This is a genomic window from Citrobacter sp. LJND-P06 (genome assembly GCF_058188415.1).
The window spans coordinates 1,150,521-1,381,206 of sequence record NZ_CP187317.1 but is presented as its reverse complement, the minus strand read 5'-3'; the positions used below and the strand labels follow the sequence as shown (position 1 = coordinate 1,381,206).

The window sequence follows — 230,686 nt, the reverse complement described above, 5'->3', positions numbered from 1 at the left end:
AAAAATCGACTTCAAAGGTAACTACAGCAGCGATCTGAATCGCGGGCTCAACAGTTTTGGTCTTCCTATCCCGACCGCCACCGGCGGTTCAACGCAGTCAGGCTATTTAACGCTGAACCTGCCTGAAATGTGGGAAATCTCTGGTTATAACCGCGTTGCGCCGCAATGGGCTGTTCACTATAGCCTGGCGTACACCAGCTGGAGTCAGTTCCAGGAGCTGAAAGCAACATCGACCAGTGGAAAAACGTTGTTCCAGAAAGATGAAGGCTTTAAAGATGCTTACCGTATCGCGTTGGGTACCACCTATTATTACGATGATAACTGGACGTTCCGCACCGGTATCGCGTTTGATGATAGCCCCGTCCCGGCCGATCAGCGTTCCATCTCTATTCCGGATCAGGACCGTTTCTGGCTGAGCGCAGGTACGACTTACGCCTTCAATAAAGATGCGTCTATAGATGTCGGCGTCTCTTATATGCACGGTCAAAGCGTTACGATCAACGAAGGCCCATACCAGTTCGAATCTGAAGGTAAGGCCTGGCTGTTCGGCACCAACTTTAACTACGCGTTCTAAGTCTGTCCCGCACATAAAAAAAGGTGAGCTTTCAGGCTCACCTTTTTTATTGGCCTCAGGCCATCACTCGGAATCGATATCTTTGAGCTCGTCCTGAATCGCCTGCGCGTTCGGGTTTTCCTGAGGTTTAAGCTTCCCGCCATTGGCGATGAAATCATGACGCTGGAAGTACGCTTCACGCACCATAATATAGGGGTCGGAAGACTGGCGCAGCAGGCCATCAGAATCGAGAAGCTGTGCGCGGCTCTCTATCCCTTCGACCGTCCATTTACCGATAGACATCGGCCAGGTCAGCCATGACAGCACCGGATAGAGCGTATCCGCCATATCACCACCGTCGTCACGAAGCGTGAAGCTGCCATAGAACGGAAGCTGCATATACGGCCCGTAACCCACATCATAGTGCCCTAACGTACTGCCGAAACGGTGAGGTTCAGCACGCTGCAGTTTCGGATTCGCCATTCCCGCAACATCTATAAAGCCGCCCATCCCCAACAGGGTATTCAGGAAGAATCGGGTGAAATGCACCATCCCCTGATAAGGATCGCCTTGCAGGAAGTAGTTCACCATTACCGCGGGTTCTTCGAGGTTGCCGGTGAAGTTGCTCAGACCATTTCGTGCAGGTTGAGGAACATAGTCACGCCAGGCGACAGCGACCGGTCGAACGACATACGGATCCAACACATTAAAGTTGAAGTTGTACATGGTGCGGTTGAACCCTTCAAACGGGTCGGAACGCCCCTGCTGTTCTGTACCGGAACTCGCACACCCCACCAGCAGTGTGGTTCCCAGCGCAAGCGCCGACAGGCGAAGCTTCATAAATGTCTCCCTGTTGATTATGGCTATCGCTGATTGCCATCCATGACGGTACGAAAACGTATCCGCCTGTTTAGGTGTGAGCGATTGTAACAGCACGTCAAACGATGTCTATATACCCTATCTTGTTGATCTGATCATAGCCTGGTAACGCAACGCTCGTAATGCTTCTATTTTAACTGATGACAAAAAACCAAACGTTACCATTTTTGCGATTTCAGAGTTTACCCCTCTTCTGCGAACAAAAAATCGCTACGCTTTAGCTATACGTGCTCATAACAAGGCGACACAATGGATAAGCTCAGCAGCGATAAAATCGATCGGCACAGCGATGGACTTGAAGTAGAAAGCGAAGAGAAGCAGCGCGGCAAGAAAATTGAGCTCGACGAAGACCGTCTCCCCTCGCGGGCAATGGCCATACATGAGCACATCCGTCAGGACGGTGAGAAAGAACTGGAGCGAGACGCGATGGCGCTGCTGTGGTCGGCAATTGCTGCGGGGCTTTCCATGGGAGCCTCTTTGCTGGCAAAAGGGATTTTTCATGTTCAGCTAGACGATGTCCCCGGCCGTTTTTTACTCGAGAACCTTGGTTATACCTTTGGCTTTATCATTGTCATCATGGCGCGCCAACAACTGTTCACAGAGAATACCGTAACGGCTGTACTTCCCATCATGCACAAGCCAACGCCAGGCAATATCGGCTTGCTGATGCGACTCTGGGGAATTGTGCTGCTGGGCAATATTCTCGGCACCGGTATTGCAGCCTGGGCCTTTGAATATATGCCAATATTTGATGAAGAAACGCGGGACGCGTTTGTCAGTATCGGAATGGAGGTGATGAAAAACAGTCCGTCAGAAATGTTTGCCAACGCGATCATTTCAGGATGGCTGATTGCCACCATGGTGTGGATGTTTCCGGCCGCCGGAGCCGCAAAAATCGTGGTGATCATCCTGATGACCTGGCTCATCGCGCTGGGTGATACCACGCATATTGTCGTCGGGTCGGTTGAAATTCTCTATCTGGTCTTTAACGGCACGCTACACTGGAGCGACTTTTTTTGGCCCTTCGCTCTCCCCACACTCGCCGGAAACATCTGCGGCGGTACCTTTATCTTTGCGCTGATGAGTCACGCGCAAATTCGCAACGATATGAGCACCAAACGTAAAGAAGAGGCCAGACAACGCGCCGAAGATGATGAGCGACAGCAAAAAAACCAGAAAAAACAGTCCTGAATGGCGACGGTTTGAGCAGTCAGGCGCCCTTATACTTACCGCGCTGCGTAAAAAACGCTATACTCGTGCCGCTTCGTCCCCTTAGTTAAATGGATATAACGAGCCCCTCCTAAGGGCTAGTTGCAGGTTCGATTCCTGCAGGGGACACTTTGAAGACCTTTCACTACATTTCACTTCATCACATAACCCCCAGAAAAACCAGTAACTTACCACTAAATCAGCCTAATTTTCATTTCAGTTAATTTCATGACATTACATCCTCGTGATGGTATAAGTGATGGTACTCCCCGGTTCGATATGCAGATACCATCAATTTACTTAAACGAGTGCAGGTATGGCCATTAATGTGCTTTCCCCCAAACAGATCGAAAACGCCAAGCCTAAGACCAATGATTACAAACTTACCGATGGAGGGAGCTTGTATCTACTGGTACGAAAGACTGGTGGGAAATACTGGCGCATGAATTATCGTTTTGATGGAAAACAAGCGACATTGGCATTAGGGGTTTACCCGGATGTCCCACTTGCAACAGCGCGGAAACGGCGTGATGAAGCCAGACAACTACTAGCCGATGGTCGTGATCCTCGCGAAGCTAAGAAACCAAAAAAGGAAGATCCAACTTCCCCCACGTTCGAGAGTATTGCCAGAGAGTGGCATAGTGGAACAATGGGGCATCCTGAGTGGAAAGAGATCACCCGTAACAAAATTCTCCGAGAAATGGAAAACCACCTCTTTCCTGCCATCGGTTCAAAGCCTATCGATACGCTCAAAACCCGTGACTTGCTGCCAATGCTGGTTGAGATGACTGAGCAAGGCATTGGTGCCACAACGAGCCGGGTAAAAACCACGATGGCGAGCATCTTCCGTTATGCCGTGCAACGTGGAATTGTCGATTACAACCCTGCCCACGACCTGAAAGGCGCAATTACGAATCCCAAAGTACGCCATCGCCCTGCACTACCTCTCGAACGTTTACCTGAACTGTTAGCGAAGACGAGAAATTACACGGGAAGACCATTGACTCGTCTGGCAGTTCTCTTTTCCCTGCACACTTTTGTGCGATCCAGTGAACTACGACATGCCAGATGGGAGGAGATCGACATTGAAAATGGGCTATGGACGATACCAGGGCAACGCGAAGAGATCGCAGGGGTTAAATTCTCAGACCGGGGCGCAAAGATGGGAACTGCTCATTACGTCCCGCTATCTAGTCAAGCTATCGAGGTGCTGGAGGATATAAGGAAAATCAGTGGTGAATATCTGCTGGTTTTCCCCGGTGACAGTAACCCATATAAACCGATGAGCGAAAACACAGTTAATAAAGCACTGCGAACGATGGGTTACGACACTCAAACTGATGTTTGCCTGCATGGGTTCAGGGCAATGGCCTGTTCCGCACTGACCGAATCAGGACGTTGGTCACGCGATGCTGTTGAACGGCAAATGAGCCACCAAGAAAGAAACGAAGTGCGGGCAGCCTATATTCATCTAGCTCAACACATGCAAGAACGCCGCCGAATGATGCAGTGGTGGTCAAATTACATTTGCAGTAATTTTGAAACCTTTGTCGCCCCATACGAAATTGGTGATGAAGCAATGAATTTACCCAAGGTGATAAGATAATGAGTCGGCACACAGAAAAAAACATCTGGAAACGAAATGGGCTAGCACCTTTAGATTACTGTTCAATTCCACGGGCAGCAAAAATACTCGAATGCGAAGAAAGTGATATTTATCATTGGTGTTACACTGGAAAAATAAACCTTTGCTTAAACTTCACTAACATTTATTATTTTTACATTCCATTTTTAAAGTCCGATGGTGGGATATTAGAACAGATAGAGTCTTTGAACAATGAATTACTTCCTTCTGGAGATGACATCCCATATGCATTTTCAGATAAGTTTAATTCAGGGAATTTTTACATCCCTGAAAAATTTCATCTAGTAGAAACAGAAGAGCATTATTTAGTCCAGACAAATCTAAATGGAATCTGGCCGGTAGAAGGAAAGGTATTATCAGCAATAGGCACTGGTTTTTTGGATTATAATGAACTTTCATTACTTAGCGAAGAAAATCCAGAGTTCAAATCAAAAGGTGAGCGGTTCCAACTTATATCTCCTATAATGATGAACAATCAATTTCAAGGTAAATTAAAAAATCATATGGAAGGGGACATTAAATATCTTCAATATCTTTGTGAACATGCGCCTGACCTCAACCATAAAAACCATCAACTTCAAATAACCGGGTATTACATTGATTATATAAACAAACATGCATTATCTGGCTCTCATATGCCAATAATCCATAAAGATAAAGATGCCAGAACGTTGACTTCATATCAATCAACAGACATGCCAAAAATAAAGACAACCGCTAAGCAATCAACATACATTGCCTCCTTAATGAACGCATTGGGAGTAACGGAGGAAATGATGAGATTTTCATCAATTACTCAGATTAAAGATCTTCTAAGTAAGAAAGCTGGTTGTGAAATGGAACTACCTGAAATTACTGATGATACTTTGGATGACTGGCTTAAAAGGGCTGGTAAAAGATAGATAATTTCTAATAATTCGGAAGAGTTTTCGAAAACTCCGCGCAACCGCACACACCCAAAAGTAACCTGCAATCGCTCGTTTCATAACGTTAACTAGGATTGCAGGTGATTCACATGGCAGCTAAAAACTATCCCGCCTCAGGCAACGCAAGAGCTAAACATACCGCTGACTTTCTCAAAATTAGCCCAGTTACCCTCTGGCGCTGGACAAAGACTAAACCAGGTTTTCCACAATCAACTCGTTTAACCGAAAGAGTGACTATCTACGATGCCTATGAAATTAGGCAGTGGGTTAAAGCACAATCAGTGGAAGTCCGGTGAAAGCGATGAACATTGTAAAAAAGCAGGGAAAATCAGTGCATTCCCCAGCTAACAATCAACTCTTCGACTCTAAACCACGGCTTAGCAGCTCTTTGCGTATGATTCGTTTGATCCAAGCAGCAAGTGATTCATCACCATCCTGCTCTTGGGCCAGTTCCATTAGTGCTCGAAGCTCAGGGTCAAGTCTGAACTGGAATGGTGGGTTACCACGTCTTTCGCCCTTGTGTGTTGACACGTCAATTACACCTATTGTAATGTGTTTATGTGTGATGACACATTACACACAAGAAAACAAAATAGCAACGCCCCGGAGTGTTTGCGGCACTGCCGAGGCGTCTGACCAAAGCGTTATATGAGGTAACGAAAATGGCTAAACAGAAGTGTACCTGGTTATTTGCTGCGATCAACCGCAGTCAACGCAATGCCCGTCCTGTGATGTTAAGGATCACCGCAGATGACGAGCGCTCAGCGCGGCGCAGACTGGCCCCGGACTACGTGCTGAGCTTTGCCGGTCGCATTCCCTGCGGAGGTGAACATGCGTAATTATCCGCAACCCGGCGAACGCTGGCAGCATGAACGTGGCTGGACCGTCACAATCATCCGATTAATTGAAACCTCACCCTCCGTGGCGCTGGTTAATCCTGAATTCAGCAGTGAAGTGCTGATACGTCATGACAGCGACAACCAGCTTTCTTCCTGCCCTCTGGCATGGTTTGAACAGCGGTATACGCGCCTGTTTGATGCGCCGCTCTTTAAACCTTCGCCAGCTCCGACGGGCGGTAGTGGCTCTCTGACACTGCATCCGTCTGTGGTATTTACCCGCTGGCGGGAGCGCAGCATACGGCGTTCTGCTGAACCTGACGACAGTCACTATTCAAAGTTTCTCTGACAAAACACCGCTGAAAACGGAGTAATCCACGATGAATATTTCAAACGGGCACAACGGTGCTCAGGGCCGCGCTTTGCCTGAAAAACATGATTCCGGTGCTTATGTGTATGGGTTGTCAGAGGATGATTTCGGGAAGCTGACCCGTGCCAGAGAAGCCTGCGACATGCTTCACCTTCTCTTTACTGAGTATCCCTCACAAGGCGGCTCGCTTGACTCAGGTTGTGCGCCGGGTGTCGCCGCACTGATGGAGTACCTGCGGGCAGATTTGACCGACATTGCGTGCAGCTGCGCACTGATTGAAGGAGGCGTTGAATGAACCAGCCGCAGGTTTCTATTTTCCCGGCAGAAATGACCACCGCGCTATACCGGCGGGCTATTGCCTCTGCATGGCGGCAGAAAGCGCTGACCGAAACCGGCAGCGATCAGTATGGTCCGCACAGCCTGACGGTTGAACGTATAGAAATGGCCATTGCCCTGCATATCGAATGTGCGCTGATTAACGAGTACGGTGAAGCACAGGGAGCCGCTGTTGCACTGGCACTGCTAACTGACATGCTGGAGCCGTCTCTGCTGACCGCACCGCCGGTACTGACCGTGCGCGGCAGCGAAGTGATGGCGGAGCTGTACCGCGCACTTCCGGCGGCCTTTGATGACTTCTGCAGCACGGGTGTGGCGCCGTATCAGGGGGAAGTATGACAACACAGACGGTTACGCAGATTTCAGCCGCAGCGCGGGGGAAATGGCCCGTTATTCTGCAGATGCTGCGTATTGATATACCTGAAAACGGCAGGCACGGTCCCTGCCCGAAATGTGGGGGCAAGGATCGTTTTCGCCTCGATGACCTTGAAGGGCGCGGGACGTGGATTTGCAGCCAGTGCGGCAATGGTGACGGTCTGGATCTGGTTAAGCTCATGACCGGTTACGGCGTCAGAAAGGCAGCGCAGGAGGTGGCGCAGGTGCTTAATGTGCCGGATGTGCAGGAACTGCCCGTTAAGCCTGCCAGGCAAAAAGCCCCTAAACGCGACATGAGCCTTACCGTGGCGGCGCTGATGAAAGAGAGCCACACGGGAGAAAGCCCCTATCTCACCGGAAAAGGGTTTGCCGGATACCCGGCCTCCCTGACCGGGAGCGTGCAGCATATCAGCGGTAAGGATTTTCCTGTCGGTTCCCTGCTGTTACCGCTCACGACCAATGCCGGAGCCGTGACCGGTGCGCAGCTTATCGCCACGACGGGTGAAAAAAGCATATTGCCGGGCAGCACGATGAAAGGCGCGTTTGTGGCGCTCAGCCCGTTACCGTCTGAACCGCCGGTACAGGTGGTTATTACCGAAGGTTACGCCACGGCGCTGACGGTAAGCCAGCTCACCGCCGGATGCGTTGTGGCTGCCATATCTGCGGGCAACATGCCCAACGTGGCGCAGTCGCTGCGGGCACGCTGGCCTGAGGTAAAAATCATCATCGCCGGTGATAACGATTTTCAGGACGGGGGAGAAAACCCCGGCAGATCCTTTGCTGAACGGGCGGCAAAAGCCGTCGGCGGCTGGATGACGCTGCCACCGGGAGAGATTAAGGCTGACTGGAATGACTTCCATCGGGAGCACGGTATAACCCGTGCCCGTGAAGCCTTCCGTAACGGTCTGGTGCTGTGCGGGGAGGGCCGCACGCATCTGCCGCATGGATTCCGTCTTACCCAGGAATATCTCTGGTATGAAAAACAGGTACAGCGCAACGGTGAGACGGAGATCCAGAACGTCAAAATATGCAACCCGCTGCGCGTGACGGCAATCACCTGCGATGCCGATGGCGGCAACTTCGGGCGTCTGCTGGAGTGGGAAGATACGTGGGGAGAGCGCCGCCGCTGGGCGATGCCGATGGAAATGCTGAGCGGCAGCGGTGAGGAACTGCGCCGGGTACTGCTGGTTAACGGGCTGTCCTATATCAGCACCACCGGTGAGGCCCGCGCCCGCCTGATGGAATATATCTCACTGTGTAAACCGGAACGTCGCGTGACCTGCGTCAGCCGCACCGGCTGGCATGGTCAGGTTTACGTCCTGCAGGATGAGGTCAGCGGTGAAGGTGCAGAAGGTGTCATTCTCCAGACCACTTCCGTGCAGGGGCGCGATTTCCGTGTGTCGGGTACAACGGATGAATGGCGGGAGCATGTTTCCCGCTACTGTACTGGCAACTCCCGCGTGGCGTTTGCCGTCAGCCTGGCCTTTGCTGCACCACTGTTGCGGCTGGTCGGTATGGACGGTGGCGGCTACCACCTCAAGGGGGAATCGACAGACGGTAAGACCACTACCATGAAAGCGGCAACATCCGTCTGTGGTGGGCCAGATTACTGGCAGACGTGGCGTGCAACCGGTAATGCGCTGGAGGGATGCGCCAGCCGCCGCAACGATGCCGCCATGATGCTCGACGAGATCCGTGAGGTGGACGGACGCGAGGCGGGCAACATCGCCTACATGCTGGCAAACGGTCAGGGCAAGGGCCGTGCCGGTACGGACGGTGAGCTGCGCACCCGTAAGCAGTGGCGGCTGCTGTTCTTTTCAACCGGCGAGCTGTCACTGACCGAACATGCGGCAAAAGCCGGGGAGCGTACCTTTGCCGGGATGGAAGTCAGGATGATCCAGATCCCCAGCGATTCCGGGAAGTTTGGCGTATTCGAGGAGTTGCACGGTTTCGACAGCGGCAAGGCACTGGCGGAACATCTGGAATGGGCCACCTCCAGCTACTACGGTTCGCCGTTCCGTGAGTGGCTGAAAGCCCTGACCGCTGATCTTAACGGGCTGACAGCACAGGCAAAGTCAATGATGAAGGAGTATACCGCCGCCCTGACCCCGAAAGATGCGGGCAATCAGGTGGGCCGGGCCGTCAACCGCTTTGCACTGGTGGCGATGGCGGGCGAGCTGGCAACACGCCTCGGCATCACCGGCTGGCCTGAGGGTGAAGCACTGCGGGCAACCCGCGTCTGCCTGAGCGCCTGGCTGAAAGATCGCGGTCACACCGCCAATCAGGAAGATATTGCCGCGCTGGAGCAGGTACGTAGTTTCTTTACCGCGAATCAGTACAGCCGCTTTGCTGACTGGCACGACGAGCGCAACCGTCCCGGCAATATGGTGGGCTGGCGCAGGGTGGAGAAAGGCAATACCGCGCAGGGCACGGAAGCTGTCACCACGTTCTACGTCATGCCGTCCGGCTGGAAAGAAATCTGCAGGGGATTTGACCCGCGCAAGGTGGCGCGTCTGTGCGCGGATCGTGGATACCTGTTGCCTTCTGCCGACGGAAAGCTCCAGACGACCATTCGCCCGCCAGAGATGAATCCCCGCAGGCTCTATGTCTTCAACAGCGAGGTTCCGGGTTAAGGCTTTGCGTGAGTCTTATTTATTAAGGGTAACAAGTGAAACAGGTGGAACAACCGCATTTTACAAGGGCTAAACCTGTTACATCTTCTGAAAAGGCGAGGTGGAACAGGTGGAACGTCAGCCCGATCCACTGTTCCACCGTGTTACCTACAGTGTTGCATCCGTTGTCATGGGAGAGATCCCTTACAGAACAATGCAGTAACACCTGTTTCATCTGTTACATCCTGTGAGAGAGATAAAGCAGGCTGAAACAGAACACATTTTTATCTGGCTGGCTGTCATAGCCGCGTCTGAAAAGCTGCAGAGACCCGTTGTGCCAGCCACCACACACTGACCGCCGGTAGTGCGCTTGTGTCAGCAACGACACAATTGACTTAACGAACCAACCCGACAGGAGAAGTCATGAATAACACCGCAGAGAATAACAACCTTTCCGCTTTTCCGGCTGTAACGCAGCGGGCACTGGAAACCCTGAATGCAGCCAGAAACGAGTGGCTTGAAGCACGTCGCCAGCAGAAAGCCGCTGATGATAACCTTGCGACGATCCGCCAGCGCCGCGCTGAAATGGAAGCCACCACTAACGCGCAAAATGAAGAGTGGCGCACGCAGTTTCGTGAAAGTCAGGGCGTGATGACAAAGGAAATGAAAAAGCTGCGCACGGAAATTGCGCTGGGGCGTGAAACACTTGAAGATTTTGATGAACTGCTGGCATCCCAGGAAAGAGAGAATGCATTTTTACCGCAAGAGGTTGCAAAGTTAGCCGGACATTATATACGCGCACACGACACCCTTGTGGAAATTCGTGCAAAACAAATCTGGGAAAACTTTATGCAGTCGCATAGTACGGTGTTAATCCAGACACTGAGCCTGCTTAAATTAACGATGGGCCGTGAAGCCAGCGCAATAACTGGTGTTGTACATACAGTAAATGATCCTGAAACGGTTCTGAAAGATTTTATCCGGAATAATATTACCGAACCGGCGCTTTCCAATGACGTGATGCCGGAACAGGACCCTGTGTTTAAACTGGCGGGTATTGCACCAGATTATGCGGCCCGTGCGGATTTCAACAAACTCCCCTCTCCGGCAGCCCTTCATAAAATGAAGATCCGCCAGGAACGTGAAGAACTGCAAAAACGCAATAGTGATGCGGAGAGTATCTGATGGCGTTGAAATGTCCTTTCTGTTCAGCCATTGCACATTGTCGAGTCAGTGTGTACGAAGCCCCCTCTGTAAAGAAAACGTACTACCAGTGCCAGAATCTGGAATGTTCAAGCACTTTTACGGCGCTTGAATCAGTACATACCATTATCACACGCCCGCAGAAAGAAGAGAAAACGCAGACAGTGCAGGAGGCTACAGCCAAAAAAGGGCAGACGCTGAATCGCTATGGCTCTGCGTCCCAGCTATCCAGCCGCCAGCAAATCCCCGTCTGATTAGCCCCCCACATACTCCCGGTCCAATGCCGGGATTTTTACGCCTTTTTCCTGGCTGGTCTGAGAACGCATGAGTGCATGCCTATGGCGCATGAAAACGCATGAGTCCCATGCACCATTTTTAACGCGAAAGCCCTTGTGTGGCGGCTCCTGAGACGATTTACGGGGTGCATGAAAACCATTCTGCTAAGCGAAGCGGGCAGGCGGGCGGGGCTGCGCACGCTGGGGATTAAAGTGACAATCACCTAACAGTTCGGGTTGTGTTATTCCTTTGCCATACAGGGCATGAAAATCGCTACATAAAACGGCTCGGTGAGGTGAGCACCGAGCACGCTCTATCAGTAAATATGCCCTGAATGAAGGATTGGAAGCAGTATCTCAGGAACTGAAATTATTATTTGAAATGTGAAATGTTTGGAGCGATGATTATCAAAATTTTCTTAACTTAGCGAAGGCTACTATGACCAGTTTTTACTATATCCAGCCTGATTTGAAAAATGATACTAATGCTAGTTTTCTAAACGCATTAGAAGTTTTTTCCAATGAAAAACAAATGCAAGTCTATGCCATAAAGAATCCTTTAGGTGAAAACAAGTATAACTATGATAGGGATGACATCCTTGTTTTGCTAAGCCCTGGTTATAAAGTCACGTTTGTTAGTTTTGGCGATGACGAAGAAGGATTTGAAGATTTTCAGGCGGATTTTGTAGAAGATCTTGGGTCTCTTTCTGATAAGTATAATTATAAAGATACAATCGGAAGGCCACGTGAATGGAAGAAAAAACTTGTTTCCAGCTATTCCCACTCTGACATCAAGGATGATCTCGAAGGTTTTTTTTGTGAGATCAAAATTAATGATGGTGTCTTTGCAAAAAAAAGCGAACTGGTAATATCTCTTTTGACAGGTAGTATCAACAACATTGATAAAGTCAAAGGTAATGTTCCTGATAACATTCTAGATAAAGTGAAGCAAAAAATAATTCTTTTTGATGGTGATCAAACACGGTTTGTATATCAAAAATTTGATAAAAAGAAAGTAATTATTCAGGGACTGTCCGGTACAGGAAAAACAGAGCTTTTACTTCATAAGCTCAAAGAGATATATCTCGATAAGGATAATGCTGAAAGTAAAATTATGTTTACTTGCCATAACAAGATTTTAGCCGATAGTATGCGAAAACGGATACCAGAATTTTTTAACTTCATGAAAGTTGAGCAACAAATCAGCTGGAATGAAAGATTATGGTGTGTAAATGCTTGGGGATCACAATACGATAGTAACTCTGGTGCGTATAGATATATCTGCAATTTCTACGGCTTATCTTTTTATCGTTTCAGTTATGTCATGACTTTCGATAAAGTATGTCAATTAGCATTGGATGAAATTAAAAAATTAGCACAAAAAGATTTTAAACATTGTTTTGACTTCATGCTTGTAGACGAGAGTCAAGATTTCCCCGCTAGCTTTATAGAACTATGCGAATTAGTTACCCGCGACACTATTTATGTTGCTGGTGATATATTCCAAAGTATTTTTGACACCAATATTTCTAATGAAATTCAGCCGGATTTCCTTTTAAGTAAATGTTATCGTACTGACCCTCGTACTTTGATGTTTGCCCATGGTATCGGAATGGGACTGTTCGAGAAGGAACCATTGACTTGGTTAATGAATGACGAGTGGGAAGCTTGTGGTTATATTGTTGACTATCCGGAAAGAAACAAATTACGACTTAAACGGGAGCCATTGCGTCGATTTGAGGACGTGACAGATGCTAAAATCCACAGTGTTGAGTTAGTTAATTCTACATATGAAACTGAAGAGGAAAACATTCTTTCTCTTTTAAATAGAATTAAAGAGGAAAATCCAACAGTTTTAGCAGATGACATAGGAATTATCTTCATAGACCAAGCAAAAAGTATATTTAAAATTGCAGATAAGCTTGAAGTAAGTGTACCGAGGCTTTTTAAATGGAAAGTTAATAAAGCATACGAAACAAAAGAGAAAGTAAAAGATACTTTATTCATAAGCAATAAAAACCATGTTAAAGGTTTGGAGTTTCCTTTCGTGATCTGTGTTACACGAGATATAAGTAGAAGTCACTCATATCGAAACTCTTTATATATGATGTTAACTCGCTCATTCATTAGGTCTTATTTGCTTTTAGGTGATGATGATAAAACCCTACAGGCTGAAATTGAGAATGGATTGAAAATAATTAACGACTGTGGGTACATGGATATTTCAGTACCACCTAAAGAAGTAATTTCACGTATACGAACCACAATTAAATATGATGAGAAAAATATCTCTCACTATGATTTAGTCACTAAAGTTTTTGATGAATTAAACATTGAAACTATATTTAGACCTCAATTATATGAAATGGTTAAGGCTATTATTCCAGATAGCTTTGACACAGAGAGAATTGCAAAAGTCATTTTGTTTAACTATGAAGAAATGCTTCAGGAGACGAAATGAACAAAGAATTTTATTTTAATCTTGATCAGGCCCAGTGTGACTGGGCTTTTAAGCCAATTAGAACAAAAACTGATGTTATAGAAATATTAATGCGAGTATTAAAAACCATTTCAGTGTATGCAGAGCCTGCTGAGGATAAAATCCATGGGCAGTTGAAATTACATATATCCAAGATGAGTCGGATATTTTTCTTTAGCGATACGAAATATTACTCCCTTGCATTTCCTTTTACTTTGGATGTTATTGGTGACGAGATCGTATTTCGTAGTACAGAAATAGAAAATATTGATAGTTTTATTACATCAAAGGTTTTATCCGTCATCAATGACCCCTCTTACATTAACTCATCTTTGTGGGCTTTTTTTGAACCACTCTTGGATCTGGAAGAACAACAAACTATACCCGGTTTTTGGCCTTTTTTAAAAATGTTGTTAACATATGAAGATGGTTATATAAGATATGACATCGATGATATAAGAGAAAATGGTAAACTTCATCCTTTATATCATTTTGATGTTTTCTACTCTAATCATCCAACTTTTAAAATTGGGCTGAATCAACATCATACTAATGATGAAATGATAGATTTCTTAAACAGGGAAACCGATTGTCGGTATTTAAAGTAATATTAAAATTAACTAATTAGCTGGCATTTTGCCAGCTAATTAGTTAATTTTAAAACATATGATGAAAAGCGAATAACAGTTAAATCAAGTCAGTTGTTAAGTTCTTCTAAACTTGACGGCCTAATTACTGCGGGCGGGGATTGTGTCAAACTCAATACAATAAACGGTGTTAGGGGTATGAATACGTCATGTCACAAGGGTAATGGTATACACGGTTAACTCCAGTTACAGCGCTGGCTGACGAGTAATTTAAAGCCATTCTGGTATACATAAAGTGAAAAAAATACATTGAGGGATATACCCCTGACCCCCAAAGCAGGCGCTGGTTGGCGAGTAGCAATGTATAATGCGTGGGGTGTGATAACTTTTTTGGGCGTTTTTCATCCTAATAGCAGGTTAGCTCGCCCCCTACCCCATCGTTCTTTCATCCCTCTGTTCATCATTTTTGGAACGAATGAAATAGGCCGATCTCTATGGTCTTAATGAGCCGTTTTTATCGGCTGATGGTATCCTTGATGGTATTTAAAAATTAAAATAAAAAATAATCATTTAAAAACATAAAGATAACAGTAAATTCGATTCCTGCAGGGGACACCATCCCGCCGTACACCAACGTCGGTTACCTCCCTTGATTTAGCGCCGCACTGATTTTAGGCAAATGTCACGACTGCCTTTGCAATAGTGCCTCCACCGCCATCTTCGTCATCTGTTGTTCAAAATGTTCTGCATTCAGATATCGCGTTTCTTTATATTTTTTATCGGTATCCAGGTAGGGTTGATGCAGTGAACATTCCGGTGGGGTGCACGCAATAATGGTATTAATGAGATCAATTGGCATCGGGTACTCAAAAAACAGTTTCCCGTGGCGGTAATTATGTTTAATTTGCCATTCCGCCAGTTCGTTAAAGAAACAATCTGACTCTGGTTTTGGAATAGCGCTTGCCTTTTCACTGCCCCAAACAACAAAAGCAAGGTTGTATAAGCCATGCGCATATGGCCAGAACATTTTATTAAGCTTAGTGACCCCGTACTCCTTCACCCGCGGTACATTTTGGCAATATAAATCGAGTTGATTCCCTGCGTCTTCAACATCGCCATCAAGGAGTGCGATAAGATAACGGATGGTCACGAGATCGATAGTAGCTTGCTTAGACGCAAGTACCGCTTCCGCTTTTTTCCTTGCATCAACCTCAAAGTCAGTACGCTTGTACCATAACGCCATGACTAAATTAGTGATCGTTATTGTTACAGGATGACCATTGTCACTCATGCCAAACTTTTCAGGCAAAAGAAGTGGAACACGGGTAAACAGACCTGCGGCAAGAATATCCAGGGTTATCCCTATATTCGTGCAGTGATCGCATCCTGAATCCCCACCCAGCGTCACATGCTTAATCATGGCAGACTGAAGCAACGCTGAATGGAGTAACTCCATATCGTTTGACACTATCGCTGTTTTGTATCCCAGCAAATCCGGTACACGTTTCATTCTGAGCATATAAAGCCATGAACTCACCTGCTCCTGACGTGAATAATCGTTGTGGAGCTGCTCATGAATATCCAGGCATTCAGCTAAATAGTCCTTCGTACTCATCCATATCAAGTCATTTTTTTCAGCTTCTTTTTCGTATTCTCGTTGATATGCACGTTTAAATTTTTCTGAAATATGCCCCATTAAGCCACCTGCAAAGCGTTATCTCACGACGAATGAGAACGGTTGTAGACAGAAACCAGAATAAACGATTGTGTCGCTTGAAGGGTAAAAAAACTGAGCAAATGTGTATTCCGCTGCTTATGCTCCACTTCGGCTACGCAGAGCTGGCCCGCCATGGTTCAGAGCGGCGGTCAGTACACTCTTACAAGGCGTCGATGACGATAAATAGCTGTTCGTCTACCTGCTCGACAGGGTAGCAACCGATCCTGAGCTGGGTCGAGTTGAGCAGATAGCCGGTGCGCAGATTGAAACGCAGACCGTGAGCACAGCACTGGATCACCTCCCCTTCCAGCCGACCGCCGCATAAGGACGCCCCCTGATGGGGACAGCCGTCATCAATGGCGTGGAACTGCCCGCCAACGTTGAACAGCGCCAGGCTCTTACCCGCCACCTCAATCAAGGCACGCTGACCCGCGGCAGGTACGCGTTCGGCCGGAACGGCGATGCGTTTTTCGTTCATAAACAGACCTCCACTTTCACGATTTTGCTCATGTCCGGGCTTCCGTGTTATGGGTACCGACGGCAGCGTCGCAAGCAACAGACGGCTGCGGATCACTTTCCAGCCTGGCGATGTCTTTGTGATAGTGGCGCTTAGCATAGAAGAAGACGGCGGCCACCACGATGCTGATCAGGGGCACCAACCGGAAAGCATTATCCAGACCGATGAGGTCGGAGACCCTTCCGGTGACGAAGGGGCCAGGGGCCAGTCCGAGTAGGTTGTTAGCCAGAGTCAGGGTGGCAAAGGCCGTACCATGCACGCTGGCGCTGGTCAGGTTAGCGACCATGGCGCCCGCCGGCCCTGAGGTGCCGGTGGCGATGAACATACCGAGGCAGATCAAGACCAACTGGAGTATGCCGGTCGGCAGAGCGAATGCCAGTGATAGCAGAGCGCAACTGCCGAGGCTGTAGAAGATGGCCAGGCTTATCTTGCGATCCGGCCGATCCCGGCACAGTTTGTCGCTCAGAACGCCGCAGAGGATCATGCCAGCACCGCTGAACAGCACGATGATAGCGGCTATACTTCCCGCCTTTTCCGTGCCCATATCGTAATAGCGATTGAGGTAGCTCGGCATCCAGACGATAACGGTTCCGCCGACAAACAACTGCAGGCCGCTGCCAACATAGGCCGAAATCACAGAGCGACTGGAATAGAGTGTTCGCAACGACTTGCTGTAGACCTTGGGAGCAGGACGCGCTACGCCACTCGCCGGCGAGATGCGCGTTTCCTTGACGATGATGGGATAGAGTGCCGCCAGCAACAGGCCGAACAACGCCATGCCTGCAAAGGCCGGGCGCCAGCCCATCAGATGGGCCAGTAAGCCCCCGGAGGCCATCCCCAGCACCGATCCAAACATGCCTCCGGAGATGAAGGCGGCTGACAGGGTGGCCCGCATACTCCGCGGGAAGACGGAGACCACCACGGCGATACCGACGCTGCCATAGGCGGCCTCCCCGACGCCGACCAGTAAGCGGGCGATGAACATCTCTTCGTAATTCTGGGCCACGGCACAACCCAGGGTCGCCAGACTCCACAGCATAGCCATCAGCGTCAGGCTCTTTACCCGACCGAAGCGATCCGCCAGCAGGGAGAGCGGGAAAGTCAGCAACCCGACCATCAGCGCCACAATGCCGCTGAGCAGGCCAAGTTGCGTATCTGTGAGTGCCCATTCTCCCTTGAGCATTGGGAAAACGGCGTTAAGCACCTGCCGCGACATATAATCGGAGATCAGCAGTCCAAAGGTCAGCGCAAAGACGACCCAGGCATAACGACGCGGAACGGTAATCTTGCTCGCGTCGTCATCGTTGTTGATATGATACGTAGCCATACAGTCCCTCATTCATCTGCCCGCACCGCATAGCGCTCAGGACAGCAACCTTTTTGCAAACCGAACTTGTCAGGCCGCCCCATCCGTGGTGGAGGGGCGGCACATTGCGTTTAGCCGCGTTGCGGCACGCCTTTCTCACCCGCCTTGCGATTCGGCGACATACCGTTGGCCTGCAGGGTCTGTTCGATGCTGTCGTACTGGGTGCCGATACGATAGATGGCGCGGGCTTCCTTGCCGTTCGCCACCTCGCGACCCAGCTCATGCGCCACCCGCACGCACTGCTGGATCTGCTCGACCGAACTCATGCGCTGACCGTGTTGCCCAATAATGGTGTCCTCGATGCCGCAGCGCGGGTGCAGACCCATAGCCATCGCCATCATGTTGAACGGCAGCACGTTCTTGAGCAGGGATTCGGCGGTCAGGGTGCATCCATCAGGCGCGCGCTGGACGAAGTTCATGAAGTTGTACGGATTGGGGCCATCGAAACCGCCACCGATGCCAATCCAGGTCAGATTGAGCGGGCCCATGTAGATACCCTTGCGCACCAGCCGCTCCAGGGTTTCGAAGGCGTGCATACCGGTCAACTGGAAGTGCGGCTGGATGCCATTGGCCTGTAGGCGTCTGAGGTGCTCTGCCACCCAGGCAGGGCCAGCCGGGACGGTCATCTCGCTGTAAGCAGCCTGCAAGGCCGGGTTGGCAAGGGAAGTGCCTTCCAGATATTCCGGGTAGAGCAGCTCCATAATGTTCATTTGAGTGGTGTTAATGGCGACCGTGACCTGGTCCGGTTTCGGCGTCAGCTCAGCCAGCATGTGGCGGGTGTCGTCTGACAGCCACTTGGCCGCCTCGCCATCACTTTCCGGGGCGAAGGAAATGGAGCCACCAACCTGAATTATCATGTCCGGCACGGCCTTGCGCACCCCGGCTATTAGCTCGTTGAACTTGGACAAACGCTTAGAGCCTGTGCCGTCCAACTCACGCACATGCAGGTGCAACACGGTCGCACCGGCTTCGTAGCAATCGACCGCCTTTTGGATCTGATCTCCCATGGTGACCGGGATGTCTTTCGGGAAGTCTTGCGGTGCCCACTCAGGGCCGTAAGGGGCCACGGTGATCACGACCTTTTCCATGTTCTCCGGGTGCAGGGAATCGTCAAAAAATTGCATCTATTCTCTCCTGGCATAGTAGGGTTTTGATGAGTCGTTGATTCACCCGGGCAACTTCGCCCGGATGGAGGTGCAATCTAGAAAGGCTTGTCGCCCATGATCCCAGCCCGCTCCATCTTGCGGTGGCTCGGCGGGTAGTCCATGGCGGCGTAGTGCTGGGTGCTGCGGTTGTCCCAGATGGCGATGCTGCCGGACTGCCAGCGCCAGCGAACCTGGTATTCAGGAAGGTAGGCCTGGCTTATCAGATAACGCAGCAGATCGCTGCCGCCCATGGTGTAGTCCTGCCCGTAGCGAACATGCTGCGGGGTGTGGTAGTTGCTGAAGTGTGTGGTGAAGGCGTTGACGAACAGGATCTTCTCATCCGTTTCTGGATGGGTACGCACCACCGGGTGTTCCGCGTCCGGGAACTGCGCCTTGAGCGCCAGCCGTTTCTCGATGGGGGTAGCCGCCCCGAAGCTGGCCTCCAGACTATGGTAGGCGCGCAAGCCTGCAATCTTCTGTTTCACGTCTTCCGGCAGATGCTGCCAGGCCACCACCATGTTGGCCCAGAGCGTGTCGCCCCCCACTGGCGGACTCTCGACGCAGCGCAACACACACCCCATCGGGGGTTTCTCGCGCCAGGTCGCATCGGTGTGCCAGGCATTTTCATAGCGCTCGTTCGCCACTTCTGGCGTCTTGTAGATACGTACCAGACCGGGATGGTCTGGGTCACTGCCCACCACTGGATGATCCTCCAGCTCGCCAAACATTCGGGCGAAGGCTACGTGTTCGGCACGGCTGATTTCCTGCTGGCGCAGGAACAGAACCCGGTGTCTGAGCAGTTGCGCACGGATCTCCTTAAACAGGCCAGCATCATGAATGGCGTCGGCCAGACGAACACCGCTTAGCTCAGCGCCGATATGGTAGGTCAGTTGTTCTACACGCATGTTATGCCCCCTGGATGACAAAGACAGATGAGCCTGTGGTCTTGCGCGATTCGAGATCGCTGTGAGCCTTCACCGCATCCTGCAGCGCATATTTTTGATTGATATCAATCCGGATCCGCCCGCTGCCGACGTGGTCGAATAGCTCAGCGGCCAGCGCCGCTTTCTCGGCCGGATCGGCGATATAGTCGGCCAGCGCCGGGCGGGTCAGACAGAGCGACCCTTTCATCGCCAGCAATACAGGATCGAACGGCGGGATGGGGCCGGACGCGGTGCCGACGCAGACCATCAGACCGCGACGCTTGAGCGAGTCCAGCGAGCCCATGAAGGTATTCTTGCCGACGCTGTCGAATACCACGTTAACGCCGACGCCCTCGGTCAGGGTACGCACGCGCTGGGCCACATCTTCATGGCTATAGTTGATGATGTAATCGCAGCCATGATCACGGGCTACCTCGGCCTTGGCCTCGCTGGAGACGGTGCCGATCACGGTCAGGCCGAGCAGTTTGGCCCACTGGGCGACGATGAGGCCGACGCCTCCTGCGGCGGCGTGCAGTAAGATGGTGTCGCCGGGCTTGAAGTCATAAATTCGGCGCATCAGATAGGCCGAGGTCAGCCCGCGCATGGTCATCGCCGCGGCCGTCTCGAAGCTGATGTGGTCGGGCAACTTGATGAGCGGGGCAGCGGGGATCAGTCGCTCAGTCGCATAAGCGCCGAGGGTATTGAGGAAACCGGTATAGGTGACACGATCGCCCACCGCCACGTTAGTCACCCCGGCACCGATGGCCTCCACCACGCCGGCCGCCTCGACGCCCATCCCACTCGGCATCGGGATCGGGTAAGTACCATTGCGGAAATAGGTGTCGGCATAGTTCAGACCGACGGCGACCTGGCGCAGGCGAACCTCGCCCGGGCCTGGCTCTGCGACCATGACGTCTTCGTAGCGCAGTACCTGCGGCCCCCCAGTCTCATAAAAGCGTATGACTTTGGCCATCTCTGTTCTCCAACTCGTCTTTGATGTGAGCAAAATGCCTCGAACTGAATTGAATCTAGGAGATGACGTAAACCTGCGCTTTTCATCAGGCGACAGCCGCTTTTCATCTCATGACTACCGCCCTGAATTCATTGTGTTAGTGAGAGGTAAACCACCAAAACCGATCCCGGCTTACCGCCTTGCGACAGGTTTCACGGAACAGGAGATGGCCGCCAAAAGGACTTTTTTAAATGCCCATGGTTTGAATTTGATAAAAAAGACAAGGCGGGGCCATACTATGACCCGCACTGATAAGCTGGTGGTGGAAAGTATTGCTTCGTCACTGGAGTGCGCCGCCGACAGGCGCTTCGCCGAGGGCGGCATTGAATGGATCCATAGGTTGCGCTGGGGCAATATCCGCATCCGCACGGGGAGGGTGAGTCCCCGGCTGAACACTCAAATGCTTTCTTTCCCGTCGCTGATTTCGATTTCCCGGATCAACCGCTTGTTAATCTTACCAACACTGGTTTTGGGAATATCCGCGACTATCCGGATTTGCCGGGGGATAGCCCATTTATTGATGCGTCCGCTGTCGACAAACCCTTGCAGATGCGCCGCTATGGCCTGCGGTTCCAGGAACTCCCCTTCCTTGCAAACCACCAGCGCCAGGGGGCGTTCTCCCCACTGCTCATCCGGGATCCCGACGACGGCTACCGCTCTGACCGCCGCGTGTGAGCTGATGAGGCTCTCCAGCGTCAGCGAGCTTACCCACTCCCCGCCCGTTTTGATAACGTCCTTGATGCGATCCTTGATCTCCACTATCCCATGGGGATCGATGGAGGCCATATCGCCGGTGTGCAGCCAACTGCCGCGCCATAGCTCGGCCCCTTTCTCGGGTTCCTTCAGATACCCCTGAGTCAACCAGGGCGCCCGTACCACTATCTCGCCCAGCGATTCGCCATCCTGCACCACCTCCCGACCTTCGCCATCGACGATGCGCAGCTCCACCAGCGGGACGGGCAGACCCGTCCGGATTCGCAGGGGCAGTTGCTCATCCATAGGCAGGGCCAACTCTGCGTCGCTCAGGTGGGTCAGACAAAGTAATGGGCAGGTTTCCGACATGCCATAGCCTGCGTGGATGCGTATGCCCTTGCGGTGTGCCTGCGTCGCCAGCCCGAGGGAGAGCGCACTGCCGCCCAGCAACATCTTCCATCCCGACAGGTCGGTCTGCGCGGTTTCGTCGCACTCGAGGATCATTTGCAAGATGGTCGGCACACAGTGCGAGAAGGTCACACCCTCGTCGCGATAGAGCCGCACCAGCTTGTTGGGTTCGTAACGACCAGGATACACCTGCTTCACCCCCAGCATCGTCGCCACGTAGGGGGCGCCCCAGGCATGTACGTGAAACATGGGGGTGATCGGCATGTAAACATCGTTCGAACGCAGCAGCGACTGCCCTTCGTGAGCCGCCAGAATGCCCAGTTCGTTGAGGGTGTGCAGCACCAGTTGACGATGGCTGAAGTAGACTCCCTTGGGGTCGCCCGTGGTGCCCGTGGTGTAGAACAGGGTAGCCATCGAGTTTTCATCAAAGTCGGGGAAGTCGAAGTTATCCTCTGCCGCAGCCAGCAGAGTCTCATATTCCCCCAGCACCGGCAGGCTGGTCGCCTTCCCCCCGTCGTCACTGAGCTGGATGTAGCCACGAACCGTGGTCAGCGTCTCCGCCAGCGACTCAATCACCGGCAAGAAGTCGTCGTGCACCAACACCAGGTGATCCTCGGCATGATTCATGGTGTAGGCAAGTTGATCCGCCGAGAAGCGGACGTTGACCGTGTGCAGCACGGCCCCCATCATGGGCACGGCGAAGAAGCACTCAAGGGCGCGATGGCTGTCCCAGTCCAGCAGAGCGACGGTGTCGCCGGGCTTAACACCGGCCGCCGTCAGCATGTTTGCCAGACGGTGGATACGCTGCCCGAGGGTGCGATAATCGTAACGCAGCTTATCGGCGTAGACGATTTCTCGCTCGGGGTGATAACGCCCGCCCGACAGCAGCAGGCTCTTAATCAGCAACGGATAAGCATGGGCTCCCTGCGCTGACGGTATGATTCTTGTCTTCACCATGCAGGTGACTCCCTGGCGCATTATTTGCTCGGTAAGGTTGCACTGGCAGAGGAAACTTAACCTCTGCCCTCTGAACAGGAAGCGGGCGGCTCACTGGCAAGCCCGCTTCCCTGAATATCTTTAGTCGCAGGACATTAACCCCAGTCGTCGAGGCGACGCACCAGATCCCGCCCCTGAGGCCAGGGGCCAAAGCCGCTCACCGGATTGAGGTGGCCCACGGAGCCCAACTCGACAACATCGCTCCCCCAGTCAGTCGCCATGGCACGCACCGCGTCGACGCTGGCCAGGGGATCGTTATCGCTAAGGGCCACCAGGCTGGGAAACGGCAACCGCGTACGCGGCAACGGGCACCAGCCACCGGCCTGCAAAGTCTCCTTGCTCGGGTACTGGGCCGGCCAGTTGGCGTTGAGATCGGGGGGAGTGACCAGCAAGGCGCCTTTGATTTGGTGCTGATGCTGCTGCGCCCAGTGCACCGTCATCAGTACACCGGCACTGTGCGCCACCAGGATAACCGGGCCGTCGATCTGCGCCAGTGCCTGTGCAATGGCCTCGACACGAGCCCGACAATTGAGTTTATCCTGGGTCAGAGGAGGCACTGAACGCACCCTGGCCAGACTGGCCGCCAGATGCGTTTGCCAATGTTCCGCGACATGCTCGCGCAATCCGGGAACGATCAGCACTGTCGCCCTGGTATGTAATTTATCCATATGACTTTCCTTACGCTCCATACGGGCCCGGCTAAAGGCCAGCGCCTCGGAAGCAACACTAAAGCCCCAACATTCCCGTTGCTTTACTTTTGACGCCATCGATTTTTCATTTTGCGACACGGGCAAACAAGACTCAGACCCGCGCCTGCCTACCCCACGTCCCCAAATAAGTGAAGCATCCATGTTGCAAAATACAACCATAATACTTTCAATTTTGTTACATGACTGCTAATTAAATGTTAATCAACCATTCACGGCACAGATTAATAACTTAAGGAAGCAGCACAATGACTGTCTTAGCCAGAGCCGCCATCCTCACCAATTATCTGGACGTCACTCGTCAACTCGGTCTCAATACCCAGCACTTATTAGCGCAGGTGGGGCTCAGTACCTCCATCCTGGGGATGCCCAATCAACGCATCCCCGTCTCCACCGCTATCAAGTTGATCGAGCAGTCTGCCCTCGTCAGCGGATGCGATACCCTGGGCCTGCGGATGGCGGAACATCGTCATCTGTCCGACTTTGGCGAGATAAGTCTGCTGCTCAGCCACCTGCCCACCCTGCGCGATGCGCTACAGGGGATTGTGCAGTATCGCCAGTTGTGCAATGACTCGCTGGCCATCTTCATTGAGGAAGCAGGTTCGATGGTCATCATTCGCGAAGAGGTGATCACCGACATCCCCACCTCATCACGCCATGCCAGCGAGCTGGCGGTCGGTGTCATGTACCGTTTCTGCGCCGCTCAGGTCGGTGTTGGCGCAAACTGGCGTCCCATCAGCGTCAACTTCACTCATCCTGCGCCGACGGATCTCTCCGTCCACAAACGCATATTCGGTTGCAAAGTGGAGTTTGGCAGCGAATTCAATGGCATTGTCTGTCAGGCTGCCGACCTGGACATCGCCAACCCGCTGGCCAACAAGGCCATGGCTCTTCACGCACGCAACTACCTCGACTCGCTGCTGGTGGAAAACCACCAGTCGCTGATGTTCGACGTGCGCAAGTCTATCTACCTGCGACTGCCGATGGGGCGCGCCACCATAGAGCAGATCTCCCGTACCCTGGGGATGAATGTGCGTACCCTGCAACGCCATCTGGAAGAGAGCGGCGCCACCTTCAGCGAGCTTATCAATGATGTGCGGCGCGATCTGGTGATCCGTTACCTGCAGAATCCAGGCTATTCTCTTGGCCACATCGCCGACATGCTCGGCTACTCTATGCCCAGCTCCTTCACGCGCTGGTTCAATGCCCAGTTCGGTATGCCTCCCGCGACCTGGCGCTCTCGCCACCGTAACGTCCCCAGGGCCGTCCAGACAGCAACGGAATGTGTACATTCATCACCTGAATAACAGCGGCTAATAATGACGAAACGTGGAAATGACCGCAGCCGTAAACCTCCGCAAGAAGCGGATACGGCATGTGGGTCTGGATTGGGATTTTGGGGTTAGCGCTGAGAGTGGGTTTATAAGCGGGTTTGTACTCGCCGCGGTTGCCAGACGCTCCCGGCTACGCTGGATACAGCATGAGTTGCTGAATGTTACTCGCCATGCAGACCCGGTTACGCCCTTCCCGTTTCGCGTGGTAAAGCGCCTGATCGGCCAGGTCAAGCGTCGACTGGAAATCCTCACAGGCGTTCAGCTCACCAGGCGTCATCTGTGCAAGGCCAAAACTTGCCGTGAATTGAATCTTACGGCCACGGAAATCCACCTCCTGTCGCGCAAAATTGATTCGGATGCGTTCGGCTACCTGTTTGGCGTATTCAGGTTCGGTAAATGGCATCACCACGACAAACTCTTCACCGCCGAGTCGGGCGACAATATCATTTCCCCTGACTAATCCCGGTAATAGTTGCCCTACACACCGAAGCACCTCATCTCCCCCACTATGGCCGAAGTTGTCATTGATCCTTTTGAAATAGTCCAGGTCGATGCTCAGCACACACAATGATTGTCGCTGACGACTCACCACACGACAGATATTCCGGACTTGCTCGTCAAAATAGCGACGGTTTGCCAAACCGGTGAGTGGATCACGCAACGCATCTTTAACCAGTTGCGCCCGTTGCAGGGAGTTAGCGTGCATATAATTCAACAATGACCATTGCGTTATGATAAAGGCAATAAGCGCGATGACCGAACAAAAGACCTGCATATACCACCCAAACAGGATTTCATGTTTAGCAAGTCCCGCAGCCATCACCCATTTATAATGACTCAAATTGAGGAACACCCCCAGACGTGAGGTGCCATCAATAGGCGATATATATTGATTGGTCTGTGCCGAATCGGAGGAATATTTAATGACTTCCTTGAGGAAAGGATTGAAATGAAGCGGGCCCACAGTAATACCGGCCCCCACGCGGGTAAGCTGAATACAATTTTCGCGATCCAGCACCACCATTGCCCCACCGGAACCGAGATAAAAACCTTTATCGTTGAGTTTTCGAAACATCTCCACCATTGAGTGGGCATCGAAATATCCAACAACGCCGCCAAGGAATTTTCCTTTGACGTCACGTACGGCATGGTACATCACAAACCCGTGGAGATTGTGATCCGTTCCGTCACTCTGCCAATAAAACAGGCTGTCATTCTCCTCTTTAAGACGCAGTTGCTTAAACATGGGTTGATCGCGAAAGCTGGCCTGGGTGAGCGTTGATGCGTTGAGTGCGTTTTCCAGCGGGAAAAGGGCACGCTGAGCAATAAAGTCCCCCTTCTCATCAAACACAATCACGCCATCGAGCCAGTCTTGTTTGAGCTCTGCATCCAGAAACCGATCTGCATTTTCAGACGTGGCAGTGTGATTGAGCAAAAAAGCATTGCCGATAAGACGTACCTGATACCCCATCGCATCCAGGCTGGTTTCGAAACGCTCGGCTTCCAGTAACGTGGTATTGCGCAGAATACGCGCAGCCTCACGCATAATATATGTATATTGATAATAAAGATGCCCGGAAAGAATTGTCGTTTGCAACAAAATAAACAACAGAAGTAAACCCCGCTTTTCGGTCAAGCTAAGATGTTCACAGCATGAGGCAATCTTTCTGTACGGCACACGTTTTCCTGGTCGATGGGGATAATTATCACGACAATCCACTGCAATATATTCACCAAACTTATTTATTCAGCGAATATCCGCGTCTCATCACCGGATACATTTCGTCTGCTCTGATGATATTCCCAACGCGCGGTTAAGATCTCTTTTTGTTCATCGGTCATATTACCGGTCACAGCAGCAAGTGAAATATAAGTGCCGTTGGTTTCCAGCGTCACCATACTTCTGGCAATAAAATCTAACCCTGTGAAAGTAAAGGCACTGTCAAATTTTGGAGGCGATATACTGGCCATAAAGAGGGGTTCCTAATGAAAGTTACATATATTGTTTCAAATTATTACCATTACATTCGAAATACTCAACATGCTTAAGCGCAGAGTTAAAAACTACGCTGTGATAAAAAGCATCATTAACCTAAATCAGAAACCTGATAGTGAAGAGGAAAGTATTAACACCGGGAGTAAACTCAGTTTATTACGTCAATCATTGAGCATCATTTAACGATTTAGCATTTTGCATTCGTCGCTATTATTCTCTTGCCTCATTTTTGATGGCTATTTTTACCGCATGATTTTATTAAAATATTTAATTGAAACTGCGCATTGCGACGAGACGTTCTCCGGGAGCGTTGCTTTGTAAAGGTTCGAGGTATGCAACGCGCTCCCGCCCTGCGCGTGCCAGATAAACGAGTATCGTGCTGACGGGGCTCTTGCCCATCTCACGGGGAAAAGAAAAAACATCCGACAAAAAATGCCTCCCCGGATGCATCCATTTTAGATTTTGCATCGTCTCTCCAGTAAACCCACACCGCTACTGGAGTCCTCATGAAATATAAGTACCTGATCCTTTCTTTGCTGCTACCCGGTTTTACGGCTTTTTCTGCCTCACCGCTTACCGATCCTTCAATTCAGCACCAGCCTCAGGATGGCGTCATAAAGGTCTATGGGCCGGGTGGCCCGCACTCTGCGCTGCAAAAAGCCGCCAGCGCCTGGTCGAAGCAATCAGGCGTTAACGTTGCTGTCATCTATGGACCAGAAAGCAAATGGAGCAAAGAAGCGCAGCACGATGCCGATCTCATTTTCGGCTCTTCCCAGCAGTCGATGACCGCGTTTCTGGAAACGTATGCATTTATCCAAAGCAAGGACGTCTTGCCCCTCTATTTACAACGTTCAGTGATTGCGGTGAAACCGGGAAATCCTAAGGGCATCAAAGGGATTAACGATCTACTGAATAAAGACGTCGGCATCGTGGTCACCGAAGGTGCAGGCGTTTACAACACCTCGGGAACCGGGGCCTGGGAAGATATCGCCGGACGTACCGGCCAGCTAGCCGATATCAAAAACATCCGCAGCAAAATTATTGCCTTTGAAAAAGGCAGCGGCGCGGCATTTAAGGCATTTCAGCAACCCCAGGCCGATGCCTGGATAACCTGGAGCGACTGGCCTCTCGCGCACCCCGATCAGGCCACTCTGGTCGAGATTGAATCCGAGCGGCGGATCTATCGGGATATGAATATCGCCATCGCGAAAAATGCTGACCCGCAAACACAGGATTTCGTCCGTTACCTGAGCTCCCCTGAGGCGAGCAAAATTTTTGCTCACGAAGGCTGGGTGCAATAACCCGTTGGAAAATTCCGTCTACAATCAAGCAACAGGAAATCGTTATGAACAAATTCATCTGGAGTGTGATGTTGGCAGGAACCACCTGTGCCGTGCAGGCCGCAGATATCGCCGTACATGAGACGTCGCTTGGAAAGGTGTATACCGACAAAGAGAACATGACGCTCTATACCTTTGATAAAGACGGTAACGGCACTTCCGTTTGCGATGCAGAGTGCAGCAAAAACTGGCCGCCGCTGCAGGTCACAGACAAGATGCCGCCCACGATAAATGGGCTTGAAGCCATCACGCGAGGGGATGGCTCCCGGCAATGGGCACTCAACGGCAAACCGCTCTATCGCTGGGTAAAAGATATGAAACCCGGCGATACCACTGGCGCTGGGGTCAAAAATGTCTGGCAGGTGGCGCGCGCCGACGAATCGCCTGTCCGGGTGTATGCGACAACAACGGGCCGTATTCTGGTGAACGCCGAAAACATGACGCTTTACACCTTTGATAAAGATAAAAATGGCGTCCCGGCCTGCTATGACGATTGTGCAGAAAAGTGGCCACCCGTCATTGTCGGAGCAAATGCAAAATTAACGCCGCCGTTCAGTTCTACCGCCCGTCGGGACGGCCAGCGGCAATTGCGTTATAACAACATGCCGCTCTACCTCTGGAAACAGGATCGCGCCCCTGGCGACACCACCGGAGATAACGTCAAAAACGTTTGGCATATCATCTCCATTACTCAATAAGGCATAGCGTGGATATTGATAAGGAAGAGATCCGCACGCTTTTTTCGCGGATCATGCTGCAGGACAGAGAGGCTTTTACCACCCTTTATCAACGCACCAGCGGGTATTTATATACCCGCATTTTACTTATCGTGAGAGACAAGGCGATTGCTGCTGATTTGCTCCAGGAGGGCTATATCAAAATCTGGCACGGAAAGCTCCGTTCGCCGATTGACGCCCCCTGGGCATGGCTGTGCCAGGTCATGCGCAATCAGGCGATTGACCACATCCGACAACACGGCAGACGCGGTGAAACAGCGCTGTTGGGTGAGGAAGACGACCTCATTGCGCCACCGCTGCAGCAGGAAAAAGAACGTCGGCTCACCGACTGCCTTTCCCGGCTGGAAGCAGAAAAACGCAGCGCCATCGTCCTCGCCTGGTATCACGGTTTTTCACACCCCGAAATTGCCAGCCATCTCAGTGCACCGCAGGGCACCATCAAATCCTGGATCCGCCGGGGTCTCAGTGAGTTAAAACAATGCCTCAGCCAATAACCGCTTCCCGCTATCGTCATCCGCAGATCCGCGAGCATCTCGCCAGTCAATATCTGCTGGGTGTACTGTCTCCGCTTGCCAGACGGCGGTTTGAAAACCTTCTGGAACAGGATCCTTCTTTATGGGAGGCGGTCGAACAATGGCAGCAGCACCTGGATGCTCACAGTCCCCCTGTCGCACGTCCACCAGCCCGCGTCTGGCGCAATATACAGGCGTCAATGGACAGAGGCGCATCGACGCGCGGCGTAAAACACTGGCTGCGTAATGCAGGATGGCTGGCCGCGGGAGCGCTACTGATGTTTATGACGCTGACGCCGGTAACGCAGCAAATAAAGCCCGTAAGTTATCTGGCGATGATGTCGTCCCCGGAGTGTCGGGATTGTTTTGTCCTGCTGGCATTCCAGGGAAGTAAACCCGGACAATCCAGCATCCGTGTGCAATACAGCGCACACAGCGACCCGGCTGCGTTTAGGCAGGCAACGTTGTGGATGCGCGACAAAACCAGCGGACAGTTGGTTTACCTTGCCCCGATGACGCAGTTGCAGGATTTGCACTATCTGACGCCCGGTGAATGGAAGCAGTTGAAAAACAGTGACCAACTGGTTGTCAAAGATAACGAAGGCACGTTGTTTTCTGGCAAATGTCTCACACTTTAGCCCGGCGATTTTCGGACAACCCAACGTTTTCATCGGTCAGGGGGGACGTTAAGTGAATGAGGAATCATCGGCAAAACTGAACAATACGCTATTTTACATCTGATTTATCCAAATTAAGTGCCAGACCAGGCTGGCACTTAACATATGAAAATAAGTAAAATGTTTAGAATAAGCTTAGGTTATTATTCAATTTTATTTACCGGGGGGAAGTCGTCTGCTTTTATCGCTTGTCGTAACCCACCATTAATTGGATCATCAACCCACAGGCCGGAGAGAGAAAAAGAAAAAAGCCGGTCACCATTTCTGCACCCCCGGTCAACCACCAGGTGAAGTAATATATTAAGACTGCAAGCGTAATCATTCCGACAAAAGAAGAAACGGCTGAAACTGTCCCCAAAACCTGACCAATATAACCGCTTACGGCTACAATACTTATCGCAAGAAACATCAATAAATAAATCATAGCGTTACCTCCTGTGGGCGGTGCTGCTTCCCGTATAGCTTTACATTCCTTACCGTTGATACTTTAAGTTATACCTTATAAAAGAACCGCGTGTATAACATTCACCTCACAATTTGGCACCCTGCACTCATCGTGCTTTTCGGTATCAAAAAGCATTTAAAACATAGAATTAAAATTAAACACTTAGCCCCTATCACAACCCGAAAAAACTTTACGTTTCTTGTGTAAGATTTTATAGCAGGTTGTAATCCTAAAATGGTATATTATAGGGGCAAGCATTCATGCCCCTCGTGGTTTTGTCCTGACTCAGCTTTACACTCTTTACAGGAACCATTGTCGTACATGATGGCCTAAGTAAAGTGTACCGCTGCAGACCAGAAATCTTCTGCGATACAATCTCCCGTATCTATTGAAGGTGCTTATGTTCCCAACAAGCAAATTTTCCCGCGCATTCCTGCATCCGCGCTACTGGCTCACCTGGTTTGGTGTCGGTGTGCTCTGGTTGTTGGTGCAATTGCCTTACCCCGTTTTATGCTTTTTGGGGACCCGAACCGGCAAACTGGCGCGCCCATTTTTAAAACGTCGCGAATCTATCGCCCGTAAAAATCTTGAACTCTGCTTCCCCAAATTATCGCAGGAAGAGAGAGAAACCATGATTGCAGAGAACTTTCACTCTCTCGGCATGGCGCTGCTCGAAACCGGCATGGCCTGGTTCTGGCCGGACAATCGCGTACGCAAATGGTTTGATGTCGAAGGCATGGATAACCTGCTGCGCGCTCAGGCGCAAAACAAGGGTGTCATGGTCGTCGGCGTTCACTTTATGTCACTGGAGCTGGGCGGTCGCGTCATGGGACTTTGCCAGCCGATGATGGCAACCTACCGTCCGCATAATAACCTGTTAATGGAATGGGTTCAGACGCGCGGACGTATGCGCTCTAATAAAGCGATGATCGGCAGAAACAATCTGCGTGGCATCGTCAGTGCGCTGAAAAAAGGCGAAGCCGTATGGTTTGCTCCCGACCAGGACTACGGACGCAAAGGCAGCTCCTTTGCTCCCTTCTTTGCAGTCAAAAATGTTGCCACCACTAACGGGACGTATGTGCTTTCCCGTCTGTCAGGTGCCGCCATGCTGACCGTCACCATGGTGAGAAAAACCGATAATTCAGGATACCGTCTGTTTATCTCGCCTGAAATGGAAGGTTACCCAACCGAAGAACACCAGGCTGCCGCCTACATGAACAAGATCATCGAAAGAGAGATCATGCGTGCACCTGAACAGTATCTCTGGATCCACCGTCGGTTTAAAACTCGCCCGCAGGGTGAAGCTTCCCTCTATATTTAGAAAGAAAGGCCGTATGGCCTTTCTTTTTTTGTCTTGTTCATGCTCCGCCCCCGTCATCCTGACATCACGCCTTTTAGTGTGGCTTGTGCGTAAAAATACCCACAATAACAGCAAGGTAAAGCAGGTGTAATCCGATCAAAAATCACGTCGCTGATTAACCATTTATTACCGTCAGAAATTAAACTGTCGCCGAATCCCGACACTTGTAAGTTACTAAAAGTAAATAAAAAAATGCCTCTTGTCTCGCCTCATTTTTAGGCGTACATTAGCGCCGTCTGGAGCAATGAAGCACAGAATTCTGAGGTGATGCCGCAGACGAAACGGGGAACATTCTCAGTTTCATTCAGTCTGGCACCAGCTCTCTATAATCAGGTGAGTTTAAGTTCATTTAGGCGTACATGAAGGTACGCGGAGAGATGAAACGTGAAATATTTCTTTATGGGCATTTCATTTATGGTCATCGTTTGGGCCGGTACTTTTGCCCTGATGATCTAAAAACAAAAATGCAGCGAAAAAACAGGAGCCCATTGGCTCCTGTTTTGCTTTTCTACTCTGCGCTTTCCGGCGTGGATTTCGCACCTGTTGGCAATACGCCATCAGCACGGAACATGGCTTTGATGCCTCTGACTGCCTGACGAATACGATCGCGGTTTTCAATCAGCGCAAAACGCACATGAGTATCCCCGTAATCACCAAATCCAATGCCCGGCGAAACACAGACTTTGGCGTCCTTCAGCAACTTTCTGGCAAATTCCAGCGAGCCCATTGCAGCATACTGCTCGGGAATTTTGGCCCACACATACATAGACGCTTTCGGCATCTCAACCATCCAACCCGCTTCATGTAACCCTTTCACCAACACATCGCGGCGACGCTTATACTGCTCAGCAATATCGCGAACGCACTGCTGGTCGCCCTCCAGCGCCGCAATCGCAGCGACCTGTAACGGCGTAAACGTCCCGTAGTCGTGATAGCTCTTAATGCGCGCCAGCGCGCTGACCAGCGTAGCGTTTCCAACCATAAAGCCAATACGCCAGCCTGCCATATTGTAGCTTTTCGACAGGGTAAAAAATTCAACGGCCACATCACGCGCCCCAGGCACCTGCATAATCGACGGCGCTTTCCAACCGTCATAAACAATATCGGCATAGGCCAGGTCGTGAACCACCAGCACATCATAGCGTTTTGCCAGCGCGACCACTTTCTCGAAAAATTCGAGTTCAACGCACTGCGCGGTTGGGTTAGAGGGGAATCCGAGGATCATCATCTTCGGTTTCGGGTAGCTTTCACGAATGGCACGCTCCAGCTCAGTAAAGAAATCAATGCCTTCTACCAACGGTACAGAACGTACCTGTGCCCCGGCAATGACGGCGCCATAAATATGGATGGGATAGCTTGGATTCGGCACCAGTACCGTGTCGCCATGATCGAGCGTCGCCAGCATCAGGTGCGCCAGCCCCTCTTTCGACCCAATGGTCACAATGGCTTCCGTTTCCGGATCAATCTCCACATCGTAGCGTTCCCGATACCAGTGGGAAATCGCCCGACGTAGACGCGGGATGCCGCGAGACGTCGAATAACCGTGCGTATCCGGGCGCTGGGCGACGGTGCACAGTTTTTCGACAATATGAGGAGGCGTGGCGCCATCCGGGTTTCCCATGCTGAAGTCGATAATATCTTCGCCGCGCCGACGCGCAGCCATTTTCAGTTCAGCCGTAATGTTGAAAACATAGGGAGGGAGACGATCAATACGCGTGAAGCGACGTTCAGGACGAGAGTCAGCCATAATATCCTCAGATTAACGTGAGCGCCCGGACCGTCCGAGCGACGCTGCCACATCAGTGGCACGCTTAGAAAATAGCCTGAAAAAAAACCGTATGTCGAGGGAAAAATGAAAATAATGCTGGCCTTTAAAAAGAGGAACAGTGAACAACAAAACCTGAATTTCAAAAACACCTTTAACGGTGAATAACCGCCATTTAATTAACATATTGACATCAATATAATTACATCAAAATTTATCACCACCGGGTGATCTACTGTCAATTAACCGGATGAATATCAATCCCCTTTTAATATTATGGTTTTTCCTCATTAGAGAGGACTTCCCGGTACACTGGTCAAGTGAGCTCAGGTTACCTATCATAGGGGTTTACTCCTTTCGCAAGAGTCACCCGTGCACGAAATATTTAACATGCTGCTGGCGGTATTCGATCGGGCAGCGCTGATGCTGTTCTGTCTTTTTTTCCTCATTCGTATCCGTCTGTTCCGCGAACTGTTGCACAAGTCAGCACACTCCCCAAAAGAGTTGCTCGCCGTCACCGCCATCTTTTCCATGTTTGCGCTGTTCAGCACCTGGTCCGGCGTTCCCGTCGAAGGCTCGCTGGTCAATGTGCGCATTATCGCCGTCATGTCAGGCGGAATTCTGTTTGGCCCGTGGGTAGGTATCATTACGGGAGTGATCGCAGGTATCCATCGCTATCTCATTGATATCGGAGGCGTCACCGCCATACCGTGTTTTATCACCAGCATTCTGGCAGGCTGCATCGCAGGCTGGATTAATCGCAAGATCCCCAAAGCGCAGCACTGGCGGGCGGGTATTTTAGGCGGCGTGTTATGTGAAACGCTGACCATGATCCTGGTGATAGTGTGGGCGCCAACCACCGAACTGGGTCTGGATATTGTTTCGAAGATCGGTATTCCCATGATTCTCGGCAGCGTGTGCATCGGCTTTATTGTGCTGTTGGTACAAAGCGTTGAAGGGGAAAAGGAAGCCAGTGCTGCGCGACAAGCCAAGCTTGCGCTGGATATTGCTAATAAAACACTGCCGCTGTTTCGGCATGTTAACAGCGAGTCATTACGCCAGGTCTGTGAAATCATTCGCCATGATATTCACGCCGATGCGGTCGCCATCACCAATACGCAGCATGTGCTTGCCTATGTTGGTGTCGGGGAAATCAATTATCGTGAGAACGATGATTTTGTCAGCCCGACCACTCAGCAGGCGATAAACCACGGCGAAATCATTATCAAAAACAATGATGAGGCGCATCGGACGCCAGAGATACACTCCATGCTGGTGATCCCGTTGTGGGAGAAAGGCATCGTCACCGGTACGCTTAAAATTTATTACTGCCACGCGCACCAGATCACCTCCTCACTGCAGGAGATGGCGGTTGGCCTGTCGCAAATCATCTCGACACAACTGGAAGTCTCCCGCGCTGAACAATTACGTGAAATGGCAAATAAGGCAGAGCTGCGGGCATTACAGAGCAAAATAAATCCTCATTTCCTGTTTAATGCGCTGAACGCGATTTCATCCTCAGTCCGCTTAAACCCGGACACCGCACGTCAGCTCATTTTTAATTTATCGCGCTACCTGCGCTATAACATTGAATTGAAAGATGATGAGCAGATCGATATCAAGAAAGAGCTGTATCAAATTAAAGATTACATTGCCATTGAGCAGGCCCGCTTTGGCGACAAGTTGACGGTTATTTATGATATCGATGAAGAGGTGAGCTGCTATATTCCCAGTCTGCTCATTCAGCCGCTGGTCGAGAACGCTATTGTCCACGGCATTCAGTCTTGCAAAGGCAAAGGCGTGGTGACCATCAGCGTCGCCGAATGCGGTAATCGCGTACGCATTGCCGTCAGAGATACCGGTCACGGAATTGATCCTAAAGTTATCGAACGGGTGGAATCTAATGAAATGCCGGGAAATAAAATTGGTCTGCTCAATGTCCACCACCGCGTTAAGCTGTTATATGGTGAAGGGCTTCATATCCGTCGCCTGGAGCCCGGTACAGAGATTGCGTTCTATGTGCCTAATCAGCACTCCCCTGCCGCCGCGCCGGCAACGTTATTGCTTTAATTCGGAGATGCGTTGTGAAAGTCATCATTGTTGAAGATGAGTTCCTTGCCCAGCAAGAGTTAAGCTGGCTGATAAAAGAACACAGCCAGATGGAGATTGTCGGTACATTTGACGATGGTCTGGATGTTCTGAAGTTTCTTCAGCATAACCGCGTCGATGCCATCTTCCTGGATATTAATATTCCGTCGCTGGATGGCGTTCTGTTGGCGCAAAACATCAGCCAGTTCGCCCATAAACCGTTTATCGTGTTTATCACCGCGTGGAAGGAACATGCGGTGGAAGCGTTCGAGCTGGAAGCATTTGACTACATTCTGAAACCTTATCAGGAGTCACGTATTGTTGGGATGCTGCAAAAACTGGAATCAGCCTGGCAACAACAGCAACTGCCGCCCGGAACAGCGCCCGCGAATCCCGTAACGCGTGAGAATGACACCATCAATTTAGTGAAAGATGAGCGGATTATCGTCACGCCGATCAACGACATTTATTACGCTGAAGCCCATGAAAAGATGACCTTTGTTTATACGCGGCGGGAATCGTATGTCATGCCAATGAATATCACCGAATTTTGCAGCAAACTTCCGGCGTCGCATTTCTTCCGCTGCCACCGCTCATTTTGCGTGAATCTGAATAAAATTCGCGAAATCGAGCCGTGGTTTAATAACACCTACATTCTGCGGCTCAAAGATCTGGAATTTGAAGTTCCGGTCAGTCGAAGTAAAGTGAAAGAGTTCAGGCAGTTAATGCATTTTTAGTACAGGAAAAAGTGAGTATCCCGCTCGGTTTGCCGTGTTTACCGGATGGCGTCGAAAACACCATCCGGTACTCTGGTTACAGAATATGCCCCAGCGTCTGGCGCAGATGCGCGCCGGAGCCAAGTAAACCGGGGTTGTCATGGACGATCAGATAGACAGGAATGTCCTGGACATAGGCTTTAAAACGGCCTTTATCTTCAAATCCGCCACGAAAGCCCGACGCTTTGAAGAACTCCAGGAAGCGCGGCACGATGCCGCCCGCAATATAGACGCCGCCAAAGGTTCCCAGCGTTAACGCCAGGTTGCCGCCGAAGCGTCCCATGATGACGCAAAACAACGACAGCGCACGACGACAATCAATGCAGGTATCTGCCAGCGCACGCTCAGTGATATCCTTCGGTTGCAAATTCTCCGGCAGACGCCCGTCTGATTTCACAATGGCACGATACAAGTTCACCAGCCCCGGCACTGACAGCACGCGTTCAGCCGAAACGTGACCAATTTCGGCACGCAGTTCTTCCAGAATGATGCCCTCTTCTTCGCTGTTCGGTGCAAAGTCAACGTGACCTCCTTCGCCCGGCAGACTGACCCAACGCTTAGCAACATGCACCAGATGCGCCACGCCCAAGCCGGTTCCCGCGCCATACACCGCGATGGGCTTACCTTCAACAGGTTCCGCGCCACCAAACTGAATCAGATGCTCTTTTTTTAGCATCGGGATCGCCATCGACACGGCGGTGAAATCATTGATGATTTCCAGGTGGCTAAACCCCAGATTCTTTTTCATTTCCGCAATAGAAAATGCCCAGGTATGGTTGGTCATCGCCACCCAATCGCCGGTGACAGGACAGGCAATGGCGATACATCCGTCTTCCACACTGACGCTATGTTCGTCCAGATAGACACGTACCACGGCTTCCAGGCTTGGATAATCAAGCCCCGAATAGGTTTTCGCCTGCGAAATTTCTCCGCTGGCGATGTCGCACAGAGCAAGACGCGCGTTGGTGCCGCCGACATCACCTACTAATGCATACTTTGTCATTCTTCTACTGCTCCGCTAAAGTCAAAATGATTCTTTGCCACACTGTAGATTCACGAGGACATAACAACAACGCCTGGAAAGCGGGCTCCCTGAAAATATCGATCTGGGTCACAAAATTACTTTATCGTTTCAGCACCATTTGCAGCGATGACAGCCAGCAGGTTGTGCAAACTATGGCTTATACCCGTAACAAGGAATGAATCATGCTCCATCCGCGAGCCAGAACCATGCTGTTATTATCAGTTCCCGCGCTGGTCATCGGGGTCGTATCCAGCCTGATATTAATCGCTGTCATGAAAGTCGCGAACGTTTTACAGCAGATCCTGTGGGAACGTCTGCCAGCCAGCCTCGGCGTGGCTCACGACTCATCGCTATGGATTGTCGGTATTCTGACGCTGACCGGGATTATGGTCGGGCTCGTTATCCGCTTCAGTCCTGGCCATGCTGGCCCCGACCCCGCAACAGAGCCTTTGATTAGCGCACCGGTAAACCCTGGCGCACTTCCTGGTTTACTGATGGCGCTGATCCTTGGTCTGGCTGGCGGCGTCAGCCTTGGCCCGGAACATCCCATTATGGCCGTGAATATCGCGTTAGCCGTAGCTCTTGGCGCTCGCCTGTTCCCCCGAATTGGCGCCCTCGACTGGACCATTCTGGCATCTGCCGGCACTATCGGCGCGTTGTTTGGCACCCCGGTTGCCGCCGCGCTGATATTTTCGCAAACGCTGAACGGCACCAACGATATCCCCTTATGGGATCGCCTGTTTGCGCCCATGATGGCGGCCGCCGCGGGATCACTCACGACCAGCCTGTTTTTTCACCCGCATTTTTCTTTACCCATTGCCCACTACGCGCAGATGCAGCTAGTGGATATCTTCAGCGGTGCGATCGTGGCGGCAATTGCGATAGCGACAGGGATGGTGGCAGTCTGGTGTTTACCGCGTTTGCACCGCCTGATACATCGGCTGAAAAGCCCGGTACTGATGCTGGGCACAGGCGGTTTTATCCTGGGGATTCTGGGGGTGATCGGTGGCCCACTGACCTTGTTTAAAGGTCTGGACGAGATGCAGCAACTGGCCTTTAGCCAGACTCTGGGCACCTCTGACTTTTTTATGCTCGCGGTGATAAAACTGGCGGCGCTGGTTGTTGCAGCCGCCAGCGGTTTTCGCGGTGGGCGGATATTCCCTGCGGTGTTTGTGGGCGTGGCGTTAGGTCTGATGCTACACGCCCATGTGGAGGCGGTTCCGGCGGCAATCACCGTATCCTGCGCAATTCTTGGATTGGTACTGGTGGTCACGCGTGACGGGTGGCTGAGCCTGTTTATGGCAGCAGTCGTCGTCCCTAACGCCACCCTGCTGCCATTGTTGTGTATCGTGATGCTCCCGGCGTGGCTACTGCTGGCAGGGAAACCGATGATGATCGCCCATCGTCACGATGAATAACTAAGCCCCATTATGCGCCTCCAGCGTGCGGGTGAGCGTCCTTAGCAGATCCGGTAAATCGGCTTTCGGCAACACGACTTCGATCAGCGAAAGCCGCTGCGGATTTTTCAAACGTTCAAGCACCTCGTCCAGTTGAACGGCCTGCGTCACCCGCCAGCATTCGGCCTGGCCTTGTGCATTCAACGCATGCGGCAACTGAGTCCAGTTCCAGTTCGCAATGTCGTTGTAACGCTGATTCTCCCCGTGAATGGCGCGTTCCACGGTATACCCGTCATTGTTAAGCACTAAAACGATCGGCGTCTGTCCATTTCGCATCATTGAACCCAGCTCCTGGATGGTCAGTTGCGCCGCGCCATCTCCGGTTATCAGGATCACCCGCCGGTCTGGCGCGGCTGTTTGCGCGCCAAATGCCGCAGGTAACGAGTAACCAATCGATCCCCAAAGCGGCTGTACCAGCACGTCCACTCCGGCGGGGAGCGAGAGCGTGGCTGCACCAAACGCGGCGGTGCCTTGATCGGCAAGCACGATATCCCCGGAAACCAGATACTTCTGCAGCGTATGCCAGAAATTTTCCTGCGTCAGCGATCCCTTTTCAACCGGCGTACGCGCAACAGGAGGACGAGCCGGAGGAGGAGAAAAAGACAACTCCAGGCATAATTCTCGTAATGTGGTGACGGCTTGTTCCATAGAAATGCCGCTGAACCAGGTATTGCCCACACGCGAGGCATGAGGCTGGACGTCAATCGTGCGTTCCTGCGGGAGCTGCTGACTAAAACCGGCGGTCAGCGTGTCAGTGAATCGGGTGCCGACACAAAGGGTCAAATCGACATCCTCTATCGCCTGACGCACATACTCGCTGCTGGCGCTGGCGCTGTAGGTGCCGACAAAATGTGGATGCTGTTCGTCAAATAACCCTTTCCCCATCAAGAGGGTGGCATGCGCCATAGGCGTCTCCGCCATCCAGCGTTGAAGCACCGGCTGCAGGCCAAAGCGCAAAGCCAGAAAATCGGCTAATAGTGCGACCCGTGGGCTGTTCATTAAGCGCTGGCGGGCATGGTAGCGAAACGCCGCCACCACGCTGTTGTCTTGATCAGACGTCGTTACCGTGAGCGCGTTTGCAAATGGGATAGCCGGCGCTCTGGCCACATCCGCAGGAAGCATCAGGTAACCGGGTCGACGTTCGGTCAGCATTTCACGCAGCACACGGTCAATTTCATGGCAGGCGTTTTGTTCATCCAGTATGGCGCTGGCCACCGTTACCGACTGGCTCATACGGTAAAAGTGCTGAAAATCGCCATCGCCAAGGGTGTGGTGCATCAGCTCCCTCTTTCGCTGTGCGCTTTGGCAAGGCGCCCCCACAATATGCAAGACGGGAACAAACTCTGCATAGCTTCCCGCAATACCGTTGATGGCGCTTAATTCACCGACGCCAAATGTTGTCAGTAACGCCCCTGCCCCTGCGACCCTGGCGTAACCATCGGCAGCATAGGCGGCGTTCAGTTCGTTTGCACACCCAACCCAACATACCTCGGAGTGCTCAATAACATGGTCGAGAAACTGCAAATTATAATCGCCCGGCACACCAAAAAGATGGTTGATACCGCAACCTGCCAGTCTGTCCAGCAGATAATCCGCTATGGAATAGAGGGTTTTCATGACAGCAATCCTTCTGACGGTAACCTCACTGTTGAGTATTAAAGAACTGTGATAGCTGTCCAGAAACGTCACGGCGATTGGGGGTGGAAAGCAAAATTTACAGTTTTCGCAGCGCAATCTCATTGAATAAGATTCAGTGTAAACGTATACACTTAAACGATGACGTCACTGACAGGGGTAACAAAATGGCTTATTGGGCTGATGAAAATCGTTATCAGACAATGGAATACCGCCGTTGCGGTCAAAGCGGGTTAAAGCTTCCCGCGATTTCACTGGGGCTATGGCACAATTTTGGCGACACGTCCCAGCTAGAAAACAGTCGCTCGCTTCTACAACGCGCCTTTGACCTGGGTATCACCCATTTTGATCTCGCCAACAACTACGGCCCGCCTCCCGGCTCCGCAGAGCGCAACTTCGGGCGCATTCTCCAGGAGGATTTTTTGCCCTGGCGCGACGAACTCATTATTTCCACCAAAGCGGGTTACACCATGTGGGAGGGCCCTTACGGTGACTGGGGCTCACGCAAATATTTGATCTCCAGCCTTGATCAAAGCCTGAAACGCATGGGTCTTGAGTATGTCGATATTTTTTACCACCATCGTCCCGATCCCGAAACACCGCTCACAGAGACGATGAAGGCCCTGGATCATATCGTGCGTCAGGGTAAAGCGCTGTATGTGGGACTTTCAAATTATCCGGCAGATCTTGCCCGGCAAGCGATTGAGATCCTCGACGATCTGGGAACGCCTTGTCTTATCCACCAACCCAAATATTCGATGTTCGAACGTTGGGTGGAAGACGGTCTTTTAGCGTTGCTACAGGAGAAAGGGGTCGGGAGTATCGCGTTCTCCCCGCTGGCAGGCGGGCAGTTAACTGACCGCTATCTCAATGGCATTCCTGCTGATTCCCGTGCGGCCAGCGCAAGCCGTTTCCTGAATCCTGAGCAGATCACCGCAGAAAAACTGGATAAAGTCCGCCAGTTGAATGCGCTGGCCGCGCGACGAGGACAGAAACTTTCGCAAATGGCATTAGCCTGGGTGCTACGCAATGATAACGTGACTTCCGTACTGATTGGCGCCAGTAAATGTGCGCAAATTGAGGATGCCATTGGAATGCTGGCAAACCGCCACTTCTCCGCCGGGGAGTGTGCAGAGATTGACGCCATCCTGAATAGTACAAAACCAATACAAGCTTAACAAAAAGTGCTCTTCTACAAGATTTAAGAGTTAAGGCGATGAAACGGGGCTTTACTGCCCCGTAATATTGCGTTAACAGGCCGGTTACGGCTTCGATCGTGAAGGAGAGAAAGTATGTTCAGGTCACTGATTCTGGCGGCAGCCTTACTGGCTTTTGCACCGCTTGCCGTTAACGCTGGCGAAATCACCCTGTTGCCATCAATAAAATTACAAATTGGCGATCGCGACAATTACGGTAACTACTGGGACGGCGGAAACTGGCGTGACCGCGATTATTGGCACCATAATTATGAATGGCGCCAGAATCGCTGGTGGCGACATGATAATGGTTATCACCGTGGTTGGGATAAGCGCAAAGCTTACGAACGCGGATACCGTGAAGGCTGGAACGATCGCGATGATCATCGGGGTCATGGCCACGGTCACGGGCACGGTAAAAAACATCACCATTAAAAAAAGAGCCTTCGGGCTCTTTTTTATTACGCTCTGTTTATGCCTGAACGTTTTCTCGTTGCGACGCTCACGGCGGGTATTATTACATTCCCAGAGCCGTACCGACCAGCAGCCAGATGTTCAGCGCGACAACCAGTATGACAATCAACCATCCCAGATATTTTACCCACGAAGCGTTGACCAAATCGCCCATCAGGGAACGGTCGCTGGTGAACATCAGTAAAGGCACCAGCGCCAGCGCAATACCAAAACTGAGTAATACCTGGCTCATCACCAGAATACGCGTCGGGTCAAGCCCCATCAGAATCACAATAAACGACGGCAGCATCGTGACCGTTCGGCGTACCCAAAGCGGAATATGAAAACGAATAAACCCTTGCATCACGACCTGCCCTGCCAGAGTTCCCACCACGGTGGAGGAGAGCCCCGCAGCTACAAGGCTCAAGCCAAAAACGGTGGCAGCGGCGTGGCTGAGCAGCGGCTCCAGCGTTAAATAGGCTTGATCAAGATCGGCAACACCGGTGTGGCCGCTAAAGTGAAATGCCGCAGCGGCTGTCGCCATCATCGCCAGGTTCACAAACCCCGCGATGGTCATCGCGATCGCCACATCCCATTTGGTTGCCGAATAGCGCTGCTGGCGCGAACCGCCGTGTAGGTGCTGAGTTAACGAAGAGTGGAGATAAATAACGTGCGGCATGATCGTCGCCCCCAGAACCCCGGCCGCCAGAAAGACCGCTTCAGAGTTAGGCAAACTTGGGATAATCACCCCTTTGCTCAGTTGCGCCAGATTTGGCTGGGAGAAAATCAACTCCACAATGTAGGCCGCTGCCACAAAGAGCAGTAATCCGCCAATGACTTTCTCGAGCGGTTTCTGCCCACGGCGTTGCAGCATCAAAATCAAAAACGTGGCAATACCGGTCAGTACCGCCCCCTGTAATAACGAGATGCCCAGAATGAGTTTAAAGCCGATGGCCGCACCGATAAACTCCGCCAGATCGGTCGCCATGGCGATAATTTCAGCCTGAACCCAGTAGAACCAGACCACTGGACGCGGGTAGTGGTCACGAATCTGTTCAGCGAGATTTTTACTGGTCGCGATACCCAGTTTGGCCGACAGCACCTGGATCAACATCGCCATCAGGTTGGCCCAGATGACCACCCACAGTAATTGATAGCCAAAGCTGGCCCCGGCCTGAATATTGGTCGCAAAGTTACCGGGGTCGATATATCCGATAGCCGCAATGAATGCAGGTCCCATTAATGCGAGCCTCAACTTGCGCGCTGCCCGTCCACTGCTACTCTCAACGCGATCGTCTGTCATCTTTTGCCCCAGAAACATAGCCTTTGCTATGTTTCATATTATGTTTGTTGAGAATGCTTATCAAGTGCATTAAAGCGGGTAAAGTTGATTTCTCTGATAGCGTTGAACGATGGATCGTTGAGGTATTGGGATAGGGTTGTATATTGTTTAATAATTGTTATTAGATTAGCACAATGACATAACTTTTCACTTCCATACTCAGCATAACGGAAGTGTATTGCAGATCACTAATTTTGAATCTCGTCACAGGTCCTTATTATAGTGTGTGTTTGATCTCGTTTTCTTTGGTGTTGTTACATAGAATGTGCACGGAAATTAAACCTGCCTCATATTTGGAGCAAATATGGACCGCGTCCTTCATTTTGTCCTGGCCCTCGCCGTCGTTGCAGTGCTCGCGCTGCTGGTAAGCCATGACCGTAAAAAAATTCGTATTCGCTACGTTATTCAGTTACTCGTCATTGAAGTCTTACTGGCGTGGTTCTTCCTGAACTCGAACGTCGGTCTGGGCTTTGTAAAAGGCTTCTCCGAGATGTTTGAAAAACTGCTCGGGTTCGCCAATGAAGGGACAAACTTCGTCTTCGGCAACATGAACGATAAAGGTCTGGCGTTCTTCTTCCTGAAAGTCCTTTGCCCTATCGTCTTTATTTCTGCGCTGATCGGTATTCTCCAGCATATTCGCGTCCTGCCGATCATTATCCGTGCTATCGGTTTCCTGCTGTCCAAAGTCAACGGTATGGGCAAACTGGAATCCTTTAACGCCGTAAGCTCCCTGATTCTGGGTCAGTCCGAGAACTTTATTGCCTATAAAGACATTCTTGGCAAAATGTCGCGCAACCGCATGTACACCATGGCCGCCACGGCGATGTCCACGGTTTCCATGTCTATCGTCGGCGCTTACATGACCATGCTGGATCCGAAATATGTGGTTGCGGCACTGGTTCTGAACATGTTCAGCACCTTTATCGTGCTGTCCCTGATCAACCCGTACCGCGTCGAAGCCAGCGAAGAAGATATTCAGATGTCCAACCTGCACGAAGGCCAAAGCTTCTTCGAAATGCTGGGTGAATACATTCTGGCTGGTTTTAAAGTAGCGATTATCGTTGCCGCTATGCTGATTGGTTTTATCGCTCTGATTGCCGCACTGAACGCACTGTTTGCTGCCGTACTGGGCATCTCCTTCCAGGGCATTCTGGGTTACATCTTCTATCCGATTGCCTGGGTAATGGGTGTTCCGGCGAACGAAGCGCTGCAGGTGGGCAGTATTATGGCGACCAAACTGGTTTCTAACGAGTTTGTTGCGATGATGGATCTGCAGAAAATCGCCTCTACGCTCTCTCCGCGCGCTGAAGGTATTCTGTCTGTCTTCCTCGTTTCCTTCGCTAACTTCTCTTCTATCGGTATTATCGCAGGTGCAATCAAAGGCCTGAATGAAGAGCAAGGCAACGTGGTTTCCCGTTTTGGTCTGAAACTGGTATATGGCTCTACGCTGGTCAGCGTACTGTCTGCGTCTATCGCGGCACTGGTTCTGTAATCTAACGGATCATCTTGAAAGCCGGGGAGAAAAACTCCCCGGCTTTTTTATGCCTGCAATTCTGTCAACGGACGAGGTCGCCCAATCAGATAACCCTGCAGATGGTTCACGCCAAGGCTGAATAAAAGCGCCTGCTGTTCCGGAGTTTCGACAAATTCAGCCACCACGCTCAGAGACTTTGCTTTCGCCATATCGGTGATGGATTTGACGATCATGGCATCCAGAGAATCAGTCACAATGTCTTTCACGAAGACGCCGTCGATTTTGATAATGTCGGCTTTCAGCCGCTTCAGACGTTCATAATTGGCGTAGCCGGTGCCAAAATCATCGATGGCTATCCTGAAACCGAATTTACGCAGATGCTCAATGTTCTGCACGCTGTGCTCTGAGTTCGAAAAAGCCTGTTCTTCCGTAATCTCAATAATCACACTTTCCGGTGCTATCTGATAACGTTTGAACAGTTGAATAATGTGCCGCGAGATCTCTTTTTGCATCAACGTCAGCGGCATCAAATTAACGGAAAAACGCGCCCCCTTCTGCGGCGAAGGATGCACAGAAAGCCATTTCAGCACCGCCTCCACCACCTGTAAGTCGAAGCGCGCGCTGAGGTTAAACCGGGTAATTAAAGGGATAAACTGGTCAGGCATCATCAGGCCGTCATCACTTCTCAGCCGCGCCAGAATCTCATGGTAGCCCTTCCCTTGCGCGTCATAAATCGGTTGTGCGTACAAAACCAAATCGTCGCTTTCCAGGGCGTTTCGTATTTTTTGCAGCAGCAATACCCGCTCGGTTGTCTGCCCGGACGCGGCCTCAAGACTGTTCGTCAGCGCCAGAACCTGCTGGTGTGTGCAGGATTGTTCCGCCAGCCAGCTCAGTTGCCCGAGCATCGGTTGTAATGTTTCTTGTCGGCCATCGAACGTCCCCCAGGACGCGCCATACTCCATATCCAGCCCGGTATTATTCCAGTGAATTTTTCGGCTGTTGAGAAGGTTGACCATATGCTGCAGTCTGGCTTCTGTCTCCGGCCCTGTCAGCACCAGCAGCAGTTCGCTACCCGGTAGTTGAAATATGCTCTCTTTTTCCATCAACAGCGGCTGTAAGGCGCGAAATATCGATTTCTTGCAATGAACGCGCATCAACATGCCGTAATGACGGCTCAGAAACTCCAGGTTCTCCATGCGCAGGCAACACACACACTGCCCGGACTCATTACCCAGAAATTTCTCCAGCGCCCGAAGGTTGGGTAATTGGGTGAGCGGATCCGTCAGTGCTTGCAATTGCCAGCGCCGATTAAGCCATTCACCACGCAGGTACATCCGCGCCATGTAAAGCATGCAAATACTGAATGAAATCAGTACCGAGAGAATAAAAGCCAGCGAATAGGCGGATACGACGCCCTGTAGGAAATTCTTGTTGTACGTCAGTAATGCAAGCGCTGAGACCGCCCAACTGAGATTCAAAAATGGATAACTGAACCGACCGATGCCCAGCGTAAAAACAATGAAAAACACCGGGACAAGGTAACCTGCAACATAGTCAGCATGATACGGCGTACACATTACCAACAGCAGAGCCGACATCACCATGAGCCAACCCATGATATAGAATCGATTCATTTTGCGAATGCGAGAGACGACTTCCCGGCGCCAAAATACGCGTGCATAGCGCGGATTCACCACCATTCGCATGGGATAGTAGAAGAACAACGTGAAAATCAGCGCAGCAGAAATCAAACTTAAAACGTCGACAACCGTGTAAATCGCCGTCGCAGTACCAAAAAAGGTTGAAATCTCTACCGGGTAGTCCAGGTATCGCCCTGCCAGGTGCATCATCACTTTGATCCCAACAGGAGCAATAAACCCCAGCCAGAACACCCTCGCCCAGATATTTTTATCAGGGAGTCGATAACGCCACCGGGAGCCGATTTGCCAGCGTACCAGCGCGCACATCCCTAATACAAAAACGAGCTGGCAAAACAACAGAACCGCGGCCTGTGCAAACGGCAGGTGGAAGTTCCACTGATTGGTCACCATCATACCGAGAATGACGGGCGCAATACCGTGTCTGCCAAACAGAAACAGTACGGAATAAATAACGCACAGCGGCAGCCAGGCTAAGTAAATAGCGCTGGAATCAACAACGGCTAACGGGGAAATCAAGCGGGAAAATTGTATCGCAATAACGGTAAGCGCTAAAGCCAGAGAAAATTTTCTTATGTTTTTTAAGACGTTACTATTCACTGGCATTAAATCAATGCTCTCATAAAACGATAAAGAAGACGCATAAATGATAAGTTTATTCGCGGCACGAAGCAACCTGATACCCACCCAACATCAGTCTCTACGGACTATTGCATAGTACGGAAAGGCACAATAGAGGGTGAAACAGTATGAAAAAGAAAGGAAAAACGCAGATAGCAAAAACCCCCGCTTTTCAGCGAGGGTTTGAATTTTGGTGGAGCTAAGCGGGATCGAACCGCTGACCTCTTGCATGCCATGCAAGCGCTCTCCCAGCTGAGCTATAGCCCCACGATGCCATTACGTACCAAATTCCTTGGGATAGAATTTGGTGGAGCTAAGCGGGATCGAACCGCTGACCTCTTGCATGCCATGCAAGCGCTCTCCCAGCTGAGCTATAGCCCCATTACGTAAAGCTTGTCGAGTTGACGGGCGGCATCATATGAATTCCCTTCGCACGTGTCAACGGCAAAATTACCCTTCAGAACTCAATCGCTGAAAAAGCACGCAAATGAAGATCATTGCGTAACAACTCGCATTCAGTAGTTAATCCCGTCACGGTTTCTACTAAAATGGTGCTATAAAATGAACCACTAATTAACCCCACATCTATTCAGGGAATCTTATGTTCAAGGAACGGATGACGCCAGAAGAACTCGCGAATCTGACCGGTTACAGCCGACAGACCATCAATAAATGGGTACGCAAGGAAGGTTGGGCGACATCACCAAAACCCGGAGTTCAGGGAGGAAAGGCTCGTCTGGTTCATGTCAATGAACAAGTACGTGAATATATCCGTAGTGCCGAACGCTCAACTGAAAATATGGCGGAACCTTTTCCGTTGTCTGGCGACACCTCACTTGAGGCTCTACTCATCACTCTCGCCAAGGAGATGACGACTTCAGAACAGAAGAACTTTACGTCATTGCTCCTGCGGGAAGGAATTACCGGTTTGTTACAACGCTTAGGGATTCGCGATAGCAAATAATATGAAAAGATTACGCAGCAAAATGACCACGGAAGAGCTGGCTGAGTGTCTGAACGTGGCCAAACAAACTGTTAACCGTTGGATCAGAGAACAAAACTGGAAAACAGAAAAATTCCCCGGCGTTAAGGGTGGTCGGGCAAGACTCATTCATATTGATGCCGGTGTACGGGAGTTTATCCTCAATATTCCTGCCTTTCGTAAAACCCCAGCGTTTTATCAAATGGAAGAACCCCTCGCGGGCTACGAGCATGTTGCTCATAGTCATGCACATCGACAGATTGTTGATGCGTTGGGCAACATGTCCCCGACAGAACAAGAAAAACTTGCACAGTTACTGTCACGTGAAGGTATTCGCGGCTTTCTCGCTCGCCTGAATATTGATGAATCTAAGTAACATTCCAAAAAAAACGGCAGGATACGCTCCTGCCGTTTTTTATTTACCCGCCAGTCTTACTGCTGATTTTCACGGTCAGCAATAAACGCCAGCGCTTTGTTAATACGTTCGATGCTACGGGATTTCCCGATAGCATGAACGGTAACGTCCAGACCTGGGGACTGACCTGCGCCAGTGACGGCAACGCGCAGCGGCATCCCAACTTTACCCATACCGACTTCCAGCTCATCGGCAGTCGCCTGAATCGCATGGTGAACATTTTCTGCAGTCCAGGTATCAATCGCGGCCAGTTTGTCACGCACCACTTCCAGCGGCTGACGCGCAACCGGGCGCAAATGTTTTTTCGCTGCATCAGCATCAAACTCAGCGAAATCTTCGTAGAAGTAACGGCAGCTTTGCGCCATCTCTTTAAGGGTCTTACAACGTTCACCCAGCAATTTCACCAGTTCAGCCAGTTGTGGGCCAACGCGGGTGTCGATGTTTTCCTGCTCAATGTGCCATTGCAGGTGAGTCGCCACATATTCCGGTGCCAGAGTATTAATGTAGTGATGGTTCAGCCATTGCAGTTTTTCAGTATTGAACGCACTGGCGGACTTGCTCACCGCACCCAGAGAAAACAGTTTGATCATCTCTTCACGGGTGAAGATCTCCTGGTCACCGCTGGACCAACCCAGACGTACCAGATAGTTCAGTAACGCTTCCGGCAGATAACCGTCATCACGGTATTGCATCACGCTTACGGCGCCATGACGTTTGGAGAGCTTTTTACCGTCATCACCGTTGATCATGGAGACATGTGCATAAACCGGCACTGGCGCATTCAGCGCTTTCAGGATGTTGATCTGACGCGGGGTGTTGTTGATATGGTCTTCACCGCGGATAACGTGGGTGATCTCCATATCCCAGTCATCGACAACCACACAAAAGTTGTAGGTCGGAGAGCCATCAGTGCGGCGAATAATGAGATCGTCCAGCTCCTGGTTGCTGAATTCGATCGGGCCACGGATCTGATCGTCAAAAATAACGGAACCGTCCTGCGGGTTGGCAAAACGCACCACGCACGGTTCATCTTCCGCATGATGTTCATGACCATGACGGCAGCGGCCGTCGTAACGTGGCTTCTCGCCATTCGCCATTTGCTCTTCACGCAACGCTTCCAGACGCTCTTTTGAGCAGTAGCATTTATATGCGGTCCCTGCTTCGAGCATTTCATCAATTACCGCGTTATAGCGATCAAAGCGTTTCGTCTGGTAGTACGGACCCTCGTCCCATTCCAGGCTCAGCCAGTTCATGCCATCCATAATGGCTTCAATAGCTTCCGGCGTGGAACGTTCGAGATCGGTGTCTTCAATACGCAGCACAAACTCACCGCCGTGATTACGTGCAAAAAGCCAGGAATAAAGAGCAGTACGCGCACCGCCGACGTGCAGATATCCTGTCGGGCTTGGCGCGAAGCGAGTTTTAGTTTTCATGAAATGGCCTTACGTTTATAAAGATGCCGACAACCGGCAAATCCTGGAAAGATCAGTAGGCTGGTATTCTATCACTGTGGCCTGATTCCTCAATGTTGATCCGGTTGGAACATCACGCTTTGCCATTTTTGTTTATAAATCATGCGACGCGGGCCATTTTGCGATCGTTTTGTCTAATTTTACGACGAACGAACAATTTCTTTAGAAAATGCGTTGACTCATTTTCAACTCTCCCTATAATGCGACTCCACACAGCGGGGGTGATTAGCTCAGCTGGGAGAGCACCTCCCTTACAAGGAGGGGGTCGGCGGTTCGATCCCGTCATCACCCACCAACTACTTTATGTAGTCTCCGCCGTGTAGCAAGAAATTGAGAAGTGGGTGATTAGCTCAGCTGGGAGAGCACCTCCCTTACAAGGAGGGGGTCGGCGGTTCGATCCCGTCATCACCCACCACTTTCTCGCCAGCTGGATTTCTTGCAAAATGTGAAGTACCGAAGTGGGTGATTAGCTCAGCTGGGAGAGCACCTCCCTTACAAGGAGGGGGTCGGCGGTTCGATCCCGTCATCACCCACCACTTCGGGGCGTTAGCTCAGTTGGTAGAGCAGTTGACTTTTAATCAATTGGTCGCAGGTTCGAATCCTGCACGCCCCACCAATGTAAAAAGGCGCCCTAAAGGCGCCTTTTTGCTATCTGCGATATAGACGATTCGACGAAATTGTCGGGAACAATTTTGAACAACGCGCCAGCGTTGGCCCGAAGGGCGAGCGAAGCGAGTCATCCTGCACGACCCACCAACATAAGCACCCTGGATGTCTTATAGCGTCCGGAAACAGTATCACTGACATTATCACCTGACATTTAAAGAGTGATTGCATGGCCGTGCTTACCCGTCCGCTATCCGCTTCCAAAGTCCTGAAAGCAAAACCGATGATAAAGATTACGAACTGTTTGACGGACAGGGACTGGCCCTGTTTGTCAGAACAAAGGGTAAACACATGGCGTTTTAGCTACAACCGTCCCGATTCGGCTGCGCGAATCACCCTCCCCCACCATGTCGCTTGCCAGTGCGCGTGCATTACACACTGAACAGCGTTCCCCGCTGGATCTGGATATTCAGCCCCCATACTCGCTGAACCGTTTTGTATCATCCACCGTTTTGAAGCTACCGCGCTTCGCTTGTGTTCACCCGACTCCCCCGCCAGTAAAAGATGACACGAGGTTTTCCCTGAAACCAGCGCAGTACAAATAGTCATTAAATGTGGAAATAAGCACATCAAATACAAGCATATCGTGAATTTTCTAAGGTAATTCATTCCCCCTGATAATGCGTCGAATGAAATATTGACAGTCATTACCAAAGATCTGGCCCATTAATCTGAATCATTGATATCAGTCAAAAAAATAAATACAGAAAGGAGTATTTCGTTTCATATAGTAACGTAATTTATTATTTCGTCAGGTGCTGTGCCATCCGGTTGACTTTACCCTCTGTCACAATTCCGCTTCCCGCGAGATACCGTTTTATCTGCATCAGGGGGGTTGTGTCATTAAAAGGACTGCGTTTTACGCTGGAAGTGGACGTTGCCAGCGACTCCTTCGGGCAGCCAGCAGAAAAATTACCGTCGGTCTGAATCAGGCTGAAGCGGTAGGTATTGCCCGCGCCCTGACGATGGGGGTGGTGTACCCCCGCCAAAAGCGCCGGAAGACAGCGACAGCCCGCCGCCGGGTATACGGCAGCACCGATTAAACAGCATCACAAATTTGTAACACAGGGCCGTTAAGCAAAATAAAAGAGGGACAGGTGTATGAGCGGAAAACCGGCCGCGCGTCAGGGCGACGGCACCATGGAGGGTGGCCCGATAATCCAGGGCTCAGCGGGCGTGATGATTGGCGCGCCAACCGGCGTGGCCTGTTCGGTGTGTCCGGGCGGCATGACCTCCGGCAACCCGGTTAACCCGCTGCTGGGTGCGAAAGTGTTGCCGGGCGAAACCGATTTTGCGCTGCCCGCCCCGCTGCCGTTTGTGCTTTCACGTACCTACAGCAGTTACCGCACAAAGACCCCCGCCCCTGTGGGAATATTTGGCCCCGGCTGGAAAGCCCCCTTTGATATCCGCTTACAGATTCGCGACGGGGAACTGATACTCAACGACAATGGCGGCAGAAGCATTCATTTTGACCCGCTGTTTGCAGGGGAAACGGCTTTCAGCCGCAGTGAATCCTTCTGGCTGGCGCGGGGTGGAGCACTGAAGCTGCATGAAAGTAATCCCCTTCATCTTCTCTGGCAGACGCTGCCGGAGAATATCCGGCTCAGCCCACATGTTTACCTGGCAACCAGCAGTCTCCGGGGGCCGTGGTGGATACTCGGCTGGTGTGAGCGCGTGCCCGCGCCGGATGAGGTACTGCCTGCTCCACTGCCGTCGTACCGGGTACTGACCGCACTGGTGGATAATTTTGGTCGCATAATGATTTTCCATCGCGCGGCGTCCGGGGCGTTTGCCGGAGACATCACCGGCGTGACGGACGGCGCAGGACGCCGCTTTCATCTGGTGCTGACCACCCAGGCACAGCGGGCGGAGCAGTACCGGAAACAGGCCGTATCCGGGGCCACAAAACAGACATCCTTCCCGGATACGCTGCCCGCCACGGATTACGGCGCAGACAGCGGTATTCGCCTTGCCGAAGTGTGGCTGACCCATGACCCGGAATACCCGGATAACCTGCCTGCGGAACCTCTGGCGCGTTATACCTATTCACCGCGGGGCGAACTGGTGAGGGCGTATGACCGCAGCGGCACGGCAGTACACGGTTTTACTTATGACGCAAAACAGCCGGGGCGGATGACGGCGCACCGCTATGCCGGCAGGCCGGAGACACAGTACCGCTACGATGCGTCGGGTCGCGTGACGGAGCAGCGTAACGCTGAAGGGTTAAGCTACACCTACGTTTATGAACGAAATACCGTCACCATTACCGACAGCCTGAACCGCCGGGAGGTGCTGCACACCGAAGGCGACGGCGGGCTGAAACGGGTGGTGAAACAGGAGAAAGCGGACGGCAGCACGATTCACAGCGACTATGACAGCGCGGGCAGACTGCTGGCGCAGACCGACGCGGCCGGCCGCAAAACAGAGTATCGCCTCAGTCCCGGCTCCGGCCTGCCCAAAGAAATCATCACGCCGGACGGCAGACGCACGGAACTGTATTACAACAGTCAGCGCCAGCTGACCCGTACCCTGTTCCCGGACGGACTGCAAAGCCAACAGGAATACGACGCCCACGGCAGGCTGACGGCGGAAACCCTGCGCAACGGCAGCACAACCCGTTATTTTTATGACAGCCCGCGCAGCGAATATCCGTGTGCCACGGAAGATGCCACCGGCAGCCGTAAAGAGATGGCATGGAGTCGTTACGGCCAGTTGCTCATTTTCGCCGACTGTTCCGGGTATGAAACCCGTTATGAATATGACCGTTTCGGGCAGCTAACGGCGGTACACCAGGAGGAAGGTCTCAGCGTTTACCGGGCTTATGATAACCGGGGGCGTTTAACCGTGGTAAAAGATGCGCAGAGCCGTGAAACCCGCTATGAATACAGCGTCGCAGGCGACCTGACAGCGGTGATAACCCCGGACGGCAGACGCCGTGAAACCCGCCATGATGAACAGGGTAACATCCTCAGCGCCACGCAGGACGGGCTGACGCGGCGGATGGAATATGACGCCGCAGGCCGGGTGACACAACTGACCAACGAGAACGGCAGCCATACGACCTTCACTTACGATGTGCTGGACAGGCTGGTACAGGAAACCGGGTTTGACGGCAGGACACAGCGTTACCGTTACAGTGCCACCGGACAGCTTGTCCGCAGCGAGGACGTAAACCAGGTCACGCTCTGGCAGTACGATGAGGCTGACCGTCTGACGCACCGCACCATCAATGACGAACCCGCAGAGCAGTGGCGCTACAACGAGCGTGGCTGGCTGACGGAAATCAGCCATCTCAGCGAAGGCCACCGCGTTGCCGTTCATTACCGGCATGACAGACAGGGACGTACTGTCAGCGAGCGCCAGACGGTACATTCCCCGGAAACGGAGGAACTGCTCTGGCAGCATGAAACCCGGCATGGTTACAGCGACAAAGGGTTGCTGAACCGCATCACGCCGGATGCACTTCCTGCGGTGGAGTGGCTGACCTATGGCAGCGGTTATCTGGCAGGCATGAAGCTGGGCGACACGCCGCTGATGGATTTCACCCGCGACCGCCTGCACCGCGAAACGCAGCGCAGTTTTGGCAATTACGAACTGACCACGACCTGGACCCCCGGTGGTCAGCTACAGAGTCACCATCTTAACAAACCGCAGCTTAACCGTGACTACACGTGGAATACCGGCGGGCAGCTTGTCCGTATCAGCGGGCAGAATGAGCAGCGTGATTACCAGTATGCTGAGGCCGGGCGGTTACTCGGCTCGCAGATTAAATCGGCGCACCATGACCTGGAGCAGTGGACCTTCACCGACCCGGCGGGCAACCGGACCGCAGCGCGGGATAAATACCCGATGCTGCCGGAAGCCTGGCGGGATAACCGTATCACTCAGGACGCAGATTGTTTTTACCATTACGACGAACACGGCAGGCTCACGGAAAAAGACGAGCGACGTATCCACCCGCGGGGCAGTCTTTCGCATCTTTACCGCTATGACAACCAGCACCGGCTGGCACACTACCGCCAGATGCAGCAGGGCCACCTGCTGGCGGAAAGTCGCTATATTTACGACCCGCTGGGCCGCCGTGTCGGTAAGCGGGTGTGGAAGAGCCAGACTGAGCGCAGCCTGAAAGGTGAGGCATATCTCTGGCTGAATCCCACCCCCGAAGTCACGTGGTATGGCTGGGAGGGTGACAGGCTGACCACCACACAGACAGATGCCACCCGTATCCAGACGGTGTATCTGCCGGGGAGTTTCACGCCGTTAATCCGCACAGAAACCGCGACAGCAGACCTGGCTAAAACCCACCACCGTACGCTGGCGGAAAAGCTCAGCCAGGATGCGGGCATGGTGTTTATGCCGGAACTGGTGGCACTGCTGGATAACCTGGAGCGGGAGCTGAACTCGGGCCAGGTCAGCGAACAGAGCCGGCAGTGGCTGGCACAGTGCGGGCTGACGCCTGAGCAGATGAAAAACCAGATGGAGCCGGAATACGTGCCGGTGAGGAAAATCCACCTGTACCACTGCGACCACCGGGGACTACCGCTGGCGTTAACCGATGTTAACGGGGAAATTGCGTGGAGCGCAGCGTTTGATGAATGGGGCAATATGCTGCGGGAGGATAATCCCGACAATCTGCAACAGCTTATCCGTCTGCCGGGACAACAGTATGATAAAGAGACGGGGTTGTATTACAACCGGCATCGTTACTACGATCCGCAACAGGGACGGTATATCACGCAGGATCCGATAGGACTAGAGGGGGGCCTTAACCTTTATAGCTATGTTCTTGGTAATCCTCTTGCGCTGGTTGATCCATTAGGGCTTAGTACTATGATAATAGGTAACGGTCCAGTTCCTGATAATCCTTTTGGGCATGCCGCAGCGGCAAATCGGTATGGATTAATGAGTTCGGGAACTGGGGATGCAATGGGAGCTTCTATCTCTGATTATTTTAAAAAAATGCAACCCCGCAGAGATACTTGGTTGTGGATAATAGATACAACCGATGAAGAAGAAAAATGTATGATGGATAAGGCAAAAGACCTTGATAAAAATCTAAAAAATATTAACATCGGGCCTCTTCCTATTGCAAATAATTGTTTTAGCCGGACGAACATGATTTTTGAGGCATGTGGGTTTAGCAATCCCTCGATGAATACAAATGCACCTATAAGTATACAAGTGCTCGGTGAGCTTTATGGGTCTCAAAGATATGTTATACCTAAAGGCCCCTTCACTGAATTCCCATTTGAATTCCAAGAGGTAAAGTGAATGAAAATACTTGGGAGGGTGTTGATAACAATAATTGCTATGATAATTACATCGTGTGACTATTATAATTCTGGCATGGAGTATCAAGATAATCAAGCCCTCGAGCAAGTTGTAGCATGGGACTCTGACAACATCATCACACCTAATATATTTGAATATAATGGTAGATGTTTTATGAAGAAAAATGAAACATGGATGTTACTAAATGGAGATGCAACACCCAATATAAGGACAATGAGCGATAAAAAAGTTCAATGCTTGGAAAAAAGTGAAATAGAATGGGCTCGTAGAGTTTGCGATAGTATCACAAACAAGGACAGGGAAAATCTTAATGCATTAATTTGCAGCTAGTTGATTTCATCAGGCAATACAGGTAAAGGGCCAGCATTATGGCGATGAAGCCTAGCAACACTATGACTATCATCATTATTGTGCTCAACAGTTGGGGAGATATATCACGCAGGATCCGATTGGGCTTAATGGTGGATGGAATAAATATAATTACCCGCTGAACCCGATCGAAAATATAGATCCGTTAGGTCTGTATCAAATGTGCCATAGGAAATTTGATCCTGTACCTGTCCCATATGCAAGGCATTGTTATATAAAATTTGAAGATGGTACGACATCAAGTTTTGATAATAAGGGTGTTCATGCAGACCCTGCTCCTGATAAATCGGGTACGATCTGTACAGAGCATCAAAATCCATCCTTAGATGAGTGCATTCGGGAAGCCATGAAAAATTGCAAAGGTGAAAATTATAATTTTACCGAGTTTAACTGTTGTCACTGTGCAGAACAAGCAATGAAATCTTGTGGAACATCTATCCCTAAAACTTCATGGCCAAACTCTCCAATAAATCCCGGCCCACAACCAGGGGAGGCTGGTTATAAACGAGAGCCTGTTTTTGGACCAAGCTTGGGAGGGGATTAATATGCTAAGATATTTTTTTAGTGAGTTACTGTGGGTTTTTTTATTTTTATTTTTATTATTTATAGGGAAATATATTCCTGCATATGTGTATGAAAGAATAAACCTCCCTGAGGTAATTGTTTCATTGTTATCATGGGGGATGCTTTTTCTGTGCGGTTTGAGAATTGCGTGGCGAATGGGATTTAGTGCCTGGTGGTTATGCTGTTTATATTCATTTTTGGTATCTATTGTTATTTTTATATATAATGTATTGATCTATAAGTTACATCAACCAACCGATTTTCCAGAACTTACCGGAAGTATATGGTTATCGTCGATTTTTTATATTTTAAGTTTTTCTTTTATTTTTATTGGTTTCATTGTAGGTAATATTCTGAAAGGCTTATTTTGTAGATGAAAATATAACTATTCAGCGCTCTCACTTCGCTGAATAAATTAAAGTACTACTCTGTAATCAGCCGGGGTAATTTTCTGGGTAAAGTTGCCACCCACAAAGATGACCGTTGGACCGCCCAAGTAAACGTGTCAGCCAGGATGCGGGTATGGTGTTTATGCCGGAACTGGTGGCGCTGCTGGATAATCTGGAGCGGGACCTGAACACGGGCCAGGTCAGCGAACAGAGCCGGCAGTGGCTGGCACAGTGCGGGCTGACGCCGGAGCAGATGAAAAACCAGATGGAGCCGGAATACGTGCCGGTGAGGAAAATCCACCTGTACCACTGCGACCACCGGGGACTACCGCTGGCGTTAACCGATGTTAACGGGGAAATTGCGTGGAGCGCAGCGTTTGATGAATGGGGCAATATGCTGCGGGAGGACAATCCCGACAATCTGCAACAGCTTATCCGTCTGCCAGGACAACAGTATGATAAAGAGACGGGGTTGTATTACAACCGGCATCGTTACTACGATCCGCAACAGGGACGGTATATCACGCAGGATCCGATTGGGCTTAATGGGGGATGGAATTTATATACATATCCGTTAAACCCGATAGTAGATATTGATCCGTGGGGGTTGGATGCGATACAAATTAACTATGACTATTACCAGGTTAATACCGGAATGGGGTTCAATTTGCCTCTCGGTCATGGTGCGGTTGTTACTGTTGATCCTAAAACAGGGAAAACTAAGTATTATGAATTTGGCCGCTATACAGACAAAGAGTGCGGGAATGTACGACAGAGGCCTGTTCCAGACTTAAGTATGGGTAAAGATGGACTACCAACCAAAGAGTTGTTAGAGAACTTGTATAAGTTCACTTCAGAAAAATATGGACATAGTTCGGCTGTAACGCCAACGTATTATTCCGATACTGATTACAATAAAGCGAATAAATATTCCGAAGATTTTGGTAAAAACCATGACTGCTATCGTCTGATAGGAAACAATTGCAAGACATTTGCACATGATGCCGCAACAGCGGGCACAGAATAATTCCGTAAGGGAGGAATGTGATGGAAAGGATAATTAGACTTGCGCTGTTATGCTCGATCTTGATAAATGCGGCTCTGTTTTATCGGGTATTAGATTTGGGGGTGATGACAACTTATGGGGTGGATGAAATTAATTACCGGAATCAACAGGCCTACGACCTGAAAAAGTTACTTCCTTTATTGCTGAAGTCAACGTCACAGGAGCAGGTTTTGCTTGCGGCAAGGCAAGCAGGCCTAGAGGTGATTAAGAAACCTGGTGAAGGTACTTACGTTGGAACAGTGCTTTTCACTTACTCTAACGGTAAAGTAATGGCTGTTGATTTACAATGATGATTGTGAGTGGAAAATCTACTCTGGTTATGAAAAACAGCCCCCCGGCAGGAACGGTAACGAACGCCAGCTACCGCTATGACCCGTTGCAGGGCCGGTATATCACGCAGGATCCGATTGGGTTAGTGGGGGGATGGAATCTATACTCTTATGTTTATAATGATCCGATTGGTTTTGTTGATCCAATAGGGCTGGATATTTGGATTGAAGATCAAGGTCCAGATGAGCCAGCACTGCATCAAAGTATAAACGTGGGTACGCCTGATGGCAGTTATAATTCATACAGCTATGCCATGGGCTCTTTTCCTCATGGTGAAGTGTATAATGATATGAAACATGGTGGAAAAATTGAAGTATATAAAAAAACAACAAAGGAACAGGATGATGCTTTTGATAAAGCAATGAAAGCTCAAATAGGAGAGCATGGTTATTACGGATATGATGATATTTGCCGTAGTTGGAGTCAGCGCCAATTCAACTCTGCACCGGGAGTTCAAGAAACTCCACCTAAACGTAAAGATGTGAAGGTTACAATCGGAGGTTTTGATTTGTCGTCTAAAGGAAGTAGCTTAACAGGTAGTGGAACATCCAGATGAGAGTTTCAGTATTTATTTTGGGCCTTTTTTTTTCTATCATTGCATGGGTAGCTGACAACATTACCGTCGTGAATGAAAATACATATAATATACTTTTCATTATAGCTATGGTAGCAACTATTCTTTCTGTTCTATCGTGGCTGTATTTATCTAATAAAAAAGGAGGATTATGGATTTTTTCATTTCTATATCTATTAAATGGAATCGATATTTTTATTGACATATACTCCCGTCTGTTTTGACTCGTTAACAGATAGTGGTTTTATGATTTGGTAGTTATACTATTACACTATCTGATTGTAGTTTATTTATCAGTAATTGCCGAATTTTGTTGATTAATGCTATTGGGGATATGAATCCTGACAAGAAATAGCAGAGCTAATATTTCGGCTAAATAGCTTATATGGACACCTACCCGATGCAAGCACGGGCAGACTTTTTTCTGGTAAGATACTACCGGGGCGGTGGTACGACGAGGCATCGGGGCTTTATTACAACCGGTATCGTTACTATGGCCCGTTGCAGGGATGGTATATCACGCAGGATCCGATAGGGCTTAATGGGGGATGGAATCTCTATAATTACCCGCTGAATCCGATCGAAAATATAGATTCTCTAGGGTTATGTGCAGAAGAACTTTGTATTGGTGAGGTTGGTATTGCTGCTTATAGTTTATGGCAAATGTTTTTGTAGGCACTGTAACTACTGGTGCCATAATAGGCACTTATAATGAATATGCCAGCATAAATGCACTTCAGGAAGAATTACAAAAATCTAAAACCAGTACTGAGAATGTAACAAGTTGTGCAGCAACTCCCATGCCCCCCCGAAGATCCATGTGATAAAAATCTTGATAAAAATTTACTACAACAAGCAAGTATATTTGATCACTCACCAAGTGAAAAAGGATTGGATGGGCGATAAAGCTCAGATATCGAGGTTTGATCTCTGTGGTTGTAAAGATGGTGGAGTAGTAATTAAGGCTCAGGGATGTAAGGGAAAGATTGCAACCTCTACTGAATATAGTTGGAAATGATTTATGAAATTAACTATTGAGTTACATGGTTTAGATCCCATCAAAGGTGAGTGGTTTAGTATATCAAAACATGAGTCTAATCAGTACGATCATGATATTTTTCTTTATATGATTAATAAAGTTTTGGATGAGGGTGCTGAATATAGTGGCAATGGTCTTGAAGGATTAAGGGAGCTACACGTTGAATTATCAATTGCGATTATTGCAGATGAAGATGGTTTCAGACCTGCATTTGACATTGATGCGCGAACAATAAGCAGGCTTAGTGCAGCCGGTGCCTCTTTTGATTTTGATCCATATGTATAGTCACGCCGTTAATCCGGACAGAAACCGCGGCAGCAGAACGGGCTAAAACCCACCGCCGCACGCTGGCGGAAAAACTCAGCCAGGATGCGGGCATGGTGTTTATGCCGGAACTGGTGGCTCTGCTGGATAACCTGGAGCGGGAGCTGAACGATAGAAATGTCCAAAATTGATGGAATCGGATTGATGGTTTCCGAATGTGCCTCCACGATGCCTGCGCCGTTTAACATTTTGCATTAAAACTGTGAGCAAAAATTCCCACTCACAGCTCTCAAAATGAGACCTATAATTAGACCCACTGTGATAATCGTTAGTGCTAAATATTTCAATTTTTCAAAGGACTAGATCTGATACAGCGGGTCCTGCGCACGGCCCGCGGTGAGCTCACTGGCCTGCATGCGTACCACATCCCAGAGCGCCTGGGCTGCTGTCGACAGCGAGCGATTCTTGCGACGGGCCAGCATGAGTTGTCTCTCCACGACAGGCGTGAGTCGCTTCACCTGTAATTGATTCCCCTGAGGCAACGGTAGTGCCAGCGCAGGCAATACACTGATACCAATGCCCGCCTCCACCATCGGAAACAGCGTCGCCGGATGGCCGATTTCCTGCACGATATTGGCATCAACCGAAAAATGCGACAATGCTGCGTCAATTAACGGTCGGCTGCCTGAAGCATAATCCTGCAATACCAACCGCTCATGCTCAAGATCCTGCCAGCTCACCCACTCTCGTCTGGCGAAAGGGTGATTCTGATGGCAGAGCAACAAAAACGGTTCAGACAATACGGTTTCACACTGCAAATCCGTCACGGCACCGGGATCGATAACAATGCCAAAATCGACGTCCCCCTGACGAATACTCTCCAGCACCCACTGCTGTGGACGGTCATGCAGAACAAAATCAATTGCAGGGTAAAGGTGATTACTTTGTGCAATACACTGCGGAATAAGATGCGCTGAAATGGTCTGGCTGGCCGCCACGCGTACCGTGCCGGTCAACTGTGTGCCCACCCTACCCGCTTCACGCAGTGTGCTGTGCAGTTCATCCAACACGCGCTCCAGGCGTGTCGCCAGTTGCTGCCCGGCTTCCGTCAAAACGACTTCACGCGTAGTGCGATCCAACAGTTTGACGCCAGTCTGTCGCTCTAGCTCTTTAATACTGTGGCTGACTGCCGACTGGCTCAGACCGATAATATCCCCCGCGCGGCTAAAACTTTTCGCCTGAGCGACGGTGACAAAGATACGGAGTTGACGCAGAGAGTAATTCATTAATTCAGTTCATATATGGATGCAATAAATCAATTTTATTTCTCAAATGGAAAAACGCAAAATATCGGCATCAGATTCCTGGAGTATTTATGAAACTTTTTCGTATCCTTGATCCGTTTACCGTGACCCTTATCACTGTCGTATTGCTGGCCTCGTTTTTTCCGGCCGAAGGCAGCTTTGTTCCTTTCTTCGAAGGTTTAACCACCGCCGCCATTGCCCTGCTGTTTTTTATGCACGGTGCCAAACTCTCGCGCGAAGCGATCATCGCAGGCGGTAGCCACTGGCGACTTCACCTGTGGGTGATGTGCAGTACCTTCGTTCTGTTCCCGATAATCGGCGTGTTATTTGCCTGGTGGGCGCCGGTTAACGTCGACCCCATGCTCTATACCGGTTTTCTTTATCTTTGCATTCTTCCTGCCACCGTCCAGTCTGCCATCGCGTTCACCTCCCTGGCGGGCGGCAACGTCGCCGCTGCGGTCTGTTCCGCATCAGCGTCCAGCCTGCTGGGCATTTTCCTCTCGCCACTTCTGGTGGGTCTGGTAATGAATATCCACGGCGCAGAAGGAAGTCTGGAGCAGGTCGGCAAAATCATGCTGCAACTGCTGCTACCGTTTGTGCTCGGGCATTTGTCACGCCCGTGGATTGGCAACTGGGTGGCGCGCCATAAAAAGTGGATTGGCAAAACCGACCAAACCTCGATCCTGTTGGTGGTTTATTCTGCCTTCAGTGAAGCGGTGGTAAACGGTATTTGGCACAAAGTCGGTTGGGGATCGCTGCTGTTTATCGTGGTGGTCAGCATCGTGATGCTGGCGATGGTTATTGCAATCAACATGTTTGTGGCCCGCAAATGCGGTTTCAACAAGGCGGATGAGATTACGATTGTCTTTTGCGGGTCGAAAAAGAGTCTCGCCAACGGTATCCCAATGGCAAACATTCTGTTCCCGACCTCGGTGATTGGAATGATGGTGCTGCCGCTGATGATCTTCCACCAGATCCAACTGATGGTGTGTGCGGTGCTGGCGCGTCGCTACAAGCGCCAGACCGAGGCGTTACAGGCGCAGCAAGAAAACCGCGCCGCCAAAGCTTAGAGCGGGCGTTTCAGGGGCAGAACCAGTTGCGTCAGCCCCTCTGTTTTAATCAGCAGCGTGATTGCCATCAGCTCGCCTAATTTGCCCGCCGGGAACTGATCCTTGCGGGCAAACCACAGCAAATACTCTTCCGGCACATCAATCAATCGACGCCCCTGATATTTGCCGAACGGCATCACCGTGTTGGCTATCTCAACCAACTGCTCTTTTTCCATCTCAGACACCCAGCAAACGGAGCATTTCGGCTTCGTCAATGACGGCAATGCCCAGTTCCTGTGCTTTTGCCAGTTTCGAACCCGCCGCTTCGCCCGCAATGACTAAATCGGTTTTCTTCGACACGCTGCCTGCTACCTTCGCGCCCAGCGCAACCAGACGCGCTTTGGCGTCGTCGCGGGACATCTGGCTTAAGCTGCCAGTCAGTACCACCGTTTTACCGGCGAACGGACTGTCGATCTCTTCTGCATTGACAACGACCGGAGCAGGCCAGTGAATGCCCCGCGCCAACAGTTGTTCGATAACCTCACGGTTGCTCTCTTCCGCGAAGAAATTGAAGACGTGTGTGGCGACTACGATGCCCACATCCGGGACTTTTTGCAGTTCGTCGAGAGACGCGGCTTCCAGCGCCTCCAGCGTACCGAAATAGGCCGCCAGTCCGGCAGCGGTCGCCTCGCCGACTTCACGAATCCCCAGCGCATACAGGAAACGAGCAAACGTCGTCTCTTTGGCTTTCTCCAGCGCGTTAACCACATTCTGCGCCGACTTCGGCCCCATGCGATCAAGCCCGGTCAGCTTACCGGCCGTCAGAGTAAACAGATCGGCAGGCGTATGGACATACTCTTTCTCGACCAACTGGTCGATTATCTTATCGCCCATACCGTCAACATCCATGGCACGACGTGAGACGAAATGCTTAAGCGATTCTTTACGTTGCGCCCCGCAAATCAGGCCACCGGTACAGCGGGCAACCGCTTCACCTTCCACACGCTCGACGTCCGACTGGCAGACCGGGCAATGGGTGGGGAATACAATTTCCTGAGTCTCTTCCGGGCGCTCTGAAAGCACCACGTTAACCACCTGAGGGATCACATCCCCGGCGCGGCGGATAACAACTTTGTCGCCAATGCGTAAACCGAGACGTTCAATTTCATCGGCATTATGCAACGTGGCGTTGCTCACCAGCACACCCGCTACCTGCACCGGCTCGAGGCGAGCCACAGGGGTAATTGCGCCTGTCCGCCCAACCTGGAATTCTACGTCACGAACTACGGTCATTTGCTCCTGCGCGGGGAATTTAAAGGCCACCGCCCAGCGTGGTGCGCGCGCCACAAAGCCCAGTTGTTCCTGGAGCGCCAGTGAGTTGACCTTAATCACCACACCGTCAATATCAAAGCCGAGCGTTGGGCGATCCTCTTCCACTTTGTGGTAGAACGCCAGTACCGCCTCAGGGGAGTCGCAAAGCGTCACCCGATCGCTCACCGGAAGCCCCCACGCTTTAAACTGCAGCAAACGCCCGAGGTGCGTATCAGGCAGTTCACCCCCTTCCAGTACGCCAACGCCATAGCAGAAGAACGTTAGCGGTCGCTTCGCGGTAATACGCGGGTCAAGCTGGCGCAATGAACCTGCCGCCGCGTTACGCGGGTTCGCAAACAGTTTATTTCCCGTTCGACGAGCATCCTCATTAATCTTTTCGAAACCGGCTTGTGGCAGGAAAACTTCACCCCGCACTTCCAGGCGAGCCGGAATATTATCGCCGCGCAGTTTGAGCGGAATGGCGCGGATGGTTCGCACGTTAGAGGTAATATCTTCACCGGTTGTCCCATCGCCACGCGTCGCCGCACTCACCAGCACACCGTTTTCGTACAGAATGCTCACCGCCAGGCCATCGAGTTTCAGCTCGCAGCACCAGGTCAGTTTGTCGGTGCTTTTCAGCCGGTCTTGTACGCGTTTGTTAAAAGCCAGAAAGCTCTCTTCATCAAACACGTTATCCAGCGACAGCATCGGGACTTCATGGCGAATCTGACTGAACGCCGCCAGCGGAGCAGCCCCGACGCGCTGGGTTGGCGAGTCTGGCGTCACCATTTCCGGGTGCTTTGCTTCCAGTTCGCGCAGCGTCTGCATCAGACGGTCATATTCCGCATCGGGAATTTCCGGCGCGTCCATCACATGGTAAAGGTACTCATGATGGCGAAGCGCGGTTCGTAATTCTGTCAGTTGTTGTTCGATTGATTCCATATCGCACCATCAATGATAAAAAACCCCCGACAGGCGGGGGTTCAAAAAGGAAATGTCACGCCCGAGTAGAATCAGGCGTTAGCGTCTTTCACTTCGCGGATGCGGTCTTGATACTCACGCAATTTTTGCGGGGTCATCATTCTGCGTTGGTCGTCAAGCACCACGCCGCCTACTTCGTCGGCGATATGCTGTGCAGACTGAAGCATCAGCTTAAAGTTTTGCAGTTCATCGCCGTAGGACGGCACCTGCATGAAAATAGTCACACCTGGAGTGGTAAAATCACCTGTCATTTCAGGATCAAATGTCCCTGGATTGACCATATTTGCCAGGCTGAATAACGCAGGGCCGCTACCATCCGGGCTTAAATGACGATGGAAAATATTCATATCGCCAAACTTAAAGCCGGCTTGCTGAATGCTGTTCAGCAGGATATCACCGTTCAATTCGGTGCCATGATGCGCCGCAACGTTCATGATAATGACCGCTTCTTTGCGCTGTGGTTTTTCAGGCGCTGGCGGCGGCGTTTCCGCGACAGGTTCCGGCTGAGGTTTTGACTCTACAACGGGCTCCGCAGGCTGGAATGTTTGCGGCGCAGGTTGCGAGGCAGGCTGCACAGGCTGTTGAACCGGTTGCACCTGCGGCGAGGCCGGTTGTTGTACCGGCTGATGCTGCACAGGCTGTTGTACCGGTTGCGGCTGTTGCAGCGGCTGCGGCGGTACCGACGCGCCAGGCGGTTGCTGAGCCGGTTGACGCGGCTGCGCAGACGCATAAGGCGGCTGGTACTGGTGTTGCGGCGGCTGGCGAGGTGCGTCATGCTCCTGCGCATTGCCCGGGGCATGATTTACGCGGTGAACACGAACTTCACCCACGCCTTCGTCGTCTTGATCGACATCGTCGTCTAACGACTCGTCGTCACGTTTTGATTTCATGCGTTTTAGTGGACGATCGCGGAACATAGAAGATCGTTCTTTACGGCTGGTCCAGAAACCATGTACCAGTAAAGCGATTATGGCGATCGCGCCAACAATGATTAATATCAGACGCAAATCCTGCATCATTATATTCTCTGTTGTTCTAACACCTTGCCACCACGGCAAACATTTACTCACTAAGAGTATTTGCCGATTACCTCAAGTGCAAGTGGACTCTTGTCTTTCACAGCATAAAGATGAACGAAATTGTACTTTTTGCTGTTTTTTCGAACATTTCTTAACTGTCCACCAGGCCACAACACGGTAAGATAGACAAAGTTTAGCCGGGGCTTAAACAAAAGGAGCATGTCCTGATTATGGTTTCATCATCCGCAACTGCGCCACGCAGTGGTTTCTATTATTTTTCTCAGGGATGGAAGTTGGTCACCCAACCGGGTATCCGTCGTTTTGTGATTTTACCTTTGATGGTCAACATTCTGTTGATGGGCAGCGCGTTCTGGTGGCTGTTTACCGAACTGGACACTTGGGTTCCTTCGCTGATGAGCCATGTGCCGGACTGGCTACAGTGGTTAAGTTACCTGCTGTGGCCGATTATCGTCCTCTCCGTGCTGCTGGTTTTCGGCTATTTTTTCTCGACGCTCGCCAACTGGATAGCTGCGCCGTTTAATGGTTTGCTGGCCGAACAGCTTGAAGCGCGTTTAACCGGGGCGACGCCGCCCGACACCGGCGTACTCGGCATCATGAAGGATGTGCCGCGCATCATGAAACGTGAATGGCAAAAACTGGCGTGGTATCTCCCGCGCGCAATTGCTCTGCTGGTTCTCTATTTTATTCCTGGCATCGGGCAAACCGTCGCGCCGGTACTGTGGTTCTTGTTCAGTGCGTGGATGTTGGCTATTCAATACTGCGACTATCCCTTCGACAACCACAAAGTGCCCTTCAAAGAGATGAGGAACGCCCTGCGGACGAAAAAAGTCACCAATATGCAGTTCGGCGCGCTGACCAGTCTGTTCACCATGCTGCCGGTGCTCAACCTGTTCATTATGCCGGTTGCCGTCTGCGGCGCGACGGCAATGTGGGTGGATTGCTATCGCGATAAACACGCGCTCTGGAAGTAATTGATCTTTTTTCTCTTTGTAAAAAAATTGTGCAAAAAGGGAGTGGCTTATGCCGCTCCTTATTCCATCCGGATCCCCATTATTTCCCTTCTGAATATAGATATGCTAAATCCTTACTTCCGCATATTCTCTGAGCGGGTATGCTAGCCCATGTACCCCAATTTCATACAGTTAAGGACAGGCCATGAGTAAGATTTTTGAAGATAACTCGCTGACTATCGGTCATACGCCGCTGGTTCGACTGAACCGTATCGGTAACGGACGCATTCTGGCGAAGGTGGAATCACGTAACCCGAGCTTCAGCGTCAAATGCCGTATCGGTGCCAATATGATTTGGGATGCCGAAAAACGTGGCGTGCTGAAACCAGGCGTTGAACTGGTTGAGCCGACCAGCGGCAACACGGGTATTGCTCTGGCGTATGTGGCGGCGGCGCGTGGCTACAAACTGACGTTAACCATGCCGGAAACCATGAGCATTGAGCGTCGTAAACTCCTCAAAGCGCTGGGCGCCAATCTGGTACTGACCGAAGGCGCCAAAGGCATGAAAGGCGCAATCCAGAAGGCTGAAGAAATCGTCGCCAGCGATCCGGTTAAGTACCTGCTGCTCCAACAGTTCAGCAACCCGGCAAACCCTGAAATTCATGAGAAAACCACCGGCCCGGAAATTTGGGAAGATACCGACGGTCAGGTCGATGTGTTTATCTCCGGCGTCGGTACCGGCGGCACGCTCACCGGCGTATCCCGCTACATTAAGGGCACGAAAGGCAAAACGGATCTGATAACCATTGCCGTTGAACCGACGGACTCTCCGGTTATTGCTCAGGCGCTGGCAGGCGAAGAACTGAAACCCGGCCCGCATAAAATTCAGGGTATCGGCGCAGGTTTCATCCCCGGCAACCTGGATCTGAAACTGATTGATAAAGTTATCGGCATCACCAACGATGAGGCTATTTCAACCGCACGTCGTCTGATGGAAGAAGAAGGCATTCTTGCGGGCATTTCCTCAGGCGCCGCAGTTGCTGCAGCGCTTAAGCTCCAGCAAGATGAGACCTTTACCGGCAAGAATATTGTGGTTATATTACCTTCATCAGGTGAGCGTTATCTGAGCACTGCATTGTTTGCCGATCTCTTCACTGAGAAGGAACTGCAACAGTAATGCCAGCGTGTTAATAACGCGTAAAAAAGCGCCTTTTGAGGCGCTTTTTTGTGGTCTGCTTCAAAGTTTCACTCCTCCTGGCATTGATTCACCCTGCCGGGTCTGGTATTTAACCAGACTAATTATTTTGATGCGCGAAATTAATCGTTACACGAAAACCGCTAGCTGAATCGATTTTATGATTTGGTTCAAGTCTTCCTTTAGCGGCATAATGTTTAATGACGAGCGAAACGTCAGCGGCCAGAAGTTGCCAGCAACGGAATTGCGTAGAACACCGACTGTGTCGTGCCCGTTTACGCCGGCGCTAACAATACAGGCTAAAGTTGATCCGCCAGGCTAGACTTTAGTTCCACAACACTAAACCTATAAGTTGGGGAAATATAATGTTCCAGCAAGAAGTTACCATTACCGCTCCGAACGGTCTGCACACCCGCCCTGCTGCTCAGTTTGTTAAAGAAGCGAAAGGCTTCACTTCTGATATTACCGTGACCTCCAATGGCAAAAGCGCTAGCGCAAAAAGCCTGTTCAAACTGCAGACTCTGGGCCTGACTCAGGGCACTGTCGTTACCATCTCTGCGGAAGGTGAAGACGAGCAGAAAGCGGTTGAACATCTGGTTAAACTGATGGCGGAACTCGAGTAATTTTCCGGGTTCTTTTAAAAATCAGTCACAAGTAAGGTAGGGTTATGATTTCAGGCATATTAGCATCCCCGGGTATCGCTTTCGGCAAAGCACTGCTGCTGAAAGAAGACGAAATCGTCATTGACCGGAAAAAAATTTCTGCCGACAAGGTTGATCAGGAAGTTGAACGTTTTCTGAGCGGTCGTGCCAAGGCATCTTCGCAACTGGAAGCGATCAAAACGAAAGCTGGTGAAACGTTCGGTGAAGAGAAAGAAGCCATCTTTGAAGGGCATATTATGCTGCTCGAAGATGAGGAGCTGGAGCAGGAAATCATAGCCCTGATTAAAGATAAACACATGACGGCTGACGCAGCCGCGCATGAAATTATCGAAGGTCAGGCCACTGCCCTGGAAGAGCTGGATGATGAATACCTGAAAGAACGTGCGGCTGACGTACGTGACATCGGTAAACGTCTGCTGCGTAATATCCTTGGTCTGGCAATTATCGATCTGAGCGCAATTCAGGACGAAGTTATCCTGGTTGCGGCTGACCTGACGCCGTCAGAAACCGCACAGCTAAACCTGAACAAGGTGCTGGGTTTCATTACTGACGCCGGTGGCCGTACTTCGCACACCTCTATCATGGCGCGTTCTCTGGAACTGCCTGCCATTGTAGGTACGGGTAGCGTTACCGCTCAGGTAAAAAATGACGACTATCTGATTCTGGATGCCGTAAACAACCAGGTTTACGTTAATCCAACGAACGAAGAAATCGAACATCTGCGTGCCGTTCAGGAGCAAGTTGCGACTGAGAAAGCCGAACTGGCGAAACTGAAAGATCTGCCGGCCATCACGCTTGACGGCCATCAGGTTGAGGTTTGCGCTAACATCGGTACTGTACGTGATGTTGAAGGTGCCGAGCGTAACGGCGCTGAAGGTGTTGGCCTGTACCGCACCGAATTCCTGTTCATGGACCGTGACGCCCTGCCCACTGAAGAAGAGCAGTTTGCGGCGTATAAAGCCGTTGCTGAAGCGTGTGGCTCTCAGGCTGTTATCGTACGTACTATGGACATCGGCGGCGACAAAGAGCTGCCGTACATGAACTTCCCGAAAGAAGAGAACCCGTTCCTCGGCTGGCGTGCCGTGCGTATCGCGCTGGATCGCAAAGAGATCCTGCGTGACCAGGTTCGCGCCATCCTGCGGGCGTCTGCTTTCGGTAAATTGCGCATCATGTTCCCGATGATCATCTCTGTTGAAGAAGTACGCGCACTGCGCAAAGAGATCGAAATCTACAAACAGGAACTGCGCGACGAAGGTAAAGCGTTTGACGAGAGCATTGAGATTGGCGTGATGGTGGAAACACCGGCCGCCGCGACGATTGCGCGTCATTTAGCCAAAGAAGTGGACTTCTTTAGTATCGGTACCAATGATTTAACGCAGTATACTCTGGCAGTTGACCGTGGTAATGATATGATTTCACACCTTTACCAGCCAATGTCACCGTCTGTCCTTACGCTTATTAAGCAGGTTATCGATGCTTCTCACGCGGAAGGCAAATGGACTGGCATGTGTGGTGAGCTTGCAGGCGACGAACGTGCTACACTTCTGTTGCTGGGGATGGGTCTGGACGAATTCTCTATGAGCGCCATTTCTATCCCGCGCATTAAGAAGATTATCCGTAACACGAACTTCGAAGATGCGAAGGTGTTAGCAGAGCAGGCTCTTGCTCAACCGACAACGGACGAGTTAATGACGCTGGTTAACAAGTTCATTGAAGAAAAAACAATCTGCTAATCCACGAGATGCGGCCCAATTTACTGCTTAGGAGAAGATCATGGGTTTGTTTGATAAATTGAAATCTCTGGTTTCTGATGATAAGAAAGACACCGGAACTATTGAGATTATTGCTCCGCTCTCTGGCGAGATCGTCAATATCGAAGACGTGCCGGATGTTGTTTTTGCTGAAAAAATCGTTGGTGATGGCATCGCTATCAAACCAACTGGCAACAAAATGGTAGCGCCTGTTGACGGTACTATCGGCAAAATCTTTGAAACCAACCATGCGTTCTCTATCGAATCTGATAGCGGCATTGAGCTGTTCGTTCACTTCGGTATCGACACCGTTGAACTGAAAGGCGAAGGTTTCAAACGTATCGCTGAAGAAGGCCAGCGCGTTAAAGTTGGCGACCCGGTTATTGAATTCGATTTGCCACTGCTGGAAGAAAAAGCCAAGTCTACCCTGACGCCGGTTGTTATCTCCAACATGGACGAAATCAAAGAACTGATCAAACTGTCCGGTAGCGTGACTGTGGGTGAAACCCCGGTTATCCGCATCAAGAAGTAATTCTTGCCGCAGTGAAGAATGGCGCCAGATGGCGCCATTTTTTTTACACGTCATCCGGCCTGTCTGATGGCGCTACGCTTATCAGACCTACGCGATTTGTCACCACGAAATGGGATCACCTGGCATCGGTGCTGTGGTCACAATGGTGAGGTCACCGGGCGATAACACTTTTCACGCATCAGGATTTTCATCCCTTCCGGCCCGCTCTCCAGCATCCGCCTTTCCGAATCTGAAACCTGCAATTCGCACTGATATCCCCCCGCAATCCCGAACATCGCCCGCGCCACACAAATGTCTTCCAGCGCCTCAAGGCCGCTGGTTTCGAAATGGCCAACGACACGTCCCTGCTGGCGAACCACCAACCGATAACTCTTCATCGCGCCTCCCCTGCCGGGGGCAGTATCAGTTCATCGCAGCCGCATTGCTGGGTCCAGCTCATCACCTCAAGTACGCGCTCGGCGGCATTTCGCGCGGCATCCGCCAGCGGTTTTTGCTGCACAATTCCGCTAATCAGTTCGGCGCAGAACAGATCGCCAGTACCTTTGAGATCTGTTTCCAGACGCGGGTGTTCAATGACATCCACTGAATCGGCGGTCACCACCGCAACATTTATCGTCTCATCGGTTTCACCCGGCGCGCTGGTGATAACTACCCATTGCAAGGTATCGGAAAGTAGTGATTTGGCGGCGATCACGGCATCATCCAGCGTTCCGCACGGCTTCCCGCTCAACATTTCCAGCTCGAAGACGTTGGGTGTCAGTCCCTGCGCCAACGGCAGCAGATGGTGGCGATACGCGGCGGGGATTTCCGCTTTCACGTACATGCCGCTGTCCGTGTCGCCTATCACCGGATCCACCAGAATACAGACATCAGGATGCGACTCCCGAACCGTCTTCAGCCACTGCGCCAGCAACGCGATCTGCTCCGCGCTTCCCATATAACCGGTGGTCACGGCTTTAAGTTCGCGCAGTGCGTCACGTTCATTCAACGCCTGAAGATAACCGCGAAACCAGTCGGCAGGGATAATGCCACCATAAAACGTCTGATAATGCGGGGTATTGCTAAACAGTACCGTAGGAACCGGCGTCACCCGTAATCCCTGCGCTTTAATAGCAGGCACCGCAATGCTGTTGCCGACGCTACCATAAACGACCTGTGACTGAACGGCGACAATATCGGTCTGTATCGCCCGATGCGTATCGTCGAAGAGCACTGACTGTATTTCACTCTCCTGCCCCATTGCCTTCTCCTCTCACTGGACAGCGGGCTCACGCCTCACTATTATCGTCATATGCTAAAATTCATTTTGTCATAGGTCAATAATGATCAACGGAAAAACCGCCAACGAAATTTTTGACAATATTCGCCAGCATCTCGCAAGCGGCAGATTGACGCCCGGCGAAACGCTGCCGCCGGTTCGTGAACTGGCGACCGCGCTGGAGATCAACCGCAATACTGTCGCGGCGGCTTACAAGCGGCTGGTCACCTCCGGGCTTGCCGTCAGCCTTGGACGCAACGGGACGGTTCTCAAAGGCACTCCATCGCCCGTCGCGCTCGAAGGAAACAATCCCGGAACACCGCTGACCGATCTCTCTGGCGGTAACCCTGATCCTCAGCGCCTCCCCGATCTTAGCCGTTACTTCACCGCGATAAACCGATCGCCCCGCCTGTATGGCGATGCGGCGGTGTCTCCTGACCTCAAGAAATGGGCTGCGCACTGGATGCAGGATGCAACCCCTCAGGCTGGCGAAATCGATATTACCAGCGGCGCCATTGATGCGATTGAGCGCCTGCTCTGTGCGCATCTGCTGCCTGGCGACAGTGTGGTGGTGGAAGATCCCTGCTTTTTAAGCAGTATCAGTATGCTCCGTTACGCCGGATTTAGCGCAACTCCGGTACTTGTCGATGGCGAAGGCATGTTGCCGGAAGGGCTGGAGCTGGCTCTGCAAAAAGGGGCAAGGGCCGTTATTCTGACCCCGCGGGCACACAACCCAACAGGATGCAGCCTGAGTGCATCGCGCGCGGCGGCGTTACGCGCTATTCTGGCTCGCTACCCGCAAGTGCTGGTGATTGTCGATGATCACTTCGCCCTGCTGTCTTCATCCCCGTGGTATCCGGTCATTGCCCATGAAACGCAGCATTGGGCCGTGGTTCGCTCCATGTCGAAAACGCTCGGCCCTGACCTGCGCCTCGCCATCGTGAGTAGCGACGCAGCTACCTCGGCGAAGCTTCGTTTACGGTTGAATTCCGGCAGTCAGTGGGTCAGTCATCTGTTACAGGATCTCGTCTGCGCCTGTCTGACCGACGAGGACTACCAGCAATCGCTTCACAACACCCGTCAGTTTTATGCATCTCAGCAACAAAAACTGGCGGCAGCATTACGCCGTCAGGGTATTGATTCCGTCTCTCCCGGCGACGGCCTGAATCTGTGGCTACCGCTTCATGACGCAAGCCAGGCGGTTGCGTTTAAACTGGCAAAATCAGGATGGCTGGTGCGTGAAGGCGAAGTGTTTGCCGTGAATACGCCAGCCCACGGCCTGCGCATTACGCTGTCGACACTGGGCGACAGCGACATCAACACGCTGGCGGCTGATATTCATCAGGCGCTGAAACGCTAACAGGAGAATACAAGTGCGAGTTCATTTTGTTGTTCACGAGTCGTTCGAATCAACCGGAGCGTATCTGCAATGGGCTGAAGCACGTGGTTACGCCATCTCCTGGTCCCGCGTCTATAGCGCAGAGCCCCTCCCCGCGAACGCCGATGATTTCGATATGCTGGTGGTATTTGGCGGGCCGCAGTCACCGCGCACTACACTTGCCGAGTGCCCATATTTTGACTCACTGGCCGAGCAGCATCTGATAAATCAGGCCATAGTCGCACAACGGATTGTGGTGGGGATCTGTTTAGGCTCACAACTGATTGGCGAGGCACTCGGGGCGAAAGTGTGTCAAAGCCCGGAAAAAGAGATTGGTCATTATCCCATTACGCTGACCGAGGCAGGTCAACAGCATCCGTTGGTTGCTCACTTTGGCTCCCCGTTGATGGTGGGTCACTGGCACAACGACATGCCGGGATTAACCGACCAGGCAACGGTACTTGCCACAAGCGCAGGCTGCCCACGGCAAATCGTGCAGTACGGTAATTTTGTTTATGGTTTTCAGTGCCATATGGAGTTTACCGCTGAAGCGGTTGCCGGACTGATTCAGCATTCCGAACAGGAACTGGCAGAAGCCAAAGGGAAACGCTTTATTCGCTCGAACGCGGAAATGCGTGAATGGGATTACCGGGAAATGAATGAAAAATTGTGGCAGTTCCTTGATAAGCTTGTAGAAAAACGTAACGATTGATCATGACAGGCCGGATAAGACGCTTTACGTCGTCATCCGGCGATCGTGCCGTATGTTTGCCTGATGGCGCTATGCTTATCAGGCCTACAAGCTATATCCCTAATCCCTGGCTGAAATGCTCTTCGCCAAAGACGCCAGTCGACAGATAGCGATCGCCGCGATCGCAGATGATCGCCACGACGACAGTACCCGGATTCGCTTTCGCCACGCGCAGCGCCCCCGCCACCGCACCGCCGGAGCTGACGCCGCAGAAAATGCCTTCACGCACCGCCAGTTCACGCATCGTGTTTTCAGCGTCGTCCTGATGAATATCTAATACTTCATCCACCAGCGAAGCGTTAAAAATCCCCGGCATATATTCTGCCGGCCAGCGACGAATACCCGGAATACTGCTGCCTTCTTCAGGCTGCAACCCGACAATCGTCACCGGTTTCTCTTGTTCACGCAGAAAACGCGACACGCCGGTAATGGTGCCGGTCGTCCCCATACTGGAGACGAAATGGGTGATCCGCCCGGACGTTTGCTGCCAGATTTCGGGGCCGGTAGTGGTGTAGTGCGCGTACGGGTTATCCGGATTGTTAAACTGATCCAGCAGTTTGCCTTCACCGCGATTCGCCATTTCCAGCGCCAAATCCCGCGCCCCTTCCATCCCCTGTTCTTTGGTGACCAGAATCAGCTCAGCACCGTAGGCACGCATGGCGGCGCGTCGTTCCTGACTCATGTTGTCCGGCATTAACAGTTTCATGCGATAGCCTTTCAGCGCCGCAATCATCGCCAGTGCAATTCCGGTGTTGCCGCTGGTTGCTTCAATCAGCACGTCGCCGGGTTTAATGTCGCCCCGCTTCTCCGCCTCGACAATCATCGATAACGCGGCGCGATCTTTTACCGAGCCCGCCGGATTATTGCCTTCCAGTTTGAGCCAAATTTCGCTGCCGTTGTCCGGCCCCAGACGTTGTAATTTAACCAGCGGCGTGTTGCCGATGGTTTGTTCTAATGTATTCACGTTTTCTGCTCATAAAAAAGCCGGGTGGCGCTGCGCTTACCCGGCCGATAAACATACGAATTAACCTATCAGGCCGATTCAGCCAGAGCAAGCTCCGCTTTGCGCGTTTCGATGCGTTGTTCGTCGTTATACAACCGCGCATTTTGCAACCCAACGAACAGGCGCTCGCCGCGAACGGGCGCATCGTCACCCTGCATCACCACCGTCAGCGGCTCGTTGTACCACCCCAAAGGCTGCACAACTAATTGGGTGTAGTGGCCTTTCGGACTGGCTTCCAGCACCTGTACTGGCAACGGTGAGTCAAGGCTGGTGCGACGGCTGATGTCCACTTCCCACGGGCGCAGGAACAGATCGACTGGCCCCTGATACGCTGGCGTATAGCCCAACGGCCAGCGGTGCGCGCCAACGTGAAACTGCCCGCCGCGGATTGTCCCCCGCAGGCGGTTCACCTCACCCATAAACTCCAGGACGAAGCGGGTCGCCGGTTCACGCCATACCTGATCCGGCGCATCGGCCTGCTCAATATTGCCCTGACTCATCACCACCACGCGGTCTGCCACTTCGGTGGCTTCTTCCTGATCGTGCGTCACAAAGACGCTGGTGAATTTCAGCTCTTCATGCAGTTGACGCAACCAGCGACGCAACTCTTTGCGTACCTGCGCGTCAAGCGCGCCAAACGGTTCATCAAGCAACAGAATTTGGGGTTCCACGGCTAACGCGCGCGCCAGCGCCACGCGCTGTTTCTGCCCGCCGGAAAGCTGCGACGGATACCTGTCTGCCAGATGCGCCAGTTGCACCATCTCCAGCAATTTTGTCACTTTCGCTTTAATTGCCGCCGCATTCGGGCGCTCACGACGCGGCAGCACCGTCAGGCCAAAAGCGATATTGTCGAATACGGTCATATGGCGGAACAGCGCGTAATGCTGGAACACGAAACCGACTTTACGATCGCGCGCATGCAGGCGGCTGACGTCCGTCCCGTGGAAGCGAATATGGCCGCTGGACTGATGTTCCAGCCCGGCGATAATCCGTAACAGCGTGGTCTTTCCAGAACCGGACGGCCCCAGCAGAGCCACCATTTGACCTGAAGGAATATCTAGTGAGATATCGTTCAGCACCAGGGTGCGACCAAAAGACTTCTTAATATTGGCAATCTCAATGCTCATGATTTTCCTCCTGTTGCGCGCGTTTTTCCTGATTTTCCAGGCGCCACTGCAACATGCTCTTCAAAAACAGGGTAATAATCGCCATCAGCGTCAGTAACGCGGCAGCGGTAAAGGAGCCGACGGCGTTGTAGTCCTGCTCCAGTAATTCAATCTGTAGCGGCAGCGACAGGGTTTCACCACGAATCGAACCGGAAACCACCGACACTGCACCAAACTCGCCAATCGCACGGGCGTTGGTCAGCACCACGCCGTACAGCAGCGCCCAGCGAATGTTCGGCAGCGTCACGCGGCGAAACATTTGCCAGCCGGAGGCACCGAGTAAAATCGCCGCTTCGTCTTCCTGGCTCCCCTGGCTTAGCATCACCGGCACCAGTTCACGTACCACAAACGGGCAGGTGACGAAGATAGTGACCAGCACCATGCCCGGCCAGGAGAACATAATTTGCAGGTTGTGCTCATCCAGCCAGCCGCCCAGCGGCCCGTTAGAGCCGTAGAACAGCAGATACACCAGACCGGCGACCACTGGCGAGACGGCAAACGGGATATCCAGCAGCGTCAGCAGCAGTTGGCGACCCGGGAAGTTAAAGCGCGTCACCAGCCACGCCAGCAACACGCCGAACACCAGGTTGACCGGCACGGCAATCAATGCAATCAGCACGGTCAGCCAGATGGCGTGGAGCATGTCCGGGTCGGCCAGGTTCTGTAATACCGGCATCAGTCCTTTGCTGAAGGCCTGCACGAAGATATAAATCATCGGCACCAGCAAAATAAACGTGGACACCAACATGCCCGCGCCAATCAGCAACCATTTCCCCCAGTTAATGCGGGGCGCGTCATAGCGTTTTAATTGAGTAACGTCCGCCATCAGTGACCTACCACACGTCGACCAAAGCGACTTTGCAGAGTGTTAATCGAAAACAGCAGTAACAACGACGCGGCCAGGATAACCGACGCAATCGCGCTCGCCGCCGGATAATCAAACTCCTGCAAGCGAACAAAAATCATCAGCGATGTCACTTCGGTCTTCCACGCGATATTGCCCGCGATAAAAATCACTGCACCGAATTCACCCAGACTGCGGGTGAAGGAGAGCGCCACGCCTGCCACCAGCGCCGGAGAGAGCTCCGGCAGCACCACTTTGCGAAAGCTCTGCCAGCGGGTCGCACCGAGCGTCTCTGCCGCTTCTTCGTATTCCGGGCCTAACTCTTCCAGAACCGGTTGCACCGTACGTACCACAAACGGAATGCTGGTAAACGCCATCGCCACCGCAATACCGAGCCAGGTATAGGTGACTTTGATATCAAACTTCGCCAGCCACTCGCCGTAAAAACCGTTGACCGAAAACAGCGACGCCAGCGTCAGGCCCGCGACCGCCGTTGGCAGGGCAAACGGCAGATCCATCAACGCATCCAGCAATGTGCGCCCGGGGAAGCGATAGCGGGTTAAAATCCACGCCATCAGCAGGCCGAACACACCGTTAAAAATCGACGCCACAAAGGCCGACAACAGCGTGACTTTATAGGCCGCAACCACCTGCGGGTTGGTGATCACTTCCCAGTACTGCGCCCAGCTCATCTCAGAAAGTTGCATCACCAGCGCGCTGAGCGGCAGCAGCAAAATCAGGCAGACGAACAGCAAGCTGGTGCCCAGACTTAAGGTAAAGCCGGGCAGCACGCGTCTGGAGGAGACGGCTAACATTTACGAACGCCCCGCCGCCAGCAGTTTGTCCAGTTCACCGCCGCTGACAAAATGGGTTTTCATCACCGCAGGCCAGCCGCCAAACTTATCTTCCACGCGGAACAGTTCGGTTTGCGGGAATTTGTCTTTCAGCTTGTCCATCACCGCCGGGTTGTTCACGCGGTAGTAGAAATCAGTAATGATGGTCTGCGCTTCAGGGCTGTAGAGCCAGTTCAGATACGCTTTCGCCGCCTTCTCAGTACCGTTGGCCTGCACGTTTTTATCTACCCACGCCACGGGAAACTCAGCGAGGATATTCACCTTCGGCACCACCACTTCAAAACCCTGCGCTTCATACTGTTTGCGAATGTTGTTCACTTCCGACTCAAACGTGATCAGCACATCGCCCAGTCCGCGTTCAACAAACGTGGTGGTTGCGCCGCGACCGCCGGTGTCAAACACCTCAACATTCTTCAGGAACTGGGTCATGAATTGCTCGGTTTTGGCTTTATCGCCGCCATCGGCTTTATCCGCCGCACCCCAGGCCGCCAGGTAGGTATAACGCGCATTACCGGAAGTTTTCGGGTTCGGGAAGATCAGTTTCACATCCGTTCGCACCAGGTCGTTCCAGTCGTGAATATTCTTCGGGTTGCCCTTGCGCACCAGGAACGCCATGGTTGAATAGAATGGCGAACTGTTATTTGGCAGACGGCTTTGCCAGTCCGCCGGGAGAAGCTTGCCTTTATCGTGCAGGATCTGCACATCCGTGACCTGGTTGTAGGTGACGACATCGGCTTTCAGGCCCTGCAAAATCGCCAGCGCCTGTTTTGATGACCCGGCATGAGATTGTTTAATCGTCAGTTTGTCGCCGCCGTTGTCTTTCGCCCATTGCTGTTCAAACGGCGGGTTCAGGGCGGCAAACAGCTCGCGGGAGACATCGTATGAACTGTTCAGCAGTTCCGTTGCCTGCGCCTGCGTGGCCAGTAACAGACTTGCTACCAGCGTCAGGGTTCTTTTTTTCAGTAAGTTAACGGCCATTGCGCACCCTTATAAATTTAATGACGTAGAGCCTGCCCCATTAGGTGTAATTGTTGCAGGCAGTTTGGACACGGACAGCGCGCAAGAACCGGAGCGTACACAGAGTACGTGAGGATTATTCGCTACGCTCCCCTTCCGGGCCGCCCTGAAGGGCGTTCAAAACTCGATGAGTTTTGTCTGAGCACTGCCCGGGGTCCAAAATGCCAAATAAAATAGCCTAATGGGTCAGACTCTTTCTATTTGCCATCATATTTATAACTAAGGTGAAAGGAGTAACGGTTTTATATACCGTTTGATGATTTGAAAGTTGAAAAGAGAATAAGGGAACACCTCCCCACCGACGGTGAGGAGGTTCTGGGCGTTAATCAGACTCCGACGCTGACGCTTTCCGGCAGCGTGCTGCCACCGTCAATGACGTTTTGCGTGCCCGTCAGGTAACTGGATTCATCGGAGGCGAGGAAGGCCGCAAGTTCACCGACTTCAAGCGGGCTCGCCAGGCGGCGCATTGGGATCGCTTTCGCCATCTCGGTCAGCACGGATTCGGGATCGTCCGGATTGGACTGCCGGGCAATGCTTTCCGCCATTGGGGTGCGCACGTAGCCTGGGCAGATAGCATTTACACGAATTCCCGACTGCGCGAACTCCACGGCCAGTGATTTGGTGAGGCCGATCAGCGCCGCTTTGGATAAGGCATAGGCGGTTTCGCCTGGGTCAGCAACCATATCGCCCGTCACGGAAGACATCATCACGATGCGACCGTCGTTACGCTCGATCATTTCGGGCAGTACGGCTTTGGTGACGTTCCAGACACCTTTAATATTGATATCAATATGTAGATCCCGGTCTTCCTCGCTCATGTCGAGAAAGTTACCTAACCGGCAAACGCCTGCGTTGTTGACAAGAATATCAATTTTACCTTCCGTCGCTTTCGCGCGGGCAATGGCGGCGGCAACAGAAGCAGCATCCCTGACATCAGCATGAACCGCCGTACAACGATGGCCGCGTCCCCCCAGCTCATCCGCCAGTTTTTCAATCTCATCGGAGATGTCCAACAAAATTAAGTTCGCGCCATGGCGGGCAAACACTCTGGCGATCCCTTCGCCGATACCTTGAGACGCGCCCGTAATCAGTGCTGTTTTACCCGTGAGTTTACCCATTTCAATGTTCTCCATTTGAATACAGAGCCATACACTCCATTAACACTGAAAATACAGCAATAACAAATAAGTGCTGCGGAACAGCTCACTAATTCAGGTAAATCTTAAGTAAAAAATCAGCACGCTATTTCCCCTGCGGTTTATTCAACGGCCACTGCGTTCGATTATGCGCAGGGATGCAATGATTCACATTGTGTTTAATTCTATGAAATATATGATTCCAGTTATTCGCCTGGGTAACAACGAACCTGTAAGGAAACACACATCATGCAATTTGAGAAGATGATTACCGAAGGCGCTCACTGCGCTTGTGAGGAATAACGCGAATGGCAAAAGACATCAGTAATGAACTCCTGAATCGCATCCTCGACCAGGTCGGCGGCGCGGCTAACATTGCCAAATGCGGCAACTGCATGACCCGCTTGCGGCTGTCGGTGCATGACAGCAGTCTGGTGGATCCCGCCATTAAAACGCTGGAGGGCGTAAAAGGCGTCGTTATCTCTGATGACCAGGTGCAGGTCATTTTTGGCCCGGGTAAAGCACAACGCGCGGCAGATGCGATGAAGGTGTTGCTTGGCGAAACAGTAACACCGCAGGCTGCGGAAATCGCGGCGCAGAACAAACGCCAGATTAAAGCGAAGCAGACATCCGGGATTCAGCAATTTCTGTCAACGTTTGCCACTATTTTCACCCCGCTGATCCCCGGCTTTATTGCCGCGGGTCTGCTACTCGGGATTGCGACGCTCATCGGCACCGTGATGCACGTCCCGGCCGATGCCACCGGCACGCTTGCCGATGCGCTGAACTTTATGAAGGTTTTCAGCAAAGGCCTCTTTACCTTTCTGGTCATCCTGATTGGTTATAACGCCGCGCAAGCATTTGGCGGCACAGGGGTTAACGGCGCAATCATCGCCTCGCTGTTCTTGCTGGGATACAACCCAGGCGCCACCACGGGTTATTACTCCGGTCTTCAGGATTTCTTCGGACTGACGATAGACCCGCGTGGCAACATTATTGGCGTGCTGATCGCCGCCTGGGCCAGCGCACGCATTGAAGGTCTGATTCGCCGTTTTATGCCTGACGATCTGGATATGCTGTTGACCTCCATGCTCACCCTGGTGATCACGGCTATCCTGGCGTATCTGGTGATTATGCCGCTGGGCGGATGGCTGTTCGAAGGGATGTCGTGGCTCTTTATTCATCTCAACAGCAACCCGCTGGGTTGTGCCGTCCTTGCCGGGCTTTTTCTGATTTCGGTCGTCTTTGGCGTCCATCAGGGCTTTATTCCCGTCTATCTGGCGTTGATGAGCAGTCAGGGTTTTAACAGCCTGTTTCCGATTCTTTCCATGGCGGGCGCGGGTCAGGTCGGCGCCGCGCTGGCGCTCTACTGGCGGGCAGAAAAACACAGCACGTTACGCAGTCAGGTTCGCGGTGCGATCATTCCAGGCTTACTCGGCGTCGGCGAACCGCTGATTTATGGCGTCACATTACCGCGAATGAAACCTTTTATCACCGCCTGCTTCGGCGGCGCTGCCGGTGGTCTGTTTATCGGTCTGGTGGCCTGGTCCGGTCTGCCGATGGGGTTAAACAGCGCCTTTGGTCCCTCCGGTCTGGTAGCTCTGCCCTTAATGACCTCCGCGCAAGGCATCCTCCCTGCAATGGCGGTGTATGCAGGCGGTATGCTGGTTTCATACATTGCCGGATTTATTTTTACGGTTCTCTTTGGCTGTCGTAACGTGAATCTGGATTAAAAAGTGAGAGTCACCTGATGCGTTGCCCTCAGTTTTACTGCCCGCGCTACGCTGAAACGTGAATAACAAAAAGGCCAGTCAGTGACATCACTGACTGGCCTTTCACTACTGGCAAAATAACTAACGCCTTACAGCGCCAGCAAACGATCCAGAGACGGTGCAAAATAATATCCGCCGGTGACCGGTCTGGTGAAACGCAACATGGCATCGCGTTTGCCGTCGGTGTCGCCAAACATGCTCAGCAACTGCTGTTCGATGTTGTACAGACGTGCGCAGTAGGCACAGAAATAGAGACCGTGTGTACCGCTGGCCGTCCCGTACGGCAGACTCTGACGGACAATTTTCAGCCCTTTGCCATCCTCTTTCAGATCCACGCGGCTCAGGTGAGACGTCTCTGGGCGATCGTCGCCGTCGATCTCTTCGTTGGCTTCTTTGGTGCGGCCAATCATCATCTCCTGATCGTGGATGCTCATGCGGTTGAGCTGCTTCAGGTTGTGCTCCCAACGCTGCACGAACACATAGCTGCCGCCCGCATCAACGCCGTCTTTAATGACTGCAACTTCACGGCGCGTTTCAGCGCCAGCCGGGTTTTCAGTCCCATCGACAAAGCCGCTGAGGTCACGCTCTTCTACCCAACGGAAACCGTGGATCTCTTCTTTCACTTCAATGCAGTCACCAAAGGCTTCCATCGCTGCCTGCGCAACGGAGAAATTCACGTCATGGCGCAGGGACAAAATATGGATAAGCACGTCGTACTGCGTGGCCGGCGCCAGACCTTTACCGTAAGGGATAAAATCTTTCAGCTCTTCTGCACCCACGCCGCCGCTGAGGGCGCGCCAGGTGTTGTTGCCGAAAGCCACAACGGCGCCCAGATGCGCATCCGGGAATTTTGTTTCGAAGGTCGCCAGTTTGTCGGCAAACGCTTTGCTCGCCGCACGCAGGGCATCAACCTCCCCTTTAACATTGGCTTCAATCCAAATCGCCGCACGGCAATGTTCTGGCAAAATGCCACTCTGAACCTGAGACATTATTCCTCCTGAATATGAGAATGCCACGACTGGGTGGCATTATTGATGGGGGCTATTGTAACCGTTTTTTCTGCGGGGCGGTTTGTTCAGACGCAAATTAACGACGCCAGATAATTTTGCTCACCGTCCAGTTTTTCAGCGTGTCATCAGAGGGCATCAACCCTTCTGGGCCGCTCCACTCGCCAGAAAAAACATAGCTAACGTGCTGACTTCCTTGCGCTTTACACTCAACGGCATTGCTGTCGTCACCAGACGCCAGCTCGCAGTTGCCGAAGGCCTTACTGTAAAGGTCGCTAAACGGCGTACCGATCTCAACGCCAGTGTGAGCCGGGATCTCACGGTCTAATACAGCAATCCGGCTAATGGTTCCCTGGTCGCCGTTGATCACCATCGCCAGTTGGTCACCCTTCATCGCCTCGTAATAACGTACAACATTGCCGTTATCCGTTTTCATCCCACTACGCAGGCGATAGTCACCATCCAGCGCATCGGCAATGGCATTTTCATCAAGCGGGGTGGATGCCGTTAATGTCCCAACGCCTTGTTCGGTGACTTCTGTCGATGAGCCAAACCAGTTCCACGGATTTGCGGCAGACCAGTTCACAGACGAGAGCGTCGAACAGCCGGTCAGCGCCAGCGGCATCGCACATAAAAGCAAACGCAGCGATTTCATCTCACTTCCTTTCTTTATTAATCAACGTTGATTGGAGTCCGGCTTCGTTAAAAAGTGCCGTTATTCTTTTTCAATGGCAAAGCAGGCGCGTAAACGCCGGTGGGTCACCAGCCAGATAAGGGCGATGATATCCACGACGACCAGCGCCAGGCCGACGCCGCTGACCGGCTCCCCCATCAACCACAATATCGGTTGCCAACACAGCAGAACCGATTGGGCTAAAATCAACAGCGCGCGAAATCTGTGCCACAAAACCGGAAACGCAAAGCGCCGCCCGCTGAGTAAAAACGCCAGCACGGCGGGTACGCCAGGGATGAGCCCCAGCCAAAAAGAATCATGATCGGGATAAAACAGATTAAGCAGCGTATTGCCCTGGTCACGCGATGAACCCGCAATCACAAACAAGACCCAGGTGCGCGCCTGTAGCAGCAAAACGCACCAGAACAGAAAAGGCAGGCGTAAACGTCCGTGACTGTCATAGTCGCCGGGATGAAACTCAATACTCTTCATCTTCAATCAAACGCTTACCCAAATTCAGCACGTCGCTGTGCTCGTAGCCCAGGCGCTCATACATGCCCAGCACGACGTCGTTTTCGTCCCGCACCCTTATCTGAATTTTCGGGCAGCCGCGGGCAATCAGCTTTTTCTCCAGTCGGTTCAGCAACGCATTGGCGATACCGCGACCGCGAAACTCCGGGTGCACGCCAAGATAATACGCCGAGCCGCGATGCCCGTCGTATCCCCCCATCACCGTGCCGACAACTTCGCCGTTCACCTCAGCGACCAGGAACAAGCTGACGTCATGGTTCACCTTGCGCTCGATATCCATTTCCGGATCGTTCCATGGACGCAACAGATCGCAGCGCTCCCAGAGAGTGATTACCTCTTCGAAATCTTGCTGGCGGAAAACGCGTATCTCCATGGGATGAGTTACCTTTTAGGGTTAAAAACTGTGATTATGGCGCGATCGTCTGATTTAGCCAATATCTGACGCGAAGCGGTGAAAAAAATGGCATAATAGCGCATTGTCACGTATTGAAATGAAACGTAAAACAATTCTCATCCTGAACAGTCGTAACGGATTACGCGATACGATATACATACCCGGAATCATTCGTCGCCAACGTACATGCAACGTGAAGTATGACGGGTACATCTGGAACTTATATTTATTACAACTCAGGCCGTATGAGCACTTTTAAACCACTAAAAACTCTCACATCGCGCCGCCAGGTGCTGAAAGCTGGGCTGGCTGCCCTGACGCTGTCAGGCATGTCAAACGCCATCGCCAAAGAAGAACCACTGAAAACCAGTAACGGTCACAGTACGCCGAAAGCTAAAAAAGCAGGGGCCAGACGTGTTGTAATGCTCGACCCCGGACACGGTGGAATCGACACTGGCGCCATTGGTCGTAACGGTTCGAAAGAGAAACACGTCGTACTGGCTATTGCCAAAAACGTCCGTTCAATCTTGCGCGGTCAGGGAATTGATGCGCGTTTAACCCGCAGCGGCGACACGTTTATTCCGCTATACGATCGCGTTGAGATTGCCCACAAACACGGCGCTGACCTGTTCATGTCCATTCACGCCGATGGCTTTACCAACCCGTCTGCCGCTGGCGCGTCTGTTTTCGCACTTTCCAATCGCGGCGCCAGTAGCGCCATGGCGAAATACCTTTCCGATCGCGAGAACCGGGCCGATGAAGTCGCGGGCAAAAAAACCACCGACAAAGATCATCTGTTGCAGCAGGTGCTTTTCGACCTGGTACAGACGGACACCATTAAAAACAGCCTGACGCTGGGATCGCATATTCTCAGGAAGATCAAACCCGTGCATCGTCTGCATACGCGCAGTACAGAGCAGGCCGCGTTCGTGGTGCTAAAATCACCGTCAATTCCGTCGGTGCTGGTTGAAACCTCTTTTATCACCAATCCGGAAGAGGAACGCCTGTTGGGCACAGCCGCATTCCGGCAAAAAATTGCCACCGCCATCGCCAACGGCGTGATCAGCTATTTTCACTGGTTCGATAACCAGAAAGCCCACTCGAAGAAACGTTAACCATGAAACCCGATGCACAACGCGTGAAACAGTTCCTGCTGAGTTTGCAGGATGACATTTGCCAGCAATTGTCAGCGGTCGATGGCGCCAGCTTCGTTGAAGACAACTGGCAGCGTGAAGCGGGTGGCGGCGGACGCAGCCGGGTGTTGCGCAGCGGTGGAATATTTGAACAGGCGGGCGTCAATTTTTCCCATGTTCACGGCGATGCCATGCCCGCATCCGCCACAGCACATCGGCCTGAGCTGGCGGGGCGCAGTTTTGAAGCGATGGGTGTCTCGCTGGTGGTACATCCGCTGAACCCGTACATTCCAACCAGCCATGCCAACGTGCGTTTTTTCATTGCAGAGAAACCCGGTGCGGATCCGGTCTGGTGGTTTGGCGGAGGCTTTGATCTCACGCCCTACTACGGCTTTGAAGAGGATGCCCTTCACTGGCACCGCACGGCGCGTGACGTATGCCAGCCGTTCGGCGATGACGTTTATCCGCGCTATAAAAAATGGTGCGACGACTACTTCTTCCTCAAACACCGCAACGAACAGCGCGGTATTGGCGGGCTGTTCTTTGACGACCTGAACACGCCGAATTTCGACCGTTGTTTTGCCTTTATGCAAGCAGTCGGTAAAGGGTATAGCGATGCGTACCTGCCGATCGTCGAGCGCCGCAAAACGATGACCTGGGGCGAACGTGAGCGGAACTTCCAGCTCTATCGTCGCGGGCGCTACGTGGAATTCAATCTGGTGTGGGACAGAGGAACGTTGTTTGGTTTGCAAACCGGCGGGCGCACCGAATCCATTTTGATGTCGATGCCGCCGCTGGTTCGCTGGGAATATGACTGGCAACCAGAAGCCGACAGCCCGGAAGCCGCCTTAAGCGAGTTTATTCAGGTACGCGAGTGGGTGTGATTGCCGGATGGCGACTTCGCCTTATCCGGCCTACGGGGTCTGGCTTTGTAGGCCTGATAAGCGAAGCGCCACTACCTCCACTCCCGCATCCGCTGGTGCAGCGTCAGCGACGGTTTCTCAGCAAACAGGTGCTGATAATCGGTGGCAAATTGCCCCAAATGCCAGAACCCCCACTGCATCGCGGCGTCTTTCACCGTGACGTTTTGCGACCAGGGGCTTATCAACTCACGACGCACCGCATTCAGACGGATCCTCTTCAACCACGCGTTCGGCCCAATGCCTAAAATCGCGTGAAAGGCGTTTTGCAGCGTACGACGGCTCACATGCAGTTGATTGCACAAATCCAGGACGGTCAGCGGCTCTGACATATTTTCCATCACATAGTCCCGCGCGCGCGACAGTAACCGTCGATAGCTCTGATGGCTGATGCTCTCCGCCGTGATGATCGGCTGCGCTTCTTCCAGCATCGTCCCCATCGCCAACAACAAATTATCCCGCAGCACTTTACGCACAGCGGGCTGATGCAGATGGCCAGGATTCTCGCTAAAGGTCGCCAGCGCCTGCTGTACGAACCCCCACAGCGCCGCTTTATGCTGTTCTTTTACCTCCAGCGCTGACTGGTTGCGCAGCATATGCAGCACCCGTTCCGGGTTATGTAAAAAGTTCGCATGTTGTGTAATGGCCTCTTCGGAAATGACCACCCCAAGAATGGTGTAATCATCCGGCGTGCTCAATTCAAATTCGGTTCCCCCCGGGCGGGTTGCGATCTCCGCGCTGCCAATGCACTGCGACCCAATAAATCCCTGTTCGCCGCGTGTCGCCGGAATACCAAACCAAAATGAGTTTGGCCAGACCAGACAAGACTGGCGTAACGCCAGACCGGTGTATTCACGGAATACCTGAATATCATCCAGCAGGATTTCCGTGAACTCGCCATGAAATTTGCCAGGATTTAGCTGATCATAGATCTGCTGCCAGGCAGTAATCGTCAGGGCGTGTTCATAAACATCCGTTGTCCGTCGCTGGTGAACCGCGTCCACCTCGACCTTCGGCGTAAAGTTAACGTCTTCGGGCAACGCTTCATGATAAAGATGATGCAAGTTTGCTGTACGGGTCTTTTTCATGATCTTTTGAGCCGGGAACTTCACAGAAGCCCCCGGCGCCTCCGACAGGTTATTCGTTCTTCAGACGATAGCGACTACTGCGTTTACGCAACGTCCCATCAGAAAAGAGCTGCTCCAGCGCGTTTCTGGCTTTTTCAAGTGGCCAGCCAAAGTGCGCCGCCACCTCCCCTGCCGTCATTCCCTGACGTATTGTTGCCAACTGCGCCAGCAATTCCTCCAGTGATTCAGACGCCACCGGCTCATCTGGCGTCTGTTTCGGTTTCACAGAGGGTGTTGGCTGGCGCTTAAAACTGCCGATCAGCCACTGGGTGTCATCATCTGGCCGCCCGATTTCCTTGCGGCTAATAACACGGCCTGTACGCTGTGCGGCAGCGCATCCGGCATCCAGCGCCGCGCGACACGCCGCTAAATCCCCCTCAACCACCAGCGTAAGCCTGCCAGGATCGAGCACTTCGTGACTGAGCAGACGCACGTTGGCGGCTTTCAGCATGGCATCCGCAGCATCAACCGCGGCGACCATGCCCTCCACTTCCAGTAATCCCAGTGCATTGATCATGGAAACCTCCCTTACGCGCGCTGTACTGGATTACGGGCAATATCCAGAACCGCATCGGCAAACGCGTTGCAGGCAGCTTTACAGGCAGCCTGGCTACCGGTCAGAAACGCCGCTGAATAGTTGGTTTCTGACGGCGGCGGCACGTAGGTCACCAGTTGTACATCGGCAGATTTCAGCGCCGCATCAATCCCAAATGTCGCTTCCAGCGGTGGCGCCACCAGATAGGCCATCGGATCACCGAGTCGACACCCGGCTGTCGCCGAGAGATACGAGCCGGTACGCGACACTACATGCGCAAGAAACGCGGTGTTTTCGGCATCGTTCGCCCACTGGAATGCGGCTCCACTTTCGATGTTGGCGACCATCGCATCCAGACCGGCGCGCACTTCCGCCGGATTCGGGCCGCCCAGCATGATCATCACTTCACCGGCCGTCGGTGACGGGCCATGTGCGGCGCCCGCATACAACGAACGACCGAACACCACTTCGACCATGGCCTGTTTAGTGGCTTCATCTGCGGCAATATATGCCACATCGTCAGAGTCTGCAGTGATGAGTCCGAGACTACGGATATGTGGCGGTAATTTAAGTTCCCGTGCAAACTCAGCGTTAACGGAGGCAATCACACGCATGGCGGTGACCGAGGGTCGAATTAAATCTAATGCTGGCATGATGTCTCCTTAACGGGTCATGTTGATGCCGGACGCTTTCTGCTCCAGCATACGTTTTGCCAAATCTACAATCACAGCGGCCGCTTCAACCGGCGGTGTGCCACCCTGGTGAATGTTGGAAATACAGGTACGGTCAGCCTCAACGGTCGTTGCCACGCGCGGTGAATAAACGGCGTAGCAGGAGAGACTTTCCGACTGCCCCAGCCCCGGACGCTCGCCGACCAGCAGAATCACCACTTTCGCGCCGAGAATTTCGCCAATCTGATCTTCGATCTTCACACGGCCATAGCGCACAAAGAACGGCGTGCCGACCTTCAGACCCGCCTGGTTTAACCCGGCCAGCAGCGGCGGCAGGATCTCTTCATAGTTGGCGGTAATGGCGTCGGTAGACAGGCCATCGGAAACCACCACCTGCACGTCCGGATTCGCCAGACACTGCGCCTTCAGCGCGTCAATGGCCTCCGGGCTCAGGCGACGGCCCATGTCCGGGCGAGTCAGGTACAGGTTTTTGTCGCTAATTTCTGAACGCACTTCCAGCAGACCCTGCGCTTTCACCCACTCTTCCGGCACCTCTTTCAGGACGGTATCTTTCGAGCGTGAGTGGTCAGCCAGGAAACGCAGCAGCGCCTGGGTACGCGGGCGTGGGCCTGCACGACCGGTGCAGACGCGCGCAGCGGTACTGCGACGCAGCTCCGTCAGCACATCAGCGCGGTTGGGGTTCTCAACGCCAATCCAGGCTTTAGCTTCGGCTGAACCCAAGTCCATTGAGCAGCTTTCCACCGCAGAGGAGGCTGCACATTGCGTTGTGCTGCATTGCGCTTGTGGCAACGGCGCGGATGCCTGTGGCTGGGGTTGTCCCATTGACGCCATTACGCTGCGTACAATTTCTTCAATCTGTTTTTGATCCATCGTGTGTCATCCCCGCGTCATCAGAAGAACAGTGACGGATCGCCCGCCCGTTTGGTCAGGCGACCGTTTGCCATAATGCCCATGGTTTCCAGCCAGCGTTCAAACTCTGGCGACGGGCGCAGATTCAGCAACTGGCGCACGGTCGCGGTATCGTGGAACGCGGTGGTCTGATAGTTGAGCATGATGTCGTCACCGAGCGGCATGCCCATGATGTAGTTGCAGCCCGCGGTGGCGAGCAGAATCATCAGGTTTTCGTTGAGGTTCTGGTCAGCATCGGCATGGTTGGTGTAGCAGCAGTCGCAGCCCATCGAGATGCCGCTCAGCTTGCCCATAAAGTGATCTTCCAGACCGGCGCGGATAATCTGGCGGTCATTGTAGAGATACTCCGGCCCGATAAAGCCCACCACCGTGTTGACGAGGAACGGATCGTAATGGCGCGCCAGACCGTAGTTACGCGCTTCCATCGTCACCTGATCGGCGCCAAAGTTCGCCCCTGCTGACAGCGCGGAACCCTGCCCGGTTTCAAAGTACAGGCAGTTTTCCCCGGCAATACGGTTGAACTCAGCGCCAACAGCACGCGCTTCATCCAGCATCGCCAGCTCCACGCCAAACTCTTTCAGACCTTTTTCACTGCCGCAAATACTCTGGAAAATCAGCCCGCCCGGCGCACCGCGACGAATGGCTTCAATCTGGGTGGTGACGTGCGCCAGCACACAGCCCTGGGTTGGAATGTTGAACTTGTCGATAACCCCGTAAACGGTGTCCAGCACGCGGCTTAAGTTATCCACGTCGTCCGTTACCGGGTTAACGCCGATCACCGCATCGCCCGCACCGAAGGAAAGTCCTTCATAGATTTGCGCCGCGATACTCTGCACATCATCGCGGGTATCGTTCGGCTGTAAACGGCAACTAAAGGTGCCCGGCAGACCAATAGTGGTGTTGGCCTTTTTGATAACCGGCATCTTCTTGCCGCCGTAGATCAGGTCAGCGTTCGAGCAGATTTTGGCGACCGCCGCCACCACTTCCGAAGTCAGGCCTTTACGCGTGAAGGCAATATCATCAACGGAAGTTTCATCGCTCAGCACGTATTCGCGCAGCTCGCTGATGCTCCAGTTTTTAATGCGGTTATAGGCCGTTTCGTTGACGTCGTCCTGAATCAGACGCGTAACGCAATCCTCCTCATAGGAAATCACCGGGTTGTTGCGGACATCCGCTACCGTCATTTCCGACAACACCTGTTTCGCAGCAACACGCTCTTGCGAGCTTTCTGCGGCAACCCCTGCCAGCACATCCCCCGAACGCAGTTCGTTGGCTTTTGCCAGCACCTCTTTTACATCCTTAAACTGATAAACATTGCCGAACAATGTGGTCTTTAGTTTCATAAGTCGTTCCCTCAGGAAGGAAATGCGAGTGATTTCACCGTCACCGGCACAACCGATCCGCCAAAAAGAGGCGTACCAATGTCGATATAGTCCCCCGCCCGAACGATCACTTCATCAATGACCGCCAGCGGGTGTTGCTGTAACTGTGGGCGTAACAGCATGCCCAGGGCTTTACCAAAGTCCTGCTCGGCCACCACCAGCAGGGGATGCGGATTCGGAAAACGCGCGACGAACGCTAACAGCGCGTCGATGACCGTGAGTAATGCGGCGTAACGCACCGGCAGCGAGGCGGGAAGCGCCAGTACATACGCGTCAGTTTGCGGGCAGAGGTCGAGCTGAATCAGCGCCTGATGCCAGGCGTTGACCAGACTGGATTCATCTACAGGAATGGCCACCGGCAGATTGCGCAGCGGCAGCGCAACGCCCTCCAGCCATATCGTGCTGCCCGAGAGCGACAGCGTGTGGGCCCCCGCGCCGATAACCGTGGCGCGCACGGTTTGCGCCGGGAACTGCACGTTCATCTCACGCAAGCGCGGATGTTCATGCAGCGCCATTGCCAGTAGCGGCCCAATATCAGAAAAACAGAATGAATCGGCAGGTTGGTTGCGATAGCACTCCCCCACACCGCCGGAAAGCGTAATGACGTCAGGCTGCATGTCTGCGGGCAGCAGCCCGGTTTGCATCAGCGCCTGCGCCAGCGGTGAGAGCGTACCGTCGATAACCTCGACGATAAGATCGGCCATCCGCTGCGCCACCTGCCCCAGTTGTGCGAGCGTCAGCGCACGGGCATCTGTTCCTGCGCCAAAAACCGCATCAACAATCTGTTGCCCCGGCTGATGCGCCCAGGTAACACGTCCCTGGCTGTTGGTTTCCAGCAGTCTGCCGCCCACGTTCAGACAGGCGGTTCCACTCACTTTCCCGGCGTCGAACAGCGCGTAGTTCGACGTACCGCCACCAATATCGATGTTCAATACGCGACACAAACGCTGCTCAGACAGGGTTTGCGCACCGGCCCCGTGACCGGCAATCACCGATTCCAGATGCGGCCCGGCGCTGGCGACGACAAAGTCGCCGAGAGATTGGGAAAGGGTCATCACCGCCGGGCGAGCGTTACGGGTTTTCGCGCTCTCGCCGGTGATGATGATAGCCCCGGAATCCACTGACTCCGGGGCAATGCCTGCGGCCTGATACTGGGCCAGAATCAGCGCCTTCAGTTCGGCTTCCTGTAACCCGCCCTGCTTATCGACGGGGGTAAAGAAGACCGGGCTTTGCCAGCTAATTTCGCGTTTGATGAATTCGTAACGCGGCACCTGCGACACTGCCGCACGGTTAACCAGCTCAAGGCGCGAGAAGATCACCTGAGTGGTGGTGGTGCCGATATCGATACCGACGCTCAGTAGCTGGCGAGTTTTCACGATTGCGCCTCCACTTCGGTTTTAACCGCTGTCGGGTCATCTTTTGGCACCAGCAGCATCGCTACGCCAATCGCCGTCACACCGCCAATCAGCTTGCCGACAATCATCGGGAAGATCATGGCGTTCATGTTTGCGGCCGCGAAACCTAAGTGGTCACCAAGGGCGAACGCGGCGGAGACCGCAAACGCACAGTTAATCACTTTGCCGCGGGTATCCATCTGCTTCATCATGCCGAACATCGGAATGTTGTTCGCCAGCGTCGCCACCATACCTGCCGCAGCAATATTGTTGATTTTCAGCAGATTGCCGACACTCATCAGCGGTTTTTCAAACCAGCGGGTCAACAGCAGCACCATCGGATAAGCGCCGAGCAGTACACAGGAGATGGAACCGATAACTTCAATGGCGCGCATCACTTCGCCAGGTTTGTCGCCAGGGGCCATAAAGATAGGATCAAGCCCCGGGATCAGCTCCCAGCCCAGCAGGAATTTCACCACCGCCGCCGCCAGACCGATCGTTATCAGCGCTACGAGGAATTTGGCGAAGATCTGGAAACCGTTGATCATTTTTTCCGGGATAAATTTCAGCCCCAGCGCTACCAGCACCGCCACAATCAATACCGGGATCATGTTCATCAGGATCAGCGCGAAGGTGAACTCTACCGGCTGGCCGTTGATCTCCACGCCGGAGTACATGGCAATCAACCCTCCGGCGATACAGCCGACAGGGATGGTGACAATACCGGCCAGCACGCCGAGTGCCAGATAACGACGGTCAGACGGTTCGATAATGCCAAGCGCCACCGGAATAGAGAAAACCAGCGTCGGCCCCATCATCGAGCCGAGAATTAAACCTGAGTATAGCCACGCCGCCACATCGCCGCCCGCCAGCTCTTTGGCGAGGAAGAAGCCGCCCATATCGCAGGCCAACAGCGTACCGGCGAACATTGACGGGTTGGCACCCAGCATTTCGTACAACGGGATAATCACCGGCCCCAGCACATGCGCCATAACCGGCGCCAGCGCGGTCATACCGACCATCGCCAGGCCCAGCGCACCCATTGCCATAAACCCTTCTTCAAACTGACCGCCGGAACCCTCAATACTCTTACCGAACTTACCGAGGAAGCGTTCAGAGCCACCAAACTGCGACAGGATCCTGTCCACGGCGGCAATCAGCATAAAGAACATCATGATGTACATGATGATTTCGTTAATTCCCATAGCCTTGTCTCCATTTGCCAGGGTTTTCGTAGGCCTGATAAGCGCAGCGCCATCAGGCAATGATGCCGCGTTTTGCCGGATGGCGGCGCGAACGCCTTATCTGGCCTACGTCCTGGTATGCTTTTATTGTGCCGCCGCGTACAGTTCGATAATCTGTTCCTGCGTGGCGGTTCGTGGGTTGCTGCTGATACAAATATCCTCCAGCGCGGCCTGCGCCCATGCGCTGTAATGCGAAGGCTGCGCGCCGACGTCGGCGAGACGTTGGGTCTGACCAACTTCAGTAATCAGTTCACTCACTGCATTGATCGCGTCGCGATCGTCTGATTTCTTATGGGTTAATGCCCGTCCGATATGGCTAAATCGTTCACGACACACCATGCGGTTAAATCCCATCACCGTGGGCAACAGCATGGCGTTCGCTTGCCCGTGCGGAATATGCAGCGTCGCACCCGGCTGATGCGCCATCGCATGACACAGCCCCAGCCCCGCGCTGGAAAACGCCATTCCGGCCATACAGGAGGCGAGCAGCATGCTCTCCCGCGCGGCCAGATCGTGACCATTGCCGACCGCTTTCGGCAGTGATTTACCGATCATCGCAATCGCGCCAATCGCCAGACTGTCGGTAAACGGCGTGGCGTTCAGCGCACTGTAGGCCTCAACCGCGTGCGTCAACGCGTCGATCCCGGTCATCGCGGTCACGTGTGACGGAATGCCTTCCGTCAGCGCGGCATCCAGAATCGCCACATCCGGCATCATAAAAGCATGTGCCAGCACCTGTTTACGCCCGGTGACCGCATCAATGATGACCGTCACGTTCGTCGTTTCCGACCCGGTTCCTGCCGTCGTCGGCACCGCAATCAGCGGCAACCGCGGACGCAATGCGCTTTGCGCGGTCATGTCTGCCAGCGGTTGTGTCGGGTTTGTGACCAGCAGAGCGACCGCTTTCGCCGCATCCAGCACCGAACCGCCACCAAATGCCACCACGCCGTCGCACTTTGACTCACGCAGTTGCGCCACTGCCGCACAAACATCCGTAATGCACGGCTCGCCGACCGGACAGGGCCAGAGCGTGATTGCCACGCCTTTCATCGCCAGGCTACGCGTGAGCGCGGCCGTCATTCCGGCCTGATGCAGGAAACTGTCGACCATCACAAACAGATGCGTCAGCCCGCGCGTTTGCGCTTCCTGCCCACAGGCGCTGAGCGCACCCAGACCACACAACGTGACCGGGGGAACGCTGAACGTTTTCACCCGTTGTAGATTCAGGGTGTCAAAGGCCTGAAAGAGCGCCGTCTGCAATTCAGCCTGCATGGATCCCCTCCGCTTTCTCTTTTCCGCTGTTGGCAATCGCCAGCGGCGTCATAAACAAACTGTGTTGTGGCAGATGCACCGCTAAATCTGGAAACCGCTTGCGAAACAGGTCATGAACGCCCGGCTGCATGCACGAGCCACCCGCCAGCCATAAATCAGCGATCCCATGTCCTTCGATATGGTGGGCGACAATCTCCGCCATCTTTTCGTAGACCGGCTTCACCACCGGCCAAATTTCTGCCCCGTTGCCGCGTTTGTACTGCTCCGCTTCTTCCAGTTGAATACGGCGGTTTCCGGCAAGCGTCAGGGAAATATGATGCCCGCCAGTCGCTTCATCAGCGGAGTAAGTCACCACCCCCCGCTTGACGATGGCGATCCCGGTGGTTCCTCCGCCGATATCCACGACCCCGGCGTTATCCAGTTGCAGCAGATCCGCCACCGCAGTCGGTTCGTCCAGCACATGACTGACGTCCAGACCCGCCGACTCCAGCACGTTAATCGAGATGCGCGGGTCGGTGCCCGGCGGAAACGAGGTTGCCGCATGGGTAAACCGGCAGCCAAGCTGTTGTTCAAGAGTATCGAGATGGCGACGAACAATGGTCACCGCCCCGAAAAAGTCCCAGACGATGCCGTCACGCACCACGTCGGCCCAATCGAGGCAGACCGCCACCGGGTTTCCGTCGCTGTCGACAACCATCGACACCACATCGCAGGTGCCCAAATCAACGCCCAGCCACAGCGCGGAATCGCTCTTTGCCGGTGTCTGATTGCACAGCGCTGCGGCTTTTTGCAAACGTGGGGTAAGCCATTGTTGTTCGTCGTGCGCCATCTCTTTTTTCTCCGTTCAGCCTGATGGGCAGGTACTTAAACGATGCGAAACGCATCCACTAACACACAGCGACGCAGACGCACGAATGTGCGCGCACTGGTCACCCCTTCCCCGGTTGGCGTGGTAATGGTCATGGTGGTCCAGCCTTCGCCGCCCAGCCCCAGTCCAGCAATGCACGGCCCATTTTTGACGAAAATGCTGGTATCAATGGCATTCGCCATCCGGTTCATGTTGTCGATATTGCGCGAGTGCATCGCCGCCGTATGGTGACAACCCCCTTCAAGCGTGACCGCCAGCGCAATGGCTTCGTCAACGTTCGCCACCCGTACTACCGGCAATACCGGCATCATCAGTTCGGTGACGGCAAACGGGTGAGTAGCCGGCGTTTCGACGAATAACAGGCGCGTTTGCTCTGGCACATTCAGGCCAATCGCAGCAGCAATTTTCCCGGCGTCACGTCCCACCCAGTCACGGCTAACCGTGCCTTTGCCGTTCTCATCAACATTTTTCAGCAGCACTGGCTGAAGCTGTTCGGCCTGGGCCGTGGTCAGTTTCACCGCCAGCTCGCTTTCCATCAGACGCATCAGCTCATCGGCGACGCTATCGACAACAATCAACACCTTCTCATCGGCACAAATGATGTTGTTGTCGAAGGATGCGCCTTTGACGATGGACTGCGCGGCGCGCGCCAGATCGGCGGTCTCATCCACCACCACCGGCGGGTTCCCCGCGCCTGCGGCAATCAGACGTTTATTGGTGTGTTTACGAGCGGCATCCACCACCGCTTCGCCGCCGGTGACGACCAGCAGGCCAATGCCCGGGTACTTAAACAGGCGCTGAGCCGTTTCGATATCGGGGTTTGCGACAGTGACCAGCAGGTTTTCCGGGCCGCCTGCCGCGACAACCGCCTGGTTGAGTAAGGTGATGGCGCGTTGCGAAACGCCTTTCGCCGCCGGGTGGGGTGCAAACACCACGCTGTTACCTGCGGCAATCAGGCTGATGGCGTTATTGATCACCGTCGCCGCCGGGTTGGTTGACGGGGTGACGGATGCCACCACGCCCCACGGTGCGTTTTCAATTAAGGTCAGGCCGTTATCGCCGGTCAGCACCTGGGGTGACAGACATTCCACACCCGGCGTGCCGCGCGCCTGCGCCACGTTTTTGGCAAATTTATCTTCTACGCGTCCCATGCCGGTTTCAGAAACCGCAAGTTCCGCTAATTCTCTGGCGTGTTTTTCGCCTGCTTCACGAATAGCGTGAATGGCCAGTTGGCGCATCGCGACGCTCTTAAGCCCCTGCTGAGCCACTTTTGCGGCGGCAACCGCGTCATCCAGGGAGGCAAAGACGCCCATTTCATGAACAGCCTGTTCAGGCTGGCTGCTGTCTTTCATTTTCAGCAACACCGCTTTGACGACCTGTTCAATATCCTGTTGATTCATGATTTTCTGCCTTATTTATGGAAGATCACCTGACCACCGGCCACCACTTCATCGACGATGCCAATCACGCACAGGTCGACAGGCGACGCTTCGCTACGATGAGCCTGGCGAGCAGAGCTGCCGCTGACCAGCAACACCCACTCCCCGTTTCCCGCCCCGATGCTGTCGATAGCAACGGCACACTGTCCGTCGGGATTTCCCTGGGAATCAATCATTTCCACCATCAACAATTTGTCATGCGCCAGGCCCTGATGGCGTACGGTACAAACGATTTGTCCTGTGACGACTGCCAGTTTCATACCCGCCTCCGTGGCATTTTCAGGTAAAACCTCCCCCTGCTCTCCAAAGAGAGCAATGCGAAAAGGAGAGAGAGTGACGCCAGCCTGTGACGTCACATGGGGTGATTACATGTCGCTGCTGTCGCCTTTGAAGCTGATCGGGAACACTTCTTCCAGATCGCCATGCGGACGCGGAATAACATGCACAGAAACCAGCTCACCAATACGTTGCGCTGCGGCGGCACCGGCGTCGGTCGCCGCTTTGCAGGCTGCCACATCGCCACGCACCATCGCAGTACACAGGCCGCCACCAATTTGCTTCACGCCCACCAGCTTCACGCGTGCCGCTTTAACCATTGCGTCAGAAGCCTCAATCAGTGCAACCAGGCCCCGGGTTTCGATCATTCCTAATGCTTCCATTGTGTTTTCCTCGTTTAAAGGGTCCAGAACGGGACCTTATACAACCAGTGTGTGCGAGGCGTTTTCACGGCTCACGTCAGTCTGACGCGGTACTGCTGCCACCAACGCCAGTTCGATAATTTCTTGCACGCTACAACCTCGGGAAAGATCGTGTAGCGGCGCGGCAAGCCCTTGAATCAATGGCCCGACGGCGCGATACCCGCCCAAACGCTGTGCGATTTTGTAACCAATGTTGCCCGCCTCCAGCGACGGGAAGACCATCACGTTGGCTTTCCCCTGTAACGGGCTGGCTGGCGCTTTTTGTGCCGCGACATCCGGCACAAACGCGGCATCAAACTGCAATTCGCCATCCACCACCAACTGCGGCGCACGTTCACGCACGATATCCGTCGCCTGTTGTACGTTGGCGACGTTGGGGTGACGGGCGCTGCCGTTGCTGGAAAATGACAGCATCGCCACGCGCGGCTCAACGCCGGTAATCGCCTGCCAGGTATCGGCGCTGGCAATGGCGATGTCCGCCAGTTGCGCCGCCGTCGGTTGCGGCACCACGCTGCAATCGGCAAACCCTAACGGCTGGCCGGTGTACTGCGGCAGCATCAGAAAAATGGACGACAGCGTTTTACAGCCCGGCTGTAAACCAATGATGCGTAACCCGGCACGCAGTACGTTCGCCGTTGACGACAGGTTGCCTGCAATACAAACATCCGCTTTACCTGCGCTGACCATCGCGGCGGCGAACATCAGCGGATCGTTGAGTTTCTCCAGCGCATCCGGCGGCGTTTTCTCTCCAGACCGCGCCAGCCAACGCTGCGCAAATTCTTCACGCATCTGCAGATTGCTGTGGGGATCAATGACGCGAAGCCCGTCCATAGCGATACGGTGTGTCAGGGAAAACTGGCGCATCTCAAACGGGCTGGCCACCAGAATCGGCTGCGCCAGACCCTGCTGTTGCAGGTAATGCGCCGCTTTCAACACGCGGACATCCAGCGCGTCCGGGAAGACCACCCGGGCAGGCGAGTTTTTTGCCAACTCACGGCAACGTTCAATGATCATTGCCACCTCCCAGTCGCTGTTGAAGTTGGCTGACAGTCTGCGGATGCTTCGCGACGCTCAGGATCATCATCACGTAAACCGTACTCGAGAGCCGGTTCAGCGCCTGCAAGATATCCGGTCGCAGTACGTCGAAGCCGCGGGTAATAAAGACCTGAGCCGCCACCACTTCCGTTTCACGCACTTTGGTGCGCAGCAGATTCAGTAATGCGGCATCGCGACCGTGGCTGGCTTCCGGCACCAGGTGATCGTGGTCAAGGTAGCGCAGCGGCTGATGAGAAAGCCGGTGCAGTTGTTCCTCACTGAGTCCCACGATGGACTGCGCCGCCAGGGGTTCGTCCATCGCGTCGGCGCGCATGAGATTGCCCAAACGCGAGCGAATGTCTGCAAGCCAGGGTTGCCACAGCTCCGGCAACTCAATTTGTAACCACACCGTCAGGGCAATGGTGCTGTCCAGCGCGGCGCGAAACCCCAGCCGTGGGTCACTTTTGGCGACCATTTTGTCTGCCGTCAGGTGGGTCAACGTGTCGGGCTTTTTCGTCACTTCCTGACGGCACAGCTCACAGCACGCCTGCGGGTGCGAGTCGCTGCTGGTCAAACCGTGTACCGGCTGCGGTTGCTGCTCGTCGTCATCGACAAACAGACTTCCTTGTTCATCCAGAAACTTAATGCGCAGGTGGCGGCTTTCCAGCAACTCCCTGGCAGATGGCGTCAGGCGAGCATCAACGGGGAGGTGAATTTCAGCCCCTTCGCTGAGCGTGTGATTCGCTCTCAGCCATGCTTCAGTAATGAAATCCTTCATACATCCGCCTTAGCAGGACTGCCAATTCGCAGGCCAGGCCACATACAGAAATTTCACGGTCGATGGCGTACCAAATTCAATGCTGGAGCCTTTCGGGATGAACATCACATCCCCGGCTTTGGCAATCATGGTTTCGCCCTGGTGACGAACGTGGAGTTCCCCTTCCAGAATCATGTCGATTTCGTCGTAATTCAGCGTCCACGGGAAGAAGGCGTTTTCCCACTGCATAAAGCCCGCAGCCATGCTGCTACCGTCTTTGTCCGTCACTAAATCCGTTAAGCCGACGCAGTGAGGTTCAGCGCCGTCAAAACGGCCAAACTTCACGCTGCTGCCGTCAATCACCTTCACACCGCCTTTGCCGGTGACAGAAGTGAAACTCGGCTGCATACCGCCTTGTTCCAGCGACTGTTTTTCCTTCATCACTTTGTCCATCAACTGCGCGACAAGGCTTTCGGTGAACTGCCCTTCCGGCAACTGGGCAATGATGGTTTCACGAATACGCTGGCTGTCCGTTTTGCCGTCATCCGCCGGAGTTGATGTCGCGGGAGTGGATGCCGCAGCGGCGACCGGAGTAGATTCGTCACATTCGGTGATTGTGACGCCCAGTAGATCCGCAACTTCGCGGGCCTCCGGGGTGATGATGCTGGCGCGCAGAACAACCGATAACGCCTGTTCGCCACGTGCGTGAGCCGCACGAATGTCATTAGCTGTGATAAGTTTTTTCACCTGCCCCTTCCTCCTGTTCGGTAAGTGCTGCCAGATAATCCACCAGATGCTGCACGCTGTTCGGATCATGCGTATTGAGTTCGAAAACGGGTTCCTGAAATCCCAATCCGCGCAGTAATTGTCGCGTTGCGGCGACGTCAGCATCCGGTACGTCTGTTTTGCTGATCACGGCGATGTGTCGTTTACTGGCACCGATATCCAACAGCCCGGCAGGTAAGCGACTTTCTTTGTCATTTGCTGCATGAACATAAATCAGCGTATCGACATCCTGCAGCGTGGTAATTAAGGCGTGATACCAGCGAGGATGGCTAAAATATTCCCCAGGGGTGTCGATATCGCCGTTTTCATTAAATTCCACGGCCTGCGTTTTTCTGGCGAGGGAATAATTTCCCTGTAATGCGTTAAAAAGCGTTGTTTTCCCCGCGCCGACGGTGCCGACAAACGCAATTCGTTTCATGGCCGCCTCTCATTAGCTTTTTGTCAGATCGCACAACGTGAAATTTAATAGGCGTCCCAGGCCGCTGACCGTCTGTAATAACGCCTCTTCGACCGCGCCGACAGACCCATAAATCACCAGCGCGCCGCTGAATCTGTCGAGAAAACCGATATGGACATCAGCCGCTTTCATGGCTAAATCACCCGCAATCATCGCGGTTTCACCTGGTGTCAGCGTCATAATGCCGATGGCTCCGGCTTCGGGAACGCCGATTTTTTTCGCCAGTTCGTCACCGGGGTGCGCAATGAGATGCGCCAGCGTGACCTGTTTTCCCGGCACAAATTCCTGAATGATGCGTTCTTTATCCATGACTCGTCGCCTGTGCTGAAACTTTCCTCATCGTGGCAATTTTTCGTCAGAGTAAATAACAAAATTCGGCAAGGTGGTTTAAAAGGTGAGATGGATCACTAAGAATGGGGAAATAAAAAAGCGCGGGAGAAACCCGCGCCTGAATTAATTAAAGCGAAATTACAGCGGTTGTGTTTGCGCTTCCACCACGGCCAGCGCCACCATATTCACAATACGGCGAACAGAGGCGATCGGCGTTAATACGTGAACCGGTTTAGAGACCCCCATCAACACAGGCCCCACCGTGACGCCTTCAGAGCTGGAGACGCGTAGTAAGTTGTAACTAATGCGGGCAGCTTCCATGTTCGGCATCACCAGAATATTGGCCGAGCCTTTCAACGGACTGTCCGGCATCCGCTCATTACGGATACTCTCCACCAACGCGGCATCCCCGTGCATTTCGCCGTCGATCATCAGATCAGGCGCGCGCGCTTTGATAAGTTCCAGCGTGGTGCGCATTTTGCCCGCGGATGGACAGTTAGAGGAACCAAAGTTGGAATGCGACAGCAGCGCCACTTTCGGTTCGATGCCAAAACGACGCACGGTTTCTGCCGCCATCAACGCAATTTCAGCCAACTCTTCCGGGCCTGGATCATCGTTGACATACGTGTCCGCAATAAAGGTGTTACCGCTTGGCAGCAGCAAGGCGTTCATCGCGCCTGCCGTATGTACGCCTTCGCGATAACCGAAGATATCCTTCACCACGCTGAAGTGTTCGTGATAGTCACCGATAGTCCCGCAGATCATCGCATCCGCTTCGCCACGCTGTACCATGATGGCGCCAATCACTGTCGTGTTACTGATCACCGCACGCTGCGCCTGCTCCTGGGTGATCCCCCGACGCTTCATTAACTGGTAGTACTCGCTCCAGTACTCTTTAAAGCGCGGATCGGATTCATTGTTGACGATCTCAAAGTCGACGCCCGCTTTGATCTGCAAACCCAGTTTTTGAATGCGCATTTCGATAACGCTTGGGCGGCCAACCAGGATCGGTTTCGCCAGCCCCAGGGTGATCAACTCCTGCGTGGCATGCAGGACTCGCGCCTCTTCCCCTTCCGTCAGCACCACGCGTTTTGGCGCTTTGCGGGCCAGAGAGAAGATAGGTTTCATGAACAGGTTGGTTTTATAAACAAACTCGGTCAGTTTATCGATGTAGGCATCAAAATCAGCAATCGGACGCGTCGCCACGCCGGAATCCATCGCCGCTTTCGCCACCGCAGGGGCGATCTTAACGATCAGACGCGGATCGAACGGTTTCGGAATAATGTAGTCCGGGCCGAAACTCAGATCCTGATCGCCATAGGCGGAAGCCACCACTTCGCTTTGCTCTGCATGCGCCAGTTCAGCAATGGCATGCACCGCTGCCAGTTTCATCTCTTCGTTGATCGCCGTAGCGCCCACATCCAGCGCGCCACGGAAGATGAACGGGAAGCACAGAACGTTGTTCACCTGGTTTGGATAGTCAGAACGACCGGTACAGATAATGGCGTCCGAACGAACCTCTTTCGCCAGCGGCGGCAGGATTTCAGGTTCCGGGTTAGCCAGCGCCAGAATCATCGGCGCGCGCGCCATTTTCTTCACCATCTCAGGGGTGAGAACTTTTGGCCCTGAGCAGCCGAGGAAAATGTCTGCCCCGTCAATCACATCATCCAGCGTACGTTTGCCGTCATCTTCCACCGCGTAAGCCGCTTTGGTTTCTGCCATGTTCGGTTCGCGGTCTTTGTAGATAACGCCTTTCGAGTCGCAGACGACAATGTTGTGCTTCTGCATCCCGAGCGCCACCAGCAGATTCATACAGGCGATCGCCGCCGCGCCTGCACCGGAGACCACCATGCGCACGTCAGAGATGTTTTTCTCTACCACGCGCAGGCCATTCAGAATGGCGGCGGTACTGATGATCGCAGTACCGTGTTGATCGTCGTGGAATACCGGAATATTCATGCGCTCGCGCAGTTTTTGCTCAATATAGAAACATTCGGGCGCTTTGATGTCTTCCAGGTTAATGCCGCCAAACGTCGGTTCAAGCGCGGCGACGACATTGATAAATTTATCCGGGTCGAGTTCATCCACTTCAATGTCGAAGACATCAATACCGGCAAACTTTTTAAACAGAACGCCTTTGCCTTCCATGACCGGTTTACCTGCCAGGGCGCCGATGTTGCCGAGGCCAAGTACCGCCGTACCGTTGGAGATCACCGCGACCAGGTTGCCGCGCGCGGTGTATTTGTAGGCGGCCAGCGGATCCTTTGCAATTTCAAGACAGGGAGCCGCCACGCCTGGCGAGTAGGCCAGAGCGAGATCGCGCTGGGTGGCCAGGGGTTTGGTCGGGGACACCTGGATTTTACCCGGCACAGGGAATTCGTGGAAATCAAGAGCGCTTTGTTTTAACTGGTCATCCATTTGTTGTTCCTTTCACGTATCGATCAAAAAAGTGGTGCGGTTCAACTGAGCCGCACATTATCGCCTTACTGGGCGGCACAAACTTTGAACGTCCCCAAACTCTCACTACTCAAAGAAAGAATTTGTTATCAATTTATAACTGTCATGTTACCTGCTTAAACCAGCAATACCATGCCCGTCTGCTATGCTTTTTTGTGATATACCCCATGAATTTCTCAGAAGTGTGAATCACAGCACTCAGCTAACACTTTACTTTTCAAGGAGTATTTCTTATGAACCAGTTAGACGGCATCAAACAATTCACGACTGTCGTGGCCGACAGTGGTGATATTGAGTCTATTCGTCATTACCACCCCCAGGATGCCACCACCAACCCCTCGCTGCTGCTAAAGGCCGCCGGGCTTGCACAGTACGGTCATCTGGTTGACGACGCGGTTGTCTGGGGCAAACATCACGGGAAAACCCAGCGTGAGCAGGTGTCAGAAGCCTGCGACAAACTGGCGGTCAATTTCGGTACGGAAATTCTGAACAGCATTCCCGGTCGCGTGTCGACCGAAGTGGATGCGCGTCTCTCTTTCGATAAAGAGAGGAGCATCCAGAAAGCGCGCCATCTGGTCGATCTTTATCAACAACAAGGTGTTGAAAAGTCGCGGATCCTTATCAAGCTGGCTTCAACCTGGGAAGGCATTCGTGCCGCAGAACGGCTTGAAAAAGAGGGGATCAACTGCAACCTGACGCTGCTGTTTTCATTTGCTCAGGCACGCGCCTGCGCCGAAGCGGGCGTGTTTCTGATCTCGCCCTTTGTCGGTCGTATTTACGACTGGTATCAGGCGCGCAGTCCGATGGATCCGTACCTGGTCGATGAAGATCCGGGCGTGAAATCAGTACGTAACATCTACGACTACTTCAAGCAGCATCGCTATGACACCATCGTCATGGGCGCCAGCTTCCGTCGCACCGAACAAATTCTGGCGCTGACCGGCTGTGACCGCCTGACTATCGCCCCTAACCTGCTAAAAGCGCTACAGGATAACGAGGAGCCGGTTGTCCGCAAACTGGTGCCATCTTCCCAGGCGCTCCCCCACCCAGCGCCAATGACGGAAGCGGAATTCCGCTGGGAACACAATCAGGACGCGATGGCAGTCGAAAAATTATCGGACGGCATTCGTCTGTTCGCCGTTGACCAACGCAAACTGGAAGACCTGCTTGCTGCCAAACTGTAAACCTTGCCACGGAGTGAGTTATGACCCGTAAAGATCTTGCCAATGCTGTTCGTGCGCTGAGTATGGATGCCGTGCAAAAAGCCAATTCCGGGCATCCCGGTGCGCCAATGGGGATGGCCGATATTGCCGAAGTGCTGTGGAATGATTTTCTCCGCCACAATCCGGCCGACCCCGGCTGGCACGATCGTGACCGCTTTATTTTGTCCAACGGTCACGCGTCCATGCTGCTGTACAGCCTTCTGCATCTTTCCGGGTACGACCTGCCGTTAGAAGAGTTAAAAAATTTCCGCCAGTTACACTCAAAAACGCCGGGACACCCGGAGATTGGCTATACGCCGGGGGTAGAAACCACCACAGGGCCGCTGGGCCAGGGCTTAGCCAATGCCGTCGGGATGGCTGTCGCCGAGCGTACGCTGGCGGCGCAGTTTAATCAGCCCGGTCATGAGATTGTCGATCACTTCACCTATGTGTTTATGGGCGACGGTTGCCTGATGGAAGGGATCTCCCACGAGGCATGTTCGCTGGCGGGCACGTTGGGGCTGGGCAAACTGATCGGTTTTTACGATCACAACGGCATTTCCATTGATGGCGAAACCAAAGGCTGGTTTACCGATGACACGGCAAAACGCTTCGAAGCGTACCACTGGCATGTGGTGGAGGAGATAGACGGCCATGATCCTGATGCGGTGAAAAAAGCGATTTTGCAAGCGCAGAGCGTAAAAGATAAACCGTCGCTGATTCTTTGCCGGACGGTGATTGGCTTTGGCTCGCCGAACAAGGCTGGCAAGGAAGAGGCGCACGGCGCGCCGCTTGGTCAGGAAGAAGTGGCATTGTCTCGCCAGAAACTGGGCTGGCATCATCCAGCCTTTGAGATCCCTAAAGAGATTTATCAGGCCTGGGATGCCCATGAAAAAGGCGGGAAAACGCAGCAGGCGTGGCAAGAGAAGTTCGCCGCCTATGCCAAAGCCCATCCCGATTTGGCGGCAGAGTTTACTCGTCGAATGAATGGCGACTTGCCCAAATCCTGGGAAAAGACCACCCAGAAATATATCGCCGAACTCCAGTCGAATCCGGCTAAAATCGCTACCCGTAAGGCCTCGCAGAACACCCTGAATGTCTACGGCCCACTGCTGCCGGAGCTGCTCGGTGGGTCTGCCGATCTCGCCCCCAGCAACCTGACCATCTGGAAAGGTTCCACTTCATTGACTGAGGATCTGGCCGGAAACTATATCCACTACGGCGTACGCGAATTCGGCATGACCGCCATTGCCAACGGCATTGCCCATCACGGCGGATTCTTACCTTATACCGCCACCTTCCTGATGTTTGTTGAATATGCCCGCAACGCAGCCCGAATGGCGGCGCTAATGAAAGCCCGGCAAATCATGGTCTATACCCATGACTCTATCGGCCTGGGCGAAGACGGCCCGACGCACCAGGCGGTGGAGCAGTTAGCGAGCCTGCGACTGACGCCAAACTTCAGCACCTGGCGACCGTGCGATCAGGTCGAAGCGGCAGTCGGCTGGAAACTGGCGGTTGAGCGTCGTACCGGCCCGACGGCGCTGATCCTCTCCCGCCAGAACCTGGCTCAGATTGAGCGCACACCCGAGCAGGTCAAAGACATTGCCCGCGGCGGGTATGTGTTGAAAGACAGCGGAGGAAAACCGGATGTTATCCTGATAGCGACCGGCTCCGAAATGGAGATAACGCTACAGGCCGCAGAAAAACTGACCGGAGAAGGCCGCAATGTGCGCGTTGTTTCCCTCCCTTCGACGGATATTTTCGACGCGCAGGATGAGGCGTACCGGGAATCGGTTTTACCCTCGAACGTCAACGCACGCGTGGCTATCGAGGCGGGAATTGCCGACTACTGGTACAAATATGTCGGGCTGAAAGGGGCTATCGTCGGGATGACCGGTTACGGGGAATCGGCTCCAGCAGAGAAGCTGTTCCCTTATTTCGGCTTTACGGTTGAGAACATTGTGGAGAAAGCACACAAGGTTTTGAACGCCTGATGCATGCAACGCCGGATGACGCGCTAACGCGTCTTATCCGGCCTACAGATAGCTTTTCGTAGGTCGGATAAGACGCAGTCGCCATCCGACAGAAAATTAACGCGTGATCCACAGTGTGGGCCACGCGTCTGGCCCATGCCAGTTGTCGCAGCTTGGCTCCTGGGCATAGCGCACCAGACGAAAACGCTGGCCGTCAAAACGCCAGCGGGTCTGAATGCCGCAGTCGGTTAATCCCCGCCCTTTTGCCAGCGTCACCAGCTCACGCGATTTTTCATCAAACGTGGCGTTCATCAGTTCCATGTCATTACTTTCCGCACCGGAATTAAACGGCAGGCGTAGACGCAGCGATCGGGAGGTCAGCGGTTTTTTGCGCGAAACAATCCACGCCAGATCAATGGTGTTATAAGCGCCGGCCTCACAGCCTATCATCATCAGCGTTTTATCATCCGTCAGCGCGGTGACCCGAACCTCGCGACGCATCGGGTCCAGCGAACAGCGAAAACCGTTCATACGCCAGTTAGCGTACTCCAGCAGATCGTTACGTTCTTCATCAGACAGGGGGGTCGGCGTCGGGTTAATCACTGCCACCCCTTTTAGCGCAGGCGCAGGCGGCACGCTGAGCGGCGGATCGTCGCCTTTTTCAATCCATGCCGTTTCACTGCCCACCCGTTTTTGTTGAGAATCGATAAACAGTAAGGCGGCCTTTAATCCCTCCAGCGAAAGGATCTGCGGCCCTCCGCTCAGGGTAATCGCCCGGGATTCCTGAATGGTCTGCAAAAATGATGTGATAGTTGCCGCATCACCCGTCATCAGATGCCACGGTGAGATCTGCCAGTGCTGAGCGTCCAGCGTCAGCGGCTTTCCTTCCAGCAGTAAACGCGGCGCAATATCCGCTTCGTTCGCGTCGGGGGGCGTCAATCCCCCCAGATCGATACGTAAAACAGCATCCGTACGCGCGCCAGCGCTACGACTCAGGGTCATGACCAGGCCATGATGCTCACCGCTGTTTCGCGCCACGCAGAAATTTTGATTATTACAGGTCACCTGCCAGTCGGAAAACGACTGTTGTGCTGGCGCCGCCCACGTAAGCCGGGCCGCGAAAACGCTGAGCAGGAAAATGAAAATAACGCGATAGCGCATGGACGGTACGAACCCCAGAAGTCAAACAACCTACACAGTGAGTATCTTCGTTGGGGTTCCCATCCGGCTCAATCAGATTTATCGGATTACGTTAATAAATGTAAATAATTATAACATTTGTTAATCAGTCCATTAGATGCGATGACTGTAGATAATTGAGTAATAACACCGTCTTACCGTCCCGTATTTCGCCAGATTTGATCATCTCCAGCGCCTGGGTAAAAGGTAACTCCAGTACGTCGATATCTTCATCTTCTACGCCCCCACCGGCATTCGCGCGCTGGCTATCGCTGTATTCAGCAATAAAGAAGTGAATAAGCTCCGTCACCCCGCCCGGCGACATATACAGCTCAAACAGTTTCCTCACTTCCCCCACTTCATAGCCGGTTTCTTCGATTGCCTCTTTACGAATACAGGTTTCCGGCTCGTCGTTATCCAGCAAACCGGCACAGGTTTCAATCAATTGACCCGTTTCATTGCCATTAACCCAGGTGGCAACACGAAACTGGCGGATAAGAACGACCGTTTTTTTCTCCGCGTTGTACAGCAGAATTGTCGCGCCGTTTCCGCGATCGTACACCTCACGTTTGTGACGAATAACGTCACCATTTTGGCGGGTCAGATCGTAGGTGATATTGCGCAGGATGAAGTAGTTGTCAGAGAGGACTTTATCTTTGATGAGGGTAATTTTTTGCGACATACCGGCTCCACAGCGAGAAGTGAATCACCATACTACGCCGTGAAACCGGATTTGTCGTCAGCCCGACCTAGTGAGATTTGACTGATTTTATGCCTAACCAGTCAATCATCCCCTGCGCGGCATGTCGCCCTTCCGCCATTGCCGTGACCACCAGATCGGCGCCGCGTACCGCATCGCCTCCGGCGAAGATTTTCGGATTGGTGGTCTGATAACGAAAAGTGCTTTCGACGTTTGCCGCGATACGACCCCAGTCATCGACCTTCACCCCGTGCGCTTCCAGCCACGGCATACCGTGAGGATGAAAACCAAACGCCATAATGACCGCGTCCGCTGGCATGACAAATTCGCTGCCTGCGACAGGCACCGGACGGCGTCGTCCTTGCGCATCAGGTTCGCCCAATTGGGTACGCAGGAACCGTACTCCGCTCACGCGTCCTTCATCGTTGAGCACCAGATCGACCGGCTGGACGTTGAATTCGAAGTTTGCCCCTTCTTCCCTGGCGTTTTTCACCTCTTTCTTCGACCCCGGCATGTTGACTTCATCACGGCGGTAAGCACAGGTGACCTGACTTGCTCCGTGGCGCAGCGCCGTACGCACACAATCCATTGCCGTGTCGCCGCCGCCCAATACCACGACATTGAGCCCAGCGGTATCAATAAAGGGTTCATCCGGAAATTCATCAATACCCATCACGTTTTTCGTGTTAGCTATCAGGAACGGCAGCGCGTCGTAAACCCCCGGCGCATCTTCGTTCGGCAGATCGGCTTTCATGGAGCGGTAGGTTCCCACGCCCACGAAGACGGCATCGAAATCGTCCAGCAGCGCTTGAAGCGTGACCTCTTTGCCCACTTCACAATTCAGCTCAAAATGGATCCCCATTGCGCTGAAGATTTCCCGACGGCGCGCCAGCAGCGATTTATCCAGCTTGAACGCCGGGATGCCAAATGTCAGCAAACCGCCGATTTCCGGATGCCTATCGAACACCGTCGCACTCACACCATGACGCGCCAGTACATCTGCACAGGCTAAACCTGCTGGCCCCGCGCCGATGATGGCGACACGTTTGTCGACCTTCTGAACATCGCTCAGGTCGGGCCGCCAACCTTTGCTCAACGCCCGGTCGGAAATGTAACGCTCAATGTTGCCGATAGTGATTGCGCCGTGCTCGTCACGAACGGTACATGCGCCTTCACACAATCTGTCCTGAGGGCAAACGCGCCCGGTAATTTCCGGCAGGCAGTTCGTCTGGTGGGAGAGTTCCACCGCCGCGTCGATGTTTCCGGCTTTGACGAGCTCAATCCACTGCGGAATATGATTGTGCAATGGGCAAGTCCATTCGCAGATACTGTGTTCGCCGCACTTCAGGCAGCGCGACGCCTCACGCTGGGCCTGAGTCGTGCGAAATGGCAGATAAATTTCTTCAAAGGTGGTTTTTCGCGCCTCAATCGCCAGCTTGTCCGGCTCACCGCGTGGCGGTGTCGCCTGCATCTGCTCAACTTTACTGATGACGTAAGGCGTCATCCCGGTGGCCTCAGTATGCCAGGGTTGGCTTTCCTGACGTGCCGTACGCAAACGGCGCGCTTTTGACAAGCTGGCAAGCGACGACTCCGTCACCAGTTGCAACGCGTCGGCCGGGCAGTTTTCTACGCAGGCCGGGCCGCCTTCACGATCCTGACACAAATCGCATTTGTGCGCGGTGGCTTTGACCTGATCGCGGGCGACCGGCGTCAGCACAATTTGCATGGTGCCAAACGGACAGGCGACCACGCAGGATTTGCAGCCGATGCATTTCTGCTGATTCACCTGCACGCTGCTGTTGACGTGGCTTATCGCGCCGTTTGGACAGCTTCGGGCGCAGGGTGCATCTTCACAGTGGTGGCAGGTCACCGCGCTGCGCTGATGCTGATGTTTGATAACTGTAATCCTGGGTTTGTAGTGTTGTTGGTTCAGTACATGTTGCTCTGCATTGTGCGCCATCACGCAGGCGACCTCACAGGCATGGCAACCCAGGCACTGCTGGCTATTAGCCATAATAAAACGATTCATGGCGACCTTCTGTTTTGGTTGTAAAAACCTTATTCTTTATAGGAACAATGTTATTAACCGACCCAGCAAAGGTCGGCAATGTCCATTTGCCCAGGATGCACAACTATTTATCCAGAACCTGTGGCAGATCAATTTATTTCATGGCAGGTGAAATTGCGTTTTAGTTAATTCCGAACTTTCTCTATCATTTCGCCACCTGCGCTTTACCCATTGCCTTTGTACAGAGGATTACGCGTGTGACGGTCAAACGCCCTGTCTCGGCCAGCCTGGCCCGGGCATTTTTTTACATTGTTTTGCTGTCGATACTTTCTACCGGTGTCGCGTTGCTGACGCTTGCCAGCAGTTTGCAGGATGCCGAAGCCATCAATATTTCTGGCTCACTGCGTATGCAAAGCTATCGGCTGGGCTACGACCTGCAAAGCCACAGCCCCCAGTTGAATGCGCACCGCCAGTTGTTCCAGCAGACCCTGAACTCGCCGGTGTTGCAAAACCTGAATACCTGGTACGTTCCGGATGCGGTAAAGAGCGGCTATGCGCGGCTACATGCGAACTGGCTGGAAATGGACGCGCGGCTGGTTGACGGCGACTTGCCCTGGTATCAAAAAAACATCAACGCGTATGTCGATCAGATAGATTTGTATGTGCTGGCGCTCCAGCGCTACGCCGAGCGGAAAATGATGCTGGTCGTCGGCATTTCGCTGGCAGGCGGGATTGGGATTTTTACGCTGGTCTTCTTTACGCTGCGACGGATTCGCCAACAGGTCGTGCGACCGCTCAATCAACTGGTGATGGCGAGCCAGCGTATTGAGCACGGACAGTTTGATACCCCGCCGCTGGACACGGATTTACCCAACGAACTGGGATTGCTCGCAAAAACCTTTAATCAGATGTCGAGCGAACTGTATAAACTTTATCGTTCGCTCGAGGCCTCTGTCGAAGAGAAAACCCACGATCTGCATGAAGCGAACCGCCAGCTTGAGGTGCTCTATCAGTGCTCTCAGGCGCTGAATACCAGTCAGATCGATGTGCACTGTTTCCGCCATATTCTGAAGATCGTGCGGGAAAATGACGCCGCGTATTATCTGGAGTTGACCGTCGGCGACAACTGGCGCATCAGCGAAGGGATGCGAAGCGCCTCTCTCCCGCTGCAAATCCTGCCTGTCACCATGCAGGAGACGGTCTATGGCGAATTACACTGGCAAAGCCCTAACATCAATGCCTCCGCGCCACTGCTGAACAGCGTTTCAAGTATGCTGGGGCGCGGGTTGTACTTTAACCAGGCACAGAAACACTTCCAGCAGTTGCTGTTGATGGAAGAACGCGCGACCATCGCCCGCGAACTGCACGACTCGCTGGCGCAGATGCTTTCCTATTTGCGCATTCAGCTTACCTTGTTAAAACGCTCCGTGGCGCAAGAGAACGAAGTCGCACAATCGATCCTCACCGATTTTTCCGTGGCGTTGAACGATGCCTGGAGCCAATTGCGTGAGCTGCTCACCACCTTCCGTCTGACGTTGCAGCAGGCCGATTTGCCCTCGGCATTGCACGAAATGCTCGATACCCTGCAAAATCAAACCTCCGCTAAACTGTCTCTGGACTGTCGCTTGCCCACGCTGGCGCTGGATGCGCAAATGCAGGTGCATTTGTTGCAGATAATCCGGGAGGCAGTGCTGAATGCCATTAAACATGCCGACGCCACCGAAATTGCCGTCAGTTGCGTCACGGCGCCGGACGGAAATCATACCGTTTACATTCGGGATAATGGCGTGGGGATCGGCGAACCCAACGAACCCCCGGGGCACTATGGCCTGAACATTATGCGTGAGCGTGCTGAAAGACTCAGCGGTACCTTACTTTTTTCACAACCTTCCGGGGGAGGTACGCTGGTGAGCATCAGTTTCCGATCCTCAGAAACACAAGAGAGTCAACTGACGTAAAGAATGGCAAAGCGTCAGAAAACCTGAATACAGGCCAGACGCGACAGGCACAAAACGTACACTGTAAATGGGTATGATAATTTACATTATCTCCTTTTTTTCTCCACGTTTGCCCGACGCCTTGCCGCTACAGTGATGCAAGTCATACCCATAACGATACGTAGAAACACGAGGTCCTCTTTTAATGGCGAATTTTTTCATCGATCGCCCCATTTTTGCCTGGGTGCTGGCAATACTGTTGTGCCTGACAGGAACCCTGGCCATTTTTTCTTTACCCGTTGAACAATACCCCGATTTGGCGCCGCCGAACGTGCGAATCAACGCAAACTATCCGGGCGCTTCTGCACAAACGCTGGAAAATACCGTCACTCAGGTTATCGAACAAAATATGACCGGCCTCGATAATCTGATGTACATGTCATCGCAAAGTAGCGGAACAGGGCAAGCGTCGATCACGCTCAGTTTTATTGCCGGAACCGACCCGGATGAAGCTGTTCAGCAGGTACAAAACCAGTTGCAATCCGCAATGCGCAAGTTGCCGCAGGCGGTACAGGATCAAGGCGTTACCGTGCGAAAAACCGGGGATACCAATATCCTGACTATCGCATTTGTGTCTACTGATGGCTCGATGGATAAGCAGGATATCGCCGACTATGTCGCCAGTAATATTCAGGATCCGCTGAGCCGCGTGAATGGCGTGGGGGACATTGATGCCTACGGTTCACAGTATTCAATGCGAATCTGGCTGGATCCCGCCAAACTGAACAGCGTGCAGATGACCGCCAAAGACGTGACCGACGCCATTGAGTCGCAGAATGCGCAGATCGCCGTCGGGCAACTAGGCGGTACGCCCTCGGTGGACAAACAGGCGCTGAACGCCACCATTAATGCGCAATCGCTGCTGCAAACGCCCGATCAATTCCGCGCCATTACGCTGCGCGTCAATCAGGACGGTTCCGAGGTTAAGCTGGCGGATGTCGCCACCGTTGAAATGGGGGCAGAAAAGTACGATTACATTAGCCGCTTTAACGGCAATCCTGCTTCGGGTCTCGGGGTGAAACTGGCCTCTGGCGCCAATGAAATGGCCACTGCCAGTCAGGTTCTTCACCGTCTGGATGAGCTGGCGCAGTACTTCCCGCATGGGCTGGAATACAAGGTTGCCTATGAAACCACCTCCTTTGTAAAAGCCTCTATTGAAGATGTGGTAAAAACGCTGCTGGAAGCCATCCTGCTGGTGTTCCTCGTCATGTACCTGTTCCTGCAAAACTTCCGTGCGACGCTTATCCCGACCATTGCGGTGCCCGTGGTATTGATGGGTACCTTCTCCGTGCTCTACGCGTTTGGTTACAGCATCAATACGTTAACAATGTTCGCGATGGTGCTGGCAATTGGCCTGTTGGTCGATGACGCCATCGTGGTCGTGGAGAACGTCGAGCGAATAATGAGCGAGGAAGGGCTCTCTCCGCGTGAAGCAACACGCAAATCAATGGGGCAAATTCAGGGGGCACTGGTCGGTATCGCGATGGTGCTTTCTGCGGTATTTGTGCCGATGGCCTTCTTCGGCGGGACAACCGGGGCGATTTATCGACAGTTCTCTATCACCATTGTGGCCGCGATGGTGCTCTCCGTACTGGTGGCAATGATCCTGACCCCTGCCCTGTGCGCCACGTTACTGAAGCCGTTGCATAAAGGCGAACAGCACGGGCAAAAAGGCTTCTTCGGCTGGTTTAACCGCAACTTTAACCGCAGTGCTGAACGTTACGAAAAAGGGGTCGCGAGAATTCTGCATCGCAGCCTGCGCTGGATACTGATCTACGTGCTGCTGCTTGGCGGTATGGTGTTCCTGTTTTTGCGCCTGCCAACTTCCTTTTTACCGCTGGAAGATCGCGGCATGTTCACCACCTCCGTCCAGTTACCCAGCGGTTCAACGCAGCAACAGACACTGAAAGTGGTGGAGGAAGTTGAGAAATATTTCTTTACCCATGAGAAAGACAACATCATGTCCGTCTTCTCAACGGTCGGCTCAGGGCCGGGCGGAAACGGGCAGAACGTGGCGCGAATGTTTGTCCGTTTAAAAGACTGGGACGAGCGAGACACCACAACCGGAACGTCGTTTGCCATTATTGAGCGTTCAACGAAAGCCTTTAGCAAGATTAAAGAAGCCAGGGTGTTCGCCAGCAGTCCTCCCGCGATCAGCGGCCTTGGCAGTTCCGCCGGTTTTGATATGGAGCTTCAGGATCACGCCGGTGCCGGGCATGACGCATTAATGGCTGCCCGCGACCAACTGATTGAGCTCGCCGGGAAAGACAGCCTGTTGACCCGTGTCCGTCACAATGGCCTGGACGACAGCCCACAGTTGCAAATTGAAATTGACCAACGTAAAGCGCAGGCGCTTGGCGTTGCTATCGACGATATCAACGACACGTTGCAAACCGCCTGGGGGTCGAGCTACGTCAACGACTTTATGGACAGAGGTCGTGTGAAGAAAGTGTACGTACAGGCGGCGGCAAAATACCGCATGCTGCCAGGCGATATCAATCTCTGGTACGTGCGCAATAAAGAGGGCGGGATGGTGCCATTCTCCGCTTTTGCAACCTCATACTGGGAAACGGGTTCACCGCGTCTGGAGCGATACAACGGCTACTCTGCGGTAGAAATTGTGGGGGAAGCCGCCCCCGGCGTCAGCACCGGCACCGCGATGGATATTATGGAGTCGCTGGTACGCCAATTGCCGACAGGTTTTGGTCTGGAGTGGACCGCGATGTCATATCAGGAACGCCTCTCTGGCGCACAAGCGCCAGCGCTGTACGCCATCTCGCTACTGGTGGTATTCCTGTGTCTGGCGGCGTTGTATGAAAGCTGGTCAGTGCCGTTCTCGGTGATGCTGGTGGTGCCGCTGGGCGTTATCGGCGCCCTGCTCGCCACGTGGATGCGCGGTCTGGAAAACGACGTCTATTTCCAGGTCGGGTTACTCACGGTCATTGGTCTTTCGGCGAAAAACGCCATTCTGATTGTCGAATTTGCCAACGAGATGAATGAGAAAGGGCACGATCTGCTGGAAGCCACTTTGCACGCCTGTCGTCAGCGCTTGCGACCGATTCTGATGACCTCGCTGGCGTTTATCTTCGGGGTATTGCCGATGGCGATCAGTAATGGTGCAGGTTCCGGTGGTCAGCACGCCGTGGGAACCGGCGTGATGGGCGGAATGATCTCCGCAACGATTCTGGCGATCTACTTCGTACCGTTGTTCTTCGTGCTGGTGCGTCGACGTTTTCCGCTGAAACCGCGACCAGAATAATCGCGCCATAAAAAAGGCGACCTGCCAACGGGTCGCCTTTTCTGTGTGAAACCTTCACACTATGATTATTTCACTGCTTATTTCGTCCTGAAAACTATTTACGAAGCATCACTTCGATAAAGTCTTTCCAGTTCCCCAGTTCACGTTCAATCATAACAACCTCTCTTATTATTATGGGTATTCTACAAAAACATTATCTTCAGGAGAAGACCATTCAGCCGTTTGGTTGGGAATAATATTATCCTGAAAACAAAGTGACATCATCACTATGGTTCTATACCCATAAACTTTATGTGACCAACTGCAATATTTCGCAACAATCATACATCATCTACGACTTTTTCAATTTTGATGTAAAAACAGGCAATTGCAACAGGTGATAATCTGAATTATCACCTCTACGGAATATTCAAGAACATTCATGTATTATTATTCACAACACATTCAACAATGTTATATTTTACGGTCATCATTACCTGAGAAATAACAGCGATGATGACTATTCCGCGTGGTCATGCACTGCGTTAATATTGCTTAACTATTCGAAATTCGCGTAAAAGGATTCAAAAATGGTTACCGTCTTCGGCATCAAAAACTGTGACACCATCAAGAAAGCGCGGCGCTGGCTGGAGGCGAACGGCATTGACTACCGTTTCCACGATTACCGTGCGGACGGATTAGAGAGTGAATTATTGAATACCTTTATTGCTGAGTTAGGTTGGGAAGCGTTACTGAATACGCGCGGCACCACCTGGCGTAAACTTGATGAAGCAACGCGTAACAGCATTACCGATGCGAATGCCGCTGCCGCATTGATGACAGAAACGCCAGCAATAATAAAACGACCATTGCTCTGGACGCCCGGTAAGCCTATGCTGCTTGGCTTTAGCGAATCCAGTTATCAGCAGTTTTTTAATGAGGTGTAGTCTATGTCGTGCCCGGTTATTGAGCTGACACAGCAGCTTATTCGCCGCCCTTCCCTGAGCCCGGATGATGCGGGATGTCAGGCGTTAATGATTGAACGCCTGCGCGCTATCGGTTTTACCGTCGAGCGTATGGATTTTGGTGACACACAGAATTTCTGGGCATGGCGCGGACAAGGTGAAACCCTGGCCTTTGCCGGCCACACCGACGTGGTGCCCGTCGGAGATGTCGATCGGTGGATTAACCCGCCTTTCGAGCCAACGATCCGTGACGGTATGCTGTTCGGGCGCGGCGCGGCAGACATGAAAGGTTCACTGGCGGCGATGGTGGTGGCGGCAGAGCGCTTCGTGGCTCAGCATCCTAATCATCGCGGACGTCTGGCATTTCTGATCACCTCAGATGAAGAAGCCAGCGCGCAAAATGGCACCGTTAAAGTGGTTGAAGCGCTGATGGCGCGCCGTGAAAGGCTCGATTATTGTCTGGTGGGCGAACCGTCCAGCACTGAAATCGTCGGCGACGTGGTGAAGAATGGTCGTCGTGGTTCACTGACCTGTAATCTGACGATTCACGGCGTCCAGGGCCACGTGGCTTACCCGCATCTGGCCGATAACCCCGTTCACCGCGCAGCGCCCATGCTGAACGAACTGGTGGGGATTGAGTGGGATCAGGGCAATGAATTTTTCCCTGCCACCAGCATGCAGATTGCCAACATCCAGGCGGGCACCGGCAGTAATAACGTGATCCCGGGTGAATTGTTTGTCCAGTTCAATTTCCGTTTTAGCACGGAACTGAACGACGAGATGATCAAGTCCCGCGTGCAGGCGCTGCTCGACAAACATCAGTTACGCTACACCGTCGACTGGTGGCTTTCCGGCCAGCCTTTCCTGACGGCACGCGGCAAACTGGTGGATGCGGTGGTGAATGCCATTGAGCACTATAATGAGATCAAACCCCAACTGCTCACGACGGGTGGAACATCCGATGGGCGGTTTATTGCACGTATGGGAGCACAAGTGGTGGAACTTGGGCCGGTCAACGCCACCATTCATAAAATTAATGAATGTGTGAATGCGGCCGATCTGCAACTGCTTGCCCGTATGTATCAACGTATCATGGAGCAACTCGTCGCCTGATGAGTGTTCCCGAAAGAGGAAATAAGCATGGACTGGCTGGCACAATATTGGTGGGTTCTGATACTGGTTTTTCTGGTAGGCGTACTGCTGAACGTGATCAAAGATCTCAAGCGCGTCGACCATAAAAAATTCCTCGCCAATAAGCCGGATCTTCCCCCACATCGTGACTTTAACGACAAGTGGGACGATGACGACGATTGGCCGAAGAAAGATCAACCGAAGAAGTAACCCGTAGGCCGGATAGCACGCGTAGCGTTGCCATCCGGCCTTACCTGTCAGATCATCTCAATGACGTCATCATCATGCGGCGTACCGCCACTCAGCGCTTCATCGAAGTAATGCTTCGGCACGGTAAAGCGCAAATGATCGCGCGCAAACTGCATACTGCGGTCATCAATGGCGTGACCTAAACCTTCCACGATATCCAGTGTGACATCGCCACCCGCCCGTAATAAGGCTTCCTGGGCCGCCACCGCATGCGATAACTCAATCACCCGATCTTCACCGCCGTGAATCAGATGCACGGTGGTCGCGGTTGTCGCGGTTTGTGGCAGGCTGGCGTAGCGACCATTAAACGCAATCACTCTGGAGGCCAGTCCCGAATGCGCTTTCACGCTTTCCAGCGACATAATCGCGCCTTGTGAAAAGCCAATCAGCGCTGTGGCTTTCGCGCCCACCCCGCTTTGCTGTTGCCAGTAGCGGATAGTTTCAACGAAAACCGGCATGATCGCGTCTACCCGCGCCTGACGATTTTCTTCCGTCACGCCCTGCACGGAAAACCACTGGCGTCCCGGTGCCGGGCCACAGGGTTCTGCGCCCCCAATGCTGACGATCAGCGCGTCCGGGAACAGAGGAATAAACCAGCGCCCCAGTTCTCCCATCGCAACCGGGTTGTCACCCACGCCATGAAACAGCAGCAACAACTGTTGCGCGGGTTGGGCAGGACTTTGAACAACAAAATGGTCATGTTTCATGGCAATCTCCTTAACTGATGAGTCGATTCTACGCCGCTTAATCACAATGACCATGCCAGGAAATTGAAGGAGTTAGTGAAAAAATTGCCATTGCAAAATACGATCATGTAACCGCTGCGCGCGTCCGGCATCCAGCGTTGCCAGCGCCTGCGCCACTTCCGTTCTCTGCATGACCAGCAGCGCCTTACGCCCTGACAGCGCCAGTCTCGCACACAATTGCCCTTCACTCTCTTTGTCCTGCAGATGTCCGCGTAACGCAGGAAGCGGGAGAGCGCAGGTCTCCAGCAGACGACTAAGGCTGCCTAACGACGTCAGCAGCGGACGATGGGCAAAAGCAAAACCTGCCAGCGCCAGCCAGTCATCATCATTAAGCGTAGCCTCTTTCAGCGGGATAACCGGAACCGCTTCACCGTTCCAGTGAGACAGTGCAGCCGCATCCCGGCGCAGCCGGTAATGTTCACGCTCTGCCAGTTGTTTCCCCGCCTCGCTGATTGGCAAAATGGCCATTGCCGTAAAACACCCGCTACTCGCTTCCCGATGGTTCCCCATCCGGACCAGGATGAATCCACAGCGTTGCCAGAAGCGCCACAATGTTGCGGTGAAGCCAAAGCTGACGGAGAGATAATCCCGTTGAGACGCGTCGGCACAAGCCTGGGCGATCAACTGTTGACCCAGGCCTTCACGTTGCCGTGTGGGATGTACGGCAATGCGGCTCACGCGTCGCCCGGTCAACGTTGCCGCCAGCGGAGAGCCTCCGTGCGCCGCCAGCGATTGAGCCACCAGATTACCTCGGGGTCGGCGGTAGCCCGCCCAGACCGCCTGACTCAGAGGGGCGGACAATCCGCCTTCATCAACCAGCCAGACGGCCCCAGCCACACGGTCACTCCCCGAGGCCTGAAGAAAATGCTGACCGGGAGCATCCATCATGCGGCGTAAATCCAGCGGCGATGTGCGATAGTGCGCCCCGGAGAGCAGTCGATATACCGCCAGCGGCAGTTCCGGGTTTGTGCGCCAGGCATCCTGTGCAAACGCCGAGATGCGAATATCGCCCTGCGGGGTCAGCGCGAACGTCTCATCATCAAACACCAGGACGTCGCTGACGATTTTTTCCAGCGGGCATCCTTGCGCCCAGCGAATTGGCTGGCGCAGTTCAAAACGCCGAAGATGGGCAAAGTAAGCGCAAAACTTCAGTAAAAAGCCGCGACCAGTGCCTTCGTAACCCTGAACGGTGGTGGTCAACAGCGTGCGCGGAAACCGCGTCACCAGACGATGAAGTAGCGGAGCGGGAAGTGCCGCAGCTTCATCAACAATCAGCCAGTCAGCGGACTCAGCACCCGCCAGCAACGCGTCCGGCGCAATAAAACGAAATTTGTCACCCGCGAACTGCGCCAGCACGTCCGTTGCCGCTTTCGCCGGGGCCGTCACAATTGCCGTGCCGCCGATGCGTCTGATCAACTGCCCTGCCAACGCCGATTTTCCCCGACCACGCGCGGCGGTGACGGTGGCCACGCCGGAAGGCATTTGCAACAACTGCTGCAAAATTTCGGCTTGTTCAGGCTGCGGCTCACCCGATGCGGGCTGCCAGTCATCACGGGCTGGAAAGTGCGGCCACGAGAAAGGTTGATGTTGTCGCCAGTGCAACACCTGCTCATCGCGGGTGATGCATCGCAGAAAATGTTGCACAAAGTGGGGGGTGGGAATCGGTTGTGCGCAGTCGCTCCAGCGTAGCGAATCATCGTCAGGGTGATTTTCCCAGGTCGCATAGGCAGGCGTCAGTAATACCAGCCAGCTTCCCGCCTGAAGCGTACCACTCAACGCGGCAAACGCGGCGGCGTCAAACCCCTGGCGCGCATCAAATACCGCATGACGAAATTCTCGCCCCAGTAATGTTTGCAGCGCCTGCGGCCGACAGTGCGGCTCTACGGGCGCTTCAGACGCCACCCACAGCCAGTCGCCCGCTAACGCGTCGCGCAGCATGAGCGCCTGTTCAGCGCACCAACGTTCATCGCCACTGAGCACCAGCAGACGGCGTATCCCCTGCTGCGTCATTTGCGCAGTTAAGGTACTCAGCACATTGTTTTCCAACATCCCTGCCCCGGTCGTTTAAAAGCCTTTGCCAAAGGTATTACATTGTGCCGGATCGCCGCTATCAAATCCGCGTTTAAACCAGGTATAACGTTGCTCAGAAGTTCCGTGCGTAAAGCTGTCCGGGACAATACGCCCCTGCCCCTGCTGTTGCAGACGATCGTCGCCAATCGCCTGAGCGGCATTCAACGCTTCTTCCAGATCACCCGATTCCAGCACGCCCTGATGTTTCATGCTGTTGCCCCAGACGCCGGCAAAACAATCCGCCTGTAATTCCATACGTACGGAAAGCTGATTGGCTTCTGTCTGCGTTGCGTTCTGCTGCAACTGACGCACTTTTGGCTCAATGCCCAGCAGTTTTTGCACGTGGTGCCCCACTTCGTGGGCAATCACATAGCCCTGAGCAAAATCGCCATCGGCGCCCAGTTTGTTCTTCATGTCATCATAGAACGAGAGATCGATGTAGACGGTACCGTCCGCCGGGCAGTAAAACGGCCCCATCACCGACTGGCCCGCGCCGCACCCGGTACGCGTCGTGCCACGGTACATCACCAGCTTCGGTTGCTGGTAGGTACGCCCCATCTTTTCAAACTGTTGTCCCCAGGTGTCTTCTGTTGTTGCCAGGATCACCGAGGTAAATTTTGCCGCTTCATCATCATTCGGGCTGATGGAACGTGTCGATTGTTGTTGCGAGACCGGCTCTCCGGTCATTAGCCCGGTTAAGTCCACGCCGTAATAACCCGCGACCAGCACCACAATCAGCAGAACGATACCGCCCTTGCCACTCGGCAAACGAAAGCCAGGCCCACCCATGGAGGGGCCACCACCGGTGCTATTACGCCTGTCTTCCACATTGTCACTTTCACGACGCCCTTGCCAGCGCATAGTCATACCTCATCAATATATTCGTTATAGTGATGATCGTAGGCGCTCAGGGAGAGGATTACCATAGGAAACAGCTACCAGAATCGGCTGTTCGGGATGAACCGGAGAGTTTTTAACCCTCCGGTTTACGAGAAGATGTTAGTCTAACTTTACACCCAGGCGGTGTGCGACGGCTTCATAGGCTTCGATCAGGCCGCCAAGACTCTGACGGAAACGGTCTTTGTCCATTTTATCCAGCGTCTCTTTATCCCACAGACGGCTGCCGTCCGGAGAGAACTCATCACCCAGTACCACTTCACCTTTATACAGACCGAATTCCAGTTTGAAGTCGACCAGAATCAGGCCAGCATCATCAAACAGCTTTTTCAGCACATCGTTGGCTTTGTAGGTTAACTCTTTCATCCGTGCCAGATTCTCTTTGCTCACCCAACCAAAGGTTTCGCAGTAGGAATCGTTGACCATCGGGTCATGCATAGCGTCGTTTTTCAGGAACAGATCGAACAACGGCGGGTTCAGTTCAATGCCTTCCTCTACGCCTAAGCGTTTCACCAGAGAGCCTGCCGCGCGGTTACGTACCACGCACTCGACCGGCACCATATCCAGCTTTTTCACCAGACATTCGGTGTCGGAAAGCAGTCGCTCCATCTGGGTCGGGATACCCGCTTCTGCCAGTTTGGTCATAATGAAATGGTTGAATTTGTTGTTCACCATTCCTTTGCGATCAAATTGTTCAATGCGCGCGCCATCCCCTGCTGACGTATCATTGCGGAATTCGAGCACCAACAGGTCCGGGTTTTCCGTGCTGTATACGGTTTTCGCTTTACCACGATACAACTCAGCTTGCTTTTGCATCTTTAACACTCCTGGGTGTGAATTAACGATAAAAATTGCGTTTTTCTGCCGACGCACACGTTTGCGTATCATATCAGAAAAAAGGGCCGGATATCTCCAGCCCTGTTTTATTACTTACTGAATGCAGCCTGGAATACGGCAACCAGGGCATCGTTTTGCGATTGCGTCAGGGTATGCCCCTTCGGATCGATAAACTGCAAGCTGCTACGGTTGTCTAAATCACCGACCTGCAATTTATAATCGCCGGAAACCAGCCCCGGGTCGCTTGCGCCCAGTTCCTGCCAGCCACTGTCAGAAAGCGGTTTATAGGTCACTGCAAGGCTGCCCTGCGAGCGCGTGCTGTCGGTCACTTTCATGCCCACTTTTTCAAGCGCTGCCGGCAGACGCTGCCAGACGACGTTAAACGGACCACGTACGACCAGCATCGGCAGACCGGTGTCGTCGGCCGCGCTCTGTACGTCCATGGTCGCAGCAGAACGATTCTGCGCCGCATTCGCCGCGTCTGTGGCCGTCTTATCGAGACCCGCAGAGATAACGTTCATCATCTCAGCGCTGTAACGCTGCAACGACGCCGCATCGGCAACCGGTTTACCCGCCTGTTCCAGGTTAACCAGTTTCACTGAGACAGCCTGTTGATAACCTTGCGGTTTAACAGAGATTTGATAGCGTCCGCGATACTGCTCGTCTTCATCCAGACGGTTCCAGTCAACCCAACCGGTCGTCAGTGTCTGAGTGGCATCGTCACGTTTGTCTATCGGGTAGTTTTTAGACTGAATCAGACTAACAACCTGTGGCCACAGCGTGTTGCCACGACCATTCTCCACCAGCAGGGTTGCGGTATCGCCAGTAAACTGGGTACGCGCGCCGCTGACCAGCGCTAACGGCTGAGCTGGAGGACGAATGTCCAGTGCTTTACCCACAGCACCGCTGCCGTTGGTCACCGGAACGTTGTAGTCGCCTGTTTGCACCGGCAGAATCATCCCTGCAGGGGCATGAAGTTCAGCAAGCGGTGCGGCATCCAGATAGGATTCATCACCGCTCACCTGGCGCTTGTAGCGCGAGTCAGAACTACAGGCAGCGAGCAGCATAACAAGCGAAACACCCGCAACCTTGGCCAGGCGCGACTTTTGTACTGAGTAAGCCATCAAATCTCCCTAAACTTTACAGCAAACCGGCATGCTTAAGCGCCGCTTTGACAATCTCACGACCATTATCCGTGATCGGCGTCATTGGCAGGCGCAGCGTATCGGTCGCCACAAGACCCAACTCCTTACATGCCCATTTCACCGGGATAGGATTGGGTTCGACAAATAATTTGTTGTGTAACGGCATCAGACGCTGGTTGATCACACGCGCCTCGGCAAAACGCCCTTCTGCCGCCAGTTTGCACATTTCAGCCATTTCGCGCGCTGCAACGTTAGTCGTTACAGAAATCACGCCATGACCACCGAGCTGCATAAAGTCCATCGAGGTCGCATCATCGCCGCTAAGCAGCGCGAACTCGTCTGAAACCAGCTCTTTGATCTGGTGAACGCGACTTAAGTTCCCTGTCGCCTCTTTAATTGCGACAATATTTTTCACCTTCGACAGGCGACCAATGGTTTCCGGCAGCATATCGCAACCAGTACGGGATGGCACATTATACAGAATTTGCGGCAGGTCGGTGTGCTCAGCGATGGCTTTGAAATGCTGGAACAGCCCTTCCTGCGTCGGACGGTTGTAATACGGCGTCACCGTCAGGCAACCGACAATACCGCTGTCGTTGAAACGCTGAGTCAGGCTAATAGCCTCCGCCGTCGCATTGGCGCCCGTTCCGGCAATCACCGGAATACGTCCATCTGCCAGCTCCAGCGTCATCATCACCACATCACCATGCTCATCATGACTTAACGTGGCAGACTCGCCGGTGGTGCCAACAGAAACAATCGCCGAAGTGCCGCTAGCGACATGATAATCAATCAGTTTTTTAAGGCTTGACCGGCAGACATTACCTTTATCATCCATCGGTGTAACAAGCGCGACAATACTTCCCGTGAACATGGGCCATCCCCTGTGCAAATAAGTGTCTCAATGGTACGTTTGGTACGACAATAAAAGCAAGTGACCAGAGCCGTTCTGATTGTTGTATGCAGGTTTTTTTTATGCTTTCCTTATGATTACCTCACCTATGAAAGGAAGAACAGGATTGACATCGTCATCGCAACATTATCTGGTCATCACTGCGCTGGGTGCCGATCGCCCGGGAATTGTGAACACGATCACCCGCCATGTCAGCAGCTGCGGCTGTAATATCGAAGACAGTCGACTGGCGATGCTGGGGGATGAGTTTACGTTTATTATGTTGTTATCGGGTTCCTGGAACGCCATCACCCTGATTGAATCGACCTTGCCGTTGAAAGGCGCAGAGCTGGATTTATTGATTGTGATGAAGCGCACGACCGCCCGTCCTCGCCCGGCAATGCCCGCCACGGTGTGGGTGCAGGTCGACGTGCCAGACTCTCCGCATTTGATTGAGCGTTTTACCGCCCTGTTCGACAACCACCAAATGAACATCGCCGAACTGGTTTCGCGTACTCAACCTGCTGAAAACGAAAAGGCTGCGCAACTTTTTATTCAAATTACCGCGCATAGCCCGGCATCGCAGGTTTCGGTAAATATTGAACACGCGTTTAAATCATTATGTACAGAACTCAATGCGCAAGGCAGTATAAACGTTGTCAATTATTCACATCATGATGAACAGGATGGAGTTAAGTAATGAACCCACTGAAAGCCGGTGATACCGCACCGAAATTTAGCTTGCCGGATCAAGACGGAGAACAAGTAAATTTAACCGACTTCCAGGGACAGCGAGTTTTGGTTTATTTCTACCCTAAAGCCATGACGCCCGGCTGTACCGTTCAAGCCTGTGGCTTACGCGATAACATGGACGAGTTAAAAAAAGCAGGTGTTGAAGTGCTGGGGGTAAGTACCGATAAACCTGAGAAGCTCTCCCGATTTGCTGAGAAAGAAGTCCTTAACTTCACGCTGCTGTCAGATGAAGATCATAAGGTTTGCGAACAATTCGGCATCTGGGGTGAAAAATCCTTTATGGGTAAAACCTACGATGGCATCCATCGCATCAGTTTCCTCGTCGATCCCGACGGGAAAATTGAGCATGTGTTCGATGACTTTAAAACCAGCAATCACCATGATGTGGTGCTGAACTGGTTAAAAGAAAACGCGTAACTCCTCCTCCCGGCGCTGGTGACGCCTTTGTCGCCAGCGCCGTTTTTCTCTGCGTAACATCCCCCAATGTGACTAATATCACAGTGTTATTTTCCCTGCCGACACTAATGCCGACACACGAAATAGCAGACGGTATTGACCATCACTTTTGTTCTGCATTCACAGCAAAATTCATGTAACCAGTTGATTTTAAGATAATTTAAAAACTGGCATCCTTTGTGCATAACAGGCGTAACGTTTTGTTTTGTCTCAAGGAGCCACATGAACCGCTTTGTGATAGCCGATCCTCAGTGGTGTATTGGATGCAATACCTGTCTTGCTGCGTGTTCGGACGTACATAAAAAGCAAGGCTTGCAGCAACATCCACGACTTGCTCTGGTGCGAACCCCCACACAAACTGCGCCTGTGCTTTGTCGTCACTGCGAAGACGCCCCCTGCAAGCAGGTGTGTCCTGTCAATGCGATCACGCGCCATGATGACGCCATTCAGCTCAATGAAAGCCTTTGCATTGGCTGTAAACTTTGCGGCCTTGTCTGCCCGTTTGGCGCCATTGTCCCTTCCGGCAGTCGTCCTGTTGACGTTCCCACGCAGTTTGCTCATCAGGCGGAAGGACAACTCAATGACGTGCCGGAAAGCGCTCCGGCGCTCAGCCCCTTCTTGCGCTGGGATGCGGGGGTACAAGCCATCGCCGTTAAGTGCGACCTCTGCTATTTCCTCCCCGACGGTCCGGCGTGCGTCGCCACCTGCGTGACTCAGGCGTTGCACCTGGTCACCGATGATGTCCTGCGCCAGCAGACCAGACTGAAGCAACAACTGGCTGTCGACGCGATGCCGGATCTCGCGCTGGATCCTCTTTCATTGACTCAGGAGCAACGTTAATGGATGCCCTGCAATTATTGATGTGGTCGCTGGCGCTCTATGTCGTCGGCGGCGTGATGTCATTGTTATTCTCAGGACGCGATCGGGCTGCCATTAATATCGCCGGTTTATCGGGGGTTTTAGGGGGACTTACCGGTATCGGCAGTGCGATAACGCAACTGAAAACCGGCGCGACGCTCACCTGGGCTATTCAGACTCCCTTCTCATTTGCCGCGCTGACGGTTCGAATGGACAGTCTGTCAGCCTTTATGGTGCTGGTGATTTCACTGCTGGTCACCGTCTGTGCGCTCTACTCTTTGGCCTACATGCGCGAATACGTCGGCAAAGGTGCCGCTGCGATGGGGTTCTTTATGAACCTCTTTATCGCGTCGATGGTCGGCTTGCTGGTGATGGACAACGCCTTCTGGTTTATTGTGCTGTTCGAAATCATGTCGCTGGCCTCATGGTTCCTGGTGATTGCCGAACAGGATGACGAATCCGTCAGCGCAGGCATGCTTTACTTCTTCATCGCCCACGCCGGTTCAGTTCTGATAATGATCGCCTTCTTCCTGATGTGGCGACAAAGCGGCAGCCTCGACTTCGCCAGCTTCCGGGAATTGTCACTTTCGCCCGGTCTGGCTTCTGCCGTTTTCCTGCTGGCATTTTTTGGCTTTGGCGCAAAAGCGGGGATGCTACCGCTGCACAGTTGGTTACCCCGCGCTCACCCTGCCGCGCCGTCACATGCTTCCGCGCTGATGTCTGGCGTGATGGTGAAAATCGGCATTTTCGGCATTCTCAAGGTCGGTATCGATCTCCTTGGGCACAGCGGCATTCCACTGTGGTGGGGCATCGTCGTGCTGGCGTTTGGCGCGGTGTCTGCCGTGCTCGGCGTACTGTATGCCCTGGCGGAGCATGACATTAAACGCCTGCTGGCCTGGCACACCGTTGAGAACATCGGCATTATTTTGCTCGGGGTCGGGGTCGGCATGATTGGCCTGTCGATACACCAGCCAGTCCTGGCGGCGGTCGGCCTGCTGGGCGCCCTCTTTCACCTGCTCAATCACGCGTTGTTTAAAGGTCTGCTGTTTCTTGGCGCCGGGGCCATCATCTGGCGTTTACACACCCGCGATATGGAAAAAATGGGCGCGCTGGCGAAACGGATGCCCTGGACCGCGGGCGCGTTTCTGATTGGCTGTCTCGCCATTTCGGCGATGCCGCCGCTGAACGGTTTTATCAGCGAGTGGTACACCTACCAGTCGTTATTCGCCCTGACCCGCTTTGACGATGTGGCATTGCGCCTGGCGGGCCCTATCGCCATTGTGATGCTCGCCATTACGGGTGCGCTGGCCGCCATGTGCTTCGTTAAAGTTTACGGCATCAGCTTCTGCGGTGCGCCGCGCAGCGAAAAAGCGGAGCAGGCACAGGAAGCGCCCTGGCAGATGGTGGTGGCAATGGCCGTGCTCGCCGCGCTGTGCGTCTTTACCGGCATCGGCGCAAGCTGGGTCGCGCCGCAAATCATGCAGATTGTGCTCTCGTTTACGGCGGCCAGTACCGCGCATGTGGCAGAGGGAATTTCGCTGATCCCAGGAGAAATGCATGAAACCCTGATGACCCCGTCAACCGTTTTCCTGCTGCTGCTCGCCCTGCCTCTCCTGCCGGGTATTTACTGGTGGGTCTATCGCTCCAGACGCGGCGCGTTTCGCCGCGCCGGGGATGCCTGGGCCTGCGGCTACGGCTGGGAAAGCGCGATGGCGCCTTCTGCTGGCAGCTTCACTCAGCCGCTGCGGGTGATGTTCTCCACGCTTTATCGGTTACGCAAACAGCTCGATCCGTCACCGCCGCTCGCCAGTGGCTTACGCCACGCCACGACCGCTGCGCGGAACACGGAACCGTTCTGGGATGAGTACATCATCGCCCCCATCGTTCGTATGACACAGCGCCTGGCGCACAAAATACAGTATCTGCAAAGCGGCGACTTCCGCCTGTATTGCCTGTATGTCGTGGCTGCGCTGGTCATTCTGTTACTGATTATCGCCGTCTGAGGAAACGACCATGACACCCACACTCTTCGACGGATATCTGGCAGGTTTTGCGTTGTTGCAGGCCGTCATTTTATTGGCACTGACGCCGTTGTTCACCGGGATTTCCCGGCAGATCCGCGCCCGGATGCACTCACGCACGGGGCCGGGGATTTGGCAGGATTACCGCGACATCAACAAACTGTTAAAGCGTCAGGAAGTCGCGCCCTCTTCATCGGGTCTGATGTTTCGCGTCATGCCATGGGTATTGCTCAGCAGCATGTTGGTGGTGGCAATGGCGCTGCCACTCTTCATTCGTACGTCGCCCCTCGCGGGCGGCGGCGATTTGATAACCCTTATCTATCTCTTTGCCTTATTCCGCTTCTTTTTTGCCCTTTCCGGGCTGGATACCGGAAGTCCGTTTTCAGGTGTCGGGGCCAGCCGCGAAATGACGATGGGGATTCTGGTGGAACCCATTCTGATCCTCTCTCTGCTCGTTATCGCGTTAATGGCCGGTTCCACGCATATCGCCGTCATTAGCAACGTACTGGCCGCAGGTTGGGCATCGCCGGTCGCCACACTGCTGGCATTACTCGCCTGCGGTTTCGCCTGCTTCATTGAAATGGGAAAAATTCCTTTTGATGTTGCAGAAGCCGAGCAGGAACTTCAGGAAGGGCCGTTAACAGAGTATTCCGGTGCCGGACTGGCGCTGGTGAAGTGGGGACTTGGGCTGAAACAGGTGGTGATGGCCGCATTGTTCATCTCGCTGTTCCTGCCGTTTGGTAACGCAACAACCCTGACCTTCAGCAGCTTACTGATCTCGCTGGTCGTGACGTTGGGCAAAGTTCTGCTGCTCTTCGTGCTGGCCTCTTTCGTCGAAAATACTCTGGCGCGCGGCAGATTCCTGCTGACGCACCACGTTACCTGGCTCGGTTTTAGTCTCGCCGCGCTGTCGTATGTTTTCTGGTTAACCGGTCTGTAAGGAGCATCGACATACCATGGAATCTCTTGCTCTAACGACGCTGCTGCTACCGTTTATCGGCGCGCTGGTCGTTTCGCTTGCCCCACAGCGCCAGGCCGCCACATTGGGGACGCTCTTTGCCGGACTGGCGACGCTCAGTATGCTGGCGCTGGAGGTCATGTTTTACCAGACCGGGAAAGCGACGGTTGTGCTTTCTCTGGCGGGCGTCAATGACGTCGAGCTGTTTGGGCTGGTTATCGATCGCGTCAGTACGTTAATCCTGTTTGTGGTTGTTTTTCTCGGCCTGCTGGTTTCACTTTTTTCCAACGGCTATTTGACCGAAAAAAACCGCGAACACCCGCACAACGGCAGCAACCGCTATTACGCCTTTCTGCTGATTTTTATCGGCGCCATGTCCGGGCTGGTTCTCTCTTCCACTATTCTGGGGCAACTGCTGTTTTTCGAAATCACCGGCGGCTGTTCCTGGGCGCTGATCAGCTACTACCAGACAGCGAAATCGCAGCGTTCTGCATTAAAGGCGCTGTTGATTACTCACATCGCCTCGCTGGGATTGTACCTCGCCGCCGCCACGCTGTTTTTACAGACCGGCACCTTTGCGCTCAGTGCGCTGAGTGAAGTGCAAGGTGACGCCCGCTACCTGGTCTACGGCGGCATTCTGTTCGCCGCATGGGGGAAATCGGCGCAGTTGCCGCTCCAGGCCTGGTTGCCGGATGCGATGGAAGCGCCAACGCCGGTCAGTGCATATTTACATGCGGCCTCGATGGTCAAAGTGGGGGTTTACATTTTTGCCCGCGCAATCCTCGACGGCGGCCAGATCCCACCCGCCATTGGCTGGACAGGCGTGGTGATGGCGCTGGTCACGCTGATTTACGGCTTCATGATGTATCTGCCGCAACACGATATGAAGCGTCTGCTGGCCTGGTCGACCATTACCCAACTGGCCTATATCTTTCTCGCGCTGTCGCTTGCCACCTTCGGTTCTCATCTCGCTTTCGAAGGCGGTATTGCTTACATCGTCAACCATGCGTTTGCCAAAAGCCTGTTCTTCCTGGTCGCGGGTTCGCTGAGCTATAGCTGCGGAACACGTCTGCTGCCGCGCCTGCGCGGCATATTGCGCACGTTGCCGCTGGTGGGAATTGGTTTCTGCGTGGCGGCGCTGGCCATCACCGGCGTCCCGCCATTCAACGGTTTCTTCAGCAAGTACCCGCTTTTCGCCGCCGGTTTCATGCTCTCCAGTCAGTACTGGTTGCTGATACCCGTCATGGTTCTGGTGCTGATTGAATCGGTCGCCAGCTTCGGTTGGTTTATTTATTGGTTTGGTCGCGTCGTGCCGGGCAAACCGAGTGACGACGTTGCGCAGGCAGTGCCGCTGCCGCTCTCAATGCGTCTGGTATTGATGGTACTGATTGTGATGTCGCTTGTGTCCAGCGTCATCGCCGCAACCTGGCTTCAGTAAGGAGGTGAAGGATGACGGGAACAACGCTCGTAAATAATCTGGCGGGACTGATGATGCTGACGTCACTTCTGGTGATCTGCGTCAAAGGCTATCGCCTCTCATGTATTTTTTATGCCGTCCAGTCGCTGGTTCTGGTGTCCATTTTCGTGACGCTCTCGCAAGTGTTTGCGGCAGAGCAATTGATGATGTGGTCGGTCAGCGCTTTCGTCACCAAAGTGGTGATGGTGCCGATGATCATGAGTTTTGCCGTCCGCAAAATCGCCCCGGTCAGCACCGAAAAGAACTTGTTCGGCCCGGCAACCATGGCGTTACTGGCCGCGCTAATTGTGCTGCTCTGCGCTTTCGTCGTACAGCCGGTGAAATTACCGATGGCGGCAGACCTGAAGCCTGCACTGGCGGTTGCGCTGGGGCATTTCCTCCTCGGACTGCTGTGCATTATCAGCCAACGCAATATATTGCGGCAGATTTTCGGCTACTGCCTGATGGAGAACGGCTCCCATCTGGTGCTGGCGCTGATTGCCTGGCGCGCGCCAGAACTGGTCGAAATAGGCATTGCGACCGACGCCATTTTCGCCGTTATCGTGATGGTGCTGCTGGCCAGAAAAATTTGGCGAACCCATGGCACGCTGGACGTGAACAACCTGACTGCGTTGAAGGGATAATGAAATGAGTCATTCTGTCATGTTCACCTTACTGCTGCTGACGCCACTGGTTATCTCATTGCTCTGTTTTGCCTGTCGCATGACGGGCGGGTCAGCACGCAACGCGGTTACCCTGATTCATACCGTGGGGATCGCATTACTGCTGATTCTGACGCTATGGACGGTAAAAGAAGCGCTGAGCGTAGGCGAAATTTTCGCCGGGCATCGCTGGCTGCATATTGATAGCCTGAGCGGTCTGTTTTTAGCCATTCTGGGCATTATTGGTTTTCTCACGGGCCTCTATTCAATCGGTTATATGAATCATGAGGTGAAACACGGAGAAATCACCGAGCTTACGCTTTGTAACTATTACGGTTTCTTCCATTTGTTTTTGTTCACGATGCTGCTGGTGGTGACCAGTAATAACCTGATCGTGATGTGGGCGGCGATTGAAGCCACCACCCTCAGTTCCGCGTTTTTGGTGGGCATTTACGGCCAGCGCTCCTCACTGGAAGCGGCCTGGAAGTACATCATCATCTGTACCGTTGGCGTCGCTTTCGGTCTGTTTGGCACCGTTCTGGTTTACGCCAACGCCGCGAGCATGATGTCCGATCCTAATCTGGCGATTTTCTGGACTGACGTGTTGAAGCAGGCGACGCTGCTTGACCCAACGCTGATGCTGCTGGCGTTTGTGTTTGTCCTGATTGGTTTCGGCACCAAAACGGGTTTGTTCCCGATGCACGCCTGGCTGCCGGATGCGCACAGTGAGGCGCCAAGCCCGGTGAGCGCCCTGCTTTCTGCGGTACTGCTTAACTGCGCGCTGCTGGTGTTGATCCGGTATTACATCATTATCTGCAACGCCATCGGCAGCGATTTCCCCAATATGCTGCTGTTGATTTTCGGTCTGTTGTCCGTCGGGGTTGCCGCCTTCTTTATTCTCGTACAGCAGGACATGAAACGTCTGCTGGCCTATTCCAGCGTGGAAAACATGGGGCTGGTCGCCGTCGCGCTGGGTATCGGCGGGCCGCTGGGGATTCTGGCGGCGTTGCTGCATACCTTAAACCACAGTCTGGCGAAAACCCTGCTGTTCTGCGGTTCCGGCAACGTACTGCTGAAATACGGCACGCGCAATATTGATGTGGTCTGCGGGATGCTAAAAATCATGCCGTTTACCGCCGTCCTGTTTGCGGGCGGTGCGCTCGCGCTCGCGGGCATGCCTCCGTTCAATATCTTCCTCAGTGAATTTATGATCGTGACGGCGGGTCTTGCCCGCGATCATATCGTGATCACCATTGTGCTCTTACTGCTGCTGACGGTGGTGCTGGCGGGTCTGATCCGCATGGTAGCCCGGGTTCTGTTTGCTCGCCCGCCAGAGGCGGTGAGTCGCGGTGAACTGGGTTGGCTGACGACGCTCCCCATGGTGGTTCTGCTGGTCATGATGCTGGTCATGGGTACCCACATACCGCAACCGGTAAGCCGAATTCTGGAAAATGCCTCCGCGATCGTGCTTTCAGGCTCCTCTGAACGCCCTGGTCAGTTAAACGGCTGGCGTGATTTTGTTAACCCCACTACTGCATCGGTACCGGAGAGTAAAAGTGAATTATTCAGACAGCGTTAATAACCAGTCAATCCGCGGCGAAGCCTGTCTGGCCGCAGTAAGAACTCAGTTTCCTGGCGCGGTGCTGGACGAAGAGCGACAAACGCCGACGCAGGTGACGATTACGGTAAAAACGAATCTGCTGCCCGACATCGTCCATTATCTTTACTACCAGCATGAAGGCTGGCTACCGGTGCTGTTTGGTAACGACGAACGCAGCCTGAACGGACACTATGCGGTTTACTATGCGCTCTCGATTGAAGGCGCAGAAAAATGCTGGATTGTGGTGAAAGCGTTGGTCGATGCCAACAGTCGTGAGTTCCCTTCGGTCACGCCACGTGTCCCGGCGGCGGTCTGGGGTGAGCGGGAAATTCGCGATATGTATGGCCTTATTCCGGTCGGTTTGCCCGATCAGCGCCGACTGGTGCTGCCAGACGACTGGCCTGACGATATGCATCCGCTGCGTAAAGATGCCATGGATTATCGCCTGCGCCCAGGGCCGACGACCGATAGCGAAACCTATCCGTTTATTAACGACGGCGGTGATGACGCGCGCGTGATCCCCATCGGCCCGCTGCATATTACCTCCGACGAACCCGGGCATTTTCGCCTTTTTGTCGATGGTGAGCGGATAGTCGACGCCGATTATCGCCTGTTTTACGTGCATCGCGGCATGGAAAAACTGGCGGAAACGCGGATGGGCTACAACGAAGTGACATTTTTGTCGGACAGGGTCTGCGGCATTTGTGGATTTGCCCACAGCGTGGCCTACGCCACGTCCGTCGAAAATGCGCTTGGGATCCACGTCCCGCAGCGTGCGCATACCATCCGTTCGATATTGCTGGAAGTCGAACGCCTGCACAGCCATCTGCTTAATCTGGGTCTTTCCTGCCACTTTGTCGGCTTCGATACCGGCTTTATGCAGTTCTTCCGCGTACGTGAAAAATCGATGACGATGGCGGAACTGCTGACGGGTTCGCGTAAAACCTATGGCCTCAATCTGATTGGCGGCGTTCGCCGCGATATTCTCAAAGAGCAGCGTCTGCAAACGCTGAAGCTGGTTCGGGAAATGCGCGCTGAGGTCTCGGATCTCGTCGAAATGCTGCTCGCAACCCCCAATATGGAACAACGCACCCAGGGCGTCGGTATTCTCGACCGACAAATTGCCCGCGACTTTAGCCCGGTAGGGCCGTTGATTCGCGGCAGCGGTTTTGCCCGCGACCTGCGTTTTGACCATCCGTATTCTGACTACGCCAACATCCCGAAAACGCTGTTTAGCTTCCCTGGTGGCGATGTGTTCTCCCGCGTGATGGTGCGCGTGAAAGAGACTTTCGACTCGCTGGCGATGATCGAATACGCCCTCGACATGATGCCGAATACGCCGCTGCTCACCGAAGGCTTCACCTATCGCCCACACGCTTTTGCCCTCGGCTTTGTAGAAGCGCCACGCGGCGAAGATGTGCACTGGAGCATGCTCGGCGACAACCAGAAGCTGTTCCGCTGGCGCTGCCGTGCCGCGACCTATGCGAACTGGCCCGTTCTGCGCTACATGCTGCGCGGCAACACCATTTCTGATGCGCCGCTGATTATCGGCAGCCTCGATCCTTGCTATTCCTGCACTGACCGCGTGACGCTGATTGATGTGCGTAAGCGCAAGTCGAAAACCGTGCCGTATAAAGAGATCGAGCGCTACAGCATTGACCGTAGTCGTTCGCCGCTGAAGTAAGGACAGAAAAATGCTGAAATTACTCAAAACCATCATGCGGGCTGGAGAGCCCACGGTGAAATACCCTTTTGCGCCGCTGGAGGTCAGCCCCGGCTTTCGCGGTAAGCCGGAACTGGATCCACGTCAGTGCATCGCGTGTGCGGCCTGTACGTCGGCGTGCCCGGCCAACGCACTGACCATGGAAACCTCCGCGCAGGATAACACCCGCACATGGCAGCTCTATTTGGGGCGCTGTATTTATTGCGGTCGTTGCGAAGAGGTGTGCCCAACCCGGGCGATACGGCTGTCTGAAAACTTCGAGCTGGCAGTCACGTGTAAAGCGGATTTGTTCACCCGCGCAACGTTCCGCCTGCAACACTGCACTCAGTGTCAGCGGCCGTTTGCGCCAGAAAAGTCGATTGAGATGGCCGTCGCGTTACTGGTGCAACAGCAAAATGCGCCGCAAAACCTGGAATTGCTGCGTCAGCAGGCAGGCATATGCCCGGAGTGTAAACAACGCGCCGCGCTGTTTCATGGCGGCTGCGAAAATATATCTTTTGCCATTAAGGAGAAGCAATGACTTCGTTAACGGCAACGCATCGCCACCACGTCAGTCAGCCCATTACGCTGGACGACCAGGCACAACAAATGAAGCAGCGCCTCCTGAAGGATATTCGCCGCTCAGCGTATGTTTATCGCGTTGACTGTGGCGGGTGTAATGGCTGCGAAATCGAGATCTTCTCTGCGATCACCCCGGTGTTCGACGCTGAACGATTTGGTATTAAGGTGGTGGCGTCCCCCCGACATGCCGATATTTTGTTATTTACCGGCGCCGTGACCCGTGCAATGCGCATGCCTGCGCTACGCGCGTATCACTCCGCGCCAGACCATAAGATCTGCGTTTCCTATGGCGCCTGCGGCGTCGGTGGCGGGATTTTCCACGATCTGTACTGCGTGTGGGGAGGCAGTGACACGATTGTGCCTATCGACGTGTGGATACCGGGGTGCCCGCCCACGCCAGCCGCGACGATCCACGGTTTTGCCGTGGCACTGGGATTACTGCAGCAGAAAATTCATGGTGTGGATTATGTTGATGCCGCAGCCGAACCGTCTCAACCGCTGTGGCCGCAGATCCCACCCGCCCAGCGTATCGCCATGGAGAGAGAGGCGCGCCGCCTGGCGGGTTATCGCCAGGGACGGGAGATCTGCGACCAGCTCTTACGGGTGCTGACGCAGGATCCTTCCGGTCAACAGGTGGCGAGCTGGTTACAAGAAGCTGACGATCCGCGCCTGACCGACATCGTACACCAGTTATTACTGACTCTCAGGGGGCAACATGGCTAATCAGCGCGGCGAAATCGTCTTCTGGACGCTGCGAAAGAAGTTTCTCGACAGTACGGTCGCCATGCCGGAAAAAAGTCGCCAGGTCATGTACTACTCACTGGCGATAGGCCATCACGTTGGCGTCATCGACTGCCTGAACGTGGCATTAACCTGCCCGCTGGCAGACTACAACCAATGGATAGCGCAAGTAGAAGATGAAGAGGCGCGCCGCAAAATGGCGGGCGTCCTTCGCTTTGACGAAATTGTTATCGATGCCAGCCACGTTAACATGCTCAGCCGCGCCTTTTCCCCCCTCGCCGATGACGCCGCAGAACCGTGGCGTAATCTGAGTATCCAATTGATTCATCTGCTGGATGATATTGTTCGTGAGCCCGCCATTTATCTGATGGCGCGGAAGATCTCGTGAGACGGATAACATTACGAAGTGAAGGGATAAGGTAAAGTGTCGTGTTGCCATGATCGCTACCGAAAACGCAGCCGCTACACAAAATGTCTCTTCAGTAAAAAGGACCGTTGATGACAAAGTTTGACGAGGCAATTTTTGCCCCGCCTGTAGGTAAGTTGTTGGATGATGTAGTCAGTACGCTTATGCGCTCTCTGACCCGGCAGAATGATAAGGCCTCTCTATTGCACGCCTTCGTTCCGCTCCCCCCACCCTTCAGCCCAATACAACTCATTGAACTCCACTTCCCGGAAAGCAGCTTCTATTATCGCTGCTTCGACGACGGAACTGATGAGATAGTCGAAGAGCCTTTCCTGCACAACGTCAGCGACTCTTCGCGACACGCCACACTGCTCGGCGATACGCTGATGGCGGAGTTACGCTTCATTCGCACGGATAAAGGAACGTTTACCCGCCAGGACACCAGCTTATTCAACTGGTTAGTTCGTATTATGACGCCAGCGCTGGAGTCGATGCTTACCCAGTCGAGCCAGCAGGAATCCCTTCATACCATCTCGAAAGAACGCGATCATCATCGCGTGCTGGTCGATATAACCAACTCGGTGCTCTCCCATTTAAATCTGGAAGAGTTGATCGATGATGTTGCCAGAGAGATTAACCACTTCTTCGGTATCACTTTCGTCAGCATGGTACTGCGGGATACCCGGCGGACAGACAAATTCTGCGCATGGAGTACCGATTTTTCGCAGGAAGAACAGCCGGAACGCCTGCAGTTTATCCTGCAGGAACAGAGCATCATGCTGATGCAAACGCTGCGCGACAAGCACGCCTGTTTGCTGCATCTGGAAGACGATCCCGTTTTGTGGGAGCACGACCCGCTGCTGCTGGATCTGAAAAACAGCCGCATCGAATCCGCCTTCTTTCTGCCGCTGACCTTTGGCAGCCATACGCCAGGCGTCTTACTTCTCGCGCACCCTTCGCGATCGCAGTTCAGCGAAGAGAATTGCGAACTTCTCCAACATATTGCCGACCGCGTGGCTATCGCCGTAGATAATGCCGACGCCTGGCGCAGCATGACTGACCTGAAAGAGAGCCTGAAACAAGAAAATTTTCAGCTCAGTGAGCAACTGTTCGCAGGCCAGGGCGCCGGGAATATTATCTATCAAAGCCAGGCAATGGATGACCTGCTTTCGCAGATTAACATTGTGGCGCAGAGCGACAGTACCGTGTTGATCTGCGGTGAAACGGGAACGGGGAAAGAGGTGATTGCCCGTGCTATCCATCAGTTAAGTCTGCGCCGGGATAAACCACTGGTAAAGATTAACTGCGCCGCGATCCCCGCCAGCCTGCTGGAAAGCGAACTGTTCGGACACGATAAAGGCGCCTTTACCGGCGCAATTAACACCCATCGCGGTCGGTTTGAAATTGCCGACGGCGGAACCTTATTTCTCGATGAAATCGGCGATCTTCCCCTCGAGTTACAGCCCAAGCTGCTGCGAGTCCTACAGGAAAGGGAGATCGAACGTCTGGGCGGAAACAAAACAATACCGGTCAACGTGCGAATGATTGCCGCCACCAACCGCGATCTGTGGCAAATGGTCGAAGACCGCCAATTTCGCAGCGATCTGTTTTATCGGCTGAACGTTTTTCCCCTTGAGATACCGCCGCTGCGCGAACGGCCGGAAGATATTCCGCTGCTGGCAAAACACTTTACGCAAAAAATGGCGAAGCGGATGAACCGGAACATTGACGTGATCCCGACGGAAGCGCTACGTCAACTGATGACATGGGACTGGCCGGGGAACGTGCGTGAACTGGAAAACGTGATCGAGCGTGCGGTATTGCTCACCCGGGGCAATAGCCTGAATTTGCATCTGAATACCCGCCAGACCCGGCTGCTGCCGCCGCTGGGAAGCGATTCCCCCGTTTCCGGGCCGATGTCGGAAATGCTTAATCCCGCCACACCAGAAAATGATGAAGAGGAGCGCCAGCGTATTATTCAGGTTCTACGGGAAACGAACGGCATTGTCGCCGGGCCTCGTGGCGCCGCTACGCGACTGGGTATGAAACGCACAACCTTATTATCGCGTATGCAACGGCTGGGCATTACCGCGCGTGAGGTCTTGTAACGCTGCAACTCTGTGAAGGGATTCACATTTCATTTTTATAAGAGGCTCTCACTCTGGTACGCACTGTGCATAAAGATAGGCAGTCTTCAATATCTCAGTGCTATTCAGGAGCATCTTATGAAGAACAGCGTTTCTTTAGATTTGAGAATGCCTGCAGAAATGGCAAAAGTCGCCGAACAGGCCGGCGTGTATAAGGTGACAAAGAAAAAGGAATTGGCATTTTTTCTGGCAATTACTGCTGGTGTGTTCATTTCTATTGCCTTTGTCTTTTATATTACCGTCACCACTGGCGCAGGGCCTGCGACGGCGTTAACCAAACTGGTTGGCGGTCTCTGTTTTTCCCTCGGTCTTATTTTTGTCGTCGTTTGTGGTGCTGATTTGTTTACGTCGACAGTAATGACGGTCATGGCCAAAGCGAGTGGGCTGATCAGTTGGCGGCAATTAATGATCAACTGGTTTATCGTCTATTGCGGTAATTTGGTCGGCGCGCTCTTTTTTGTGTGCCTGATTTGGTTTTCCGGGCAGGCGATGACCAGCAACGGTTTGTGGGGGCTAAACGTTTTACAAACCGCCGATCACAAAATGCATCACACCTTTATCGAAGCCGTTTGTCTGGGCACGCTGTGTAATTTAATGGTCTGCCTCGCGGTCTGGATAAGTTATTCCGGCCATTCGCTCACCGATAAAATTGCCGCCATGTTATTACCGATCAGCATGTTTGTTGCCAGCGGTTTCGAGCACAGCATCGCCAATATGTTTCTTATCCCTCTGGCCATTCTGATTCGCAATTTTTCACCGGACGCATTCTGGAATCTTACGCAAACCACGGCGGATAATTTCCCGGCCTTAACAATAAGCAATTTCATTGCCGATAATCTGATCCCGGTGACCCTCGGCAATATTATTGGCGGCGGTTTGTTAGTCAGCGTGACGTACTGGATCATTTATTTGCGTAAAGCAACACACTGAATAGTAACGCAAGTACAGAGAGATGAAGGGTAGCCCGGCGCGCATATCGTCGCCGGGCTATTTTATGGGCTAAAGATTACTCTTCGAGCGTGGTCTGTCCATCTGGCCAGGCGTGAACCACCGCTTTGATTAACGTTGCCAGTGGAATGGCAAAAAAGACGCCCCAGAATCCCCACAGACCGCCAAAAATGACTACCGATAAAATAATCACTAAGGGGTGAAGATTAACGGCTTCAGAGAACAGCACCGGCACCAGCAGATTGCCGTCCAGCGCCTGAATAATCAGGTACACGGCAAAACAGCTCCAGAACTCCGGCCCTAAACCAAACTGGAACAACGCCACTCCCACCACCGGAATCGTCACCACAAATGCGCCGATGTAAGGGATCAGCACCGAGAATCCGACCAGAACCGCCAGCAGCAATGAGTAGTTCAGGCCAAACAGTAAAAAGCCGAGCCACGTCGCCACGCCAACGACCACCATTTCCAGCACTTTGCCGCGAATATAGTTGGTAATCTGCTGATTCATCTCTTTCCAGACCTGGCCTGCCAGACCCCGATTTCGCGGCAGAACCCGACGCACGGCATTCAGCATCTGATCTTTATCTTTGATCAGGAAGAAAACCATCAGTGGCACCAGCACCAGATAGACCGCCAGGGTCAACAGCCCCACCAGTGACGCCAGCGAATATTTCACCACCGAATCGCCCATTGAGAGCATTCGGGTGCGCAAATTTTCCGCCATTGCATCAATGATCCCGGCATCCATTAGCGCCGGATAGCGACGCGGCAATGTCGCCGCAAAATCGGAGAGCTTATTCAGCATGCCCGGCATGTCGCGGATTAAATAGATCCCCTGCTGCCACGCTACCGGCATCACCACAAATGCCATCAACAACAATATGCCGACGAAGAACACCAGCACAATTGAGGTTGCCCATCGCCGGGAACAGCCAATCGCCTCCAGACGCACTGTCGGCCACTCGAGCAGATAGGCCAGCACAAGCGCCACCAGCAGCGGCGCTAAAAGCCCACTAAAAAAGAACAGGATGCTAAAACCAGCCACCAGAATAACCAGCAAGGCAATCGCCTCTGGGTCGCTAAAGCGACGGCGATACCATTGCATCAACATTTCGAGCATAAAAACCCTTCCCTGAACTCAATAGCGGGATTGCGATCCCGAATTGTATCGAAATGTCTCAAAAAAGACTTCGCTTTTTATGGCTGATTCAGGAAACTGAAAAGCATCCTGGTCCGGGTGTTCATTGTCGGGTTTCACAGTTACACTCCCAATGTCACCGACGCGGGAACGATATTTCGCAGCATCGGTCAAATGGCTATCTTAAAGAATACAGGACAGAGGTCATGTTCAGGCAGTTTAAAAAAAACCTGGTTGCTACCCTCATCGCTGCGCTGACCCTCGGTCAGATAGCGCCCGCGTTTGCAGATCCAACGGACACACTGCCCGATATGGGGACCTCGGCAGCCAGCACGCTTTCCATCGGTCAGGAAATGCAGATGGGCGATTATTATGTTCGCCAACTGCGAGGCAGCGCACCGCTGATTAACGATCCGCTATTGGTACAGTACATCAATACCCTCGGGATGCGCCTGGTCTCTCATGCCGATTCGGTGAAAACCCCTTTCCATTTCTTTTTGATTAATAACGACGAAATAAACGCCTTTGCCTTCTTCGGCGGCAACGTCGTTCTGCACTCCGCGCTTTTTCGCTATTCCGACAACGAAAGCCAACTGGCTTCCGTTATGGCGCACGAAATCTCCCACGTGACTCAACGTCACCTGGCGCGTGCGATGGAAGATCAACAGCGTAGCGCCCCGCTCACCTGGGTTGGCGCGTTAGGTTCAATATTACTGGCGATGGCCAGCCCGCAGGCGGGTATGGCGGCGCTCACCGGGACTCTGGCGGGTACGCGCCAGGGGATGATCAGCTTCACGCAGCAAAACGAACAGGAAGCCGATCGTATCGGTATTCAGGTTCTGCAACGTTCGGGCTTCGATCCTCAGGCAATGCCGACGTTCCTGGAAAAACTGCTCGATCAGGCGCGTTACTCCACCCGACCACCTGAAATTTTGCTCACTCACCCCTTGCCGGAAAGCCGTCTTGCGGACGCCCGTAACCGTGCGAACCAGATGCGGCCCAACGTAGTGCAATCTTCAGAAGACTTTTATCTGGCGAAAGCGCGTACGCTGGGGATGTACAATTCAGGGCGCAACCAGTTAACCAGCGACCTGTTGGATGAATGGAGCAAGGGCAACGTTCGCCAGCAACGCGCAGCGCAATATGGCAAAGCGTTACAGGCGATGGAAGCCAATAAATATGACGAGGCGCGTAAAACGCTACAGCCATTGCTGAGCGCAGAGCCGAACAATGCGTGGTATCTCGACCTGGCGACCGATATCGATCTGGGTCAGAAGAAAACCAGCGATGCCATTAACCGGCTGAAAAGCGCCCGCGATCTCCGCGTTAACCCCGTCCTGCAACTCAACCTGGCCAATGCCTTGTTTCAGGGAGGACAAGCGCAAGAGGCCGCAACCATCCTCAATCGCTATACCTTCAATAATAAAGATGACAGCAACGGCTGGGACTTGCTGGCGCAGGTGGAAGCGGCGATAAATAACCGAGATCAAGAACTGGCTGCCCGTGCTGAGGTGTATGCACTGTCGGGACGTCTGGATCAGGCAATCACCATGCTCAGCAACGCAAGCTCTCAGGTCAAACTGGGGAGCCAGCAACAGGCGCGTTACGATGCCCGCATCGACCAGTTGCGCCAGCTACAGCAACGCTTCAAGCCGTATGAAAAGATGTAAAAGGAGAACGCATGTCTGACACGGTAAAAATCTACCATAATCCTCGCTGCTCGAAGAGCCGCGAGACGCTTAGCCTGCTGAAATCAAACGGCGTGGAGCCGGAAGTGGTGCTCTATCTGGAAACCCCCGCAGATGCCGCCACCCTGCGTGAGCTGTTACAGATGTTGGGGATGTCCAGCGCACGTGAGCTAATGCGCCAGAAAGAAGATCTTTATGCTTCGCTCAACCTGGCAGACAGCCAGTTAAGCGAAGAGGCGCTGATTCAGGCAATGGTAGAGAACCCGAAACTGATGGAGCGCCCGATTGTGGTTGCCAGCGGCCAGGCGCGTATCGGTCGCCCGCCAGAACAGGTACTGGAGATCGTCCGCTAATCCTCCTGCCGCAGCGCTTCAAGAAAAGCCTGCGGCGTCTTATCGCCCAATTTTTTTTGCGCCCGCCCTGCGTTATAAAATTCGCCTAACTGAATCAGCAACTGACTGGCGGCTTCTGTTTGCAATCGCGGAATTATCGTCATTAAGGGAATAGCCACCTGCACCCTGACCGGTGAACCCGTATTGATTTTGTGCTCAATTCCACGCCGCGTTAGCGCGCTTCTCACGCTGGCGCTGTCGGCCTCAAAAAGAAAAGTCTCAATAGATTGTATATCAGCCGGACATTCACTCAGCAATTCTTCCAGCCAGTTCACCACGCGCTGCGGTGAGATCCCGGCATACAGTCGGGCAAAACACCACCCGCTTAACGGTTCACGCGCCCACAACAAATGATGCTCGCCGCCATCGTCCATATGCAATGACAGCAGAAGATGATGCACCTCCAGTCGATGTGGCAACAGCCCCGCTTTTAACGCTTTTTTCCCTTGCAGCGGCGCGTCCCAGTGTTTAGCCGCCACCGGTTTTAAATACCGGTTCAGCGTCGCACGGGAGACCGGTATCCCCAACACATCATTCACCAGCAACAGCAGTTCATCCAGTGGCGCGCCCGACACGTCACGCAATGCATTAACCAGAGATACCTGTTCTTGTCTCAGCGCTTTGTGTATCACCGAAGGCGTCGTTTTCTTGTCTAAAACTGCTTCGCGGCAACGCCAGCGCCGCACGGTAGTCACCGATATGCCAAGCTCAGCGGCAAGCTCTCTGTCACTTTTATCCGAATTCTGGAGATAGCGACGAATACGTGGCGTGGTCGTGGCATTGGCGTGTAATTTGATTTCCATCGTAAATATTCCCGCACATTCGTAACTAATCAGATGAGATTTATAGTAACACAGCGATTACATTGTGACCTGATTCACCTTTCAACCGCTCTGCTTCACTGATAATCCGCAGACATAACACACATCACGTCACCTGATCTTGTACGGAGTTCACAATGAACAATGTTCTGGGATTTCTTGAAGCGAAACTGATGCCCATCGCAGCGAAAACGGCGCAGCAGCGTCATTTAGGTGCGATTCGCGGCGCATACGTCTCGTTCATGCCATTTATTATCGTCGGTTCTATCCTGCTGGTGATCTCGTCGTTTCCCAATGAGGGCTATCAGCATTTCATGTCCAGTACCTTTGGCGAAAACTGGGGCAACATCGTTGAGATCCCGTTTAATGCCGTTTTCTCTACCATGTCGCTGTTTATCTGCTTTCTGGTCGGCTTTAGACTGGCAGAATATTATGGCGATGACCGTGTCTCCTGCGGGATTCTGTCGCTGGTCAGTTTTCTAATTCTCACCCCGTTTATCAAAGTCGCTGAAAACGGCGGTATTACGGTGATGCCGGTTGAGTGGATCGGCAGCAAAGGGCTGTTCGTGGCCATGATTGGCTCGCTACTCTGGACAGAGTTATTCTGCTGGCTGAAGCGTAAAAAGTTGGTGATCAAAATGCCCGATGGCGTGCCGCCAGCCGTGCAGGAGTCCTTCGCCGCGCTGATTCCGGCATTGCTGGTGATGATTCTGGTGCTCGCCATTCGTATTCTCTTCCAGAACACCCACTATCAGACAATTCATCAGTTTATTTACGAAGTCGTTGCCACCCCGGTACGCCACTTCGGCACCTCTTACATTGGCGCGCTGCTGACGGTATTTAGCATTACCATTTTGTGGTCAGTAGGCATTAACTCCGGTTCGATGGTCAACGGCATCATTCGCCCGTCATGGATGGAAAATCAGACCGATAACATCGCCGCGATTCAGGCGGGCATCACCCCGCCGCACATTATCACCGAACAATTTTTTGACATGATCTGGATGGGCGGCGCGGGCGCGACGCTGTCGCTGGTTATTGCCATGTTGATTTTCGCCCGCAGCAAAAACATGCGAGAAGTGGCCCGACTGGGCGCGGGCGCATCACTGTTCAATATCAATGAACCGATTTTGTTTGGCCTGCCGGTGATTATGAACCCGATCATGCTGATTCCATTCAACCTGGTGCCGCTGGTACTGGTGAGCATCCAGTACGCCGCCATGAAAATCGGCATGGTGGCGGTAACGACCGGGGTGTTTATCCCCTGGACGCTGCCGCCGGTCATCAGCGGCTTTATCGTGACCGGGCATATCAGCGGCAGCATTATGCAGCTTATCAACCTGCTGATTGGCGCCATGCTGTATTTGCCTTTCCTGCGTATTCTGGACAAGCAATACCGCGCGGCAGAAATCGCGTCTGTTACGCAAACCGAAGCCACGCTGGCTAAACAGGAGTAAACCATGTGGGGAATTATCGCCACCTGGCGAATGGCGCTTGAGGGCGTCACCGAGTCTGCATCTGCGCTGGCGGCAGGGAAACGTGCGGCCTCAGCCGTCGTCGACGCCGTTACCGCTGTTGAAGACTTTCCGTTGTATAAATCCGTTGGCTACGGTGGTTTGCCCACTGAAAATGGCGATGTCGAACTGGACGCCGCTTTTATGGATGGCGATACGCTGGCGTTTGGCGCGGTGGGCAATCTGATCGATATTGCCAACCCGGTGCGGGTGGCTCACGCATTAAGCCGCCAGCGTTATAACAATTTACTGGTGGGCCAGGGGGCTCGCGAGTGGGCGCTTAGTCAGGGATTTTCGAGCAAAACCATGCTGACTGACCGCGCGATGCAACATTATCGCAAGCGCTGTCGCGATACGCTGGATAAAGGTTTGAGCCCCTATGACGGCCACGATACGGTCGGAATTATCGGGCTTGATAAACACGGTTCAATGAGCGTCGCGACCTCCACCAGCGGCCTGTTTATGAAAAAACGCGGACGTATTGGCGACTCGCCAATCATGGGTTCCGGCTTCTATTGCGACAGCGAGACAGGTGCGGCGACCGCCACAGGCGTTGGTGAAGACCTGATGAAAGGCTGCGTCAGTTATGAAATCGTGCGCCGCATGGCGCAGGGGATGACGCCGCAACATGCCGCCGACTCCGTGGTATTTGAACTGGAAGACAAGCTGATGTCGCGCTTTGGCCGCGCGGGCGATCTCTCCGTTGTCTGTATGAACAATAAAGGTGAGTTTGGCGCCGCCACCAATATCAAAACCTTTTCATTCACCGTGGCCTCCGCCCACCATCCGCTCACCGTTTATCGCGCCGAGCGCCAACACGAAAAGACGCATTATCAGCCGGTCGATGATGAATGGATGCAGGCCTACGCTGCGCGAATTCGTGCCCCGATAGAGGAAGAATAATGATTACCTGGCAGCTAATTCATTCACTCACAGAGACGCAGTCGGAAAGCCATCTTATTGCACGCGTATCCTGCCCGCTGCTACCCGATACCCCGCTCATCAACGAGATGCGCCAGCAGGATAATACGGCCGATGCGTGTTTTGGCTGCGCGCCGTTCGCACGTATTACGCTACTTCCTGAAGCCTTCTGGCATGACAGTCTGACCGAAAGTTTGCTGAGCGCGTTGCGTCCGTTGCTGGCAGCGCCTGTCAGTCCCCGTGTGGTTATTGATGTGACGAACATCCATGACACCGTTCTGATGCAGTTATTGCGCTTTTTGTTCAACCAGGCGCACCGGCTCAGCGATTTACAGCTCAAAAAAGCAGACAGTGCATCAGTGCGGATTTGTCATATAGACGCACTTTGTCTGCCCGCGCAGCAAAAAAAGCTAGAGGCGCTATTTCGCCAACAGCAGGCGATTGCCAATGGCATGCTTGCTGCACGCCGCCTGGCCGATATTCCGTCAGACCGCTGTACACCACAGTTTGTGGTGACAGAAGCACAAAGGCTGTGCTCCGCCTTCCCTGCCCTTCGCTGTGAAATACTTGATGAAAAACAGATTATTGAACAGCAATTGGGTCTGCTTCATGCCGTGGGTAAAGGCGCAACCTGCCCGCCGCGTTTGCTTGCCATTCACTATGATGGCATCGCCGGGGGGCCGGTACGCTGCTATGTGGGCAAAGGCATTACGTTTGATACCGGTGGCCTGTGGCTGAAAGAAGGCGCGGGTATGTACACCATGAAGTACGACATGTGCGGCGCGGCCAATGTGCTGGGATTGCTGCTGACCGTCGCACAGTTAAATTTACCGGTACGCATCATGGGCGTGCTGGCGCTGGCAGAAAACGCCATCGGCCCGAACGCGATGCAGCCCGGAACCGTCGCACGCGCCTGCAACGGTCTGACGGTGGAAATCAACAATACCGATGCCGAAGGACGGCTGGTGCTGGCCGATGCCATCGCCTGGGCGAGTCAGCGTCATCCAAAGGCGCATTATATTATTGATATGGCAACGTTAACCGGCGCGGTGGTGAAAGCGCTGGGCTATGAGTTGAGTGGGTTGATGACGCAGTGCGACGTGTTACGGGATCATCTGACCCGGGCGGGAATCAAAAGCGGAGACGAAGTGTGGTCCCTGCCGCTGGATGCGCGGCTGAAAAAGCAGACCGAAAGTACAATTGCCGACCTGTGCAATACACCCACTAACAACGCGGCGATCAGCGCCTCGGCGGCGTGGCTGCTGCACCATTTCTGTCCGCCGACGATCCCGTGGGCGCACCTGGATATCAGCGGGACTGCGTTGTGGCGTGAAGGCGGGAGAAGCGTGGCGTCAGGAAGGCCGATACCCTTGTTGATCGAGCATTTGTTGTTCGATATTGAAATAATGGATGAAATGATCGCGAAATATCATAAAAGGCATGGATCGTAGGCCCGTGCAAGCGGAGCGCCGCCGGGCAACAAAGCCGGGTGGCGGCTTCGCCTTACCCGGCCTACGGTTCTATAACTTCAGCGTCTCTTTCACAAACGGTATGGTCAGCTTGCGTTGCGCGGAAATGGAGGCATGATCGAGCTGATCCAGCGTATCAAAGAGCGTACGCATTTCTCTGTCCAGTCGCTTTAGCAGGAAACGTCCCACATCTTCCGGCAGTTCGAAACCACGTAATCTTGCCCGCAGCTGTAAAGCCTGGAGTTTATCTTCATCTGAGAGCGGCTGAAGTTTATAGATTTGCCCCCAGTCCAGACGAGAGGCCAGATCGGGCAGCCCGAGGTTTAACTGACGCGGAGGGCGATCGCCGGTGATCAATAAGCGGGTTTTTCCCGACTCCAGGATACGGTTGTAGAGATCGAAGATCGCCATCTCCCACAGTTCGTCTCCCGCCACGCATTCAATATTATCAATGCATACCAGCGACAAATGTTCCATTCCGTCGAGAACTTCGGGTACAAACCAGGTGCGTTTATCCAGCGGGACATAACCGACCGCATCGCCACGCTGCGACAACTCGGCGCACGCGGCATGCAGCAGATGGCTTCTGCCCGCACCTTCGCGCGACCAGAGATAAATATATCCGCTATGTTCCTGGCGTAGCACGTTTTGCAGCGCGGCCAGTAAAGAGGCGTTATCCCCCGGCCAGAAACTTGCAAACGTTTCATCGTCAGGAAGATAAAGTGGCAGAGAGAGCTGTGCCGGTGTGTTCAGAGATACCTCAACCCAGGATTTCACAAAATCGCAGTGAGTTTACCACAGAATTCCGTCGCGATAGAACCGGGCAGCATCGCTGCCCGGACTGAGAGTTAGTGCTGAGGACGATCCGCATCCTGCGCATCCAGTACGACTTCTTCCGGACGTAACAGTGAGATCACTTTGAAAATCAGGCTCAGGCCAATCCCGACGATGGTCGCCAGCGCCATACCTTTCAGCTCTGCCGCGCCAATGTGCACCTTCGCGCCGCTGACACCGATTATCAGAATGACCGATGTCAGGATCAGGTTTTGCGCTTTGTTATAATCGACTTTGGATTCGATCAATACGCGGATACCCGATGCGCCGATCACCCCGTACAGCAACAGCGACACGCCGCCCATCACCGGCAGGGGGATAATCTGAATGGCGGCAGCCAGTTTACCTACGCAGGAAAGCAGAATCGCAATAATGGCTGCGCCGCCGATAACCCAGGTACTGTACACACGCGTAATCGCCATCACGCCGATGTTCTCACCGTAGGTGGTGTTTGGCGTGGAGCCAAAGAAGCCGGAGATGACGGTCGACAGGCCGTTTGCAAACATTGAGCGGTGCAAACCCGGATCGCGGATCAGATCTTTCTTCACGATATTCGCCGTGACGACCAGGTGACCGACGTGTTCCGCAATAACCACCAGCGCAGCAGGCAGAATCGTCAGAATGGCAAACCACTCAAAACGCGGAGTATAAAAAGTCGGCAGCGCAAACCAGTGTGCCTGCGCAATCGGCGTGGTATCCACAACGCCCATCGCAAACGACAGCGCATAGCCCGCCAGCACACCGATCAGAATCGGGATGATTGCCATAAAGCCACGGAACAGCACGGAGCCGAATACCGTTACCGCCAGGGTCACCATAGAAATGATGATGGTTTTCGAGTCCGGCGTTTGGCCTTCGGCAGGCAGTAATCCCGCCATCCCTGCTGCGACACCCGCCAGCTCCAGACCGATGACGGCAACGATTGCGCCCATCGCCGCAGGGGGGAACATCACATCCAGCCAGCCGGTTCCCGCTTTCTTCACAATGACAGAAACCAGGCAGAACAGTACGCCGCACATAATAAAGCCGCCTAACGCGACTTCATATCCCAGAGGCAGCAACAGCAGAACCGGGGAGATAAAGGCAAAGCTTGAACCTAAATAGGCAGGAATTTTACCTTTACAAATAAAGAGGTACAGCAAGGTGCCAATGCCGTTAAACAGCAGGACAGTGGCCGGGTTGATATGAAACAGGACTGGCACCAGCACGGTTGCGCCAAACATGGCAAACAAATGCTGCAAACTAAGCGGGATAGTCTGTAAAAGCGGCGGTCTTTCACTCACCCCGATAGCACGGCGCGTCATAGTGTTTTCCTCTGAGTGTTGTATGTTATTGGTGTTTTATTCAAAAAAAAGCCGACTCTAAAAGTCGGCTCTTTTTATTGTTTCGTTTACTTCGTACCAAAGATCTTATCGCCGGCATCGCCGAGGCCCGGAATAATGTATCCGTGCTCGTTGAGTCCCTGATCAATCGACGCCGTGTACAGCTCGATGTCCGGGTGCGCTTTTTCCAGCGCCGCGATACCTTCCGGCGCCGCAACCAGTACCAGCACCTTAATGCTGGAGCAGCCCGCTTTCTTCAGCAGGTCGATGGTGGCGATAACGGAACCGCCGGTTGCCAGCATCGGGTCAACAATCAGCGCCATACGCTCGTCGATGTTGGAAACCAGCTTCTGGAAGTACGGTACCGGCTCCAGCGTCTCTTCGTCACGGTACATGCCCACAACGCTGATACGCGCGCTCGGGACGTTTTCCAGTACGCCGTCCATCATGCCCAGGCCTGCGCGCAGGATTGGCACAACGGTAATTTTCTTGCCTTTGATCTGGTCAACTTCTACCGGGCCGTTCCAGCCTTCGATAGTCACTTTTTCTGTTTCCAGACCCGCGGTGGCTTCATAAGTCAGCAGGCTGCCAACTTCGGAGGCGAGTTCACGGAAGCGTTTAGTGCTGATGTCGTGCTCGCGCATCAGGCCCAGCTTGTGTTTGACGAGTGGGTGTTTCACTTCCACAATCTTCATTCTCTTTCTCCTTTGAATAGGGCAGCCACAAAAAAAATCGACGGATTATACCGCCATTCTTTTCGTGGGCAACATTTATTTACTTGATGTTGATCAAGCATAGGAGGGGTTGGCGTGAATAGAGCAAATATTCGACAGATGAATGTCTCAGCGCTAAGCAAAAAAACGAACATGAAACCGAAAAGGGAGAGCGGCCAACCCATGCTGACCGCTTGCGCGGATTACAGTTTTTCACCGTTAGAAGCAATCACCTGCTGATACCAGGCAAATGATTTCTTCGGATGGCGTGCCAGTGTCCCGCTGCCATCATTATTTTTATCGACATAGATAAAGCCGTAGCGTTTTTTCATTTCACCCGTCCCCGCAGAAACTAAATCAATGCAGCCCCACGGGGTGTACCCCATCAGATCAACGCCGTCTTCTACCACCGCTTTTTTCATTTCACGGATGTGCGCGGCCATATAATCGATGCGGTATTGATCGTCTACAGAGCCATCGGCCTGCTGGACATCAATCGCGCCAAAGCCGTTTTCGACGATGAACAGCGGTAGCTGATAGTGATCCCAGAACCAGTTGAGCGAATAACGCAGCCCCACCGGGTCAATCTGCCACCCCCAGTCGGACTTCTGCACATACGGATTAGAGACCAGGCTGGTGCTTTCGTCGTAGTCCAGTTGTGGGTTATCCGCCGTCGCTTTGGTCGTGAACGACATATAATAGCTGAAACCAATATAGTCGACGCAGCCCTGCGTCAGCGCCTGTTTATCGTCTTCAGTGATATCCAGCGTAAAACCCCGGCGCGCAAAGTAGTTCAGCAGATGCTGCGGATATTTCCCACGCACGTGCACATCGGTGAACCAGTAGCGGCGATGCATGGCGTTCATCGCCATCATCATGTCGTTCGGCGCACAGGTCAGCGGATAGATTGGGCACATGGCGATCATGCAGCCGATTTGCAGTGACGGGTTAATTTCACGCCCCGCTTTCACCGCCAGCGCACTGGCCACCAGTTCGTAATGCGCCGCCTGGAACATCACGGGCTCGCGGTCTTCACCCGGCAGGTATTTCAGACCCGAGTTGGTGAAGGGCGCAAAGTCTTCGTGGAAGTTGGCCTGGTTGTTGATTTCATTGAACGTCATCCAGTACTTCACTTTGTGCTGGTAGCGTTTAAAAACCACCTGTGCAAAGCGAACGAAGAAGTCGATGAGCTTACGGTTGCGCCAGCCGCCATATTCCGTCACCAGGTGATACGGCATCTCGAAATGCGACAGCGTAATAACAGGTTCAATGCCGTGTTTCAGACATTCATCAAACAGAGAGTCATAAAATTGCAGACCGGCTTCATTCGGCTCCAGCTCGTCGCCTTTTGGAAAAATACGCGTCCACGCGATGGAGGTACGGAAACATGTAAATCCCATTTCGGCAAAGAGCGAAATGTCGTCTTTATAGCGGTGATAGAAATCGATGGCTTCGTGATTGGGGTAATTCTTACCGGGAATGACGCCGGGGGTTATCTCTCTGGGAATACCGTGCGCACCGGCGGTCATAACATCCGCCACGCTGACGCCTTTTCCCCCTTCCTGCCAGCCGCCTTCTAACTGGTGAGCCGCCACTGCGCCTCCCCACATGAAATTCGCTTTAAATCCAGACATACGCTTCCCTCATTCGTCGCAATTTGCTGGCCACAGTCTCAGGCCACACTTACAGAAACCGGTTTCATTACGATACTGTGCATTTATCAGGCAGGTTTCAAGCACGAAAATGAAACCGGGTTCATTTTCGTGGTGCAGTTCAAATAACCAGAATTTCGAGAGTGAAATGTTGAAAAAATCAGCAGTTCTATGCCGATGCAAAGCAGGCTCGCAAACGTTTGCTTTCCCTGTTAGAATTGCGCCGAATTTAATTTTCACCGCAAGTAAACGCGTGGGGACCCAAGCAGTGACCGATAAAACCTCTCTTAGCTATAAAGATGCCGGTGTTGATATCGACGCGGGTAATGCTCTGGTTGATCGAATCAAAGGCGTAGTGAAGAAAACCCGTCGTCCCGAAGTGATGGGCGGTCTGGGTGGCTTCGGCGCGCTGTGCGCATTGCCGCAAAAATATCGTGAGCCTGTACTGGTTTCCGGCACTGATGGCGTAGGGACAAAACTGCGTCTGGCAATGGATTTAAAACGTCACGACACCATTGGTATCGATCTCGTGGCGATGTGCGTTAACGATCTGGTGGTTCAGGGCGCAGAGCCGCTGTTTTTCCTGGATTACTATGCCACCGGCAAACTGGATGTCGACACGGCCTCCAGTGTGATAAGCGGTATTGCCGAGGGTTGTCTGCAGTCTGGCTGCGCGTTGGTTGGCGGAGAAACCGCTGAAATGCCGGGCATGTATCACGGCGAAGATTACGACGTGGCCGGGTTCTGTGTGGGCGTGGTCGAAAAATCAGAAATTATTGACGGCTCGAAAGTGGCTGACGGCGATGTGCTGATCGCGCTGGGTTCCAGTGGCCCGCACTCCAACGGTTACTCTCTGGTGCGTAAAATTATCGAGGTCAGCGGTTGCGACCCTGAAACGACAGAACTCGAAGGCAAACCGTTAGCCGACCATCTGCTGGCGCCAACGCGTATCTATGTGAAGTCAATTCTGGAACTGATTGAACAGGTTGATGTACACGCTATCGCTCACCTGACAGGCGGCGGTTTCTGGGAGAACATCCCGCGCGTTCTGCCCGACAACACACAGGCAGTGATTGATGAATCCTCCTGGCAGTGGCCGGCCGTCTTTGACTGGCTGAAAACCGCAGGTAATGTCAGTCAGCATGAAATGTATCGCACTTTCAACTGCGGCGTCGGGATGGTGATTGCCCTGCCGGAAGCGGAAGTCGATAACGCACTCACGCTGCTGAAGGCCAAAGGTGAAAATGCGTGGAAAATCGGTATCATCAAAGCCTCTGATTCCGAACAGCGTGTGGTTATTGAATGATGAATATTGTGGTGCTTATTTCCGGTAACGGAAGCAATTTGCAGGCAATTATCGACGCCTGCAAAGAGCAGAAAATTAAAGGCACCCTCAGGGCAGTATTCAGCAATAAGGCCGACGCGTTCGGCCTTGAACGTGCCCGGGAAGCAGGTATTCCAGCGCATGCGCTGACCGCCAGTCAATTTGCCAATCGTGAAGCGTTCGATCGCGAACTGATGCGGGAAATTGATGCTTATGCCCCCGATGTGGTGGTACTGGCAGGCTATATGCGAATTCTCAGTCCGGCGTTTGTCGCGCACTACGAAGGGCGTTTGCTCAATATTCACCCTTCCCTGTTGCCGAAGTACCCAGGCCTGCATACGCATCGTCAGGCGCTGGAAAACGGCGATGAAGAGCACGGCACGTCTGTGCATTTTGTTACTGATGAACTGGATGGCGGCCCGGTGATTCTCCAGGCTAAAATCCCGGTTTTTGAGGGCGATAGCGAGGATGACATCACCGCACGCGTTCAGGTGCAGGAGCACGCTATTTACCCGTTAGTGGTTAGCTGGTTTGTTGATGGACGTCTTGAAATGCGCGAAAACGCAGCATGGCTTGACGGCATCAAACTCTCTCCTCAGGGATACGCATCAGACGAGTAACGTCTCTTCGTTCCCCGTTAGTCACCACTGACGGGGAACGACTCCTGTATCTCTTGTTCGTCTCCCCATCCTTTTCGCAAAAATGCGTCGGTTGCTCACATGCCACAGACGGTTTATTGTCATACTCTTCTGGCGCAGTTGGACATCTGACAGTAATGCTCGCCATAATAACCCGGCAGTGTCCCGTGATTGAAACGGAGTAAAAGTTGTAATGGGTCAGGAAAAGCTATACATCGAGAAAGAACTGAGCTGGTTAGCGTTCAATGAACGCGTACTCCAGGAAGCAGCGGATAAATCAAACCCGCTGATTGAACGGATGCGTTTTTTAGGCATCTATTCCAATAACCTTGACGAATTCTACAAAGTCCGCTTTGCCGAATTAAAGCGTCGCATCATTATTAGTGAAGAACAGGGTTCAAATTCTCATTCTCGTCACCTGTTAGGCAAAATCCAGTCCCGCGTATTGAAAGCCGATCAAGAATTTGACGGCCTGTATAACGAATTACTGCTGGAGATGGCGCGTAATCAAATTTTCCTGATTAACGAACGCCAACTGTCGGTAAACCAGCAAGACTGGTTGCGCCACTATTTTAAACACTATCTTCGCCAACACATTACGCCGATTTTAATCAACCGGGAGACGGATTTAGTTCAGTTTCTGAAGGATGATTATACCTATCTGGCGGTGGAGATTATTCGCGGAGATACCATCCGCTACGCGCTACTGGAAATTCCTTCCGACAAGGTTCCTCGTTTTGTGAATCTGCCGCCGGAAGCGCCACGCCGCCGCAAGCCAATGATTTTGCTGGATAACATTCTACGCTACTGCCTCGACGATATCTTCAAAGGGTTCTTTGATTACGATGCTCTCAATGCGTATTCCATGAAGATGACCCGTGACGCCGAATACGATTTGGTGCACGAAATGGAATCCAGTCTGATGGAGCTGATGTCCTCCAGCCTGAAGCAACGTCTGACAGCAGAGCCGGTTCGCTTTGTCTATCAACGTGATATGCCTAATGCGCTGGTGGAAGTTCTGCGAGAAAAACTGACCATTTCCCGCTATGACTCGATTGTTCCCGGCGGGCGTTACCATAACTTCAAAGACTTTATTAATTTCCCCAATGTGGGCAAAGCCAATCTGGTGAATAAACCGTTACCGCGGCAGCGCCATATCTGGTTTGATAAAGAAAAGTTCCGCAATGGCTTTGACGCCATTCGTGAGCAAGATGTGCTGCTCTATTATCCATACCATACCTTTGAGCATGTGCTGGAACTGCTGCGTCAGGCCTCTTTTGATCCGAGTGTTCTGGCGATAAAAATTAATATTTATCGCGTGGCGAAAGACTCGCGCATTATTGACGCGATGATCCACGCCGCTCACAACGGCAAAAAAGTGACCGTGGTTGTAGAATTGCAGGCACGCTTCGATGAGGAAGCCAATATCCACTGGGCTAAGCGTCTGACTGAGGCTGGCGTCCATGTGATCTTCTCTGCGCCGGGGCTGAAAATTCACGCCAAGCTGTTCCTTATCTCGCGTAAAGAAGGCGACGACGTGGTGCGTTACGCACACATCGGCACCGGGAACTTCAACGAAAAAACAGCGCGTCTGTATACCGATTATTCATTACTGACTGCGGATGCGCGGATCACCAACGAAGTGCGTCGGGTGTTCAATTTTATCGAGAACCCGTATCGTCCGGTGACATTCGATTACCTGCTGGTTTCGCCGCAAAACTCCCGTCGTCTGCTGTATGAAATGATCGACCGGGAAATCGCGAATGCGCAACAGGGCTTACCGTCGGGCATCACGCTGAAGCTCAATAATCTGGTCGATAAAGGGCTGGTTGACAGACTGTATGCCGCATCCGGTTCCGGTGTGCAGATTAACCTGCTGATCCGCGGGATGTGTTCGCTGATCCCAAATCTGGAAGGCATCAGCGACAATATTCGGGTGATCAGCATCGTGGATCGCTACCTTGAGCATGACCGGGTCTATATTTTCGAGAATGGCGGCGATAAGCAGGTGTATCTCTCCTCCGCCGACTGGATGACGCGCAATATCGATTATCGAATTGAGGTTGCCACACCGTTGCTTGACCCTCGCCTCAAACAGCGGGTTCTTGATATTATAGACATTCTGTTCAGCGACACGGTTAAAGCCCGTTATATCGATAAAGAACTGAGTAATCGCTATGTACCGCGTGGAAATCGCCGCAAAGTGCAGTCTCAATTGGCGATCTACGACTACATCAAATCACTTGAGCAACCAGACTAACGCTATGCCAATACATGACAGGACACCCCGACCGCAGGAGTTTGCTGCGGTCGACCTCGGTTCAAACAGTTTCCATATGGTCATTGCGCGCGTTGTGGATGGCGCGATGCAAATTATCGGCCGGCTGAAACAGCGTGTCCATCTGGCCGATGGTCTCGGTGAAGACGGCAGGCTGAGTGAAGAGGCGATGGAACGCGGCTTAAGTTGCTTATCCTTGTTTGCTGAACGCCTGCAAGGTTTCGCGCCGTCGAGCGTCTGTATTGTCGGGACCCATACGTTACGTCAGGCGCTGAATGCCACTGATTTTCTAAAGCGTGCGGAAAAGGTCATCCCCTACCCCATTGAAATCATTTCCGGTAACGAAGAAGCTCGTCTGATTTTCATGGGCGTGGAACATACGCAACCGGAAAAAGGCCGCAAGCTGGTTATCGATATTGGTGGCGGTTCAACAGAACTGGTCATCGGCGAGAACTTTGAACCGAAGCTGGTTGAAAGTCGTCGTATGGGTTGCGTCAGCTTTGCGCAGCTCTACTTCCGGGGCGGCGTGATTAACCAGGAGAACTTCCAGCGTGCGCGGATGGCCGCTGCGCAAAAACTGGAAACATTGACCTGGCAGTTCCGCATCCAGGGCTGGAACGTTGCGCTGGGCGCTTCCGGCACCATTAAAGCGGCACACGAAGTGCTGCTGGAAATGGGCGAGAAAGATGGTTTTATTACGCCTGAGCGTCTGGATAAGCTGAAAGCTGAAGTTCTCAAACATCGCTCATTCGACGCGCTCAGTCTTCCGGGGCTTTCCGAAGAACGTAAAGTGGTTTTTGTACCGGGTCTGGCGATCCTGTGCGGTGTTTTTGACGCGCTGGCCATCCGTGAACTGCGACTTTCCGATGGCGCGCTGCGTGAAGGTGTCTTGTATGAAATGGAAGGCCGATTCCGTCATCAGGACGTGCGCAGCCGTACCGCCAGCAGTCTGGCGAACCAGTACAATATCGACAGCGAACAGGCAAGACGGGTGCTGGATACCACGATGCAGATGTATGATCAGTGGCAGTCGCAGCAACCTAAACTGGTGAACCCGCAACTGGAAGCGTTACTGAAATGGGCGGCGATGCTGCATGAAGTCGGGCTGAACATCAACCATAGCGGTCTGCACCGCCATTCAGCCTATATTCTTCAACACAGCGATCTGCCCGGTTTTAACCAGGAACAGCAAATGATGATGGCGACATTAGTTCGTTACCATCGTAAGGCCGTAAAACTGGATGATTTGCCCCGCTTTACCCTGTTTAAGAAGAAGCAGTTCCTGCCGCTCATCCAGTTGTTGCGCCTTGGCGTCCTGCTGAACAATCAGCGCCAGGCAACGACCACGCCGCCAACCCTAACGCTGATAACCCAGGACAGTCACTGGATTTTACGTTTCCCCCACGACTGGTTCAGCCAGAACGCGCTGGTTTTGCTCGATCTGGAAAGAGAGCAGCAATACTGGGAAGCCGTAACCGGTTGGCGTCTGACCATTGAAGAAGAAGAAAGCTCGCCCGATATTGCGGCATGATCCTCATTCAGGTGCCGGACTCCGGCGCCTGTTTCCCCAGCGTATCTTCCAGTCGCAGCGGCTCCCCTATCAGATAACCCTGCAGGTAATCGATACCCAGCGAGATAACCGCGCTACGTATCTCTTCACTTTCCACGTGCTCAGCCACCACCAACATCTTTTTCATGCGCGCCAGATGGCAAATGGAAGCCACAATCTGATAGTCGAGACTGTTCGAGACGATATTGCGAATAAAACTGCCGTCGATTTTGAGAATATTTGCGTTCACGTTTTTCAGACGTGCATAGCTCGCATACCCGGTGCCAAAATCATCAATAGCAATCTGACAGCCCAGTTGCTGCAATTGCGACAGGGTCGTTTGTGCATGCTCGGCATCGGCGAGGGCGTTACTCTCAGTGACCTCGAATATCAATTGCCAGGCTTCAACCTGGTAGTGAGTCAGCAGTTTACTCACCTCTATGGGGAAACGGGCACGACACACTGATGTCGGTGACAGATTGATGGCAAAACGCCGGGCAGGCATTTTTTGCCGATTCACCGCCATAAACTGCAATGTATGTTCAATAACCCAGAGATCGATACTGGAAGACAAACCAAACTCATGGGCGACAGGCAGAAAAATATCGGGATTAATCATCCCGCCGTTCTGATCTTTTAGCCGCAGCAGAATTTCATGGTAGACATCGCCGCGAACGCCCTGAATGGGTTGAGCCATCAGACAAAAGCGATCGTACTCCAGCGCCCGTTGCAGAAGATTCATCATCGCCACTTTGTCTTTCAGCCCGCGCTGCAGATTCATGGCACCGCGACGTTGCAGATTCTCCGGCGTATTTGTCACGATTGAAAGTTCAGCAACGGTACTTAATTCCCCCAATAACAGATAGATGTGGTTAACTGGCGAGCGGACATAGCAGTAACTGACCCCAACCTGCGGCTGCATTGGCATCCCATCCCATACAAATCGAAATTGTTTTATATGGTTATCCAGAGCGTCTATCCGCTGCTGGTGGGATTCAGTGTTCAGACGCAGCACCAAATCGTTGCCGGACAGTTGAAACACACACTCCTCTTGCGCCAATAACGGAGAGATCCAGTGGGAGAGTTGTTGCTTGTATTGAATGCGCAACATAATCCCATAATTTTTAATGAGTAATTCCATTCCTGGTACACGCAAATAACAGAGGGCAGACCAGGGGGCGCTTTTGAGAGCCCGGTTCAGCGCGCGTAAATTGGGAAGATGCACAACAGGATCAAAGTAAGCGAGACGGCGAGCACGGCTACTGACAATCCTCTGGCGCGTCGCCAGTATCGCCATATAATTCACAATAAATGAAAAAACCAGATAGCTCGAAGATGTAATAGCCAGTTGGGTATCGTAACCGGAATACAACGGCATATAACGGTGATAATAATTTATCGAGACTATGAGTATTATCGCCCATAACGGCGAAATAAATTTATAACCGTAACGCATTGCCCCCCATAACATAACGGGTAACAGGAGTGACAACGTATAGTTTGTGCTAAGTATTGAGCTATCTTCATCTAAAGGCATGCATAACAAAATCATCAGCATACCCAATACTATCAGCCAGATAGCTATTTCTTTTTTCGTTACTTTCGCATCAATTTGCAGTTTAAGTTGCGAAAAATAACCATATAAATAGCATGGGTTTCGTATAATGCGAATGATCAAATAGCACAGCGGAACCCCGACAAGATTTCCAACCAATAACGCCTGATAATCAATCAATGCTTTGATATTGAAAGGCATGACCCCCATCAAATGAGGTTTGCTATCATACATTCCCACAAAGGCGGCAAATTGAAATATGACTAAAAACAGCGATGCCGGGAAAAATACCTGCCAGAACATTCGCTGAAAGACTAACCGTACATCGCCATGATAGACATGCCCACGCCGCGGGGCGAACACATGATACCCTCCCCAACTGAGCACAACCGTTACCACAAAATGAATGATAATGGGCAGCGTCTCGTTCCATCCTACCTGCGAAAATTTAAACCAGAAGATAGCAATGGCAATTCCGGGTAACGCCGCCCAACCGAAAAATAGCATCAGGCTTAACATTAATGCCAGAGGCAGATAAAACAACACCACATTACCTGTTGCAGTACTTGCAAAGGTATTGGTATTACTCAATAAGGGTAATAACAAAGAGGGCAAGATGAGAGGCAGTGCCCACCATTTATCTCTGATACGAATATATAATGTCTTAAGGTTCATAGATGCTCAGCAGAACCTCCGTTTCCTGAAGGCTTTATTCAGACAGGCATCCCACCTGACGTCAGAAAAATGATAAAAAACTCATCACAATTGTGGAGCATAGATTTTAGTTATCGTCAGCGTGTAACATTTGACTTATGTCAAATAACTCACTTATCACTAATTAATTAGTGATTTATTTTTGTTGCTTTATCATTAAATTATTATTTATTTAAATATAAAATTTAATCTCATAACATTATATGATGAATTAACTGACGTAATTTTACATAATGAAGAATTGACCATCGCCTCACAGTGTGCCTTAATGTCATTATCGCCCACGCGTTGGGCCCACCCTAAGGAACCTTTTGTGAGTCAGGCAACCAGTATGCGAAAACGACATCGATTTAACACTCGCATGACCCGTATCGTACTGCTTATCAGTTTTCTCTTCTTTTTTGGACGCTTCGTCTACTCTTCCATTGGCGCCTGGCATCATCATCAGGATAAAAAAGAATCACAACAATCAACCCTGATAACTGAAACGCCATCACAGTCATATTCTGTTCGCGACTAAAAACTCCCCACATCGTTGTAATTTAATATATTTTCATTCAACCCTGGCATTGAGCAGTAAAAACGGGAGTACACAGACTCCCGTTTTGTTCAGACAAACACCCCGTGTACCGTTCTACAGGGTGACAATCGCAGGCTCGTCAAACGCGGTCAGTTTTGGCGCTTCACCGGTGAATTTCTCTGCGTAGACCAGTGACGTATTCCCCGCACAGCCGTTTGCCAGTCGGGAAGTCGGAATATCCGCGGTCAGTACGTTAGCACCGCCATTTTTACAGATCCCATTCTCCAGGTCCGGCCAGGCTCCTTCATGAATGCAGATAATCCCGGGTTTAATTCCATCACTGACGCGCGCGCCCACCAGCACTTGTCCGCGACCGTTCCATACCCGAACCAAATCACCATCGGAAATACCGCGAGCCTTCGCATCCTCCGGGTGAATGGTCACCGGCTCACGATTGGCAATGGCGTACTCTTTACGCAGTGAAGCGTAATTCAACTGACTGTGCAGGCGATGCGCAGGGTGAGCGGTCAGCAACTGCAACTGATCCTTATCCGCTGAGCCTTTCCACTCATCCGGTTCCAGCCATGAAGCATGCGGCGGGCAATCTTTGTACTGATATCCTTCAATCGTTTTCGAGTAGAGCTCAATCTTTCCGCTTGGTGTTCCAAGCGCATTCATCACCGGGTCGCTGCGAAAGTCAGCGTAACGGACATACTTGTTATTCTTCTCGTTCTCACGCATCTCGATCAATTTATTCTGTTGCCAAAAGGCATTGAACTGAGGCATCGCTACACGCTGCGTACGCGCGGCCTTTTGCGCAGCGTCGTAGAATTGCTTCAGCCACGCCATTTCATCTTTACCTTCGGTATAGACAGCTTTACCGCCCGCTTTGAGCATCTCTGCCAGATCGGCAAACACATCAAAGTCATTGCGCGCTTCAAATTGAGGCTCAATAACCTGCTTCATTGGCACCAGATGTTGGTTACTGTAATCCCCGGTCATGGTGAGATCGTTACGTTCAAACGATGTGGTAATCGGCAGAACAATATCGGCGTGTTTGGCTGCCGCAGTCCAGTAGCACTCAGAGATGACGACCAGCTCTGGTTTCTGCCACGCTTTAATTAAACGGTTCGTATCCTGGTGATGGGTAAAGTTCCCGCCACCTGCCCACCAGATCATTTTGATATCCGGGAAGGTTTGTTCTTTACCATTATGCTGATATTTTCCACCCGGGTTTTCGAGCGCTTCGACAATGCGCGCGACGGGAAGGCTCGTCACCGCGTCGGAAACCGCCCAGTCATTGCCTGCGGAGGAGCCGCCTTCAATCTTCGCTGAAATTGCAGGTAACACCCCGCCCGTGCGCGTCGGGTTACCGCCATTAGAATAATGGTAGGAGAAACCAAAGCCGCCGCCTTCCGTGCCAATTTGTCCCAACATGGCTGCCAGGGTTACCAGCATCCAGTGTTTTTGCTCACCATATTGCTGACGCTGAATGCCCCAACCCGCCATGAGCATCGTCTTATTACCGGAGAAGATTTCCGCCAGTTTCTCGATTTGCTCTGCAGGGACACCACATACGCCAGCGGCCCACTCCGCAGTTTTCTCTGTTTTATCGCTTTTACCCAGCAGGTACTCTTCAAACTGTGGATAACCGGTCGTGTATTTCTCAAGGAAGGCCTTATCATGCAGACCCTTTTTCACCAGCGTATGTGCAATGCCCAGCATCATCGCAACATCCGTCCCCATGTGCGGCGCAATCCAGGTGGCATTATCACCAAAAAATTCAATGGTTTCAGAGCGCATTGGGTCGATAGCAATCACGCTCTTGCCCGATTTTTTGAGCAAATTAAAGTACTCAAGTCCCTGCTCGTCAGTACTGCTCCAGGCAATTTTTAATGTGTTAAGCGGGTTCATCCCCCACAGCACCACAACCTGGCTGTGTTCAAGAATCATCGGCCACGTTGTTTGTTGTTCGTAGACTTCCACCGATCCGACGACATAAGGCAGGATCACTTGTGCCGCGCCGGTAGAATAATCACCGGAATGACCTGCATACCCCCCCGCCATGCTCATGTATCTCTGCAATAGGGTTTGCGCTTTGTGCAACACACCGCTGGAACGCCAGCCATAAGAACCGGCAAATACCGACGCAGGGCCATAGCTGCTACGGATCCGACTGTGCTGTTCATGGATAAGTTTGAGCGCCTGCTCCCAACTCACACGGACAAAAGGATCGCTTCCCCGATTACCCTCTGCCTTTCCTGGATTTTCCAGATAGCTTTTACGCACCATCGGATATTTTATACGCGCGCTGGTATGAACCTGGTCAGGTGCTGTCTGTTGCAATGAGTTAGGAATCGTTTTTTGTAATGCCCCTTTCGAAGAGACAACCTTCCCGTCTTTGACTTCAACATAAAGAGCCCCCCAGCGCGCCGCTGTCAGAACTGCGCCGCCCCCCGGATCTGCGGCCCAGGCGGGCATCGGGATCATTGAAGAAATCGCCATAGTCCCGGTTGCCGCGCCAGCCGTTTTGATAAAGTCACGTCTTGTGAGTTTCATGATTTCTCCTGGAGTTGTCGCTTATTTATGCATGTCTTTTGCGTTGTACTGGAAATAACGACTCAGAATATCCAGCTCGTTTTCACTGATATTGGTTCGTGCTCCCATCCCTTTTGCCACTGAAGGCCAGGCATTGAGGGTAAAGTGCTTCGCGGGGATCGGCGCATGGCAACCTGCGCAATACACATTGTCGAGCTTGCGCGCGTAATCCCACATCGGTTCACGGCTGGCCAGGGCAGAAGCGCTCCAGTCTCCCTGTAGCGCAACGTCCCGCCACGCATTGCCATACTCATCTTTCTTCCAGTCAGAGAGTACGTTCAGCGCCTGCTGTCCTTTTTCACTCAGGCTGGCAAGAATAAGTCGCTGACCTGCCGCGTAATAAATGACCTGTTCACTGCCCTGCATCTGGCTACCGCGAATTTCAACATGACGCGAGGTTCCTGAGGTTTTCAGCACATGCAGTTGTGTCGCCGGATATAGCGTCGCCAGATCGCCAAGCGCGCCGGCGCTGACAACATAGAGCTCTTTCGTTGATGCGGGTGTTGAGGCCGCCTGTGCTTCAAGCCCTTGTAACGCGGTATCGTCCATTTTTATTTCTGGCGGGAAGTGGGCGACCCCTTTGTGGCAGTCGATACAGGTTTGTTTTTCCTTTGCGCCCATCTCATGCATTTTTCGGGCATCCGCGCTTTGCGCTTCAAGATCCATGGCATCCATGCTGTGACAACTGCGACAGGTCGCGGAGTCATTGGCTTTGAGTTCTGCCCATACCGTTTGCGCCATTTCCAGACGATGGTCTTCAAATTTTTCGGGGGTATCGATCTTTTTGGTAATGAACTGGTGATAGATATCTTTCGACGCACGCAGTTTTGCGAACAGGTAATCCACACCACCCTGCGGAAGGTGACAATCTGCGCACTCCGCACGGATGCCCTTCTGGTTCTGAAAATGTTTGGACCCCAGATATTCCTCATAAGGCGCCTGCATCGTATGACACGACAAACAAAATTCCGTACTGGACGTTTTATGCAATGTCCATTGCGCGGCCAAAATCACAAACGCACCAAGAATGGCCCCCAGAAGCACCATCCATATAACCATTCTATTTATTTTTTTCATCGTCTACCCTGGTAAGTGCAAATACCCTTTTATAGGTAGACATTAAATAGGCGCTACAGCTGACTCATTGATATTCATCAATGGGAAAGGAAGAAGAAACAGACAAAGAGGAAATTATGAAGGAAGTCTCAGATTTACCCACAACGAGAGATTAAAACAAAAAATGCACTAAAAATAGTGAGTTAATATGTAAGCGGTAGATTATTAAACTACATAAAAAGAACCAATAAGAATAAAATGTTACCAACACTCAATATCATCATTTACATCTGAAAAATACTCATAGTTATATAAATAAATATACAATGATTTTTATCTAATGCCAGACGCCTTATATAATTCACGTCACTTATGATTATAAAAAGACATTCCAATAATATATTTAAAATATCCGAAAAGCGAAATCATTGACCACAATACGGCTTACGAACTATTTTTATCACCATAAACAAATCATTCAAACACTGCCACTTTATTTAATAAGATTCAAAAATATATTTATTTATAATAATGTTTACTGCCTTCATATTCATAAAATACATACAAAAAACCCTCTGTAAAAACAGAGGGTTGATTTTATTTTGTCCTGCGCATGAACAGAGCAGAGAGACTCGTGATTATTCCCACTCGATCGTAGCGGGTGGCTTACCGCTGATGTCATACACCACGCGGGAGATGCCATTCACTTCGTTGATGATGCGGTTGGAGACACGGCCCAGGAAGTCATACGGCAGATGCGCCCAGTGCGCTGTCATAAAGTCGATAGTTTCGACAGCACGCAGAGAAACAACCCAGTCGTACTTACGGCCATCGCCCATCACACCTACAGAACGAACCGGCAGGAAGACGGTGAACGCCTGGCTCACTTTGTTGTACAAGTCAGCTTTATGCAGCTCTTCGATGAAGATAGCGTCCGCACGACGCAGCAGGTCGCAGTACTCTTTCTTCACTTCGCCCAGCACGCGAACGCCGAGACCCGGCCCCGGGAACGGGTGACGGTAGAGCATGTTGTACGGCAGGCCGAGTTCCAGACCAATTTTACGCACTTCATCTTTGAACAGCTCACGCAGCGGTTCAACCAGACCCATCTTCATCTCTTTCGGCAAGCCGCCCACGTTGTGGTGAGATTTGATGACGTGTGCTTTACCGGTCGCAGAAGCTGCAGACTCGATGACGTCCGGGTAGATGGTACCCTGCGCCAGCCATTTCACGTCTTCCAGTTTCAGTGCTTCTTCATCGAAGACTTCAACAAAAACGCGGCCGATAATTTTACGTTTCGCTTCCGGATCGTTTTCACCCGCCAGCGCATCGAGGAAGCGTTTTTCACCTTCCACGTGAACGATGTTCAGACCGAAATGGTCACCAAACATGTCCATCACCTGCTCGGCTTCGTTCAGGCGCAGCAGACCGTTATCGACGAAGACGCAGGTCAGGTTTTTGCCAATCGCGCGATGCAGCAGCATTGCAGTGACAGAAGAGTCTACGCCGCCGGAAAGACCGAGGATCACTTTATCATCGCCCACCTGCTCGCGGATGCGGGCAACGGCGTCGTCGATAATTTTCGCCGGAGTCCACAGCGCTTCACACTGGCAGATGTCGCGCACGAAGCGCTCCAGCATACGCAGGCCCTGACGCGTGTGAGTCACTTCCGGGTGGAACTGCACGCCGTAGAAGCGTTTTTCTTCGTTGGCCATAATGGCGAACGGGCAGGTTTCGGTGCTGGCGACAGTGACAAAGTCAGCCGGGATTGCGGTCACTTTGTCTCCGTGGCTCATCCACACATCCAGCAGCGGTTTACCCTCTGCAGTCAGGGAATCTTCAATACCACGCGTCAGGGCGCTGTCGGTTTTCACTTCAACCTGCGCGTAACCGAATTCACGTTCGTTAGAGCTTTCAACATGACCGCCCAACTGCATTGCCATGGTCTGCATGCCATAGCAAACGCCGAAGACCGGAACACCCGCTTCAAACACATACTGCGGTGCGCGTGGGCTATTGTCTTCAGTGGTACTTTCCGGGCCGCCGGAAAGGATAATGCCGCTTGGATTGAATTCGCGAATTTGTGCTTCCGTAACATCCCACGCCCACAGTTCGCAGTAAACGCCAAGTTCACGCACGCGACGCGCAACCAGCTGAGTGTACTGAGAACCGAAATCCAGGATGAGAATGCGATGTTTATGAATGTTTTCCGTCATTGACGCTAATTCCGAGGCAAGTGAAACAGATTAAATAAATCGCCCGACACAAGGTCGGGCGAAGAAAATCAGGAGCCCAGACGGTAGTTCGGGGACTCTTTGGTGATCGTCACATCGTGAACGTGACTTTCCTGAATACCCGCACCGCTGATGCGTACAAACTCTGCTTTGGTACGCAACTCGTCGATGGTACCACAACCGGTCAGCCCCATACAGGAGCGCAGGCCGCCCATCTGCTGGTGAATGATCTCTTTCAGGCGGCCTTTATAGGCAACGCGACCTTCGATACCTTCCGGCACCAGTTTGTCAGCGGCGTTATCGCTCTGGAAGTAACGGTCAGAGGAGCCTTTGGACATCGCGCCAAGAGAACCCATACCACGGTAAGATTTGTAAGAACGGCCCTGGTACAGTTCGATTTCGCCCGGGGATTCTTCAGTACCCGCCAGCATGGAACCTACCATCACGGCAGCCGCGCCTGCTGCGATCGCTTTCGCGATATCGCCGGAGAAACGGATACCGCCGTCAGCGATAACCGGAATACCGGTACCTTCCAGCGCTTCAACTGCGTCGGATACCGCGGTGATCTGCGGAACCCCAACGCCAGTAACAATACGGGTCGTACAGATAGAACCAGGGCCGATACCGACTTTCACCGCGCTCACGCCAGCGTCAGCCAGCGCACGTGCGCCAGCGCCTGTCGCCACGTTGCCACCGATGATTTGCAGATCCGGGTATTTTGCACGGGTTTCACGAATACGCTGCAGAACGCCTTCAGAATGGCCGTGAGAGGAGTCGATCAGCAACACGTCAACACCGGCAGCGACCAGCGCATCAACGCGCTCTTCGTTGCCCGCGCCCGCGCCGACGGCTGCGCCAACGCGCAAGCGGCCATGCTCATCTTTACAGGAGTTCGGTTTACGTTCCGCTTTCTGGAAGTCTTTTACGGTAATCATGCCGCGCAGATGGAAACCACTGTCAACCACCAGGGCTTTTTCAACGCGTTTTTCGTGCATTTTCGCTAACACAACGTCACGGGCTTCGCCTTCACGAACGGTGACCAGACGCTCTTTCGGCGTCATGTATACGCTTACCGGCTGATTCAGATCGGTCACAAAACGGACATCACGACCGGTGATAATGCCGACCAGTTCGTAGTCTTCAGTGACGACCGGGTAACCGGCAAAACCATTACGTTCGGTCAACTCTTTGACTTCACGCAGCGTGGTGGTAGGCAGGACAGTCTGTGGGTCGGTCACGACACCAGATTCATGTTTTTTCACGCGGCGAACTTCTTCAGCCTGGCGCTCAATAGACATGTTCTTGTGGATAAAACCGATGCCGCCTTCCTGCGCCAGGGCAATCGCCAGACGCGCTTCCGTCACGGTGTCCATTGCTGCGGAGAGCATAGGGATGTTCAGGCGAATGGTCTTCGTTAACTGCGTGCTGAGATCGGCAGTATTCGGCAGAACGGTAGAATGAGCGGGAACGAGGAGGACGTCGTCAAACGTCAAAGCTTCTTTAGCAATACGTAGCATGGGCAATATCTCTGACCTGGGGGTGGTTAAATATTGCCGTGGCATTATACAGAGCGGAACCGATTGCTTCCACACTTTTTTGAAAATAATACTTGCGCTCCTCTGTGGGCGGGTTACTATCGACTGAATAACCTGCTGATTTAGAATTTGATCCCGCTCACATGTTATCCGCTCAAACCTCCTCAATCTTTACTGTTAGCCGCCTCAACCAGACGGTTCGTTTGTTGCTTGAACAGGAAATGGGGCAGGTGTGGATCAGCGGTGAAATCTCGAATTTTACCCAGCCCTCTTCCGGTCACTGGTACTTCACGCTAAAAGACGATACCGCTCAGGTTCGCTGCGCCATGTTTCGTAACAGCAACCGCCGCGTCACCTTTCGCCCACAGCACGGTCAGCAGGTGCTGGTTCGCGCCAATATTACGCTCTATGAGCCGCGCGGCGATTATCAAATTATTGTCGAAAGTATGCAGCCTGCGGGAGAAGGGTTACTTCAGCAGAAATATGAGCAGCTAAAAGCAACGCTGCAGGCAGAAGGTCTTTTCGATCAACAGTTAAAGAACCCCCTTCCCTCGCCTGCGCACTGCGTAGGGGTGATTACCTCTAAAACCGGCGCGGCGCTGCACGATATTCTCCACGTTCTGAAACGTCGCGATCCGTCGCTGCCGGTGATCATTTACCCGACGGCGGTACAGGGCGATGACGCGCCGGGGCAAATCGTCCGCGCCATTGAACTGGCGAACGCGCGCAACGAGTGTGACGTGTTAATTGTCGGGCGCGGCGGTGGTTCGCTGGAAGATTTATGGAGCTTCAACGACGAACGCGTTGCACGGGCCATTTTTGCCAGCCGGATCCCGGTGGTCAGCGCCGTCGGCCACGAAACCGACGTCACGATTGCTGATTTTGTTGCCGACCTGCGGGCGCCAACCCCTTCCGCTGCGGCGGAAATCGTCAGTCGCAATCAGCAAGAATTACTGCGCCAGGTGCAGTCTGCACAGCAACGACTGGAGATGGCGATGGATTATTATCTCGCCAACCGCGCCCGCCGTTTTACCCAGCTCCATCACCGCTTACAGCAGCAGCACCCGCAGCTACGACTGGCGCGCCAGCAAACCACGCTGGAACGTCTGCAAAAACGGATGCGTTTTGCCCTGGAAAACCAGCTCAAACGCGCGTCGACGCAACAGCAACGTCTGGTTCAACGCCTGAATCAGCAAAGTCCACAGCCGAGAATTCATCGTGCCCAGACGCGTATCCAGCAACTGGAATATCGCCTGGCAGAAACCTTCCGTGCGAAGCTCAGCGCCACGCGTGAACGCTTCGGTAACGCCGTGACCCACCTTGAGGCTGTCAGTCCGCTTTCTACACTGGCGCGTGGGTATAGCGTAACCCGCACTGCCGATGGCGCAGTGCTGAAGCAGGTTAAGCAGGTGAAGGCAGGAGAAAGAATGACCACTCGCCTGAACGATGGCTGGGTGGAGAGCCAGATAACCGACGTTAAGCCCGTGAAAGCGCCCCGAAAACGCAAACCCGCGAGTCAGTAATCGCGTTATTCGTTATTAATGACGAACTCAACCCGTTTTTTTGAAATAAGACCGTGTCCGTTCTGACAAAAGTAATCCACCGCGCCACAGGCTTTTAAAACCTGCAGGGGCTGATGGCAATCCGGGCACCGGGGTTCCAGTTTGAAATCTTTTTCACATGAGACACAGTGCGCTGTTTCGCCATTACGTTCCAGTGCCTGGTGACAGACGGGACAAATGAGTTCCATACATCCTCCTCATATTCCTGTTGATGGCACCCTCCCCGGAGCGGAGAGGGTGAGCAGATTACTTACTTTTCTTGATGTGCTTAATCAGACGCTTACGCTTACGCATCTGGGTCGGGGTCAGCGTATTGCGTTTGTTGGCAAACGGGTTTTCCCCTTCCTTAAACTGAATGCGGATCGGCGTCCCCATGACTTCCAGCGACTTACGGAAGTAGTTCATCAGATAACGCTTGTAGGAATCTGGCAAGTCTTTTACCTGATTACCGTGGATCACCACAATTGGCGGGTTATAACCACCGGCATGGGCGTATTTCAACTTCACGCGGCGGCCACGCACCAGCGGCGGCTGGTGATCTTCTGCCGCCATCGTCATGATACGGGTCAGCATCGCCGTGCTCACGCGACGCGTTGAGCTGTCGTACGCCTCACGAATAGATTCAAACAGGTTGCCGACACCGCTGCCGTGCAAGGCAGAAATAAAGTGTACGCGGGCAAAGTCGATAAAGCCCAGACGGAAGTCCAGAGTCTCTTTTACCTGCTCTCTAACTTCCTGGCTCAGGCCATCCCATTTGTTCACCACAATAACAAGTGAGCGCCCACTATTGAGGATGAAGCCCAGCAGCGACAGATCCTGATCGGAAATACCTTCGCGCGCATCAATCACCAGCATCACCACGTTGGCGTCTTCAATCGCCTGCAACGTTTTGATTACGGAGAATTTTTCTACCGCGTCAGTAATTTTACCGCGTTTACGAACCCCCGCAGTATCAATCAGTACATACTCACGCTCATCGCGCTCCATCGGGATATAGATGCTGTCACGCGTCGTGCCCGGCATGTCATAGACGACAACACGATCTTCACCCAAAATACGGTTAGTAAGTGTGGACTTACCTACGTTCGGGCGGCCAACGATAGCCAGCTTAATCGGCAAATCTTGCGGGTTGAAATCATCTTCCGGCTCTTCTTCACCATTTTCTTCGGCTTCAAATTTCGCCCAATACTCCGCATCTTCATCGACTTCTTCCTGCGGAGCAACATCATCCATCCACGGCAGCAGCACGTGTTCCAGCAGGCTCAGTACGCCACGCCCATGGGATGCCGCAATCGGGTGGATTTCACCTAAACCCAGTGAATAGAAATCGACAATCGCCTGGTCAGGATCAAGCCCGTCAGTTTTGTTGGCAACGAGGAACGTCGGTTTCTGGCGAGAACGCAGATGCTGGGCGATGGCTTCATCGGCAGGCATCAGCCCTGCTCGCGCATCAACCATGAACAACACCACATCGGCTTCTTCAATCGCCAGCAGCGACTGTTCCGCCATACGCGTCTCGACGCCGTCTTCAGTGCCATCAATACCGCCGGTATCAATGCAGATAAACTCGCGGCCTTCAACTTCCGCACGACCGTACTTACGGTCACGAGTCAGACCCGGGAAATCCGCAACCAGCGCATCTCGGGTGCGAGTTAGACGGTTAAATAACGTGGATTTTCCAACGTTAGGGCGCCCGACAAGCGCGACCACAGGTACCATGTTTAAAGCCTCATTTAAAAAATCATCAGACAACGCGCACATTTTATGCCGTTGTTAAAAACAGTAAAACGGCCCCTGCACCAGGAGCCGTTTTTCAAAGCGAGCGGCCGTGACGGTTAACGTGTAATAGAATACACCGTGCCGTCTTTTGCCTGGAGCAGCAGTTTACCATCAGCCGATACCGGTTCAGTCAGTAAACCGGAGCCGTCTATTTTTTGCTGTGCCACGAAACGACCATCTTCAATGTTGAGCCAGTGCAGATAGCCTTCGCTGTCGCCGACCACTAAGTTGCCATTATACAACGCAGGTGAGGTCAGCAGACGGTGTAAGAGATCGCTTTGCGTCCACAGGGTCACACCACCGTCAGTGGTCAACGCCATGATACGGTCATTCTGGTCAACGAGATAAATACGGTTGCCGTCGACGATAAAGTCATTTACCGAACCCAGCTCGCGTTTCCACATAATCTGACCGCTGCGCAGATCAAGCGCCGTCAGGTTACCATTATAAGCCAGTGCGTAAACGACGCCATTGACGATGACCGGCGTTGTATCAACGTCGCTCAGGCGGTCAATTTCAGTCGTCCCTGTGGTTTGCGAAATACGCTGCTGCCAGATCATCTGGCCCTGCTGCATCAGTACCGCACTTACACGACCATTGTCGCCACCCACAATCGCAGCGCCATAAGCGGTCGCTGGGGCAGACTCGCCACGCAGGGAGAGCGACGGCATATCAAGGTTAACGGTCCATTTGATAGCACCATCAGCCTCGTTTAACGCCTGGAGTTGACCGTTGCTGGTATGAATCAGCACCACGCCATCACTGACCACCGGGCGGGACAACGCTTCACCGGCGACTTTCGTCTGCCATGCTGGCGTACCGTCGCTGGTATTCAAGGCATACACCTGCGCTTTTTCACTGCCGATATAAACATGGCCGCCAGAAACGGTCACACCGCCAGAGAGTTGCGCAGAGGCTCTGGAGAACCACCCGTCTTTCTCTCCCAGATTAACAGACCAGACTTCTTTGCCATCGTCTGCATTCAGTGCCTTAACAACGCCAGCACGATCGGCTGCATAGACGACGTTATCCGCCAGAGCAGGATGAAGATTGGAATAGAAATCACCAATACCGTTGCCTACAGAGGTGCTCCAGGCCGTAGACGGTTGAAACTGATTTTCAACTACAGGTAACGGGGACATCTTAACGACATCTTCTTCGCCACTAAACAGTGAACAGCCGCTCACCAGGCTCACGGAAAGCAGCCCTGGCAGAAGTAATTTACGCAATTGCATCGGGTCCCTCTCAGATGGACAAATTATTGATTTTCATCTGCATCATTTCGCTCAGCGCTGGGGTAGCGTCGCTCTTCACGCCTGCTTCCCATGCACTACGCGCGCCTTGTTTATCACCTTTACTCAGCAATGCTTCCCCACGCAAATCGGCTACAATGGCTGCCCACCCTTCACCTTTGATGGTGTCGAGCGTTTTCAGCGCAGTATCCGCTTGCTTGAGTTGCACCTGAACACGGGCCAGACGCAGATTGATCACCGCTTTGAGATTCTCATCGCTGGTGGCCGTCAACCCCTGTTGTAACTGGGCTGCGGCTTTCTCAAGTTCATTTTTATCAACAAACTGCTGCGCCAGTTCCATAGAGGCCAGCGCGCCGTAAGTATTTTTATTTTCTGCCGCAAATTTCTCCGCAGCAGGAAGGCCCTCCGGTTTGCCCGCACTCACTGCGGTTACCGCATTTTGATAGGCCAGAGAAGCAGAACGTGCTGATTCTGTCTGATGACTGGTCCAGTAGCGCCAACCTACCAGCGCACCTACCCCTAAAATAACCCCAACAACCAGCGCTTTACCGTTCTCAGCAAAGAAACGTTTGATCGCATCAATCTGATCGTTTTCGTTCTCGTAAATTTCCACGCTGTCCTTCTCCTTAACGAGTCAAAGTGCGCAAGTGTGCGGCAACGCTATCCTGCGCGACTGTCGTTTGCTCACCAGAGCGCAAATCCTTCACGACAACAGTACCGTCAGCCACTTCAGTCTCACCCAGCACCAGCGCAACGCTGGCACCCCATTTGTCGGCACGGGCAAACTGTTTTTTAAAGTTGCCGCCACCGTGGTTTGTCATCAGTTTTACGCCTGGAATTTCATCACGCAGACGTTCAGCGAAGATCATTGCAGCAGACTGCGTACCCACGCCTGAAGCGACCAGGTATATATCGACAACAGGATCGACGTTAAATTCCGGATTAACTGCCTGAACAAGCAAAACAAGTCGTTCCAGACCCATGGCAAAACCTACCGCCGGGGCTGCGCGACCGCCAAGTTGCTCCACCAGACCGTCATAACGACCACCCGCACATACGGTGCCTTGCGAGCCCAGGCTGTTAGTGACCCATTCAAAGACGGTACGGTTGTAGTAGTCAAGACCGCGCACCAGACGCTGGTTGACGGTGTAGGCGATACCTGCTGCTTCAAGCAGTTTGCACAGACCGGCGAAATGTTCGCGTGAGTCGTCGTCCAGATAATCACCCAGTGCCGGGGCGTCGTTGAGCAACGCCTGCACTTCCGGATTTTTGGAATCCAGGACACGCAGCGGGTTGGTGTACATACGGCGTTTGCAGTCTTCGTCCAGCTTCTCTTTATGCTGTTCGAGGAAGGCAACCAGCGCATCACGATAGTTAGCGCGAGCTTCAAGTGAACCGATAGAGTTCAGCTCAAGGCTAACATGTTCAGAAATACCCAGCGCACGCCACCAGCGCGCAGTGAGCAGGATCAGCTCAGCGTCAATGTCCGGGCCTTGCAGGCCAAACACTTCGACACCCAACTGATGGAATTGACGATAACGTCCTTTCTGCGGACGTTCGTGGCGGAACATCGGCCCGATATACCACAGACGCTGTTCCTGATTGTACAGGAGACCATGTTCGATGCCGGCGCGTACACAGCCCGCCGTCCCTTCGGGACGTAATGTCAGGCTATCGCCGTTACGGTCCTCAAAGGTGTACATCTCTTTTTCAACCACGTCAGTAACTTCACCGATCGCGCGTTTGAATAACGGGGTCTGCTCTACAATCGGCAAGCGGATTTCACTGTAACCGTAGCTGCCGAGCACGTTTTTGAGTGTGCCTTCAATGCGCTGCCAGATGGCGGTTTCGCCAGGCAGATAATCGTTCATGCCGCGAATGGCTTGAATGTTTTTTGCCACGTTTATTCTCTTTCTGAATATAAAAATGAACCCTCAGCGCTTCCCCAAACGGTGCGGGAGCCATGCGGGTTCAATCATACACGGGAAGCACGCCGCTTCCCATCACGTTATTATTTTTCAACCTGCTGCACGTCAATTCGACGTGCTTCATCCAGGATGCTGGCTTTCGCACGAATACGGGCTTCAAGCTGCGTGATCATATCGTCGTTGTCGAGTCGGTCTTTACGCACACCGTCTTCATAGAGGCCGCTTTTCTTATTACCGCCCGTCACACCCAACGTAGAAACCAGCGCTTCGCCCGGCCCGTTGACAACGCAGCCGATAATCGAAACGTCCATTGGCGTAATGATATCTTCCAGACGTTGTTCCAGTGCGTTCACCGTACCGATGACGTCGAACTCCTGACGAGAACAGGTTGGGCACGCGATAAAGTTGATTCCGCGGGCACGAATACGCAGCGATTTCAGAATATCGAAACCGACTTTGATCTCTTCCACCGGATCGGCAGCCAGCGAGACGCGCAGCGTATCGCCAATCCCTTCCGACAGCAGTAACCCCAGACCAATTGCTGATTTCACTGCGCCACTGCGTGCGCCGCCCGCTTCGGTGATCCCGAGATGCAGGGGTTGTTCGATCTGACGCGCCAGCAAACGATAGGATTCCACCGCCAAAAAGACATCGGAGGCTTTAACGCTGACTTTAAACTGGTCAAAATTGAGGCGTTCGAGATGATCCACATGGCGCATTGCGGATTCCAGCAACGCTTGCGGTGTAGGTTCACCGTATTTTTCCTGAAGATCTTTTTCCAGCGATCCGGCGTTAACACCGATGCGGATCGGGATGTTTTTGTCGCGAGCGCAATCCACCACCATGCGAATACGCTCTTCGCTGCCAATATTGCCTGGGTTAATCCGCAAACAATCGACACCGTACTCCGCCACTTTTAGCGCAATGCGATAATCAAAATGGATATCGGCGACCAGCGGTACGTTGACCTGCTGTTTGATCAGTTTAAACGCTTCGGCAGCGTCCATTGTCGGCACAGAGACACGAACAATATCGGCACCAACGCGTTCAAGCGCTTTGATTTGATTGACCGTCGCCGCCACATCCGTGGTACGCGTATTGGTCATAGATTGTACGGCGATGGGGGCGCCATCGCCAATCGGCACATTCCCAACGTAAATACGCTTCGACTTTCTACGTTGAATTGAAGCCTGGTTATGCATGAAAAATCTCCCGCATTGCCCGTCTGTTACTGAGCCGGTGATTGTTCGGCATTAACGGTCAGACGTGCAACCTGGTTAGTTCTGATAAAACGGCTAAGATCGACAGGCTTTCCTTGATACTGGATCTGTACCGCAGCCGGAGCGCCAATTTTAAGCTTGTAAGGCGCCTGGCCCGTTAAGTTTAAATTGCCATCTTTACGCTGCATACCGCTAAACAACTTTTTGCCTGTTGCGTCAGTCACTTCTAACCAGCAATCGGCAGTGAAGTTCATGACCAGCGCATTGGGATCAGCCGCAGGCGTCGTTACGCCAGCCTGGTCAGCTGGCAATGGCGCGCCCGGGGCGGCTGGAGCCACAGCAGGAGCCGTCGTTGCGGTATCAACGTTAGCCTGAGAAGGCGCAACAACCGCATTCTGTTGTGCATCTGCCGTCGGCGCAACGGATGTCGCTTCCGCCGTCTGCGGTGCAGTTGTCGCTGCCGTATTCGCGGCGTCCGCAGGCGCTTGAGCGTTATTCTGGCTGGTTGTCGCGCTGGTATCCAGCGATACGCTCTGCGAGCTTTCGTTACTGGCGTTCAGTTCAGCAGTAGATTGATCGGCCATCGTGGTGATCTCTTCCTGCTGCGCCTTGTGATTTTGCCACCACCAGGCGCCCGTCAGGCCAACAACCACAAACAGAATCAGCCAGGTGAAAGTCATCAACCAGCCATCGCGTTTTTTACGACGCTTGCCGAGAGAAAAACTTTGCATCGGGGCCACTTTGCCCGGTCGAATCGGCGCCTGCTTTTCCAGCCCTGGCAGCAGTTCTTCTTCAGGAATATGCACCAGACGTGCGTAAGAACGGATATACCCGCGCAGGAACGTTGAAGCGAGATCGGCTGGCGCCTTATCGTCTTCAATGTCGCGTACCGTGGAAACCTTCAGGCAAAGTCGCTCTGCGACTGCCTGCTGGCTGAGTCCGAGTTGTTCACGGGCATTGCGCAGACGAACGCCGGTGGTTTGTGCTTCATTTTGGTCGTGCGTGGCTTCAGTATTCATTCGCTACAGCTGCAGGTACGTGTAAATAAGGGTTCAGGTGCCGGCGAGCCACAATGCCCACCCGCACCGCGAAACATCAGGTCAGTTAACCTTAGTTGGACAGTATAAGACTGCCAGGTCACTCATGACAAAACAGCTAAAGCCTAAGGCTAACCTATTGTTGCACCGCTACATACTGCCCTAAAGTCAACAAAAACGCACCGTTATTATTGACCATAGAAAGATAGCGATAACCGCAAAATAGCTTACCTTAGTGCTGCGGTAGATTAATTATACCGCAGCGTAACTAACATCAAACCGCTTTAATGTCGATTGCCTCACCCTGCATACGCTTACGCAAGGTGCGTTTAGTACGGTCAATCACGTCACCCGCCAACTGGCCGCAGGCTGCATCGATATCATCACCGCGGGTTTTACGCACGATAGTGGTGAAGCCGTAGCCCATCAACACTTTGGAGAAACGGTCAATCCGGCTGTTTGAACTGCGTCCATACGGTGCGCCCGGGAACGGGTTCCACGGAATCAGGTTAATCTTACACGGCGTATCTTTCAGCAATTCTGCCAGTTGATGCGCATGTTCGGTGCCGTCGTTAACATGATCGAGCATGACATACTCAATCGTGACGCGCCCCTGGTTCGCATTGGATTTCTCCAGATAGCGACGAACCGAGTTCAGGAACGTTTCGATATTGTACTTTTTGTTGATAGGAACGATTTCATCACGAATTTCATCGTTCGGCGCGTGCAGGGAAATCGCCAGCGCGACGTCAATCATATCACCCAGTTTGTCCAGCGCGGGGACAACACCGGAGGTGGACAGGGTAACGCGGCGCTTTGATAAACCGAATCCGAAATCATCCAGCATGATTTCCATGGCAGGAACGACGTTGGTCAGGTTGAGTAATGGCTCGCCCATCCCCATCATCACCACATTGGTGATAGGACGTTGCCCAGTGACTTTCGCGGCACCGACGATCTTCGCCGCACGCCACACCTGGCCGATAATTTCCGACACGCGCAGGTTACGGTTAAAGCCCTGCTGCGCAGTTGAGCAGAATTTACACTCCAGCGCACACCCTACCTGTGAAGAGACGCACAGGGTAGCGCGATCGTCTTCCGGGATGTAGACCGTTTCGACACGCTGATCGCCAACCGCGATCGCCCATTTGATGGTGCCGTCAGTTGAACGCTGTTCTTCAACCACTTCTGGCGCACGGATTTCCGCCACTTCTTTCAGCTTACCACGCAATACCTTGTTGATATCGGTCATATCATCAAAGTCATCGCTGCAGTAGTGGTACATCCACTTCATCACCTGGTCGGCGCGGAAGGGCTTTTCACCTAATTCTTTAAAAAACTCGCGCATCTGCTGGCGGTTGAGATCCAACAGATTAATTTTACCCTCTTTATTAGGGACTACTGGGGTGATGCTTTCAGACGTGACAATTTGTTCAGACATAATCGATTCCGGCCTCGTTATTACACGTTATGGCCCCTGGAGGGTTGAAAAAAGAAACGCCCCGGTGAGCGGTGCTCGTCCGGGGGCGCTGCATTGTACAAATTCTATCGCAAGGATGCCACGCTTGCGCGAGACATTAGCGAAAATAATGTGTAAAGGCGTGCTCGATTAGCGAGTACGCGGGCACACTTCGCCTTCGCCAAAGAAATAGGCGATTTCACGTGCGGCAGACTCGGCGGAATCAGAACCGTGGGTGCCGTTTTCGGTGAAGCTGTCAGCGTAGTCAGCGCGCAGGGTTCCCGCCAGCGCGTTAGCCGGGTTGGTTGCGCCCAGCAGGTCGCGATGGCGCTGAACGGCGTTTTCGCTTTCCAGTACGGAAACAACGATCGGGCCTGAGGTCATGAACTCGACCAGACCGTCGAAGAAAGGTTTACCGTCATGCTCTGCATAGAATCCGCGCGCCTGTTCAACGGTCAGGTGCAGCATTTTAGTACCGACAATTTTAAACCCTGCTGCTTCAAAGCGCGCAAAGATGTTGCCAATAACGTTTTTTGCCACCGCGTTTGGTTTGATGATGGAAAAAGTACGTTCAATAGCCATGATTACCTCTGAATATGTTCTGTTGTTGTCTACCCGTTAGGGTTTATGTACGACCTGGCGCGGATTATAATGACCCTACAGCCAGTTGACCATTGACGAAGGTAACATTTTTTTAAAATAAATCTAACGTTAGCAACAATTCACCGCAATCTGGTCTACTGACCGACTACTGCAAGGTAAATCTCACTGTCGCCACCTGCCCCGCATCATCCATTACCAGAAGCTGATACTCACCTTTTTCCGCCACGCGTAACGTGATATTCCGCCCGCGCTCTTGCAGCCGTTCACCATTCAAAAACCACCAACGCGCTTCTGTTCCCCCCCGGATTTGGATCGGTAAAGAGGCTTCTGGCGTTCCGGGTAAGCGCCTCAGAACCGCACCGTCGAGAACCCCGGTCAACTGGAGGGGTAAAAGCGCCCCCTGCCCCAACGGAGGACAGGTGGTTGAAACCGGAGGAAGCCGCGATGCGCGGCGTTCGGAAGCAGGAAGCCAGGGTTCAAGCGGTAACGGCCATACAATCAGCGTTTGCTCGCGCGCCTGCGGACAATCAGCCGCGACACGTTTTCCCGAGTCATCCAGCCAGACCGGGAAATGGATGCCGTTAAGCCCTTCCTGTTCAGGGAGTAACAACGTGGGCGGCTGGCTGCCCTCCAGTAGCCAGGTGGCCAGTCGGCGGCGGCAGTTCGGCTCGGTGGCGGGAAGTGATTGTCCCCCAGGCCAACAAATCACGCCCTGACTGACCGATGGCGGGCGCGGATCTTCAGGCTGAACGGTCGTCCGCGCTTGCAAAATATTGTTCACCTGATTCAGCAGCGGGACGGCGCTTGCGAACCCAAACTGTCCCACAACGGGCGTGCCGTCCGGCCTGCCCGTCCACACCCCAATGATATAACGCGCATTAATGCCGATGGCCCAGGCATCGCGATAGCCATAGCTGGTACCGGTTTTCCATGCCAGCGGCGCAATCCTCGGCAGCGAATTATCCGGTAAAGGCTGCGCCTCATCGGCCATAATTCGCCGGATAATCCACGCCGCGCCAGGCGACATCAGCGGGCGTTCTTGTAACGGGTCGTCAGGCTGAAGCCGCAAAGCACCGGCTTTGCCATGACGCGCAAAAGCGCTCCAGGCTGCGGCCATCTCATCCAGTTTCGCCCCTGCGCCCCCCAGAATCAGTGAAAGATTGGGAGCCGCCCCGGCGGGTAAATACAGCGGCAAACCCGCATTGCGAAGTTTGGCGGCAAAACGTTTTGGCCCATACGCTTCCAGCACTTGTACCGCAGGTAAATTCAGCGAACGCACCAACGCCTCGCTCATGCTGACCGGCCCATGAAAACCACTGTCAAAATTCCCTGGGCGATAATCACCGGTACGCCGCGGGACGTCCTGTAATAATGACGCCGGATGGATCAGCCCGTCATCCAGCGCCAGACCGTAAACAAAGGGTTTGAGCAACGATCCCGGCGATCGGATAGCATTGACCATATTGATATGACCAAAACGACTGTCGTCGTTCATGTCCACCGATCCTACCCAGCCGCGCACACGCATATCCGTGTGATCAACAACGATCATCGCCAGTGAACTGCGGGCGGGGAGCCTGCTTTTCCAGGACGCGGCAAGCTCCTCCAGTTGATACTGTAATCCCGCATCCAGCGTAGTGACGATTTTGTCGTTTTTACTTTTCCCGAGCATCATGCGTGAGAAGAGCGGCGCCAGTTGCGGCATTTTCCGGGGCGACAGCCAGACCGGTTCTTCACGGGATTCCTGCACAATTTTTGCCGACCAGATGCCCTGGGTCGCCATCCGTTCCAGCACTTTATTTCGCGCCGCTTGTGCGCGCTCTGGCCAGCGATCGGGGCGCAAACGACTGGGAGCCTGCGGCAACACGGCCAGCAATGCCGCTTCTGAGTAGCTTAATTGCGTCGGAGGTTTGCCGAGATAAGCCCAGCTTGCTGCGCCAATGCCTTGCAGCGTTCCTCCAAAAGGGGCGCGGTTAAGATACAACGTCAAAATTTCGCGTTTGGAGAGATGCCATTCAAGCTGAAGCGCGCGCCAAAGCTGGCGAAATTTGCCGCCGAATGTGCGCGGATGAGGGTCAAGCAATCTTGCGACCTGCATGGTGAGCGTACTGCCGCCAGACACCACGCGCCCGGAGGAGAGATCCTGCCAGGCGGCGCGTAATACTGAAAACGGGTTTACCCCCGGATGCTTCCAGAACCAGCGATCTTCATAATTGATGAGCGCCTCCAGATAGCGGGGCGACACCTCTTCGAGAGTCACCGGATAGCGCCAGATGCCGTCCGCATCGGCAAAACGCCAAAGCGGTACGCCGTCATGCGCCACCACTACCCGGGCAGGATTCACCTCTCTGAGCGGTAGCGGCCAGATTTTATCTGCCCCCCAGACCAAAAAGAGAATGATAAAAGGTGCGACGACCAGCACTGCCCAGCCGCCGCGTTTTCCTCGAAAACCCATCATTTACGGTGTAACAATCATGAGCCCTTCGGTTGTCCCGGTCGCCCGCCACTGCGGAACATACATTGATTCCACCTGCGGAACCGGCACCTGATACGTTCCCGGCGTCACCGCCCGCGCCAGGTAGACCAGCGTCACGGGTTGTCCTTCATTGACCGCAACGGCGGCAACAAAGCGGTCGTCTCTGAATTCCAGATGCTGGATGTCCGCCTGCTGCATCTGACTCAACAGATTCTGCACCGCGTTACCGCTGTCCTGCAGGCTGGCGCTGCCGTTCGCCAGATTCTGGTTTTCCAGTTCAAGCCCGGCAGGTAATAGATCCACGACCAGGGCATCGGGTACATTCTGGCTGGCTTTCACCGTCAACGAAACCAGCACCAGTTCGCCGCTGCGCAGTGAGGAAAGCGATTTTTGCTGCCCGTCGGTTCCCAGAATTTGACGTTCAATTTGCAGAACCTGACTGGTCGACGCAGGGGCGGAATCCGGATAGCCGCTACTGTCCAGACGCAGCCACAGCGGTTGATTGCCACTGTTGGTGACGGCAAGGGAAGCTAACTGGTCAGCATCAAGATTACGCGTTTGCGCGTTCGTGCCCGCAAGCGGCTGCTCTGAAAGGGAAGTCTGTGCCTGCCAGTTCCCCGGCAAATCCTGCAAGGTTCGTGCGGCAAGGAACAGGGCATTACTTTCCTGAGTAGAAAGCCAGCGCTGGCCGAATGCCTGCTCAGACAAGGTGTTCAGCAAGGTGTTTTGCACATCCGGTTTGAGCTTATTCTCCTCCAGCAGCGACAACATCAGCGCGTTATCGCGCAGCGAACTGCCGTAATCCGCCATCCACTGCTGCGTATCACGCCGCGGTGTATTGAGAGCCAGCGTCAACGCTTGTTCACTGCGAGTGGCATCGCCCATGTTTTTCAGCGCAATACCCAGTTGCAGCAAAGGCAAACCTGATGCAGCCTGAGCATGGCGTTCCCAGATCTCACGCAGTGCGCCCAACGGCGCTTTTTGCTGGCGTGCCAGTACCAGCGCAGCATATGCCTGAACAGCAAATTTACTGGCCGGTGTATCGTCGCTGTAGCGAATCGACATCATGCCCGGATCCTGCAGATAACGAAGCAGGCGTTCATTACCCCGGTTAACCGCCTCCGTTGGCACGCTGTACCCTTGTTCGCCAGCACGCACGAGGAAGTCCATCGCATAAGCTGTCAGCCAATACTCTTCCGGACCGTTTTTATCCCACAGTGCAAAACCGCCGTTATCGCGCTGCATCTGCAACAGACGAGAAATACCGATATCGACCGCCGCACGACGTTTTTCATCACTATCGCCCGTAATATCCAGCGCCTTCAACTGCGCCGCATTGGTATAAAGTGAAGGGAACAGGCCGCTGGCGGTCTGCTCAAGACACCCATACGGATAGGCTTTCAATTCACGAATATAACGCGCCAGATTCAGCGGCGGTTTGCCGCTCAGCAGCAATTGCCCTTGTAGCGTAACCGGGGAGAAATTCTCCAGATTCTGCGCAGGCGCATGCCAGGTTTCGCCGGGTTGCAAAGTGACGCCACTGTTTACCGTCTGGGCAGGCCAGGCAGGACGTACCCCAATCTTCCACTGTTTATTCTGCACGGCAATGGTTTCACCTGGCAGATTGACTCCGTCGATCGTTGCCTGCAATTCGCCATCGCCAAAGCCCTCAAGCGCACGAACGGGAATGAACAATGTTATCCTTACGCCCGGCGCCAGATTGGCGGGTTCAGGCTGTTGGCCCACCAGTTCGAGTAATCCGCTGGCGGTCAGCGCAATATTAAGCGTTTGCGGTTTGTCAGTCAGATTCGTGACGTCCAGCGTCAGACGTGAAGTATCGCCAGCAGCCATAAAGCGCGGGGTGTTCAGTTCCGCAATGACCGGTGCCGCAACGACCACTTTGCTTTCACTGCTGCCGAAATCTCCGGCAGTCCACGCCTGCGCCATCACCCGCAGTTCACCATTAAAATCACCGATCGGCAGGGTCACCGTGCCTTCACCCTGTTCATTGAGCGCGACGGGCAGTGCCTGCTGCGCCACAATGTTCACATGGTTGACCGGCGGTTTACCGCCGCGTTTGAGTGCATCGCCATCCCCACCGAAGCGCAGCGCCGCCAGACGCCCCTGACCTTCAATCACCTGACCGTAAATATCATAGATATCTGCGCCATAGCGTTTTTGCCCGAAGAATGCCTGCCATGGATCCGGCGTCACGTAGTCCGTAATATTCAGCACCCCGCTATCAACGGCAGACACCAGCACATTGATCTGTTTTGGCGTTTCGCCCTGTTTGACGCTGGCTTTCACTTTCACGGTCAGCGGCTGATTGGGTCGCATCTTTTCCGGTGTGTCCATGCTCAGATCCAGACGGCGGGTTTCATCCCCTAACGGCAGATGTAATAACCCGACAGCGCGTTTCGGCGTGGCTGAGCGTGATTTATCGCCAGGGCGCACCACCAGCGCACTCAGGTATATATCGTGGCGATTCCAGGTTTTATCGACCGGAATCGCAAGTTCAAGCCCCCCAGCAGGGACATCAATTTCTTTCCACCACAACGGACCGTCACTCGATTCCACCATCGCATACCCTTTACCCGCAACAGGGGCATCGATATGTAATTTGAGGGTGTCGCCAGGTCGATAGGTCGGTTTATCCAGTTTCAGCGTGACACGATCCGGACGGGCAGCGCCGCTGCCATCGCTGTTATCCTGCCAGCTATATCCGGCCCAGAATCTCACGCTACTGACCACGTCGTTTGGCGCTTTCACTTCCAGACGATAGGAACCCCAGTCAACGGGGAAGCTGACTTTACCGGTTTCATCCGCGTTAAGATCGAGAGACTGTTCCCCTTCTACCAGATCTTTTTGATCAAACTGTGATTCCCAGCCTTCGCTTTCTGACCAGTTCCAGTAGTAATCACGCCGCTCGCGAATCAAACGCACCTGTAATCCTGAGACCGCTTTTTTTACGCCTTGCGCATCGGCGTAGACAATGTCAAAAGCCGCATTGCTACCTTCATCTACAATCGGTTGATTCACCGTGGTGTCCGTACGGTAGTCATACACGGCTTTCGCGGCGAATTGCGGGCGAATGCCAGGCAATGTCTGTGCCGGCCAGATAGCCTGTTCGACACGACGCGTCACCGGGCGTCCCCCCGACTCCAGCAAGCTTGCCTGCAGGATCACCTGCAATGGCGAGTGCGCCTCTTGCCACTGGCTCGTCATCGTCACTTCGCCACGGCCTGTATCATTCAGCGTGAGCTGAACTTCATCGAGACTGCGGGAGAGATTCTCTTCAGCAATATTGCCAAACTGGAACCCCGGCAACGCCGGTACCGCGTCTCGCAGTGGGCGCAAAAACAGTTGCCCTTGTAACGCATTACCGTTTGCCGGTGCGCCATACAGGTAGTAGCCGACGACCGAGAATTTCACCTCATCGGCGGGGGCTATGGGTGTTTTTTGTGCTGTCAGGTTGAGCGCCATCCGCTCGGGCATAAAGTCTTCAACGTGGAAATCCCACATCCGCGACTGGTTATCGCCTGTGTTCGCGCGGATGTGCCACATGCCGGTCGCCGCGCCGCTGTCCAGCGGGTACGTAAAGCGATACAAACCGTTTTCTGGCTGGCTCACTATCGTACGCAGCACCTGACCATCCGGTTTCACTACTTCCAGTTTGACAGGTTGATCGGGCAACGCGTTGCCGTCGCTGTCACGCAGTAACCCATTGAGGATCACCGTTTCGCCAGGACGATAGAGATCGCGGGGACCAAACATAAAGAACTGTTTGCTGTAACCCGGGGCGCCCGCGATATTAAATTCAGCCAGATCCAGCGCGGGCAATTTCAAATCCAGTAGCGTGGTTTGCCCGTCTTTTCTCGCCAGCAATAACGCCGCGTTTTTGTCCATATCCAGTTGGACATGCCCCTGTGCATCGCTGTTCGCTTGCGCCAGCGTCTGCCCTTTATCATTGAGTAAAGTGACCTCAATACCCTGCTGTGCGGCACCGTTCCCCAGGCTTTGGGTAAAAACGTCGAGACGATTGTGATAACGGTGCGCAGAAACACCGATGTCGCTGAGCGTAAACAGCGTAGCGGCATTGCTGTAGTTATACTGGCCCGCCTGATTCATCACCGCCACATAGACCCCAGCCTGCTGTAATGGCTTAATCTCGCTTAACGGCAAGAGGAGTTTTTCGCGGGTATTACGGGCAGGATTCAGATCAAAGCGGCCGGTATAGACCAGATCCGCCATTTTTAGCAGATTGTCGGACTCCCAGTTAGACAGGGCGTTACGGTATTCCCACTGGCTGACGAACGCCGCCAGCGACTCAGGTTTTACACGAAAGAAATTAACATCCACATTGTTTACGTTGAGCGCCATTACCGGCAAGCCTTCCACCACTTTTCCCGGCAGCAACGAGCCGCGGCTGGCGAATCCCACACTCGGCTGAATATCCCGTGTGGTGATGGTCTTCTCATATTCGCTGCCAAACGTGGCTTTATTCAACGCTTTGACATCGCGTTCCACGGTAACGACCAGATCCCGATTTGGTTCAAGATGCCGTAAACGCAACTCTTTCAGATTTGGCGCAAGCTCCCAGGCACCATCAATCTTGCCGCTTTTTTTATCGACCACATGTACGGTACGGGAAAAATCTTGCTCAGGATCTAACGGGATCGAGAATGTGAGCACCAGCGTCGCCGCGCCATCGATCTGGACTTCCGAAGCATCCAGCAGCGTCAGCGCTTTCCCCTGGCTTTGCTGAGCCAGTTTCTGCAACTGCGCGGGATCCTTCCCCCCTGCTGCCTGTTGCGCAGGGGCGGCAGTTTTTGGCTGTGGCGCAGACGCGGTATTTTTTGCCGCTGTCGTAGTGTTGTCGTCGCATCCAGCCAGCGCCGCCAGCAGCATACAGGCTGCTACACGTAAGTGTTTCATTGTTCATCCCTGGCCACTCAGGCCCGTTAGCCACTGTTGATAAGATATTATGCGCGAGATTACCCGTTGTGTAAGTCAGTATCAGGGGTCTGAATTCTGATTTTTGGGTGAGAAATGTGGCACAACCTGATAAATCAGCCTCTTTTACTTGTTCCTTTACAGCAAACGGCCGACAATTTGCCAAAGAAACGGTAAAAATGGAGACGCCTATGACTACCCCCTGGTTTGTTACAGCCAACTGGCTTGCCGAACATATCGATGACCCGGAAATACAAATCATTGATGCCCGCATGGCGCCCCCTGGACAAGAAGACCGTGACGTTGCGGGCGAATACCGCTCAGGGCACATTCCCGGGGCTGTTTTTTTCGATATCGAAGCGCTCTCCGACCATACCTCGCCATTGCCGCACATGATGCCGCGCCCGGAAGCTTTCGCCGTCGCGATGCGCGAGCTGGGTGTCTTTCAGGATAAACATCTGGTGGTGTATGACGACGGCAATCTCTTCTCAGCGCCGCGAGCGTGGTGGATGCTCCGCACCTTCGGGGTGGACAATGTCTCCATTCTTGCCGGTGGCCTGGCAGGCTGGCAGCATGAAGATCTGCCGCAACAGGAAGGGGAAGCCGCATATTCTGAAGGGGAGTTTGACGCTAAATTCACCCCAGAATCCGTTGTACGTCTCACCGATGTCCTGCTGGCCAGCCACGAAAAAACCGCTCAGATTGTCGATGCCCGCCCGGCCGCACGATTCAATGCTGAAGTCGACGAACCGCGCCCGGGTCTGAGACGCGGGCATGTTCCCGGCGCGCTCAACGTGCCGTGGAGTGAACTGGTTCGTGATGGCGAGTTAAAAACGACTGACGAGCTGGATACGATTTTCTTCAGCCACGGGGTGAGTTTTGACAGACCGATCATCGCCAGTTGCGGTTCAGGTGTCACAGCAGCCGTTGTGGTTCTGGCGCTGACGACGCTCGGCGTGCAGAACGTGGCACTGTATGACGGTGCATGGAGTGAGTGGGGCGCTCGCGCCGATTTACCGGTAGAGCCTGCGTAATGTTTGCAATGCCGGATGGCGCTAAACGCTTATCCGGCCAACAGAATTGCACCTTACAGGCCTGATAAGCGCAGTGCTATCAGGCTTTTTTAGATTATCCGATTTTGTTTAAAATCGCGCAGGAACCCGCCCCAGCGGCGCTCGTAGAACGGCGCAATGTGCTCAGTAATAAAGTGGCTGATCCCTTTTTCACCTTTCACTACCTGGCAGATATCGATCGGTTCATCGCCCGGTAACGTGTCGGTCGCCACGCTGCCCGCCGCCTGAATAATCTCCTCAATATCACCATCCGCTTCAATACCAATCAGCAGGTTGGGTTGTGCCTCTGCGCTGTCTTTGATCGAACAGAGGAACGCTCTTTTTACCGGTTTAATGGTTTTAAACAGCGTCGTCAGCGAATCAATCATCTGCGCGGGCGGTTCTGCCACTTCAGAGAGAATTAACGACTCTCCTCCTTCCAGTACCTCCTGGGTACTCAGCGGATTGCCTTCTTCGCCGATCAAATGGCTGATTTCACGCGGCATAAACTCTTTGCCCGTCGGCAGTTTAGCGTTGAGAAAAAGCGTCTCGCCCAGCGTCATTTCAAACAGGGTACGCACCGGCATCACCACAAATGCCTGCTCCTCTTCCACCGCTTGCTGCAATGCTTCAAGCGAGGTGAAAAACGGGATTACCGTGGTGCCGTCTTCTTTTTCCCAGTGCTGCAGATCCAACGCACTGTCTTCAACAATAGCTTCACCTTCTGCGGCGGTGCCCGGAACCCAGACAGTAGACTCCAGTAAAGTACGGAAAAATGCCGGACGATGCGCGGGCTCAGTAGCCGCCTTCTCCAGCAGGGTTTCTAATTCGTTTTTTGTTTCAGACATAGAGATCACAAATTATATATGGATTGTAGGCCTGATAAGGCGCACTGCGTCGCCATCAGGCAAAATGCCGGGTGGCGCTTCGCTTACCCGGCCTACAAAAACACCTTTCAGGCAGTCAGTAGATTAGCAATCGTGCGGACACCCAGTCCTGTCGCCCCTGCTGACCACTGCTCCACAGGCGCCTTGCGGTAGGTTGCGGAGCAGTCGATATGCAGCCAACCTTGCTGGTAGTTTTCCACAAAATGCGAGAGGAACCCCGCCGCCGTACTCGCCCCTGCGGGGTACGCCGCACTGGCTGTATTGTTCAGTTCCGCAAAGTTTGACGGTAACTGGTTACGGTGGAACTCGGCCAGCGGCAAACGCCAGAACGGTTCGTTTTCTGCCGTCGCGCTCGCCAGCAGACGCCCCGCCAGTTGATCATCAAAGCTGAACAGTGCGTGATAATCATTACCCAGCGCCGTTTTCGCCGCACCCGTGAGCGTCGCGGCATCAATGATCAGCTCCGGTTTTTGCGCACAGGCATCGATCAGCCCGTCCGCCAGAACCAGACGCCCTTCTGCGTCAGTGTTCATGATTTCAACGTTTTTACCGTTGCGATAGCGAATAATGTCGCCCAGTTTGAACGCATTGCCGCTGATCAGGTTGTCGGCACAGCACAGGTAAAGCTTCACGCGTTTGTTAAGACCACGGGTGATAGCAAACGCCAGCGCGCCGGTCACCGTTGCCGCACCGCCCATATCGGACTTCATTGAGTCCATAAACGCGCTCTGCTTGATGCTGTAACCACCGGAATCAAACGTGATCCCTTTGCCGACCAGGCAGGCATACACCGGCGCTTCTTTGCTGCCCGTCGGATTGTAATCCAGCGCCAGCAAGACCGGCGGACGTTCGGAACCACGCCCCACCGTATGCAGCCCCATATAGTTCTGCTCGCGCAGATCTTCACCTTTCGTGATGCGATATGAGACGTGGTCGCACGCCACGCTGCACAGCAGATCCACCGCACGCTGCGCCAGTTGCTCCGGCCCGAGCTCTTCCGCTGGCGCGTTAATGGTATCGCGCACCCAGTCGATAATGGTCAGACGGCTCTTCAGTTCCTGACGTTGCGCGTCCTCCAGATCTGGCCATTCCACTTTACGGCTGCCTTTCGGCGCTTTGTAGCCCTGCCAGAATGCCCAGCAGCGATCCACGTCCCAGCCTTCTTCGGTCAGTTGAACATGTTTGATACCCAGGCCGTCGATTTTACGCGCCGCGCGCTGGATAACACCGAGGTCGTCTTTCCCATTGAGATGCAGGGTAATGCCTTCATTATTAATGCTGTATGTCGCTTTTTCTCCCCAGCGAGCGTCAGCAGGTTGCGTGGAAAGCGTAATTTTCATGGCTTCTGTCATTGTTATTTTCCTTATTAGCAAACGGGCCGCCTTATGGCAGCCCGACAGGAATTTTTTCGCTAAATGATTCGCGTTGCAGGAAGGCGGCAAGTGAGGGAATCCCCAGGAGCATAGATAACTATGTGACTGGGGTGAACGAATGCAGCCAACACACCTGTGGCGCGAATCATGACGCGAAAATTATTCAGCTTCGTCCAGCCAGACCAGCAGGATGGCTTCAAGAATTTTTTCGTTTGATGCCTGCGGGTCATCATCGAAATCTTCCAGCTCGCAGATCCATTGATGCAGGTCGGTGAAACGAACGGTCTTTGGGTCAAGGTCGGGGAAGGCATCATACAGCGCTTCGCCAATCTCGCGGCTATCAGTCCACTTCAGTCCCATACTACCCTCTGTTAATGCTCACGCGCATGATTGATTGTGTAACGTGGGATTTCGACCACTAAATCTTCGTCAGTGACGCGCGCCTGGCAGCCTAAACGGCTCTCAGGCTCCAGTCCCCAGGCCTTGTCCAGCATGTCGTCTTCGTCTTCCGAGCTTTCGGCCAGGGAGTCGAAACCTTCGCGCACGATGCAGTGGCAGGTGGTGCAGGCACAGGATTTTTCACAGGCGTGTTCAATCTCGATTCCGTTACGCAGGGCAACATCGAGAATGGTTTCTCCGCTATCGGCTTCCAGAACTGCGCCATCGGGACAGAGATCCTGATGAGGCAGAATAACAATCTTTGGCATATTAAACCTCGTCCACGGATTGGCCTTTCAGCGCGCTACGAACCGACTGGTCCATACGGCGAGCGGCGAATTCCTGGGTTTGTTTGTCTACGTTTTTAATGGCTTGTTCAATGGCGTCAACATCATCGCCCTGTGCAACCTCGCTCAAGTGCGCGGCGGCATCGTCGATAACCTGACGCTCTGCGGCACTGAGCAGCGCGGCATCCGCAATGAGCGCGCTGGTCAAGCTTTCCAGCACGCGTGCAGCTTCGACTTTTTGCTCTGCCAGCATACGGGCTTTTACATCCTGCTCGGCAAAGCTCATGGAGTCCTGGATCATGGAGGCGATTTCGCTGTCCGTCAGGCCATACGAAGGCTTAACCTGAATGGACGACTCGACGCCAGTGGATTTCTCCATCGCGGTGACGCTCAGCAAACCGTCGGCATCAACCTGGAAAGTCACGCGAATATGCGCGCCTCCCGCAGGCAGCGCCGGAATGCCTCGCAACGCAAAGCGTGCCAGCGAACGGCAATCCTGCACCAGTTCACGTTCACCCTGCATCACGTGGATAGACATGGCGGTCTGACCGTCTTTAAAGGTGGTGAAGTCCTGCGCACGCGCCACCGGTATCGTGGTGTTACGCGGGATCACTTTTTCCACCAGGCCGCCCATGGTTTCGAGACCCAGCGACAGCGGGATCACATCCAGCAGCAGCATTTCGCTGTCCGGCTTATTGCCGACCAGAATATCGGCCTGAATCGCAGCGCCAATGGCGACCACTTTATCCGGGTCAATAGAGGTCAGCGGCGGACGACCAAAGAATTCCCCCACCCGTTCACGCACCAGCGGCACACGGGTGGAACCGCCGACCATCACCACTTCCAGCACATCCTGGGCCTCAACACCGGCATCTTTCAATGCGCGACGGCAGGACAACAGGGTACGTTTGACCAGAGCGGAAATGAGTTCGTTAAACTGTTCGCGGGTAATGTCACCCTGCCAGCCTGCCACATTCACGGTGACAACATCGCTATCGCTGAGCGCGATTTTTGCCGCAATCGCCGCATCCAGCAGTTCGCGCTGTACACGGTTATCGCTACGGTCGGCAACACCGGCGTGTTCGCGGATGTAGTCCGCCAGCAGGTGGTCAAAGTCATCGCCGCCCAGCGCGGAATCACCGCCGGTCGCCAGCACTTCGAACACTCCGCGACTCAGACGTAAAATCGAAATATCAAACGTGCCGCCGCCCAGGTCATAAACCGCGATGACGCCCTCTTTACCCGAGTCCAGGCCGTAGGCAATCGCCGCCGCCGTGGGTTCGTTAAGCAGGCGCAGCACATGCAGGCCCGCCAGACGCGCGGCGTCCTTCGTGCCCTGACGCTGTGCGTCATCGAAATACGCCGGAACCGTGATGACGACGCCGTCCAGTTCGCCTGACAGCGATTCGGTTGCCCGCGCCGCCAGCGCTTTCAGGATATCGGCAGAAACGCGTATCGGATTCAACAATCCTGCCGCAGTTTCGATCATCGGCAGGCCGTTTTCACTTGCCTGAAACTGATAGGGCAGGTGCGGATAACGTGCACGAATGTCCGCCAGAGAACGGCCCATCATACGTTTAACCGAGCTGATGGTGTTGGCGGTATCCAGCGCAGCATTAGTGCGCGCGTCGTAACCGACCGTGTGGCCCTGCTGCTGATAGTGAACCACTGACGGCAACAGGTGACGGCCTTCGCGATCGGCCAGCGTTTCTGCTTGTCCGCTACGCACGGTCGCCACTAAAGAGTTGGTGGTGCCTAAGTCAATGCCCGCCGCCAGACGACGCTGGTGCGGCGCTGCACTCAGACCAGGCTCACTAATTTGTAATAAGGCCATATTCGCTTCCGAAAATTAAAAATCGAGCAGCTTTTCTTCGAGTTGTTCTGCTGAGCTTTGCAGTTTATCGAGAAAACGCAGTTTACGCACGGTGTCTGCCGCACTATCCCACGTCTCACTGTCTAACTGTTCCACCATCCGTTGACGGCGGGTCTCAAACATCGTTTTCACACGCTTGATAAAACCTTCCAGCCGCGCTTCGTCTTTCGTCTGTTCAATCTCATCAAGCTCTTCACGCAGTTCGAGCTGTTCCATCAGGAACGCGGTATCGCGCACGGTGTGCTGCTCGCTGGAAAGATCAAAACCGTGCAGTGACAACAGGTATTCGGCACGCATCAAAGGATGGCGCAACGTTTGCCAGGCCTGGTTGATGTTGGCGGAGTGTTGTACGGCAGCGAGTTGCTCCGCCTGCGTGCCGCTGGCGAATTTATCAGGATGATACTGACGTTGAAGATCCTGAAAACGAAGGCTCAGCGCCTGAGTATCGAGTTGATATTGCGCCGGCAAGCCAAAGAGGGTGAAGTAGTCCATAACATTCTCAGGGCAGCGATTCTCTTTCACAGAGAGTCAGGTAAAACAAACCCCACGCGCAGGCGACCACGGTGGGGTTATCGGTAAGCGCGTTACACGTGGAAGCTTTCGCCGCATCCACATTCGTCTTTTACGTTCGGGTTAGTGAATTTAAACCCTTCGTTCAGACCTTCTTTTACGAAGTCCAGTTGCGTACCGTCCAGAAATTGCAGGCTCTTGCCGTCGACCACTACTTTTACGCCTTTGTCTTCAAACACGGTGTCTTCAGCCGCCGGTTCATCGACAAATTCCAGTACATAAGCCATACCCGAGCAGCCAGAGGTTCTCACGCCCAGACGCAGACCAAACCCTTTACCGCGGTTGGCCAGGAAGGTATTGACTCGCGCTGCTGCACTGTCGCTAAGTGTAATCGACATAACAAAACCTCAACTCTTTTTATTTTGCTTCACGTTTGCTTTTGTAGTCCGCAATGGCGGCTTTAATTGCGTCTTCTGCCAGGATGGAACAGTGAATTTTCACTGGCGGCAGTTCAAGCTCGTCTGCGATGTCTGTGTTTTTAATTGCCTGTGCTTCGTCCAGCGATTTCCCTTTTACCCATTCGGTGACCAGGGAGCTGGAGGCAATGGCGGAACCACAGCCGTAAGTCTTGAAACGCGCGTCTTCAATGATACCTTCATTGTTGACTTTAATCTGCAACTTCATCACGTCGCCACAGGCTGGTGCACCCACCATACCGCTGCCCACGTTCTCGTCGCTGTTGTCAAAAGAACCCACGTTACGTGGATTCTCGTAATGATCGATTACTTTTTCGCTGTAAGCCATGATGAATTCCCCTTATCGGTACCGATTAATGATGCGACCATTCGATGCTGTTGATATCCACGCCCTGTTTGAACATGTCCCACAGCGGAGAAAGTTCACGCAGACGACCAATGGATTTGCGAACCAGTTCGATGGTGTAATCAATTTCTTCTTCGGTAGTAAAACGACCTAAAGAGAAACGGATAGAGCTATGTGCCAGCTCGTCGGTCATCCCCAGCGCGCGCAGCACGTAGGATGGTTCGAGGCTTGCAGACGTACAGGCGGAACCGGAAGAAACGGCCAGGTCTTTCAGGGCCATAATCAGTGATTCGCCTTCAACGTAGTTAAAGCTGACGTTAAGAATATTTGGAGCACCCTGCTCGAGATCGCCGTTCAGATACACTTCTTCCATATCTTTCACGCCTTCCCACAGACGGTTACGCAGACCACGCAGACGCGCCATCTCAGTTTCCATCTCAACTTTAGCGATACGGTAAGCTTCACCCATGCCAACAATCTGGTGAACAGGCAGCGTACCGGAACGCATACCGCGCTCGTGACCGCCGCCGTGCATCTGTGCTTCGATGCGGATACGCGGTTTACGACGCACGTACAGCGCGCCGATGCCTTTCGGGCCATAGATTTTGTGGCCGGAAAAGGACATCAGATCCACTTTCAACTGGCTCAGATCGATAGGCAGTTTGCCCACGCTCTGGGTGGCGTCTACGTGGTAGATGATGCCGCGCGCACGGCACATTTCGCCGATCGTGGCAATATCCTGTACCACGCCGATTTCGTTGTTCACGTGCATAATAGAAACGAGGATGGTGTCATCACGCATCGCCGCTTCCAGTTCTTTCAGGTCGATAATACCGTTGCTCTGCGGCGCCAGGTAGGTCACTTCAAACCCTTCGCGCTCCAGCTGACGACAGGTATCCAGCACGGCTTTGTGTTCGGTTTTGCTGGTGATGATGTGCTTGCCTTTTTTCTGATAAAAGTTGGCAGCACCTTTAATCGCCAGGTTGTCGGATTCGGTTGCACCGGAGGTGAAAACAATTTCACGCGAGTCGGCACCCACCAGGTCAGCAATCTGATTACGGGCGATATCGACCGCCTCTTCAGCATGCCAGCCAAAACGGTGTGAACGGGAAGCTGGGTTACCAAAGTTTCCGTCCAGAGTCAGACACTGCATCATTTTCTCGGCAACACGCGGATCCACCGGCGTGGTTGCGGAGTAATCGAGATAAATCGGTAATTTCATTGCTCTTAAACTCCGTACATCACTCAATGCAAGGAGTCAGGCAAACCGGCTGGATGTACGACCGCGTTAACGGGGTGTCGAACACCCCGGCCTGACTCTGAAATCTTTATAATTTTTGCCCTAAATAGTTCGTGTTGCAGCACGAAACAGGACGGGCAAATTAGGCGCGCAGTTTGACGTCAATTGCGTCTTGTGTGCGCGCACTACGCGGGGAGTCATGGGTGTGCTGGCGACCAGACACATCCAGAACTTCCTGGTTATTCACCAGTTCGCCCAGGGTAATATTGTTGAGGAAACCGGTCAGACGGTCACTCAAATCACGCCACAGCGCATGCGTCAGGCATTTATCGCCGCCCTGACAACCGCCTTTGCCCTGGCAACGGGTCGCATCAACCGACTCGTCAACAGCGCTGATCACTTCACCTACTGCGATGCTGCCTGCATCTTTGCCCAGCAGATAACCGCCGCCAGGTCCACGTACGCTGGAAACCAGACCGTTTTTCCGCAAACGCGAAAATAGCTGTTCCAGATAAGAAAGGGAGATTCCCTGACGTTCAGAAATATCAGCCAACGGTACCGGGCCCGCTTCAGAGTTGAGCGCAACGTCCAACATTGCGGTCACGGCATAGCGCCCTTTAGATGTCAGTCTCATGTCTTACTTAACCTCAAACTCGCCCCTGCCCGGGGTTTTTATTGTAAAATGGGGGTATTGCATAGCAGGGCCAAGTCTGACATTCCTGACTAAATTGGTCAACTATTTACTTGACTGTTTTAGTCAGGTATTTAACCTTCAGTGCCATTTTCTGTAACCGGATAGCGCTACGCTTACCCGGCCAGTCGCTCGCACTTACTTTTCTTTATTCTGCTGCTCAATCGACGCCAGAATCCCGCGCAGAATATTTAATTCCTGGCTTTCCGGACGCGCGCGGGTAAACAGACGGCGCAATTTGTTCATCACCTGCCCCGGATGGCCTTCACGAATAAAGCCGGTTGAAAGCAGCGTTTGCTCGAGGTGGCCATAAAAACGCTCCAGATCGTCCACCAGCGGATACGGCGTCTCTTCGTGTTCCACTGCATCGCCGGATTCCTGCGTAGCCAGCCAGGCCATACGCACTTCATAGGCGATCACCTGAACCGCCATGGCGAGGTTAAGCGAGCTGTACTCCGGGTTCGCCGCAATCGCGACATGGTAATGACACTTTTGCAGTTCGTCATTGGTCAGACCGACACGCTCGCGACCAAACACCAGCGCCACCGGGGTATTCGCGGCTTCGGCTACGCTTTTTAAACCGCATTCACGTGGGTCAAGCATCGGCCACGGCAGCGTACGAGAACGCGCACTGGTGCCTACGACCAGGCTGCATCCCGCCAGCGCTTCATCCAGCGTGTCAACGATTTGCGCATTGCCGATAACGTCGCTGGCACCCGCCGCCAGGGCGATGGCCTGGGAGTCCGGTTTTACCAACGGATTCACCAGCCACAGATTGGTTAGCCCCATGGTTTTCATTGCGCGGGCCACTGAGCCCATGTTGCCCGTGTGGGAGGTTTCCACCAGTACAATTCGAATATTTTGCAGCATTGTCTTTCTTCAGCTAAAGATTATTCAGGCATATTATCATAAATCGAAGACATATTCCGATCCCGCTGCTATACTCTGCGCCGTTTTCCCGTTCTTTAACATCCAGTGAGAGAGACCGATGCATCCGATGCTGACCATCGCCGTGCGCGCAGCGCGCAAGGCGGGTAATGTAATTGCCAAACACTACGAAACCCCAGACTCTGTAGAAACCAGCCAGAAAGGCAGCAATGATTTTGTGACTAACGTCGATAAAGCCGCCGAAGCGATTATTATCGAAACAATCCGCAAATCTTACCCTCAGCACACCATCATCACCGAAGAAAGCGGTGAACATGTTGGTGAAGATTTGGATGTTCAATGGGTTATCGATCCACTGGATGGCACCACTAACTTCGTAAAACGCCTGCCGCACTTCGCGGTATCCATCGCAGTACGCATTAAAGGCCGTACTGAAGTCGCCGTTGTTTACGATCCAATGCGTAACGAACTGTTCACCGCCACTCGCGGTCAGGGCGCACAGCTGAACGGCTATCGTCTGCGCGGCAGCAGCGCTCGCGATCTGGATGGCACCATTATTGCCACCGGCTTCCCGTTCAAAGCCAAACAGCACGCCACCTCTTACATGAATATCCTCGGCAAAATGTATACCGAATGCGCTGACTTCCGTCGCACCGGTTCCGCTGCGCTGGATCTGGCCTATGTCGCCGCCGCTCGCGTTGACGGTTACTTCGAAATCGGCCTCAAGCCGTGGGATTTTGCCGCAGGTGAACTGATTGCCCGTGAAGCAGGCGCGCTGGTGTGCGATTTTACTGGCGGTCATAACTATATGACGACCGGCAACATCGTCGCAGGCAACCCACGCGTCGTGAAAGCGATGCTGGCGAATATGCGTGAAGAACTGAGCGAGGCGCTGAAGCGTTAATTCAGTTTGTGTTGCCCGGTGGCGCTGCGCTTACCGAGCCTACGATGATGTAGGCCGGATAAGCGAAGCGCCATCCGGCAATCTTAAAACGGTCGTAATCCCCTTCCCACCGGCACCGCGCTTACCCACATCACCACCGCCGCAACAATAAGCACCGCACCGCCAGCTAATGCCAGCGTTGTCCAGCCAACCTGTCGCCATAATACCGGCGTTCTGTTACCGCTCAGCCTGACCGCCAGCGTTCGAAAACTGTGCACCAGAACCGCCAGAGAAGTTATCGTTAACGAGGTGCCTGCCGCCATCGCCAGCGCCGATGCCATCCCCCAACTAAAGACGCCAATCACTTTGCTGAACAGTAGCACCATGATCGCGCCGGAACAGGGACGCATCCCCATCGACAGAATAATCATCAGCCGTGCGCGCCAGTCATCCCCGCTCTGCATCTGTTCGGGATTAGGCAAATGTTGGTGTCCGCAGCCACAGTTTTCATGATGCTCATGGTGCGGCGTAAACGCGGTAAATTTCGGTCGACGCAGTAGCATGCGTAATTTTTTCAACGCCCGCCAGCAGAGTAAAATACCCAGCACGCCAACCAACGCATAGCTTCCTTTCTCCAGCCAGAAACTGCTCATATGCAGTTGTCGTGCGGGCAGTTGCAGTACCGTGAGCACCACAACCACCAGCCCAATCGCCACCAGCCCCTGTAACAAGGAGGACGCCAGCGTCAGGCCGATACTGGATTTCAGCTTTGAGGGATGCGTCGCCAGCCAGGTGGCGATCACCACTTTTCCATGCCCCGGCCCCAGTGCATGCAGAACGCCATAGGTAAAACTAAACAACAGCAGCGAACCGCCTGCCTGTGTCGGGTTCTCTGCCACCGCTTTCAGCAAACCGCTTATCTGCTGGTTCACCTCTCTTTGCCAGAGAGCACTTTTCACCATCACCTGCGGCCAGTTCTGCCACAAACAAAATCCGCCGCCGATGGCCAGTAATACAAAGAGCGCCAGCGGCCACAATACCCGCCAGCGTCGTGGGCGATGACGTGACAAGGGGATTACTGACATGTCAGCGTCACCTTCTGCGCAAACTGCTGGCCCAAATTCATATCCTCCGGCGGGGCGTCTTCTTTATCGAGCGACTGGGCAAAGCTCAGCGTCTCTTCATTGGGCGTTGGCGTGTGCATCACTATCTGGCACTGCGTGCTCAATGTCGACGGCAGTGTCGCATCGCTGTCCTTTTCGTAGCTCATGTCGACATAATAACCCGGATCAAAGGTCGAAATTGTATACGTCTGTCCGTGTAATGGCTGCGGCTGTGCCAGCGGCAACACAAAGGTCAGCACTGCCTGATGGCCTTCACGCGCCATCCCATATTCTGTGGGTCGATTTTTAAACGTCACCTTTTGTCCGCAATGCCAGACCTCAGTGAAATAATGCTGTCCGAGCACGTTGGCCATCACTTCCGCGGCCAGCTTTTTCCAGATATCCGAACCCGGTTTCGCATTACCCGCGTCATAAAGCAGATCGGCTGAAGTGATTTCATCCATCGTCCAGCGCATTTTCAACGCCACAAACTGGTCATTTTCGCTAACGATCTGTGTTTGCAGCCGAATAAAGCTGTGCGGGTGCGCCCCCACGGCAAAAGAGTAAACTGCCAGAAATATCGTCAAAACGCTGCGTTTCACTGCCTGCATCTCTTCCTCACGTTAAAAATTCTGTGATGTTCTTCAGCATTCCTGGCCTAAAGCGCCCTTATCCCCACTTTCACAGGAAAACTTTAGCTATCCTTATCTAACATACTAACGGGAGGCCAGACGGATGATGCCAACACTCACTACACCATCTGTATTTTCCGGTCCCCAGCGCCGCTGCCAGGTGCTACTGACGCTTTTCCAGCCGGGGCAAAATGCCACTGCGGAAACCCTCAGCGCGCTAAATGGCGTTGATGATGAGATTCTTCGTGAGGATATCACCGAAACCCGCCTGGAGATCCAGCGCTATCATCAGCTCACCATCACCACTGGTCAAAACGGTCGCTACCGGATTGAAGGTTCAGCGCTCAATCAACGTTTGTGCCTGGCACAGTGGTTACGGCGCGGTCTACGGCTGTGTCCGACGTTTGTTACGCAACAGTTTACGCATGCGCTGAAAACCGAGCTTAAACAGCGAGGGATTGCGCGCACGTTATATGATGATACGAATCTTCATGCGCTGATTAATCTCTGCTCGCGGCGGTTGCAAAAACCGTTTGAGTGCCGTGATATCCAGTTTTTGCGGCTGTTTTTGCAGTATTGCCTGTTGCAACACCATGCGGGTATCTCCCCGGAGTTTAACCCGATACAGCAACGGTGGGCGCAATCTTGCGCAGAGTATCAGCTTGCGCTGGAGATTGGCCGTCACTGGCAACGCCGCGTGATGCAAAATGCGCCATTGAATGAGGCTCTGTTTATCGCCCTGCTGTTTTCAATGATTCGCATCCCTGATCCCATCCGCGACAACCATCAGCAGGATCGACAGCTACGCCTGGCCGTCGCCAGACTGGTGCTGCGCTTTAGAGAGATGGGCAACACCCGCTTCAATGACGAACAAGGGCTGCACGATCAGCTCTACGTCCATCTCGCACAGGCACTGCACCGCAGCATGTTCGCTATCGGTATCGATAACACGTTGCCTGAAGAGTTCGCAAAGCTTTACCCGCGACTGGTGCGCACCACCCGCGATGCGCTCAGTGGACTTGAGGCGGAATACAATGTGCAGTTTTCTGAAGAAGAGGCCGGACTGGTCGCGGTGATTTTCGGCGCATGGCTGATGCAGGAAAACGATCTGCACGAAAAACAAATTGTTCTTCTGACGGGCAATGACAAAAATCGCGAGGAAGACATTGAGCAGCAACTGCGTGAACTCACGCTTCTGCCGCTCAATATTAAACGTATGCCCATGCTGGCGTTTCAAAAAGAGGGTTCGCTGCGAGGAGTGACGCTGATTGTCACCCCCTACACTACGCCGCTGCCGCTCTTTTCCCCCCCGCTGATTCATGCCGAGCAGGCGTTAACGACGCATCAGCAACAGCAGATCCGCCGTATACTCGAATCATAGCGCTGGCGAACGCGCTGCCACTTTTGGCCGAATGGCTATCGCGGGCAGCGCCACCAGCGCCATCACCCAGAACACGCCGCTCCCCAGATGTTGGTAGAGGTACCCGGCAAAGACGGTCATGATGGCAATACTCCCGCCCATTGCCACGGCGGAATAGATGGCCTGCAAACGAATAACTTCGCTCCCCTGACGCGCGGCAATGTAGCGCATCGCCGCCAGGTGGCAAACGGTAAAAGTACCGCAGTGCAGGATCTGCACCACTATCAGCCACGGCAACGCGGTGCTCCAGCCCATCAAACTCCAGCGTACCACCCCACAAACGGTGGAAAGCAGTAACAAATCACGGGCGCTAAAACGACGGAACAGCGTATTACTGAGCGCAAAGATGATGACTTCCGCGACCACACCCAGCGACCATAAATAGCCGACTGCCGACGCGGAATACCCCGCCCCCTGCCAGTAAATCGCGCTAAAGCCGTAATACGCGGCGTGCGCCCCCTGCAACAGGCTTACACAGGCCAGAAAGCGCCAGCTTTGTGTTATCAACGCGCGCCAGGCTGGCCAGCCAGCGCTCTCCTGGTGACGACTTTCCCCTTGCGGTAATACGCTTGGGCGCAACAGCATGCCCAACAGCATAGACGCCACGCCAAGACTCAGCAGTGCGAGAATGACCTGATAGTCAAACAAGCTCACCAGCTTACCGGTCAGCGCGGAACCAATCACAAATGCAATCGACCCCCACAGTCTGACCCGACCATAGTCCATCGTTATCTGTTTTTGCCAGGTGTTTGCCAGCGCATCCGTCAACGGCACCAGCGGTGAGAAGAAGAGGTTAAAACCGACCATCACCACCATCAGCCACGCAACGTGTGTGCCTGCCCAAAACGCCAGGGCAAAGACCAGCGTCAGCAAGCCCAATACACGCAACGCTGAAATCAGACGAGAAGGATCGCTCACGCGAGGGGCAATCACCAGACTGCCAAGGAAACGCGCCACCAGCCCTGCGCCCAGCAGAAGACCAATAGTTTCAGGCGTTAATCCCAGACCTTTGAGCCAGACGCTCCAGAAAGGTAAAAAAATACCGTAGCTAAAGAAGTAGGTGAAATAAGCGAGCGCCAGCCAGCGCGTGGAGTGCAAAACCATGATTCCCTCCCGTTAGGAGGCGATAGTCTGGCGATAAACGCCGGCTGGCGCAAGTGAGTATTAACAGTGATATAACATGTGCTTTTACGCTAATCGACGATGATTTGCATGGCGAAATGACTGCGTTCCCCCCCGAGCTAAGACCCGCAATCCCGGTTGCCCCGCCAGATTATGGGCGTTGACCGGATGCGACTGCGGTTCAAGACAACGGAACCCGCCACCCGACATTCTGAACAGCATCAGCCACGGAGTTTGCGCCAAAAGCGTGACGTGCATCACGTCACGCCGTATCACCGCCTTCCCGCCCCAGCCGGAATATCCCACATTTAGCCAGGCATCGTCGCCGTATTGTGCATGGGCGAAATTCGCAGCCGTAAAGCATTGGGCGCTGCGTCAGGAACGTGTCAACGCTATTCAGGGATGATCATTAAATGCAAAAAAGGCCGCTTTCGCGGCCTTTGTTTTTTCTGAAAGCAGAATTACGCGTAAACAGGGAAACGTGCGCAGATATCCAGCACTTTACCTTTAATACGTTCGATAACCGCTTCGTCGTTGATGTTGTCCAGCACGTCACACATCCAGCCAGCCAGCTCTTTCACTTCTGCTTCTTTAAAGCCGCGACGTGTCACAGCCGGAGAACCGATACGGATGCCGGAAGTCACGAACGGGCTCTTCGGATCGTTTGGTACGCTGTTTTTGTTGACGGTGATGTTGGCGCGGCCCAGGGCTGCGTCTGCTTCTTTACCGGTCAGGTTTTTGTCGACCAGATCCAGCAGGAACAGGTGGTTCTCAGTACCGCCAGACACCACTTTGTAGCCACGGTTCAGGAACACTTCCACCATCGCTTTGGCGTTTTTCGCGACTTGCTGCTGGTAGGTTTTGAACTCAGGCTCCATCGCCTCTTTCAGCGCCACGGCTTTCGCTGCGATAACGTGCATCAGCGGGCCGCCCTGAGCGCTTGGGAACACTGCGGAGTTCAGTTTTTTGTACAGCTCTTCGCTGCCGTCTTTTGCCAGGATCAGACCACCGCGCGGGCCAGCCAGCGTTTTGTGGGTGGTGGTGGTGACAACGTGAGCGTGCGGAACCGGGTTCGGATAAACGCCAGCGGCAATCAGACCCGCAACGTGCGCCATGTCGACGAACAGGTACGCGCCAACGCTGTCTGCGATTTCACGCATTTTTGCCCAGTCAACGATACCGGAATAGGCAGAGAAACCGCCGATAATCATTTTTGGTTTGTGGGCCTGAGCCTGCTTCGCCATGTCGGCGTAGTCAATTTTACCGGACTCATCAATGCCGTAAGGCACGATGTTATACAGCTTACCGGAGAAGTTAACCGGAGAACCGTGAGTCAGGTGACCGCCCTGCGCCAGGTTCATCCCCAGCACGGTATCGCCCGGCTGCAGCAGCGCGGTGTAGACCGCGAAGTTTGCCTGAGAGCCAGAGTGCGGCTGGACGTTAGCGTAATCAGCGCCAAACAGTTCTTTCGCGCGGTCGATCGCCAGTTGCTCGACGACATCCACATATTCGCAACCGCCGTAGTAGCGTTTGCCCGGATATCCTTCAGCATATTTGTTGGTCAGCTGAGAACCCTGCGCTTGCATGACGCGCGGACTGGTGTAGTTTTCGGAGGCGATCAGTTCGATATGCTCTTCCTGACGTACTTTTTCCTGCTCCATAGCCTGCCACAGTTCGGCATCATAATCGGCAATGTTCATTTCACGCTTTAACATCCGCATCTCCTGACTCAGCTAACGATAAAATTTGGCCTTAAAAGGCAGTCCCGTTGGACAACGACCAACAGTATAACTGAATCATTCATTGATAACAGGTCTTGACAAAGGATTTTACGCAAACGATTACCTTCAGGCGGTACAAGGCTTTGCCGAATTAAGGTCTTATGGATTTTAGCGGAATTCTTTTCAGGTTTGTGATGCATACTTTTCATTTTGTAACGTTACAAGCGCAAAATCACAAAGAACCATTTACAATGCAGGGGTATTTTTATAAGATGCATTTGATATGCATCATTAAAGATTTAATTAAAAGGAAGCCCGCATGCTTGACGCCCAAACTATCGCCACTGTAAAAGCCACCATTCCCCTGCTGGTTGAAACGGGTCCTAAACTGACCGCCCATTTCTACGATCGCATGTTTACGCATAATCCTGAACTCAAAGAAATTTTTAACATGAGTAATCAACGCAATGGCGATCAACGCGAAGCGTTGTTTAATGCGATTGCCGCTTATGCCAGCAATATTGAAAACCTGCCGGCCCTGCTGCCTGCGGTCGAGAAAATTGCGCAGAAGCACACCAGTTTCCAGATCAAACCAGAGCAATACAACATTGTGGGCGCGCATCTGCTGGCCACGCTGGATGAGATGTTTAGCCCAGGTCAGGAAGTGCTGGACGCGTGGGGAAAAGCCTACGGTGTCCTGGCTAACGTCTTTATCAATCGCGAAGCGCAAATCTACAGCGAGAACGCAGGCAAAACCGGCGGCTGGGAAGGGACGCGTCCGTTCCGTATCGTGAATAAAACCCCGCGTAGCGCGCTGATTACCAGTTTTGAGTTCGAGCCTGTCGATGGTGGCGCCGTCGCAGAGTACCAACCTGGGCAATATCTGGGAGTCTGGCTGAAGCCGGAAGGTTTCCCGCATCAGGAGATTCGTCAGTATTCACTGACCCGCAAGCCGGATGGCAAAGGCTATCGTATCGCCGTTAAGCGCGAAGATGGCGGTCAGGTTTCAACCTGGCTGCACAACCATGCAAACGTGGGCGACGTGGTGCATTTAGCGGCCCCGGCGGGTGATTTCTTTATGGCCGTTGCCAACGATACCCCTGTTTCTCTGATTTCCGCAGGCGTCGGGCAAACGCCAATGCTGGCGATGCTGGACACGCTGGCGAAAGCGCATCACACCGCACAGGTGAACTGGTTCCACGCGGCGGAAAATGGCGACGTACATGCCTTTGCCGATGAAGTAAGCGAACTGGGCAAAACGCTGCCGCGCTTTACCGCACATACCTGGTATCGTGAGCCGAGCGCAGACGATCGCGCCAAAGGCGGGTTTGATAGCGTGGGTCTGATGGATTTAAACAAACTTGAAGGCGCAATCAGCGATCCGGCAATGCAGTTTTATCTCTGCGGGCCGGTCGGCTTTATGCAATTTGCTGCGAAGCAACTGGTGAATCTCGGTGTGAAAAACGAAAACATTCATTACGAATGTTTTGGCCCGCATAAGGTGCTGTAGTTGTAAATCGCCTGGTGGCGCTTCGCGTATCAGGCCTACGGAGAACAAAACCCTGTAGGCCGGATAAAGCAACGCCGCCATCGGGCAAAACGCACGCGGCGTTAAATCGCCGCGTCGTCTTCTTCGCCAGTACGGATACGGATCACGCGAGCCACGTCAAAGACAAAGATCTTACCGTCGCCGATTTTACCCGTCTGCGCAGTACGAATAATAGTGTCAACGCAGGTGTCTACGATGTCGTCAGTCACCACAATTTCAATTTTTACCTTCGGCAGAAAATCCACCATATATTCCGCGCCACGGTACAGCTCGGTATGGCCTTTCTGGCGGCCAAAACCTTTCACTTCCGTAACCGTCATACCGGTGATACCCACCTCTGCCAACGCCTCACGGACATCGTCCAGCTTGAAGGGTTTAATAATCGCATCAATCTTTTTCATGCTATTCCTTGAAAAGGTCGCCTGTCTTTTAATCGGGTTACCGTACCACAATTCACGTTACTTTACGGCATCAAAACTACTCTTTGAAGTCGTTTGCATCCAGCTCGTGACGGGAGAGTAATTTATAGAATTCGGTTCTGTTGCGCCCGGCCATTCTCGCTGCATGGGTCACATTGCCTTTGGTGATTTGCAGCAGTTTTCGCAGATAGTTAAGCTCAAACTGGTTACGTGCTTCAACGAAGGTTGGCAGCGCCGTATTCTCCCCTTCCAGCGCTTGTTCCACCAGCGCATCACTGATCACTGGCGAAGAGGTGAGCGCCACGCATTGTTCGATAACGTTCACCAGTTGACGGACATTCCCCGGCCACCCTGCCGTCATTAGCCGTTTCATCGCATCCGTTGAAAAAGCGCGTACGAACGGTTTATGCCGCTCTGCCGACTGACGCAGCAGATAATTCGCCAGCAGCGGAATGTCCTCCGCACGCTCGGCCAGCGCGGGAATTTTCAGGCTCACCACGTTCAGGCGATAGTATAAATCTTCACGGAATTCGCCCCGCGTCATCGCTTTGGGCAGATCGCGGTGGGTAGCAGAAATGATCCGCACATCAATGTCGATATCGCGATTGCTACCGAGCGGCCTGACTTTGCGCTCCTGCAGGACACGCAGCAGTTTGACCTGTAGCGGCGCGGGCATGTCGCCAATCTCATCCAGAAACAGCGTGCCGCCTTCTGCCGCCTGGAACAGCCCTTCGCGATTGCTTACCGCGCCGGTAAATGCCCCGCGCGCGTGACCAAACAATTCAGACTCCAGCAACTGCTCCGGCAATGCGCCGCAGTTAATCGCAATAAACGGTTTGCTGCTGCGCGGACTGGCGTTATGAATCGCCTGTGCGAAGATCTCTTTCCCGGTGCCGCTTTGTCCGTTAATCAGGACGCTGACATCCGACTGCGCCACCATGCGCGCCTGCTCCAGCACGCGCAGCATTAAGGGGCTACGGGTGACGATAGATTCGCGCCAGCGATCATCCGTCGCGGGGGCCGACTGCTCCAGCGCTTCGTCGATCGCCTTATATAACGCGTCTTTGTCTACCGGCTTGGTCAGAAAGCTGAAAACGCCTTGCTGAGTTGCGGCTACCGCATCGGGAATCGAACCGTGCGCGGTCAAAATAATGACCGGCATACCCGGCTGTACTTTCTGGATCTCAACAAACAGCTGCATACCGTCCATTTCGTCCATACGCAGGTCGCTTATCACCAAATCCACTTTTTCACGATTCAGTACGCGCAACCCTTCCTGGCCGCTTTCTGCCGTGACGACACTGTAACCTTCGCTGGTCAGTCGCATCCCGAGCAGTTTTAACAGGCCCGGATCGTCATCCACGAGCAGTAAATGCGCCGGTTTGCGGCTGATCATGGCGTTACCTCATCTTGTGATGACGCTGGCGTCGTTTCGTCTGGTTTGTCGTTGCCGCGCGTCGTGTCAGGATTGTAGTTACCGGCGGGTTTACGCGCGGAAAGCTGGCGCTCAATATCGGTCAAATTCTCCAGCTTGCGGGTCGTGAGATCGAGCTGCGTCTGTAAATGCTGATGCTGCTGACGCAACGTGTCGAGTTCGCTGTCCGTCGTTTGCTGAAGCTTGCTGTAACGTTGCCGCTCTTCGGCAAGCTGTAATTGCAGCATCTGCCCATCACGCCAAAGTTGATAAAGAGGGCGAACCTGCGCGGGGATCTGCGAGCTCAGGGCATCCAGTTGGGTAACGGCAACGCGTCGCTCAATGGGCGATATTTTGGCATCCGCCAGTAAGATCCCACGCTTAAAGGCACTTTGCCAGGAGTCATCCTCAAGCGCGCGCGCCTCGTTACGCGACTGAATCGGCAGCAGACGATCGGCGCAGTCAACCGCCCGCAGCCAGTAAAGCGGATTGCTCTCCGTGGACTTCCCGTGTAATGACCAGATGTCAGCACACTCGGTAGAAAGGTAGTCCGCCAGTTGATATGGCGGGATTTTTTCCTGAGTCGGATCGCCGACGAGATGTTTAGCCGCGTGCGGGGCGCACCCCATCAGCGCCAGACACGGCACGCTCGCGATTAACACCCGGCGGGAAAAAAGTCGTTTAAACACTCGAACAAAAACGTGTGGCATACTCACCAGACTTAGCTTCATTTTTAATGGTTTTTCGATGCAGATAGCGGCAGCTCTATGCGGAAACACACCTCTTGCGCATTCTCATCGACCAGATAAAGTTCTCCCTGCATACGACGGATACAGTCCCTGGCGATGCTTAATCCCAGCCCGCTGCCCTTCACAGCCCCTTTTCTCTGATGGCTACCCTGAAAAAACGGCTCGAAAATCATGGCTCTTTCTGTTTCTGGAATCGGGGTACCGGTATTTGTGACATCAATATGTACCGTGGCACCCTGCAGACGGCTACTGATACAAATGTTACCGGATTCAGCACCATAGTGCACCGCATTGGAGTAAAGATTGTCCAGCACGCTCATCAATAGCATCGGCTCCGCCAGGCACGTATTCGCATCCAGTCTGACGTCGGTATGCATCATTTTAGCGCGGGCTGGCAAACTGTGAGCAGAAACCACCATATCGACCAGCGGTTCAATCTCAACGCTTTCCAGTTCAATGGCGCTATCTGCCAGTTTTCTGTTGTAATCAAGCAGTTGCTCAATCAACTTCTGTAAGTTACGACTGCTGTTGTCGAGAATACCGACCACCTCTTTTTGCTCAGGCGTCAGCGGCCCCACAACCTGATCGGCCAACAGCTCTGTGCCCTCGCGCATACTGGCCAGCGGCGTTTTCAGTTCATGTGAGAGATGGCGTAAAAATTGGTGACGTTGTGATTCAAGCCAGGACAAACGCTCGCTCAACCAGATAATACGTTGGCCCACTGAGCGTAGTTCACGGGGGCCGGTAAACGAAACGTCATTCCCCAGCGAACGCCCTTCTCCCAGTCGATTGATCATCCGCTCAATCCCCTTTACCGGCCCAATGATCATGCGGGTGAAGAGCAGCACCATGGCCAGACTGACCAAAAACAGCACCAGCGCCTGCCAGCCAAAGAACTGTCCACGCTCGGCTATTTCCTGCTGTAGCTGTTGGCCGCGAGAGAAAATAACGGTTCGCGTTGCCTGCACCATCTCGGTGTTGGCGTGAGCAAAGGCTTCCAGGCTCGCCGCTGCCGCCGCATCCGGGCCGCTGTTTGTACAGCGTAGTTGGGTAAGCGCGTTCAGATCCTGACGCAATGCCTGATAAAGTTTGTCATCCGGCAATACGCCGGCATGCGCGTCCAGCATTTCACTGTAGCGCTTTCGTTGGCCGTGATAGACCTTCGCCAGCGTAGGATCGTCCAGCACACAGTACTGACGATAACTGCGTTCCATCCCGAGCGCCGCATTGGTCATCGCCTCGCTACGACGAGCATCAATCAGGGTTGTGCGGTTGGTGAGCGCCGCCTGCGCACTCAGGGCGTTGAGACTTTGCCATGCCTGCCACGCCAGCACCAATAAAGGAAGCAGGATCAGCAGGAATGCCAGCATAACCAATTGGCGTAATGACCGGGGAAATACAGACCAGCGCTTCAAAGCGTTACTCTCATCGGAGACGAATAGAAGGATGCTAACTGAGGGAAACCTCAGATACAACAAAGCCGGGCTTAACCCGGCTCTGTTATGGAATAAGGCGGTGCCTAACTCGACGTTTCGCCCGATGGTTGATAAAGCAGCGCTATTATCAGATGTTGGACGGCAGGCACCTTGTTGTGCGTCATTCGAAGTTTATGTAGCACGTCCCGAAGGGGCTGACATAAGAAGGTGAATGAGCCACTGCTTAGTATTATGCAGAAACCATGCCAATAGTTAAATGATTATTTTAACATCATGATTTTATTTAATTTTACGACAAAAAAGCAGTAAAGCCAATGTGCATGAAAATTCGCCTTTATGTCGTCAAAAAGAGACGCCCAATATCAAACTCAGAACACCCAATAAAAATCAATTAGTTAAACGTCTCCTTTTGGAGACACCGCTAACCCTTGTTTGTCGTGAATTGCCGACAGGCAGACTAATACCGCCGATGTTCATTGTACAAATGCGCGAGACACACTAAATGGCGACTTATCACCTTCGGGCCACATCCTGAATGACGTGACGACCACGGGTGCGCCTGTAGCCAGCGAATAAATTCTTCGCAAGCGCTAAGGGACACTGCCTCAATATTCCCGGCCTGCGGCTGCCCGGTCAGCGAGCAAATCACTTTTTCACCCTTCGCTGCGCTCCACCGCTGCCAGACGTTTTTCCACCACCCGACATTCCAGGTCCCTGATTGTCTGTACTCAGAGTCTGTATCCAGTTGGGGATTGCCGTCTTCAACCACAAACCAGAGATGTGTAACGCCACGTCGCACTTCTTCTGACCAGGCGGTAATCGCCGCCCCCCGTAACACGCACTCATGTGCAAGATAGTGTTCGGTAATGGCAGGATAGTATTGTTTCAACCGCTGGAAATGACCGTGAATCGCCATCACAGGGCGCAGGATACAACCGCGATCGTTACGCTTCAGTTGCGCATGACCGTAATGAATCTCATCAAACTGGCTTCGTTGCATAAACTGCAATTCCTGCCGGCGAATATGTTCCTCACTACAAACGGGAAACCTCGTCAACGCTGGCGCAACGGCATCTTTATAACGCAATGTGTCCCCCACCACTTCGTCACTGTAATTGGTCGTTATCTGGAGAACTCGACCAGAACGGGCATCCGCACTGATGACGATATACAGGTGTTGCTCTGCAGTCTGCCCCTGGAAAGGCAATACCAGAAAAGCCGTCGCGACGTGTTTAACGTCACTGACTGAGTGATACAACCGTTGCTCACACATGCGAGCCACTTTTTCCAGGAGCCGATATTGCGAGGTTTCCGCCACATAGTCGCCCTGATGAAGTCGTGACAGAAACTCCTCGATAGCGCGTTCATCACAGACCTTTGTTTTCCGTGGCGTAAATACCCCTTGACAGCCCCTGCACTGGAATCGCGGATTTCCCGCACTCGTTCGGCCATAGCGAATTACCGCTGTCGAACAACAGCACGGACATTTCAGCCCGCCTGACGCGGGTTTATTTTTTATTAACCGCGAAAACCAATGATTAAATTCGCCCTCATTAAATAGAGGCGGGAGGCTGCCACACTTATTACATTCAAGTGCCGCATAGCCCAATCGATAAACAGGATACGAATAGTCAGTCGCACCCGAAACGCCAAGATTAGGACATGACCAACTTTTACACACATTGAGGCGTATTTCAGGCGTATTTTCCATTTCACTCGACCAACAGATATTGTCAGTTGAAGGATATTGACGAACATTCCTGTTCATTGTCGTGAGGCGCTTCACAATATCCATGTAAACAGAAACTAAAAATAGCACTCTCATTATTGGCTTAAGGATAAAGAATGAAAAAGATATTGCTGACCTCATTATTCATCGCGGGATACGTTAACTATAGCGCCGCGCAAGATATCACTGTCATTTATACCAATGACCTTCATGCTCACGTTGAGCCTTACAAACTCCCGTACGTTGCCGACGGCAAACGCGCTGTGGGTGGTTTTGCAAACATTGCCACGCTGGTAAAACAAGAAAAGCAAAAGAACAAAGCGACATTCTATTTTGACGCCGGGGATTACTTTACCGGCCCCTGGATCAGTAGTTTGACAAAGGGAAAAGCGATCATAGACATTATGAATACCATGTCGATAGATGCAGCGTCCGTCGGAAATCATGAATTTGATCATGGCTGGGATAATACGCTATTACAATTCAGCCAGGCAAAATTCCCTATTTTATTAGGCAACGTATTTTTCCAGAACAGCAACCTGCCTTTCTGGAGTAAGCCTTATACCATTCTGGAAAAAGACGGAATTAAAATAGGTGTTATCGGTTTACACGGTGTATTTGCCTTTGATGATACCGTTTCCGCCTCGATGCGTCAGGGCATTGAAGCGCGTGACGAAATTAAATATTTGCAGCGTTATCTGGATGAACTTCGCGGCAAAGTGGATATCACCGTCGCGTTAATGCACGAAGGCACACCGGCGCGCCAGTCCAGTATTGGTAATACGGATGTGAGGCGTGCTCTTGATAAAGATATTCAGACGGCAAAACAGGTGAAAGGTCTCGACCTTCTCATTACCGGCCATGCACATGTGGGTACCCCTGAACCGATTAAAGTGGGCAATACGCTCATCCTTTCAACGGACAGCGGCGGCATTGATATCGGGAAACTCGTGCTGGATGTGAATACAAAAACGCATCATCACACAGTAAAAAGCTTTGAACTGAAAACGATTTATGCGGACGAGTGGAAACCCGATGCCATCACTCAGCAGGTTATTGACGGCTGGAATAAAAAGCTCGCTGAAACCGTGAGCCAAAAGATGGGTGAAACGCCTGTCGCGCTGACCCGGGCGTATGGAGAATCCTCACCGCTGGGTAATCTGTTTACCGACGCGATGTTAGCCGCCGCTCCTGATGCACAAATCGCGTTAACCAATTCTGGCGGACTGCGCGCCGATCTCCATCCTGGCACGATTACGCTTGGCGATATCATCAGCACATTCCCGTTCCCAAATGAACTGACCGTGATGGATTTAACCGGCAAATCCTTGCGCAGCCTGATGGAACACGGGGCGTCTCTGAGTAATGGGGTATTGCAGATGTCGAAAGGGGCGGAAATGCGCTATGACCAACGCCAACCCGTCGGCCAGCGCGTAACAACGTTCACGCTCAACGGCAAACCGATTGTCGATACGCAAACCTATCGTGTAGCCACCAACAGCTTCCTCGCACCAGGCGGTGATGGTTTCATGGCATTTACCGAGGGTAAAAATAAGAAGGTGAGCGGTGGATACAACCTATCCAATGCGGTGATTGATTACCTGAAAAAAGGCAACACCATCGATCCTCAACAAATGAATGAAATGCGCGTGGAAGAGGTCAAAAACTAACTGAACTCAGTCATCATCACGTTCTTCGTTTTTACGTCAGGAACGTGTCAACGCTGTTCAGGAGGGGTCAGCGTCATCAAAAATGCCCGGTAGAATTCACCGGGCATTTATCATTGTGGGGACATTAACCTAACTGCTTACGCGCGTTACGGAAGATACGCATCCATGGGCTGTCCTCGCCCCAGTTTTCCGGGTGCCAGGAGTTGCTTACGGTGCGGAAAACGCGTTCCGGGTGCGGCATCATGATGGTTACACGACCATTTTCAGTAGTCACCGCCGTGATCCCGTTCGGCGAGCCGTTCGGGTTCGCCGGGTAGGTTTCTGTTACTTTACCGAAGTTATCGACATAGCGCAGTGCCACCAGACCTTTGCTCTCAAGCTGAGCCAGATGCGCATCGTCACGCACTTCCACACGCCCTTCACCATGAGAAACGGCAATCGGCATCTGTGAGCCCACCATTCCCTGCAGTAACAGAGAGGGGCTTTGGGTCACTTCTACCAGACTAAAGCGCGCTTCAAAACGGTCGGAATGGTTACGCACAAAGCGCGGCCACAGATCGCTGCCCGGGATCAGCTCACGCAGATTGGACATCATCTGGCAGCCATTACACACGCCCAGCGCCAGCGTTTGCGGACGGTGGAAGAAGGTTTCAAACGCATCGCGCACGCGGTTGTTAAAGAGGATCGATTTCGCCCAACCTTCACCGGCCCCCAGTACGTCGCCGTAAGAGAAGCCGCCACACGCCACCAGCGCCTGGAAGTCATCAAGGCCTGTACGCCCCGCCAACAGGTCACTCATGTGTACATCGATTGCATCAAAGCCCGCACGGTGGAAGGCCGCCGCCATTTCCACATGCGAGTTGACGCCCTGCTCGCGCAGTACTGCGACTTTTGGACGCGCGCCGGTCGCGATGTATGGCGCAGCGATATCTTCGCTGATATCAAACGACAGCTTCACATTAAGGCCTGGATCGGCATCGTTGGTTTTCGCCTGATGTTCCTGATCGGCACATTCAGGGTTGTCACGCAGACGCTGCATTTGCCATGTGGTTTCAGCCCACCAGGTACGCAAGGTGGTACGGCTTTCGCTGAAGACAACCTGCCCCTTCGCTTCGATAACAAAACGGTCACCGGAAACGGCCTGGCCTAACGCGTGAACGCAGTCGCCAAGACCATGTTGCGCCAGCACGGTTTCGACGGCCTGACGATCCGCCGCACGAACCTGAATGACAGCGCCCAGCTCTTCGTTAAACAGCGCTGCCAGACGATCGTCGCCCAGGGCCGCGATATCCGCCTGAATGCCGCAGTGACCGGTAAAGGCCATCTCAGCCAGCGTCACCAACAAACCGCCATCAGAACGGTCGTGATACGCCAGCAGTTTGCGCTGCGCCACCAGCGCCTGCATTGCATCATAAAAGCCTTTCAGCTGCGCGACGTCACGCACGTCTGCCGGTTTGTCGCCAAGCTGACGGTAAACCTGCGCCAGCGCCGTTGCCCCCAGCGCGTTGTGCCCCTTGCCAAGGTCAATCAGCAGCAGCACGTTGTCTTCCGTGGAGAGCTGCGGCGTGATGGTGTGGCGGACGTCTTCTACGCGGGCAAACGCGGTGATCACCAGCGATAATGGAGAGGTCATTTCACGCTGTTCATTGCCTTCCTGCCAGCGGGTTTTCATCGACATCGAGTCTTTGCCCACCGGAATGGTCAGACCCAATGCCGGGCAGAGCTCTTCACCCACCGCTTTTACGGCTTCATACAAGCCGGCATCTTCGCCCGGGTGGCCTGCTGCCGCCATCCAGTTTGCAGACAGTTTGATACGTTTGATATCACCAATCTGGGTCGCCGCGATGTTGGTAAGCGCTTCTCCAACCGCCAGACGGGCAGACGCGGAGAAATCCAGCAATGCGACAGGCGCACGTTCGCCCAGCGACATGGCTTCGCCGTAGTAGCTGTCAAGACTGGCGGTGGTCACCGCACAGTTCGCCACCGGAACCTGCCACGGGCCAACCATCTGATCGCGCGCCACCATGCCAGTGACGGTGCGGTCGCCGATGGTGACGAGGAACGTTTTTTCCGCCACTGCAGGTAAATGCAGTACGCGGTTGACCGCATCGGCAACGGTAATATCACGACGATCCAGCGCGTCGCCTTTTGCTTGCAGGCGCTGTACATCGCGGGTCATTTTCGGCGTTTTGCCCAACAGAACATCCAGCGGCAGATCGATAGGCTGATTATCGAAATGGCGGTCATTCATCGAAAGATGCTGTTCTTCCGTTGCTTCACCGATCACGGCGTACGGCGCGCGCTCGCGCTTGCAAAGCGCATCAAACAGCGGCAACTGGTCGGCGGCAACCGCCAGAACATAACGTTCCTGCGATTCGTTACACCAGATTTCCAGCGGGCTCATACCCGGCTCGTCGCTGAGGATGTCACGCAGTTCAAATTTGCCGCCGCGCCCGCCGTCGCTTACCAGTTCCGGCATCGCGTTAGAGAGACCACCCGCACCCACGTCGTGGATAAACAGGATCGGGTTAGCGTCGCCCAACTGCCAGCAACGGTCGATAACCTCCTGGCAGCGACGTTCCATTTCCGGGTTGTCGCGCTGTACGGAGGCGAAATCCAGATCGGCATCGGACTGGCCGGATGCCATAGAAGAGGCCGCGCCGCCGCCAAGACCGATGTTCATCGCCGGGCCGCCGAGCACAATCAGCTTCGCGCCAACGACTATCTCACCTTTTTGTACGTGATCGGCGCGGATGTTGCCGATCCCGCCCGCCAGCATGATCGGTTTGTGATAGCCGCGTAGCTCTTCGCCGTTGTGGCTGTTCACTTTCTCTTCATACGTACGGAAGTAACCGTTCAGCGCCGGACGACCAAATTCGTTGTTAAACGCAGCGCCGCCCAGCGGGCCTTCGGTCATGATGTCCAGCGCGGTAACAATGCGCTCCGGCTTACCGAAATCTTCTTCCCACGGCTGTTCAAAGCCCGGAATACGCAGGTTGGAAACGGAGAAACCGACCAGGCCGGCTTTCGGCTTTGCGCCACGCCCGGTCGCGCCTTCGTCACGAATCTCGCCACCGGAACCGGTCGCAGCGCCAGGCCACGGCGAAATTGCGGTCGGGTGGTTATGGGTTTCGACTTTCATCAGGATGTGCGTTGGCTCCTGATGGAAGTCATAACGACCCGTTTCATGGTCGGCGAAGTAACGCCCCACGTCAGAACCTTCCATGACCGCCGCGTTATCTTTATAGGCTGAAAGTACGTGCTCCGGCGTCTTCTCGAAGGTGTTCTTGATCATTTTGAACAACGACTTCGGCTGTTGTTCGCCATCAATGACCCAGTCGGCGTTGAAAATCTTGTGGCGGCAGTGTTCGGAGTTCGCCTGGGCGAACATATAGAGTTCGATATCGTTCGGATTGCGGCCCAGGTTACTGAAGGCAGTATGCAGATAATCAATTTCGTCATCCGCCAGCGCCAGGCCCAGACGCAGGTTAGCGTTAATCAATGCCTGACGACCTTCGCCCAGCACATCAACGCTGGCAACCGGTGCCGGTTGGTGGTGAACAAACAGTTTTTCTGCGTCGTTCAGCGAGGAGAAAATCGTCTCCATCATGCGGTCGTGCAGTTCAGCGGCAACGCTTTGCCACTGCTCAGCGGTGAGAGGCTCAGCATCAACGTACCAGGCAATGCCACGTTCCAGACGGCTCACCTGTTGCAGGCCGCAGTTGTGTGCAATATCCGTTGCTTTGGAAGACCAGGGAGAGATGGTGCCAGGACGAGGGGTAACTAACAGCAGTTTTCCCTCCGGGGTATGGCTGCGTAAGCTCGGGCCATACTTCAGCAAACGGGCAAGCTGTGCATGCTCATCATCGTTCAGCGGTGCATTAAGGCAGGCAAAATGGACATACTCAGCGTAAATATTGTTGACCTGGAGGTTGGCAGCCTGAAAACGCGCCAGCAGTTTGTTAATACGGAATGCAGACAGTGCAGGCGAACCACGCAGAATTTCCATCATAAGTCTCTCGTCTTCTAAGCTTTCGGTGTGCCCAAGTGGGGAAACGGGCGTCATTATAAAGAATCTGGCGCGCTGACGAAACCGTTTGCGTCGAAATAAAATCACCGCCGTTTCTTATCATCCGATGCGCCACTGATTCCGAATTAGTTGCCAACTGGCGTATTGTTGCGCAAAATGCCGCACATCAATGACTCACACTGGCTTTAATCACTGCATTTTCAGGCTGAGAAACCGCACGATCCAGAGAATTAACTAATTGAAAAAATTAAAGATTAATTATCTGTTCATCGGCATACTGACGCTGCTGTTGGCAGCGGCCCTCTGGCCATCAATCCCCTGGTTCGGTAAAGCCGATAATCGTATCGCCGCCATTCAGGCGCGGGGAGAGCTGCGCGTCAGTACCATTGATTCACCGCTAACCTACTCAACCCTCAATGGAAAAAAGTACGGTCTGGATTATGAGCTGGCGCAACTGTTCGCCAACTACTTAGGCGTAAAGCTGAAGGTCACCGTACGTCAGAACATCAGCCAGTTGTTTGACGATCTGGACAATGGCAAAGCCGACCTGCTGGCCGCGGGTCTGGTCTATAACAGCGAACGCGTGAAAAACTACCAATCGGGCCCAACGTACTACTCTGTTTCTCAGCAAGTGGTTTATCGGGTCGGACAATATCGCCCGCGAACCCTTGCCGCCGTGAATGAAAACCAACTCACCATTGCGCCAGGTCATGTGGTCTTGAATGACCTACGCACCCTGAAAGAGACAAAGTTCCCCGAGCTCAGTTGGAAAGTCGATGACAAAAAAGGCACGACGGAACTGATGGAAGCGGTGATCAGCGGCGAACTGGAGTACACCATCGCTGACTCGGTGGCGATCAGCTTGTTCCAGCGCGTACACCCTGAACTGGCCGTTGCACTGGATGTCACCGATGAGCAGCCTGTCACCTGGTTCAGCCAACTGGATGATGACAACACGCTCTCGGCAGCCCTGCTCGATTTTTTTAACACCATGAATGAAGACGGTTCTCTGGCGCGACTGGAAGAGAAATATTTGGGTCACGGCGGCGACTTTGATTACGTTGACACCCGCACCTTCTTACGCGCTGTCGATAATGTGCTGCCAGAGCTGAAACCGCTGTTTCAGAAGTATGCGCAGGAAATTGACTGGCGTTTACTGGCGGCTATCGCATATCAGGAATCGCACTGGGATGCACAAGCCACTTCGCCAACCGGCGTCCGCGGCATGATGATGCTCACCAGAAATACCGCCCAGAGCCTGGGATTGACTGACAGAACCGACGCCGAACAGAGCATCAGCGGCGGCGCGCGTTATCTACAGGACATGATGAGCAAAGTCCCTGATACCGTCCCCGAAGAAGAGCGTATCTGGTTTGCGCTCATTGCTTACAACATGGGCTATGCGCACATGCTCGACGCCCGGGCGTTAACGGTAAAAACCAAAGGAAATCCGGACAGTTGGAGCGATGTAAAACAGCGCTTACCGCTGCTCAGCCAGAAACCGTATTACAGTAAGTTGACCTACGGTTATGCGCGCGGACATGAAGCTTACGCCTACGTGGAAAACATTCGAAAGTATCAGATAAGCCTGGTCGGTTATCTGCAGGAGAAGGAAAAACAGGCCGCAGAAACACTGAAACTGGCGCAGGACTACCCGGCGGTGTCTGCGGAGGAATTTGGTAAAGAGAGGCTCTCCCTCTCCTCGTTTTTGTCTCAGTCGTCCTCGGCCTACCTGACGCCTTCGCCAACATTACTGTTACCGCCAAAGGAAAAAGAGGCAGAGTAACGCGACGTTTATTCAGGCGTCGCCGATGATTTTTTCAGCGCTTTGATCTCCTGACGACGCATGCGGAAAAAATCGCTAAGCAGCGTCGCGCATTCATCACGCAAGATACCCTCGGTGATTTCCACCCGATGATTCATACCCGGGTGATGTAAGACATCCATCAGCGAGCCTGCCGCGCCCGTTTTTGCATCACGCGCGCCAAAAACAACCCGACCAATCCGACTGTGAACCATCGCGCCCGCACACATGACGCACGGTTCCAGCGTGACGTACAGCGTGGCGTCCAGCAAACGGTAGTTTTGCAGCACCATTCCCCCTTGTCGCAACGCCATAATTTCCGCATGCGCAGTGGGATCGTGATGACCAATCGGCCGATTCCACCCTTCACCGATGATGCGATTGTTGTGCACCAATACAGCCCCCACCGGCACTTCACGTTCGTCCCAGGCGCGCTTCGCCAGCGTCAACGCATGACGCATCCAGTATTCGTGGCTAAATTCGACTTCAGACAAAGGGAGACTCCAGTAATAAAAGCGGGCGCATTATACACAGACACTCTGCTTTGCACTATTCCAGTTGCTGGAGCTCACCGCGTGGCGTGACGCGCCAGCGATGCTGGCAAAAGTAGAGTAATGGGTTGTCCTGCTTGCTGTCGCTGTATCCACTGTACAGACGCAGCGGCGTGCCAATCTGCCGCTCAAGTTGCGCGACTTTTTCGTGTCCCAGGCAACGCAGGGTCAATACCCAGCCACCATAGCCTCGCTGGATCTGACTGGCGATCAGGTTAACGCGAGGTAGCCACGGGGTATCAAAATAGACCTGCTCGACCAGCAACTGCGGCGAACCGGTGATCAGCCAGATATCGGCATCAGAACTCAACAAATAGGTGGTGAGTCGTTCCTGCACAATCGGAAACGCGGTGACGTTATCCCGAAACCAACGCACAAAGTCAGCCTGACGCGCTTTCAGACGCGCTTCGCTGTGACCAAACGTACATCCCCACAACAGGAGACTCACGGGCCAGCGAGCGGCGCGCCCTTTTATCATCAACGCAATGGCAATGACAGGGAGTAAAGGCAGCACGAGCAGCACATTCAGCGGCTGGCGACGCAACAGATAACGCAGGAAACTGCCAAACATATCCTGCTGGTGCAACGTACCATCCAAATCAAAAAATACGACACGACGCTCGTGGCTGGTCAAACCCTGCACCTCTGGAAAGTTGAACGCTGAAGCCGGGTCAACGAAAACCCGGCGCTTACTTCTATTAAATAGCCTAACAGATAGAACATCACTTTTCCGGCAACAATCGTTAATGCGCACGGTCGTGTCACATCAATGATAAACGGCTCGCGCCCCGTCGCCGTATGCTCGCCTGTTTAGTTTTCTAATGCCGCCCGTAAAAATCCCTGGTGAGCCGACAGTTTTTCTCTGGCGGCTGCCGCATCCAGCCCGGAGAGCGCCATCAGAATGGCGGGTTTGACGTCAAAATCGGTTTGTGTCAGTAACGCCTGGGCTTCTTCTCGCGTAATCCCGGTCGCTTCTACCACCATGCGACACGCTCTGTCGATCAGTTTGACGTTGGTGGCCTTCATATCCACCATCAGATTTTGATAGACCTTGCCGAATTTCACCATCGCACCAGTGGAGATCATATTGAGCACCAGCTTTTGTGCAGTACCTGATTTCAGTCGCGTTGAACCCGTCAGCGCCTCGGGGCCAACCACCGGCGAAATCGCAATGTCCGCCTCACGCGCGATCGGTGAGTCAGGATTACAGGAAATCGCCACCGTGGTGCATCCTGCCTGGTTGGCATACTTCAGGCCGCCAATCACGTAGGGCGTGCGACCAGATGCCGCCAGTCCAACCACCAGATCCTGCGCGGTCAGATTGAGCGCCTTTAAATCCTCTTCCCCTAACTGCAGACTGTCTTCGGCACCTTCAACCGCCTTCAACAACGCGCCCGGCCCCCCTGCAATCAATCCCACGACCAGTCCATGCGGCACGCCAAAGGTGGGTGGGCATTCAGACGCATCAAGCACTCCCAGCCGTCCACTGGTGCCAGCACCCATATAAATAATGCGCCCCCTAGCCTTTAACGCATTTGCAGCGGCATCGACTGCACGCGCAACGTCCGGCAGCGTCTCTTTTACTGCGAGCGCTACCTGCGTATCCTGTTGATTAAAACGATGAACCAGCTCAAGCGTGGATAAAGCATCAAGGTCCATAGTCTGTGGATTACGGGTTTCTGAAACTAACGCGCCGAGATTCATTTTTTCTCCTCAGGAATTTTTAATTCAAACTATTTCCCTATAATGGAATATTATATTCATTCAGGCGAGTGAAATTTGTGTCGCTGTCGCCATCACGTTTTCGCCAGGAGAGCCCATGAACTGTTTGGTCCGTATTCGTCAACGTTATCCCCATCTTGCCCAAAGCGACAAGAAGCTTGCGGATTATCTTCTTTCGCAACCGGATAACGCGCGGCATCTCAGCTCGCAGCAGCTTGCCGCCGAAGTGGGCATCAGTCAGTCCAGCGTGGTGAAATTCGCGCAAAAAATGGGGTTTAAAGGATTTCCGGCACTGAAACTGGCGATCAGCGAAGCGCTGGTGAGCAATCCGAATCCTCAGTCAGTTCCCGTCCACAATCTGATCCGTGGCGATGACCCTATGCGTCTGGTTGGCGAAAAGCTGATAAAAGAAAATGTGGCGGCGATGCACGCAACACTCGACGTCAACAGTGAAGAAAAGCTAATAGAGAGTGTGACGATGCTACGTCGCGCCCGCCGGATTGTCCTGACCGGAATTGGCGCTTCAGGCCTTGTTGCGCAAAACTTTGCCTGGAAGCTCATGAAGATTGGCTTTAATGCTGTCGTCGAACGCGATATGCACGCCCTGCTGGCGACGGTTCAGGCGCTCTCTTCAGAGGATCTGCTGCTGGCCATCTCCTACACGGGTGAACGCAGAGAGCTTAATCTGGCTGCGGATGAAACATTGCTGGTCGGCGGGAAAATACTGGCCATCACCGGATTTACGCCTAACGCATTGCAACAGCGCGCTACGCATTGTCTGTATACCATTGCGGAGGAGCAGGCCACCCGGAGTGGGGCTATTTCATCCACGCATGCTCAAATGATGCTCACCGATGTGCTTTTTATGGCGCTGGTTCAACAGGATTTGGAACACGCTCCGGGACGGATCAGACACAGCGAAGCGCTGGTAAAAAAACTGGTCTGAGCAAAGAATGCGCGTATAATGCCCGCCCGATTTAAGATGTTTTGAGAGTATCCTGATGGCGCTGTTAATCACCAAAAAATGCATCAATTGCGATATGTGCGAGCCTGAATGCCCAAACGAGGCAATTTCTATGGGCGATGCTATCTATGAGATTAACAGCGACAAGTGTACTGAATGCGTCGGTCATTACGACACGCCAACCTGTCAGAAAGTATGCCCGATCCCGAATACGATTCTGAAAGACCCGGCACACGTCGAAACGCAGGAGCAGTTGTGGGATAAGTTTGTCCTGATGCACCACGCGGACAAAATCTGAATCGGCCCTTGCTTAACCCTCGATAATTACCGTGGCGCAGGCGTAGTGTCGTTCATCTGCCAGCGTGACGTGCATACTGGTCACACCGAGGGTTTCCGCCAGCTTTAGCGCCTCCCCCCACAACCGTAAACGCGGCTTGCCTAGCTCATCGTTAAACACTTCAAACTGGTTAAACGCCAGCCCGTTGCGAATTCCGGTGCCAAAGGCTTTTGCCGCCGCCTCTTTTACCGCGAAACGTTTGGCGAGAAAACGCACCGGTTGTTGGTGCGTTTCCCAAATGGCCCATTCATTGTCGCTGAGCACTCTTCTTGCAAGACGATCGCCCGACCGCGAGATAACTGCCTCAATACGGGCAATTTCTACAATATCCGTGCCCAACCCCAGGATCGCCATTAGCCACGCGCTTCCAGCATCAGACGTTTCATTTCAGCAACCGCCTCTTTCAGACCGCTCATCACCGCACGTCCGATAATGGCATGACCGATATTCAGCTCGTGCATTTCCGGCAACGCGGCGATGGCTTTCACGTTGTGATACGTCAGGCCGTGACCCGCATTCACTTTCAGCCCCAGACCTGCCGCAAAGGTCGCTGCCCTGGCGATACGCGCCAGCTCCTGCGCCTGCTCAGCGTCGGTTTTGGCATCCGCATAGCAGCCGGTATGAATTTCAATGTAGGGCGCCCCAACCTCTGCGGCGGCTTTGATCTGCGCTTCATCGGCATCAATGAACAATGACACGAGGATCCCTGCATCTGCCAGACGTTTACAGGCATCGCGCATTTTGTCGCGCTGACCCGCCACATCCAGACCGCCCTCGGTGGTCACTTCCTGGCGTTTTTCCGGCACCAGACAGCAAAAATGCGGTTTCGTCTCAATGGCAATCGCCAGCATCTCTTCCGTCACGGCCATTTCCAGGTTCATGCGGGTATCCAGCGTTTGGCGCAGAATACGCACGTCACGGTCAGTGATATGACGGCGATCTTCACGCAGGTGCACGGTAATACCGTCGGCACCCGCTTGTTCGGCGATAAATGCAGCTTGTACCGGGTCCGGGTATGCGGTGCCACGCGCATTACGCAGAGTGGCAATGTGGTCAATGTTGACGCCTAACAGTAATTCAGCCATGACAATCCTCGTTAATCATTATTCGTTTTCAATGCGCGTTTTGGCATAAACTGCCGGAAGAGCTCCCGGCTTTTTAACGGCTTACCACCAAGATACGGCTTTAGCGCCATACGGGTAAAGCGTTTCGCTGCGCGCAATGTATCAACATCAGGAAATTCTCTTGCTTCAAGCGCCTTCAGATGCCGTCCGGTGAAGGTGTTGTTATCAATCACCACGCTGGCGATAAACCCTTTCTCTTCGCGATAGCGATACGTCATGGTGTCATCAACCATTTCACCGCTGCCTGCGCAATGCGTGAAGTCCACCCCATACCCCAGGTGACCGAGCAACGCGAGCTCAAAGCGACGCAGAGCGGGTTCGGGAGTCCCTGTGGCACCTGCCAGTGTTTGTATGCAGTTCAGATAATCAAAAAAGAGTTCAGAAAAGCGCGTCTCGTATTCAAGTACACGAGAAACCAATTCGTTGATGTAGAGGCCACTGTAAAGCGTGATACCGCTGAGAGGAAGCGCCAGGGAGACGGCTTCTGCGCTGCGTAAGGTTTTCACCTCACCGCGACCGCCAAAGCGAAGCAGGAGCGGCGTGAAAGGCTGTAAAGCGCCTTTCAGATTAGAACGTTTGGAACGTGCGCCTTTGGCGACCAGACGCACGCGACCTGACTCTTCCGTGAAGACGTCCAGCATCAGGCTGGTTTCGCTCCACGGGCGGCTGTGCAATACGAATGCGCGCTGCCAGCCTTCCATCATACTCGTCGCCTTTCACGTTGCAGGTGCGTTGGCCGCGCGCCTTCGGAGCCAGCGTAAACGCTGTTCAAAACACGATGTGTTTTGTCCTGCACCCCGAAAGTCATAGAGCATGCAATATTAGAGATCGTCGCCATAACCGAGACTGCGCAGCGCGCGTTCGTCGTCGGCCCAGCCGGATTTCACTTTCACCCACAGTTCCAGGTGTACTGGCGCTTCAAACATGTCCTGCATATCTTTACGCGCTTCAATACCGATGGTTTTGATTTTGGCCCCTTTGTTGCCAATGACCATCTTCTTCTGCCCTTCACGCTCAACGAGGATAAGCCCATTGATGTCGTAGCCGCCGCGTTCGTTAGTAATGAAACGCTCAATCTCAACGGTCACGGAGTACGGCAGTTCAGCCCCCAGGAAACGCATCAGTTTTTCACGGATGATTTCCGAAGCCATAAAGCGCTGGGAACGATCGGTGATGTAATCTTCCGGGAAGTGATGGATGGCCTCTGGCAGGTGTTTACGCACGATGCCCGCGACGGTGTCCACGTTCATACCGGTTTCTGCAGACATCGGCACGATATCGAGGAAATTCATCTGGCTTGCCAGGAATTGCAGGTGTGGCAGTAAATCCGCTTTTTCCTGCACGTTATCCACTTTGTTGACGGCCAGGATAACCGGTGCTTTACCGTCACGCAGTTTGTTCAGCACCATCTCATCGTCTGGCGTCCAGCGGGTGCCTTCCACAACGAAAATGATCAGTTCAACGTCGCCTATGGAGCTGCTCGCCGCTTTGTTCATCAGGCGGTTAATGGCGCGTTTTTCTTCCATGTGCAAACCCGGGGTATCGACATAAATAGCCTGATACGCCCCTTCGGTATGGATACCGACGATGCGGTGACGTGTGGTTTGCGCCTTACGGGAAGTAATTGAAATCTTCTGCCCAAGCAGATTATTCAACAGGGTAGATTTGCCTACGTTCGGACGACCAACGATGGCAATAAATCCGCAATAGGTTTTATCTTCGCTCATTCCAACTCCAGTTTTTTCAACGCCTGTTCGGCGGCAGCCTGCTCAGCCTTACGACGGCTTGAACCTGTGCCTACCACCGGTTCACTCAGGCCGCTGACCTGGCAGTGGATAGTAAATTCCTGATCATGCGCTTCACCACGCACCTGTACCACCAGATAAGACGGTAACGGCAGATGACGACCTTGCAAATATTCCTGCAAACGCGTTTTCGGATCTTTTTGTTTATCGCCCGGGCTAATTTCATCCAGACGGCTTTGATACCAGTTAAGGATCAGTTTCTCGACGGTCTGAATATCGCTGTCGAGGAATACGCCACCAATTAACGCTTCTACGGTATCGGCCAGAATAGATTCACGACGGAAGCCGCCGCTTTTCAATTCACCTGGCCCCAAACGCAAGCATTCACCCAGATCAAACTCACGGGCTAATTCCGCCAGTGTGTTACCACGCACCAGCGTGGCACGCATACGACTCATATCGCCTTCGTCCACACGCGGGAAACGGTGATACAGCGCATTAGCGATGACAAAGCTTAAAATAGAGTCGCCTAAAAACTCTAAACGCTCGTTATGTTTGCTGCTGGCACTACGATGGGTTAATGCCTGCTGCAACAGCTCCTGATGAGTAAAAGTGTAGCCCAGCTTCCGTTGAAGCCGATTAATTACGATGGGGTTCATGCGATACCAATAAATGAATGCGTCAACAATCCAGCACACGAAACAGACCTGTATTTGAAACCAATGCTGTTTCGTGTGCCGTGGCGACCAGACGGCGCCAACCTTAAACTTCGGGGGAATATTCTATACACAACGACAAAGGATGTCGTTAGTCTGAGGGAATTTATCCAATAAATAATTCATGTTGTCGCCATTAAGACGACAACATGAACATTTATCAGGAATTAATGAATGCCACCAATACGGCTTAGACGCACGCCGGTAGGCCATTCACCTTCTTGTTTATCAAAACTCATCCAGATCGCCGTTGCTTTACCGACCAGATTCGCTTCCGGTACAAATCCCCAGTAACGGCTGTCCGCGCTGTTATCACGGTTATCACCCATCATGAAGTATTGTCCCGGCGGCACAATCCAGGTTGCCAGTTGCTGACCCGGCTGTTGGTAATACATCCCGACCTGATCCTGTGCAATTGGCACAGTCAGGATCCGGTGAGTTACCTCACCCAGCGTCTCTTTGCGCTCCGTCAAACGGATACCGTTATCTTTGGTTTCGTTCAACGGCACTTCAAAGAATCCGCTGCTGGCTTCGCCTGCGTTACGACGGCCGAACGTCTGAACAAAATCGCTCGGCTGAACATTGGAATAAGTTACCGCCAGCGCATTTGCACATGCCTGACCTGAACGGCATCCAGGCTGAATGGTAACTTCTTTTGCTACCGGATCGTACGAGACTTTATCACCCGGTAAACCGACAGCGCGTTTGATGTAATCCAGACGCGGATCTTCCGGGTATTTAAAGACCACGATATCGCCACGTTTTGGATGACCGGTTTCAATCAAGGTTTTCTGGTAAATCGGGTCTTTAATTCCATAGGCGAATTTTTCCACCAGAATAAAGTCACCGATTAACAGTGTCGGCATCATCGAACCTGACGGGATCTGGAAGGGTTCATAAATAAATGAACGCACAACCAGCACAATCGCCAGCACCGGAAATACCGACGCACCGGTTTCCAGCCAGCCGGGCTTAGGCGCCACTTTTTTTAGCGTGGCTTTGTCCAGCGACTCATTGACAGCGGCTTGTGCCGCTGCCTGACGCTCCCGACGTTTTGGCGCGAAGATAAACTTATCCACGCACCATAAAATGCCCGTAACCAGTGTGGCAATCACCAGAATCAGGGCAAACATATTCGCCATGCCAACTCCTTAGGGTTATTTGCTGTCTTTACCGACATGCAGAATGGCGAGAAACGCTTCCTGAGGCAGCTCTACGTTACCGATCTGCTTCATTCGTTTTTTACCTTCTTTCTGCTTCTGCAGCAGTTTTTTCTTACGGCTGATATCACCGCCATAGCACTTCGCCAACACGTTCTTACGCAGCTGCTTCACCGTCGAGCGCGCAATAATGTGTGTCCCAATCGCGGCCTGGATAGCAATATCAAACTGCTGGCGCGGGATGAGCTCTTTCATCTTCTCAACCAAATCACGGCCACGGCTTTGCGAATTACCACGGTGAGTGATCAGCGCCAGCGCATCAACACGCTCGTTGTTGATCAACACGTCAACACGAACCATGTCCGATGTCTGGAAGCGTTTGAAGTTATAGTCCAGCGACGCGTAGCCACGAGACGTTGACTTCAGACGGTCGAAGAAGTCGAGCACCACTTCCGCCATCGGGATTTCGTAGGTCAGCGCCACCTGGTTACCGTGGTATACCATGTTGGTCTGTACGCCACGCTTCTCGATACACAGCGTGATAACGTTGCCCAGGTAAGCCTGCGGCAGCAGCATGTGACATTCCGCGATCGGCTCGCGCAACTCATAAATGTTGTTCAGCGGCGGCAGTTTGGACGGGCTATCAACATAGATAGTTTCTTTGCCCGTGGTTTCGACCTCGTAAACAACGGTCGGCGCTGTGGTTATCAGATCCAGATCGTATTCACGTTCCAGACGCTCCTGAATGATCTCCATGTGCAGAAGCCCCAGGAAGCCACAGCGGAAGCCGAAGCCCAGCGCCGTTGAGCTTTCTGGCTCGTAGAACAGAGAAGCGTCGTTCAGGCTCAGTTTACCGAGCGCATCGCGGAAGTTTTCGTAATCGTCTGAACTGACCGGGAACAGACCGGCATAAACCTGTGGTTTAACCTTTTTAAACCCTGGCAGCGCTTTATCTGCCGGGTTACGCGCCTGCGTCAGCGTATCGCCAACCGGTGCGCCGAGGATGTCTTTAATCGCACAAACCAGCCAACCTACCTCGCCGCATTTCAGCTCAGTACGGTCAACCTGCTTCGGTGTAAAGATGCCCAGACGGTCTGCGTTGTAGACCTGCCCGGTGCTCATCACTTTAATTTTGTCGCCTTTACGCATGGTGCCGTTTTTAATACGCACCAGCGAGACAACGCCAAGATAGTTATCGAACCAGGAGTCGATGATCAGCGCCTGCAGCGGGCCTTCCGGATCGCCTTCCGGCGGCGGAATATCGCGCACCAGACGTTCCAGAACGTCGGTTACGCCCACGCCCGTTTTCGCGGAGCAGCGCACGGCGTCGGTGGCGTCGATGCCAACAATGTCTTCAATTTCTTCTGCCACACGTTCAGGATCGGCAGCAGGTAAGTCAATTTTGTTAAGAACCGGAACCACTTCCAGATCCATTTCCATGGCGGTATAGCAGTTCGCCAGGGTTTGTGCTTCTACGCCCTGTCCGGCGTCAACCACCAGCAATGCACCTTCACAAGCCGCCAGTGAACGGGAAACTTCATAAGAGAAGTCAACGTGGCCTGGGGTGTCGATAAAGTTAAGCTGATAGGTTTCACCATCAGAGGCTTTGAAATCGAGCGTCACGCTCTGCGCTTTGATAGTAATACCGCGCTCACGCTCAAGATCCATCGAGTCGAGAACCTGCGCTTCCATTTCACGGTCAGACAGGCCACCGCAGATCTGGATAATACGGTCAGACAGCGTTGATTTACCGTGGTCGATGTGAGCTATGATTGAAAAGTTACGTATGTTCTTCATATAGTGTAATTATTGTGCCTTACGCCTGGTTCGACAGGCTTTGAGAAGTCGCTGTTCTGAGCTTAACGTCTGTTTAAGTGAAACGCCGCATTCTACACTACAACGCTGAGGCGAGGAAATGTTCATAGAGCAAGGATAGCGGGAACTGGAAACAACATCGCTTTTGCAATGAAAAATGCAACAAAGCCAGTGAAATCACTGGCTCGTTTCGGCTGGAGGGCTCTCGACGCGGAGCATTCCCGGCGGCAGGGCAACGTTCAGAATCACCGGTTGCCAGGCTTCTCGTGTTGCCAGTTTGCGGGAGAAACCGCGTGCAATCAAAAATCCCCCGACCCCGCCTAATATCGCACCGCTCAATGAAGCAATGTCTGAGCCGAACAATACCTGAAATAAGGAAGCAAACAGAAAAAGCCCAGCCAGCGGCGACAGGTATACCAACATCGCTGACCCCAACAGGCTGCCTTCGGCAATACCCAGTTCGACTTTCTGCCCT

203 protein-coding genes, 7 tRNA genes and 6 pseudogenes (2 of these 216 only partly in view) are annotated in these 230,686 nt (G+C 53.2%); 93 read left to right on the top strand and 123 right to left on the bottom strand.

What is annotated here, in order from left to right; translation table 11 throughout:
* Positions 1-574, top strand: partial view of a long-chain fatty acid transporter FadL gene (gene fadL / locus ACO7SM_RS06660; protein ID WP_490470185.1) — the 3' end only. 767 nt of this gene lie to the left of the window's left edge; only the last 574 of its 1,341 coding nucleotides appear in the window; the start codon falls outside the window, past its left edge; its stop codon occupies positions 572-574.
* 63 nt (positions 575-637) lie between these two features.
* On the opposite strand, the gene mlaA is transcribed toward fadL, so the two are convergent.
* Complete coding sequence (mlaA, locus tag ACO7SM_RS06655) at positions 638-1,393, bottom strand: phospholipid-binding lipoprotein MlaA (protein WP_490470184.1); 756 nt, start codon at positions 1,391-1,393, stop codon at positions 638-640.
* Between the two features lie 288 nt (positions 1,394-1,681).
* Between mlaA and ACO7SM_RS06650 the strand changes: the two genes are divergently transcribed.
* The 5 genes from ACO7SM_RS06650 to ACO7SM_RS06630 all read left to right on the top strand — a co-directional run bounded on the left by ACO7SM_RS06650 (position 1,682) and on the right by ACO7SM_RS06630 (position 5,508).
* The gene (locus tag ACO7SM_RS06650) at positions 1,682-2,623 is read left to right on the top strand and encodes a formate/nitrite transporter family protein (RefSeq protein WP_490470183.1); all 942 of its coding nucleotides are present in this window, start codon (positions 1,682-1,684) and stop codon (positions 2,621-2,623) included.
* Between the two features lie 75 nt (positions 2,624-2,698).
* Positions 2,699-2,770: transfer RNA gene (locus tag ACO7SM_RS06645), tRNA-Arg, on the top strand.
* Between the two features lie 187 nt (positions 2,771-2,957).
* On the top strand, positions 2,958-4,247 hold the full coding sequence (locus tag ACO7SM_RS06640; RefSeq protein ID WP_490470182.1) for a tyrosine-type recombinase/integrase: 1,290 nt from the start codon (positions 2,958-2,960) through the stop codon (positions 4,245-4,247).
* Positions 4,247-5,188, top strand: a complete 942-nt coding sequence (locus ACO7SM_RS06635) for a hypothetical protein (protein ID WP_490470181.1) — start codon at positions 4,247-4,249, stop codon at positions 5,186-5,188. Before ACO7SM_RS06640 ends, ACO7SM_RS06635 begins: the two co-directional genes overlap by 1 nt.
* A gap of 113 nt (positions 5,189-5,301) precedes the next feature.
* A complete protein-coding gene (locus ACO7SM_RS06630) occupies positions 5,302-5,508 on the top strand; it encodes a helix-turn-helix transcriptional regulator (protein WP_490470180.1) in 207 nt (68 codons plus the stop codon).
* Positions 5,509-5,563: 55 nt separating this feature from the next.
* Here ACO7SM_RS06630 and ACO7SM_RS06625 read toward each other — a convergent pair whose 3' ends face one another.
* A complete protein-coding gene (locus ACO7SM_RS06625; protein ID WP_228728005.1) occupies positions 5,564-5,743 on the bottom strand; it encodes a hypothetical protein in 180 nt (59 codons plus the stop codon).
* 131 nt (positions 5,744-5,874) lie between these two features.
* Between ACO7SM_RS06625 and ACO7SM_RS06620 the strand changes: the two genes are divergently transcribed.
* The 9 genes from ACO7SM_RS06620 to ACO7SM_RS06580 all read left to right on the top strand — a co-directional run bounded on the left by ACO7SM_RS06620 (position 5,875) and on the right by ACO7SM_RS06580 (position 14,306).
* Positions 5,875-6,051 (top strand): host cell division inhibitor Icd-like protein, encoded by a 177-nt coding sequence (locus tag ACO7SM_RS06620; RefSeq protein WP_490470179.1) that lies wholly within the window; start codon positions 5,875-5,877, stop codon positions 6,049-6,051.
* Positions 6,044-6,397: a hypothetical protein gene (locus ACO7SM_RS06615; protein ID WP_490470178.1), complete on the top strand. Its 354-nt coding sequence runs from the start codon at positions 6,044-6,046 to the stop codon at positions 6,395-6,397. Before ACO7SM_RS06620 ends, ACO7SM_RS06615 begins: the two co-directional genes overlap by 8 nt.
* Before the next feature lie 31 nt (positions 6,398-6,428).
* Positions 6,429-6,713 carry a hypothetical protein gene (locus ACO7SM_RS06610; protein ID WP_490470177.1) on the top strand — a complete coding sequence of 95 codons (285 nt, stop codon included), beginning with the start codon at positions 6,429-6,431 and terminating at the stop codon, positions 6,711-6,713.
* Positions 6,710-7,093 carry a DUF5375 family protein gene (locus ACO7SM_RS06605; RefSeq protein WP_490470176.1) on the top strand — a complete coding sequence of 128 codons (384 nt, stop codon included), beginning with the start codon at positions 6,710-6,712 and terminating at the stop codon, positions 7,091-7,093. Before ACO7SM_RS06610 ends, ACO7SM_RS06605 begins: the two co-directional genes overlap by 4 nt.
* Entirely contained in the window at positions 7,090-9,762 is a 2,673-nt protein-coding gene (locus ACO7SM_RS06600; protein ID WP_490470175.1) for a DUF927 domain-containing protein, read from the top strand. The genes ACO7SM_RS06605 and ACO7SM_RS06600 overlap by 4 nt, the downstream gene beginning before the upstream one ends.
* Positions 9,763-10,164: 402 nt before the next feature.
* On the top strand, positions 10,165-10,926 hold the full coding sequence (locus ACO7SM_RS06595; RefSeq protein WP_490470174.1) for a phage polarity suppression protein: 762 nt from the start codon (positions 10,165-10,167) through the stop codon (positions 10,924-10,926).
* Complete coding sequence (locus ACO7SM_RS06590) at positions 10,926-11,198, top strand: ogr/Delta-like zinc finger family protein (RefSeq protein WP_490470173.1); 273 nt, start codon at positions 10,926-10,928, stop codon at positions 11,196-11,198. Before ACO7SM_RS06595 ends, ACO7SM_RS06590 begins: the two co-directional genes overlap by 1 nt.
* Positions 11,199-11,658: 460 nt before the next feature.
* Positions 11,659-13,680, top strand: coding sequence for an STM2767 family DEAD/DEAH box helicase (locus tag ACO7SM_RS06585; protein WP_490470172.1), 2,022 nt, complete (start codon positions 11,659-11,661; stop codon positions 13,678-13,680).
* The gene (locus ACO7SM_RS06580) at positions 13,677-14,306 is read left to right on the top strand and encodes an STM2766 family helicase-associated protein (RefSeq protein WP_490470171.1); all 630 of its coding nucleotides are present in this window, start codon (positions 13,677-13,679) and stop codon (positions 14,304-14,306) included. The genes ACO7SM_RS06585 and ACO7SM_RS06580 overlap by 4 nt, the downstream gene beginning before the upstream one ends.
* Before the next feature lie 661 nt (positions 14,307-14,967).
* On the opposite strand, the gene ACO7SM_RS06575 is transcribed toward ACO7SM_RS06580, so the two are convergent.
* The 8 genes from ACO7SM_RS06575 to ACO7SM_RS06540 form a co-directional block, all read right to left on the bottom strand.
* Positions 14,968-15,981: a hypothetical protein gene (locus ACO7SM_RS06575; RefSeq protein WP_490470170.1), complete on the bottom strand. Its 1,014-nt coding sequence runs from the start codon at positions 15,979-15,981 to the stop codon at positions 14,968-14,970.
* Positions 15,982-16,162: 181 nt separating this feature from the next.
* Positions 16,163-16,480 carry a Rieske (2Fe-2S) protein gene (locus ACO7SM_RS06570; RefSeq protein WP_490470169.1) on the bottom strand — a complete coding sequence of 106 codons (318 nt, stop codon included), beginning with the start codon at positions 16,478-16,480 and terminating at the stop codon, positions 16,163-16,165.
* A 28-nt stretch (positions 16,481-16,508) separates the two neighbouring features.
* Positions 16,509-17,846: an MFS transporter gene (locus tag ACO7SM_RS06565; protein ID WP_490470168.1), complete on the bottom strand. Its 1,338-nt coding sequence runs from the start codon at positions 17,844-17,846 to the stop codon at positions 16,509-16,511.
* Between the two features lie 110 nt (positions 17,847-17,956).
* A complete protein-coding gene (locus ACO7SM_RS06560; protein ID WP_490470167.1) occupies positions 17,957-19,009 on the bottom strand; it encodes a beta-keto acid cleavage family enzyme in 1,053 nt (350 codons plus the stop codon).
* Between the two features lie 77 nt (positions 19,010-19,086).
* The gene (locus tag ACO7SM_RS06555) at positions 19,087-19,935 is read right to left on the bottom strand and encodes a TauD/TfdA dioxygenase family protein (protein ID WP_490470166.1); all 849 of its coding nucleotides are present in this window, start codon (positions 19,933-19,935) and stop codon (positions 19,087-19,089) included.
* A 1-nt stretch (position 19,936) separates the two neighbouring features.
* On the bottom strand, positions 19,937-20,926 hold the full coding sequence (locus ACO7SM_RS06550; protein WP_490470165.1) for a quinone oxidoreductase family protein: 990 nt from the start codon (positions 20,924-20,926) through the stop codon (positions 19,937-19,939).
* Positions 20,927-21,361: 435 nt separating this feature from the next.
* A complete protein-coding gene (locus tag ACO7SM_RS06545) occupies positions 21,362-23,023 on the bottom strand; it encodes a fatty acid--CoA ligase (protein ID WP_490470164.1) in 1,662 nt (553 codons plus the stop codon).
* Positions 23,024-23,157: 134 nt separating this feature from the next.
* Complete coding sequence (locus tag ACO7SM_RS06540) at positions 23,158-23,730, bottom strand: RBBP9/YdeN family alpha/beta hydrolase (RefSeq protein ID WP_490470163.1); 573 nt, start codon at positions 23,728-23,730, stop codon at positions 23,158-23,160.
* 287 nt (positions 23,731-24,017) lie between these two features.
* Here ACO7SM_RS06540 and ACO7SM_RS06535 point away from each other — a divergent pair, with 287 nt between their 5' ends.
* The gene (locus ACO7SM_RS06535; RefSeq protein WP_490470162.1) at positions 24,018-25,076 is read left to right on the top strand and encodes an AraC family transcriptional regulator; all 1,059 of its coding nucleotides are present in this window, start codon (positions 24,018-24,020) and stop codon (positions 25,074-25,076) included.
* Between the two features lie 157 nt (positions 25,077-25,233).
* Here the strand turns inward: ACO7SM_RS06535 and ACO7SM_RS06530 are convergent, their stop codons facing one another.
* Together ACO7SM_RS06530 and ACO7SM_RS06525 are read right to left on the bottom strand one after the other, a co-directional pair.
* Positions 25,234-26,712 (bottom strand): sensor domain-containing diguanylate cyclase, encoded by a 1,479-nt coding sequence (locus tag ACO7SM_RS06530; RefSeq protein ID WP_490470161.1) that lies wholly within the window; start codon positions 26,710-26,712, stop codon positions 25,234-25,236.
* A 134-nt stretch (positions 26,713-26,846) separates the two neighbouring features.
* Entirely contained in the window at positions 26,847-27,074 is a 228-nt protein-coding gene (locus ACO7SM_RS06525) for a hypothetical protein (RefSeq protein WP_490470160.1), read from the bottom strand.
* A gap of 531 nt (positions 27,075-27,605) precedes the next feature.
* On the opposite strand from ACO7SM_RS06525, the gene ACO7SM_RS06520 reads away from it, so the two are divergent.
* From ACO7SM_RS06520 to ACO7SM_RS06505, 4 genes are read left to right on the top strand one after another with little or no spacing between them, the layout of a single operon-like run.
* A complete protein-coding gene (locus tag ACO7SM_RS06520) occupies positions 27,606-28,400 on the top strand; it encodes a substrate-binding domain-containing protein (protein ID WP_490470159.1) in 795 nt (264 codons plus the stop codon).
* 44 nt (positions 28,401-28,444) lie between these two features.
* Entirely contained in the window at positions 28,445-29,137 is a 693-nt protein-coding gene (locus tag ACO7SM_RS06515) for a hypothetical protein (protein ID WP_490470158.1), read from the top strand.
* 8 nt (positions 29,138-29,145) lie between these two features.
* On the top strand, positions 29,146-29,670 hold the full coding sequence (locus ACO7SM_RS06510; RefSeq protein WP_490470157.1) for an RNA polymerase sigma factor: 525 nt from the start codon (positions 29,146-29,148) through the stop codon (positions 29,668-29,670).
* Positions 29,655-30,326 carry a hypothetical protein gene (locus ACO7SM_RS06505; protein ID WP_490470156.1) on the top strand — a complete coding sequence of 224 codons (672 nt, stop codon included), beginning with the start codon at positions 29,655-29,657 and terminating at the stop codon, positions 30,324-30,326. The genes ACO7SM_RS06510 and ACO7SM_RS06505 overlap by 16 nt, the downstream gene beginning before the upstream one ends.
* A 220-nt stretch (positions 30,327-30,546) precedes the next feature.
* Here ACO7SM_RS06505 and ACO7SM_RS06500 read toward each other — a convergent pair whose 3' ends face one another.
* Positions 30,547-30,789, bottom strand: a complete 243-nt coding sequence (locus ACO7SM_RS06500) for a YfdY family protein (RefSeq protein ID WP_490470155.1) — start codon at positions 30,787-30,789, stop codon at positions 30,547-30,549.
* Between the two features lie 421 nt (positions 30,790-31,210).
* Here ACO7SM_RS06500 and lpxP point away from each other — a divergent pair, with 421 nt between their 5' ends.
* Together lpxP and ypdK are read left to right on the top strand one after the other, a co-directional pair.
* The gene (lpxP, locus tag ACO7SM_RS06495; RefSeq protein ID WP_490470154.1) at positions 31,211-32,131 is read left to right on the top strand and encodes a kdo(2)-lipid IV(A) palmitoleoyltransferase; all 921 of its coding nucleotides are present in this window, start codon (positions 31,211-31,213) and stop codon (positions 32,129-32,131) included.
* 423 nt (positions 32,132-32,554) lie between these two features.
* Positions 32,555-32,626, top strand: coding sequence for a membrane protein YpdK (gene ypdK, locus ACO7SM_RS06490; RefSeq protein WP_010723117.1), 72 nt, complete (start codon positions 32,555-32,557; stop codon positions 32,624-32,626).
* A 52-nt stretch (positions 32,627-32,678) separates the two neighbouring features.
* On the opposite strand, the gene alaC is transcribed toward ypdK, so the two are convergent.
* Positions 32,679-33,917: an alanine transaminase gene (alaC, locus tag ACO7SM_RS06485; RefSeq protein WP_490470153.1), complete on the bottom strand. Its 1,239-nt coding sequence runs from the start codon at positions 33,915-33,917 to the stop codon at positions 32,679-32,681.
* 390 nt (positions 33,918-34,307) lie between these two features.
* Here alaC and ypdA point away from each other — a divergent pair, with 390 nt between their 5' ends.
* A complete protein-coding gene (gene ypdA, locus ACO7SM_RS06480; RefSeq protein WP_490470152.1) occupies positions 34,308-36,005 on the top strand; it encodes a two-component system sensor histidine kinase YpdA in 1,698 nt (565 codons plus the stop codon).
* Positions 36,006-36,019: 14 nt separating this feature from the next.
* Positions 36,020-36,760 carry a two-component system response regulator YpdB gene (gene ypdB, locus ACO7SM_RS06475; RefSeq protein ID WP_490470151.1) on the top strand — a complete coding sequence of 247 codons (741 nt, stop codon included), beginning with the start codon at positions 36,020-36,022 and terminating at the stop codon, positions 36,758-36,760.
* Between the two features lie 76 nt (positions 36,761-36,836).
* On the opposite strand, the gene glk is transcribed toward ypdB, so the two are convergent.
* On the bottom strand, positions 36,837-37,802 hold the full coding sequence (gene glk, locus ACO7SM_RS06470) for a glucokinase (RefSeq protein ID WP_490470150.1): 966 nt from the start codon (positions 37,800-37,802) through the stop codon (positions 36,837-36,839).
* A gap of 203 nt (positions 37,803-38,005) precedes the next feature.
* Between glk and ACO7SM_RS06465 the strand changes: the two genes are divergently transcribed.
* Positions 38,006-39,241, top strand: coding sequence for an ion channel protein (locus ACO7SM_RS06465; protein ID WP_490470149.1), 1,236 nt, complete (start codon positions 38,006-38,008; stop codon positions 39,239-39,241).
* On the opposite strand, the gene ACO7SM_RS06460 is transcribed toward ACO7SM_RS06465, so the two are convergent.
* Complete coding sequence (locus ACO7SM_RS06460) at positions 39,242-40,897, bottom strand: alpha-keto acid decarboxylase family protein (RefSeq protein WP_490470148.1); 1,656 nt, start codon at positions 40,895-40,897, stop codon at positions 39,242-39,244.
* A gap of 185 nt (positions 40,898-41,082) precedes the next feature.
* On the opposite strand from ACO7SM_RS06460, the gene mgrA reads away from it, so the two are divergent.
* Together mgrA and ypeC are read left to right on the top strand one after the other, a co-directional pair.
* Positions 41,083-42,093, top strand: coding sequence for an L-glyceraldehyde 3-phosphate reductase (gene mgrA, locus ACO7SM_RS06455; RefSeq protein ID WP_490470147.1), 1,011 nt, complete (start codon positions 41,083-41,085; stop codon positions 42,091-42,093).
* A gap of 114 nt (positions 42,094-42,207) precedes the next feature.
* Positions 42,208-42,546, top strand: a complete 339-nt coding sequence (gene ypeC / locus ACO7SM_RS06450; protein WP_490470146.1) for a DUF2502 domain-containing protein YpeC — start codon at positions 42,208-42,210, stop codon at positions 42,544-42,546.
* Between the two features lie 82 nt (positions 42,547-42,628).
* On the opposite strand, the gene ACO7SM_RS06445 is transcribed toward ypeC, so the two are convergent.
* Both ACO7SM_RS06445 and ACO7SM_RS06440 read right to left on the bottom strand, forming a co-directional pair.
* Positions 42,629-43,867: an Nramp family divalent metal transporter gene (locus ACO7SM_RS06445; RefSeq protein WP_490470145.1), complete on the bottom strand. Its 1,239-nt coding sequence runs from the start codon at positions 43,865-43,867 to the stop codon at positions 42,629-42,631.
* On the bottom strand, positions 43,848-43,904 hold the full coding sequence (locus tag ACO7SM_RS06440) for a hypothetical protein (RefSeq protein ID WP_490470879.1): 57 nt from the start codon (positions 43,902-43,904) through the stop codon (positions 43,848-43,850). The genes ACO7SM_RS06445 and ACO7SM_RS06440 overlap by 20 nt, the downstream gene beginning before the upstream one ends.
* A gap of 306 nt (positions 43,905-44,210) precedes the next feature.
* Between ACO7SM_RS06440 and nupC the strand changes: the two genes are divergently transcribed.
* A complete protein-coding gene (nupC, locus tag ACO7SM_RS06435) occupies positions 44,211-45,398 on the top strand; it encodes a nucleoside permease NupC (protein ID WP_192612969.1) in 1,188 nt (395 codons plus the stop codon).
* 47 nt (positions 45,399-45,445) lie between these two features.
* Here the strand turns inward: nupC and ACO7SM_RS06430 are convergent, their stop codons facing one another.
* From ACO7SM_RS06430 to ACO7SM_RS06420, 3 genes are all read right to left on the bottom strand, one after another.
* Positions 45,446-47,644: a sensor domain-containing phosphodiesterase gene (locus ACO7SM_RS06430; RefSeq protein WP_490470144.1), complete on the bottom strand. Its 2,199-nt coding sequence runs from the start codon at positions 47,642-47,644 to the stop codon at positions 45,446-45,448.
* A 206-nt stretch (positions 47,645-47,850) separates the two neighbouring features.
* A tRNA-Ala gene (locus ACO7SM_RS06425) sits at positions 47,851-47,926 on the bottom strand.
* Between the two features lie 38 nt (positions 47,927-47,964).
* Positions 47,965-48,040: transfer RNA gene (locus ACO7SM_RS06420), tRNA-Ala, on the bottom strand.
* Between the two features lie 220 nt (positions 48,041-48,260).
* Here ACO7SM_RS06420 and ACO7SM_RS06415 point away from each other — a divergent pair.
* A complete protein-coding gene (locus ACO7SM_RS06415) occupies positions 48,261-48,623 on the top strand; it encodes a YfeC-like transcriptional regulator (protein WP_490470143.1) in 363 nt (120 codons plus the stop codon).
* 1 nt (position 48,624) lies between these two features.
* Positions 48,625-49,017 (top strand): MerR family transcriptional regulator, encoded by a 393-nt coding sequence (locus ACO7SM_RS06410; protein ID WP_490470142.1) that lies wholly within the window; start codon positions 48,625-48,627, stop codon positions 49,015-49,017.
* 56 nt (positions 49,018-49,073) lie between these two features.
* Here the strand turns inward: ACO7SM_RS06410 and gltX are convergent, their stop codons facing one another.
* Positions 49,074-50,489, bottom strand: a complete 1,416-nt coding sequence (gene gltX / locus ACO7SM_RS06405; RefSeq protein ID WP_490470141.1) for a glutamate--tRNA ligase — start codon at positions 50,487-50,489, stop codon at positions 49,074-49,076.
* A gap of 258 nt (positions 50,490-50,747) precedes the next feature.
* Between gltX and ACO7SM_RS06400 the strand changes: the two genes are divergently transcribed.
* From ACO7SM_RS06400 to ACO7SM_RS06345, 12 genes and pseudogenes are all read left to right on the top strand, one after another.
* Positions 50,748-50,823, top strand: a tRNA-Val gene (locus ACO7SM_RS06400).
* Between the two features lie 44 nt (positions 50,824-50,867).
* Positions 50,868-50,943, top strand: a tRNA-Val gene (locus tag ACO7SM_RS06395).
* A gap of 45 nt (positions 50,944-50,988) precedes the next feature.
* Positions 50,989-51,064 (top strand) — tRNA-Val (locus tag ACO7SM_RS06390).
* A gap of 4 nt (positions 51,065-51,068) precedes the next feature.
* Positions 51,069-51,144, top strand: a tRNA-Lys gene (locus ACO7SM_RS06385).
* Positions 51,145-52,295: 1,151 nt separating this feature from the next.
* Entirely contained in the window at positions 52,296-56,465 is a 4,170-nt protein-coding gene (locus ACO7SM_RS06380) for an RHS element core protein (protein WP_490470140.1), read from the top strand.
* The gene (locus tag ACO7SM_RS06375) at positions 56,466-56,816 is read left to right on the top strand and encodes a hypothetical protein (protein WP_490470139.1); all 351 of its coding nucleotides are present in this window, start codon (positions 56,466-56,468) and stop codon (positions 56,814-56,816) included. It abuts the gene before it with no gap.
* A 91-nt stretch (positions 56,817-56,907) separates the two neighbouring features.
* Positions 56,908-57,009 (top strand): annotated as a pseudogene (locus ACO7SM_RS06370) (RHS repeat-associated core domain-containing protein); the annotation flags it as partial.
* Between the two features lie 920 nt (positions 57,010-57,929).
* A pseudogene (locus tag ACO7SM_RS06365) lies at positions 57,930-58,835 on the top strand (RHS repeat-associated core domain-containing protein); the annotation flags it as partial.
* A 20-nt stretch (positions 58,836-58,855) separates the two neighbouring features.
* On the top strand, positions 58,856-59,164 hold the full coding sequence (locus tag ACO7SM_RS06360) for a hypothetical protein (protein WP_490470138.1): 309 nt from the start codon (positions 58,856-58,858) through the stop codon (positions 59,162-59,164).
* Positions 59,165-59,235: 71 nt separating this feature from the next.
* Positions 59,236-59,367, top strand: a pseudogene (locus ACO7SM_RS06355) (RHS repeat-associated core domain-containing protein); the annotation flags it as partial.
* 843 nt (positions 59,368-60,210) lie between these two features.
* Positions 60,211-60,453, top strand: a pseudogene (locus ACO7SM_RS06350) (RHS repeat-associated core domain-containing protein); the annotation flags it as partial.
* A 346-nt stretch (positions 60,454-60,799) separates the two neighbouring features.
* Positions 60,800-61,102, top strand: coding sequence for a hypothetical protein (locus tag ACO7SM_RS06345; protein ID WP_490470137.1), 303 nt, complete (start codon positions 60,800-60,802; stop codon positions 61,100-61,102).
* Between the two features lie 8 nt (positions 61,103-61,110).
* On the opposite strand, the gene ACO7SM_RS06340 is transcribed toward ACO7SM_RS06345, so the two are convergent.
* Both ACO7SM_RS06340 and ACO7SM_RS06335 read right to left on the bottom strand, forming a co-directional pair.
* Positions 61,111-61,308: a hypothetical protein gene (locus ACO7SM_RS06340; protein ID WP_490470136.1), complete on the bottom strand. Its 198-nt coding sequence runs from the start codon at positions 61,306-61,308 to the stop codon at positions 61,111-61,113.
* Between the two features lie 132 nt (positions 61,309-61,440).
* The gene (locus ACO7SM_RS06335; protein WP_490470135.1) at positions 61,441-62,367 is read right to left on the bottom strand and encodes a LysR family transcriptional regulator; all 927 of its coding nucleotides are present in this window, start codon (positions 62,365-62,367) and stop codon (positions 61,441-61,443) included.
* Between the two features lie 89 nt (positions 62,368-62,456).
* Here ACO7SM_RS06335 and ACO7SM_RS06330 point away from each other — a divergent pair, with 89 nt between their 5' ends.
* On the top strand, positions 62,457-63,455 hold the full coding sequence (locus tag ACO7SM_RS06330) for a bile acid:sodium symporter family protein (protein ID WP_490470134.1): 999 nt from the start codon (positions 62,457-62,459) through the stop codon (positions 63,453-63,455).
* Here the strand turns inward: ACO7SM_RS06330 and ACO7SM_RS06325 are convergent.
* The 3 genes from ACO7SM_RS06325 to zipA form a co-directional block, all read right to left on the bottom strand.
* Positions 63,452-63,670, bottom strand: a complete 219-nt coding sequence (locus ACO7SM_RS06325; protein WP_490470133.1) for a DUF3820 family protein — start codon at positions 63,668-63,670, stop codon at positions 63,452-63,454. The genes ACO7SM_RS06330 and ACO7SM_RS06325 overlap by 4 nt on opposite strands.
* A gap of 1 nt (position 63,671) precedes the next feature.
* Entirely contained in the window at positions 63,672-65,687 is a 2,016-nt protein-coding gene (ligA, locus tag ACO7SM_RS06320) for an NAD-dependent DNA ligase LigA (protein WP_490470132.1), read from the bottom strand.
* Between the two features lie 71 nt (positions 65,688-65,758).
* Positions 65,759-66,745, bottom strand: a complete 987-nt coding sequence (gene zipA / locus ACO7SM_RS06315) for a cell division protein ZipA (RefSeq protein ID WP_490470131.1) — start codon at positions 66,743-66,745, stop codon at positions 65,759-65,761.
* Positions 66,746-66,975: 230 nt separating this feature from the next.
* On the opposite strand from zipA, the gene cysZ reads away from it, so the two are divergent.
* From cysZ to crr, 5 genes are all read left to right on the top strand, one after another.
* Positions 66,976-67,737 (top strand): sulfate transporter CysZ, encoded by a 762-nt coding sequence (cysZ, locus tag ACO7SM_RS06310; protein ID WP_490470130.1) that lies wholly within the window; start codon positions 66,976-66,978, stop codon positions 67,735-67,737.
* Positions 67,738-67,921: 184 nt separating this feature from the next.
* Positions 67,922-68,893: a cysteine synthase A gene (cysK, locus tag ACO7SM_RS06305; RefSeq protein WP_490470129.1), complete on the top strand. Its 972-nt coding sequence runs from the start codon at positions 67,922-67,924 to the stop codon at positions 68,891-68,893.
* A 383-nt stretch (positions 68,894-69,276) separates the two neighbouring features.
* Entirely contained in the window at positions 69,277-69,534 is a 258-nt protein-coding gene (gene ptsH, locus ACO7SM_RS06300; protein WP_004936458.1) for a phosphocarrier protein Hpr, read from the top strand.
* 44 nt (positions 69,535-69,578) lie between these two features.
* Positions 69,579-71,306: a phosphoenolpyruvate-protein phosphotransferase PtsI gene (gene ptsI / locus ACO7SM_RS06295; protein ID WP_490470128.1), complete on the top strand. Its 1,728-nt coding sequence runs from the start codon at positions 69,579-69,581 to the stop codon at positions 71,304-71,306.
* 40 nt (positions 71,307-71,346) lie between these two features.
* Entirely contained in the window at positions 71,347-71,856 is a 510-nt protein-coding gene (crr, locus tag ACO7SM_RS06290) for a PTS glucose transporter subunit IIA (RefSeq protein WP_008803873.1), read from the top strand.
* A 137-nt stretch (positions 71,857-71,993) separates the two neighbouring features.
* Here the strand turns inward: crr and ACO7SM_RS06285 are convergent, their stop codons facing one another.
* Together ACO7SM_RS06285 and pdxK are read right to left on the bottom strand one after the other, a co-directional pair.
* Entirely contained in the window at positions 71,994-72,233 is a 240-nt protein-coding gene (locus ACO7SM_RS06285) for a cytoplasmic protein (protein WP_271445102.1), read from the bottom strand.
* Entirely contained in the window at positions 72,230-73,096 is an 867-nt protein-coding gene (gene pdxK, locus ACO7SM_RS06280) for a pyridoxine/pyridoxal/pyridoxamine kinase (RefSeq protein ID WP_490470127.1), read from the bottom strand. Before pdxK ends, ACO7SM_RS06285 begins: the two co-directional genes overlap by 4 nt.
* 82 nt (positions 73,097-73,178) lie before the next feature.
* On the opposite strand from pdxK, the gene ptsJ reads away from it, so the two are divergent.
* Together ptsJ and ACO7SM_RS06270 are read left to right on the top strand one after the other, a co-directional pair.
* The gene (ptsJ, locus tag ACO7SM_RS06275) at positions 73,179-74,474 is read left to right on the top strand and encodes a MocR-like B6 salvage transcription factor PtsJ (RefSeq protein WP_490470126.1); all 1,296 of its coding nucleotides are present in this window, start codon (positions 73,179-73,181) and stop codon (positions 74,472-74,474) included.
* Between the two features lie 13 nt (positions 74,475-74,487).
* Positions 74,488-75,204, top strand: a complete 717-nt coding sequence (locus tag ACO7SM_RS06270) for a type 1 glutamine amidotransferase (RefSeq protein WP_490470125.1) — start codon at positions 74,488-74,490, stop codon at positions 75,202-75,204.
* A 91-nt stretch (positions 75,205-75,295) separates the two neighbouring features.
* Here the strand turns inward: ACO7SM_RS06270 and cysM are convergent, their stop codons facing one another.
* The 6 genes from cysM to ucpA all read right to left on the bottom strand — a co-directional run bounded on the left by cysM (position 75,296) and on the right by ucpA (position 81,245).
* Complete coding sequence (gene cysM / locus ACO7SM_RS06265) at positions 75,296-76,207, bottom strand: cysteine synthase CysM (protein WP_490470124.1); 912 nt, start codon at positions 76,205-76,207, stop codon at positions 75,296-75,298.
* Between the two features lie 68 nt (positions 76,208-76,275).
* On the bottom strand, positions 76,276-77,373 hold the full coding sequence (gene cysA / locus ACO7SM_RS06260) for a sulfate/thiosulfate ABC transporter ATP-binding protein CysA (protein WP_490470123.1): 1,098 nt from the start codon (positions 77,371-77,373) through the stop codon (positions 76,276-76,278).
* The gene (gene cysW / locus ACO7SM_RS06255) at positions 77,363-78,238 is read right to left on the bottom strand and encodes a sulfate/thiosulfate ABC transporter permease CysW (RefSeq protein WP_276294423.1); all 876 of its coding nucleotides are present in this window, start codon (positions 78,236-78,238) and stop codon (positions 77,363-77,365) included. The genes cysA and cysW overlap by 11 nt, the downstream gene beginning before the upstream one ends.
* Positions 78,238-79,071 (bottom strand): sulfate/thiosulfate ABC transporter permease CysT, encoded by an 834-nt coding sequence (cysT, locus tag ACO7SM_RS06250; RefSeq protein WP_192612989.1) that lies wholly within the window; start codon positions 79,069-79,071, stop codon positions 78,238-78,240. The genes cysW and cysT overlap by 1 nt, the downstream gene beginning before the upstream one ends.
* Positions 79,072-80,088 (bottom strand): sulfate ABC transporter substrate-binding protein, encoded by a 1,017-nt coding sequence (locus ACO7SM_RS06245; RefSeq protein ID WP_490470122.1) that lies wholly within the window; start codon positions 80,086-80,088, stop codon positions 79,072-79,074. It lies immediately after the preceding gene.
* Positions 80,089-80,453: 365 nt separating this feature from the next.
* Complete coding sequence (gene ucpA / locus ACO7SM_RS06240) at positions 80,454-81,245, bottom strand: SDR family oxidoreductase UcpA (RefSeq protein ID WP_192612991.1); 792 nt, start codon at positions 81,243-81,245, stop codon at positions 80,454-80,456.
* A 326-nt stretch (positions 81,246-81,571) separates the two neighbouring features.
* On the opposite strand from ucpA, the gene murP reads away from it, so the two are divergent.
* Positions 81,572-82,996, top strand: a complete 1,425-nt coding sequence (murP, locus tag ACO7SM_RS06235; protein WP_490470121.1) for a PTS N-acetylmuramic acid transporter subunit IIBC — start codon at positions 81,572-81,574, stop codon at positions 82,994-82,996.
* Positions 82,997-83,124: 128 nt separating this feature from the next.
* Here the strand turns inward: murP and yfeX are convergent, their stop codons facing one another.
* The 4 genes from yfeX to ACO7SM_RS06215 all read right to left on the bottom strand — a co-directional run bounded on the left by yfeX (position 83,125) and on the right by ACO7SM_RS06215 (position 85,619).
* The gene (yfeX, locus tag ACO7SM_RS06230) at positions 83,125-84,024 is read right to left on the bottom strand and encodes a porphyrinogen peroxidase (RefSeq protein WP_490470120.1); all 900 of its coding nucleotides are present in this window, start codon (positions 84,022-84,024) and stop codon (positions 83,125-83,127) included.
* A 97-nt stretch (positions 84,025-84,121) separates the two neighbouring features.
* A complete protein-coding gene (locus ACO7SM_RS06225; protein WP_490470119.1) occupies positions 84,122-84,697 on the bottom strand; it encodes an RpoE-regulated lipoprotein in 576 nt (191 codons plus the stop codon).
* Positions 84,698-84,757: 60 nt separating this feature from the next.
* Complete coding sequence (locus tag ACO7SM_RS06220; protein WP_490470118.1) at positions 84,758-85,207, bottom strand: DUF2919 domain-containing protein; 450 nt, start codon at positions 85,205-85,207, stop codon at positions 84,758-84,760.
* A complete protein-coding gene (locus ACO7SM_RS06215; protein WP_490470117.1) occupies positions 85,194-85,619 on the bottom strand; it encodes a GNAT family acetyltransferase in 426 nt (141 codons plus the stop codon). Before ACO7SM_RS06215 ends, ACO7SM_RS06220 begins: the two co-directional genes overlap by 14 nt.
* A gap of 266 nt (positions 85,620-85,885) precedes the next feature.
* On the opposite strand from ACO7SM_RS06215, the gene amiA reads away from it, so the two are divergent.
* Together amiA and hemF are read left to right on the top strand one after the other, a co-directional pair.
* On the top strand, positions 85,886-86,755 hold the full coding sequence (gene amiA, locus ACO7SM_RS06210; RefSeq protein WP_490470116.1) for an N-acetylmuramoyl-L-alanine amidase AmiA: 870 nt from the start codon (positions 85,886-85,888) through the stop codon (positions 86,753-86,755).
* 2 nt (positions 86,756-86,757) lie between these two features.
* Positions 86,758-87,657 (top strand): oxygen-dependent coproporphyrinogen oxidase, encoded by a 900-nt coding sequence (hemF, locus tag ACO7SM_RS06205; RefSeq protein WP_490470115.1) that lies wholly within the window; start codon positions 86,758-86,760, stop codon positions 87,655-87,657.
* A 71-nt stretch (positions 87,658-87,728) separates the two neighbouring features.
* Here hemF and eutR read toward each other — a convergent pair whose 3' ends face one another.
* The 18 genes from eutR to maeB all read right to left on the bottom strand — a co-directional run bounded on the left by eutR (position 87,729) and on the right by maeB (position 105,036).
* Positions 87,729-88,781 carry an HTH-type transcriptional regulator EutR gene (eutR, locus tag ACO7SM_RS06200; protein WP_490470114.1) on the bottom strand — a complete coding sequence of 351 codons (1,053 nt, stop codon included), beginning with the start codon at positions 88,779-88,781 and terminating at the stop codon, positions 87,729-87,731.
* Positions 88,782-88,830: 49 nt separating this feature from the next.
* Entirely contained in the window at positions 88,831-89,337 is a 507-nt protein-coding gene (eutK, locus tag ACO7SM_RS06195; protein ID WP_490470113.1) for an ethanolamine utilization microcompartment protein EutK, read from the bottom strand.
* A gap of 11 nt (positions 89,338-89,348) precedes the next feature.
* Entirely contained in the window at positions 89,349-90,008 is a 660-nt protein-coding gene (gene eutL / locus ACO7SM_RS06190; protein ID WP_203360482.1) for an ethanolamine utilization microcompartment protein EutL, read from the bottom strand.
* Between the two features lie 9 nt (positions 90,009-90,017).
* Entirely contained in the window at positions 90,018-90,917 is a 900-nt protein-coding gene (gene eutC, locus ACO7SM_RS06185; RefSeq protein WP_490470112.1) for an ethanolamine ammonia-lyase subunit EutC, read from the bottom strand.
* A gap of 20 nt (positions 90,918-90,937) precedes the next feature.
* Positions 90,938-92,299, bottom strand: coding sequence for an ethanolamine ammonia-lyase subunit alpha (eutB, locus tag ACO7SM_RS06180; RefSeq protein WP_192613003.1), 1,362 nt, complete (start codon positions 92,297-92,299; stop codon positions 90,938-90,940).
* Positions 92,300-92,310: 11 nt separating this feature from the next.
* A complete protein-coding gene (gene eutA / locus ACO7SM_RS06175; RefSeq protein ID WP_490470111.1) occupies positions 92,311-93,714 on the bottom strand; it encodes an ethanolamine ammonia-lyase reactivating factor EutA in 1,404 nt (467 codons plus the stop codon).
* Positions 93,711-94,937, bottom strand: coding sequence for an ethanolamine utilization protein EutH (eutH, locus tag ACO7SM_RS06170; RefSeq protein ID WP_490470110.1), 1,227 nt, complete (start codon positions 94,935-94,937; stop codon positions 93,711-93,713). Before eutH ends, eutA begins: the two co-directional genes overlap by 4 nt.
* 123 nt (positions 94,938-95,060) lie before the next feature.
* Positions 95,061-96,248, bottom strand: coding sequence for an ethanolamine utilization ethanol dehydrogenase EutG (gene eutG, locus ACO7SM_RS06165; RefSeq protein ID WP_490470109.1), 1,188 nt, complete (start codon positions 96,246-96,248; stop codon positions 95,061-95,063).
* Entirely contained in the window at positions 96,238-97,077 is an 840-nt protein-coding gene (gene eutJ / locus ACO7SM_RS06160; RefSeq protein WP_490470108.1) for an ethanolamine utilization protein EutJ, read from the bottom strand. The genes eutG and eutJ overlap by 11 nt, the downstream gene beginning before the upstream one ends.
* A gap of 35 nt (positions 97,078-97,112) precedes the next feature.
* Entirely contained in the window at positions 97,113-98,516 is a 1,404-nt protein-coding gene (locus tag ACO7SM_RS06155; RefSeq protein ID WP_490470107.1) for an aldehyde dehydrogenase family protein, read from the bottom strand.
* Positions 98,517-98,527: 11 nt separating this feature from the next.
* Positions 98,528-98,815 (bottom strand): ethanolamine utilization microcompartment protein EutN, encoded by a 288-nt coding sequence (gene eutN, locus ACO7SM_RS06150; protein ID WP_276294403.1) that lies wholly within the window; start codon positions 98,813-98,815, stop codon positions 98,528-98,530.
* A gap of 105 nt (positions 98,816-98,920) precedes the next feature.
* On the bottom strand, positions 98,921-99,214 hold the full coding sequence (gene eutM / locus ACO7SM_RS06145) for an ethanolamine utilization microcompartment protein EutM (protein ID WP_135324804.1): 294 nt from the start codon (positions 99,212-99,214) through the stop codon (positions 98,921-98,923).
* A 36-nt stretch (positions 99,215-99,250) separates the two neighbouring features.
* The gene (gene pta / locus ACO7SM_RS06140) at positions 99,251-100,267 is read right to left on the bottom strand and encodes a phosphate acetyltransferase (protein ID WP_490470106.1); all 1,017 of its coding nucleotides are present in this window, start codon (positions 100,265-100,267) and stop codon (positions 99,251-99,253) included.
* Entirely contained in the window at positions 100,257-101,066 is an 810-nt protein-coding gene (gene eutT / locus ACO7SM_RS06135) for an ethanolamine utilization cob(I)yrinic acid a,c-diamide adenosyltransferase EutT (RefSeq protein WP_490470105.1), read from the bottom strand. The genes pta and eutT overlap by 11 nt, the downstream gene beginning before the upstream one ends.
* 9 nt (positions 101,067-101,075) lie before the next feature.
* On the bottom strand, positions 101,076-101,792 hold the full coding sequence (gene eutQ / locus ACO7SM_RS06130) for an ethanolamine utilization acetate kinase EutQ (protein ID WP_490470104.1): 717 nt from the start codon (positions 101,790-101,792) through the stop codon (positions 101,076-101,078).
* A complete protein-coding gene (eutP, locus tag ACO7SM_RS06125) occupies positions 101,770-102,249 on the bottom strand; it encodes an ethanolamine utilization acetate kinase EutP (protein WP_271445132.1) in 480 nt (159 codons plus the stop codon). Before eutP ends, eutQ begins: the two co-directional genes overlap by 23 nt.
* Before the next feature lie 12 nt (positions 102,250-102,261).
* Positions 102,262-102,597, bottom strand: coding sequence for an ethanolamine utilization microcompartment protein EutS (gene eutS, locus ACO7SM_RS06120; protein WP_192613012.1), 336 nt, complete (start codon positions 102,595-102,597; stop codon positions 102,262-102,264).
* A 159-nt stretch (positions 102,598-102,756) separates the two neighbouring features.
* Positions 102,757-105,036 carry an NADP-dependent oxaloacetate-decarboxylating malate dehydrogenase gene (gene maeB, locus ACO7SM_RS06115; protein WP_490470103.1) on the bottom strand — a complete coding sequence of 760 codons (2,280 nt, stop codon included), beginning with the start codon at positions 105,034-105,036 and terminating at the stop codon, positions 102,757-102,759.
* 272 nt (positions 105,037-105,308) lie between these two features.
* Here maeB and tal point away from each other — a divergent pair, with 272 nt between their 5' ends.
* Both tal and tkt read left to right on the top strand, forming a co-directional pair.
* Entirely contained in the window at positions 105,309-106,259 is a 951-nt protein-coding gene (gene tal, locus ACO7SM_RS06110; protein WP_490470102.1) for a transaldolase, read from the top strand.
* A gap of 20 nt (positions 106,260-106,279) precedes the next feature.
* Positions 106,280-108,274: a transketolase gene (tkt, locus tag ACO7SM_RS06105; protein ID WP_490470101.1), complete on the top strand. Its 1,995-nt coding sequence runs from the start codon at positions 106,280-106,282 to the stop codon at positions 108,272-108,274.
* A 96-nt stretch (positions 108,275-108,370) separates the two neighbouring features.
* Here the strand turns inward: tkt and ACO7SM_RS06100 are convergent, their stop codons facing one another.
* The 3 genes from ACO7SM_RS06100 to aegA form a co-directional block, all read right to left on the bottom strand.
* Positions 108,371-109,414, bottom strand: a complete 1,044-nt coding sequence (locus tag ACO7SM_RS06100) for a DUF1176 domain-containing protein (RefSeq protein ID WP_490470100.1) — start codon at positions 109,412-109,414, stop codon at positions 108,371-108,373.
* A 124-nt stretch (positions 109,415-109,538) separates the two neighbouring features.
* Positions 109,539-110,114, bottom strand: a complete 576-nt coding sequence (gene nudK, locus ACO7SM_RS06095) for a GDP-mannose pyrophosphatase NudK (protein ID WP_203360466.1) — start codon at positions 110,112-110,114, stop codon at positions 109,539-109,541.
* Positions 110,115-110,181: 67 nt separating this feature from the next.
* Positions 110,182-112,161: a formate-dependent uric acid utilization protein AegA gene (gene aegA, locus ACO7SM_RS06090; protein ID WP_490470099.1), complete on the bottom strand. Its 1,980-nt coding sequence runs from the start codon at positions 112,159-112,161 to the stop codon at positions 110,182-110,184.
* Positions 112,162-112,397: 236 nt separating this feature from the next.
* Here aegA and narQ point away from each other — a divergent pair, with 236 nt between their 5' ends.
* A complete protein-coding gene (narQ, locus tag ACO7SM_RS06085; protein ID WP_490470098.1) occupies positions 112,398-114,098 on the top strand; it encodes a nitrate/nitrite two-component system sensor histidine kinase NarQ in 1,701 nt (566 codons plus the stop codon).
* A 184-nt stretch (positions 114,099-114,282) separates the two neighbouring features.
* Positions 114,283-117,396 (top strand): multidrug efflux RND transporter permease AcrD, encoded by a 3,114-nt coding sequence (gene acrD / locus ACO7SM_RS06080; protein WP_490470097.1) that lies wholly within the window; start codon positions 114,283-114,285, stop codon positions 117,394-117,396.
* A gap of 94 nt (positions 117,397-117,490) precedes the next feature.
* On the opposite strand, the gene ypfM is transcribed toward acrD, so the two are convergent.
* Positions 117,491-117,550 carry a protein YpfM gene (gene ypfM, locus ACO7SM_RS06075; RefSeq protein ID WP_001386977.1) on the bottom strand — a complete coding sequence of 20 codons (60 nt, stop codon included), beginning with the start codon at positions 117,548-117,550 and terminating at the stop codon, positions 117,491-117,493.
* A gap of 415 nt (positions 117,551-117,965) precedes the next feature.
* Here ypfM and ACO7SM_RS06070 point away from each other — a divergent pair, with 415 nt between their 5' ends.
* The 3 genes from ACO7SM_RS06070 to ACO7SM_RS06060 are packed head-to-tail and all read left to right on the top strand — an operon-like array spanning position 117,966 to position 119,681.
* The gene (locus ACO7SM_RS06070; protein WP_490470096.1) at positions 117,966-118,322 is read left to right on the top strand and encodes an ArsC family reductase; all 357 of its coding nucleotides are present in this window, start codon (positions 117,966-117,968) and stop codon (positions 118,320-118,322) included.
* Between the two features lie 3 nt (positions 118,323-118,325).
* Positions 118,326-119,453: a succinyl-diaminopimelate desuccinylase gene (gene dapE / locus ACO7SM_RS06065; protein WP_203360461.1), complete on the top strand. Its 1,128-nt coding sequence runs from the start codon at positions 118,326-118,328 to the stop codon at positions 119,451-119,453.
* A 27-nt stretch (positions 119,454-119,480) separates the two neighbouring features.
* Complete coding sequence (locus ACO7SM_RS06060; protein ID WP_203360460.1) at positions 119,481-119,681, top strand: YpfN family protein; 201 nt, start codon at positions 119,481-119,483, stop codon at positions 119,679-119,681.
* 47 nt (positions 119,682-119,728) lie between these two features.
* Here the strand turns inward: ACO7SM_RS06060 and ypfH are convergent, their stop codons facing one another.
* The 6 genes from ypfH to dapA form a co-directional block, all read right to left on the bottom strand.
* A complete protein-coding gene (gene ypfH / locus ACO7SM_RS06055) occupies positions 119,729-120,427 on the bottom strand; it encodes an esterase (protein ID WP_490470095.1) in 699 nt (232 codons plus the stop codon).
* A 72-nt stretch (positions 120,428-120,499) separates the two neighbouring features.
* Positions 120,500-122,515: a tRNA(Met) cytidine acetyltransferase TmcA gene (locus tag ACO7SM_RS06050; RefSeq protein ID WP_490470094.1), complete on the bottom strand. Its 2,016-nt coding sequence runs from the start codon at positions 122,513-122,515 to the stop codon at positions 120,500-120,502.
* Between the two features lie 15 nt (positions 122,516-122,530).
* Entirely contained in the window at positions 122,531-123,397 is an 867-nt protein-coding gene (gene ypfJ, locus ACO7SM_RS06045) for a KPN_02809 family neutral zinc metallopeptidase (RefSeq protein ID WP_192613026.1), read from the bottom strand.
* A 138-nt stretch (positions 123,398-123,535) separates the two neighbouring features.
* Positions 123,536-124,249 carry a phosphoribosylaminoimidazolesuccinocarboxamide synthase gene (gene purC, locus ACO7SM_RS06040; RefSeq protein ID WP_203360456.1) on the bottom strand — a complete coding sequence of 238 codons (714 nt, stop codon included), beginning with the start codon at positions 124,247-124,249 and terminating at the stop codon, positions 123,536-123,538.
* Between the two features lie 110 nt (positions 124,250-124,359).
* Positions 124,360-125,394 (bottom strand): outer membrane protein assembly factor BamC, encoded by a 1,035-nt coding sequence (gene bamC / locus ACO7SM_RS06035; protein WP_490470093.1) that lies wholly within the window; start codon positions 125,392-125,394, stop codon positions 124,360-124,362.
* 16 nt (positions 125,395-125,410) lie between these two features.
* Positions 125,411-126,289: a 4-hydroxy-tetrahydrodipicolinate synthase gene (gene dapA, locus ACO7SM_RS06030; protein WP_490470092.1), complete on the bottom strand. Its 879-nt coding sequence runs from the start codon at positions 126,287-126,289 to the stop codon at positions 125,411-125,413.
* A gap of 145 nt (positions 126,290-126,434) precedes the next feature.
* On the opposite strand from dapA, the gene ACO7SM_RS06025 reads away from it, so the two are divergent.
* From ACO7SM_RS06025 to focA, 14 genes are all read left to right on the top strand, one after another.
* Positions 126,435-127,007 carry a glycine cleavage system transcriptional repressor gene (locus ACO7SM_RS06025; RefSeq protein ID WP_276294384.1) on the top strand — a complete coding sequence of 191 codons (573 nt, stop codon included), beginning with the start codon at positions 126,435-126,437 and terminating at the stop codon, positions 127,005-127,007.
* Positions 127,007-127,477 carry a thioredoxin-dependent thiol peroxidase gene (gene bcp / locus ACO7SM_RS06020; protein WP_192613031.1) on the top strand — a complete coding sequence of 157 codons (471 nt, stop codon included), beginning with the start codon at positions 127,007-127,009 and terminating at the stop codon, positions 127,475-127,477. The genes ACO7SM_RS06025 and bcp overlap by 1 nt, the downstream gene beginning before the upstream one ends.
* A 261-nt stretch (positions 127,478-127,738) precedes the next feature.
* Complete coding sequence (locus tag ACO7SM_RS06015) at positions 127,739-128,356, top strand: 4Fe-4S dicluster domain-containing protein (RefSeq protein ID WP_192613032.1); 618 nt, start codon at positions 127,739-127,741, stop codon at positions 128,354-128,356.
* Positions 128,356-130,377, top strand: coding sequence for a hydrogenase 4 subunit B (gene hyfB / locus ACO7SM_RS06010; protein ID WP_490470091.1), 2,022 nt, complete (start codon positions 128,356-128,358; stop codon positions 130,375-130,377). The genes ACO7SM_RS06015 and hyfB overlap by 1 nt, the downstream gene beginning before the upstream one ends.
* A gap of 10 nt (positions 130,378-130,387) precedes the next feature.
* Entirely contained in the window at positions 130,388-131,335 is a 948-nt protein-coding gene (locus tag ACO7SM_RS06005) for a respiratory chain complex I subunit 1 family protein (protein ID WP_192613034.1), read from the top strand.
* 16 nt (positions 131,336-131,351) lie between these two features.
* Positions 131,352-132,791 carry a hydrogenase 4 subunit D gene (locus tag ACO7SM_RS06000; RefSeq protein ID WP_490470090.1) on the top strand — a complete coding sequence of 480 codons (1,440 nt, stop codon included), beginning with the start codon at positions 131,352-131,354 and terminating at the stop codon, positions 132,789-132,791.
* An 11-nt stretch (positions 132,792-132,802) separates the two neighbouring features.
* Entirely contained in the window at positions 132,803-133,453 is a 651-nt protein-coding gene (hyfE, locus tag ACO7SM_RS05995; protein WP_490470089.1) for a hydrogenase 4 membrane subunit, read from the top strand.
* A gap of 4 nt (positions 133,454-133,457) precedes the next feature.
* Entirely contained in the window at positions 133,458-135,050 is a 1,593-nt protein-coding gene (gene hyfF / locus ACO7SM_RS05990) for a hydrogenase 4 subunit F (protein ID WP_490470088.1), read from the top strand.
* Positions 135,028-136,755: a hydrogenase large subunit gene (locus tag ACO7SM_RS05985; protein WP_490470087.1), complete on the top strand. Its 1,728-nt coding sequence runs from the start codon at positions 135,028-135,030 to the stop codon at positions 136,753-136,755. The genes hyfF and ACO7SM_RS05985 overlap by 23 nt, the downstream gene beginning before the upstream one ends.
* Positions 136,756-136,765: 10 nt before the next feature.
* Entirely contained in the window at positions 136,766-137,314 is a 549-nt protein-coding gene (gene hyfH, locus ACO7SM_RS05980) for a hydrogenase 4 subunit H (RefSeq protein WP_192613039.1), read from the top strand.
* Positions 137,311-138,078, top strand: a complete 768-nt coding sequence (locus ACO7SM_RS05975; RefSeq protein ID WP_490470086.1) for an NADH-quinone oxidoreductase subunit B family protein — start codon at positions 137,311-137,313, stop codon at positions 138,076-138,078. Before hyfH ends, ACO7SM_RS05975 begins: the two co-directional genes overlap by 4 nt.
* Entirely contained in the window at positions 138,071-138,484 is a 414-nt protein-coding gene (locus ACO7SM_RS05970; RefSeq protein ID WP_490470085.1) for a formate hydrogenlyase maturation HycH family protein, read from the top strand. Before ACO7SM_RS05975 ends, ACO7SM_RS05970 begins: the two co-directional genes overlap by 8 nt.
* A gap of 110 nt (positions 138,485-138,594) precedes the next feature.
* Entirely contained in the window at positions 138,595-140,610 is a 2,016-nt protein-coding gene (locus ACO7SM_RS05965; RefSeq protein WP_490470084.1) for a sigma 54-interacting transcriptional regulator, read from the top strand.
* A 117-nt stretch (positions 140,611-140,727) separates the two neighbouring features.
* On the top strand, positions 140,728-141,579 hold the full coding sequence (gene focA / locus ACO7SM_RS05960; protein WP_490470083.1) for a formate transporter FocA: 852 nt from the start codon (positions 140,728-140,730) through the stop codon (positions 141,577-141,579).
* Between the two features lie 76 nt (positions 141,580-141,655).
* On the opposite strand, the gene ACO7SM_RS05955 is transcribed toward focA, so the two are convergent.
* Positions 141,656-142,720: an AI-2E family transporter gene (locus ACO7SM_RS05955; RefSeq protein WP_490470082.1), complete on the bottom strand. Its 1,065-nt coding sequence runs from the start codon at positions 142,718-142,720 to the stop codon at positions 141,656-141,658.
* Positions 142,721-142,944: 224 nt separating this feature from the next.
* Between ACO7SM_RS05955 and bepA the strand changes: the two genes are divergently transcribed.
* On the top strand, positions 142,945-144,408 hold the full coding sequence (gene bepA / locus ACO7SM_RS05950) for a beta-barrel assembly-enhancing protease (protein ID WP_490470081.1): 1,464 nt from the start codon (positions 142,945-142,947) through the stop codon (positions 144,406-144,408).
* A gap of 11 nt (positions 144,409-144,419) precedes the next feature.
* Entirely contained in the window at positions 144,420-144,779 is a 360-nt protein-coding gene (arsC, locus tag ACO7SM_RS05945; RefSeq protein WP_490470080.1) for an arsenate reductase (glutaredoxin), read from the top strand.
* On the opposite strand, the gene ACO7SM_RS05940 is transcribed toward arsC, so the two are convergent.
* Positions 144,776-145,621, bottom strand: coding sequence for a transposase family protein (locus tag ACO7SM_RS05940; RefSeq protein ID WP_490470079.1), 846 nt, complete (start codon positions 145,619-145,621; stop codon positions 144,776-144,778). The two genes, arsC and ACO7SM_RS05940, sit on opposite strands and share 4 nt — an antisense overlap.
* A gap of 155 nt (positions 145,622-145,776) precedes the next feature.
* Here ACO7SM_RS05940 and celB point away from each other — a divergent pair, with 155 nt between their 5' ends.
* From celB to ACO7SM_RS05925, 3 genes are read left to right on the top strand one after another with little or no spacing between them, the layout of a single operon-like run.
* On the top strand, positions 145,777-147,096 hold the full coding sequence (gene celB / locus ACO7SM_RS05935; RefSeq protein ID WP_490470078.1) for a PTS cellobiose transporter subunit IIC: 1,320 nt from the start codon (positions 145,777-145,779) through the stop codon (positions 147,094-147,096).
* 3 nt (positions 147,097-147,099) lie between these two features.
* On the top strand, positions 147,100-148,056 hold the full coding sequence (locus ACO7SM_RS05930) for a glycosylasparaginase (RefSeq protein ID WP_490470077.1): 957 nt from the start codon (positions 147,100-147,102) through the stop codon (positions 148,054-148,056).
* Complete coding sequence (locus tag ACO7SM_RS05925; protein WP_490470076.1) at positions 148,056-149,525, top strand: leucyl aminopeptidase family protein; 1,470 nt, start codon at positions 148,056-148,058, stop codon at positions 149,523-149,525. The genes ACO7SM_RS05930 and ACO7SM_RS05925 overlap by 1 nt, the downstream gene beginning before the upstream one ends.
* Before the next feature lie 69 nt (positions 149,526-149,594).
* Here ACO7SM_RS05925 and ACO7SM_RS05920 read toward each other — a convergent pair whose 3' ends face one another.
* From ACO7SM_RS05920 to ACO7SM_RS05905, 4 genes are all read right to left on the bottom strand, one after another.
* Positions 149,595-150,296 (bottom strand): DnaA inactivator Hda, encoded by a 702-nt coding sequence (locus ACO7SM_RS05920; RefSeq protein WP_490470878.1) that lies wholly within the window; start codon positions 150,294-150,296, stop codon positions 149,595-149,597.
* Positions 150,297-150,391: 95 nt separating this feature from the next.
* Positions 150,392-151,681 carry a uracil permease gene (uraA, locus tag ACO7SM_RS05915; protein WP_490470075.1) on the bottom strand — a complete coding sequence of 430 codons (1,290 nt, stop codon included), beginning with the start codon at positions 151,679-151,681 and terminating at the stop codon, positions 150,392-150,394.
* An 86-nt stretch (positions 151,682-151,767) separates the two neighbouring features.
* Positions 151,768-152,394, bottom strand: a complete 627-nt coding sequence (gene upp / locus ACO7SM_RS05910; protein ID WP_490470074.1) for a uracil phosphoribosyltransferase — start codon at positions 152,392-152,394, stop codon at positions 151,768-151,770.
* A 221-nt stretch (positions 152,395-152,615) separates the two neighbouring features.
* Positions 152,616-154,046: a 6-phospho-beta-glucosidase gene (locus ACO7SM_RS05905; RefSeq protein WP_490470073.1), complete on the bottom strand. Its 1,431-nt coding sequence runs from the start codon at positions 154,044-154,046 to the stop codon at positions 152,616-152,618.
* 286 nt (positions 154,047-154,332) lie between these two features.
* Here ACO7SM_RS05905 and purM point away from each other — a divergent pair, with 286 nt between their 5' ends.
* From purM to ppx, 4 genes are all read left to right on the top strand, one after another.
* Positions 154,333-155,370 (top strand): phosphoribosylformylglycinamidine cyclo-ligase, encoded by a 1,038-nt coding sequence (gene purM, locus ACO7SM_RS05900; RefSeq protein ID WP_490470072.1) that lies wholly within the window; start codon positions 154,333-154,335, stop codon positions 155,368-155,370.
* A complete protein-coding gene (purN, locus tag ACO7SM_RS05895; RefSeq protein WP_490470877.1) occupies positions 155,370-156,008 on the top strand; it encodes a phosphoribosylglycinamide formyltransferase in 639 nt (212 codons plus the stop codon). The genes purM and purN overlap by 1 nt, the downstream gene beginning before the upstream one ends.
* A gap of 211 nt (positions 156,009-156,219) precedes the next feature.
* Complete coding sequence (ppk1, locus tag ACO7SM_RS05890; RefSeq protein ID WP_490470071.1) at positions 156,220-158,286, top strand: polyphosphate kinase 1; 2,067 nt, start codon at positions 156,220-156,222, stop codon at positions 158,284-158,286.
* A gap of 4 nt (positions 158,287-158,290) precedes the next feature.
* Entirely contained in the window at positions 158,291-159,835 is a 1,545-nt protein-coding gene (gene ppx, locus ACO7SM_RS05885; RefSeq protein ID WP_490470070.1) for an exopolyphosphatase, read from the top strand.
* Between the two features lie 7 nt (positions 159,836-159,842).
* Here the strand turns inward: ppx and ACO7SM_RS05880 are convergent, their stop codons facing one another.
* Positions 159,843-162,083 carry a bifunctional diguanylate cyclase/phosphodiesterase gene (locus ACO7SM_RS05880; RefSeq protein WP_490470069.1) on the bottom strand — a complete coding sequence of 747 codons (2,241 nt, stop codon included), beginning with the start codon at positions 162,081-162,083 and terminating at the stop codon, positions 159,843-159,845.
* A 352-nt stretch (positions 162,084-162,435) separates the two neighbouring features.
* Between ACO7SM_RS05880 and ACO7SM_RS05875 the strand changes: the two genes are divergently transcribed.
* Positions 162,436-162,642, top strand: a complete 207-nt coding sequence (locus ACO7SM_RS05875; RefSeq protein ID WP_490470068.1) for a YfgG family protein — start codon at positions 162,436-162,438, stop codon at positions 162,640-162,642.
* A 114-nt stretch (positions 162,643-162,756) separates the two neighbouring features.
* Here ACO7SM_RS05875 and ACO7SM_RS05870 read toward each other — a convergent pair whose 3' ends face one another.
* From ACO7SM_RS05870 to guaB, 4 genes are all read right to left on the bottom strand, one after another.
* Entirely contained in the window at positions 162,757-165,201 is a 2,445-nt protein-coding gene (locus ACO7SM_RS05870) for a trimethylamine-N-oxide reductase 2 (protein WP_490470067.1), read from the bottom strand.
* A 21-nt stretch (positions 165,202-165,222) separates the two neighbouring features.
* Positions 165,223-166,317, bottom strand: a complete 1,095-nt coding sequence (locus ACO7SM_RS05865) for a NapC/NirT family cytochrome c (RefSeq protein WP_490470066.1) — start codon at positions 166,315-166,317, stop codon at positions 165,223-165,225.
* Between the two features lie 617 nt (positions 166,318-166,934).
* Complete coding sequence (gene guaA, locus ACO7SM_RS05860; protein ID WP_203360425.1) at positions 166,935-168,512, bottom strand: glutamine-hydrolyzing GMP synthase; 1,578 nt, start codon at positions 168,510-168,512, stop codon at positions 166,935-166,937.
* 68 nt (positions 168,513-168,580) lie between these two features.
* The gene (gene guaB, locus ACO7SM_RS05855; RefSeq protein WP_203360424.1) at positions 168,581-170,047 is read right to left on the bottom strand and encodes an IMP dehydrogenase; all 1,467 of its coding nucleotides are present in this window, start codon (positions 170,045-170,047) and stop codon (positions 168,581-168,583) included.
* 161 nt (positions 170,048-170,208) lie between these two features.
* Here guaB and xseA point away from each other — a divergent pair, with 161 nt between their 5' ends.
* Entirely contained in the window at positions 170,209-171,588 is a 1,380-nt protein-coding gene (gene xseA / locus ACO7SM_RS05850; RefSeq protein WP_490470065.1) for an exodeoxyribonuclease VII large subunit, read from the top strand.
* A 5-nt stretch (positions 171,589-171,593) separates the two neighbouring features.
* Here the strand turns inward: xseA and ACO7SM_RS05845 are convergent, their stop codons facing one another.
* The 11 genes from ACO7SM_RS05845 to ACO7SM_RS05795 form a co-directional block, all read right to left on the bottom strand.
* Complete coding sequence (locus ACO7SM_RS05845) at positions 171,594-171,815, bottom strand: zinc ribbon domain-containing protein (RefSeq protein WP_490470064.1); 222 nt, start codon at positions 171,813-171,815, stop codon at positions 171,594-171,596.
* A 58-nt stretch (positions 171,816-171,873) separates the two neighbouring features.
* Positions 171,874-173,346 (bottom strand): ribosome biogenesis GTPase Der, encoded by a 1,473-nt coding sequence (gene der / locus ACO7SM_RS05840; protein ID WP_490470063.1) that lies wholly within the window; start codon positions 173,344-173,346, stop codon positions 171,874-171,876.
* A 116-nt stretch (positions 173,347-173,462) separates the two neighbouring features.
* Positions 173,463-174,641, bottom strand: a complete 1,179-nt coding sequence (gene bamB / locus ACO7SM_RS05835; RefSeq protein WP_490470062.1) for an outer membrane protein assembly factor BamB — start codon at positions 174,639-174,641, stop codon at positions 173,463-173,465.
* Between the two features lie 10 nt (positions 174,642-174,651).
* Positions 174,652-175,272 (bottom strand): YfgM family protein, encoded by a 621-nt coding sequence (locus ACO7SM_RS05830; protein WP_490470061.1) that lies wholly within the window; start codon positions 175,270-175,272, stop codon positions 174,652-174,654.
* A 13-nt stretch (positions 175,273-175,285) separates the two neighbouring features.
* The gene (hisS, locus tag ACO7SM_RS05825) at positions 175,286-176,560 is read right to left on the bottom strand and encodes a histidine--tRNA ligase (RefSeq protein ID WP_490470060.1); all 1,275 of its coding nucleotides are present in this window, start codon (positions 176,558-176,560) and stop codon (positions 175,286-175,288) included.
* Positions 176,561-176,670: 110 nt separating this feature from the next.
* Positions 176,671-177,789 (bottom strand): flavodoxin-dependent (E)-4-hydroxy-3-methylbut-2-enyl-diphosphate synthase, encoded by a 1,119-nt coding sequence (ispG, locus tag ACO7SM_RS05820; RefSeq protein WP_490470059.1) that lies wholly within the window; start codon positions 177,787-177,789, stop codon positions 176,671-176,673.
* Between the two features lie 26 nt (positions 177,790-177,815).
* Positions 177,816-178,826 (bottom strand): cytoskeleton protein RodZ, encoded by a 1,011-nt coding sequence (rodZ, locus tag ACO7SM_RS05815; RefSeq protein ID WP_490470058.1) that lies wholly within the window; start codon positions 178,824-178,826, stop codon positions 177,816-177,818.
* 292 nt (positions 178,827-179,118) lie between these two features.
* Positions 179,119-180,285 (bottom strand): dual-specificity RNA methyltransferase RlmN, encoded by a 1,167-nt coding sequence (gene rlmN, locus ACO7SM_RS05810; RefSeq protein WP_490470057.1) that lies wholly within the window; start codon positions 180,283-180,285, stop codon positions 179,119-179,121.
* Between the two features lie 168 nt (positions 180,286-180,453).
* Entirely contained in the window at positions 180,454-180,885 is a 432-nt protein-coding gene (gene ndk / locus ACO7SM_RS05805) for a nucleoside-diphosphate kinase (RefSeq protein ID WP_162379108.1), read from the bottom strand.
* A 166-nt stretch (positions 180,886-181,051) separates the two neighbouring features.
* Complete coding sequence (gene pbpC / locus ACO7SM_RS05800) at positions 181,052-183,364, bottom strand: peptidoglycan glycosyltransferase PbpC (RefSeq protein ID WP_490470056.1); 2,313 nt, start codon at positions 183,362-183,364, stop codon at positions 181,052-181,054.
* Complete coding sequence (locus tag ACO7SM_RS05795; protein WP_490470055.1) at positions 183,365-188,317, bottom strand: alpha-2-macroglobulin family protein; 4,953 nt, start codon at positions 188,315-188,317, stop codon at positions 183,365-183,367.
* Positions 188,318-188,526: 209 nt separating this feature from the next.
* On the opposite strand from ACO7SM_RS05795, the gene sseA reads away from it, so the two are divergent.
* Positions 188,527-189,369, top strand: a complete 843-nt coding sequence (gene sseA / locus ACO7SM_RS05790) for a 3-mercaptopyruvate sulfurtransferase (RefSeq protein ID WP_490470054.1) — start codon at positions 188,527-188,529, stop codon at positions 189,367-189,369.
* A gap of 89 nt (positions 189,370-189,458) precedes the next feature.
* Here the strand turns inward: sseA and sseB are convergent, their stop codons facing one another.
* The 11 genes from sseB to trmJ form a co-directional block, all read right to left on the bottom strand.
* Positions 189,459-190,235, bottom strand: a complete 777-nt coding sequence (gene sseB / locus ACO7SM_RS05785) for an enhanced serine sensitivity protein SseB (protein ID WP_192613072.1) — start codon at positions 190,233-190,235, stop codon at positions 189,459-189,461.
* Positions 190,236-190,342: 107 nt separating this feature from the next.
* The gene (pepB, locus tag ACO7SM_RS05780; protein ID WP_490470053.1) at positions 190,343-191,626 is read right to left on the bottom strand and encodes an aminopeptidase PepB; all 1,284 of its coding nucleotides are present in this window, start codon (positions 191,624-191,626) and stop codon (positions 190,343-190,345) included.
* A gap of 180 nt (positions 191,627-191,806) precedes the next feature.
* Positions 191,807-192,007 carry a Fe-S cluster assembly protein IscX gene (iscX, locus tag ACO7SM_RS05775; RefSeq protein WP_192613074.1) on the bottom strand — a complete coding sequence of 67 codons (201 nt, stop codon included), beginning with the start codon at positions 192,005-192,007 and terminating at the stop codon, positions 191,807-191,809.
* An 11-nt stretch (positions 192,008-192,018) separates the two neighbouring features.
* Complete coding sequence (gene fdx / locus ACO7SM_RS05770; protein ID WP_192613075.1) at positions 192,019-192,354, bottom strand: ISC system 2Fe-2S type ferredoxin; 336 nt, start codon at positions 192,352-192,354, stop codon at positions 192,019-192,021.
* A gap of 1 nt (position 192,355) precedes the next feature.
* Complete coding sequence (gene hscA / locus ACO7SM_RS05765; RefSeq protein ID WP_490470052.1) at positions 192,356-194,206, bottom strand: Fe-S protein assembly chaperone HscA; 1,851 nt, start codon at positions 194,204-194,206, stop codon at positions 192,356-192,358.
* A gap of 15 nt (positions 194,207-194,221) precedes the next feature.
* Complete coding sequence (hscB, locus tag ACO7SM_RS05760; RefSeq protein ID WP_490470051.1) at positions 194,222-194,737, bottom strand: co-chaperone HscB; 516 nt, start codon at positions 194,735-194,737, stop codon at positions 194,222-194,224.
* A 92-nt stretch (positions 194,738-194,829) separates the two neighbouring features.
* Positions 194,830-195,153, bottom strand: coding sequence for an iron-sulfur cluster assembly protein IscA (gene iscA, locus ACO7SM_RS05755; RefSeq protein WP_003037681.1), 324 nt, complete (start codon positions 195,151-195,153; stop codon positions 194,830-194,832).
* Positions 195,154-195,172: 19 nt separating this feature from the next.
* On the bottom strand, positions 195,173-195,559 hold the full coding sequence (gene iscU / locus ACO7SM_RS05750; protein ID WP_002913991.1) for a Fe-S cluster assembly scaffold IscU: 387 nt from the start codon (positions 195,557-195,559) through the stop codon (positions 195,173-195,175).
* A 25-nt stretch (positions 195,560-195,584) separates the two neighbouring features.
* On the bottom strand, positions 195,585-196,799 hold the full coding sequence (iscS, locus tag ACO7SM_RS05745) for a cysteine desulfurase (RefSeq protein ID WP_490470050.1): 1,215 nt from the start codon (positions 196,797-196,799) through the stop codon (positions 195,585-195,587).
* A gap of 160 nt (positions 196,800-196,959) precedes the next feature.
* A complete protein-coding gene (gene iscR / locus ACO7SM_RS05740) occupies positions 196,960-197,451 on the bottom strand; it encodes a Fe-S cluster assembly transcriptional regulator IscR (protein WP_490470049.1) in 492 nt (163 codons plus the stop codon).
* A gap of 195 nt (positions 197,452-197,646) precedes the next feature.
* A complete protein-coding gene (gene trmJ, locus ACO7SM_RS05735; protein ID WP_490470048.1) occupies positions 197,647-198,378 on the bottom strand; it encodes a tRNA (cytosine(32)/uridine(32)-2'-O)-methyltransferase TrmJ in 732 nt (243 codons plus the stop codon).
* A 118-nt stretch (positions 198,379-198,496) separates the two neighbouring features.
* On the opposite strand from trmJ, the gene suhB reads away from it, so the two are divergent.
* Complete coding sequence (gene suhB / locus ACO7SM_RS05730) at positions 198,497-199,300, top strand: inositol-1-monophosphatase (RefSeq protein ID WP_490470047.1); 804 nt, start codon at positions 198,497-198,499, stop codon at positions 199,298-199,300.
* A gap of 83 nt (positions 199,301-199,383) precedes the next feature.
* Here the strand turns inward: suhB and ACO7SM_RS05725 are convergent, their stop codons facing one another.
* Together ACO7SM_RS05725 and ACO7SM_RS05720 are read right to left on the bottom strand one after the other, a co-directional pair.
* Positions 199,384-200,364, bottom strand: coding sequence for a nickel/cobalt transporter (locus ACO7SM_RS05725; protein WP_490470046.1), 981 nt, complete (start codon positions 200,362-200,364; stop codon positions 199,384-199,386).
* Positions 200,355-200,993 carry a DUF1007 family protein gene (locus ACO7SM_RS05720; protein WP_490470045.1) on the bottom strand — a complete coding sequence of 213 codons (639 nt, stop codon included), beginning with the start codon at positions 200,991-200,993 and terminating at the stop codon, positions 200,355-200,357. Before ACO7SM_RS05720 ends, ACO7SM_RS05725 begins: the two co-directional genes overlap by 10 nt.
* A gap of 124 nt (positions 200,994-201,117) precedes the next feature.
* On the opposite strand from ACO7SM_RS05720, the gene csiE reads away from it, so the two are divergent.
* Entirely contained in the window at positions 201,118-202,395 is a 1,278-nt protein-coding gene (gene csiE / locus ACO7SM_RS05715) for a stationary phase inducible protein CsiE (protein WP_490470044.1), read from the top strand.
* Here the strand turns inward: csiE and ACO7SM_RS05710 are convergent.
* The 3 genes and pseudogenes from ACO7SM_RS05710 to glyA form a co-directional block, all read right to left on the bottom strand.
* Positions 202,390-203,538: a 3-phenylpropionate MFS transporter gene (locus tag ACO7SM_RS05710; protein WP_490470043.1), complete on the bottom strand. Its 1,149-nt coding sequence runs from the start codon at positions 203,536-203,538 to the stop codon at positions 202,390-202,392. The genes csiE and ACO7SM_RS05710 overlap by 6 nt on opposite strands.
* 89 nt (positions 203,539-203,627) lie before the next feature.
* Positions 203,628-203,907 (bottom strand): annotated as a pseudogene (locus ACO7SM_RS05705) (aldose 1-epimerase); the annotation flags it as partial.
* A 110-nt stretch (positions 203,908-204,017) separates the two neighbouring features.
* Entirely contained in the window at positions 204,018-205,271 is a 1,254-nt protein-coding gene (gene glyA / locus ACO7SM_RS05700; protein ID WP_192613087.1) for a serine hydroxymethyltransferase, read from the bottom strand.
* Between the two features lie 325 nt (positions 205,272-205,596).
* Between glyA and hmpA the strand changes: the two genes are divergently transcribed.
* Positions 205,597-206,787, top strand: a complete 1,191-nt coding sequence (gene hmpA / locus ACO7SM_RS05695) for an NO-inducible flavohemoprotein (RefSeq protein ID WP_490470042.1) — start codon at positions 205,597-205,599, stop codon at positions 206,785-206,787.
* A 101-nt stretch (positions 206,788-206,888) separates the two neighbouring features.
* Here the strand turns inward: hmpA and glnB are convergent, their stop codons facing one another.
* The 5 genes from glnB to ACO7SM_RS05670 all read right to left on the bottom strand — a co-directional run bounded on the left by glnB (position 206,889) and on the right by ACO7SM_RS05670 (position 212,126).
* Entirely contained in the window at positions 206,889-207,227 is a 339-nt protein-coding gene (gene glnB / locus ACO7SM_RS05690) for a nitrogen regulatory protein P-II (RefSeq protein WP_002914032.1), read from the bottom strand.
* Between the two features lie 76 nt (positions 207,228-207,303).
* On the bottom strand, positions 207,304-208,638 hold the full coding sequence (glrR, locus tag ACO7SM_RS05685; protein ID WP_490470876.1) for a two-component system response regulator GlrR: 1,335 nt from the start codon (positions 208,636-208,638) through the stop codon (positions 207,304-207,306).
* Positions 208,638-209,369 (bottom strand): two-component system QseEF-associated lipoprotein QseG, encoded by a 732-nt coding sequence (gene qseG / locus ACO7SM_RS05680; protein ID WP_490470041.1) that lies wholly within the window; start codon positions 209,367-209,369, stop codon positions 208,638-208,640. The genes glrR and qseG overlap by 1 nt, the downstream gene beginning before the upstream one ends.
* Before the next feature lie 23 nt (positions 209,370-209,392).
* Positions 209,393-210,823 carry a two component system sensor histidine kinase QseE/GlrK gene (gene qseE, locus ACO7SM_RS05675; RefSeq protein ID WP_490470040.1) on the bottom strand — a complete coding sequence of 477 codons (1,431 nt, stop codon included), beginning with the start codon at positions 210,821-210,823 and terminating at the stop codon, positions 209,393-209,395.
* A gap of 478 nt (positions 210,824-211,301) precedes the next feature.
* Entirely contained in the window at positions 211,302-212,126 is an 825-nt protein-coding gene (locus tag ACO7SM_RS05670) for a hypothetical protein (protein ID WP_490470039.1), read from the bottom strand.
* 563 nt (positions 212,127-212,689) lie between these two features.
* Between ACO7SM_RS05670 and ACO7SM_RS05665 the strand changes: the two genes are divergently transcribed.
* Positions 212,690-214,243, top strand: coding sequence for a bifunctional metallophosphatase/5'-nucleotidase (locus ACO7SM_RS05665; RefSeq protein WP_490470038.1), 1,554 nt, complete (start codon positions 212,690-212,692; stop codon positions 214,241-214,243).
* Between the two features lie 124 nt (positions 214,244-214,367).
* Here ACO7SM_RS05665 and purL read toward each other — a convergent pair whose 3' ends face one another.
* Entirely contained in the window at positions 214,368-218,255 is a 3,888-nt protein-coding gene (gene purL / locus ACO7SM_RS05660) for a phosphoribosylformylglycinamidine synthase (RefSeq protein WP_490470037.1), read from the bottom strand.
* Between the two features lie 256 nt (positions 218,256-218,511).
* Here purL and mltF point away from each other — a divergent pair, with 256 nt between their 5' ends.
* Positions 218,512-220,059 (top strand): membrane-bound lytic murein transglycosylase MltF, encoded by a 1,548-nt coding sequence (mltF, locus tag ACO7SM_RS05655; protein ID WP_490470036.1) that lies wholly within the window; start codon positions 218,512-218,514, stop codon positions 220,057-220,059.
* 8 nt (positions 220,060-220,067) lie between these two features.
* On the opposite strand, the gene tadA is transcribed toward mltF, so the two are convergent.
* The 4 genes and pseudogenes from tadA to murQ form a co-directional block, all read right to left on the bottom strand.
* Positions 220,068-220,571, bottom strand: a complete 504-nt coding sequence (tadA, locus tag ACO7SM_RS05650; RefSeq protein WP_490470035.1) for a tRNA adenosine(34) deaminase TadA — start codon at positions 220,569-220,571, stop codon at positions 220,068-220,070.
* Positions 220,572-220,626: 55 nt separating this feature from the next.
* Positions 220,627-221,262, bottom strand: coding sequence for a phosphatidylglycerophosphatase C (gene yfhb / locus ACO7SM_RS05645; protein ID WP_490470875.1), 636 nt, complete (start codon positions 221,260-221,262; stop codon positions 220,627-220,629).
* 6 nt (positions 221,263-221,268) lie between these two features.
* Positions 221,269-221,384 (bottom strand): annotated as a pseudogene (locus ACO7SM_RS05640) (PTS transporter subunit EIIC); the annotation flags it as partial.
* 54 nt (positions 221,385-221,438) lie between these two features.
* The gene (gene murQ / locus ACO7SM_RS05635; protein ID WP_490470034.1) at positions 221,439-222,332 is read right to left on the bottom strand and encodes an N-acetylmuramic acid 6-phosphate etherase; all 894 of its coding nucleotides are present in this window, start codon (positions 222,330-222,332) and stop codon (positions 221,439-221,441) included.
* A gap of 115 nt (positions 222,333-222,447) precedes the next feature.
* On the opposite strand from murQ, the gene ACO7SM_RS05630 reads away from it, so the two are divergent.
* Positions 222,448-223,296: a MurR/RpiR family transcriptional regulator gene (locus tag ACO7SM_RS05630; protein WP_490470033.1), complete on the top strand. Its 849-nt coding sequence runs from the start codon at positions 222,448-222,450 to the stop codon at positions 223,294-223,296.
* A gap of 55 nt (positions 223,297-223,351) precedes the next feature.
* Positions 223,352-223,612: a YfhL family 4Fe-4S dicluster ferredoxin gene (locus ACO7SM_RS05625; RefSeq protein ID WP_490470032.1), complete on the top strand. Its 261-nt coding sequence runs from the start codon at positions 223,352-223,354 to the stop codon at positions 223,610-223,612.
* A 12-nt stretch (positions 223,613-223,624) separates the two neighbouring features.
* Here ACO7SM_RS05625 and acpS read toward each other — a convergent pair whose 3' ends face one another.
* The 8 genes from acpS to rseC form a co-directional block, all read right to left on the bottom strand.
* A complete protein-coding gene (gene acpS / locus ACO7SM_RS05620) occupies positions 223,625-224,005 on the bottom strand; it encodes a holo-ACP synthase (RefSeq protein ID WP_490470031.1) in 381 nt (126 codons plus the stop codon).
* The gene (pdxJ, locus tag ACO7SM_RS05615; RefSeq protein ID WP_490470030.1) at positions 224,005-224,736 is read right to left on the bottom strand and encodes a pyridoxine 5'-phosphate synthase; all 732 of its coding nucleotides are present in this window, start codon (positions 224,734-224,736) and stop codon (positions 224,005-224,007) included. Before pdxJ ends, acpS begins: the two co-directional genes overlap by 1 nt.
* A gap of 11 nt (positions 224,737-224,747) precedes the next feature.
* A complete protein-coding gene (recO, locus tag ACO7SM_RS05610; protein WP_490470874.1) occupies positions 224,748-225,476 on the bottom strand; it encodes a DNA repair protein RecO in 729 nt (242 codons plus the stop codon).
* Positions 225,477-225,596: 120 nt separating this feature from the next.
* Positions 225,597-226,502, bottom strand: a complete 906-nt coding sequence (gene era / locus ACO7SM_RS05605; protein ID WP_490470029.1) for a GTPase Era — start codon at positions 226,500-226,502, stop codon at positions 225,597-225,599.
* A complete protein-coding gene (gene rnc, locus ACO7SM_RS05600; RefSeq protein WP_162379144.1) occupies positions 226,499-227,179 on the bottom strand; it encodes a ribonuclease III in 681 nt (226 codons plus the stop codon). The genes era and rnc overlap by 4 nt, the downstream gene beginning before the upstream one ends.
* Positions 227,180-227,403: 224 nt before the next feature.
* The gene (gene lepB, locus ACO7SM_RS05595) at positions 227,404-228,378 is read right to left on the bottom strand and encodes a signal peptidase I (RefSeq protein ID WP_490470028.1); all 975 of its coding nucleotides are present in this window, start codon (positions 228,376-228,378) and stop codon (positions 227,404-227,406) included.
* A gap of 15 nt (positions 228,379-228,393) precedes the next feature.
* Positions 228,394-230,193, bottom strand: a complete 1,800-nt coding sequence (gene lepA / locus ACO7SM_RS05590; RefSeq protein ID WP_490470027.1) for a translation elongation factor 4 — start codon at positions 230,191-230,193, stop codon at positions 228,394-228,396.
* Between the two features lie 195 nt (positions 230,194-230,388).
* On the bottom strand, positions 230,389-230,686 hold the 3' portion of the coding sequence (rseC, locus tag ACO7SM_RS05585; protein ID WP_490470026.1) for a SoxR-reducing system protein RseC. It continues 182 nt past the right edge of the window; only the last 298 of its 480 coding nucleotides appear in the window; its start codon lies off the right edge, out of view; the stop codon is at positions 230,389-230,391.

Coding starts and splice junctions, on each gene's coding strand:
- mlaA (WP_490470184.1), bottom strand. CDS start 1,393: ATGAAGCTTCGCCTGTCGGCGCTTGCGCTGGGAACCACACTGCTGGTG.
- ACO7SM_RS06650 (WP_490470183.1), top strand. CDS start 1,682: ATGGATAAGCTCAGCAGCGATAAAATCGATCGGCACAGCGATGGACTT.
- ACO7SM_RS06640 (WP_490470182.1), top strand. CDS start 2,958: ATGGCCATTAATGTGCTTTCCCCCAAACAGATCGAAAACGCCAAGCCT.
- ACO7SM_RS06635 (WP_490470181.1), top strand. CDS start 4,247: ATGAGTCGGCACACAGAAAAAAACATCTGGAAACGAAATGGGCTAGCA.
- ACO7SM_RS06630 (WP_490470180.1), top strand. CDS start 5,302: ATGGCAGCTAAAAACTATCCCGCCTCAGGCAACGCAAGAGCTAAACAT.
- ACO7SM_RS06620 (WP_490470179.1), top strand. CDS start 5,875: ATGGCTAAACAGAAGTGTACCTGGTTATTTGCTGCGATCAACCGCAGT.
- ACO7SM_RS06615 (WP_490470178.1), top strand. CDS start 6,044: ATGCGTAATTATCCGCAACCCGGCGAACGCTGGCAGCATGAACGTGGC.
- ACO7SM_RS06610 (WP_490470177.1), top strand. CDS start 6,429: ATGAATATTTCAAACGGGCACAACGGTGCTCAGGGCCGCGCTTTGCCT.
- ACO7SM_RS06605 (WP_490470176.1), top strand. CDS start 6,710: ATGAACCAGCCGCAGGTTTCTATTTTCCCGGCAGAAATGACCACCGCG.
- ACO7SM_RS06600 (WP_490470175.1), top strand. CDS start 7,090: ATGACAACACAGACGGTTACGCAGATTTCAGCCGCAGCGCGGGGGAAA.
- ACO7SM_RS06595 (WP_490470174.1), top strand. CDS start 10,165: ATGAATAACACCGCAGAGAATAACAACCTTTCCGCTTTTCCGGCTGTA.
- ACO7SM_RS06590 (WP_490470173.1), top strand. CDS start 10,926: ATGGCGTTGAAATGTCCTTTCTGTTCAGCCATTGCACATTGTCGAGTC.
- ACO7SM_RS06585 (WP_490470172.1), top strand. CDS start 11,659: ATGACCAGTTTTTACTATATCCAGCCTGATTTGAAAAATGATACTAAT.
- ACO7SM_RS06580 (WP_490470171.1), top strand. CDS start 13,677: ATGAACAAAGAATTTTATTTTAATCTTGATCAGGCCCAGTGTGACTGG.
- ACO7SM_RS06575 (WP_490470170.1), bottom strand. CDS start 15,981: ATGGGGCATATTTCAGAAAAATTTAAACGTGCATATCAACGAGAATAC.
- ACO7SM_RS06570 (WP_490470169.1), bottom strand. CDS start 16,480: ATGAACGAAAAACGCATCGCCGTTCCGGCCGAACGCGTACCTGCCGCG.
- ACO7SM_RS06565 (WP_490470168.1), bottom strand. CDS start 17,846: ATGGCTACGTATCATATCAACAACGATGACGACGCGAGCAAGATTACC.
- ACO7SM_RS06560 (WP_490470167.1), bottom strand. CDS start 19,009: ATGCAATTTTTTGACGATTCCCTGCACCCGGAGAACATGGAAAAGGTC.
- ACO7SM_RS06555 (WP_490470166.1), bottom strand. CDS start 19,935: ATGCGTGTAGAACAACTGACCTACCATATCGGCGCTGAGCTAAGCGGT.
- ACO7SM_RS06550 (WP_490470165.1), bottom strand. CDS start 20,926: ATGGCCAAAGTCATACGCTTTTATGAGACTGGGGGGCCGCAGGTACTG.
- ACO7SM_RS06545 (WP_490470164.1), bottom strand. CDS start 23,023: ATGGTGAAGACAAGAATCATACCGTCAGCGCAGGGAGCCCATGCTTAT.
- ACO7SM_RS06540 (WP_490470163.1), bottom strand. CDS start 23,730: ATGGATAAATTACATACCAGGGCGACAGTGCTGATCGTTCCCGGATTG.
- ACO7SM_RS06535 (WP_490470162.1), top strand. CDS start 24,018: ATGACTGTCTTAGCCAGAGCCGCCATCCTCACCAATTATCTGGACGTC.
- ACO7SM_RS06525 (WP_490470160.1), bottom strand. CDS start 27,074: ATGGCCAGTATATCGCCTCCAAAATTTGACAGTGCCTTTACTTTCACA.
- ACO7SM_RS06520 (WP_490470159.1), top strand. CDS start 27,606: ATGAAATATAAGTACCTGATCCTTTCTTTGCTGCTACCCGGTTTTACG.
- ACO7SM_RS06515 (WP_490470158.1), top strand. CDS start 28,445: ATGAACAAATTCATCTGGAGTGTGATGTTGGCAGGAACCACCTGTGCC.
- ACO7SM_RS06505 (WP_490470156.1), top strand. CDS start 29,655: ATGCCTCAGCCAATAACCGCTTCCCGCTATCGTCATCCGCAGATCCGC.
- ACO7SM_RS06500 (WP_490470155.1), bottom strand. CDS start 30,789: ATGATTTATTTATTGATGTTTCTTGCGATAAGTATTGTAGCCGTAAGC.
- lpxP (WP_490470154.1), top strand. CDS start 31,211: ATGTTCCCAACAAGCAAATTTTCCCGCGCATTCCTGCATCCGCGCTAC.
- alaC (WP_490470153.1), bottom strand. CDS start 33,917: ATGGCTGACTCTCGTCCTGAACGTCGCTTCACGCGTATTGATCGTCTC.
- glk (WP_490470150.1), bottom strand. CDS start 37,802: ATGACAAAGTATGCATTAGTAGGTGATGTCGGCGGCACCAACGCGCGT.
- ACO7SM_RS06465 (WP_490470149.1), top strand. CDS start 38,006: ATGCTCCATCCGCGAGCCAGAACCATGCTGTTATTATCAGTTCCCGCG.
- ACO7SM_RS06460 (WP_490470148.1), bottom strand. CDS start 40,897: ATGAAAACCCTCTATTCCATAGCGGATTATCTGCTGGACAGACTGGCA.
- mgrA (WP_490470147.1), top strand. CDS start 41,083: ATGGCTTATTGGGCTGATGAAAATCGTTATCAGACAATGGAATACCGC.
- ypeC (WP_490470146.1), top strand. CDS start 42,208: ATGTTCAGGTCACTGATTCTGGCGGCAGCCTTACTGGCTTTTGCACCG.
- ACO7SM_RS06445 (WP_490470145.1), bottom strand. CDS start 43,867: ATGACAGACGATCGCGTTGAGAGTAGCAGTGGACGGGCAGCGCGCAAG.
- nupC (WP_192612969.1), top strand. CDS start 44,211: ATGGACCGCGTCCTTCATTTTGTCCTGGCCCTCGCCGTCGTTGCAGTG.
- ACO7SM_RS06430 (WP_490470144.1), bottom strand. CDS start 47,644: ATGCCAGTGAATAGTAACGTCTTAAAAAACATAAGAAAATTTTCTCTG.
- ACO7SM_RS06415 (WP_490470143.1), top strand. CDS start 48,261: ATGTTCAAGGAACGGATGACGCCAGAAGAACTCGCGAATCTGACCGGT.
- ACO7SM_RS06410 (WP_490470142.1), top strand. CDS start 48,625: ATGAAAAGATTACGCAGCAAAATGACCACGGAAGAGCTGGCTGAGTGT.
- gltX (WP_490470141.1), bottom strand. CDS start 50,489: ATGAAAACTAAAACTCGCTTCGCGCCAAGCCCGACAGGATATCTGCAC.
- ACO7SM_RS06380 (WP_490470140.1), top strand. CDS start 52,296: ATGAGCGGAAAACCGGCCGCGCGTCAGGGCGACGGCACCATGGAGGGT.
- ACO7SM_RS06375 (WP_490470139.1), top strand. CDS start 56,466: ATGAAAATACTTGGGAGGGTGTTGATAACAATAATTGCTATGATAATT.
- ACO7SM_RS06360 (WP_490470138.1), top strand. CDS start 58,856: ATGGAAAGGATAATTAGACTTGCGCTGTTATGCTCGATCTTGATAAAT.
- ACO7SM_RS06345 (WP_490470137.1), top strand. CDS start 60,800: ATGAAATTAACTATTGAGTTACATGGTTTAGATCCCATCAAAGGTGAG.
- ACO7SM_RS06335 (WP_490470135.1), bottom strand. CDS start 62,367: ATGAATTACTCTCTGCGTCAACTCCGTATCTTTGTCACCGTCGCTCAG.
- ACO7SM_RS06330 (WP_490470134.1), top strand. CDS start 62,457: ATGAAACTTTTTCGTATCCTTGATCCGTTTACCGTGACCCTTATCACT.
- ACO7SM_RS06325 (WP_490470133.1), bottom strand. CDS start 63,670: ATGGAAAAAGAGCAGTTGGTTGAGATAGCCAACACGGTGATGCCGTTC.
- ligA (WP_490470132.1), bottom strand. CDS start 65,687: ATGGAATCAATCGAACAACAACTGACAGAATTACGAACCGCGCTTCGC.
- zipA (WP_490470131.1), bottom strand. CDS start 66,745: ATGATGCAGGATTTGCGTCTGATATTAATCATTGTTGGCGCGATCGCC.
- cysZ (WP_490470130.1), top strand. CDS start 66,976: ATGGTTTCATCATCCGCAACTGCGCCACGCAGTGGTTTCTATTATTTT.
- cysK (WP_490470129.1), top strand. CDS start 67,922: ATGAGTAAGATTTTTGAAGATAACTCGCTGACTATCGGTCATACGCCG.
- ptsH (WP_004936458.1), top strand. CDS start 69,277: ATGTTCCAGCAAGAAGTTACCATTACCGCTCCGAACGGTCTGCACACC.
- ptsI (WP_490470128.1), top strand. CDS start 69,579: ATGATTTCAGGCATATTAGCATCCCCGGGTATCGCTTTCGGCAAAGCA.
- crr (WP_008803873.1), top strand. CDS start 71,347: ATGGGTTTGTTTGATAAATTGAAATCTCTGGTTTCTGATGATAAGAAA.
- ACO7SM_RS06285 (WP_271445102.1), bottom strand. CDS start 72,233: ATGAAGAGTTATCGGTTGGTGGTTCGCCAGCAGGGACGTGTCGTTGGC.
- pdxK (WP_490470127.1), bottom strand. CDS start 73,096: ATGGGGCAGGAGAGTGAAATACAGTCAGTGCTCTTCGACGATACGCAT.
- ptsJ (WP_490470126.1), top strand. CDS start 73,179: ATGATCAACGGAAAAACCGCCAACGAAATTTTTGACAATATTCGCCAG.
- cysA (WP_490470123.1), bottom strand. CDS start 77,373: ATGAGCATTGAGATTGCCAATATTAAGAAGTCTTTTGGTCGCACCCTG.
- cysW (WP_276294423.1), bottom strand. CDS start 78,238: ATGGCGGACGTTACTCAATTAAAACGCTATGACGCGCCCCGCATTAAC.
- cysT (WP_192612989.1), bottom strand. CDS start 79,071: ATGTTAGCCGTCTCCTCCAGACGCGTGCTGCCCGGCTTTACCTTAAGT.
- ACO7SM_RS06245 (WP_490470122.1), bottom strand. CDS start 80,088: ATGGCCGTTAACTTACTGAAAAAAAGAACCCTGACGCTGGTAGCAAGT.
- ucpA (WP_192612991.1), bottom strand. CDS start 81,245: ATGGGTAAACTCACGGGTAAAACAGCACTGATTACGGGCGCGTCTCAA.
- murP (WP_490470121.1), top strand. CDS start 81,572: ATGGCAAAAGACATCAGTAATGAACTCCTGAATCGCATCCTCGACCAG.
- yfeX (WP_490470120.1), bottom strand. CDS start 84,024: ATGTCTCAGGTTCAGAGTGGCATTTTGCCAGAACATTGCCGTGCGGCG.
- ACO7SM_RS06225 (WP_490470119.1), bottom strand. CDS start 84,697: ATGAAATCGCTGCGTTTGCTTTTATGTGCGATGCCGCTGGCGCTGACC.
- ACO7SM_RS06220 (WP_490470118.1), bottom strand. CDS start 85,207: ATGAAGAGTATTGAGTTTCATCCCGGCGACTATGACAGTCACGGACGT.
- ACO7SM_RS06215 (WP_490470117.1), bottom strand. CDS start 85,619: ATGGAGATACGCGTTTTCCGCCAGCAAGATTTCGAAGAGGTAATCACT.
- amiA (WP_490470116.1), top strand. CDS start 85,886: ATGAGCACTTTTAAACCACTAAAAACTCTCACATCGCGCCGCCAGGTG.
- hemF (WP_490470115.1), top strand. CDS start 86,758: ATGAAACCCGATGCACAACGCGTGAAACAGTTCCTGCTGAGTTTGCAG.
- eutR (WP_490470114.1), bottom strand. CDS start 88,781: ATGAAAAAGACCCGTACAGCAAACTTGCATCATCTTTATCATGAAGCG.
- eutK (WP_490470113.1), bottom strand. CDS start 89,337: ATGATCAATGCACTGGGATTACTGGAAGTGGAGGGCATGGTCGCCGCG.
- eutL (WP_203360482.1), bottom strand. CDS start 90,008: ATGCCAGCATTAGATTTAATTCGACCCTCGGTCACCGCCATGCGTGTG.
- eutC (WP_490470112.1), bottom strand. CDS start 90,917: ATGGATCAAAAACAGATTGAAGAAATTGTACGCAGCGTAATGGCGTCA.
- eutB (WP_192613003.1), bottom strand. CDS start 92,299: ATGAAACTAAAGACCACATTGTTCGGCAATGTTTATCAGTTTAAGGAT.
- eutH (WP_490470110.1), bottom strand. CDS start 94,937: ATGGGAATTAACGAAATCATCATGTACATCATGATGTTCTTTATGCTG.
- eutG (WP_490470109.1), bottom strand. CDS start 96,248: ATGCAGGCTGAATTGCAGACGGCGCTCTTTCAGGCCTTTGACACCCTG.
- eutJ (WP_490470108.1), bottom strand. CDS start 97,077: ATGGCGCACGACGAACAACAATGGCTTACCCCACGTTTGCAAAAAGCC.
- ACO7SM_RS06155 (WP_490470107.1), bottom strand. CDS start 98,516: ATGAATCAACAGGATATTGAACAGGTCGTCAAAGCGGTGTTGCTGAAA.
- eutN (WP_276294403.1), bottom strand. CDS start 98,815: ATGAAACTGGCAGTCGTCACAGGACAAATCGTTTGTACCGTACGCCAT.
- eutM (WP_135324804.1), bottom strand. CDS start 99,214: ATGGAAGCATTAGGAATGATCGAAACCCGGGGCCTGGTTGCACTGATT.
- pta (WP_490470106.1), bottom strand. CDS start 100,267: ATGATCATTGAACGTTGCCGTGAGTTGGCAAAAAACTCGCCTGCCCGG.
- eutT (WP_490470105.1), bottom strand. CDS start 101,066: ATGAAGGATTTCATTACTGAAGCATGGCTGAGAGCGAATCACACGCTC.
- eutP (WP_271445132.1), bottom strand. CDS start 102,249: ATGAAACGAATTGCGTTTGTCGGCACCGTCGGCGCGGGGAAAACAACG.
- eutS (WP_192613012.1), bottom strand. CDS start 102,597: ATGGATAAAGAACGCATCATTCAGGAATTTGTGCCGGGAAAACAGGTC.
- maeB (WP_490470103.1), bottom strand. CDS start 105,036: ATGGATGACCAGTTAAAACAAAGCGCTCTTGATTTCCACGAATTCCCT.
- tal (WP_490470102.1), top strand. CDS start 105,309: ATGAACCAGTTAGACGGCATCAAACAATTCACGACTGTCGTGGCCGAC.
- tkt (WP_490470101.1), top strand. CDS start 106,280: ATGACCCGTAAAGATCTTGCCAATGCTGTTCGTGCGCTGAGTATGGAT.
- ACO7SM_RS06100 (WP_490470100.1), bottom strand. CDS start 109,414: ATGCGCTATCGCGTTATTTTCATTTTCCTGCTCAGCGTTTTCGCGGCC.
- nudK (WP_203360466.1), bottom strand. CDS start 110,114: ATGTCGCAAAAAATTACCCTCATCAAAGATAAAGTCCTCTCTGACAAC.
- aegA (WP_490470099.1), bottom strand. CDS start 112,161: ATGAATCGTTTTATTATGGCTAATAGCCAGCAGTGCCTGGGTTGCCAT.
- acrD (WP_490470097.1), top strand. CDS start 114,283: ATGGCGAATTTTTTCATCGATCGCCCCATTTTTGCCTGGGTGCTGGCA.
- ACO7SM_RS06070 (WP_490470096.1), top strand. CDS start 117,966: ATGGTTACCGTCTTCGGCATCAAAAACTGTGACACCATCAAGAAAGCG.
- dapE (WP_203360461.1), top strand. CDS start 118,326: ATGTCGTGCCCGGTTATTGAGCTGACACAGCAGCTTATTCGCCGCCCT.
- ACO7SM_RS06060 (WP_203360460.1), top strand. CDS start 119,481: ATGGACTGGCTGGCACAATATTGGTGGGTTCTGATACTGGTTTTTCTG.
- ypfH (WP_490470095.1), bottom strand. CDS start 120,427: ATGAAACATGACCATTTTGTTGTTCAAAGTCCTGCCCAACCCGCGCAA.
- ACO7SM_RS06050 (WP_490470094.1), bottom strand. CDS start 122,515: ATGTTGGAAAACAATGTGCTGAGTACCTTAACTGCGCAAATGACGCAG.
- ypfJ (WP_192613026.1), bottom strand. CDS start 123,397: ATGCGCTGGCAAGGGCGTCGTGAAAGTGACAATGTGGAAGACAGGCGT.
- purC (WP_203360456.1), bottom strand. CDS start 124,249: ATGCAAAAGCAAGCTGAGTTGTATCGTGGTAAAGCGAAAACCGTATAC.
- bamC (WP_490470093.1), bottom strand. CDS start 125,394: ATGGCTTACTCAGTACAAAAGTCGCGCCTGGCCAAGGTTGCGGGTGTT.
- dapA (WP_490470092.1), bottom strand. CDS start 126,289: ATGTTCACGGGAAGTATTGTCGCGCTTGTTACACCGATGGATGATAAA.
- bcp (WP_192613031.1), top strand. CDS start 127,007: ATGAACCCACTGAAAGCCGGTGATACCGCACCGAAATTTAGCTTGCCG.
- ACO7SM_RS06015 (WP_192613032.1), top strand. CDS start 127,739: ATGAACCGCTTTGTGATAGCCGATCCTCAGTGGTGTATTGGATGCAAT.
- hyfB (WP_490470091.1), top strand. CDS start 128,356: ATGGATGCCCTGCAATTATTGATGTGGTCGCTGGCGCTCTATGTCGTC.
- ACO7SM_RS06005 (WP_192613034.1), top strand. CDS start 130,388: ATGACACCCACACTCTTCGACGGATATCTGGCAGGTTTTGCGTTGTTG.
- ACO7SM_RS06000 (WP_490470090.1), top strand. CDS start 131,352: ATGGAATCTCTTGCTCTAACGACGCTGCTGCTACCGTTTATCGGCGCG.
- hyfE (WP_490470089.1), top strand. CDS start 132,803: ATGACGGGAACAACGCTCGTAAATAATCTGGCGGGACTGATGATGCTG.
- hyfF (WP_490470088.1), top strand. CDS start 133,458: ATGAGTCATTCTGTCATGTTCACCTTACTGCTGCTGACGCCACTGGTT.
- hyfH (WP_192613039.1), top strand. CDS start 136,766: ATGCTGAAATTACTCAAAACCATCATGCGGGCTGGAGAGCCCACGGTG.
- ACO7SM_RS05975 (WP_490470086.1), top strand. CDS start 137,311: ATGACTTCGTTAACGGCAACGCATCGCCACCACGTCAGTCAGCCCATT.
- ACO7SM_RS05970 (WP_490470085.1), top strand. CDS start 138,071: ATGGCTAATCAGCGCGGCGAAATCGTCTTCTGGACGCTGCGAAAGAAG.
- ACO7SM_RS05965 (WP_490470084.1), top strand. CDS start 138,595: ATGACAAAGTTTGACGAGGCAATTTTTGCCCCGCCTGTAGGTAAGTTG.
- focA (WP_490470083.1), top strand. CDS start 140,728: ATGAAGAACAGCGTTTCTTTAGATTTGAGAATGCCTGCAGAAATGGCA.
- ACO7SM_RS05955 (WP_490470082.1), bottom strand. CDS start 142,720: ATGCTCGAAATGTTGATGCAATGGTATCGCCGTCGCTTTAGCGACCCA.
- bepA (WP_490470081.1), top strand. CDS start 142,945: ATGTTCAGGCAGTTTAAAAAAAACCTGGTTGCTACCCTCATCGCTGCG.
- arsC (WP_490470080.1), top strand. CDS start 144,420: ATGTCTGACACGGTAAAAATCTACCATAATCCTCGCTGCTCGAAGAGC.
- ACO7SM_RS05940 (WP_490470079.1), bottom strand. CDS start 145,621: ATGGAAATCAAATTACACGCCAATGCCACGACCACGCCACGTATTCGT.
- celB (WP_490470078.1), top strand. CDS start 145,777: ATGAACAATGTTCTGGGATTTCTTGAAGCGAAACTGATGCCCATCGCA.
- ACO7SM_RS05930 (WP_490470077.1), top strand. CDS start 147,100: ATGTGGGGAATTATCGCCACCTGGCGAATGGCGCTTGAGGGCGTCACC.
- ACO7SM_RS05925 (WP_490470076.1), top strand. CDS start 148,056: ATGATTACCTGGCAGCTAATTCATTCACTCACAGAGACGCAGTCGGAA.
- uraA (WP_490470075.1), bottom strand. CDS start 151,681: ATGACGCGCCGTGCTATCGGGGTGAGTGAAAGACCGCCGCTTTTACAG.
- upp (WP_490470074.1), bottom strand. CDS start 152,394: ATGAAGATTGTGGAAGTGAAACACCCACTCGTCAAACACAAGCTGGGC.
- ACO7SM_RS05905 (WP_490470073.1), bottom strand. CDS start 154,046: ATGTCTGGATTTAAAGCGAATTTCATGTGGGGAGGCGCAGTGGCGGCT.
- purN (WP_490470877.1), top strand. CDS start 155,370: ATGAATATTGTGGTGCTTATTTCCGGTAACGGAAGCAATTTGCAGGCA.
- ppk1 (WP_490470071.1), top strand. CDS start 156,220: ATGGGTCAGGAAAAGCTATACATCGAGAAAGAACTGAGCTGGTTAGCG.
- ppx (WP_490470070.1), top strand. CDS start 158,291: ATGCCAATACATGACAGGACACCCCGACCGCAGGAGTTTGCTGCGGTC.
- ACO7SM_RS05880 (WP_490470069.1), bottom strand. CDS start 162,083: ATGAACCTTAAGACATTATATATTCGTATCAGAGATAAATGGTGGGCA.
- ACO7SM_RS05870 (WP_490470067.1), bottom strand. CDS start 165,201: ATGAAACTCACAAGACGTGACTTTATCAAAACGGCTGGCGCGGCAACC.
- ACO7SM_RS05865 (WP_490470066.1), bottom strand. CDS start 166,317: ATGAAAAAAATAAATAGAATGGTTATATGGATGGTGCTTCTGGGGGCC.
- guaA (WP_203360425.1), bottom strand. CDS start 168,512: ATGACGGAAAACATTCATAAACATCGCATTCTCATCCTGGATTTCGGT.
- guaB (WP_203360424.1), bottom strand. CDS start 170,047: ATGCTACGTATTGCTAAAGAAGCTTTGACGTTTGACGACGTCCTCCTC.
- xseA (WP_490470065.1), top strand. CDS start 170,209: ATGTTATCCGCTCAAACCTCCTCAATCTTTACTGTTAGCCGCCTCAAC.
- ACO7SM_RS05845 (WP_490470064.1), bottom strand. CDS start 171,815: ATGGAACTCATTTGTCCCGTCTGTCACCAGGCACTGGAACGTAATGGC.
- der (WP_490470063.1), bottom strand. CDS start 173,346: ATGGTACCTGTGGTCGCGCTTGTCGGGCGCCCTAACGTTGGAAAATCC.
- bamB (WP_490470062.1), bottom strand. CDS start 174,641: ATGCAATTGCGTAAATTACTTCTGCCAGGGCTGCTTTCCGTGAGCCTG.
- ispG (WP_490470059.1), bottom strand. CDS start 177,789: ATGCATAACCAGGCTTCAATTCAACGTAGAAAGTCGAAGCGTATTTAC.
- rodZ (WP_490470058.1), bottom strand. CDS start 178,826: ATGAATACTGAAGCCACGCACGACCAAAATGAAGCACAAACCACCGGC.
- rlmN (WP_490470057.1), bottom strand. CDS start 180,285: ATGTCTGAACAAATTGTCACGTCTGAAAGCATCACCCCAGTAGTCCCT.
- ndk (WP_162379108.1), bottom strand. CDS start 180,885: ATGGCTATTGAACGTACTTTTTCCATCATCAAACCAAACGCGGTGGCA.
- pbpC (WP_490470056.1), bottom strand. CDS start 183,364: ATGATGGGTTTTCGAGGAAAACGCGGCGGCTGGGCAGTGCTGGTCGTC.
- ACO7SM_RS05795 (WP_490470055.1), bottom strand. CDS start 188,317: ATGAAACACTTACGTGTAGCAGCCTGTATGCTGCTGGCGGCGCTGGCT.
- sseA (WP_490470054.1), top strand. CDS start 188,527: ATGACTACCCCCTGGTTTGTTACAGCCAACTGGCTTGCCGAACATATC.
- sseB (WP_192613072.1), bottom strand. CDS start 190,235: ATGTCTGAAACAAAAAACGAATTAGAAACCCTGCTGGAGAAGGCGGCT.
- pepB (WP_490470053.1), bottom strand. CDS start 191,626: ATGACAGAAGCCATGAAAATTACGCTTTCCACGCAACCTGCTGACGCT.
- iscX (WP_192613074.1), bottom strand. CDS start 192,007: ATGGGACTGAAGTGGACTGATAGCCGCGAGATTGGCGAAGCGCTGTAT.
- fdx (WP_192613075.1), bottom strand. CDS start 192,354: ATGCCAAAGATTGTTATTCTGCCTCATCAGGATCTCTGTCCCGATGGC.
- hscA (WP_490470052.1), bottom strand. CDS start 194,206: ATGGCCTTATTACAAATTAGTGAGCCTGGTCTGAGTGCAGCGCCGCAC.
- hscB (WP_490470051.1), bottom strand. CDS start 194,737: ATGGACTACTTCACCCTCTTTGGCTTGCCGGCGCAATATCAACTCGAT.
- iscA (WP_003037681.1), bottom strand. CDS start 195,153: ATGTCGATTACACTTAGCGACAGTGCAGCAGCGCGAGTCAATACCTTC.
- iscU (WP_002913991.1), bottom strand. CDS start 195,559: ATGGCTTACAGCGAAAAAGTAATCGATCATTACGAGAATCCACGTAAC.
- iscS (WP_490470050.1), bottom strand. CDS start 196,799: ATGAAATTACCGATTTATCTCGATTACTCCGCAACCACGCCGGTGGAT.
- iscR (WP_490470049.1), bottom strand. CDS start 197,451: ATGAGACTGACATCTAAAGGGCGCTATGCCGTGACCGCAATGTTGGAC.
- trmJ (WP_490470048.1), bottom strand. CDS start 198,378: ATGCTGCAAAATATTCGAATTGTACTGGTGGAAACCTCCCACACGGGC.
- suhB (WP_490470047.1), top strand. CDS start 198,497: ATGCATCCGATGCTGACCATCGCCGTGCGCGCAGCGCGCAAGGCGGGT.
- ACO7SM_RS05725 (WP_490470046.1), bottom strand. CDS start 200,364: ATGTCAGTAATCCCCTTGTCACGTCATCGCCCACGACGCTGGCGGGTA.
- ACO7SM_RS05720 (WP_490470045.1), bottom strand. CDS start 200,993: ATGCAGGCAGTGAAACGCAGCGTTTTGACGATATTTCTGGCAGTTTAC.
- csiE (WP_490470044.1), top strand. CDS start 201,118: ATGATGCCAACACTCACTACACCATCTGTATTTTCCGGTCCCCAGCGC.
- ACO7SM_RS05710 (WP_490470043.1), bottom strand. CDS start 203,538: ATGGTTTTGCACTCCACGCGCTGGCTGGCGCTCGCTTATTTCACCTAC.
- glyA (WP_192613087.1), bottom strand. CDS start 205,271: ATGTTAAAGCGTGAAATGAACATTGCCGATTATGATGCCGAACTGTGG.
- hmpA (WP_490470042.1), top strand. CDS start 205,597: ATGCTTGACGCCCAAACTATCGCCACTGTAAAAGCCACCATTCCCCTG.
- glnB (WP_002914032.1), bottom strand. CDS start 207,227: ATGAAAAAGATTGATGCGATTATTAAACCCTTCAAGCTGGACGATGTC.
- qseG (WP_490470041.1), bottom strand. CDS start 209,369: ATGCCACACGTTTTTGTTCGAGTGTTTAAACGACTTTTTTCCCGCCGG.
- ACO7SM_RS05665 (WP_490470038.1), top strand. CDS start 212,690: ATGAAAAAGATATTGCTGACCTCATTATTCATCGCGGGATACGTTAAC.
- purL (WP_490470037.1), bottom strand. CDS start 218,255: ATGATGGAAATTCTGCGTGGTTCGCCTGCACTGTCTGCATTCCGTATT.
- murQ (WP_490470034.1), bottom strand. CDS start 222,332: ATGAATCTCGGCGCGTTAGTTTCAGAAACCCGTAATCCACAGACTATG.
- ACO7SM_RS05630 (WP_490470033.1), top strand. CDS start 222,448: ATGAACTGTTTGGTCCGTATTCGTCAACGTTATCCCCATCTTGCCCAA.
- ACO7SM_RS05625 (WP_490470032.1), top strand. CDS start 223,352: ATGGCGCTGTTAATCACCAAAAAATGCATCAATTGCGATATGTGCGAG.
- acpS (WP_490470031.1), bottom strand. CDS start 224,005: ATGGCGATCCTGGGGTTGGGCACGGATATTGTAGAAATTGCCCGTATT.
- pdxJ (WP_490470030.1), bottom strand. CDS start 224,736: ATGGCTGAATTACTGTTAGGCGTCAACATTGACCACATTGCCACTCTG.
- recO (WP_490470874.1), bottom strand. CDS start 225,476: ATGGAAGGCTGGCAGCGCGCATTCGTATTGCACAGCCGCCCGTGGAGC.
- era (WP_490470029.1), bottom strand. CDS start 226,502: ATGAGCGAAGATAAAACCTATTGCGGATTTATTGCCATCGTTGGTCGT.
- rnc (WP_162379144.1), bottom strand. CDS start 227,179: ATGAACCCCATCGTAATTAATCGGCTTCAACGGAAGCTGGGCTACACT.
- lepB (WP_490470028.1), bottom strand. CDS start 228,378: ATGGCGAATATGTTTGCCCTGATTCTGGTGATTGCCACACTGGTTACG.
- lepA (WP_490470027.1), bottom strand. CDS start 230,193: ATGAAGAACATACGTAACTTTTCAATCATAGCTCACATCGACCACGGT.